151 protein-coding genes and 2 pseudogenes (1 of these 153 only partly in view) are annotated in these 166,919 nt (G+C 59.1%); 88 read left to right on the top strand and 65 right to left on the bottom strand.

Going from position 1 to position 166,919, the window contains the following annotated elements:
• The 3 genes in view from QD357_RS18450 to QD357_RS18460 are tightly spaced (at most 23 nt apart) and all read right to left on the bottom strand, a layout consistent with a single transcriptional unit that may run on beyond the window.
• Positions 1–2,591, bottom strand: the 5' portion of a protein-coding gene (locus QD357_RS18450) for a sarcosine oxidase subunit alpha family protein (protein ID WP_414124685.1). Its footprint begins 373 nt before the window's first position; the window shows 2,591 of its 2,964 coding nt (coding positions 1–2,591); its start codon is at positions 2,589–2,591; the stop codon falls past the left edge of the window.
• Positions 2,588–2,860 carry a sarcosine oxidase subunit delta gene (locus QD357_RS18455; RefSeq protein WP_107107283.1) on the bottom strand — a complete coding sequence of 91 codons (273 nt, stop codon included), beginning with the start codon at positions 2,858–2,860 and terminating at the stop codon, positions 2,588–2,590. Before QD357_RS18455 ends, QD357_RS18450 begins: the two co-directional genes overlap by 4 nt.
• A 23-nt stretch (positions 2,861–2,883) precedes the next feature.
• Positions 2,884–4,134 (bottom strand): sarcosine oxidase subunit beta family protein, encoded by a 1,251-nt coding sequence (locus QD357_RS18460; protein ID WP_107107282.1) that lies wholly within the window; start codon positions 4,132–4,134, stop codon positions 2,884–2,886.
• A gap of 89 nt (positions 4,135–4,223) precedes the next feature.
• Here QD357_RS18460 and QD357_RS18465 point away from each other — a divergent pair, with 89 nt between their 5' ends.
• From QD357_RS18465 to adh, 8 genes are all read left to right on the top strand, one after another.
• Complete coding sequence (locus QD357_RS18465; RefSeq protein WP_107107281.1) at positions 4,224–5,216, top strand: GlxA family transcriptional regulator; 993 nt, start codon at positions 4,224–4,226, stop codon at positions 5,214–5,216.
• Positions 5,217–5,253: 37 nt separating this feature from the next.
• Entirely contained in the window at positions 5,254–5,925 is a 672-nt protein-coding gene (locus QD357_RS18470; protein WP_181316011.1) for a helix-turn-helix domain-containing protein, read from the top strand.
• 272 nt (positions 5,926–6,197) lie between these two features.
• Positions 6,198–7,103, top strand: a complete 906-nt coding sequence (locus tag QD357_RS18475) for a class II glutamine amidotransferase (protein ID WP_414124686.1) — start codon at positions 6,198–6,200, stop codon at positions 7,101–7,103.
• Positions 7,104–7,160: 57 nt separating this feature from the next.
• Positions 7,161–7,847, top strand: coding sequence for a protein GlxC (locus QD357_RS18480; protein WP_414124687.1), 687 nt, complete (start codon positions 7,161–7,163; stop codon positions 7,845–7,847).
• Between the two features lie 14 nt (positions 7,848–7,861).
• A complete protein-coding gene (locus QD357_RS18485; protein WP_183939070.1) occupies positions 7,862–9,190 on the top strand; it encodes an FMN-binding glutamate synthase family protein in 1,329 nt (442 codons plus the stop codon).
• Between the two features lie 79 nt (positions 9,191–9,269).
• Positions 9,270–10,577: a type III glutamate--ammonia ligase gene (gene glnT, locus QD357_RS18490; protein WP_414124688.1), complete on the top strand. Its 1,308-nt coding sequence runs from the start codon at positions 9,270–9,272 to the stop codon at positions 10,575–10,577.
• Positions 10,578–10,652: 75 nt separating this feature from the next.
• The gene (gene purU, locus QD357_RS18495) at positions 10,653–11,537 is read left to right on the top strand and encodes a formyltetrahydrofolate deformylase (protein WP_414124689.1); all 885 of its coding nucleotides are present in this window, start codon (positions 10,653–10,655) and stop codon (positions 11,535–11,537) included.
• Between the two features lie 221 nt (positions 11,538–11,758).
• The gene (adh, locus tag QD357_RS18500) at positions 11,759–13,267 is read left to right on the top strand and encodes an aldehyde dehydrogenase (protein ID WP_183939074.1); all 1,509 of its coding nucleotides are present in this window, start codon (positions 11,759–11,761) and stop codon (positions 13,265–13,267) included.
• Positions 13,268–13,407: 140 nt separating this feature from the next.
• Here the strand turns inward: adh and QD357_RS18505 are convergent, their stop codons facing one another.
• Together QD357_RS18505 and QD357_RS18510 are read right to left on the bottom strand one after the other, a co-directional pair.
• A complete protein-coding gene (locus QD357_RS18505) occupies positions 13,408–15,792 on the bottom strand; it encodes a 1-deoxy-D-xylulose-5-phosphate synthase N-terminal domain-containing protein (protein WP_414124691.1) in 2,385 nt (794 codons plus the stop codon).
• Positions 15,793–15,849: 57 nt separating this feature from the next.
• On the bottom strand, positions 15,850–16,869 hold the full coding sequence (locus QD357_RS18510; RefSeq protein WP_414124692.1) for a 1-aminocyclopropane-1-carboxylate deaminase: 1,020 nt from the start codon (positions 16,867–16,869) through the stop codon (positions 15,850–15,852).
• Positions 16,870–17,012: 143 nt separating this feature from the next.
• Between QD357_RS18510 and QD357_RS18515 the strand changes: the two genes are divergently transcribed.
• On the top strand, positions 17,013–17,489 hold the full coding sequence (locus QD357_RS18515) for an Lrp/AsnC family transcriptional regulator (RefSeq protein ID WP_183939080.1): 477 nt from the start codon (positions 17,013–17,015) through the stop codon (positions 17,487–17,489).
• A gap of 131 nt (positions 17,490–17,620) precedes the next feature.
• On the opposite strand, the gene QD357_RS18520 is transcribed toward QD357_RS18515, so the two are convergent.
• The 6 genes from QD357_RS18520 to QD357_RS18545 all read right to left on the bottom strand — a co-directional run bounded on the left by QD357_RS18520 (position 17,621) and on the right by QD357_RS18545 (position 24,075).
• Positions 17,621–18,523 carry an alpha/beta hydrolase gene (locus QD357_RS18520; protein WP_414124693.1) on the bottom strand — a complete coding sequence of 301 codons (903 nt, stop codon included), beginning with the start codon at positions 18,521–18,523 and terminating at the stop codon, positions 17,621–17,623.
• Between the two features lie 261 nt (positions 18,524–18,784).
• Entirely contained in the window at positions 18,785–19,639 is an 855-nt protein-coding gene (locus QD357_RS18525) for a carbohydrate ABC transporter permease (protein WP_414124694.1), read from the bottom strand.
• On the bottom strand, positions 19,629–20,534 hold the full coding sequence (locus QD357_RS18530; protein WP_246451407.1) for a carbohydrate ABC transporter permease: 906 nt from the start codon (positions 20,532–20,534) through the stop codon (positions 19,629–19,631). Before QD357_RS18530 ends, QD357_RS18525 begins: the two co-directional genes overlap by 11 nt.
• Positions 20,535–20,634: 100 nt before the next feature.
• A complete protein-coding gene (locus QD357_RS18535; protein WP_183939086.1) occupies positions 20,635–21,849 on the bottom strand; it encodes an ABC transporter substrate-binding protein in 1,215 nt (404 codons plus the stop codon).
• Between the two features lie 86 nt (positions 21,850–21,935).
• Positions 21,936–22,721: a DUF4037 domain-containing protein gene (locus tag QD357_RS18540; protein WP_414124695.1), complete on the bottom strand. Its 786-nt coding sequence runs from the start codon at positions 22,719–22,721 to the stop codon at positions 21,936–21,938.
• A gap of 34 nt (positions 22,722–22,755) precedes the next feature.
• Complete coding sequence (locus tag QD357_RS18545; protein ID WP_414124696.1) at positions 22,756–24,075, bottom strand: alpha-L-fucosidase; 1,320 nt, start codon at positions 24,073–24,075, stop codon at positions 22,756–22,758.
• A 203-nt stretch (positions 24,076–24,278) separates the two neighbouring features.
• Between QD357_RS18545 and QD357_RS18550 the strand changes: the two genes are divergently transcribed.
• Both QD357_RS18550 and QD357_RS18555 read left to right on the top strand, forming a co-directional pair.
• Positions 24,279–25,286 (top strand): LacI family DNA-binding transcriptional regulator, encoded by a 1,008-nt coding sequence (locus QD357_RS18550; protein ID WP_414124697.1) that lies wholly within the window; start codon positions 24,279–24,281, stop codon positions 25,284–25,286.
• A 578-nt stretch (positions 25,287–25,864) separates the two neighbouring features.
• Positions 25,865–26,680: pseudogene (locus QD357_RS18555) on the top strand (galactosyl transferase).
• Between the two features lie 332 nt (positions 26,681–27,012).
• On the opposite strand, the gene QD357_RS18560 reads toward QD357_RS18555, so the two are convergent.
• Positions 27,013–27,621 (bottom strand): TetR/AcrR family transcriptional regulator, encoded by a 609-nt coding sequence (locus QD357_RS18560; protein ID WP_414124698.1) that lies wholly within the window; start codon positions 27,619–27,621, stop codon positions 27,013–27,015.
• A 110-nt stretch (positions 27,622–27,731) separates the two neighbouring features.
• Here QD357_RS18560 and QD357_RS18565 point away from each other — a divergent pair, with 110 nt between their 5' ends.
• The 6 genes from QD357_RS18565 (at position 27,732) to QD357_RS18590 (ending at position 35,420) form a co-directional block, all read left to right on the top strand.
• On the top strand, positions 27,732–28,421 hold the full coding sequence (locus QD357_RS18565; RefSeq protein ID WP_183939096.1) for a PspA/IM30 family protein: 690 nt from the start codon (positions 27,732–27,734) through the stop codon (positions 28,419–28,421).
• A 37-nt stretch (positions 28,422–28,458) separates the two neighbouring features.
• On the top strand, positions 28,459–28,740 hold the full coding sequence (locus tag QD357_RS18570) for a YiaA/YiaB family inner membrane protein (protein WP_183939098.1): 282 nt from the start codon (positions 28,459–28,461) through the stop codon (positions 28,738–28,740).
• Between the two features lie 91 nt (positions 28,741–28,831).
• Positions 28,832–32,227 (top strand): acyl-[ACP]--phospholipid O-acyltransferase, encoded by a 3,396-nt coding sequence (locus tag QD357_RS18575; RefSeq protein ID WP_414124699.1) that lies wholly within the window; start codon positions 28,832–28,834, stop codon positions 32,225–32,227.
• Between the two features lie 222 nt (positions 32,228–32,449).
• Complete coding sequence (locus QD357_RS18580) at positions 32,450–32,833, top strand: hypothetical protein (protein WP_183939102.1); 384 nt, start codon at positions 32,450–32,452, stop codon at positions 32,831–32,833.
• Between the two features lie 74 nt (positions 32,834–32,907).
• Positions 32,908–34,071, top strand: a complete 1,164-nt coding sequence (locus QD357_RS18585; RefSeq protein ID WP_414124700.1) for a methyltransferase family protein — start codon at positions 32,908–32,910, stop codon at positions 34,069–34,071.
• Positions 34,068–35,420: a cytochrome P450 gene (locus QD357_RS18590; RefSeq protein ID WP_183939106.1), complete on the top strand. Its 1,353-nt coding sequence runs from the start codon at positions 34,068–34,070 to the stop codon at positions 35,418–35,420. Before QD357_RS18585 ends, QD357_RS18590 begins: the two co-directional genes overlap by 4 nt.
• A gap of 23 nt (positions 35,421–35,443) precedes the next feature.
• Here the strand turns inward: QD357_RS18590 and QD357_RS18595 are convergent, their stop codons facing one another.
• Both QD357_RS18595 and QD357_RS18600 read right to left on the bottom strand, forming a co-directional pair.
• A complete protein-coding gene (locus QD357_RS18595; RefSeq protein WP_414124701.1) occupies positions 35,444–36,733 on the bottom strand; it encodes a TadE/TadG family type IV pilus assembly protein in 1,290 nt (429 codons plus the stop codon).
• A gap of 176 nt (positions 36,734–36,909) precedes the next feature.
• Positions 36,910–38,730, bottom strand: a complete 1,821-nt coding sequence (locus QD357_RS18600; protein WP_414124771.1) for a putative bifunctional diguanylate cyclase/phosphodiesterase — start codon at positions 38,728–38,730, stop codon at positions 36,910–36,912.
• Positions 38,731–39,093: 363 nt separating this feature from the next.
• Between QD357_RS18600 and QD357_RS18605 the strand changes: the two genes are divergently transcribed.
• The 4 genes from QD357_RS18605 to QD357_RS18620 all read left to right on the top strand — a co-directional run bounded on the left by QD357_RS18605 (position 39,094) and on the right by QD357_RS18620 (position 43,201).
• Positions 39,094–40,131 carry a class I SAM-dependent methyltransferase gene (locus tag QD357_RS18605; protein ID WP_414124702.1) on the top strand — a complete coding sequence of 346 codons (1,038 nt, stop codon included), beginning with the start codon at positions 39,094–39,096 and terminating at the stop codon, positions 40,129–40,131.
• Between the two features lie 175 nt (positions 40,132–40,306).
• Positions 40,307–41,302, top strand: coding sequence for an aldo/keto reductase (locus QD357_RS18610; RefSeq protein WP_183939114.1), 996 nt, complete (start codon positions 40,307–40,309; stop codon positions 41,300–41,302).
• 365 nt (positions 41,303–41,667) lie between these two features.
• Entirely contained in the window at positions 41,668–42,246 is a 579-nt protein-coding gene (locus QD357_RS18615; protein WP_414124703.1) for an endonuclease/exonuclease/phosphatase family protein, read from the top strand.
• A 238-nt stretch (positions 42,247–42,484) separates the two neighbouring features.
• Positions 42,485–43,201 (top strand): hypothetical protein, encoded by a 717-nt coding sequence (locus tag QD357_RS18620; protein ID WP_414124704.1) that lies wholly within the window; start codon positions 42,485–42,487, stop codon positions 43,199–43,201.
• On the opposite strand, the gene QD357_RS18625 is transcribed toward QD357_RS18620, so the two are convergent.
• Complete coding sequence (locus tag QD357_RS18625; protein WP_414124705.1) at positions 43,139–43,999, bottom strand: tetratricopeptide repeat protein; 861 nt, start codon at positions 43,997–43,999, stop codon at positions 43,139–43,141. The two genes, QD357_RS18620 and QD357_RS18625, sit on opposite strands and share 63 nt — an antisense overlap.
• Before the next feature lie 255 nt (positions 44,000–44,254).
• Positions 44,255–44,443 (bottom strand): beta-propeller fold lactonase family protein, encoded by a 189-nt coding sequence (locus tag QD357_RS18630; protein ID WP_414124772.1) that lies wholly within the window; start codon positions 44,441–44,443, stop codon positions 44,255–44,257.
• Positions 44,444–44,923: 480 nt separating this feature from the next.
• On the opposite strand from QD357_RS18630, the gene QD357_RS18635 reads away from it, so the two are divergent.
• The 3 genes from QD357_RS18635 (at position 44,924) to QD357_RS18645 (ending at position 47,805) form a co-directional block, all read left to right on the top strand.
• Positions 44,924–45,157, top strand: a complete 234-nt coding sequence (locus QD357_RS18635; protein WP_183939122.1) for a DUF6429 family protein — start codon at positions 44,924–44,926, stop codon at positions 45,155–45,157.
• Between the two features lie 166 nt (positions 45,158–45,323).
• Complete coding sequence (locus QD357_RS18640; RefSeq protein ID WP_414124706.1) at positions 45,324–45,590, top strand: IS607 family transposase; 267 nt, start codon at positions 45,324–45,326, stop codon at positions 45,588–45,590.
• Between the two features lie 277 nt (positions 45,591–45,867).
• Positions 45,868–47,805 carry a methyl-accepting chemotaxis protein gene (locus QD357_RS18645; RefSeq protein WP_414124707.1) on the top strand — a complete coding sequence of 646 codons (1,938 nt, stop codon included), beginning with the start codon at positions 45,868–45,870 and terminating at the stop codon, positions 47,803–47,805.
• 63 nt (positions 47,806–47,868) lie between these two features.
• Here QD357_RS18645 and QD357_RS18650 read toward each other — a convergent pair whose 3' ends face one another.
• Positions 47,869–49,203 carry an aspartate aminotransferase family protein gene (locus tag QD357_RS18650; RefSeq protein WP_414124708.1) on the bottom strand — a complete coding sequence of 445 codons (1,335 nt, stop codon included), beginning with the start codon at positions 49,201–49,203 and terminating at the stop codon, positions 47,869–47,871.
• 142 nt (positions 49,204–49,345) lie between these two features.
• On the opposite strand from QD357_RS18650, the gene QD357_RS18655 reads away from it, so the two are divergent.
• Positions 49,346–49,894, top strand: a complete 549-nt coding sequence (locus tag QD357_RS18655) for a cupin domain-containing protein (RefSeq protein ID WP_183939128.1) — start codon at positions 49,346–49,348, stop codon at positions 49,892–49,894.
• On the opposite strand, the gene QD357_RS18660 is transcribed toward QD357_RS18655, so the two are convergent.
• Both QD357_RS18660 and QD357_RS18665 read right to left on the bottom strand, forming a co-directional pair.
• Complete coding sequence (locus tag QD357_RS18660; protein WP_414124709.1) at positions 49,891–50,679, bottom strand: pyrroline-5-carboxylate reductase; 789 nt, start codon at positions 50,677–50,679, stop codon at positions 49,891–49,893. The genes QD357_RS18655 and QD357_RS18660 overlap by 4 nt on opposite strands.
• A complete protein-coding gene (locus QD357_RS18665) occupies positions 50,680–51,399 on the bottom strand; it encodes a GntR family transcriptional regulator (RefSeq protein ID WP_183939131.1) in 720 nt (239 codons plus the stop codon). It lies immediately after the preceding gene.
• Positions 51,400–51,597: 198 nt separating this feature from the next.
• Between QD357_RS18665 and QD357_RS18670 the strand changes: the two genes are divergently transcribed.
• The 11 genes from QD357_RS18670 to QD357_RS18720 all read left to right on the top strand — a co-directional run bounded on the left by QD357_RS18670 (position 51,598) and on the right by QD357_RS18720 (position 62,000).
• Positions 51,598–52,431 (top strand): substrate-binding periplasmic protein, encoded by an 834-nt coding sequence (locus QD357_RS18670; RefSeq protein ID WP_414124710.1) that lies wholly within the window; start codon positions 51,598–51,600, stop codon positions 52,429–52,431.
• A 73-nt stretch (positions 52,432–52,504) separates the two neighbouring features.
• Positions 52,505–53,296, top strand: a complete 792-nt coding sequence (locus QD357_RS18675) for an amino acid ABC transporter ATP-binding protein (RefSeq protein WP_414124712.1) — start codon at positions 52,505–52,507, stop codon at positions 53,294–53,296.
• Positions 53,293–53,955, top strand: coding sequence for an ABC transporter permease subunit (locus QD357_RS18680; RefSeq protein WP_183939137.1), 663 nt, complete (start codon positions 53,293–53,295; stop codon positions 53,953–53,955). Before QD357_RS18675 ends, QD357_RS18680 begins: the two co-directional genes overlap by 4 nt.
• Before the next feature lie 9 nt (positions 53,956–53,964).
• Complete coding sequence (locus QD357_RS18685; protein ID WP_183939139.1) at positions 53,965–54,630, top strand: amino acid ABC transporter permease; 666 nt, start codon at positions 53,965–53,967, stop codon at positions 54,628–54,630.
• A 30-nt stretch (positions 54,631–54,660) separates the two neighbouring features.
• Entirely contained in the window at positions 54,661–55,539 is an 879-nt protein-coding gene (gene dapA / locus QD357_RS18690) for a 4-hydroxy-tetrahydrodipicolinate synthase (protein WP_183939141.1), read from the top strand.
• Between the two features lie 58 nt (positions 55,540–55,597).
• Positions 55,598–56,632, top strand: coding sequence for a proline racemase family protein (locus QD357_RS18695; RefSeq protein WP_183939143.1), 1,035 nt, complete (start codon positions 55,598–55,600; stop codon positions 56,630–56,632).
• A gap of 23 nt (positions 56,633–56,655) precedes the next feature.
• Positions 56,656–57,903: an NAD(P)/FAD-dependent oxidoreductase gene (locus tag QD357_RS18700; protein WP_414124713.1), complete on the top strand. Its 1,248-nt coding sequence runs from the start codon at positions 56,656–56,658 to the stop codon at positions 57,901–57,903.
• Positions 57,904–57,937: 34 nt separating this feature from the next.
• Positions 57,938–59,428 carry an aldehyde dehydrogenase family protein gene (locus QD357_RS18705; protein ID WP_414124714.1) on the top strand — a complete coding sequence of 497 codons (1,491 nt, stop codon included), beginning with the start codon at positions 57,938–57,940 and terminating at the stop codon, positions 59,426–59,428.
• Positions 59,425–60,459, top strand: a complete 1,035-nt coding sequence (locus QD357_RS18710) for a proline racemase family protein (protein ID WP_414124715.1) — start codon at positions 59,425–59,427, stop codon at positions 60,457–60,459. The genes QD357_RS18705 and QD357_RS18710 overlap by 4 nt, the downstream gene beginning before the upstream one ends.
• 9 nt (positions 60,460–60,468) lie before the next feature.
• Entirely contained in the window at positions 60,469–61,233 is a 765-nt protein-coding gene (locus tag QD357_RS18715) for an SDR family NAD(P)-dependent oxidoreductase (protein WP_414124716.1), read from the top strand.
• 11 nt (positions 61,234–61,244) lie between these two features.
• Positions 61,245–62,000, top strand: coding sequence for an SDR family NAD(P)-dependent oxidoreductase (locus tag QD357_RS18720; RefSeq protein WP_414124717.1), 756 nt, complete (start codon positions 61,245–61,247; stop codon positions 61,998–62,000).
• A gap of 64 nt (positions 62,001–62,064) precedes the next feature.
• On the opposite strand, the gene QD357_RS18725 is transcribed toward QD357_RS18720, so the two are convergent.
• The 5 genes from QD357_RS18725 to QD357_RS18745 all read right to left on the bottom strand — a co-directional run bounded on the left by QD357_RS18725 (position 62,065) and on the right by QD357_RS18745 (position 68,219).
• A complete protein-coding gene (locus QD357_RS18725; protein WP_414124718.1) occupies positions 62,065–63,711 on the bottom strand; it encodes an alpha/beta hydrolase in 1,647 nt (548 codons plus the stop codon).
• 133 nt (positions 63,712–63,844) lie between these two features.
• A complete protein-coding gene (locus tag QD357_RS18730; protein ID WP_414124719.1) occupies positions 63,845–64,375 on the bottom strand; it encodes a DUF1269 domain-containing protein in 531 nt (176 codons plus the stop codon).
• 9 nt (positions 64,376–64,384) lie between these two features.
• The gene (locus tag QD357_RS18735) at positions 64,385–65,500 is read right to left on the bottom strand and encodes an AI-2E family transporter (protein ID WP_414124720.1); all 1,116 of its coding nucleotides are present in this window, start codon (positions 65,498–65,500) and stop codon (positions 64,385–64,387) included.
• Positions 65,501–65,515: 15 nt separating this feature from the next.
• Entirely contained in the window at positions 65,516–66,763 is a 1,248-nt protein-coding gene (gene arcA / locus QD357_RS18740; RefSeq protein ID WP_414124721.1) for an arginine deiminase, read from the bottom strand.
• 25 nt (positions 66,764–66,788) lie between these two features.
• Entirely contained in the window at positions 66,789–68,219 is a 1,431-nt protein-coding gene (locus QD357_RS18745; RefSeq protein ID WP_414124722.1) for a basic amino acid/polyamine antiporter, read from the bottom strand.
• A gap of 309 nt (positions 68,220–68,528) precedes the next feature.
• Between QD357_RS18745 and QD357_RS18750 the strand changes: the two genes are divergently transcribed.
• The 3 genes from QD357_RS18750 to QD357_RS18760 all read left to right on the top strand — a co-directional run bounded on the left by QD357_RS18750 (position 68,529) and on the right by QD357_RS18760 (position 73,981).
• Entirely contained in the window at positions 68,529–69,020 is a 492-nt protein-coding gene (locus QD357_RS18750) for a YqhA family protein (protein WP_414124723.1), read from the top strand.
• Positions 69,021–69,668: 648 nt separating this feature from the next.
• Positions 69,669–70,826 carry an efflux RND transporter periplasmic adaptor subunit gene (locus QD357_RS18755; RefSeq protein ID WP_414124773.1) on the top strand — a complete coding sequence of 386 codons (1,158 nt, stop codon included), beginning with the start codon at positions 69,669–69,671 and terminating at the stop codon, positions 70,824–70,826.
• Positions 70,823–73,981: an efflux RND transporter permease subunit gene (locus tag QD357_RS18760; protein WP_414124724.1), complete on the top strand. Its 3,159-nt coding sequence runs from the start codon at positions 70,823–70,825 to the stop codon at positions 73,979–73,981. Before QD357_RS18755 ends, QD357_RS18760 begins: the two co-directional genes overlap by 4 nt.
• A gap of 79 nt (positions 73,982–74,060) precedes the next feature.
• Here QD357_RS18760 and QD357_RS18765 read toward each other — a convergent pair whose 3' ends face one another.
• From QD357_RS18765 to QD357_RS18775, 3 genes are all read right to left on the bottom strand, one after another.
• Positions 74,061–76,067, bottom strand: a complete 2,007-nt coding sequence (locus QD357_RS18765) for an ABC transporter ATP-binding protein/permease (RefSeq protein ID WP_414124725.1) — start codon at positions 76,065–76,067, stop codon at positions 74,061–74,063.
• Positions 76,068–76,207: 140 nt separating this feature from the next.
• Positions 76,208–77,449, bottom strand: a complete 1,242-nt coding sequence (locus QD357_RS18770) for an NAD(P)/FAD-dependent oxidoreductase (RefSeq protein ID WP_414124726.1) — start codon at positions 77,447–77,449, stop codon at positions 76,208–76,210.
• The gene (locus QD357_RS18775) at positions 77,446–77,763 is read right to left on the bottom strand and encodes a MocE family 2Fe-2S type ferredoxin (RefSeq protein ID WP_183939176.1); all 318 of its coding nucleotides are present in this window, start codon (positions 77,761–77,763) and stop codon (positions 77,446–77,448) included. Before QD357_RS18775 ends, QD357_RS18770 begins: the two co-directional genes overlap by 4 nt.
• A 211-nt stretch (positions 77,764–77,974) precedes the next feature.
• On the opposite strand from QD357_RS18775, the gene QD357_RS18780 reads away from it, so the two are divergent.
• The gene (locus QD357_RS18780) at positions 77,975–79,012 is read left to right on the top strand and encodes a LacI family DNA-binding transcriptional regulator (protein WP_414124727.1); all 1,038 of its coding nucleotides are present in this window, start codon (positions 77,975–77,977) and stop codon (positions 79,010–79,012) included.
• Positions 79,013–79,131: 119 nt separating this feature from the next.
• On the opposite strand, the gene QD357_RS18785 is transcribed toward QD357_RS18780, so the two are convergent.
• Both QD357_RS18785 and QD357_RS18790 read right to left on the bottom strand, forming a co-directional pair.
• A complete protein-coding gene (locus tag QD357_RS18785) occupies positions 79,132–80,166 on the bottom strand; it encodes a sterol desaturase family protein (protein WP_183939180.1) in 1,035 nt (344 codons plus the stop codon).
• Positions 80,167–80,375: 209 nt separating this feature from the next.
• Entirely contained in the window at positions 80,376–81,305 is a 930-nt protein-coding gene (locus QD357_RS18790) for a sugar ABC transporter substrate-binding protein (RefSeq protein ID WP_414124729.1), read from the bottom strand.
• Positions 81,306–81,534: 229 nt separating this feature from the next.
• Between QD357_RS18790 and QD357_RS18795 the strand changes: the two genes are divergently transcribed.
• The gene (locus tag QD357_RS18795; protein ID WP_414124730.1) at positions 81,535–82,368 is read left to right on the top strand and encodes a sugar phosphate isomerase/epimerase family protein; all 834 of its coding nucleotides are present in this window, start codon (positions 81,535–81,537) and stop codon (positions 82,366–82,368) included.
• A gap of 15 nt (positions 82,369–82,383) precedes the next feature.
• Here the strand turns inward: QD357_RS18795 and QD357_RS18800 are convergent, their stop codons facing one another.
• Genes QD357_RS18800 through QD357_RS18810 form a run of 3 tightly spaced genes read right to left on the bottom strand, consistent with a single transcriptional unit; the run spans position 82,384 to position 85,319 of the window.
• Entirely contained in the window at positions 82,384–83,274 is an 891-nt protein-coding gene (locus tag QD357_RS18800) for an SMP-30/gluconolactonase/LRE family protein (protein WP_414124731.1), read from the bottom strand.
• Positions 83,275–83,329: 55 nt separating this feature from the next.
• Positions 83,330–84,361, bottom strand: coding sequence for an L-idonate 5-dehydrogenase (locus tag QD357_RS18805; protein ID WP_414124732.1), 1,032 nt, complete (start codon positions 84,359–84,361; stop codon positions 83,330–83,332).
• A 10-nt stretch (positions 84,362–84,371) separates the two neighbouring features.
• Positions 84,372–85,319 (bottom strand): 2-hydroxyacid dehydrogenase, encoded by a 948-nt coding sequence (locus QD357_RS18810; RefSeq protein WP_183939190.1) that lies wholly within the window; start codon positions 85,317–85,319, stop codon positions 84,372–84,374.
• 100 nt (positions 85,320–85,419) lie between these two features.
• Here QD357_RS18810 and QD357_RS18815 point away from each other — a divergent pair, with 100 nt between their 5' ends.
• From QD357_RS18815 to QD357_RS18855, 9 genes are all read left to right on the top strand, one after another.
• On the top strand, positions 85,420–86,178 hold the full coding sequence (locus QD357_RS18815; protein WP_414124733.1) for an SDR family oxidoreductase: 759 nt from the start codon (positions 85,420–85,422) through the stop codon (positions 86,176–86,178).
• Positions 86,147–86,689: a gluconokinase gene (locus QD357_RS18820; protein ID WP_414124734.1), complete on the top strand. Its 543-nt coding sequence runs from the start codon at positions 86,147–86,149 to the stop codon at positions 86,687–86,689. Before QD357_RS18815 ends, QD357_RS18820 begins: the two co-directional genes overlap by 32 nt.
• On the top strand, positions 86,686–87,573 hold the full coding sequence (locus QD357_RS18825; protein WP_183939196.1) for an NAD(P)-dependent oxidoreductase: 888 nt from the start codon (positions 86,686–86,688) through the stop codon (positions 87,571–87,573). The genes QD357_RS18820 and QD357_RS18825 overlap by 4 nt, the downstream gene beginning before the upstream one ends.
• Complete coding sequence (locus QD357_RS18830; protein WP_183939198.1) at positions 87,570–87,902, top strand: hypothetical protein; 333 nt, start codon at positions 87,570–87,572, stop codon at positions 87,900–87,902. The genes QD357_RS18825 and QD357_RS18830 overlap by 4 nt, the downstream gene beginning before the upstream one ends.
• A gap of 134 nt (positions 87,903–88,036) precedes the next feature.
• Complete coding sequence (locus tag QD357_RS18835; RefSeq protein ID WP_414124735.1) at positions 88,037–89,047, top strand: LacI family DNA-binding transcriptional regulator; 1,011 nt, start codon at positions 88,037–88,039, stop codon at positions 89,045–89,047.
• A gap of 301 nt (positions 89,048–89,348) precedes the next feature.
• Positions 89,349–90,476 carry an acyl-CoA dehydrogenase family protein gene (locus QD357_RS18840; RefSeq protein ID WP_414124736.1) on the top strand — a complete coding sequence of 376 codons (1,128 nt, stop codon included), beginning with the start codon at positions 89,349–89,351 and terminating at the stop codon, positions 90,474–90,476.
• 65 nt (positions 90,477–90,541) lie between these two features.
• Complete coding sequence (locus QD357_RS18845) at positions 90,542–91,774, top strand: thiamine pyrophosphate-dependent enzyme (protein WP_183939203.1); 1,233 nt, start codon at positions 90,542–90,544, stop codon at positions 91,772–91,774.
• Between the two features lie 2 nt (positions 91,775–91,776).
• A complete protein-coding gene (locus QD357_RS18850; RefSeq protein ID WP_183939205.1) occupies positions 91,777–92,790 on the top strand; it encodes an alpha-ketoacid dehydrogenase subunit beta in 1,014 nt (337 codons plus the stop codon).
• Between the two features lie 3 nt (positions 92,791–92,793).
• Positions 92,794–94,020, top strand: coding sequence for a dihydrolipoamide acetyltransferase family protein (locus tag QD357_RS18855; RefSeq protein WP_414124737.1), 1,227 nt, complete (start codon positions 92,794–92,796; stop codon positions 94,018–94,020).
• A 122-nt stretch (positions 94,021–94,142) separates the two neighbouring features.
• Here the strand turns inward: QD357_RS18855 and QD357_RS18860 are convergent, their stop codons facing one another.
• Genes QD357_RS18860 through QD357_RS18870 form a run of 3 tightly spaced genes read right to left on the bottom strand, consistent with a single transcriptional unit; the run spans position 94,143 to position 97,865 of the window.
• A complete protein-coding gene (locus QD357_RS18860) occupies positions 94,143–95,237 on the bottom strand; it encodes a substrate-binding domain-containing protein (protein ID WP_414124738.1) in 1,095 nt (364 codons plus the stop codon).
• 44 nt (positions 95,238–95,281) lie between these two features.
• Positions 95,282–96,352, bottom strand: a complete 1,071-nt coding sequence (locus tag QD357_RS18865; RefSeq protein ID WP_183939211.1) for an ABC transporter permease — start codon at positions 96,350–96,352, stop codon at positions 95,282–95,284.
• Positions 96,353–96,368: 16 nt separating this feature from the next.
• Positions 96,369–97,865, bottom strand: a complete 1,497-nt coding sequence (locus QD357_RS18870; RefSeq protein ID WP_414124739.1) for a sugar ABC transporter ATP-binding protein — start codon at positions 97,863–97,865, stop codon at positions 96,369–96,371.
• A gap of 804 nt (positions 97,866–98,669) precedes the next feature.
• Here QD357_RS18870 and QD357_RS18875 point away from each other — a divergent pair.
• The 6 genes and pseudogenes from QD357_RS18875 to QD357_RS18900 all read left to right on the top strand — a co-directional run.
• Positions 98,670–99,149: pseudogene (locus tag QD357_RS18875) on the top strand (cupin domain-containing protein); the annotation flags it as partial.
• A gap of 45 nt (positions 99,150–99,194) precedes the next feature.
• Positions 99,195–99,602 (top strand): helix-turn-helix transcriptional regulator, encoded by a 408-nt coding sequence (locus QD357_RS18880; RefSeq protein ID WP_414124774.1) that lies wholly within the window; start codon positions 99,195–99,197, stop codon positions 99,600–99,602.
• Positions 99,603–100,107: 505 nt separating this feature from the next.
• Complete coding sequence (locus tag QD357_RS18885) at positions 100,108–100,515, top strand: helix-turn-helix domain-containing protein (protein WP_183939348.1); 408 nt, start codon at positions 100,108–100,110, stop codon at positions 100,513–100,515.
• Between the two features lie 178 nt (positions 100,516–100,693).
• Positions 100,694–100,990, top strand: a complete 297-nt coding sequence (locus QD357_RS18890) for a DUF1778 domain-containing protein (protein ID WP_183939217.1) — start codon at positions 100,694–100,696, stop codon at positions 100,988–100,990.
• Positions 100,987–101,484, top strand: coding sequence for a GNAT family N-acetyltransferase (locus QD357_RS18895; RefSeq protein WP_183939219.1), 498 nt, complete (start codon positions 100,987–100,989; stop codon positions 101,482–101,484). Before QD357_RS18890 ends, QD357_RS18895 begins: the two co-directional genes overlap by 4 nt.
• A 276-nt stretch (positions 101,485–101,760) precedes the next feature.
• A complete protein-coding gene (locus tag QD357_RS18900; RefSeq protein ID WP_183939221.1) occupies positions 101,761–102,729 on the top strand; it encodes an MBL fold metallo-hydrolase in 969 nt (322 codons plus the stop codon).
• Positions 102,730–102,794: 65 nt separating this feature from the next.
• On the opposite strand, the gene QD357_RS18905 is transcribed toward QD357_RS18900, so the two are convergent.
• From QD357_RS18905 to QD357_RS18975, 15 genes are all read right to left on the bottom strand, one after another.
• Positions 102,795–103,043 (bottom strand): hypothetical protein, encoded by a 249-nt coding sequence (locus tag QD357_RS18905; RefSeq protein WP_183939223.1) that lies wholly within the window; start codon positions 103,041–103,043, stop codon positions 102,795–102,797.
• Between the two features lie 236 nt (positions 103,044–103,279).
• Entirely contained in the window at positions 103,280–104,101 is an 822-nt protein-coding gene (locus QD357_RS18910; protein ID WP_183939225.1) for a carbohydrate ABC transporter permease, read from the bottom strand.
• An 8-nt stretch (positions 104,102–104,109) separates the two neighbouring features.
• Positions 104,110–105,039, bottom strand: coding sequence for a carbohydrate ABC transporter permease (locus QD357_RS18915; RefSeq protein WP_183939227.1), 930 nt, complete (start codon positions 105,037–105,039; stop codon positions 104,110–104,112).
• Positions 105,039–106,370 carry an ABC transporter substrate-binding protein gene (locus QD357_RS18920; RefSeq protein ID WP_183939229.1) on the bottom strand — a complete coding sequence of 444 codons (1,332 nt, stop codon included), beginning with the start codon at positions 106,368–106,370 and terminating at the stop codon, positions 105,039–105,041. The genes QD357_RS18915 and QD357_RS18920 overlap by 1 nt, the downstream gene beginning before the upstream one ends.
• A 50-nt stretch (positions 106,371–106,420) precedes the next feature.
• Positions 106,421–107,080 carry a GntR family transcriptional regulator gene (locus tag QD357_RS18925; protein ID WP_414124740.1) on the bottom strand — a complete coding sequence of 220 codons (660 nt, stop codon included), beginning with the start codon at positions 107,078–107,080 and terminating at the stop codon, positions 106,421–106,423.
• A gap of 28 nt (positions 107,081–107,108) precedes the next feature.
• Positions 107,109–107,993, bottom strand: a complete 885-nt coding sequence (locus QD357_RS18930) for a dihydrodipicolinate synthase family protein (protein ID WP_414124741.1) — start codon at positions 107,991–107,993, stop codon at positions 107,109–107,111.
• Positions 107,994–108,173: 180 nt separating this feature from the next.
• Positions 108,174–109,211: an ROK family protein gene (locus QD357_RS18935; RefSeq protein ID WP_414124742.1), complete on the bottom strand. Its 1,038-nt coding sequence runs from the start codon at positions 109,209–109,211 to the stop codon at positions 108,174–108,176.
• Complete coding sequence (locus tag QD357_RS18940; RefSeq protein WP_183939238.1) at positions 109,208–109,933, bottom strand: ribulose-phosphate 3-epimerase; 726 nt, start codon at positions 109,931–109,933, stop codon at positions 109,208–109,210. The genes QD357_RS18935 and QD357_RS18940 overlap by 4 nt, the downstream gene beginning before the upstream one ends.
• Positions 109,930–110,754: an alpha/beta fold hydrolase gene (locus QD357_RS18945; RefSeq protein ID WP_414124743.1), complete on the bottom strand. Its 825-nt coding sequence runs from the start codon at positions 110,752–110,754 to the stop codon at positions 109,930–109,932. Before QD357_RS18945 ends, QD357_RS18940 begins: the two co-directional genes overlap by 4 nt.
• Complete coding sequence (locus QD357_RS18950; RefSeq protein WP_183939241.1) at positions 110,754–111,572, bottom strand: sugar phosphate isomerase/epimerase family protein; 819 nt, start codon at positions 111,570–111,572, stop codon at positions 110,754–110,756. Before QD357_RS18950 ends, QD357_RS18945 begins: the two co-directional genes overlap by 1 nt.
• A complete protein-coding gene (locus QD357_RS18955; RefSeq protein ID WP_183939243.1) occupies positions 111,572–112,648 on the bottom strand; it encodes a Gfo/Idh/MocA family protein in 1,077 nt (358 codons plus the stop codon). Before QD357_RS18955 ends, QD357_RS18950 begins: the two co-directional genes overlap by 1 nt.
• Before the next feature lie 11 nt (positions 112,649–112,659).
• The gene (locus QD357_RS18960) at positions 112,660–113,478 is read right to left on the bottom strand and encodes a sugar phosphate isomerase/epimerase family protein (protein ID WP_183939245.1); all 819 of its coding nucleotides are present in this window, start codon (positions 113,476–113,478) and stop codon (positions 112,660–112,662) included.
• A gap of 4 nt (positions 113,479–113,482) precedes the next feature.
• The gene (locus QD357_RS18965) at positions 113,483–114,319 is read right to left on the bottom strand and encodes a carbohydrate ABC transporter permease (protein ID WP_183939247.1); all 837 of its coding nucleotides are present in this window, start codon (positions 114,317–114,319) and stop codon (positions 113,483–113,485) included.
• Positions 114,316–115,146, bottom strand: a complete 831-nt coding sequence (locus tag QD357_RS18970; RefSeq protein WP_414124775.1) for a carbohydrate ABC transporter permease — start codon at positions 115,144–115,146, stop codon at positions 114,316–114,318. Before QD357_RS18970 ends, QD357_RS18965 begins: the two co-directional genes overlap by 4 nt.
• Before the next feature lie 103 nt (positions 115,147–115,249).
• Positions 115,250–116,584, bottom strand: a complete 1,335-nt coding sequence (locus tag QD357_RS18975) for an ABC transporter substrate-binding protein (RefSeq protein ID WP_183939251.1) — start codon at positions 116,582–116,584, stop codon at positions 115,250–115,252.
• A 178-nt stretch (positions 116,585–116,762) separates the two neighbouring features.
• Here QD357_RS18975 and QD357_RS18980 point away from each other — a divergent pair, with 178 nt between their 5' ends.
• Both QD357_RS18980 and QD357_RS18985 read left to right on the top strand, forming a co-directional pair.
• A complete protein-coding gene (locus QD357_RS18980) occupies positions 116,763–117,911 on the top strand; it encodes a Gfo/Idh/MocA family protein (RefSeq protein WP_414124744.1) in 1,149 nt (382 codons plus the stop codon).
• A 21-nt stretch (positions 117,912–117,932) separates the two neighbouring features.
• Positions 117,933–118,886 carry an alpha/beta hydrolase fold domain-containing protein gene (locus tag QD357_RS18985; protein WP_183939255.1) on the top strand — a complete coding sequence of 318 codons (954 nt, stop codon included), beginning with the start codon at positions 117,933–117,935 and terminating at the stop codon, positions 118,884–118,886.
• A gap of 19 nt (positions 118,887–118,905) precedes the next feature.
• On the opposite strand, the gene QD357_RS18990 is transcribed toward QD357_RS18985, so the two are convergent.
• Entirely contained in the window at positions 118,906–119,940 is a 1,035-nt protein-coding gene (locus tag QD357_RS18990) for a LacI family DNA-binding transcriptional regulator (RefSeq protein ID WP_183939257.1), read from the bottom strand.
• A 242-nt stretch (positions 119,941–120,182) separates the two neighbouring features.
• Complete coding sequence (locus QD357_RS18995; RefSeq protein WP_183939349.1) at positions 120,183–121,088, bottom strand: sugar-binding transcriptional regulator; 906 nt, start codon at positions 121,086–121,088, stop codon at positions 120,183–120,185.
• A 237-nt stretch (positions 121,089–121,325) separates the two neighbouring features.
• On the opposite strand from QD357_RS18995, the gene QD357_RS19000 reads away from it, so the two are divergent.
• The 5 genes from QD357_RS19000 (at position 121,326) to QD357_RS19020 (ending at position 126,802) form a co-directional block, all read left to right on the top strand.
• Entirely contained in the window at positions 121,326–122,267 is a 942-nt protein-coding gene (locus tag QD357_RS19000; RefSeq protein ID WP_183939259.1) for a tagatose-bisphosphate aldolase, read from the top strand.
• Positions 122,260–123,672 carry an ROK family protein gene (locus tag QD357_RS19005; RefSeq protein ID WP_183939261.1) on the top strand — a complete coding sequence of 471 codons (1,413 nt, stop codon included), beginning with the start codon at positions 122,260–122,262 and terminating at the stop codon, positions 123,670–123,672. Before QD357_RS19000 ends, QD357_RS19005 begins: the two co-directional genes overlap by 8 nt.
• 230 nt (positions 123,673–123,902) lie before the next feature.
• Positions 123,903–124,892, top strand: coding sequence for a substrate-binding domain-containing protein (locus tag QD357_RS19010; protein WP_414124745.1), 990 nt, complete (start codon positions 123,903–123,905; stop codon positions 124,890–124,892).
• Between the two features lie 106 nt (positions 124,893–124,998).
• Entirely contained in the window at positions 124,999–126,063 is a 1,065-nt protein-coding gene (locus QD357_RS19015) for an ABC transporter permease subunit (protein WP_414124746.1), read from the top strand.
• The gene (locus tag QD357_RS19020) at positions 126,056–126,802 is read left to right on the top strand and encodes an ATP-binding cassette domain-containing protein (RefSeq protein ID WP_183939266.1); all 747 of its coding nucleotides are present in this window, start codon (positions 126,056–126,058) and stop codon (positions 126,800–126,802) included. Before QD357_RS19015 ends, QD357_RS19020 begins: the two co-directional genes overlap by 8 nt.
• Here the strand turns inward: QD357_RS19020 and treZ are convergent.
• Positions 126,799–128,604 carry a malto-oligosyltrehalose trehalohydrolase gene (gene treZ / locus QD357_RS19025; protein WP_414124747.1) on the bottom strand — a complete coding sequence of 602 codons (1,806 nt, stop codon included), beginning with the start codon at positions 128,602–128,604 and terminating at the stop codon, positions 126,799–126,801. The two genes, QD357_RS19020 and treZ, sit on opposite strands and share 4 nt — an antisense overlap.
• A gap of 113 nt (positions 128,605–128,717) precedes the next feature.
• On the opposite strand from treZ, the gene treY reads away from it, so the two are divergent.
• Both treY and glgX read left to right on the top strand, forming a co-directional pair.
• Complete coding sequence (treY, locus tag QD357_RS19030; protein WP_414124748.1) at positions 128,718–131,219, top strand: malto-oligosyltrehalose synthase; 2,502 nt, start codon at positions 128,718–128,720, stop codon at positions 131,217–131,219.
• Positions 131,220–131,309: 90 nt separating this feature from the next.
• On the top strand, positions 131,310–133,385 hold the full coding sequence (glgX, locus tag QD357_RS19035; RefSeq protein WP_183939272.1) for a glycogen debranching protein GlgX: 2,076 nt from the start codon (positions 131,310–131,312) through the stop codon (positions 133,383–133,385).
• A 48-nt stretch (positions 133,386–133,433) separates the two neighbouring features.
• On the opposite strand, the gene QD357_RS19040 is transcribed toward glgX, so the two are convergent.
• From QD357_RS19040 to QD357_RS19055, 4 genes are all read right to left on the bottom strand, one after another.
• Complete coding sequence (locus tag QD357_RS19040; RefSeq protein ID WP_183939274.1) at positions 133,434–133,856, bottom strand: PIN domain-containing protein; 423 nt, start codon at positions 133,854–133,856, stop codon at positions 133,434–133,436.
• Positions 133,853–134,119: a type II toxin-antitoxin system Phd/YefM family antitoxin gene (locus QD357_RS19045; RefSeq protein ID WP_183939276.1), complete on the bottom strand. Its 267-nt coding sequence runs from the start codon at positions 134,117–134,119 to the stop codon at positions 133,853–133,855. The genes QD357_RS19040 and QD357_RS19045 overlap by 4 nt, the downstream gene beginning before the upstream one ends.
• Positions 134,120–134,206: 87 nt before the next feature.
• A complete protein-coding gene (locus QD357_RS19050) occupies positions 134,207–135,307 on the bottom strand; it encodes a YihY/virulence factor BrkB family protein (RefSeq protein ID WP_414124749.1) in 1,101 nt (366 codons plus the stop codon).
• 129 nt (positions 135,308–135,436) lie between these two features.
• Positions 135,437–137,710: a cation:proton antiporter gene (locus QD357_RS19055; RefSeq protein WP_414124750.1), complete on the bottom strand. Its 2,274-nt coding sequence runs from the start codon at positions 137,708–137,710 to the stop codon at positions 135,437–135,439.
• 492 nt (positions 137,711–138,202) lie between these two features.
• Here QD357_RS19055 and QD357_RS19060 point away from each other — a divergent pair, with 492 nt between their 5' ends.
• The 11 genes from QD357_RS19060 to QD357_RS19110 all read left to right on the top strand — a co-directional run bounded on the left by QD357_RS19060 (position 138,203) and on the right by QD357_RS19110 (position 149,756).
• Positions 138,203–138,919 carry a GntR family transcriptional regulator gene (locus tag QD357_RS19060; protein WP_183939280.1) on the top strand — a complete coding sequence of 239 codons (717 nt, stop codon included), beginning with the start codon at positions 138,203–138,205 and terminating at the stop codon, positions 138,917–138,919.
• Positions 138,916–139,827, top strand: a complete 912-nt coding sequence (locus QD357_RS19065; protein ID WP_414124751.1) for a dihydrodipicolinate synthase family protein — start codon at positions 138,916–138,918, stop codon at positions 139,825–139,827. The genes QD357_RS19060 and QD357_RS19065 overlap by 4 nt, the downstream gene beginning before the upstream one ends.
• Complete coding sequence (locus QD357_RS19070; protein WP_414124752.1) at positions 139,820–141,337, top strand: aldehyde dehydrogenase; 1,518 nt, start codon at positions 139,820–139,822, stop codon at positions 141,335–141,337. The genes QD357_RS19065 and QD357_RS19070 overlap by 8 nt, the downstream gene beginning before the upstream one ends.
• Complete coding sequence (locus tag QD357_RS19075; RefSeq protein WP_183939286.1) at positions 141,334–142,680, top strand: NAD(P)/FAD-dependent oxidoreductase; 1,347 nt, start codon at positions 141,334–141,336, stop codon at positions 142,678–142,680. Before QD357_RS19070 ends, QD357_RS19075 begins: the two co-directional genes overlap by 4 nt.
• A 78-nt stretch (positions 142,681–142,758) precedes the next feature.
• Positions 142,759–143,610, top strand: a complete 852-nt coding sequence (locus QD357_RS19080) for a glycine betaine ABC transporter substrate-binding protein (protein WP_183939288.1) — start codon at positions 142,759–142,761, stop codon at positions 143,608–143,610.
• Positions 143,611–143,696: 86 nt separating this feature from the next.
• Positions 143,697–144,788 carry a quaternary amine ABC transporter ATP-binding protein gene (locus QD357_RS19085; protein ID WP_414124753.1) on the top strand — a complete coding sequence of 364 codons (1,092 nt, stop codon included), beginning with the start codon at positions 143,697–143,699 and terminating at the stop codon, positions 144,786–144,788.
• A gap of 14 nt (positions 144,789–144,802) precedes the next feature.
• A complete protein-coding gene (locus tag QD357_RS19090; RefSeq protein WP_414124754.1) occupies positions 144,803–145,651 on the top strand; it encodes an ABC transporter permease in 849 nt (282 codons plus the stop codon).
• Entirely contained in the window at positions 145,648–146,505 is an 858-nt protein-coding gene (locus QD357_RS19095; protein WP_183939294.1) for an ABC transporter permease, read from the top strand. The genes QD357_RS19090 and QD357_RS19095 overlap by 4 nt, the downstream gene beginning before the upstream one ends.
• 17 nt (positions 146,506–146,522) lie before the next feature.
• A complete protein-coding gene (locus QD357_RS19100; protein WP_414124755.1) occupies positions 146,523–147,521 on the top strand; it encodes a 4-hydroxyproline epimerase in 999 nt (332 codons plus the stop codon).
• A gap of 42 nt (positions 147,522–147,563) precedes the next feature.
• A complete protein-coding gene (locus QD357_RS19105) occupies positions 147,564–148,574 on the top strand; it encodes a GlxA family transcriptional regulator (protein ID WP_414124756.1) in 1,011 nt (336 codons plus the stop codon).
• Positions 148,575–149,120: 546 nt separating this feature from the next.
• Positions 149,121–149,756, top strand: a complete 636-nt coding sequence (locus QD357_RS19110) for an outer membrane protein (protein WP_183939300.1) — start codon at positions 149,121–149,123, stop codon at positions 149,754–149,756.
• A 95-nt stretch (positions 149,757–149,851) separates the two neighbouring features.
• Here QD357_RS19110 and QD357_RS19115 read toward each other — a convergent pair whose 3' ends face one another.
• The gene (locus QD357_RS19115; protein WP_183939302.1) at positions 149,852–150,298 is read right to left on the bottom strand and encodes a hypothetical protein; all 447 of its coding nucleotides are present in this window, start codon (positions 150,296–150,298) and stop codon (positions 149,852–149,854) included.
• Positions 150,299–150,850: 552 nt separating this feature from the next.
• On the opposite strand from QD357_RS19115, the gene QD357_RS19120 reads away from it, so the two are divergent.
• Positions 150,851–151,162, top strand: a complete 312-nt coding sequence (locus QD357_RS19120; protein ID WP_414124757.1) for a hypothetical protein — start codon at positions 150,851–150,853, stop codon at positions 151,160–151,162.
• Positions 151,163–151,170: 8 nt separating this feature from the next.
• Here the strand turns inward: QD357_RS19120 and QD357_RS19125 are convergent, their stop codons facing one another.
• From QD357_RS19125 to QD357_RS19135, 3 genes are all read right to left on the bottom strand, one after another.
• The gene (locus tag QD357_RS19125) at positions 151,171–151,398 is read right to left on the bottom strand and encodes a DUF2945 domain-containing protein (protein WP_183939304.1); all 228 of its coding nucleotides are present in this window, start codon (positions 151,396–151,398) and stop codon (positions 151,171–151,173) included.
• A 128-nt stretch (positions 151,399–151,526) separates the two neighbouring features.
• Entirely contained in the window at positions 151,527–151,841 is a 315-nt protein-coding gene (locus tag QD357_RS19130; protein WP_414124758.1) for a hypothetical protein, read from the bottom strand.
• Between the two features lie 173 nt (positions 151,842–152,014).
• Positions 152,015–152,674 (bottom strand): 5-formyltetrahydrofolate cyclo-ligase, encoded by a 660-nt coding sequence (locus QD357_RS19135; protein WP_246451400.1) that lies wholly within the window; start codon positions 152,672–152,674, stop codon positions 152,015–152,017.
• A gap of 136 nt (positions 152,675–152,810) precedes the next feature.
• On the opposite strand from QD357_RS19135, the gene QD357_RS19140 reads away from it, so the two are divergent.
• From QD357_RS19140 to QD357_RS19160, 5 genes are all read left to right on the top strand, one after another.
• Positions 152,811–153,716 (top strand): LysR substrate-binding domain-containing protein, encoded by a 906-nt coding sequence (locus QD357_RS19140; RefSeq protein WP_414124759.1) that lies wholly within the window; start codon positions 152,811–152,813, stop codon positions 153,714–153,716.
• Positions 153,717–153,767: 51 nt separating this feature from the next.
• Positions 153,768–154,889, top strand: a complete 1,122-nt coding sequence (locus QD357_RS19145) for an HPP family protein (RefSeq protein WP_414124760.1) — start codon at positions 153,768–153,770, stop codon at positions 154,887–154,889.
• Between the two features lie 266 nt (positions 154,890–155,155).
• Positions 155,156–156,667, top strand: a complete 1,512-nt coding sequence (locus QD357_RS19150; protein ID WP_414124761.1) for a lipopolysaccharide biosynthesis protein — start codon at positions 155,156–155,158, stop codon at positions 156,665–156,667.
• A gap of 108 nt (positions 156,668–156,775) precedes the next feature.
• Positions 156,776–157,603, top strand: coding sequence for a galactosyl transferase (locus QD357_RS19155; RefSeq protein ID WP_414124762.1), 828 nt, complete (start codon positions 156,776–156,778; stop codon positions 157,601–157,603).
• A 6-nt stretch (positions 157,604–157,609) separates the two neighbouring features.
• A complete protein-coding gene (locus QD357_RS19160) occupies positions 157,610–158,719 on the top strand; it encodes an acyltransferase (protein ID WP_343069997.1) in 1,110 nt (369 codons plus the stop codon).
• Positions 158,720–158,788: 69 nt separating this feature from the next.
• Here QD357_RS19160 and metB read toward each other — a convergent pair whose 3' ends face one another.
• The gene (gene metB, locus QD357_RS19165; protein WP_414124763.1) at positions 158,789–159,940 is read right to left on the bottom strand and encodes a cystathionine gamma-synthase; all 1,152 of its coding nucleotides are present in this window, start codon (positions 159,938–159,940) and stop codon (positions 158,789–158,791) included.
• 208 nt (positions 159,941–160,148) lie between these two features.
• Here metB and QD357_RS19170 point away from each other — a divergent pair, with 208 nt between their 5' ends.
• A complete protein-coding gene (locus QD357_RS19170) occupies positions 160,149–160,433 on the top strand; it encodes a DUF6522 family protein (RefSeq protein ID WP_414124764.1) in 285 nt (94 codons plus the stop codon).
• Here the strand turns inward: QD357_RS19170 and QD357_RS19175 are convergent, their stop codons facing one another.
• From QD357_RS19175 to QD357_RS19185, 3 genes are read right to left on the bottom strand one after another with little or no spacing between them, the layout of a single operon-like run.
• The gene (locus QD357_RS19175) at positions 160,434–161,192 is read right to left on the bottom strand and encodes an RNA polymerase sigma factor (protein WP_414124765.1); all 759 of its coding nucleotides are present in this window, start codon (positions 161,190–161,192) and stop codon (positions 160,434–160,436) included.
• A gap of 18 nt (positions 161,193–161,210) precedes the next feature.
• The gene (locus QD357_RS19180; RefSeq protein ID WP_183939361.1) at positions 161,211–161,531 is read right to left on the bottom strand and encodes an amicyanin; all 321 of its coding nucleotides are present in this window, start codon (positions 161,529–161,531) and stop codon (positions 161,211–161,213) included.
• A 16-nt stretch (positions 161,532–161,547) separates the two neighbouring features.
• Entirely contained in the window at positions 161,548–162,069 is a 522-nt protein-coding gene (locus QD357_RS19185; protein ID WP_414124766.1) for a DUF4142 domain-containing protein, read from the bottom strand.
• Positions 162,070–162,614: 545 nt separating this feature from the next.
• On the opposite strand from QD357_RS19185, the gene QD357_RS19190 reads away from it, so the two are divergent.
• From QD357_RS19190 to QD357_RS19210, 5 genes are all read left to right on the top strand, one after another.
• Positions 162,615–163,700, top strand: coding sequence for a fatty acid desaturase family protein (locus QD357_RS19190; RefSeq protein ID WP_414124767.1), 1,086 nt, complete (start codon positions 162,615–162,617; stop codon positions 163,698–163,700).
• Positions 163,701–163,778: 78 nt separating this feature from the next.
• Entirely contained in the window at positions 163,779–164,093 is a 315-nt protein-coding gene (locus tag QD357_RS19195) for a MocE family 2Fe-2S type ferredoxin (RefSeq protein WP_414124768.1), read from the top strand.
• Positions 164,094–164,103: 10 nt separating this feature from the next.
• Positions 164,104–165,327, top strand: coding sequence for an NAD(P)/FAD-dependent oxidoreductase (locus QD357_RS19200; protein WP_414124769.1), 1,224 nt, complete (start codon positions 164,104–164,106; stop codon positions 165,325–165,327).
• A 25-nt stretch (positions 165,328–165,352) separates the two neighbouring features.
• Positions 165,353–166,162, top strand: a complete 810-nt coding sequence (locus QD357_RS19205; RefSeq protein ID WP_183939325.1) for a 3-methyl-2-oxobutanoate hydroxymethyltransferase — start codon at positions 165,353–165,355, stop codon at positions 166,160–166,162.
• A 55-nt stretch (positions 166,163–166,217) separates the two neighbouring features.
• Positions 166,218–166,919, top strand: a 702-nt coding sequence (locus QD357_RS19210) for a formyltetrahydrofolate deformylase (RefSeq protein ID WP_414124770.1), incomplete at its 3' end; no start/stop codon positions are given.

The raw sequence follows: 166,919 nt of genomic DNA on the forward strand, positions 1-166,919 counted from the left end.
AAACCGAGATCGCCCGGCACGACAGTACCGTTGATCTCGTTATGGGTGACATGGCCCTTCTCGATACGCAGCACGGACAGGGTCTCGACGCCGTAGGGCTGGATGCCGTGGTCGGCGCCGGCCTCCGTGATCGCGTCGGCTACGGCCTCTCCATAACCCGCCGGCACGGCCAGCTCATAGGCCAGTTCGCTGGAGAAGGAGATGCGGAACAGCCGGCCATGCACCTGGCCACCGAGGAGCGAAACCTCCGATGCGGCCAGGAAGGGAAAGGCGTCGTTAGAAATATCGGCATCAACGATACGTTMGAGGATCGCTCGCGATTTAGGCCCGGCAATTGCCATCTGTGCCCACTGGTCTGTGACCGAGGCAAGCCGGACGTCGAGTTCCGGCCACAGCGCCTGCGCGCAAAATTCCAGATGATTCATGACGCCTGCGGCATAGGCCGTCGTCGTGGTCATGAAGTAGCGGTTCTCATCGAGGCGGCTCGTGGTGCCGTCGTCATAGATCATGCCGTCTTCGCGCAGCATCAGACCGTAGCGGGCCTTGCCGACCGGCAGCTTAAGGAAGGCATTGCAATAGACCCGGTTGAGAAATTCGGCCGCATCCGCGCCGGTGATCTCGATCTTGCCGAGCATCGAGACATCGCAAAGACCGGCGTTGAGGCGGACGTTTCTGACTTCTCGGTCAACGCTTTCGCGCCAGCCGGTTTCGCCCGCACGCGGGAACCAGGCGGAACGATACCAGAGGCCGGTTTCGACAAAGATTGCGCCGTTCTTCTTCGCCCAGTCGTGCAGCGGCGATTTGCGCACCGGCTGTAAATGGCTGCCATGCGAGGGGCCGGTCAGCGCACCGAAGGAAACTGGCGTGTAGAACGGCCGGAAGGTGGTCGTGCCGACCTCGGCGGGGGAAATGCCGCGGGCTTCCGCGAGCAGGGCGATGGTATTGATATTGGAAAGCTTGCCCTGATCGGTCGCCATGCCATTGGTTGTGTAGCGCTTGGCAAGCTCCACATGACCATAGCCTTCCTGCACGGCAAGATGGAGATCCTTGCGGTGGACGTCGTTCTGGTAATCGACGAAGGCCTTGCCGCGCACGCCCGGTATGGTCCAGAGCGGCTTGGCCGGCGGCGACGAGATCTCGCCGGAGACGGCGCCGAAACCGGGCTTGGCGGCGGCAAAGCCGAGTTCCACCGCAATGGCCGCGCCCTTTGCAGCGCCATCTTCCAAACAGGCCGCCAAACMATCGATGCCGGCAGCGGCACCCGCCAGAGCCAATCCCTTCAGACCCGAGGGGGCTAGGAAAGCCGAGAGCTCATCGGACCATTGCGGCTTGCCGCCGCGATGGCAGGCGAGGTGAATGACCGGGCTGAAACCGCCGGACATCGCGAGCGCATCGACCTTCAGCGATTCACTGCCGCTGCGGCTATCAATTGTGATGCCGGACAGCACCTTGCCGCCGGTGGCATCCCTGACGACCGCGCCCGAAACGATCCGGGCTCGGCCCGTGTAGGCGGAAGGTGTGGCCGCGCGGCTGTCGATAATCGCCGTCGGTACGATGCCGGCAGCTTCGAGATCCTGCGCCAGCGCATAACCACTGTCGTTGGTGGTGAAGATCGCCACCTGGCGGCCGGGCGCAACGGCGTAGCGGTTGAGATAGCTGCGCATCGCGCCTGCCATCATCACCCCCGGGATATCGTTGCCGCCGAAGACGAGCGGGCGTTCTTCGGCGCCGGTGGCGAGCAGCGCCCGCTTGGCGACGATGCGCCAAAGACGCTCGACGGGAAGCTTGCCGGACGGGATGGCGATATGTTTCTGAACGCGCTCGACGGCGCCGAAGACATTGCCGTCATACCAGCCGAAGACCGTGGTACGCGGCATGACCGTGACATTCGGCAGGGCAGCGAGTTCGGCCAGCACGTCCTTCACGAAGGCCTGCGCCTTTGCTCCGCCGATCGCCGCAGTTTCCGACAACAGGCCGCCACCCGGCTGCGCATGTTCGTCGGCTATGATCACCCGCGCGCCGGCACGCCCTGCTGAGAGCGCTCCAGCAAGGCCGGCGGCGCCGGCGCCGACGACCAGCAGGTCGCAATGTGCCCAGCTTTTCTCATAGGCATCCGGGTCGGCTTCGTAGGTCGCGCGGCCGAGACCGGCGGCGCGGCGGATGAAGGGTTCGTAGAGCTTTTCCCAAAGGCCCGCCGGCCACATGAAGGTCTTGTAGTAGAAGCCGGCGCCGAGGAAAGGCGACAAGAGGCTGTTCAGCGAGCCGATGTCGAAATCGAGCGACGGCCAGCGGTTCTGGCTTTTCGCTTCCAGCCCCTGGTAAAGCTCCTGCATCGTTGCGCGTGTGTTGGGCTCGGTGCGTCCGCCCTGGCCGATCGTCATCAGCGCGTTGGGCTCGGCGGCACCGGCGGTCAGGATGCCGCGCGGGCGATGGTATTTGAAGCTGCGGCCGACCAGCAGGCGGCCGTTCGCCAGCAGCGCCGATGCGAGGCTGTCACCCTCGAAGCCCTGCATGCGCTGGCCGTCGAAGGAAAAGGAGAGGGGTTTGCTGCGTTCGACAAGTCCGCCGGCGGGAAGGCGATGAGGGGTCATGCGGTCACCTCGCGGCGCAGGGCTGCATCGCGGCTTTCGAAAATCTCATGGGTTGCGGTGTCACGGGTAACTACCAGCCAGCGACGGCAGCCGGAGGTGTGGTGCCAATATTCCTGATAGGCGCCGCGCGGATTGTCGCGCAGATAGACATAGTCGAACCAGGTTTCCCCGTCTGCTTCGGGCGAGGGGCGGCTCAGCGCGGCACCCTTGACGGTGAATTCTTCCTTGGGTCTTTTGCCGCAATGCGGGCAGGCGACGAGGCTGGCCATTTCGGTGTCCTTGCTACTGCGGATCAGTGCAGATTGGGTTGGGCGCCCTGGCCCTTTTCGTCGATCAGATAGCCGCGCTCGAAACGGTCGAGGCGCATCTGCCGCGTGGTGGGATGCGGCGTGTCCTTGGCCAGCAGATGGGCGAAGCAGAAGCCGGAAGCGGGCGTGGCCTTGAAGCCGCCATAGCACCAGCCGGCATTGAGATAGAGGTTGCCGATCGGCGTCTTGTCGATGATCGGCGAACCGTCCATCGACATGTCCATGATGCCGCCCCAGGAGCGCAGCACACGGACGCGCGACAGCGCCGGGATCATCGCCTTGCCGGCTTCCGCGACATGCTCGACTGTCGCGAGATTGCCGCGCTGGGCGTAGGAATTGTAGCCGTCGATATCGCCGCCGAAGACGAGGCCGCCCTTGTCGGACTGAGACACGTAGAAGTGTCCTGCGCCGAAGGTGCAGACGCAATCGATAAAGGGCTTCAGACCCTCGGAGACGAAAGCCTGCAGCACATGGCTTTCGATCGGCAGTTTCATGCCGGCCATCTCCGCGACGCGGGACGAGTTGCCCGCCGCCGCCAGCGCCAGCTTGCCGCAGCCGATGAAGCCTTTGGTCGTCTCGACGCCGACCACGCGGCCGTTTTCCTGGCGGATTCCGGTCACTTCGCAGTTCATGACGATGTCGACGCCCCGGCTGTCGGCGCCGCGTGCATAGCCCCAGGCGACGCCGTCATGACGTACTGTGCCGCCGCGGCGCTGCAGAAGCCCGCCCTGGATCGGGAAGCGGGCATTGTCGAAGTCGAGGAAGGGCAGCATCGCCTTGATGGCGGCGCGGTCGAGAAGGTCGGCATCGACGCCATGCAGCCGCATGGCATTGCCGCGCCGCGTATAGGCATCGCGCTGCGCATCCGAGTGATAGAGGTTTACCACACCGCGCTGCGACACCATGGCGTTGAAATTGAAATCCTGTTCGAGCCCTTCCCAGAGCTTCATCGAAAGTTCGTAGAAGGGGTTGTTGCCTTCCAGCAGGTAGTTCGAGCGGATGATTGTCGTGTTGCGCCCGACATTACCGGAGCCGATATAGTTCTTTTCAAGCACGGCAACGTTGGTGATGCCGAATTCCTTGGCGAGATAGTATGCGGTAGCGAGACCGTGACCGCCGCCACCAACGATGATGACATCGTAATGTGGCTTGGGCTGCGGCTCGCGCCATGCGGCGCCCCAGGTGCGGTTGCCCCGCAAGCCCTTCAGTAAAATGGATAGAGCCGAATATTTCATGTCCCGATCTCACGTTGATATCGATTGACCTAACATGCCTTTCATCGCAATTATTGCTGTAGAAGGACGTATTTCATGTGTTTTGGGACATGACCGACAAAAGCATGACACAAAGGATCGGGTTCGTACCGGTCCGCAATTTCGCTCTCATGAGCTATGCCTCGGCGACCGAACCATTGCGGGCGGCCAATCTCATCTCTGGAAGCCCTTTGTACGAGGTTGTTCCACTTTCGGTGAATGCAGCTTCAGTAAGCTGTTCGGCGGGCTTTGACCTGAAATGTCAGGACTTGGCCGAAACGGGAGACACCTTTCACACCATCTTCGTCTGCGCGGGCGGTGGTCCTGCAGACTGGGCCGGGGCAGATAGTCTTTATCCCCATCTGCGGAAGCTCGCTCGACAGGGCGTGAAGATTGGCGCGATTTCGAGCGGAGCCTATATGCTCGCAGCCGCCGGCCTCCTTGATCATCATGAATTTACGATCCACTGGGAACATGCCGCATTGTTGCGCGAGACGTTTCCTCACCTCACACCAAGACAGACGAGATTTGTTATCGACGGAGCACGAATCACGTGCGGCGGCGGCGTGGCACCATTGGATATGATGCACGCCCTCATCACCGATCGTATGGGAGCCGATTTCGCACGGCGAGTGAGCGATTGGTATCTTCACACAGCGGTTGGAGATTCGGTGGATCCTCAGAGAGGTTCATCCGCCGAACGGTTTGGGACCCATCACCGCGTCCTTCTTTCCGTGTTGGAGAAGATGGAGATCTCCATAGAAAACCCTCTTAGCCGGGACGCGATGGCGACGTGGGCGGGCGTGAGTACCCGTCACCTGAACCGACTGTTTATCGAGCATCAGGATACGACCTTTTCCAGCGCCTACCGTGCGATACGTCTGAAGCATGCCCGGCGATTGATAGAGCAGAGTGCCTTGTCGGTCTCACAAGTTGCCTTTGCGACGGGATTTTCCAACGCCGCACAGTTCTCGAACGCCTTCACAGCATTCTTTGGCTTGCGCCCCAAGGATGCACGACGTGCAGCGAAGACTGCACGAAGCGCAGAATATGCTTTAGAGTAAGATCTGAGAATCCAACGACGCGGAAAGCGACGCATAAATGACTGCAGAAAAACTCGCGGAAGCGATGGCCGTAAAACACTGGCTTGATCAAAATCCCCACGCTGTCCGTGAACCACGTGAAAACAATCTTGAGCTGGCTATCGGCCACGCTGTCAAGGAGTGCCGTAAGAAGCTGAACATCACCATCGCGGATCTGGCGAGCGCAACGGGTGTTTCATCCGGAATGCTCTCGAAGATCGAACGCGGCAACATCTCCCCCTCGCTCGGCACTTTGCAATCTCTGTCCAAGGCGCTCGGCGTGCCGATCACGACCTTTTTTCGCGGATACGAGGAGCCACACAAGGCTACGTTCGTGAAGTCGGGGCAGGGGCTGAATATCGAGCGAAGAGGCACGCGTGCTGGCCACCAGTATAGCCTGCTTGGACATATCGATAACAACACAACCGGCGTTTCGGTTGAGCCCTATCTCATCACGCTGACGACAGCGTCGGATGTTTTCCCGACATTCCAGCACGATGGGATGGAGTTCCTTCATATGCTCGAAGGTCGAGTTGTTTATCGGCATGGCGACCAGCTCTATGACATGGAGCCGGGGGACAGCCTTTTCTTCGACGCTGACGCTCCGCACGGACCGGAACAGCTCGTTCAGCTTCCATGCCGTTATCTTTCGATCATTTCCTATCCAAACAAAGCTGGCAGCGAAGCCTGACCGGCTTCTGGCCTGTCGAATTGCGCAGACATCGCGGCCTTTGGCATCCTTGTAGAGCCAAAGGCCGCTGCTTTTGCGCGCCGATTTCCCTGAATGTATTTCCAGTGCGTCCACTCAATGGGCATTTGCCCCATTTTGCCGCGCATCTTTTACGCATTCTGCCCATCGCCTAACCAAAATGTTTCTTCTTACGAACATTTAGTTCTTCCGAGTTGATCTAGGATAATCTGCGTGCTAGCTGTTTCTCCATCAACTGAACGGAGGCACACGCTATGTGCGGCATTGTTGGACTGTTCCTCAAGGACAAGAGCCTTGAGCCTCAGCTTGGAAATCTGCTCTCGGATATGCTGATCACCATGACGGATCGCGGACCGGACTCGGCTGGCATCGCAATCTATGGCGGTTCTGCTGAGGGCAGGGCGAAAATTACCGTCCAGTCCGCCAATCCGGGCGTGGACTTCGAAGGCCTTGCTGGTGACCTTGAGAAGGCGGGCATTAGAGCCGATGTGTCGATCAAGAGCACGCATGCGATCATCGAGCTGGAAGCATCCATGCTCGGAAATGTACGCAAAGTGCTCGAAGAGATCCGCCCGGCAGTCCGTCTCATGGGATCGGGCGAAAGCGTCGAGATTTATAAGGAAATCGGTCTTCCAAAAGACGTCGTGGCGCGGTTCGACGTCCGTGCGATGAGCGGAACCCACGGCATCGGGCATACCCGCATGGCGACTGAATCCGCCGTCACCACGCTCGGCGCCCACCCGTTCTCGACCGGGCCCGACCAGTGCCTCGTGCACAACGGCTCGCTGTCCAACCACAACAACCTGCGCCGCGAGCTGGTTCGCGAAGGCATGACCTTCGAAACGCAGAACGATTCCGAAGTCGCCGCCGCCTATCTGACGGCCGAAATGGCCAAGGGCAAGGATCTCGGCCAGGCGCTGACCGGCGCGCTCGACGATCTCGATGGCTTCTTCACCTTCATTGTCGGCACCAAGTCCGGCTTCGGCGTGGTGCGCGACCCGATCGCATGCAAGCCTGCCGTCATGGCCGAAACAGACCAGTATGTCGCCTTCGGCTCGGAATATCGCGCGCTGGTCAACCTTCCCGGCATCGAGAATGCCCGGGTCTGGGAGCCTGAGCCGGCAACCGTTTACTTCTGGGATCACGACAAGGCCGCCTGAGGGACGCCTGAAAAGGAGGAGCCGGCTCAGACCGTCTCCCGGAACAATGAGGATTCAATGCCCACATTCGATCTTTCCAACACCCCTCTTCGCGAGTTGAACAGCGCGCTGCATGCCCTTTCCAAAGGTGCGAACGATACGGAATTCGAAGTCATCAACCCACGCGGTAGTCATGCTGTTGCCGTTGGCATCGACAGCCCCGTTACGGTCGCTGTCCGAGGATCAGTCGGCTACTACTGCGCCGGCATGAATGACGGCGGCAGGGTGACGGTTCATGGGTCGGCCGGTCCGGGCGTTGCCGAAAACATGATGTCCGGCACGGTCGTCATAGAGGGCGACGCCAGCCAATATGCCGGCGCCACAGGCCGAGGCGGCCTGCTCGTCATCAAGKGCAATGCGGCGTCGCGCTGCGGCATTTCGATGAAGGGCATCGACATCGTCGTTCATGGCAGCATCGGCCACATGTCGGCCTTCATGGGCCAGTCCGGTCATCTCGTCGTGCTGGGCGACGCCGGCGATGCGCTGGGGGATTCGCTCTACGAAGCCAAGCTTTTTGTCCGCGGTGAGGTCAAGAGCCTCGGTTCCGACTGCATTGAGAAAGAGATGCGGCGGGAGCATCTGGATAAGCTTGCCGAACTGCTCGACAGGGCGGGGGTCACGGGCGTCAGGCCCGAAGAGTTCAAGCGCTACGGCTCCGCCCGCAAACTCTACAATTTCAACATCGACAACGCCGACGCGTACTGAGGCGAGGGACACACATGAGCTATCACAACCCTTACACCCCGCCACGCAAGTCCGCGACCTTCGACGACTATACGCTCGCCGAAATCCGCCGCGCGGCTGCGACCGGCATCTATGACATCCGCGGCGCTGGCACCAAGCGCAAGGTTCCGCATTTCGACGACCTGCTGTTCCTCGGCGCCTCCATTTCGCGCTATCCGCTCGAAGGCTATCGTGAGAAGTGCGACACGACCGTCGTGCTCGGCTCGCGCTTCGCCAAGAAGCCGATCACGCTGAAGACGCCGATCACCATTGCCGGCATGAGCTTCGGTGCGCTTTCCGGCAATGCAAAGGAAGCGCTCGGTCGCGGCGCGACGATTGCCGGCACGTCAACCACCACCGGCGACGGCGGCATGACGGATGAGGAGCGCGGCCATTCGCAGACGCTGGTCTACCAATACCTGCCCTCCCGCTATGGCATGAATCCGAAGGATCTGCGCCGCGCCGACGCAATCGAAGTCGTGGTTGGCCAAGGTGCCAAGCCCGGTGGCGGCGGTATGCTGCTCGGCCAGAAGATCTCCGACCGCGTCGCCAATATGCGTAACCTTCCAAAGGGCATCGACCAACGCTCGGCCTGCCGCCATCCGGACTGGACCGGCCCCGATGATCTCGAAATCAAGATCATGGAGCTGCGCGAGATCACCGATTGGGAAAAGCCGATCTACGTCAAGGTCGGCGGCGCGCGGCCCTATTACGACACCGCTCTGGCCGTGAAGGCGGGCGCCGACGTCGTCGTGCTCGACGGCATGCAGGGCGGCACGGCGGCGACGCAGGATGTCTTCATCGAGAATGTCGGAATGCCGACTCTCGCCTGCATTCGTCCGGCTGTCCAGGCGCTGCAGGATTTGGGCATGCATCGGAAGGTGCAGCTCATCGTTTCAGGTGGCATCCGCTCGGGCGCTGACGTTGCAAAGGCACTGGCGCTGGGCGCCGACGCGGTCGCGATCGGCACGGCGGCACTCGTCGCGATCGGCGATAACGATCCGCGCTGGGAAGAGGAATATCAGAAGCTCGGCACAACGGCCGGCGCCTATGACGACTGGCATGAAGGCAAGGATCCGGCTGGTATCACGACCCAGGACCCGGAACTCGCAAAACGCCTTGACCCGGTTGCGGCCGGTCGCCGGCTTGCCAACTACCTCAAGGTCATGACGCTCGAGGCTCAAACGATCGCGCGCGCCTGCGGCAAGAACCACCTGCACAACCTGGAGCCGGAAGACCTCGTTGCACTGACGATCGAGGCGTCGGCCATGGCGCAGGTGCCGCTCGCCGGCACCAACTGGATCCCGGGCAAGACCGGTTTCTAAAAACACCCGGCCGGGCGCGTTTGGGAGGATGCGGCCGGCCTCACCATCAAGTGTCTAAGATCAATACAAGGGGACGAACGTGACACTGGACCTCTCGCAATACGCCTCTGAAAAAGGCATCAAATATTTCATGATCAGCTATACGGACCTGTTCGGCGGCCAACGCGCCAAGCTGGTCCCGGCAGAAGCCATTGCCGATATGCAGAAAGATGGCGCCGGCTTTGCAGGCTTCGCCACTTGGCTCGATCTGACGCCTGCCCATCCCGACCTGTTCGCGGTTCCCGATGCTTCCTCCGTCATCCAGCTACCCTGGAAGAAGGACGTTGCCTGGGTCGCAGCCGACTGCGTGATGGAAGATCAACCTGTTGAACAGGCTCCGCGTGTGGTGTTGAAAAGACTGGTMGCTGAAGCTGCGAAAGAAGGGCTTCGGGTGAAAACCGGTGTAGAGCCGGAGTTCTTTCTGATCTCTGCGGATGGCTCMGTGATTTCGGACCAGTTCGATACCGCCGAGAAGCCTTGCTACGATCAGCAGGCCGTGATGCGTCGGTATGATGTCATCGCCGAGATTTGCGACTACATGCTCGAACTCGGCTGGAAGCCCTATCAGAACGATCATGAGGACGCGAACGGCCAGTTCGAGATGAACTGGGAATATGACGATGCTCTCAAGACGGCGGACAAGCACTCCTTCTTCAAGTTCATGGTCAAGTCGATCGCCGAAAAGCACGGTCTTCGCGCGACCTTCATGCCGAAGCCCTTCAAGGGTCTGACGGGAAACGGGTGCCATGCCCACATTTCGGTCTGGGATATCGATGGCAAGGTAAACGCCTTCGCGGACAAGGAAATGCCCTTTGGGCTCTCCGCCCAAGGTAAAACCTTCCTTGGCGGCATCATGAAACATGCGTCGGCGCTGGCCGCGGTTACGAACCCGACCGTCAATTCCTATAAGCGGATCAATGCACCACGGACGATCTCGGGCGCAACTTKGGCGCCGAACACCGTCACCTGGACCGGCAACAACCGCACGCACATGGTGCGCGTGCCCGGCCCGGGCCGCTTCGAGCTCCGCTTGCCAGATGGTGCGGTAAACCCGTATCTCCTGCAGGCGATTATTATCGCCGCCGGCCTTTCGGGAATTCGATCGAAAGCCGATCCCGGCTGCCACTATGATATCGATATGTATCGCGACGGGCATACCGTGACCGACGCTCCAAAGCTGCCCCTCAATCTTCTCGACGCGCTGCGTGAATACGAGAAGGATGAGGAATTGCGAGCTTCGCTCGGTACGGAGTTCTCCTCCGCTTACCTCAAACTGAAGCATGGCGAGTGGAACACCTATTGCTCGCATTTCACCGAGTGGGAGCGGAGCACCACTCTCGACATTTGAGTTCTCCCAGCCGCGTCTGCGGCCACCTGCACCCGTGCCGCGGCACGGGTCATTCTTCTTTATTCGGAAAGCCCCATGTCTCAGTACATTCTGACGGTTTCATGCATGTCGACCCGCGGTATCGTCGCTGCGATATCGGGTTATCTAGCTGAGAAAGGCTGCAACATCATCGACTCCTCGCAGTTCGATGATCTTCAGAACACTAAGTTCTTCATGAGAGTCACGTTCGTCTCGGAAGACGGCGCGACCCAGGCAGAAATTCGGGAAGGGTTCGAAAAGGTTGCCAAGCAGTTCGAGATGAGCTTCGAATTGGTCGACGCGTCACGTCCGATGAAGGTCATCCTGATGGTATCCCGCTTCGGGCATTGCCTGAACGACCTTCTCTATCGTTGGCGTATCGGAGCGCTGCCGATCGACATCGTCGGGGTCGTTTCCAATCACCACGACTATCAAAAGCAGGTGGTGAACCACGACATTCCTTTCCACCACATCACCGTGACCAAGGCCAATAAACCCCAGGCCGAGGCGCGCTTGGTGGAAGTCGTCGAGCAATCGGGCGCAGAACTGGTCGTTCTCGCTCGCTACATGCAGATTCTCTCGGACGCGCTTTGCCAAAAGATGTCCGGCCGCATCATCAACATTCACCACTCGTTCCTGCCGAGCTTCAAGGGCGCCAATCCTTACAAGCAGGCTTATGAGCGCGGCGTGAAACTGATCGGCGCCACGGCGCACTACGTCACTGCCGACCTCGACGAAGGTCCGATCATCGAGCAGGATACGGTACGCATCACGCATGCGCAGTCCGCGGAGGACTACGTCTCTCTCGGACGCGACGTGGAAGCCCAGGTGCTGGCGCGCGCCATCCACGCCCATATTCACCATCGCACCTTCATCAATGGCAACCGCACCGTCGTATTCCCGGCAAGCCCTGGGTCCTACGCTTCCGAGCGGATGGGCTGATAAAATCGCCAAGCTGATCGCCCGGCGCTCGGCACGATCCGTGCCCTGCTCTATCGTAGGATGAGGACGCGGGATCCGTATTGACCGAACGAAAGTGTCGCAGTGTTGCGACACTGTGCACTGCGGTATGGACTGCGCACCCTGTCGTTCGGCGACGAAGACGCGCAAATTTCTCCCATCGGGTTTCAGACCTGGATTTATCTCGACCAAGGGAGGATGGCATGCTGCATCAGAAAATCGTCGAATCTCCGTTCAAGCTGAAATATGGCAACTATATTGGCGGCGAATGGCGCGAGCCGATCGGCGGCAGATATTTCGACAACATCACGCCGGTGAACGGGGGCAAGATCTGCGAGATTCCGCGCTCCGATGAGAACGACATCAATGCGGCGCTGGATGCCGCCCATGCCGCCAAGGACAACTGGGCAAGGACATCAGCAGCCGAGCGTTCGAACATCTTGATGAAGATCGCCCAGCGGATGGAAGACAAGCTCGAAGCGCTTGCTCAGGCCGAGACGTGGGACAACGGCAAGCCGATCCGCGAGACCATGGCAGCCGACATTCCGCTCGCCATCGATCATTTCCGCTATTTCGCCTCCTGCATTCGCGCCCAGGAAGGCTCGATCGGCGAGATTGATCAGGACACGGTCGCCTACCATTTCCATGAGCCGCTCGGCGTCGTCGGCCAGATCATCCCGTGGAATTTTCCGATCCTGATGGCTGCCTGGAAGCTGGCGCCCGCGCTGGCCGCCGGCAATTGCATCGTCATCAAGCCCGCCGAACAGACGCCCGCTTCGCTGCTCGTCTGGGCGGAAATCGTCGGGGACCTGCTACCTCCMGGCGTGCTTAACATCGTCAACGGCTTCGGTCTCGAAGCGGGCAAGCCACTTGCGACCAGCACGCGTATTGCCAAGATTGCCTTCACCGGCGAAACGTCGACCGGCCGGCTTATCATGCAATATGCCAGCCAGAACCTGATCCCCGTCACGCTCGAACTCGGCGGCAAGTCGCCGAATATCTTCTTTGCGGACGTCATGGCGGAAGACGACGATTTCCTGGACAAGGCGCTCGAAGGCTTCGCCATGTTCGCGTTGAACCAGGGCGAAGTTTGCACCTGCCCGAGCCGGGCGTTGGTCCAGGAGTCGATCTACGATCGTTTCATGGAAAAGGCCGTGAAGCGGGTCGAACAGATCAAGCAGGGCAACCCGCTCGATGCCGCCACGATGATCGGCGCCCAAGCCTCCAACGAGCAGATGGAAAAGATCCTCTCCTATCTCGATATTGGCAGGCAGGAAGGGGCTGAAGTTCTAACTGGCGGCGGCCGCAACGATCTCGGTGGGGAGCTTTCAAGCGGCTACTACATCAAGCCGACGATCTTCAAGGGCCATAACAAGATGCGCATCTTCCAGGAGGAAATCTTCGGCCCGGTCGTGTCGGTGACGACCTTCAAGGACGAGAAGGAAGCGCTGGAAATTGCCAACGACACGCTCTACGGCCTCGGTGCCGGCGTATGGACCCGTGATGGCAATCGCGCCTATCGCTTCGGGCGGGAGATCCGGGCCGGCCGCGTCTGGACCAATTGCTACCATGCCTATCCGGCCCATGCTGCTTTCGGCGGGTACAAACAATCTGGCATCGGTCGCGAAACGCATAAAATGATGCTCGATCACTACCAACAGACCAAGAACATGCTGGTAAGCTACAGCCCGAAGGCGCTTGGCTTCTTCTGATCTCCTCTCAAGCGACTATGCAGGGCTTCCGGCTGTGGCCGGAGGCCCTTCGTGTTGATTGGAACCTATTGCGCCAAGCTCACTTTTCTTGCCGATAGCAGGCGGATTGATTTGAGCACGCCAAACGACGTCTGCGGAGCCTACGGGAAAAGCATTGCCTGCGGCTCCATCACTCGCCGACCAGCCGTGAGCGCCAGCACGGAGGCTGCAATCGCATGCCGGTCGATCCGGAAATGCCGATAGAGATCGCCGATTGTACCGGTCTGGCCGAAATGCTCGACACCGTGCGCAATGGTCTTGTGGCCTGCCACCGCGCCAAGCCAGGAGAGCGTGGCGGGATGACCGTCGATGACGGTGACGATGGTGCAATGGCTCGGAAGTGGATCGAGCAGCCGCTCGATATGGCTGACGGCGTGCGGATTGCCGCGGGCGCGCTCGCGCTGCGCCGCTGTCCAGCCGGCATTCAGGCGGTCGGCTGAAGTGACGGCAAGCACGCCGACATCGCGGCGGAACTCGCCGATCATGCCGGCCGCCGCAATGGCTTCATCCGCTACCGCGCCCTGATAGGCGATCACGACAGTGCAGTTCGGTCCCGGCTTTCGCAGCCAATAGGCGCCATCGACGGAGCCTCGGCGGAAATCATCGTCCACGCGCTTCAGTGGCTGTTCAAGTGGCTTGGTGGTGAGCCTCAGATAGACGGAGCCGCCTGTTTCGTCGCGCAGCCATGTGCGCTCGTCCGGATCGCCCTCGCCATCGCGCTGCATGTAGTCGAACGACCATTCCATGATGACGGCAAGCTCGTCGGCGAAGGCGGGCTCGAAGGCGGCGAGACCGTCCTGGCTCATGCCGATCAGTGGCGTGCCGATCGACTGGTGCGCGCCTCCTTCGGGGGCGAGCGTCACACCCGAAGGCGTGCCGACGATCATGAAGCGTGCGCCCTGGTAGCAGGCATAGTTCAACGCATCGAGGCCGCGGCAGACGAAGGGATCGTAGACCGTACCGATCGGGATAAGCCGCTTGCCAAACAGCGAATGGCTGAGGCCTGCGGCCCCAAGCAGCAGGAACAGGTTCATCTCGGCAATGCCGAGTTCGACATGCTGTCCCTCCGGCGTGAACTCCCATTTCGCCGTTGATGCGATGCGGTGCTCGATGAAGGCATCGGCCTGAGACTGGCGCGCGAACAGCTTGCGCCGGTTGACCCAAGCGCCGAGGCTGGTGGTGCCCGTCACGTCCGGGGATGTCGTCAGGATGCGCGCGGCGAGATCGGAGTTGCCCTTAGCGAGGTCGTCAAGGATCTTGCCGAAGGCGAGTTGCGTCGCAACTTCCCTTTGCGTCTCGAATTCGATCCGCGGCACCTCTAGCCGACGGTCGGCATGGCGTCGCGTCCCCGAGGAAAAGAACGGCGCCGAAGCGAGATACGCCTTGAGCGCGGCGATGTCAGGCACGCCTGCGAAGGGGTCCCATTCCTCCCCTGGCGCGATGCCCATATGCGCCTGCCATTCGGCGAACTGTTTCACCGTCATCAGCCCGCCGTGATTGTCCTTGTGACCGGCAATCGGCGTGCTCCAACCCTTGATCGTATAGGCAAGGAAGCAAGTCGGCCGGTTATGGTCGATGCCGGCGAAGACATTGGCCATGGTCTCCACGCAATTGCCACCGAGGTTCTCCATCAACGCCGAAAGCTCGGCATCGCTCCGACGCTCGATCGGCGCGGAGACGTCGCCCTGATCACCAAGATCGTCGAGCAGACGCTTGCGCCAGACCGCACCTCCCATGAAGGTCAATGCGGCGTATTCCTGGTTCGAGCAGTTGTCGATCCAGTCGCGCAACTTCGCCCCGCCCGGCTCCTCGAAGGCCGCACGCTGCAGCAAGCCATATTTGACGCGCACGACATCCCAACCGAAGGCCTCGAAGATCTTTTCGACCCGCTCGAACAGACCCTCGCGGACGATGCCGTCGAGCGACTGCCTGTTGTAGTCGATGATCCACCAGCAGTTCCTAAGATCGTTCTTCCAACCCTCCTGCAATGTCTCGTAGACATTGCCTTCATCGAGTTCGGCATCACCGACGAGCGCCACCATGCGGCCGAGCTTGCCATGACCCCACTGTTTGGCGCGGACGAAATCCCGCACGATCGAGGCAAGCGCCGTGATGCCGACGCCCAGGCCCACCGAACCGGTGGAGAAGTCCACATCGTCGGTATCTTTGGTGCGGCTCGGATAGCTCTGCGCGCCACCGTAACCCCCGAAATTCTCGAGCTTCTCGCGCGTCTGGCGTCCCATGAGATACTGGATCGCATGGAAGACCGGTGCGGCATGCGGTTTGACCGCCACACGGTCTTCGGGTCGAAGAGCTGAGAAATAGAGCGCCGTCAGGATCGACACGACGGAGGCCGAGCTCGCCTGGTGTCCTCCCGTCTTGATGCCATCGACCTTCGGCCGAACATGGTTCGCATGATGGATCATCCAATGGGAGAGCCAAAGCAGGCGCTTTTCGATGGTCGTCAGATGCCTTGTGTCCGTCATCGCTGGCTCCGCCAACGAGTGGACAATCAATGCATTCGGCCCGGCCGGGCGCTGTCGTCAGCCGTCCTTATAGTAGTAGCTATAGCCGTTGAGCGCCGGGGCACCGCCCAAATGGGCGTAAAGGACCTTCGAACCTTCGGGGAAGAAGCCCTTTTTCGTCAGATCGATCATCCCTTGCATGGATTTGCCTTCATAGACCGGATCGGTGATCATCGCCTCGGTACGGGCGGCAAGCCTGATTGCCGCATTGGTCTCCTCGGACGGCACGCCATAGGCAGGATAGGCATACTCGGGGTTGATGACGATCTCGCTCTCGCGGATTGACCGGCCGAGACCAACCAATTCGGCCGTGGAGTCGACGATCTTGCGGACCTGGGCGCGGGTCTGGTCGAGCGTGCCCGATGCATCGATGCCGATCACACGCTCCGCCCGATCCTGCGCGGCAAAGCCGACGATCATGCCACCCTGGGTCGAACCAGTGACGACGCAGACGATGATATAGTCGAAGGTGAAGCCAAGCTCCTTTTCCTGCGCCGCAACCTCTTCGGCGAAGCCGACATAGCCGAGAGCACCGTATTTGTGCACCGAGGCGCCGGCCGGGATCGGATAGGGTTTGCCGCCGGCATCCTTCACCGACTGGATCGCGTCTTCCCAGCTCTTGCGGATACCGATGTCGAAGCCGTCTTCGACCAGCCGGCTGGCGGCGCCCATCAGCCGCGTMAGCAGGATATTGCCCACACGATCATAGACCGCATCGTAATGCGGCACCCATTTCTCCTGAACGACCACGCATTTCATGCCGATCTTGGCGGCGGTGGCAGCGACCATGCGGGTATGATTCGACTGTACGCCGCCGATCGAGACCAGCGTATCGGCGCCCGACGCGATCGCATCGGGCACAATATATTCGAGCTTCCGGAGTTTGTTGCCGCCCATGGCCAAGCCGGAATTGCAATCATCACGCTTGGCATAGATCTGCACCTTACCGCCAAGGGCGGCGGTCAGCCGCGGAAGATGCTCGATCGGCGTCGGGCCGAAGGTGAGTGGATAGCGTTCGAATTTTTCGAGCAGTGACATCGATCGTGGCCCTCCGTGTTGATTTTGTAGCTGGAGGATAGGAGAAATCGTATGAAAGGTGCTCTCTAACTTCGTTGCCGTTTTTCTTTTCGATCGGTATCTTCGCGCAAGTATGATTTCTTTCTTCAATTTTTTAAGAGAAAATGAAAGATTCTTCCATGGCGGATTTCGACCGTATCGACCTGAAGATCCTGCGTGCCCTGCAGTCGGAGGGCCGGCTCACAAATGCAGAGCTGGCCGAGCGCGTGAATGTCAGCGCCGCCACTTGCCACAGGCGGACGCAGAGGCTTTTCGATGGGGGCTATATCACCGGCGTCCGCGCCGAAGTGGCGCCCGCAGCCGTCGGGTTGGGAGCGCTGGTGATGGTCGGCGTGGTGCTCGATCGCTCGACACCAGAAAGCTTTGCCGCCTTCGAAGGCGCTGTGATGGAAATGAAGGAAGTGCTCGACTGCAATCTCGTCGCGGGTGACTTCGACTACCTCCTGAAGATCCGCGTGCGCGACATGGCAGATTTCAATAAGCTGCACGGCCAGAAGCTCATTGCGTTACCTGGCGTCCGCCAGACAAGAACCTTTTTCGTGATGAAAGAAGTCAAGGAGAATGCACGGCTGCCGTTTTGAGAATTCCAGAAGCTGCTTTGTGCCAAGTGATGTCGTTCGGGGCCGCCGATTCGAATCCCAACCGGCGCGTACGGAATGGAGGTTGCACGCGGATCAAGGCGCAAGCGCTCATTGGCAACATCTGCGGCCCGCTATCTGTGTGCCCCATCAATGCATCGCCGAATGAAGTTTCCTGCATGCATGATAGCCTGCCGTCCCGCTTCGAGCTTTGCGTTCCATAGCGGCCATGCGTGGATCATGCGCGGCCAGATCTCGAGCGTCACCTCGACGTCGGCTTCGCCCGCAGCCGCTGCAAATCTTGTGGCATCGGCAAGCAGGCTTTCATCCGATCCGACCTGGATGAGGAGCGGCGGCATGCCCTTCAGATCGGCATAGAGCGGGGACACGCGCGGATCCTTGCGATCCACGTTCTGGGGCACGTAGGCGTCGGCGAGCTCAAGCAAATAGCCTTTGTGAATGAGCGGATCGATCGCATCCTTCGTTGCAAGCGTCGTACCGGATAGGGTCAGATCGGCCCAAGGTGAAATCAGCCAGCCGCACGCCGGCAAGGCTTCGCCGCCGGTAAGCAGCGTGCTGATCAGCGAGACGGTCAGACCCGCACCAGCACTATCGCCGCCAATGGCTATGTGTTCGGCGGCTATGCCCTGTCCACGCAGAAAGCGCCAGGCGGTGATCGCATMATCGAGGGCCGCCGGGAACGGGTTTTCCGGCGCAAGGCGATAGCCGACAGCAAGCGTCCGCACACCTGCCGCCCGCCCGGCTTCGGTCACCAGGCGGCGATGGCTGACGATCGAGCCGGAGCAATAACCACCCCCGTGGAAGAACATGAGAATACGCGAAGCATCGCTGCCCGGCGCCATTGACCATTCCGCGGAGAGGCCGTTCAACTCAACCGTTTCCAGTTTGATATCGTCGGCAATCGGCCAGGCCGCGCCGACTTCCTCGATTCTATGACGGCGCTCGGCCCATCCGAAAGGGCGAGGCTTTGAACTCAGCAGAGCACGGATAGCATCGATTTCGCGGTGGTCCGCCATCTTGATCTCCATATAGGCCCGGATGGATCGTTGCTGGATTTCAGTCGATGCAGATGTGATTGCCGCTAGCCGGGCTCAATGTCGCCAGGCTCATTCTGTCCCTTTGGGACATTCTTGGGGAATACCTCAGCCGCAGAATAGAATCGCCTTTGCGCCGTTGCAAGAACGCAGCGGTGTCCGCAGACAGGGCCGTCTGCAGGCCAACTATCAGGATGCCGGGCTTCGACAGTTACGGCGTCCCGGAACTCTATGGCCGGCACCTCAGCGCCCGCCCATGCCCGCATTGAGGGCTATGCTATTGTAGATGAGTTTCTGCAGCACGATCGCGAGGAAGATGCCTGGAAGCATGGAAAGGGTGGCGCCGGCCATCAGGTAGTTCCACTGCGTGCCTTGCTGCGTCTGGAACAGGGTGAGGCCGACGGGGAGGGTGGCGTTGTCGGCGCCGGTCATGACGATCAGCGGCCAGAGGAAATTGTTCCATTGTCCGATGAAGGTGAAGAGCGACAGAAGTCCGATCGCCGGCATCGACAGGGGCACGATGATGCTGACGAGGATGCGCAGGCGCGAGGCGCCATCGATCCTTGCTGCCTCTTCAAGCTCCATGGGTATGGAGAGGAAGAACTGCCGCATCAGGAATGCGCCGAACGTACCGAAGGAGACCGGCAGGATCAGGCCGGGGAAGGTGTTGACGAGGCCCAGCTTGTTGACGATTAGAAATAGCGGGATGATGAGCATCAGCGGCGGCACCATCAGCGTGCCGATATAGCCAAGCAGCAGCATTTCGCGCGCCCTGAATTTCAGCCGCGCAAAGGCGTAACCAGAAAGGCAGGAKACGACGACGGTGATCGCTGTCACGCAGATGGCGATGATGGCGCTGTTGAGGAAGAAGCGGCCGAAGGGCAGTCTGGTCCAGGCAGCGGCAAAATTACCCCATTCGAAAACCTCAGGGAGGATGCGCGCTGGGATCGCCGTCACTTCGGCGTTCGAGCGCACGGCGTTCGAGACCATCCAGAAGAAGGGAAACAGGAAGGCGATGGCGACGAGTGTGAGCGCCAAGTGATTGACAATATCGAGCGCCAGCTTCCGGCGGGCTCTGGTGTTGGACCTATGCGTCATAATGCACCCATTTGCGCTGGAGCCAGAATTGCAGCGCCGTCAGCGCCATGATCAGCGCGAACATCACCCAGGCGATGGCCGAGGCGTAGCCCATCTGGAAATTCTGAAAGCCGCGCTGGTAGATGGCGTAGCCGAGTGTCGCCGTCGACGACCCCGGTCCCCCCTTCGTCATGACGAAAATCTGATCGAAGACTTGTAGTGAGGTGATTGCCGTCATCACGGTGCCGAAGAACAGCGTCGGCGAGATCAGCGGCAGGCGGATTTTCCAGAAGCGGTCCCAGGCCGTCGCACCGTCTATCAGCGCTGCTTCGAGATAGGTGGCCGGCACCATGTCGAGGGCGGCGTTGAAGAGAACCGTATTGTAGCCGACGCCGGCCCAGAGCGAGGTGAGGACGACGGCCTGCATGGCGAGCGTGCGATCGTTGAGAACGCCCGTGAACGGCAGCGACAGCGCGGTCATCAGACTGTCAAAAAGGCCACCGCTGGTGAAGATCAGCATCCAGACCATGGCGACGGCGATGAGCGGAGTGAATGTCGGAAGAAAGAAGATTACCCGGAACCAGCGTTGCCCGATCTTGATGCTCGAAATCCACGTCGCCAGTCCGAGCGAAATGACGATATTCAGGACCAGATATTCGACGGTGAAGAAGATGGTGTTGCGCATGACCGTCCAGAATTGCGGGTCGGTCGTCAGCAGGCGCACGTAGTTGGAAAACCCGACGAAACGCGGCGTGCCGAGCAATTGCCAGTTGGTGAAGCTGAGCGCGATCGAAGCCAGGATCGGCAGGACGAGGAAGAGGACGATGCCGATCAGGCCCGGCAGCAGAAAGAACAATGCCGTCCATCCCTCGCCTCTGAACCATTCGCGGGAGCGGGGTGCTGGTTCGGCGATCATATCGGTGTGTTTGCCCAGCATCATGGGCCTCTCCTTTCCGGCAAGGGGCGCTGCGGTCGAGCCGGTGGGCCCGACCGCAGGCAGGCCAGATGCCCCGGGGTTAGGGAAGCTGGCTCTGAATGTCGCTGAGCACGCCTTCGGGTTTGGAGTCTCCGGTCAGCGCAAGCGGCACATATTGCGTCACCAGATTCTCAAACTGGTTCCATTTTTCATTAAGGCGGAAGGGGGTGGTGTGGGAGAACATATATTGCAGCGTGTCGCGGGTGCCGCTGACGTTTTTGGCCGCCCCGTCATACCAGGAGGTCTGTTGCGCAAGCCGTGCCGGTAGCGCGCGTCCTGCCGAACCGAGGATTTCGGCGGCCTTCGGGCCTGTCAGCACCTGCAGGGCCTTGAACGCAGCGTCCTTGTGCTGGCTGGCAGTGGAGATGCCCCAGCCCGAGCCGGCTGTGATGAAGCGTGACGGGCCGCTTCCGCGCGGCAGCGGCGCGATGCCGATCTTGAACTTGACGTTGGCCTGCGCGGTAATCAGCGTCCAGGGACCGTCGATATACATGGCGACATTGCCCGAAGCGAAGCGGCCGCTTGCCGCGGAGGCATCGGCTGCGGAGGCAAAAACGGGGGAGAGTTTGTCCTTGGCGGTGAGATCGGCATATTTGCTGAATGCATCGACAAAGCTGGCATTGGTGAGGTCGAATTCATTATCGGAATTGAAATATTCCGCACCGAGCGCGACGGGACCGGCAATGAAATCGAAGGCCTGGGTGCCGTAACCATAAGTACCGTCCTTCGTCAGCGTCTTGGCGTCGGCCTTGAAGTCGTCGAATGTCCAGTCCTTGGCAGGTTCCTTCAATCCGGCGGCAGCGAACTTGTCGCGATTGTAGAAGACCATCCATGGGCCGACATCGTAAGGCAGCGCATAGAGCTTGCCGTCATGCGAAAGCCCGGACATGATCGATGTCTCGAAATCCGCAACCTTCACGTCGCTGGTTTTCACGTAATCGTCGAGGGGTGTCAGGATCGAATAGAAATTCGGCATGCGCATCGACTGCATCGAGACGATGTCGGCGACTTGTCCCGATGCCGTCAGCACTGGCAGGCGCGTCCAATAGTCAGTCCAGCCTGAAAGCTGTAGCTGGACCTTGATGTCGGGATATTGCTGGGTGACGAGATCGGCCAGTTGCTGCCAGAGCTGCGCATCGTTGGGCTCGCCCCACATCTGCCAGGTCAGGGTCACGGGTGCATCCTGCGCTTGCGCGCCGATGCCGGGTAGTGAACTCGCCGCAAGGGCGGCGGCAAAGATCAATGAACGCTTCATGATGGTTCCTCCTCCTGAATGACTTTGGTTGCAGTGACGTTCGTCACACTCCGGACGCTCCCCTCCGGCTTGGTCTTGCGGCTTATTCAGGCCGCGATCATGGCCTCCAGATCGACGATGAGGCCGATCAGCTCCATCCGCTGGCGCCGCCAGATATCGGGACCCTGTCCCGGCTCCAGAATAGTGGTCATGCGCTGGAGGAAGTCAGGTGGCAGCCGTTCGAGTTCGGCTGCCATGGGCAGGTTCCAGCCATCACCCGGAAAATAGACCCGGTTGAAGGCAAAGACCGTCTGCAGGATGGCGTTCGCAAGCTTGCCCGTCAGCCCGACGAGAAAGACGAGATCGCGACGGGCAACCTTGCTCTCGTAGTGATAATCCCTGGCCCAATAGCGCAGAATATCCATGTAGTGGCTGAGGACGGTTGCCCTAAGCGCTTCTGGATACTGCGCAAGCTGCTGCTTCCATTTGGCCAGCAGACCCCGCGGATCGGCGATGATCTGCTGGCTGGCAAGGTCCGTCGGCAGATGATAGCCCCAGATCGTCCATTCGAAGCTCTTGGGCACGAGAATGCCGGCAAGCCAGGAGTCCAGATCGCGTTGCACGCCGGCGTAACGACGCATCCAGACACCATCCATGCGGATGCCTTCGGCCTGCCAGCCTCGCAGCGCGGTCTCGAAACGCCACCACGCCGCGGTTTGTCGAACCTCCGGTCCGCGATAAGCATCGGCATAGACCCGGAAGTCGAAATCCGATTGCGCATCTGAGCGTCCCTTGCCGCGCGAGCCGGCGAGCGCGACGGCACCATTGCCGTCTTCGGCCAGATCGGCGATCAAAGGGGTCATTGCGGCAATGAGTTCGGCTTCGCGGCTCATGACGGCACCGGGCGGCTGGGTTTCGCGCTCTCCTTCAGTCCTTGAGGATCAACTCGATGACCGGGGTCACGACATCCGGCTTCAGCACCGGCAGTTCCAGCGTCAGAATGCCGTCTCCGACGGCGACGCCGATGTTGGAATCGACGTCAGCATCCGGGTCGAGCCAATGGAGCTCGCTGGCATCATGCAGGAACTGCGCATATTTGACCTTGCGTCCCAGCCCTTCGATGTGGATGTGGCGGAACGGCCAGGTCTGGATGTGCAGATAGAGCCGATTGCCCTTCTGGGTGAAGCGGCAACCGCTTGGCGCCTTATGGGTAGAAGGCCCGGCGCCATAGATCGCACGACCATTCAGCCGCATCCATTCGCCATAGGTGTCGAGCGCCTTGATGGCGCGGGCATCGAAGGTTCCGCGGCCGGTCGGGCCGACATTCATCAGAAGATTGCCGCCGAGCGAAACCGTATCGACCAGTATGTTGATGAGCTGGTCGGCATCCTTCCAGCTCGTTTCGTCGCGAAAGTAGCCCCAGGAACCGCTGAACGTATGGCAGGCTTCCCAGCGCACCGGCAATCCGGCAACCATTGGAGCGACACGCGGCGTATACTGTTCCGGCGTCACCAGATCCGGCATGTGATCGGCGTCACGCGGCAGATCGAGGCGGTCGCCGACGATGATGTCGGGCTGTAGCTGCCGCACCAGCTTGATGAGGTCGTCGCTCTCCCAATCGGCGCGACCCTTGCCGGGCAGGCCCTTATAGACGCGACGGGGATAGCTGAAATCGAACCAAATGACGTCGATCTTGCCAAAATCAGTCAGAAGTTCGGTCACCTGGTCGCGCATATACTTGGCGTAGCGGCGGACGTCGCGGCCCTCATTGAGCTTGGCGGCATCCGGATGGTTGCGCTGCGGGTGATGTCCGTCGATCGGGAAGTCCGGATGATGCCAGTCGAGCAGCGAATAATAGAAGCCGATCTTCAGCCCCTCGGCGCGAAGCGCTTCGACATAAGGCCCGATCAGATCCTTGCCATAGGGCGTGTTGGTGACCTTGTAGTCAGTCACCTTGCTGTCCCAAAGGCAGAAGCCTTCATGATGCTTGGCGGTGAGGACCACATATTTCATGCCGGCTTGGCGAGCGCGGCGTGCCCATTCGCGGGCATCGTAGAGGTCGGGGTCAAAGTTGTCGAAATATTTCCGATAGGCCTCGGTGGTGAATTCTTCGCGGTTCTTCAGCCATTCGTGGCGGGCGCCGAGGGCGTAAAGTCCGAAGTGGATGAACATGCCGAAGCGGTCGTGTCCAAACCATGCCTTGCCGTCGGCCGCACTACGGCCACTGCTGATCGCTGCGTCGCTCACGCTATCCTCCCAAGATTTATGGCAATATCGAACCGGTTCGATTTAATCATTGAATCTATCGCTCGGTATGTCAAGCTCGCTGTTGAAATCTCTTTCTGCATATTGCTTCATGGGCGGCGGATGTTAGATTTATGACAGCGACTCATCGATGGAGGTTCTTTCGATCGGAAAGCTGAAGGCGATAGAAACGGTTCGATAAATTCATGGCCACAATTCGCGATGTCGCCAAACTCGCTGACGTATCCGTCTCGACGGTGTCATTGGCTTTGAGCAATCCGGCGCGTGTCAGCCAGAAAACGCTGGAGAAAATTCGTCAGGCGATCGCTGCGGTCGGCTTCGTTGCCGACCCGCTTGCCCAAAGCCTGGCGCGCGGGCGCAGCCGCATGATCGGCTTTGTCGTCGGCAATGTCGGCAACCCGTTTTTCGGTGACATCAGGCGCGAGCTGGAAAATTATGCGCTCGATCACCAGCACTTCGTCGTCGTGACTGATTCCTCCGGCAAGACAGATCGCGAGAGGGCGATGGTCGAGCACCTGATCGGCCTCAAGACCGCAGGGCTGGCGCTTGCACCATCAGGCTACAATCAGGACTACACCGACTTCATCGCCAGCCTGAATGTCCCGATCGTCTGCTTCGACCAGAAGGTGGCCGGTATCGAGCGCGATTTCGTCGGCTCAGACAACTACCTAGCCGGCGCGATGCTGACCGAGCACCTTCTGCAGCTCGGCCATAGGCGCATCGCTTTCATCACTGGCCCGAGCCATATGCACACGGCAACGGAGCGTTATCGCGGCTTTGCCGATACCATGGCCAATGCCGGCGTTGAGGTGAACCCGTATTTCGTGGTCGACGGGCAGTTCACGCGCACGGCCGGCTATGAGGCGGCCATGCGTCTGCTCATCCAGCCCGAGCGTCCGACGGCGATCCTCGGCGCCAACAATACCGTGGCGCTCTCGGCGCTGCAGGCCATGCAGGAATTGGGCTTCCGCTGTCCCGAAGATATCTCGCTCGCCATGATCGACAATGTGCAATGGAGCTCGGTCATCACACCGCGCATTACCATGGTGGTTCAAGATACATTGGCGCTCGGCGGCATCATCGCCCGGCGTCTCATGCATCGGATCACCAGCCCCCAAKGCGCCGTCGAGCCGCCGCAGGATTTCGTCCTGACGCCGAAATTCGTTCCGGGCAATTCCTGCCGGAGGGTTTAGGGGATCTGCGCGGCTGGCACATGTCGCACCGGAATGATCAACCTCGACCGCTGGCGACCACCGACTACTGCACTACGAAGATTGTTGCAGACTAGGCGCTTTGTGCTTGCCTACGACGCATGTATCCAAACATTGAATTTTGTAACCAAACGCCGCGAATATTGCTGTGCCCGGCCCTTGGGCGTTAGCAAAGATCACGATCGGCAACTCAATTAATGTTGAAAAATCACTTGCGTAGTGATCGCCGCGCCTCATCGTGGCACGAGCGACCCCGTCATATAGGCCATGGGCCTGAGGATGCGGACATCTATCGAAATCAAAAGACATTTTGAGAAATTTTGCGGCCGAATTTCAATCACGGATCCTGAGCTAGCAACTGCATCGTCGCCGTTGCTCAACGCTCCCGGCGGACGGAAGCCGGAAGACCTGCTTGGGCACTTTTCGGGCTTCTGACAGCTTTCAGCCGCCTGGCTGATCCCCACCAAGAACTCCTCTGGGTGACTTCAGATGTCTTTGATCACGGCGAAATGCCCTCTCAATCCTGCAAAGCCACGTTTTCAATTGTCGAGGGCAGGTTGATGACACTGCTGACTTTCGTCATTCCTGTCAGCCATCAAGCCAATTCTAGTGATTGGCCTTTACTGAAGCGGCGACTTGCGCAAACGATCGTGTCGATCTCCGCACAGTCCAACGGCGACTGGCGCGCCGTTATCGTCGCCAATGAAGGCGCTGATCTACCCGATCTGCCTCAGAACTTCACAGATCAGCGGGTAAGATTCCCACCAAATCCGTTGCTCGACCTGCACAGCGCCGAACGCGAACAAGTTTATGAAGCGGTCCGCCTAGATAAAGGTCGCCGTATATTGGCTGGCATGCTTTCTCAGCGCGACACGCGCTTCTTCATGATCGTAGATGACGATGATTTCGTCAGCGCCAACATCGTCGACTTTGTGGCCTGAAACACCAATGCCAACGGCTGGAAGACGACCAGGGCTATCTCTGGAGTGAAGGCGGTCGGCTGCTGCTGCATCACAACGACTTCGCCAATTATTGCGGCACGTCGCTGATCATCCGGTCCGATCTCTATAGGTTGCCGGCATGTTTTGAGGATGCGAAGGCCGATTACATCAAATCCATGCTCGGCAGCCATGTGCGCATCGGCAAGCTGCTCGCCGACGCCGGCTCGCCGCTCGGATCCCTTCCTTTCCGCGGCGCAATCTATCGGGTCGGCCACAGTCGGCGCCCACAGCAAGTCCTCCAATCTCCTCAGGACTTATTTCTTGAACAGGTCTTTACTCAGCCAGCCCCGCCAATTCGTGCGCAACCTTAGACGCGCGCGGCTACTTAGCCCTACCTTGCAAAATGAATTCTTCGACGCGAACGCAAACAGATAAGGGTCGAGCATAGATGGGAAGTGAATCTACCCATCGCTGGAACGACATCAGAGCGTCCACCGTTTAAAAGTGGTAATACATGAAAGCCGGTAACCCAACACGTAAATCAATCAACATTTACGTGCGTTGCACGATGATATTGCTCATATTTGCGATCGCAGTCTTTCTGCTGGCATGCGTTGGAACTCCAATATATCTCATTCTGTCATTTCTTCTAAAGCCGCTCCACACATTGCACTTGCCGTAGAAAAGCGAATATCAAATCCGACGTTTCCGCTTCGACGTTCAGGGGCCGCCTTCTGCGCGGATATCCTTGTGTCCCTTGGCACGCGTCACCCCTGTCTCGCCGTGGCTCCGGTTGCGACCGTCAGGATGAAGTCGTCGAGCTCCTGTTCCAGGCTTTCGACCGGTAGGCCAACGAATCGTCCTTCGAGGCTGATGCTGACGACGCCGTGGACGGCGCCGAAGAGGGTTCTTGCGCGGATGGCACGCGCCGTCTCCGACATGGTCGGCTGCAGTTCGGCGAGCGGCTCGGCAATGACGCCCATCAGGAACATGTGCTCTTGAAGGTGCCATTCGGGGCTCGGGCGGTCGTCTGGTGGCCGGTGGTCGAAGAGTGCCTTCCACAAATTGCGGTGGGCGACCGCAAACCTTAGGTAGCCGCGTGCAAGGTTGCGCAGCCGGTCCGTCGGCGTGTGATCCTTGACCTCAGCCAGCGTCAAGAACGCCTCGAGCATCTTCAGAGTGGCCGAATTAACGTGGATGACCAAGTCATCGAGATCGGCAAAGACGGTGTAAAGGCCTCCAAGAGCGCAGCCGACATCCTGCGTGACGTCACGCGCCCTCAAGTTGGAAAGTCCGTCGGTCGCTATGCGATTGCGGGCCGCCTCGATCAGCCTCAGCTTCAGATCCTCGCGCTTTTCCAGGGTTTTCCTCGCCATTAACCATTCCATTTCGATTTTTGAACATCGTTCAAAAATGTTATTGAACGATGTTCACGATTCTGGCATATCTTGCTTCGTGAACATCGTTCATAAACGGGAGACGACAAATGTTCAATTCAATTCTGACGCTTATTCGCGGTCGGGCCTACGATGCGGAGCAGGCTTTCATGGATCGCCATGCCGTGCCTCTGTTGGCGCAGCAGATCCGCGACGCGGCTGACGCCATCCAGTCGGCACGGCGGGCAGTGGCCATTGCTATTGCGCAGAACGAGCAGGAAAAGAGCCGGCACGCGGTGATTGTCGGTCGCATCGCGGATCTGGAAACCCGGGCGGTTGCCGCCCTGCAGAAGGGGAGCGATGAGCTTGCCCGGGAGGCGGCTGAGGTGATTGCCCAGCTCGAAGCCGAGCGGGATGCTTCCGAGAAGGCGCAGGCGCAGTTCACCCGGACGATCGGCAAGCTGAAAGCAACCGTCCGTGCATCTGAAGCGCGGCTGCAGGAATTGCAGCGTGGCGAGCGCCTGGCGCGGGCCACTGAGCAGACACAGAAACTTAGTGAGGCCTGCGACGACAACTCCGGCCTGGCAACCTTGGACGAGGCTGAGGAGACGCTTGCCCGCCTTCGGGCCTATCAGGATCGCTGCGAGATCACGGCATCGGCCATGAAGGAAATGGACGCTGCCAACCGGCCGGGAATCGTCATCGAAAAACTCGCCAGCGCCGGCTTCGGCGCACCGCTTGGCCCTTCGGCCGACGACGTGCTTGCCCGCCTTCGCGAACGCATGAATTCAGCCGCCTGAAACCGAACACACCAAACATAGAAGAGAGGATACGATCATGAACGACAGCTTCCAGAAACATTCCCAGGCTTGGGTCAACTTTTCCTACATCTCCTTCGGCGCCGCCGCCTTCATGCTTTTCGTCGGTCTCTACATGATGCCGATCGATCTCTGGGGCAAAGGCTATCTCGCCATGGGCATCCTGATGCTGGTGCAGACCGCGGTCAATGTTACGAAGACGATCCGCGACAATACCGAGGCTGACAAGCTGATCCGCAAGGTCGAGGATGCCCGCACGGAGAAGCTCCTGGTTAAGTTCAATCGTGACGGTCAGGACTAAACTTTATTAACGACGCCACAGGGTTGTATCTGCGCTCAACCTTTGCGTAACTACTCTGTGGCGTCTTGTTGGCTGAACGAGGGATAACGCCATGCAAAAGCACCTGATGAGATCGAGGAAGTTCGCGCCGCTGTTCTGGACGCAGTTCCTCACCGCCTTCAATGATAATTTTCTCAAGCAGACTCTGGTTTTCGTCATTCTCGCGAAGATGGCGACGGAGGGTGCGGCGCTGGTGACGCTTGCCGGCGGCATCTTCATCGTGCCGTTCCTGCTGCTTTCAGCGATTGCCGGGGAACTTGCCGACAAATACGACAAGGCTGAGATGGCCGAGCTTCTGAAGCGCTGCGAGCTTGGCGTGGCGGCGATCTCCGTCGTCGGCATCGCGTTTTCTTCCATCTGGGTTCTGATGCTTGCCCTCTTCGGCTTCGGCGTCATTTCCTCCCTCTTCGGGCCGATCAAATACGGCATCCTGCCGGATCATTTGCACAGCCGGGATCTTCCCAAGGCCAATGCCTGGATCGAGGGCGGCACCTTCATCGCCATTCTCACCGGCACCATGGTCGCGGCGGTTGCTTTCCGTGAAGGCGAAAATGTCTGGATCTTCGGCCCGATGATGATGGCGCTTTCCATCCTCTGCTGGTTTGCCGCCCGTATGATCCCCTCGACAGGCTCCAAGGCACCAGATCTCGTCGTCGACACCAATGTTGTGCGCTCCAGCTACAGGCTGGTCAACGAGCTTCGCGCCGACAGCCGCATCTGGCGCGCTTCGCTGATGAACTGCTGGTTCTGGTTCGTCGGTGCCTTCATCATGTCGATGCTGCCGGTCATGGTGACCGACATTCTCGGTGGTTCCGAAATCGTCGTTCCCGCCTACCTGGCAATCTTTGCCATATCCGTTGCCATCGGCTCGGCCATCGCCGGATGGATGGCTGCCGGTCGCATCGTGCTCTTGCCGGCGCCTGTCGGCATGTTGATTGTCGCGCTCTTCGGTCTCGATCTCGCCTGGAACCTGTGGGGTCTGCAGTCGACGTCTCACGCCGAAACCATTCTCGGCTTCTTCGCCGGGCCGAAGACCATTCGCGTCGCCATCGATCTCGCCGGCATGGCAATCGGCGGTGCGTTCCTGGCCGTCCCGACCTTTGCGGCCATGCAAAGCTGGGCGCATGAGGATCGCCGCGCCCGCGTCATCGGCGCCGCCAATGTGCTGTCGGCTCTCTTCATCGCCGTCGGCCTGGCCCTCGTGGCCGTCCTGCAGGCCATCGGCCTGTCGGTTCCGGTGGTTATTCTCAGCATCTCCGTGCTCAATATCGCGATCGCTTGGCTCATGCTGAAGATGCTGCCGACCAACGCCTTCCGAGACCTCATCTCCATCATCTTCCGCGCCTTCATGCGGCTGGAAGTCGAGGGTCTGGAAAACATCCGCAAGGCAGGTCCTGCGCCGATCATCGCGCTGAACCATGTGAGCCTGCTCGACGGTGCCCTGGCGCTTGCCATTACTGAGGAAGAGCCCGTCTTCGCCATCGACTATGCGTTCGCCAAGAAATGGTGGGTGCGGCCGCTTTTGACGAAGTGCAAGTTCCTGCCGCTCGACCCGACGAAGCCGATGGCGACGCGCTCGCTGATCAAGGTGATCCAGGATGGCAGCCCGGTCGGCATTTTCCCCGAGGGTCGTCTGACGGTCACCGGCACGCTGATGAAGGTCTATGACGGTGCCGCCATGGTCGCCGACAAGACCGGCGCGATGATAGTGCCGGTGCGTATCGATGGTCTGGAAAAGAGCTATGCTTCCTACCTGACGTCGAGCCATGTTCGCCGCCGTCTCTTCCCCAAGGTCAAGGTGACGATCCTTGAGCCGGTCAAGCTTGACGTTCCGGCCGAACTCAAGGGCAGGAAGCGGCGCATCGCGGCCGGTGCTGCCCTCTATCAGATCATGTCGACGCTGATGTTCCGCACGGCCGACACCGATAACACGGTACTTGGCCGCGTCATCGAAAGTGCCCACGAATATGGCGGCAAGAAAATCGCCGTCGAGGACCCGATCGCCGGCAAGCTATCCTATGCCAAGCTTCTGACCGGTGCCGCAGTACTCGGCGCGAAGTTCCGAAAGATGTTCCCCAACGAGAAGACGCTTGGCGTCATGCTGCCGAACGCCAATGGCACGGCCGCGACTGTCCTCGGCGTCATGTCGGCGGGCAAGGTTCCGGCCATGCTAAACTTCACCGCGGGTGCCGCCAATATCCTCTCCGCCTGCCGGACKGCAGAGGTCAAGCATGTGCTCTGCTCGCGCGCCTTCATCACGCAGGCCAAGCTCGGCCCCGTGGTCGAGGAGCTTGAAAAGCATGTGACGTTCGTCTGGCTGGACGAGCTGCGAACGCAGATCACCGCTCTCGACAAGATCGCCGGTCTCACCCGCAAATATCGGCCGCTGGTCAAGCGCAGTGCCGAGGACCCGGCCGTCATCCTCTTCACCTCCGGTTCCGAAGGGGCGCCCAAGGGCGTGGTGCTGAGCCACCGCAATATCCTGTCGAACGCAGCCCAGGCGGCTTCGCGCATCGACTTCCACCCCGGCGACAAGGTGTTCAACATCCTGCCGATGTTCCACTCCTTCGGCCTGACGGCAGGCACGATCCTGCCGCTGGTCTCGGGTGTGCCGGTGTTCTTCTATCCGTCGCCGTTGCACTATCGCATCGTGCCGGAGCTGATCTACGTCTCGAACGCGACCATCGTCTTCGGCACGGATACGTTCCTGAACGGCTATGCGCGCAGCGCCCATCCTTACGACCTGAGATCGATCCGGTACATCTTCTCGGGCGCCGAGCCGGTGAAGGCATCGACCCGCGAAGTCTATATGGAGAAATTCGGCCTGCGCATCCTGGAAGGTTATGGCGTGACCGAGGCGGCGCCGGTGATCTCGCTGAACACGCCGATGTACAACCGCACGGGAACGGTCGGTAAGATCATGCCAGGCATGGAATGGAAGCTMGAGCCGGTACCCGGCATTGATGAAGGCGGCCGTCTTCACATCCGCGGCGCCAACGTCATGTCCGGCTACATGCGCGCTGACAATCCCGGCGTCCTCGAGCCGCTGCCGGAAGGCTGGCACGATACCGGCGATATCGTCACCATCGATGAAGACGGCTTCGTCAAGATCCGCGGCCGCGCCAAGCGCTTTGCCAAGATCGGCGGCGAGATGATCTCGCTTGCGGCAGTGGAGACGCTTGCCGCGCAGCTCTGGCCCGGCGCTCTCAGCGTCGTTTCTGCCGTGCCGGACCCGAAGAAGGGCGAGCGTCTTGTGCTTCTGACCGATGCCACAAACGCCACGAGAAGCGATTTCCTGACATTCGCCAAATCGAAGGGCGCCACGGAAATGATGGCCCCTGCCGAAGTCACCATCGGCAAGGTCCCGGTCCTCGGCTCCGGCAAGGTCGATTTCGTGACTGCCCGCGCCATGGCGATGGAAGGCCTGTCGCAGGCGCAGGCGGCCTAAAATTCCGTACCTGAACGGCAAAGCGGTCGATGATTTGAACCATCGACCGCTTTTTACTCGAAGCTMGGCATCGTGCCATGCGTAAGCCTGTGATGTGAGCGCGGATCCAGGGCAATCAAGAAAACTAAGCGCCGCCGAGTGCTCATGATTGCAAGTAGATTCAAAGATTTAGAACCGCGATACTTTAGGTCAATCCGGCCGGTGACTGCTTTGGGGAGTGCAGTGAAAGATAAGCGTTTTTTCTTGAGGCCTTTACTACTGAGGGGGATCATTGTATCCGCATCGGTTTTAGTGCTTGCAAGGCTTGGTCTTTCCGTTGAGAAGCTTGTTGACTGCAAGCCGGATGATTTTCTTGCCTTTCCGCTGACGGTCGTTCTGCCTTTTGCCGCCCTGTTCTTTTTGGTTCGGATGCGGAGCACCCGGACGTCCGAGGGAGCGCTGATGCGGCTTGCTGCGTTAGCACTCATTCTCATGATCCTTGGCGTGCCCAACTTGGCGCTGCATCTAGCTCTTGGATTCCCGATCGCCTTTCTGGTTGTCGAATTGTTTGAGACACGCATTCCTGCGTCGTTGCGCGATGCCATCAAGCGGCGGCTCATCGTATGATGGCATTGCAGCTCCCAGAACCGTTGATGTGGTTGCTCCGCTGGGCACTCTTGTTTGGTCCCCTGGCTTTGCTCATGGTTCTTATTCGCTGGCGCCCACCGAACCATCGGCGGCAGGTTGCCGGATTTTTTGCGTTTCTCTATGGCGTGTCCGGTATTTTCGTCACGCATTCGCTGGCACTTTCCGCGGGCTGGTGGAGCTATGGCTGGAATGCCCTGATGCTGAACGGCCTGCCGGTCGATATCATCATCGGCGGTGCGATCCTGTTCGGGCCTGTTTTTTATTTCGCCTTCCCCCGGACCAGTCCCGTGCTTATTTGCGCGACGATCATGATCGGGATGCATGGCGTCCTCTTTACGTCGCTGGTACCGCTTGTGTCGGCCGGACCGAACTGGATCCTGGGTGTCGCATTCGTCTTTGCCACAGCACACGTCCCCGCTCTCTATCTTGCCCGTTGGACGGAACAGAATATCCATCTCCCACGGCGCGTTGCACTCCTGGCTTTGATGTATGCCGGCCTCACTTTCGGCATTCTTCCTTCGTTGATCATGGCGGCCATGGGCGGCGAGTGGGCTTTGTCGACGCGTTCAACCTTGTGGTGGATCGGCATGTTGTCCGGCCTGGCACCTAGCTTCGTCATCGGACTTAGCGCTGTGCAGATGCTGGCGGTTCAGGGATTGGGCACGGCCATACCCCTGGATCCGACCGAGAGGCTGGTCAGAACCGGCATTTACACGTTTGTGCGCAATCCGATGCAACTGTCGGCCGCTCTATCGTGGATGGTACTCGGAGCATTTCTCGGCAATATCTGGATCATGGCAGCGGCGATCATGGCCTGGATTTTCGTCGAAGGTGTCGTGCGCTGGCACCATCGCCATGATCTTCAGCAGCGCTTTCCAGAAGGTTGGGCGGAGTATCGGCGCGAGGTTCCAGAGTGGCTGCCGCTCTGGCGCCCGCATTGTCGCGCTATGGCCACGCTTTCATTGAATGAGGACATGTTGCCCGATCGGCTGCTCGGAAGACTCCTGGCGAAAATCGGTTCGACAGGCCTCGAAATCCGTTATCAGGCAGGCCGAGCGCGATATGACAATCCTTCCGATCACAAATCCTACGCCGGTCTGCCGGCCCTGTGCATGGCGCTGACCCACGGCAATTTTATCACCGCGTTGATCGGCCATCTAATTCTTTTGCCTGTTCTGCCTTTGCAAGCCATGTCACGCACGACGGTGTCTGCATGAGCAGTCCGCCCGACATCAGGAGCAAGCAACCCAACCGCTTCGTGCTCGGCATCGATCACCTGTTGCGCATTCGCTCGGACCAACTCGCATTTTATACGCGTCTGCACAGGGACTATGGCGACGTCGTACAGCTTCGGCTTGGTCCTTACAGGCTGTGGTATCTCTTTCACCCGGATTTCATCGAGCCCGTTCTGACCCGGCAGGCGGATGCATTTATCCGCTTTCGCAGAATGATGGCCGTCCTGCGCCAATGGAATGGCGACAGCCTTCTACTGGCGGAGGGGCAGCATTGGCGTGAAAGGCGGCGAAAGGTGTTGCCGGCCTTCCAGTCTCGACGTCTCCCGGCTTATGGCGAGGCTGTCGTGGATGAAACCGCGAGACTTTGCGAAACTCTGGCGGAAAGCGCTGATAGTCGCGGCCAATTGCTCTTTGATGCGGACCAAGCCATGGCGAGACTTGCCCTGAACGTCGCCATCCGAACCCTGTTCGGTATGCGCCCGGTTGCCGACGGCGATCGCATCGAAACGGCGGTGCAGGATCTCTCCATCGTCGCCTTTGCGGAAAGTACCTCGCCGCTGAACATTCCCAACTGGCTGCCTCTGCCCCTCGCGCGTCGCAAGCGCCGGGCCATGCGGGACATGGACGAATTCGTCATGGGACTGGTGAGGGAGGCGCTCGAACGCTCCGATGATGGCGGCGCCTATCTTATTTCCAGCCTGATCGAGCATCACGAGCGCCGCGCGGCAGCCATTCGCGACGACGCCATGAGCCTGCTAATCGCCGGTCACGAAACCTCGGGCGCGCTGCTTGCGTGGGCACTGGCTGCGCTGGCAGCCCATCCGGTCTGGCTGGGGAGGGCCTTGCATGAGGTCGATAACGTACTGGGCGGTTCGCCTCCGAAGACTTCCGATCTTGCCCGGCTGCCGACGATCACGGCGATCCTCAACGAAACTCTGCGGCTTTATCCGCCGGCCTATACGTTGTTCCTACGCGAGGCGCTAAGGGATGTGGAGATCAATGGCCATATGATCCGCCGCGGAGATCTCGTGCAGATTGTGCCGTTCATCACGCAACGCGACGGAAGATTCTTCAAGGACGCGAAGCAGTTCGATCCGCAGCGGTTCATGGGCGAACCGGATTGGCCACCTTACGCCTATCTGCCTTTCGGGGCCGGCCCTCGCGTCTGTATCGGCCAGAACTTCGGCCTCATGGAAACGGCTTTGGCGCTTACGACGATGCTGCAATGGATGGAGCCGCAACCCTGTGATCGAATGCCGGCACCCGCGGCGCGCTTTTCGCTGCGCCCCGCCGCCGGCATGCCCTTGCAATGGCGGACACGCCGTTTTTAGCCGCGCGCCCCCAAGCCCAAACCTCAGCTCGTCAGGCGAGGGCTTCTGATGATTTTCAGGAAGAGTGCGTTCATTGCATCGGTGATGCCTTGGGTCGGATTGACCTCGAAATATAGGCCAGGCGAGGCGCAGCTTTGCAGGCGTGTCGGGATTTGCGATTGGAATGGGGCKATCCAGGTGTTGTACCAGTTGTTTGCCGGCAGCGGCAGGTAGGTCGTGTAGAGAATGGCGATCTTGACGTTTTGATCCTTCAGCGGCTGACAGAAGGAGGTGTCGATCGGCTCCTGGCACCGCGTGCCGGTCAAGGGTTTCGTGCAGGTATAGGGCTTCTTGCTGTCGCCAACCCCATCTGTCACAAAGAAGAGAACCTTTTCGCGATCGGTGCTGCTGGTGCCGCCACCGCCCGCGCCCATGTTGGTCTTCATTTGGGTGAGTGCGCTGTCGAAACTTGTCGTCTGATCGTTGTTATAGCCTTGATAGGGAATGGTCATCAGATCGACGGCGTCGGTATAGCTCTTGACCTGCGCCATATCGGACGACAGGCCGGATACTGTCGTTAGCTGCGCTTTCTCCGCCTGCGTGCCGAAGGTGTAGACTGCCATCCTGTATTGATCGGGCGTCGCGCGGCTGGTCGTCGCCGTTTCCGTCAGCTTCTGTGTCGCCTGGCGCACCACGTCGATGCGCATGCTGACCCCAAGTTTCTTCGCCAGAGTGTAATAGTTGTTCGTCGTGTCCATGTTGTGGCAGGCGAAGGCGCACTTGTCGCTGGTATTCGCCTGCATCGTCGCGACGTCGGTCGGCGTCGCTCCCACGCCCATGGAGGGCGTGTTGTCGAGCAGCATGTAGAAATCGATGAAGGTGGCGGTCTGGTATTGCGCGGTGGCCGATCCGGCGATCGGAATGGACGTGTCGCCCAGGATCTGCAGAAACGACGTTGGAACAGTCGCATGGAAAGTGATGTTCGACGTTACGATATTGGCTGCCTTCGTCACCGAGATGTCGACATTGACCGKAACATTCTTCCAGTCGCTCGCGAGTTGACCGAAGAAGAGCTTGCGTGCCTCATCCTGCCCGATTGTCACCACGCCGTCTCCAGACATGGTCATGGCTGCTGCTACGCCGCTGGAGGATTGCGCGATCGCGCCGAGTGCTGCGGCATTGGCTGCTTCATAGAGCTGGCTGCGCAAGCTGAGCGCATTGGAAACGTCGACTGCCAGGCCTGCCGCGCCGATCAAAGGTACCGCGAGGAGGGCGGTAATCGTGCCGAAATTGCCGGATTTGCTCCGCAGGAAGCGAAGAAGCGTGTGAAACATCTGATAGACCACCAAGGCTAGGCGACGCAGTTCATTCGCGCTCGATCCGCCCTCATGGCAGTTTCCAAACCGTATATCGCTAAAATATAAAACCGCGTTTAAGGCGCACTATTAAGAAAGAATGAATCGTCAGCGCCTGGCGCCCAATCTGGTTCATTTATGGTGCTGAGAAGGCGCTATGCACTTGCCTCCAACAAATCGGCAGTCACTGGTCTGCCCAGATGAAAGCCTTGAACCCGGTCAATGCTGAGGTTCTGGAGCACAGACATCTGAGCCTCGGTCTCGACACCTTCCACCAGAATGGTGTTCCCCCGGTTGCGGATAAGGGCGACCATGTCTTGCAACATGGTCAGCCCACGTTCGTCCGAACAATCATGCAGGAAGGTTCGGTCAACCTTGACCGTGTTGAACTCGATCGCCCGGAGCCATGACAATCCGGCGTAGCCAGAGCCGAAATCATCCAACCAAATCTCGACGCCGAGCGCCTGGAGATCGGCGACACACCGCAGCACCTCGGGTTGCATCTCCATATCCAGGCCCTCAGTGACCTCCAATGCAAGCCGGGACCCGGATACCCCGGTTTCTTCCAGGATGGCGGCAACGCTTGCAGCGAAACCTGGAGTTCTTAGCTGTACCGGGGAGACATTCACGCTCACCGTGGTCATGCGGTCGGATGCGAGGATGTCCTGACATGCCGTCTTGATCGCCCAGCGACCCAACTCGATAATGGATCCAGTCCGTTCGGCGATCGGAATAAAGACGCTCGGTGGCACGGAGGTTCCATCGGGCATACGAAGTCTCATCAGAGCCTCGACAGCTTTCATCTGGCCGTCCCTGAGATCGAATATGGGTTGATAGACCAGCGATACCAGTCTGCGATCGATGGCTGCCGCCAGCAGCGGCACCAACTTTCCGGCATCCTCGTTCGGACGCCGCAGCATCGGATCAAATGTTCGAACGCAGTTGCGGCCGGAGGCCTTGGCGCTATAGAGCGCAAGGTCGGCCTCCCGCACAAGCCATTCCACCTTTGCCCCCGATCGTTCGTTGACAAAAGCAAGGCCAATACTCACCGTCACGAACTGCGTGTCGTCTGGCCGCTCTTCATGCCGGATGGCGAGCGCCTCGACTTGATGCCGAATTTTCCCGGCTATATGGGTTGCTTCATCCGGCGTCTGCAGGGGCATGACAACGATGAACTCCTCGCCGCCATAACGACCAATGATGCCTCCGTGATGCTCGACCAGTTTCTGAAGCGTCGCGGCAATAACGGTGAGGCATCGGTCGCCTTCCTGATGGCCGTATCGATCGTTGAAACGCTTGAAGAAGTCGACGTCGATCAGGATGACGGAAAATTCACGGCCTTCATTTTTCCAGGCGCTCCAGCACTCGTCCAGCCTCCGATCGATCGCGCGCCTATTCTCGATGCCTGTGAGGTAGTCCGTATGCGAAAGACGGAGCAATGCCTTTCCGCGCTCTTCCGCCTCCCAATGCTGGCGGCGAGCTTCCACCGCATTCAGGAAAACGTGGTGACGCTCGACATTCAGGCGCCAGTTCACAAAGGAGGTGAAGACAAAGGACGAGACGTAAAATAGTCCAAAGGCAAGTTGGTAGGCCGGCGTCGATGGAAACAAACCGTAGAGCGCGATAAAAAACACGGTCAATACGGTGCCGGACGTCAGGACGGATAGCCGAAACGAGAAGCTGAAGAATAGGTTCGCACCCATCATGAAAATCGCGCCGAAGATCATGTAGTACGACATGCTCGTCGTAAATTGGGTGGCAAGAGCCGGATAAAGCCAGCCGACATAACCCAAGACCAGCGCAAAAGCGCAGGTGGTGTCCAGCCAAATGGTCTTCGCTTTCGCCAACCGCAAAATCTCGAAGGCGACAAGCGCAACGGCGGCAACAACAAACCGCATGGTGATTGTTAGCGGCGCGACGTCCGGAATGAGCCAACTGTCAGGCGCGGCAAAGGCGAGATACACGGCGACCGCCATCCACAAACCCTTACGCGTGCATTCCCGGCGAACGGCATCGTTTTCCGATGCGTAGGCGGTCGCTATCTCCAAGGCTGAAGCATGACGTTCTTTTGTTGGGACAGCCCTGTCTGCACCGGGAAAGGTTGCTTTTACGGGAACTCCGGATGCGGTCTGCTCTGAAGATAATGGTTCATAGAACATGCGGCGATGCCTCCCGAGCATTGCTGCCGATAAACCTGAGTTCACCGCTTCCAAAGTTCCGTCCGTGTCAGACACGAAATTTAGCCCGTACTGCTAGAAATACCCTCTTGACGTGCAAAATCCAATCGAGTTCTGTCTTCCACATATTTATGCTTAACATTGCGTCGACGGAGTTCATTTATGGCACAAAACTTTAAGTTCGACGGCGAAAGTCTCATTGTTCCTGGTCAAACTTTTCGCCCGACTGAGCCAGACGATCTTCCTTCCTCCGATCAGATGATAACCGCCAAGGCGGAGCTTGCTCTTACGCTCGATTTGTCACTTCAGCAGTTTCGATCCGAAGTGGACCCTGACGTGGTTGTGAGCCGACTATCGCAGGCGTTGCATCAGATTCGCCGCCGCTTTCACGCCAACATATGGAATGAAATCATCGTCCTTACTCAGATCCATCCCGTCGCGCATTTTCTGCTGCAGGATCCGTTCACACGGTGGTCATTCGAGAAACCGCGCGGCTATTCGGGGGACGCGCATCTGCTCGACTTCATTTACGGGCATGCCAATGTGGCGGCGGAAATTGCTGCATCTACCGAGCTAGGCAGAAGGATCTATGAATATACAAAAAACGCTTCCTCATCCGTCGCCGTGAGAGAGCGTCGCGATATCCTGGCGCAACGGGCGGATGAGTGCGCCAAAGATCGACCCGGCTCAGCCGAGGTCCTCGCGGTGGCATCGGGCCATCTTCGGGAAGCCGCATTGTCGTCAGCGCTGAGGGAAGGAAAAATCAGGCGCTGGATTGCGCTCGATCAGGACCCGTTGAGTGTGGGGACCGTTGCGCGCGATTTTGCCGGAACATGCGTCGAAGCCGTGGATGGCACCGTGAAGAGCTTGCTTTCGAATAAGCACACGCTTGGGCGTTTCGATTACATCTACGCTGCGGGCCTCTACGATTATCTCCCGTTTCCGGTTGCCGCTAGATTGACGCGCAAATGCATTGACATGCTGAAGCCCGGCGGCTCCTTCCTATTTGCGAATTTCTCCCAGGAAATCGAAGTAGACGGCTACATGGAGGCGCTCATGAATTGGCCCCTCCTTCTGCGTTCGGAAAACGACATGCAAATGATTGCCGACGCGGGCGCGGCCAAGGCGAAGACAAAAGTATCCGTCTGGTTTGGGGAGAACCGCAACATTCTCTATTGCGAAATTACGAAGGCGGAGTGACTCGCCAGTCATTCATGCCCTTCGTCACTTCGGGCTGCTCTGCTTCTTGTGTTCCAATGGGCAGTCGAAACCTGCGGTTTTTCATCCGTGAAAAATACCCTGCAGATTTGACTGTTTACCACCCGGGTCGCCTTTCCTATCTCTGCCTCGACGGCAAACGATCGCGGAGGACGATATGCTGAACAAACCCGATAACGCTACCACGATTGCGCTTTGGAACGGCCGCGAGATTCCGCGGCTCGGCATGGGATGCTGGGCGATCGGCGGCCCGTTTTATGCCGGCGACGTGCCGCTTGGCTGGGGCGAAGTCGATGACGATGAGTCGATCCGCGCTATCGAGCGCGGTGTTGATCTCGGCATTCGCTTCTTCGACACCGCCTCGAATTATGGGGCGGGGCATTCCGAAGAAGTGCTCGGTAGGGCGATCGGCAATCGAGACGATGTCGTCATCGCCACCAAATTCGGCTCCGCGACGGACGAGAAGACCAAACAGGCGATAGGCGCCTTCGCCGATCCCGCCTTCATCCGTCAGTCCGCCGAGACGTCTTTGCGCCGTTTGCGCCGCGATCGTTTGGACCTGCTACAGTTCCATCTCAACGATTTTCCGCTCGAAGCCTCGGATGAGGTTTTCGAAACGCTCGAAACTCTGAAAGCGGAAGGCAAGATCGATGCTTTCGGCTGGAGCACAGACCATCCGGATCGCGCTGCACGTCATGTGCACCGCTCAGGATTCGTGTCGATCCAGCATACGATGAACGTCTTCGAGCCGGTTCCGGCGATGGTCGAGCTCATCGAGCGCAATGGCCTGATTTCCATCAATCGCGGTCCGCTCGCCATGGGGCTGCTCAGCGGCAAGTTCACGCCAGATAAAACCGTCGGAGAGAAGGATGTGCGCGGCGCAAGCCTCGGTTGGATGGTCTATTTCAAGGACGGTAAGATCGCTCCTGAGTTCGCCGCCCGCTTGGAAGCGGTCCGCAATCTGCTGACTGAAGACGGCCGCACGCTGACGCAGGGTGCGCTGGCATGGCTCTGGGCGCGCTCGCCGCGCACGCTACCAATTCCCGGCTTCCGCACCGTTGCCCAGGTCGAGGAAAATGTCGGTGCTCTTCAGAAGGGACCGCTGCAAGCAAATGTGATGGCGAAAATCGATCAAGCGCTGGCCGGCCTTTAGCTGCAGCGGATCCTTTGCGGCCGTCGCAAAACCCAAATCGGAGGAACTTATCTGGTCGGCATGCATTCGAGTAGCATTCGGCCCCAGTAAGTTTAGCCATGCGCGTTCGCGTCGTTACTCTCAACGTTTGGAATGTCGAGGGCGATAGCCGCAGACATAAAATTATCAATCAGGAGCTTCGTCGCCTGAAGCCTGATCTCCTGGCTCCGCAGGAGGTCATCCGGACGCCGGTGGCAAGAACCCTTGACACTATGATGGAGGGTCTCGGTCTGCACGCCACCCATCAGCAAGATGTTCAGGTTGTTGCGCCGCTTTATGCTGATCGATAAGGCGGCGCATCGATTGCGACCCGCTGGCCCCATAAGGTGGTCKAAGTACTCGATCCGCGAACGCCGCAGGCCCCGCATGTACCTTGGGCTACGCTCGCAGCGACCGTAGACCTCGGTGACATCGGCAGTGTTCTTTTCATCGGCACCACCGCGGCCTGGCGGCCAGCCGCTGAAGCTGCGCGTGAGCGCCATGCCGTGGCTATCAGCGATCTCGACAGCAGGCATAGGCAGGTTTTGCCGACGATCATCGCTGGCGACCTCAATGCCAATCCGGATGCGGCTTCGATACGCTACTTGACGGGTCGACAGTCGCTCGATGGCAGGAGTGTTTGCTACTATGATGCTTGCGAGATTGCTGGAATTGAAAAGGGCGACACTTGGACGGTCGCCAACCCTGATGCGGTCGACGGTGCGGAACAAATCATCGGCCATACGAACTATCATCGCCGGTTCGATTATGTGTTGGTCGGATCCTGGGATGCACATCCGAACGGTCGCGCAGAAGTCCAGTCAGCGGAATGCGTCTTCGATCAACCGATAGACGGATTATGGCCGAGCGACCATTATGGTGTCATGGTCGACATAGAACTCCAAAGAACTTGGCGGGACCGCTGAGGCTCGGATCATCTGAATCCGCCGCAACACGACGGTGATGTCCTTTTTGGGCTCAGCTTGTCTTTGCCGCAATCGCCCAGGTCGGCGGTGTCGAATTGCATATACAGAACTGCGAGCTTCTCGGAGAAAGCACGATCTTGTTCTTTTTGACCCTTAGCGTGTTTCATTGCGGAGATTGCAATGATAGCGTCCACTTCCGGTCAGCCTTGACCGGCAGAAAGTAGTGGAGGCGGGCACAATGCGTATTATTTTCCGATGTGACCCGAGCTTGACTGAATATTTGCCGCGTCCCATCCCTGCGCGCAGCGCATTGCCGGACTGGTTGCGCGCGATGCCCAACACCGCATATTCGGCAATTCACGGTCGCGAGGTGCGTACCTTGAAGCAGTGTCCGCCCGTGGTGGATGCGATGACCTATGGCTTCATGATACTTTTGCCCTGCGATGTGCTTGTCGATAACGGTGTCTTCTCCTGGAATTGGGATGTTCCGTCCCCGGCCACCGAACAACATCCTCGATCGCCGCTGAGTTTTCACACGCCCGGGCAATTGACCGGCAGCCCGTTCGAGATCGCCGGGCCGGCGGCGATCAAATTCAACAGCTTCTGGACAATCCAGGTCGACGACGGCTGGTCGCTCTTTGCAACACATCCCGTCAATCGCGCCGATCTTCCCTTCCGGCTTGTCACCGGCCTTGTGGATTCCGACCGGTTTACCGATGGTGGGATCAATTTCCCGGCAATCTGGACCCAACCTGAATTCTCAGGGACGCTAGCCCGTGGAACGCCCGTCGCACAGTGCTTTGCGGTCCCACGCAGCATGCCGGAGCTTATTTTCGAGGAATTGGATGAGCAACGGCAGAATGCGTATACGCAGACGGTTGCCGCCGTACTTTCAACACCGGGCGTCTACCGCAAGCGATTCCGAGCCAAGCGCGGCCGCTCCGTCAGCCAATGATTGCCGCAGAACCTCCTCGTCCAGCCATAACCGACCGCAAGGCGCCGAGGTAAGAGCCATGGCGATAACTCCAAACGTGGACACATCCAGTGCGTAAGCAGTCGAGAAGGCTGCCATGGCCTCCTGCATTCTGCCCGCCTCTTGCAATACGACACCCAGATTGACCGCAGCCTCCGGCGCATCGGCCTTGATTTCGAGGACTCGGCGGTAAGCCTCGGCTGCGCCATCAAGTTTGCGCAGATCGTGCCGAACGAGCGCCAACTCAAACCAGATTCCTGGATGGTCTTCGAGGGCAATGGCGCGTTCGAGCAGTTGTTCGGCTTCAACGAGGGCGCCACGTTCCCTCGTCAGGGAGCTGAGGCGGCTTAGAGCCTCTCGGGACGTCGGCACGGCATTTAGGACCATGCTCCAGGCGTCGCACGCAGCCGACTTGTTACCCATCTGGTCGAAAATTCGAGCTTTCTCGACGAAGATCTCTAACCGGATTTCTATGCTTGCTGCTTTCTCAAGCTGCACCAATGCCGCTTCAAGCCTCTGCTCGGCTCGATAAATCTTACCCGCAAGAACGAGGGCGGGCACGTTCCTTGGCTGAGCAGCAAGACTAGTCTCTATCTTTTCCCGAGCACCGGCAAAATCCTCTTCCGCAAACAGTATGGCTGCCAAAAGATGAGAGAGCGACGGATCGGATGGAAACTGATTCAACCCGGCTTCGCAAAGCTGCCTTGCCACTGCGCGATTGCTCTCATTGAACGCCGCCACCGCGTCCGCAATGATCTCCAAACGCTGACTTTCCTTCATGCGCACGCCATCCAGATGCTCCCGAGCGCAACACCGCAAATAATCATCGCGGAGTTATCCGCCGTCGATATCGAGCCGTCAATTGTGGAGCTTAGAGCATGAGCTGATTGTTTGGCGGGAGTAAAGATCCATCGTCGAACTATCGTCTCAACTCCACGGGGCGGCAGAGGGCGCTTAGATGTTCTGGCGTGATCCGGCGCGCATGAGCTTATTTAGACTTGCCAAAAACGATCGCCGTCGGCCTGCTGACCTGGATCAACTCGCCCGTCGGGACCAAGTCCCAGCGTCGCAGCGGAATTGGACAATCGTGTCGCTATCTTCATTCGCCTCGCACAGATATTGCTCGTCCGGATCGAGCGCGAAGAAACGCGGCGTCCGGCCTTGCGACGGCTTCCATTCCCTGACGGCGACGGTGCCATCTTCGCCGACGTCGGAGATAGCGATGGAATCGTGCCTCTATTGGCGGTGTAGAGAAAACGGCCACTTTTGCTGATCGCGATCTGTAAAGCCCGAGCCTACCCGGCAACCCGCACAGGTGAGCGAGGGGCAGCAACTGGCCGCTTGACGAAATCGAGAGGCTTAAAGGTTGTCCGTTCGGCGATTTGGGAGAATGAACTCGCAATTTGCCATTCGTCGGTGCTCACGGTCTGATTTCTGAAAACTCAACCTTCAACATTTGGAATAACTTGGAATAACATTCGTATCGCCGAACGGTCCTCGAAATAATTCAGCGGCTGGTATCGAAAAGTTGCCGGTTGCCGAGGCAGGTCACTCTCGATAGTGATTCACTCCATCAACCAGCGTATCTTAAGCATCACAGAACTGAATTCTACCAAATGAGAGCATTACACTTTCCTCGGAAAACGCGTATCCATCCGAACAGGACCAGGGGATTTTGCGCATGGCGTATGATAGAGTTGGTTGATGGAGATTGATGAGGATAAGATCGACGACGCAGTTTTGGCGCTGCTATGGCTGACGCTGCATAACGAGCGTTGTGCTTGGAAGGGCTTCGACTGGGCGGCGACGGATCGGCTTCACAAGAAGGGCATGATCGGCGACCCGGTCAACAAGTCAAAGTCATTGGTGTTGACCGATGAAGGCCTGGGGCGTTCGGAAGCGTTGTTCCGGAAGCTATTTACGCGGTCGCCGCAATAACGGCCCCATGTCGCCTTCCATTCCAAGGCAGCATCTCGTGCAAGCGGGAGACGGGAAGGTCGGCGATGCAGGCCAGCACGTCCAGTGGGTGATCAGGGTTTGAACGACGGGTTTTTATTTGTACTCATTGTGATCTAATCCAATCACTAAGCATATCTAGAGCATCATGGGCGTGGCGCAAATAACCCTCCGACGATGGGAAGCCTCCGGCCGTCTTGTGTCTGAACTGACTGCTGCGGGCCATCGCCGTTATGACCTTTCGAAAATCACCGGGGTAGGCACTTCACGGAGACCAGACCGACAAAGTACAGTTGCTTACGCTCGGGTTTCTAGTGCCGATCAAAAGGCGGACTTCGTACGACAAAAACAAGTGTTGGAACTTTACTGCGCTCAGCAGGGTTGGACTCTGGCCGCCGTCGGAAGACCACGGTGAAACCGTCCCCCGCGAAGCAGGAAATCAACGGGAGTCCTGAAGATGTTCATGCATGATCAGGTTTGCACAAGTTTGATAGAACGGTTTCAGTGTCCGGCAGCATGGCAGGCATATAGCGGCTTGCGCCACAAGATATGACAATGCAATTTTAAATAGTAATCTACTATTAACTCATTCGTTATCATCTTTTGCTTAAATTCGAATACAGCGCATTTGCGTCGAGCATGATGCTCCTTGTCTGTGATGCCCGATCCCTGGCAATTGCGCGATGTGCCCCATGTCGTTTCTTCAAAACACCAAGATCCGCACGAAGATTCTTTCAGTCATCATCCCGATCTGCCTTGTTGGCATTGCCGGCATCATTGCGATGTCACAGAATTATAAGGCTGCAAATGACGCCTATTCCGGCCTTCTCGCAAATGATGGCAGTGCTACCATCCAAATGGCGCGAGCGAGCCAGCGTGTGGTCGCGCTGAGCTATAACGCCTATCAGGTCCTTGCCTATAGCGCCAATGATCCGGAGATGCCCGGTTTCGTCAAAAACTATGGTGACAACAAGAAGGCCTTGTTCGACTGGTTTAAGTCCATCAGGAGTCTCGTCCCGGAACAGGCGGCATCTGTTGATGTGCTGGCGGACAAAGCCAAAGCGATTACCGCCATTACCGACAAGGTCGTCGAGGCGGGTGCCAAGGACGACGAAAGTGCAAAAGGATTGCTGAAGCAAGCAGATCCGTTGATTGCAGATGAGATCGTAAGCGTCCGGCAGTGGATCGAGAGCTCCAATAAGAACGTCAAGGCAGAAAGCGATTCCTTAACCAGCCAGACAAATCACACGATCCTCTATACATTGACGACGCTCGGCATTGTCTTCGTCGCAGCAATCGCAGCCGGCCTCTTCATCGCGGCCAAGGGCATTACGACGCCGATCGAGAAACTGCGGGAGCGGATGGTGTCTCTTGCGGGTGGAGAAACCGAAACATCCGTCGCAGGGCTGGGGCGCAAGGATGAGGTCGGCCAAATGGCCGCAGCCGTTGCCGTCTTCCGCGACAATGCGATCGAGCGCATCCGGTTGGAGCGCGATGCGGAGGCCAATCGCAGCCTTTCCGAGCGAGAACGTATGGAGCGGGACGCGCAGAAGGCGAGGGAGGCAGCCGAAACCGAATTTGCGGTCAAGGCGCTTGCAGACGGCCTTGGCGCGCTGTCTGACGGCAACCTGACCTACCGCATCGAAAAGCCGTTCGTTGGCCATCTCGACCAGTTGCGCAGCGATTTCAACGGTTCGATCACAAAGATGCAGCAGGCGCTACGGGCGGTTGGCGACAACGCCCGCGGCATCGATGCCGGCGCCAACGAGATCCGTTCGGCGGCGGACGATCTATCGAAGCGCACGGAGCAGCAGGCAGCCTCCGTCGAAGAAACCGCCGCAGCGCTCGAACAGATTACGACGACTGTGAAGGACTCCACGCGACGCGCCGAGGAAGCTGGTCATCTTGTGGCGCAGGCCCGCATCGGAGCCGAAAAGTCGGGTGTTGTGATGCGCGAAGCCGTTGCCGCCATGGAAGGTATCGAAAAGTCTTCCAGCGAGATCAGCAACATCATCGGCGTTATCGACGAGATCGCTTTCCAAACGAACCTGCTGGCTCTCAATGCCGGCGTCGAGGCGGCGCGTGCCGGCGAGGCGGGCAAGGGCTTTGCGGTCGTTGCCCAGGAAGTCCGTGAATTGGCGCAGCGCTCGGCACAGGCGGCCAAGGAGATCAAGGCGCTGATTTCGACGTCCAGCAACCAGGTGCGCAACGGCGTCGAACTCGTAGCGCGCACCGGCCAGTCCCTGAGCCAGATCGTCCAGGAGGTCGAAGAAATCGATGCCAATGTGAAGGCGATCGTCGAGGCGGCGCGGGAACAGTCGACGGGGCTTGCCGAGATCAACACGGCAGTGAATGCAATCGACCAGGGGACGCAGCAGAACGCGGCAATGGTCGAGCAGTCGACTGCGGCGAGCCACAGCCTTGCAAAGGAAGTTGCATCGCTGAACAACTTGCTCGGTCAGTTCAATGTCGCGGCGGGCGACAAACAACCGCCCCTGGCCATGGCGAGCGAACGTCATCAGCCAGCGGTGTCACCTGCCCGCTCGCTTAGAGCCAAGATCGCTGGCGCCTTCAATGGAGGCGCCGCAACTGCGGCTGCAGCCTCAAAGGAAGGCTGGGAAGAGTTTTGAGGACCGCGAAGGTCGCGTAAGGGGGCGGGCTAGACGCCGCCTTACGCTCCTTTCCGTGACACCTTAACCAACGCGCTTCAGCGCGTCAGACAGCATGGAGACAATGGTGTCGATCTCCGCTTTGCTGATAATCAGGGGCGGCGAAAGCGCGATGATGTCGCCGGTGACCCGGATCAGCAGACCCTTGTTGAAGCAGTCCACGAACACGTCGTAGGCGCGGGCGCCCGGCGCATCCTTGCGAGGAGCAAGTTCGATGGCTCCAACCAGTCCAAGGTTTCGGATGTCGACGACATGTGGAAGACCTTTGAGCGAGTGGAGGGCTTCCTGCCAGTGCTCCGCCAGGTCAGCCGCCCGCGTCAGCAGCCCTTCTTCCTGATAGATCTCCAGCGTGGCGAGGCCGGCGGCGCAGGCAACAGGATGGCCGGAATAGGTGTAGCCGTGGAACAGTTCGATTGCGTTTTCCGGCCCGACCATCAGCCCATCATAGACCTTGCGGCTGGCGAAGACGGCGCCCATCGGAATTGTGCCGTTGGTGATACCCTTGGCGGTGGTGACCAGATCGGGCACGACTCCAAAATAGTCGGTAGCAAAGGGTGTTCCCAGGCGTCCGAAGCCGGTGATGACTTCGTCGAAGATCAGCAGGATTCCATGCTTGTCCGCCGTCGCGCGCAGCTTTGCCAGATACCCTTCAGGTGGTAGGACCACGCCTGCCGATCCGGACATCGGCTCGACGATGACGGCTGCTATGGTCTCTGCGCCATGCAGGGCGACAAGCCGTTCCAGATCATCGGCAAGCTCGATGCCATGCTGCGGAAGCCCTTTCGAAAAGGCATTGCGCTCGATGTCGAGCGTGTGGCGCATATGGTCAGCCGGGATCTGCGGGAAGACGCGGCGATTGTTGACGAGGCCGCCGACCGAGATGCCGCCGAACCCGACGCCGTGATAGCCCTTTTCGCGTCCGATAATCCGCGTGCGGGTGCCCTGACCGATGGCACGCTGATAGGCGATAGCGATCTTCAGAGCTGTATCGACGGATTCGGAACCTGAGCCTGTGAAGAACACGCGGTCGAGTTTGGCCTCACCGCCGCCCGGGGCATTTGCGGCGAGCTTCGCGGCGAAGTCGAATGCGATCGGGTGGCCCATCTGAAAGGTCGGCGCGTAGTCCAAGGTAGCGAGCTGTCGCTCGACGGCCTGTGCGATCTTCTTGCGGCCATGGCCGGCATTGACGCACCAGAGGCCGGCGGTGCCATCGAGAACCTGATTACCGTCGACATCGGTGTAGTACATGCCGTCTGCGGCGGCCAACAGGCGCGGCGCTGCCTTGAACTGCCGGTTCGCTGTAAACGGCATCCAGAAATTGTCGAGAACGGGGGTGTTCGGCTTGCTAACCTGATCCATGATTGGCCTCCTCTGGGATGACAATCAGATCGACGATTTCCTTTCTTCAAACAAGTCCTTTTCTTTGCGCCAGTAACCTATTGAAATTTATAGAATCGAAAGATACTGTTTTACATATTTTGAACAACACGAACGCCCCATCATGTCCGTCGATATCGGCAACCGTCTCCGTCATCTGCGTATCGCGCATAACCTTTCTCAACGCGAGCTCGCCAAGCGCACCGGCGTGCCGAATTCGACGATCTCTCTCATCGAATCGAACGCCTCGAACCCGTCGGTTGGCGCCTTGAAGCGGATTCTGGACGGTATCCCGATTGGCCTCGCGGAATTTTTCGCGTTCGAGCCCGAGCGGCCCAAGAAGGCTTTTTATGCCGCGGAAGAATTGGTCGAGATCGGCAAGGGCGCCATTTCGTACAGGCAGGTTGGAGAAAACCTGTTCGGGCGCAGCCTGCAGATCCTTAGAGAGTGCTACCAGCCTGGCGCCGATACCGGAAAGGTCCCTCTCGTCCATGACGGAGAGGAAGGTGGGATCGTGCTGTCGGGAAGGCTCGAAATCACGGTCGACGACGAGCGGCGAATCCTTGGACCGGGCGATGCCTATTATTTCGAAAGCCGGCGCCCGCATCGGTTCCGGTGCGTCGGTCCGGTCCCTTGCGAGGTCATCAGCGCCTGCACACCGCCGACATTTTAGTTGCTGCGGCCTTCGATGCGCGCAAGTACCCTGTCGAGTGCGGACGTCAGTGCCTGCCGCCCGCCCTTCTTCTCGAAGTCTAAGAAAACCTGCTCGTTTAGCCCGCCCTTGGTGGCGAATTCAAAGCTCAGGGAATTGAATGACGTGACATCAGGCTCGTTGGCCCTTTGCGCTAAACTCGCAAATAATGGCGCGACATAGGCCTGGCCCTTCGATCGATCGAGCCCGTTCTTTTCCAGCCAGTCGGTTGTGAACTCCATGATACCGAAGAAGGTCGACATCATGGCGCTGGCGGCGGCAAGAAGGTCATATTCCCCGCGGGATTCGCATTGAACGGTGGTGCCAAGAGCATCGAATAGGGCAGCTGTTTCCGGATCGGGAGGATAGATGGCGGTCACGCCTTGGCGATCTGCGACGAACGGCAAAGGGATTGCCTGCACCAGGTCGACGTCGGCGCCGATCCAGCCGAGCAAGCTTTGGCGTTCCAGCGCGGCGACAACGCTGACAATGCGCTGTCCGTCTCTGAAACGAAGCTCGCGGATAACGTTTTCGGCAATCTGTGGGCGTATGGCAAGGACAACGACGTCGCTCTGATCAACGACCGCCTGATTGTCAGCCGCTACGGTCACGTTTTGGAATTTGTCGGCAAGCCTTGCTGCGATCTCCGCATTGCGAGGCGAGACATGGATCTCGGATACATACGCTGGCTCAGCCAACAGGCCCTGCACCATGGCCTCCGTAATCGCGCCGGTTCCGACAAAGCCAATTGCTTTCATTTTCGCCATCTACTCTGCGGCTCGCGCGGGGCCGAGTGAGACGTCGGTCGTATAGTTTTCACGCATGAAGCTGATGAAGTTGTCCTGGAATTGCCGGGTATGCGCATGGGCGAGTTCATCTGCCAGATCGACGTTCTTATCGCGGATCGCTTCCAGCATCAGGCTATGCTCGTCCGTGAGGAGATACCCCTCGTGGGTTCGTTCCAGATATTCGAAATGCAGGTGCAGCATGCGCTGACCCTGGGACAGGAGCTTGTCGTAGAAGGAGGCTAGATACTGGTTCTTGCCGGCATAGGCGATCGCCATGTGGAACTCCTTGTTCGCCTCCGACATCGCCAGATGGTTTCCGGTTTTGACGGCGGTCGCAAATGCCTTTTCTCTCTTGGCGATTAGCTTGAGGTCGGTATCGGTCCGCAGTGCCGCCGCCAGGCGGGTATTCATCCTCTGGGCGATGTCGAGCGCTTCCACATATTTCGGAAAGGTCGCGACTTCGATTGGCGCAACGATCGTGCTGCGGTTGGAAAGCGTTACGACCAGTTCCTCCGCACCCAGGCGGATCAAGGCTTCGCGTACCGGCGATCGAGACATGTCGAAGCGCTCAGCCAAACTCATCTCGTCGAGAAGCTGGCCCGGTGGCAGGGTGAGAGCAAGGATCTCGTTTCGCAGCGTGTCGTAGACGCTTTTCCAACCGGTTCCCCGGACCCGTTTCACTTCAGTTTCGTCAGACACTTAGGTCCCTTTCATTCGCAGATACTGCATTGGGCCAGAAAAGCAGCGTGTCAGCAATGTAAAATTTTCGCTTGACTTTGTCGACACGCTGTTGACATAAATTTGTTAGTCGACACGCAGCCGACAAAAAAACACAAAAGAAACGGCCAAAGCCGACGAGTGGAACCGCGCTTCGCGCACAGCAAAAGAGGAATGCCGATGCTTTCGAAGTTGATCACGTCCGCCTTGCGGGCGTTGCCTGCGCTCGCCCTGATGGGAGGTCTTTCCGCAACCACCGCTCACGCTCAGACCGCCGAAGGCTATTGGCAGGGTGTGCAGAAGGCGGGCGTTTTGAGGTGTGGCGCAGCCGTGGCGCCGCCTTACGTCATGCGCGACCCTGCAACCGGCGAGTATTCGGGTTTCTTTGCCGATCTCTGCAAGGAATTCGCCGACGTTCTCAAGGTGAAGCCGCAATTTGTCGATACGACCTGGGATAATATCGTCGCTGGCCTTCAGGCCGGAAAATGGGATCTCTCGCTGGCACTGAACCGGACGCCGGCCCGCGCCATGGCCGTCCAGTTCTCCATCCCGGCGATGGAGTATCAGATCTCGCTCGCCTACAATAAAAACAACCCGAAGATTCCAGCGACTGCAGCCTCAGTGGCCGATCTCGACAAGGCCGGCGTGACGATCGCCGTCATGTCCGGAACGGCTCAGGACAAGGCAATCTCCGCAGCCGTGAAGAATGCCACCATCATGCGGCTTCCGGGCAATGATGAGACGCGTCTGGCCCTTACCTCGAAGCGAGCCGACATTCTGGTCGACGCCTCCGATACCAACCAGCTTCTGACCCAGGCAAATCCCGATTGGGCCGTCGCCCTGAACCCGAAGCCAGCCCTTGCCAAGCAAGGCGTATCCTTCGGTCTCCCGCATAACATGTCGGCCTCAGACGTCGAAGTCGTAAACATCTTTCTCGAAGAGAAGGTTGCGACCGGCCATGTCGACGAGCTGATCCACAAGGCCGTCGACGAAGTCCTCAAGGGAGCAAAATAAGTCCCGCCCAGCGTCGGCGCTCAGCCGCCGACGCACTCTCTCGCTTTTCAGACAAACCGAGATCGGCCCGACCATGTCCTTCAACCTTCCTCTCGTCAAAATGCAGGCGCTCCACAAGAGCTATGGCAATGGTGTCATCCAGGTGCTGAAAGGCATCGACATCGAAATGAAACCCGGCGAACGCGTCGTCGTCATCGGCCCGAGCGGTGGCGGCAAAAGCACGCTGCTCCGGGTTATGATGGGCCTGGAGCAGATAGACAGCGGGTCGATCAGCTTCGATGGGAAGGCCTATATTTCGTCCGAGGGCCTCGACAAGAAGACCCTCATCGATACGGACGTCCGCCGATCGATTGGCATGGTCTTTCAGCACTACACGCTCTTCCCGCACTTGAATGTCGTCCAGAACCTTATCCTTGCGCCCTGCAAAGTACGGGGGGAGGCAAAATCGAAGGCGATGGCTCGTGCGCAAACCCTTCTCGAGCGGTTCGGACTTGGTGCGAAGGCCAATGCGTATCCCGCCCAGCTTTCCGGAGGTCAGAAGCAGCGCGTCGCCATCGCACGCGCCCTGATGCTGGACCCCAAGCTGATGCTCTTCGACGAGGTCACGTCGGCGCTCGACCCCGAGCTMGTCAGTGAGGTGGAGCATGTGATCCTTCAACTGGCGTCCCAGAATATGCCGATGATGATCGTGACTCATGACATGTGGTTTGCGAAAAACATTGCCTCGCGCGTGATCTTTTGTGCCGGTGGCGTCGTTGTCGAAGACGGGCCTCCGGAGCAGGTGCTCGGCTCTCCCAGGGAAGAGCGCACCAAGGAATTCATCGACCGCGTGTTCCACATCAAGCAGCAGGGGGCGGTCGCGTGAGCTACACGTTCGACTTCAACGCTGTATCGATCGCGCCGCTGCTGCAGGGACTATGGGTTTCCCTGGAGCTGACCGCGGCGGCCAATATCATTGGCATCGTCCTGGGTTTTGTGCTGGCTCTTCTGATCATGAGCCCCTACAGGCTGGTTCGACTGCCGTTCATGCTCTTTGTCGAATTTTTCCGCTGCACGCCGGCCATCGTTCAGATCGTTTGGATATTCTACTGCGTTCCGATGATCTTTGACGTCTTCCTCGACCCGATCACGATGGGTGTGACGGCGCTTGGGCTGAACCTCATGGCGTTCAATGCCGAGGCCTATCGGGCGGCGATCCAGGCAGTTCCGCGGGAGCAGCTTGACGCCGGTATCGCGCTCGGCCTCTCGCCGCTGCAGCGGGTGCTCTACATCATCTTCCCGACGGCGTTCCGAGCTTCTATCCCTGTCTTGCTGACGAACGGCATCGTCATTTTCCAGCAAAGCGCGCTGGTTGCGATCGTGGCGATCCAGGACCTCATGTACCAGGGAAAGACGCTMGCGACAGAAACGTACCGGCCGATCGAAACATTCACGGTCGTCGCGCTGATCTATTTCGCCGTGTCCTTTCCGATCACACAGATCGTCGGCTTTCTTGAACGCCGCCGGCAGCTTCTCGTCAGCTAGGAGGCCAGGATGACACTCGACTTCTCGATCCTTCTCCGCTTCGAGCACGCGCTTTTGCTCGGTCTTTGGATGACCATCAAATTGACCGTCATTTGCATCGTGCTCGGATGCTCTCTCGGCTTTCTGGTGGGCCTTGCCAGAACCTCCCGCAATGTCGCGCTCCGGGCGGTCTCCAGCATCTATGTCGAATTCTTTCGCGGCACGCCCGTGCTCATCCAGCTCTTCTGGATCTTCTTTTGCCTGCCGCTGTTGCTGGGTGTCGAGCTATCGAACCTTACATCAGGTATTATCGCGTTGACCCTCTACATGGGTGCGATCACCAGCGAGACATTCCGTGCCAGCCTGAACTCGATCGGGCCTGAGCAACTGGATGCCTGCGTTGCGCTCGGACTTCCGCGCAATATCCAGATCATCAACGTCGTGCTGCCGCAGGCCGTGTTGCGCGCGATCCCGACGCTGCTGTCGAATTGCGTCAGCCTGTTCAAGGAGAGCGCCCTGGTTTCGGCCGTCGGGATGGCGGACCTCATGTTCGTTGGCCAAAACATCTCGAACAACACGGCAAGGCCTGTCGAGGTCCTGACGGTCGTCGCCCTGATCTATTTCGTCATCGCATTTCCGCTGACACGAGCCGTCTCGCTCATCGAGGCGCGCATCCTCAAGAAACTCGCCATCTAAACGCAATCGCTTCACATACAGGAGACTTCCATGAAACTGTCCGGCGTCATGCCTGCGCTCATCACCCCCTTCGATGCGAACGGCAAGGTCGATTTTAGGGCTTTCGAACGGCTTCTGGCGCACCTGCGCGAGGCAGGCGTCACCGGCTGGGTTCCAAACGGATCGACGGGGGAATACTTCAGCCAATCCAGGGAAGAGCGCCGTGACGTGCTGCAGTTCGTCAAGGATTTTGCCAAGCCGGGCGAAATTCTGATCGCCGGCACCAATGCGCCCGCCACCCGCGAGGTGATCGAACAGACGGCGCTGGCGAGGGATATCGGCTATGACACGGTCCTGCTGGCGCCGCCATTCTATACTCGCCCGACGCAAGCCGAACTCATCAAGCATTACGAAGCCGTCCTCGGCGCCATCGATGTGAGCCTCGTCCTCTATTCCTATCCGGCCAAGGACGGTTCGGACATCAGCTTCGAGCTGATGGATCACTTTGCCGATAATCCGCGCGTGATCGGGATCAAGGAAAGCTCGGGCGTATTGCAGCGCGCGATCGATATCGCCAGCCGCTATGAGGGCAAAATCCAGCTCGTCAGCGGCTCCGACGATATTGCGCTCGATTTCATGTTCTGGGGCGCGGAAAGCTGGATCTGCGGACCATCGAATTGTATGGCCAAGGCCTGCTGCGACCTCGACCGCACATTCAAATCCGGCGATCTCAACAAGGCGCGCGAGCAGATGAAAACGCTCTACCGGGCGATGAACATCCTCGAGAGCGGCAAGTTCGTGCAGAAGATCAAGTATGGCTGCGAGCTTCAGGGCTTGCCCGTGGGTCAGTGCCGCGCGCCGCTCGGCGAGCTGACGGCGGAGGAAAAGGCCGAGTTCAAGGCGGCGATGCAGCCGATCCTCAACTGGTGATCGACGGTCCGGGCAGCGCCGGCTGCCCGCATCGATCCGGTAGGCAGGAGTATTTGCGATGCGCTTCAGGAAAGTTCTGTCTGTCGTCGATTGTCATGCCGAAGGCGAGAGCGGCAAGGTGATCGTCGGCGGCGTCGGCCAGGTGCCGGGTAAGACTATGTTCGACAAGAGGCTTCATCTCGAAGCCCACATGGACGATATCCGAAAGATGGTTCTCTTCGAGCCGCGCGGCGCGGTATGGCATAATGCCAATATCGTCCTGCCGTCGGACCATCCCGACGCAGATATGGGTTACGTCATCCTCGAGACCACCGAATATCCAGCGATGTCGGGCTCGAACACGATGTGCGTGGCGACGGTCCTGCTCGAAACGGGCATCCTACCGATGAGCGAACCCGTCACCAATCTTATTCTTGAATCCCCGGCCGGCCTCATCCGCGTCCGCTGTGAATGCTTAGACGGCAAGGTCACGAGTGTTCGGTTGGTGAACCAGCCTGCCTTCTGCTACCACCGTGACAGCAGTATCGAAGTCCCGGGACTGGGCACGGTTCGCGTCGATATCGTCTATGGCGGCATGACCTATACGATGGTGGAGGCTGCCGATCTCGGCTTCACTATCGACCCGTCCGAGGCCCGCGATCTCTGCGAGGCCGGTCAGAAGCTCAAGGCTGCGGCTGCCGAACAGCTTGCGGTGGAGCATCCCGAAAACTCTGAAATTCCTGGCATCACCAATACCGAATTCATGGGGCCGTTGCGCCGTGAGAATGGTCAGTTGGTCTCGAAGAATTGCGTGGTCGTTTCTCCGGGGCGTTGCGACCGCTCGCCCTGCGGAACCGGCTCGTCGGCGCGGCTGGCGCTTCTCCACGCCAGGGGTGTCATGAAAGGGGGCGAAACCCTCATCCATGAATCGATCACTGGCAGCAAGTTCACCTGCACGATCGACGGGCTTGCCAAAGTTGGGCGCTATGACGCAGTTGTCCCCGTCATCTCAGGGCAGTCCTGGATCACCGGTTTCTACCAGATGGGTATGGACCCGACCGATCCTTACCAGACCGGCTTTACCGTCGCCGACACTTGGATGGCCAACGTTTGAAGCGGGCGAGGGGCGAGCGGATCATGAATTCGGATCGAAATCTCGTGGTGATCGGCGCCGGCGTCATCGGTGTCGCCATCGCCTATGAACTCCAGCGCCGCGGTCTTGCCGTGACGCTCGTCGACCGTGATGCGCCGGGCCGCGGCGCTTCCTACGGCAATATGGCGAGCATCGCCGTCACCGAGTTCATGCCGGCCTCGCGTCCAGGCATCTGGGCGCAAATGCCGAAATGGCTGCTCGCCCCAGAKGGGCCGGTGCGCATCCGGCCCGGCTATATGCCGAAACTGGTGCCGTGGTTCCTCAGGTTCCTCGCCGCCAGTCGCCCCTCGAAACTGCGGGATCTGGAGGCGGCGGGCGCCGTGCTTTGCCGTCGCGTCTATGAAGACCTCGATGCGCTGTTGAAGGAKACCGGGCTGACGCACATGCTGACGGCCGAGGGTTGCCTCAGCCTCTACACCGACGAAGCTGAGTTTCGGGCCGACCGCGAGCATATCGCCATCCTGGAGCGCTTCGGCTTCCGGCACGATATCCTCGGCGGCAACGCCATCCGAGACCTGGAGCCCGCTGTGACGACGAAGATCGGCAAGGCGGTGCTCTTTCCCGACAACCGGTCGATCACCGATCCCTATAAGCTCGTTACTGCTCTCTCCGAAAAGTTCGAGGCGCTCGGCGGCAAGATCGTGCGGGGTAACATCGCCGGTTTCGAGCAGGGTGAGAACGGCGTCGAGGCGCTCCGGCTCGCGGACGGACGCAGGCTTGCGGCGGAGAAGGTCGTGCTCGCAGCCGGCGCCTTTACCGCACGCCTGTCCGCTATGCTGAAAGAGCCGATCCCGCTGGAGACGGAGCGGGGTTATCACACGCAGATCATGGCGCCGCACATCTCCATGCGTCATTCAATCATCTGGCCGGCGCGCGCCTTCATGGTGACGCCGACGGCCGGCGGGATACGGGTTGGCGGCACGGTAGAAATGGCGGGCCTCGATGCGCCGCCGGATTATCGCCGCGCCAAAGTGCTGGTCAAACGCGCCAAGGAGGCGCTGCCGGAGCTCAGAGCCGAACAGACGAGCGAATGGATGGGACACCGCCCGGCTTTGCCCGACACGGTTCCAGTCATGGGGCGGTCGGCCAAGCGCCGAAACGTCTGGTACGCCACGGGCCACGGACATCTCGGTTTAACTTATGCGGCAACGACCGGTCGGTTGATGGCCGACCTCATTACGGGCGTCGAACCGCCCGTGGACATGAAACCCTATCGCGTCGACCGGTTTTGAACCAGGCGGCTGCGGCAAGCAAAGAGGGAAGAACATGCGAAGCGAACTCTATATCGACGGACGATGGGTAAAGCCGGTCAAAGGCGGCACATGCGACGTCGTTAACCCGGCCACCGAAGAGGTCATACAGACGATCGCCGCGGCAACGGCCGAGGATGTCGACGTCGCTGTGAAGGCCGCTCGCCGAGCCTTCGACAAGGATGGATGGCCGAAGCTCTCAGGTGCCAGACGTGCGCAATATCTCAGGGCTATTGCCAGCGGCATCCGCGCTCGTCAGGCCGAGATCGCCCGGCTGGAGGTTCTGGATAACGGCAAACCCTTCCCCGAGGCCGACTGGGACATTGCCGATGCGGCAGGGTGCTTCGACTTCTACGCCGGGCTTGCCGAGCAGCTCGACAATAATCCGGAGGAGCCGATCGCTCTTGCGGACAATCGCTTCACATCGAAGGCGGTGAAAGAGCCTATCGGCGTCGCTGGTGCGATCATTCCCTGGAATTATCCCTTGCTGATGGCGGCCTGGAAGATCGCGCCCGCACTTGCGGCAGGATGCACGATTGTCCTCAAACCCGCGGAACTGACGTCACTGACGGCATTGGAGCTTGCTGCCGTCGCCGACGAAGCCGGGCTGCCTCCAGGCGTCCTCAACATTCTAACTGGTTCCGGATCCGTCGCCGGACAGGCTATCATCGACCATAAGGGCGTCGACAAGCTGGCGTTCACAGGCTCCGGCCCGGTCGGCTCCAAGATCATGGCTGCGGCAGCTCGCGACATCAAGCGGGTGAGCCTCGAGCTCGGCGGCAAGTCGCCATTCGTCGTGTTCGAAGATGCAGATATCGACGAGGCGGTCGAATGGGTCATGTTTGGTATATTCTGGAATCAGGGACAGGTCTGTTCCGCAACCTCCCGCGTTCTCGTGCAGGAGGCGATCTATGAGCGCTTTCTTGCGCGTTTGATCGAGGAAACGAACAAGATCAAGATCGGAAACGGCCTGGAGGAGGGCGTGCTGCTGGGGCCGCTGGTTTCAAAGCGGCAATACCACCAGGTTCTTGCAGCCATAGAGGCAGCACGGGAGGCCGGCGCTACAGTCGCTTGTGGCGGTGACCGACCGGAAGGTTTCGAGAGGGGCTATTATCTCCGCCCAACTGTACTGACGGACGTTCCCCTCGACTGCGACGCCTGGGTCGAGGAGATCTTCGGGCCGGTCGTATGCGTGAGACCCTTCAAGACCGAGGAAGAGGCGATCGAGCTTGCCAACGATTCCCGCTTCGGCCTAGCCGCAGCGGTCATGTCGAGGGATGATGTGCGTGCGGAGCGCGTCGCTGCGGCTTTCAGGGCCGGCATCGTCTGGATCAACTGCTCGCAGCCCACGTTCACGGAAGCGCCGTGGGGTGGTTACAAGGAGTCTGGGATTGGCCGCGAACTCGGCCGCTGGGGTCTCGACAACTATCTCGAAACCAAGCAGATCACGAAATACGTCAGCGAAGACCCTTGGGGCTGGTACATGAAGCCGGAGGCCGCTGAATGAACTGGAACCGCACGCTCGACCTTCTTCAGGTTCACTGCCAAGGAGAGATCGGGAAAGTTATCGTTGGCGGTGCGCCGGAAATTCCAGGCGCGACAATGCTTGACAAGATGAACCACATCAACGCGGTGGACGACAGCCTTCGCCGTTTTGTCACGTTCGAACCGCGGGCGAATGCGGCGATGTCGGTGAACCTTCTGATCGCACCGACGCGGCCCGACGCCGACGCTGGCTTCATCGTCCTTCAGGCCGATCGAGCGCATCCGATGTCTGGAAGCAACTGTATCTGCGTCGTGACCGCACTGTTGGAAAGCGGGCAGGTGCAGATGCAGGAGCCCGAGACAGTCGTTCGCCTCGATACACCAGCCGGGCTGATCGTTGCGCGGGCTGTATGCCGTGACGGCAGATGCATTTCGGTCAGCCTGGACAACGTGCCGAGCTTTGCGGAAGCCTTGGACAAGGAAATCGACACACCGAAATGGGGCCGCATCCGGACGGACATCGCATTTGGCGGCGTTTACTACGCACTCGTCGATGTCGACCAGCTCGGTTTTGATATCGCTCCAGAAAATGCCCGTGCCCTTGCCGAGGCTGGCATCGAGCTGAAGGCGTTATTGTCCGAACAAGTCGAAGTTGCTCATCCGATCCTTACGGGGGTCGATGAGATCGCCTACGTGATGTTCCGCGGCCGTGACACGGATGGCGCCGTGCGGACCTGCACCACATTGCAGCCTGGACGAGTCGACCGATCGCCCTGCGGCACCGGCAGCTCGGCAAATCTGGCGACACTTTTCGCGCGCGGTGAAGTCAGTATTGGCGACCATAGAACCTCGCGCTCGATCATCGGTGGAGAGTTTCTCGTCGAGGCGATCGGCGAGGCGCAAGTGGGAGGGCGACACGCCGTGCTCCCACGCATAACGGGCCGCGCCTTCATCTATGGCCGAGAACAGCTTCGGATATCGGACGACGATCCATTTCCAACCGGCGTCGCACTGTCCGACACCTGGGGGCGGCAAATCGGTTCATTACGATAGGAGATGGCGATGCCAGGAGACCTTCCACTTGCGGGGCAGACCGTTCTTGTGACCGGGGCAACCGGCGGCATCGGCGCCGCCATCGTCGAGCGGCTTTCGGCCGAAGGAGCAAGGCCGATTATTCATTACAGCCGTGATCAAGCAGGGGCCGAAGCCTTGCTGGAGAGGCTCGGCGGCAATGGCCTCTTGATCCAGGCGGATCTTTCTGCCGCGGATGGTGCCTTCAAACTCTGGCGCAAGGCGCTGGAAGCAGCGGGCAGAATTCACGCGATCGTCAACAATGCGGGTATCCGCAGCGAGGTCGGGATTGATGCCGATCTCTTAGAGTGGCGCGCCATCTGGCAGAAGGAGTTCCAGGTGAATTTCTTCGCCGCTGCGGACCTATGCAAGGAAGCGCTCCTCCATTTCCAGCAAAACGGCGGGGGCAGGATCGTCAATATGGCCAGCCGGGCCGGACAACGCGGCTACGCTGATGTTGCCATGCCATACGGTTCGTCGAAAGCAGCGCTCGTCAACCTGACCAAGTCGATCGCAAGAAATTTTGGGCGCAACGGCGTCGTCGCCGTTGCGGTGGCGCCTGGGTGGGTGCGGACAGACATGGCGGAAGAATTTGTCGCTCGGCATGGAAAAGAGGCTGCGGTCGCGGACATTCCGATCGGCGAGATGGCGGAGCCGACAGAAGTCGCCGAACTGGTCGCATTTCTGCTTCGCCCGTCACAGGCGTCGCTGAATGGAGCGACGATTGACGTAAACGGTGGCAGCTATATTCGCTGAGGGAGCTCGATATGAAAAGGTTCATCGATAAGGTCGCAATCGTGACAGGCGGCGCAGGCGGCATTGGATCGGCAATCTGCCGGCGGTTGGCCGAAGAAGGGGCATTCGTCGTTGTAACCGATGCGAACAGTCAGGCCGCAGCAGAGCTTGCTTCCGACATCGCCGCGAAGCGCGGAGAGGCGACGGCGATCGGTGCTGATATTTCCAAGAAGACTGACTGTGTCGAACTTATCGAAAAGGCGTTCTCACTAAAGGGACGCATTGATGTTCTGGTGAACAATGCCGGCATCAACCGGCGAGGCAAGTTACTGGCGCTATCGGACGAAGATTGGGATGTGAGCTTTGCGGTGAATCTGGATTCCATGTACCACCTTTGCCGGTCGGTCCTGCCACATATGATCGGCGCCGGCGGCGGAGCTATCGTCAATACGGCATCGCAATGGGGACTTTATCCGGCGCCGAACCACATCGCCTATAATACGACCAAGGCGGCCGTCGCCGCGTTCACGCAGAACCTTGCGCGCGATTACGCCCCGGATAAGATCCGGGTCAACGCCGTCTGCCCCGGCGAAATTCACACCCCCATGCTCGAAGCCGGCGTCAATCGGTCGGGCCGAACGATCGCCGATCTCGACAGGCTCGTGCCCTTCGGACGTATCGGAAAGCCCGAAGAAGTGGCGGCCTTGGTCGCATTTCTGGCCTCGGACGAGGCGGCCTTCATGTGTGGGTCTTTGGTCGAGATCACCGGTGCGCAGGCCGTGGCATAGGGGCATGTTCGCTCAGTCGGACCCAGGCGCGGGCGCAAACGCCCGCCCTGTAAAAACCGCTGTTTCAACCCGATGGTCCGCGTGAAAACCGCCGTTTCAGCGCGTTGATTTGGTCCGCGGAAATAGCCGGTGCCGTCACGGCAACCCACGCATCGATATAGTGCTGGGGCGCATAGACATGGCCATATCCGATCGGCGAGGTGGTCGCGATTGTCATGTCGACAAGGAGTTGAAGCATGGTGACGACAGGCACCCACCGCAATCGTGGAGATACATCCGGACCCCTCTTGCCCTTCATCCACGCCGGCTCGCGATAGAATGACTGTGGCTCAAAGAAAGTGACTGCATCGCTGGCATATTGCAGATAGACGATGCGCATCGTACCCCATGTTGCGCCGGGCAGTTCAAGAGCGTTCTCCTGATTGGTAAAGCGGATGATCGAGCCGTCGCGGAAGCGGGGCAACCAGGCGGGAGATCCGGGAAGCCTGCCTTCCGTCACGGTCCGCCACATCTCGCTCTGGAACGGCGGTCCGCTCCATAAGGCACCCTGATAGGGATCGCCGACGACATCCAGCAGGTCCGTCGAGAGTTGGGAGTTGAGCGCCCCCAGGCTCAGCCCGTAGAGATAAAGTTTCGGACGTTTGTCATGCGGGAGGCTCGTCCAATAACCATAGATTTCTCGAAAAAGCGCTCGTGCCGATTCCGCGCCGTATTCCGGTTCGACCAGGATCGAAAGCCAGCTTGAGAGATAGGAATATTGAAGCGACACGCTGGCGACGTCGCCGCGATGAAGGTATTCCAGCGTATCCATGGCGGCCGGGTCGACCCAACCTGTTCCGGTTGGTACGATAATGACGAGCAGGGAGCGGTCGAAACCGCCTTGCCTTTGCAATTCGCGCAACGCGAGTTTGGCGCGCTGCTCGACCGTATTGGCGTTGTTCAAACCGACATAGACCCGAATGGGCTCCTTCGCTGGCGCCTGCCAGAAATCGCCAATCGAAGAGGCCGTCGGCCCGGAGGCGATGAAATGTCTTCCCTGGCGCCCCAGCCCTCGCCACGATACGAGCGATTGCGGGCCGCCCGTCTTGTCCATTTGAGAAGGTGCGGGGATATCCTCATCCATCGCAGCGTCGACGGCCTGGAAGGAACTGTCCGCCACATGAAGTGCCGCCCTCAGCAAAATGCCCTGGCCGATCGACCAGAACAGCAGACATGTGAGCGTGAGGCCAAACACCATCGCCAGCCGATGGGGTATGCGCTTGGAAAACTTCGTCGAGAGCCAGACAAATATCGATCTGAACAACGTTCCGAGAAGAAACAATGCTGTGAAGACCGCTGCAGCCACGCCAGCCAGTTTGAACGGGTCGGCGCTGTCGACCGGTGGCATATGCCACAACTCCCGGATCGAATTCTGCCAATCTGCTGTCTGCCAGAGGAAGACAATGGCGACGAGAAGACCGAGGAAAGCAACGGCCAGCAGCACGTCATTGCCAGGCCCCCGTCGCATGGGGAGTTCGAGATAGCGCCACAACCAGGCAAGCAGGATGCCAAGAAGGTAGCCGGCGCTTGCGCAAACGCCTGAAAGAGCGCCTTGGACGGCGTAGGAGCGCGGCATCAGGCTCGGCGTCAAAGACAACGCAAAGAAGAGGGCGGCAAGCGCCAGGCCGGTGCTGGACAGAGAAAACAAGAGGCGGAGCACAGAGGACTTCATGAATTCTCTTCATCAGATTGGGCAACCAAAGACTTCGCCAGACAAGTACAGGCGTGAACTCGGCGGGCTCGCCCGGGCTGCTCTTCCCTTAAGCTTGCGAGCAGCCCGCGCGTTCACTCGAGTAAATCCGGCTTCAGGTTGCACGGGCTGCAGCGGGATGCGAGCTCAAAGCCTGCTGAAGTTTTCCTTCCTGTTCTGGCGACAGCGAAGAGCGAAGGACTTTCGCGTTCTCGCCAGCAAATTCCGCCAACACCTTCTCAGGCTGAACCTTGCGGATGAGCAGGAATAATGCGGAGCTGTTGTGCGGAATGGTGCTGGCCAATGATTTGATAAAATTGTCGTCGATCCCGTAATCGACGAGCGAGCCCGCTAGAGCACCGGAGCCTGCCCCGATCGCGCCGCCAAGGACCAGTCCGGCCAATGGATTGAGAAACAAAAGGCCGACAAGCGTGCCCCAGGCTGCGCCGCTCAGTCCACCAGTGGCCGCACCGGATGCTGTCGGGTGGTAACTCTGTTTCAGATGGACCTTACCTTGGGCATCGTTGACGGCAACGACGGCATCCTCAAGGTCGATCAGATATTCCTTGCCGAGCTGGGTGAGCTTGTTGAGGATCGCATCTGCCTTGTCGGGATKATCGAATCCGAGAACCACGAGATCTGACATATTGGCCTCCTATACGCTGGTTGAAGAAATGACATTTTCTTTCGATGCGACCGCGAGCTTGTTTTCTCCGGTCGGTTCGCTGATGCCGAGCATCGCGCGACTGAACGAGGCCACGACAATGGCAATTGGGACCCCGATAAAAGCGCCGTAAACTCCCCAGAGGAATGTCCATAGAAAGATGGAAAGCAGAATGACGAAGGGGGAGATGTGCAATGCGCCTCCTGATATTTTAGGCTCAACATAGCTTCCGAGCAAAAACTGAATGGTGGTCAGGCAAAGAAAAGCGAACACGGCAAGACCTGCATTTCCAAGCTGAGCGAGAACGAAGAGAGACGGGGAGGTCGTTGCGATGAGAGGACCGAGGAAGGGAATGAAGTTCAGCGTGAAGCCAATGATGCCCCACTCCATGGGAAACGGAATTCCGGCAAAAAACGCAAATGCCGTGATCGTTGCGGCTGTAATGAAGCTCATGATCATGCGCACCCACAGGTACCATCGCAACTTGCGGGCGGATTCGCCGCAGCCTGCCAATACGATGCGGGCGAGGGGCCGTGTTTCCAGTTCCTCCAGGCGCTTCTTGGCCGCACCTGTCTCGACCAGCCCCGTTAGAACATAGGCGAGAACGACTACGCAGAAGCTCATCGTCTGCCCCATTCGCGCGGCTATCTGCTGAATGAATCTAATGATCCAGAGGAAGCTGTTGTTATCAGCCCAAAAGGCCGCGACGACAAATCCTCGCTCTTCGAGCCAGTCGGCGGCCCCCTGGTAGAGCATCTGGTATCTTGCAACGTTGGCGATGACGGTCTGCCAGATCGTGCCGAACGCCCAGATAGTGACGGAACCCAAAACGAGAATGACGGCCATGATAAGGAGCACCGTCAGTACGACGGCAACGGAAAGCGGCAATGTCGTTTGCAATCCGCTCTGTATTGGCCACGATACGGCGAGAATGAACAGCGCAAGGGTCAAAGGGGCTGCGAAGGCCGCCGCAGCATAAGCAGCCCAAAGCACTGCGATAATGGTCAGAACCATGAGGCTTGCACGAGGTAGCGCGTCACTCATCCTTCCGCTCCGAACAGCAACCACCAAAAAGCCGGCCGCGGCGACACGCGGCTGGCTTTGCATGCCTTTGGCTCTCGATCAGTAGTCCACCGGATCTCGGGTGATCGGGCAGGTCATGCAGTGCCCGCCGCCGCGACCACGCCCAAGTTCTGCCCCTGACATGGTGATGACCTCGATGCCCTGTTTGCGCAAAAGCGTGTTGGCATAGGTGTTGCGATCATAAGCGAAGACCACGCCGGGGGAGGCACATACCAGGTTTGCGCCGCTATCCCATTGCGTTCGCTCACGCATATAGTCGTTGCCGCCGGTTTCCACGACCCTCATTTCCTTCAAGCCCAAGGCGTCGCGAACCGTCTGGACGAAATCGCCGCTGTCCTTGTGCAAATCCACCGTTCCCGGCTTTGAACCCGGCCGATACGAAAAGGCTGTGATTGTGTTGACGATATCAGGATAGATCAGGACACAGTCGCGGTCGGCGAAGGTGAAAACCGTATCGAGATGCATTGCTGCCCTGAGTTTCGGCATCGCCGCCACGATGACCCGCTCGGCCGCCCCCTTCTCGAAAAGGGTTGCAGCCAGTTGGCTGATCGCCTGACGCGATGTCCGCTCGCTCATGCCGATGAGGACCACGCCCTTGCCGATCGGCATCACGTCTCCGCCCTCAAGTGTGGCAAGTCCCCAATCCTTCGTCGGGTCGCCCCACCAGACATTCACCTTGCCGGCAAAGTCCGGATGGAACCGGTAGATCGCGCTCACCAGAAGCGTTTCCTCGTGCCGCGCCGGCCAATAAAGCGGGTTGAGGGTTACGCCGCCATAGATCCAGCAGGTCGTATCGCGGGTGTAGATCGTGTTTGGAAGCGGCGGAAGCAGATATTCCGCAGCGCCTGCGGCTTGCCGAAGCAGCTTTAGCGTCTCGCCGCCGAGAGTCTCGGGAAATTCGTAGGTCGACAGTCCGCCAATCAGCGTCTCCGCCAGTTCTCGATCCTTCAGCTCCTCCAGATAGCTGCGGATCTCTCCGGCAAGCTCCAGGCCGACCTGATTGGGGATGATCTGCTGGTCGAGAATCCATTTCTTGGCTTCGGGAATGGCAACCGTCTGCGCAAGCAGATTGTGCATCTCAACGACTTCGACGCCGCGCTCTCGCAACTTGTTGATAAAATCGAAGTGATCTCTTTTGGCCACGTCCACCCAAAGAACGTCATCGAACAGCAGGCTGTCGCAATTGCTGGGCGTCAGCCGTTGATGCGCTCGACCTGGCGCACATACCATCACTTTGCGCAACTGACCGACTTCGGAATGGACACCAAACTGCTGTGAAGAAGACATGACATCTACCCCTTTCCTGGTAGTTTCACGCGACAATCATGCCTGTTGCCAAACCATAGATGCCGAACGCGCAACCAATGATGGCTATGACGAAGATTGCCATTTCGACCATGTTGAACAGCGGTTCGCCGCGCTCCCGTCGGGCCCAGATGTAGAGGATCGTCCCTGGAGCGTAGAGGATGGCGGAGAGAAGAATGAATTTGAGGCCGCCGGAGATAATCATGAAGATTGTGTAGACCGTTGCGATGCAGGCAAAGACGAGATCGCGCCGGCGCTCTTGCGGGCGCACCTCGTAACTTTCTCCACGTCTTGCGATCAGGAACCCGTAAGCGGCGACCAACAGATAGGGAATAAGCGACATGGAGCTCGTCAGGCTCAACATCAATGCGAAGGCATCCCGTGACCAATAGGTCGAGATGATGAAGAGCTGGACGATGATGTTTGTCAGCCACAGAGCTGCGACGGGAACACGGTTCTTGTTTTCCCTTGCGAATACCCTCGGCATGTCATCGGTCTTGGCGGCGGTGAAGAGCACTTCCGCACAGATCAACTGCCAGGCGAGATAGGCTCCGAGCACCGATACGATCAGTCCCGCACTGACGAAGACCGCACCCCAAGGGCCTACGACTGCCTCTAAAACGGCGGCCATTGAAGGCTGGCGCATGCCGGCAATCTGAGCGCGCGCCAGATTTGCAAATGGCAGAAGCGTCACCAGCACCATCAATCCCGTGACCGCGGCAAAGCCAAGCAACGTCGCCCTTCCGACGTCGGAGCGCTTCTGTGCATAGCGGGAATATACGCTTGCTCCCTCGATGCCTAAGAAAACGAAAACGGTGACAAGCATCGTGGCGCGGACCTGCTCGAGCAGGCTGGTGTCCGGCATCCCCACGCCGCCCCAAAAGTTCTCTCGAAATTGTCCGAGGCGGAAGGAGACGGCGAGAATGATGACGAAGATGACAATCGGCACAATTTTGGCGACCGTGACGACGATGTTGATGAAGGCGGCCTGCTGGACACCGCGCAAGATCATGAAATGAAAGAGCCATATGCCGATCGAGGCAACGACGATGGCGATAACGGTGTTTCCATCTCCGAAGATCGGGAAAAAGGCACCGAGGGTCGATTTGATCAGGACCCAATAGGACACGTTACCGATGCAGGAGCCGATCCAATATCCAAATGCTGAGAGGAAGCCCGGATAGTTCCCGAAACCTGCCTTCGCATAGGCGTAAACACCGGCGTCGAGATCTGGCTTTCGCTCCGCCAAGGCCTGAAAGACCCGGGCGAGCATATACATGCCCGTACCGGCGACGATCCAAGCAATGATTGCCCCGAAAGGCCCTGTTGCAGCCCCGAAGGTTCTTGGTAGCGAGAAGATTCCAGCTCCGATCATGGAGCCAATAACCAAAGCTGTCAGCGAAATAACAGAAAGTTTCTGAGTAGTGCTGTTAGTCATAGGGCCTCCGGTTACACAACGGTTGCCAGGCGATCTAAGCACAATCCAAACTCTACCACTTAAGCGGTAGTTGGACATATTCCTCTCTTTTTTTAAAAGCGCAATCTGAAAATGTGATGGAATACTAAAATAGTTGAGCGTATCAGCATTTCCCGGGAGGATTAATCACTTGGACACGCACCCAAGGCGATTTTTCATTGTAAAGGCTGGTATTTACCCGCAATTGCTGCCCGTGATGGGAATAGAGATGAGACCGCGCAAGTAGCAAAAATTGCCGCTATTGAAGATCGTATTGAACAGGAGGTAGCCATGATCTCGTTGTTCCTGAGCTTTCGATACATCATCGTCCTTGCCTCCGTCGGGGTTCTTGCGGGGGCGTTCCTGATGTTTTGGGAGGGCATGCTGATTTTGCGCAACGCATTTTTATACGTGCGCACGGACCCCGACATGTCGGTGATTGCCGCGGTGTTGAACTCCACGGACAAGTTTCTCTTCGGCATCGTTTTGATGATTTTCGCCTATGCGATCACCTTCGGTTTCGTCATCGACCTATCGCCGGAGATGCGCAAGAAGGTGCCGGCCTGGATKATCCTGAATACGGTCGCCGAGCTCAAAAGCCTCTTTTTTCAGGTGATAATTCTTTACCTGGTGGTGCATTTCGCGACGGTCATGGCGGAGACGGAGGGAATGCCGGATTGGAACGGTCTCGTGCTGCCAGCGGCGATCCTACTTCTCGCCGGCGCTATGAAGCTTGTCGACAGCTCATCCCACGATCATACGAACGGCGAGCATCGTGAATGAAGCAACACGAATACAGTGGATCGGAATCTGCTCCTTGAGATCATGACCGAAGAGAGCCATGCTCGTTTGTTGTTCATGTCGCGCGCCGATAGATTTTATGCGAATTCCAATCCAATCAACCCACAGTATTAATTTCCTTGAAGCTTAATTAGGAAGGCGTATAGTCTCTCCCCGAGACTGCCTCTGCCCGCAGATCCGGCCTCATGTCTTCGAATGCATTATCTCTCTCGCAGTAGTCCTAAATACAGGCCGCAGACGGAGATTTTCATGCTGAACAGACGGTCTCTTTTGCTGGGTTTTTTCGGAGCAGCGGTTGCCGGTTTCGTGGCTGTCAGCCTGCCGGACGATGTAGAGGCGCAAACAACTCCCCGCCATCGGCGCCCTCCGCCGCAACGTCCTCCACCCCAAGATCGTCCGTACCGACGTCCTCCGCCTCCGCCCCCTCTGCGCGAGCCCAGACCACGGGCGCGTCGCGGTTATCGCTGGGAGTCGGGACGATGGGTCTGGAACCACACCCGCAGGCGATATGACTGGTTCCATGGTCGGTGGGTCAGGAGACGTCCCGCCCATCCAAATCAGCGATAGTGATGCTGCACGAGCTCGAGGCGGAGGGCGATGTCCAAGTTTATTTTCTGGCACTGTTCGCAAATGCTGACTCTGGCTTTGGTGTCGGTTGGCCTCTTTGCCGTGGGCGGGGCGGCGTCAGAGGATTTACCCGCTGTCGGAACCATGCGGGTGGAGGTCTCGGACGTTTCGCCGCGACATGAGTTTGTCGGCAGGGTCGAAGCCGTCAATGCCGTCGATATTCGCTCCCGTATCGACGGCTTCCTGGAAAGCCGCTTGTTMGGTGAAGGGGCAATCGTCGATAAGGATCAGGATCTCTTCGTCATAGAACGGAGCAGCTACGAAATTGCCCTCAAGGATGCTCAGGCGGCACTCCTCAGCGCCCAGGCCTCGCTGCTGGACGCTGAACGGCGCTTACAAAGGAACCAATCTTTGAGCCGGCAAACGGTGCCGCAGGCGACACTCGAGGAGAGTGAGACCACGCGCGACACCGCGAGAGCGAACGTGATGTCGGCAGAGGCCAAGGTGAGCCAGGCGGAACTCAACCTGAGCTACACAAGGGTAAAATCGCCGATCGAAGGACGGATTGGCCAGGCAGCCTTTTCCGTTGGCAGTCTTGTCGGGCCCTCGTCCGGCACCTTGGCCCGAGTGGTGCAGATGGATCCCATCCGCGTCGTGTTCTCCCTCAGCGATCGCAGTATTCTCGACTTGCGTGCTGCGGCAGGTGGTGCCAGCAAGGACGAACTCGTCAAGCGGTTCGTTCCGCGGCTGCGGTTGTCAAACAACCAGAGCTATGAGCAAGCGGGCAAGGTCGAGTTCTTCGGCAACGAGATCGATCCGCAGACCGGCACCTTGCCGATCCGCACGCTGTTTGGCAATCCGCAGTCGATGCTTGTGCCCGGGCAGTTCGTCACGGTCATCGTTGGCGATGCTCAACCGAGGCTCCGCCCCGTCGTGCCTTCCGGCGCCATCCAGCAGGACCGGGAGGGCCGCTTCGTCCTTCTCCTGAATGGCCAAAACCGGCTGGATATCAGGCGCATCAAAGTTTCCGACCAGGTCGGCTCCGGCTGGGTCGTCGAAGAGGGGCTGGACGGCGGCGAGACAATCGTCGTCGAGGGCTTGCAGCACGCGTCTCCCGGCGCACTCGTGAAGGCCACGGATGTCAGCGCGTCAGTTGCCGCGGCACAAGCGGCGGTGCCTGCCAGCGCTTCGACCTCACCTTCGGGAACGGCAAAGCCATGAACCTGTCCGCGCCCTTCATCGACCGTCCACGTTTTGCCATGGTGATCGCGGTGGTCATGACCATCACCGGTGCGCTGGCGTTGGCGCAGATTCCGGTCGCGCAGTTTCCCCAGATTACGCCGCCGGAAGTCCAAGTCACCGCAAGCTATCCCGGCGCCAATGCCAATGTCTTGACCGAAAGCGTTGGCGCGCCGATCGAGGATCAGGTCAATGGCGTCGAGGACATGCTCTATATGTCGTCGACGAGCACCAATAACGGCAACTATTCGCTGACCGTGACATTCGCGGTGGGCACGGATCCGGCAATCGCGCAAGTCAACGTGCAAAATCGCGTGGCACTGGCAACCGCGCGGCTACCGGCGGCGGTGACGCAGACCGGGGTTTCCGTGAGAACCCGCTCTTCGAGCATGCTGATGGGCATTGCCCTCTACTCTCCGAAAGGGACGCGAGACGAGATTTTCATCAGCAACTACGCCACCATCAACATTCGCGACGCCATCGCCCGCGTGGCTGGTGTCGGTGAGGCAAGCGTTTTTGGGCCTGCCTACAGCATGCGGATATGGATGAACCCGGACCGCATGCAAGCCTTGGGGGTCACCGCGGCGGACCTTACTGCCGCCATCCAGGCCCAGAATGCCCAGGCATCGGCCGGACAATTGGGATCTGCACCGGCCGTTTCCGGGCAGCAGCTCCAGCTTACGGTCATGGCGCAAGGCCGTCTGGCAAACGAGGCCGAATTCGGAAACATCGTCATCCGCACCAATGCCGATGGCGCAATCGTCCGGCTGCGCGACGTCGCTCGCGTGGAACTCGGAGCACAGTCCTATGACACCGCGTCGACCTTCAACGGACAGCCGAGCGCCACCATCGTCGTCTATCAATCCCCGAATGCGAACGCGCTGGCAGTGTCCAACGCAGTCCTGGCTGAGCTGTCGCGTCTTTCGGGTCAATTTCCCGACGACATCGCCTATACCGTCGTCTTCGACACGACGTCGTTCGTGACCGAGACGATCAGGGAGATCATGATCACCCTGCTGATCACCTTTGCGCTTGTCGTCGCGGTGACCTACATTTTCCTTCAGGACTGGCGTGCGACCGTCATTCCAACATTGACCATCCCTGTGTCGCTGGTGGGCGGATTTGCCGTTCTCTACCTGCTTGGCTATTCGGCAAATACGATCACGCTCTTTGCCATAGTGCTTGCCATCAGCTTGGTCGTGGACGACGCGATCATCGTGGTGGAGAACGCGCAGCGGATCATGAGCGAGGAGCGGCTTGGCATACGCGAGGCCACGCTGCGGACCATGAGCCAGGTAACAGGCCCGATCATCGCCACAACCCTGGTGTTGGCGGCACTGTTCGTCCCCGTCGCATTCCTTGGTGGCATCACCGGCCAGCTTTATCGACAATTCGCGGTCACCATTCTCATCACCATCACCTATTCGACCATCAACGCCTTGACGCTGAGCCCGGCGCTCTGCGTGCTCATGCTGCGCCCACCGGCCTCTCAGCATTCTGGACTGTTCGGACGTTTCAACCGGGGTCTCGAAACCTCTCGCAGCCTATATCTCCGCATGCTTTCCAGGCTTTCCAGAAGGCTGGTCATCGCCGCGATCATCCTCATTGTGATTTTCGGCGGAATCTACGGTGTATTCCGCATCCTGCCGACAGGCTTTGTGCCTGCCGAAGATCAGGGATACCTTTTCGTCAACGTACAGCTTCCCGATGCGGCATCGCTGGAAAGGACGCAGCAGACGCTGGCGAGCGTGACGTCGCTGCTTCAAAAGACGCCGGGTATCGCAAACTCGATCGCCATCTCGGGAAACAGCATGATAGGCGGCGGCGGCTCGAATTTCGGGATGGCAATCTCTGCGCTGAAGCCATGGAGCGAGCGCGGTTCTGCTGAAAGTATCGACAGCATCATGAGCCACCTCAGATCCGAATTCGCGGGTATTTCGGCGGCGTCCGTCGTCGCGTTCAATCCTCCTGCCATTCCGGGTCTGGGAACGACAGGCGGATTTGACATGCGCCTGCAGGCGCGAAACGGACAAAGCCAGCAGGAGCTGGCCGAAGTCATGCGAGCACTTATCGTCAAAGCAAACCAGACACGCGGATTGTCGGGCGTGTTCAGCACCTTCTCCGCCAATGTTCCGCAAATCTTCCTCGATGTCGATCGCAACCGGGCTCAGCTTCTCGGCGTTTCGCCGGCCACGATATTTTCGACCCTGCAATCGCATCTCGGATCATCCTATGTGGATGATTTCAATATATTCTCGCGGGTCTATCAGGTCCGCATCCAGGACGAACCGCAATTTCGCGGCAGGATAGAAGATATTCAAAGGCTGAGAGTTCGCAGCCAAAGCGGCGAGCTCGTGCCCCTTCAAGCCCTGCTGTCCATCTCGACAACATACGGCCCAAGCTCGATCAACCGCTACAATCTGTTTCCCGCCGCCTCCATCAACGGACAGGCGGCAGCAGGAACGAGCACAGGTCAAGCTTTGGCGTCGATGGCCTCTCTTGCCGACCAGAGCCTGCCGCCGGGCTTTGGCTATGAATGGACCGGGCTGGCGCTTCAGGAGCAGCAGGCAGGAAACCAGACAGCCATGATCCTGCTGATGGGCATCGTCTTCACCTATCTTTTTCTTGTCGCCCAATATGAAAGCTGGAGCGTCCCAATCGCGGTGATGCTCTCGGTGTCTGTCGCCGTGCTCGGTGCACTCGGCGCTCTTCTATTCGCCGACATGGACATCAACATCTACGCGCAGATCGGCCTTGTCCTGCTCGTCGGGCTGGCTGCGAAAAACGCGATCCTCATCATCGAATTCGCCAAGGAACGGCGGGAGGAAGGAATGAGCATCACGGAGGCGGCAAGGGTCGGCACGGCGCAGCGCTTCCGCCCGGTCCTGATGACCGCGATGGCGTCTGTCCTTGGCGTCATACCGCTTGTGATTGCGACCGGCGCCGGCGCGGGGAGCCGCCGAGCGATCGGCATGACGGTGTTCGGCGGGCTGCTTGTCGGCACGATCGTAGGACTTCTGATGATCCCGGTCCTTTACGTCCTGATTCAGACGATGCGGGAAGGCATCAAGCGCCGGCTCTTCGGGGTGAAGGTCAAGGTGATTACGAAGGATGAAGGCAAAGGCGTGCACCCTTGAGGGGTGATAGACTTTCAGACGTTTGCTCCATATGCCGGAATTAGCCCAAGTCCTCCCGATCCCCCCCGCCAAGTGAACTTCAATTTTTGTTCTCAGGAAGTGCCGCCTTATTCGGTGTCGTATTGCCCTTCGGCAGGGAGCGCCGATTGTCCACAAAGCGCAAAAGCAAGTTCCGTTTTCTGTGGCCCTGGACAAGATCAATATCACTCACAAGCTTTGCGCCGCCCTCGCGGCGCTCCAGTGTGATCTTGCGGCTATGGAAGGCTTCCAGCTCAGCGCGATGCGCGACGCTTATGATGGTGACTTTCGGCAATTCCTGGATCACCATCTCCATCATCTTGTCCTGGCTCTTTTCATCGAGCGCTGAGGTCGCTTCATCGAGCACGATGATATCGGGATTGTGTAGCAGGAGGCGGGCGAAGGCGAGCCGCTGCTTTTCGCCGCCGGACAACGTCTGGTCCCATGGCGCGTCTTCTTCGATCTTGTCGTTCAGATAGTCGAGCCCGACCTTGTCGAGGGCCGCCTTGATCTCATCCAGCGTCCAGCTATCGGCGGCGCGGGGATAGGCGACTGCACGGCGAAGCGGCCCGGAAGGGATGTAAGGCCGCTGCGGTAACATGAACAGTCGTCTGTCGGCATGGAAATTGACGCTGCCGTCACCCCAAGGCCAGAGACCTGCGATGGCCCGCACCAGCGTGCTCTTTCCCGTACCGGATTCTCCGGCGACCAGCACCCGCTMGCCGGGTTMGATCTCGACCTGGGTTTCCTTGACCACGGCGGTGCCATCGTCCAGCGACACAGAGAGATCGTTGAGGCTGAGCATCGCATTGCTTTCGGTTTCACCGTGCTTGATGCGTCCCAAGGCGTTGCTCTTTTCTGCGCGCTCGAGCCCGTCGAGCGACATCATCAGCGAAGCAATGCGTCGTGCGCAGGCGTTCCAATCGGCGAGACGGGGGTAGTTATCGACAAGCCATCCGAATGCGCTCTGAACGATGGCAAAAGCCGAGGCAGCCTGCATGACCTGTCCGAGCGTCATACTGCCTTCGAGAAATTTGGGAGCGCAAAGCAAGATCGGCACGACTGGCGCAAACAGGCTTGAGCCTTGCGACACAAGCGTGGTGCGCATGTGCTGGTGTGCAAGGAGCGCCCATTGCCGAAGCACATTGGCAAACTTTTTGTCTAGGTCGCTACGCTCCTCCTCTTCGCCGCCGAGCAATGCGATGCTCTCGCCGTTTTCCCGCACATGGGTCAGCGTGTAGCGAAATTCGGCTTCCGTCTGATTTTTGACCTCGGAGACATGGACGAAATGGCGGCCGATGACCGCCATCGAACTGGACGTGATCGCCGCATAGAGCACCGCAGTAATGACGAGGAAGCCGGGAACGGTGAAGGTCAAATCTGCGACCGTCAGAGTGAGGGCCCCGCCGATCGTCCAGAGGACGACGATGAAGGTCGTGGCTGACAGAAATGCGGAAATGACGCCAGCGATGAAATCGACCGGAGATTCCGTAGCAATCCGCAAATCCTCCGAGATTCGCGCTTCGGGGTTCTTGTGGTCGCCGCCGATGAGGTTCAACTGATAATATCGGCCGTTTGCGAGCCAGCGTGCGATGACCCTGGCAGTAAGCCAGGAACGCCAGCGGCGCTGGATCATCATGCGAATGTAGACTTGGATCGTGACAAGGGTCACGCTTCCGAGCACGAGCGGCAGGAATATAGCGCTCAGAAAATAGACGGTGTGGGCATTGCGTTGCTCTATGGCGTCGAAAATTGCGCGGTTCCAGATATTGATTCCGTACTGGAAGCCGACATTGGTGCCGATCAGGATCAACAGCCCGATTGAGCAAGGCCACGCGAGCCCGTCACCGCTACGGCCCCAGTAGCTGCGTGCGCTGATCCAGAAACGCCTGAGCAAATAGCTTTTGCGCGCCTGCTCGGCCTCCTCAGGGGTCAGCTCTGGGTCGGGTTCGACGACATTTGGCGGTGACGCGACCTCGACAGTCGATGCCTTTTCTTGGCGCGACTTCTMGGCACCGTCCCGTTCGGTGCCGTCGACMGATTTCGGATTGAATTTTGCGTCGGTCATAAGCACGACAACGGCTTAAAAATCGAAAGGTTTCATGAGCCGCTGTCGAACTTGGCATTCGAGGGTTTGTCGATGAGGTTGTCGCCTCTGGAACTCACAAGATCTCCCAAAGATATCACCGACGGAATAACAGCAGCCTGCTACGCAGCCCTTGGCAGCAGAGATTTGAGGTACGTGTCAGCGGCCAGTGCCTCAATAGGTGGCATGATCCGCTTTGCGATCAGCATCTCGCTCAACTTCATGTCCTTGGCAATCCTGTTGCCCGGACCGACACCACTGGCTGCCACCAGCCGCTGAGAAAGGTCGAGATGGAAGAGGATAAACGCACCGTCGCTCAAGTCTCTGCGAACCACTGTGTGCCCTTCGTCGACGAGACCGGCGATCTGCAGGGTATGATCGAACTGATCGGACCAAAAATAGGGAACGGCGTCGTAGCTGCGGGCAGCGCCCGCCAAGTTCGCCGCAGCAAGGATGCCTTGATCCTGCGCGTTGCGCCATGCTTCCAGACGAAGCCGGCGGCCGCCATATAGCGGATGGGGAAACGAGCAGCAGTCGCCAGCGGCGTAGATATCTGCCACCGAGGTCTCAAGATGTTCGTTGACCGCAATACCGTTGTCGACCGCGATGCCAGCTTGTGCGGCGAGTTCAGTGAGCGGCTGCGCCCCGATTCCGACGACGAGCACGTCCGCTGTGACCTTGGGTCCGTCCGAAAGCGAGATGCTGACGCATTGTTCGTTGGCGTCGATGTCCCCCACCGCCACGCCGCATTTCACCACGACGTCGTTGCGCCGATGCAGGGAGGTGATTGCGGCGGCAATAGATTCGGGCACTCCGCGTTTAAGGATGCGCTCTTGGCTCTCGATCACCGTGACCCTTGCGCCACGGCTGCGTGCCGATGCGGCGACTTCCAGGCCGATGAAACCGCCACCAAGCACCGCCACATGCATATCGGCGCTGATCCAGGGGCGAAGCGCAAGCGCATCGTTGATCGTCCTGAGATAGAGTATCCGCCGGCTCGCCGGAACATTCGGCAGCCGCCTCGGCACAGCGCCCGTCGTCAACAGCAATTTGTGATAGGGCAACGCTCGGCCACCCGACAACGTCACCTGCTTGCGGTMGGCGTCGATGGCGCTGACCGACGTGCCGCCGATATGCCGGATCATCCGCTCGCTGAGCACAATCTCGCTGAGAACGGCGGGTGCCTGGGGCGTTGTGGCGGCAAGCAGCACCTGCTTGGAAAGCGGCGGCCGCTCGTAGGGGAGGTGAGCCTCATCGCCGATGAGGGTAATGGGATGGGCATAGCCATTTTCCCTCAGGCCCAGAGCCGCGCGTGCGCCGCATTCGCCTGCGCCGACGATGACGATGCCAGCGTCGTCGCTCATGCTGCTATTCCGATCATGATGCGATCACCTTCCAGCTTGACCGGATATGTTCTCAGATTGACGCATACCGGCGCACCACGAGCCTCGCCCGTCTTGTAGCTGAAGCGTCCATTGTGCTTTGGACATTCGATGATGTCATCCATGACAAGCCCGTCGGCTAGGTGGATCTTTTCATGGGTGCAAAGCCCGTCGGTCGCGAAATATTCGTCGTCCGAGCTTCTGTAGATCGCGAAAGTTCGTCCGGCGTGATCAAACCGGACGACGTCTTCCTGCTCGATGTCGTCGGCGGCACACGCTTCGATCCATGTCGTCATTTCCTGCCTCCTCGCTATTGTCCGCCGGCGGCTTGCCGCCATGCACAGTGATGTCGCCTTGCGGGAGGAGCGGCGCACCGGCATTGGCCCAATGGGCGTTGAGCCTTGATCGCGCTCAGCTTTTCCTCCCTGAACACCATCAACCATGCGCGAAATAGCGCTTCACATTCCACGTCGATTATGATCATTTTTCATCAAGGGGAGGAATGGAATGAAGAAAGCCCGCTTGATCGACATTGCGGCCGCCGCAGGCGTCGGCATCGCAACCGTCGAGCGCGTTCTCAACGAGCGAGGAGGCGTCAAGCCCCACACGGCGGAGAAGGTGGTGCTGGCGGCCAAGCGGCTGGGGTACAAGGGGGTGATCCCAAATCTCTACCGTGGAACGATCCGCATCGAGGTTATCCTGGTCAGGCCGGAGTCGCCATTCTTCAGCAGGCTCAATCGCGCCTTTGAACGGATTGCCGCCTCGCTCGACAGCTCCATCACCGTTCACCGAACCTTCGTCGAGGAGAATGATCCCGAGAAGTTTGCCGCGCATATATCCAATAGCGCTATTCGCCGCCATGCCCTGATTGTCGTGGCCCTCGACCATCCGAAAATCAGGGAGAGCCTGGATAAGGCCCGAAAAGCCGGCATCGAGGTCGTCCAGATCGTGTCCTATGCGGAGGGCAGGGACGATGTGTTCGTGGGCATCGACAATTATGCCGCTGGACGAACCGCAGGCTTCTATATGTCGCGAATGCTTCGGCCCACGGCCGGAAGTATCGTCGCGATCTGCCATAGCTGGGCCTATCAAATTCACAAGGAGCGTATTCGCGGCTTTTCTGACTATCTCGCCGCCCACGGCAACCCGGCGCATCAGTTTTCGGAGGTTGTATTTGGCTTCGATGACGATGTGAGATCCGCCGAAGCGCTCACTCAGGCGCTACGCCGCGGGACGGATGTCGCGGGCATCTATAATGCGGGCGGTGCCAACCTCGGCGTTGGATCGGTCCTTCAGCGCTATCAGCGGCAGCAAGAGAGAGAATTCATCTGGATCGCTCATGAGCTCAACGACGAAACGCGCCGCTTCATTGTTTCGGGACTGATGACGCTGGTCCTGGATCAGGCTCCGGAAACTCAGGCGAGACGTGCGCTGGATACTGTTCTTTCGAGGATAGGTGTCATCGACGTGCCAGTCAGCCGCGATCCGGTGCCGTTCCTGACCTATACGGCGGAAAACATCGGGCACTTTTCGCCGCCAGCCTGACGGGCAAGCCGGAGCCTGCGAAGGAGGGCTCGCAGGCTCCGGCATTTCCCGCCTTCGCAGGCCGCAGAGTCGGGGGGAGATAGTTGCACGCCGGGACCATCCCGGACGGACGCCTTGGATCAGCCAGCAGTTCCGGAGCTGCGTGCCTGCTTTTCAGCGTATTTCTTTGCCCGCTCCATGAAACGCCTGTTCATGCGATCCTCGGCCTCTTTCGAGCCGTCATGGAAAGTACCGAACCACTTATCKAGCGGAATGACGCCGTCGGCGTAATTGCACTCGAAAAACTTGTGATGCAGGTAGTGATCGTAGGCGTGGGTATCGATGCTGGTATCGTCGGCAATCACGATCTTGTCGAAACCTGCATGGCCAGGGGCCGGCGCTAGGGCGGCATGGGTCAGGTGGAAGAGGGCATGGATCGGACTGGAGGGCACGATCCAATGAATGAGCACGCCCGAGAAATACAGCAGATGCTCGACGGGATGCATTGCCAGACCGGACCAAGGGCCGGGATTGACATTGTTATGATGCAGCTTGTGAACGGTGTGATAGAGCGGCGGCCAGTGAATGAGGCGATGCACCAGATAGAAGTGCAGGTCGCGGAATGCCGGGACCAATAGCATGATCACAGCGCAATAGACCGGATGTTCGGCAAAATCGACATAGGGAATAATGCCGTTCGCGAAGGCCCATAGGGTCAGCACTTCGAAGGCCGTCCAAAGCGGCACTGCGCTTGCGAATGTCCAAATCACATTGTCGATGGTCTGATTGCCGAAGAGGAATGCGGAATTGCCCTTTGATGGCCACTTGCCGTTATATTTGAAGCTCGTGCCCTGCTTCTTTTGCATGTAAAGCCGCAGATGAAACGCACCGAAGAACAGGAAGACGAGGACGGCATTGCGCACGAGGAGATAGGCGATCCAGCCGGGCTCGAGGGTCTTCATCGTCTCCATCGAGGGGGTCGCATAGAACCACAGCAGCGTTGCGACGACTGCATAGACGGCGTTCCAAGGCATGAGATAGCCCGGATATCCGAAGAACCACTTCAGGAAGGCGACGGGCTGCGCCGGCCAGATGAAGACCGGGGGATATTTGAGGAGCTTGTTAGGCTTCCAGTCTCCTCGCTTGTCGCGCGTGCCGTAGAGCGTGTCGTCCATGTGCGGTGTCCCAGTTAACGGAATTTATGCGATCAGTCTCACCGAGGCCGGCTCGAAACGACAGCACAGTTTTGATGAAAATTGCTCATGGCCAAGGGTGGGGCGTTCGCCGCACCAGATGACAGGGTGAAAAGGGAGGCCGTCGGCCTCCCAATGTGTCAAACCACGATCGCCTATGTTGCTGCTGACAGGAGATCGCAGGATTCCGCTCAGTTGAGATGCTCGAACTGGCTCATGTTTTCGTTGGTCACCAGCTTGAAAGGAATCCAGACTTCCTTGTCGATCTGGTCACCCTTGACCGCCTTCAGGGCAGTATCGACGGCGCCTCGCCCCTGTGCCTTGGCGTCCTGGAACACGGTGACCTTGAGATCGCCGGCCTTCATCGCTTGGAGCGCGTCAGGCGTGGCGTCGATGCCGGCAACGAGCGTCTTGCCGGTCGAGCCGCCAGCACTCTTGAGCGCAGCGATTGCGCCAAGCGCCATCTCGTCATTGTTGGCGATCACGGCATCGAATTTCAGGCCGCTGGTCAGCCAGTTCGAAACAAGATCGGCGCCGTCGACGCGGCTCCAGTTGCCGACCTGTTMGCGAAGAACCTTGATGCCGCCGCACTCGCCGGACTTCAGGACGTCATGAACGTCTTCGGTCCTCTGCCGGGCCGCCTGGCTGGTGAGATCGCCGATCATGATGACGACGTCGCCCTTTCCGCCGAGCATACGACAGACCTCCTTGGTCTGCAGTGTTCCGGATTCGGTTTCGTTCGATCCTACGAAGGCCTGCTGTTTGCCGAGGCTCGATAGATCGGTGGGCTGGATATTGACATAGATCAGCGGAATGCCCGCCTCTTCGGCGATTTTGCTCATCGCCGGCGTGCCGTCCGAATCCACCGGATCGACGATGATGGCCGATACGCCGCCGGCTGCGAAGTTTCGCACCTGATCCAACTGCTTGTTGACGTCGTTGGCGGCATCTTGCACCTGCAGGTCGATGCCCTTGGTCTTGGCATAGTCCTGCATGCCGTTAGCGATCAGGGTTTGGAAATTGGTCGTCAGGTAGCCCATCGAAACGCCAATCCGATCGGCGGCATGGGCTTGTGACGACAGCACGAGCACCAGAGCGGTTGCGCCAAGAAATTTCAGCATGTTCTCCTCCCAGGAAACAACGACCCAGTTGGTCGCCTGAAAAAAGTTAGCGACAGCCCCCGTTAGCGTCTGAGAGTATTTTGATGAAAAAACCTCAGGCCGGGCGGCTCGTCGCGCGCAAACACATCCGTATTGCAATGAAGTGCTGCCATGATCAAAACCCATCACCGGGCCATCTCGCAAAGGCATGGGATTCGTGATCTGTGCAGTCCACTGGTGGGGAGGCACTATGCAGGACATCCTTATATTCCAGTCGCTCTGGGCCATGGAGCGACGCAGCGCTAGACATCCGGAGCTCACCCTCGAAGAGAATTTGGAAAAGATCGCGGCTGCTGGCTTCGACGGCATCAGCACTCATTGGACCGATCGCGACGTTGTGCGCCGTACCGCGGGGCTGCTCAAGCACCATGGTTTGCAGGCGGAAGGGCAATGCTTTCCCAAGACCGTCGACGATCTGAAGCCGGTGCTTGAGATCGCCGCCGAATGCAATGTGCATCACATCTGTCTGCAGCCAGATGTGCGATTGCGGCGCCTGGAGGATTGCCTTCCCTTGCTCGAGGGCTGGCAGCGGTTAAGCGAGGAGGCGGGCATCGATGTCCTCATCGAGACGCACCGCGACCGTATGACGACCGATCTGTTCTTCACGCTCGATTTGCTCGATCGCCTTCCGGATCTGCGGCTGCTGGGCGATGTCTCTCATTTCCTCGTCGGCCGGGAATTCGCCTGGCCGGTATCCGACGAAAATCATGCGCTTATCCACCGGATACTCGACAGCTCCTGGGCTTTCCACGGCCGGGTCGCTTCACGCGAGCAGGTCCAGATCGAAATTTCCTTCCCGCATCACCGGCCCTGGGTCGATCTATTCCTCGGCTGGTGGGAATACGGCTTCAGAAGCTGGCGCAAGCGCGCCGGCGGCGGCAATACCCTCGCTTTCACCTGCGAGCTGGGGCCGAAGCCCTATGCGATCACCGGAAGGGACGGGGAAGACTCCACCGACCGATGGGAAGAATCCTTGCTTCTGATGCAGGAAGCACGCGCCCTATGGGACAAAACGGCCGGCTGAGCCGCAGTATGGTGCTCAAAGCGCTCCGCGCCTGTTGAGCGAAATCGCGTAAACGCTCGTCGTTGCCGTGATGAAGAGCTTGTGTTTGCCGCGTCCGCCGAAGCAGAGATTGGATACCGTTTCGGGAACCAATAGCTTACCCATCAGATGTCCGTCGGGCGCGATGCAATGGACGCCGTCGCCGGCCGAGGACCACAGGTTGCCGTCGCTGTCCAGCCGCATCCCGTCGGCGCAGCCTGGCGAGATTTCGTGAAAGACATCGCCGCCGGTCAGGCGCCAGTTTTCCGCGACGTCGAAAACGCGGATATAGCGCCGATCGTCGGTGTGCATGCGGCCGGTTTCCGCAACATAAAGCTTCTTTTCATCCGGGCTGAACGCCAGCCCGTTCGGGCAATTGAAATCGGTGAGCACGGCTGCAATCGAACCGGAAGGATCGACGCGATAGACGTTGCAAGGCAGTTCCTGCTCGCTTTTGTATCCTTCGTAATCCGTGGCGATGCCGTAGTGCGGGTCGGTGAACCAGATGGCGCCATCGGACGCCACGATGACGTCGTTCGGCGAATTMAGCCGCTTGCCCTCATAGCGGTCGGCGATCATCGTGATCGAGCCGTCAAACTCCGTGCGGGTCACGCTCCGGCTGCCGTGCTCGCAGCTCACGAGACGGCCTTGTCGGTCGCGGGTGTGGCCATTGGCGAAGTTTGACGGTTCGCGAAAGACGCTGGTGCCGACACCTGGTATCCAGCGCATGATGCGATTATTGGGGATGTCGGAAAAGAGAAGGCAATTGAGGTCGCCGAACCAGACAGGGCCCTCAACCCAATCGAAGCCGCTGGCGATCTGTTTGACGGGAGCATTGCCGAGGACGAACTTACCGAAAGCGGGATCCATGATCTCGAAGAACGACATCTTTTATTTTACCTTTCATCAGGCCGTTGTACGGCGCCGCTCCTTAGGTCGTGCCTCAGGAGAAGACGATCTGAGCCTTCATAGCCCGGCTGCGGTCCGAGGCAATCTCGAAAGCGCCGATCGCGTCCGCAAGCGGCACGGAATGGGTGATTAGCGGTCTGACATCGATCAGGCGCTTGCGCATCAACTCGACACCCACGGCAAATTCCTCATGGAAGCGGAATGAGCCACGCAGATCCAGTTCCTTGGCGGTGATGGTCTGCATCGGCAACGTCATGTCGCCCCCGAGACCCAGTTGCACGATGATCCCGCGGGGTCTCAGCGCCGCAATCCCGCTGGCAAGAGCAACGGCCGCCCCMGAGCATTCATAGAGGATGTCGAAAGTGCCCTTGTCGGCCGAATAAGCGGCAAGCGCTTCCGGTTCTTCCTTGCTGTTGATGACCCTGTCCGCGCCGGCCTGCTTGGCAACCGAAAGCGTGAAATCCGATAGGTCGGTCGCAACGATTTCCGCGGCGCCGGCACGACGGGCGGCGAGGATGGACAGGACACCGATCGGTCCGCAGCCGGTGACGAGAACGCGCTTGCCCAGCATCTCGCCGGCGCGCTTCGTGGCGTGCAGGGTCACGGCCAGCGGCTCGGCCATCGCTGCTTCGCCGGTCGTCAGGCCGTCGGCGGGGATGCATTGAATGGCATCGGCAACCAGCGTTTCGCGGAATGCGCCCTGAATATGCGGAAAAGGCATGGCGCTGCCATAGAAGCGCATGTTCAGGCACTGATTGTGCAGGCCCTGCTGGCAATAGCGGCAGGTCCGGCAGGGGCGCGACGGCGAGACGGCGACGAGCTGGCCGACTTCGAGCCCCTGAACGCCGGCGCCGAGGGCCGTAATCGTTGCACTGACCTCATGGCCGAGAATCATCGGCTGCTTCAGGCGCACGGTGCCGAAGCCGCCGTGGTTGTAATAATGTAGGTCGCTGCCGCAGATACCGCCCGTGGCGAGCCGCAGCTTGACCTCACCCGCACCCGGTTCCTCGTCCGGATACTCCTCGATCCGCAGATCCTTGGCGGCGTGAGCGACGATGGCCTTCATGTCTTTCTCCTCAAAGAACGGGGGTGGGCAGCGGCTGGCCGGCAAAATGGGCGGCAAGATTGTCGCGGACGAGCTGGCCCATGGCCTTACGCGTCTCGATCGTGCCCGAGGCGTGGTGTGGCTGCAGAAGCACATTGTCCAGCGCCAGGAAACGCGGATTGAGCTTCGGCTCGCCTTCGAAGACGTCGAGTGCCGCCGTTCCAAGTTTGCCCGTTTCGAGCGCGGCTAGCAACGCTTCCTCATCAATGTTGGAAGCGCGCGATATGTTGATCAGCATACCTTCCGGACCAAGTGCCTCGATGACATCGCGCCCAACGATATGGCGCGTCGCAGCMGAGGCCGCCAGCGTCACGAACAGAAAATCGGATTGCTCTGCCAGTTTCACCGGATCGCTCACGAATTCCATGTCGTTTGCATAGGATTTCGCCTCGACATCGGAGTAGGCGATCTTCATGTCGAAGCCCTTCAGTCGCTTTGCAACTTCGAAGCCGATGCGGCCAAGGCCAAGAACGCCGGCCCGCCGTCCCCAAACACGCCGTTTCAACGGATAAAGGCCCTTGTTGACCCAGCTTCCATCTCGCACCCATGTTTCGGCGCCGAGCATGCCGCGCGATTGGCAGAGCATCATGGCAACACCTAGATCGGCAACGTCGTTGGTCAACACGTCGGGCGTGTTCGTCACGCGAATGCCTCGTTCCCGGCAGGCATTAAGATCGACAGCGTCGAAGCCCACACCGTAGACCGAGATCAGTTCCAGGCTGGGGCAGGCCTCGATCATCGCCCTGTTAGCCCCGAGTTCGCCGCGCGTGGCAATTGCTCTTATGGATGGCCCGACTTCTGCCAGAAACGCAGTTTTATCTGCGGCCTCGAAATACCGGTGAACGCGAAATGCCGCGTCGAGCGGTTCCTGATCCCATTGCGGATAGGGGCCTACCTGCAGGATTGCCGGCTTTTCCATCTTTTCGATTCCTCCCTTGATACTGGCCTTGACACTAGATGTTATCGATAACATAAACAGGGATATCGGCATTTGTCGAGATGAAAAAAGGAGGAAAACGATGTCTCTTGGCCTCTTCGATCTGAAAGGACGGCGCGCGCTTGTGACAGGTTCGTCGCAAGGCATCGGCTTGGCTCTTGCCCAGGGACTGGCGGCAGCGGGCGCCGAGCTGGTGCTCAATGGCCGCGATGTGGAAAAGCTGACGAAAGCCGCGGCTCTGTTTGACGGCAAGGCTCAGATCTTGCCCTTCGACGCAACGGACCACGAGGCTGCTCGTCACGCCGTCGACGATTTCGAAGCCAAAACCGGCGCCATCGACATCTTGGTCAACAATGCGGGCATGCAGTTCCGCACACCCCTGGAAGATTTTCCCGCAGACGCATTCGAGCGGCTTCTTCGAACCAATATATCGAGCGTTTTCAACGTCGGCCAAGCCGTTGCACGCCACATGATCAAGCGTGGCGCCGGCAAGATCATCAATATTGCCAGCGTCCAGACGGCGCTGGCGCGGCCCTCGATCGCACCCTACACGGCAACCAAAGGCGCAGTCGGCAATCTCACCAAAGGCATGGCGACGGATTGGGCGAAATACGGGCTGCAATGCAATGCCATCGCGCCTGGCTACTTCGACACGCCATTGAATGCGGCGCTTGTCGCCGATGCCGAGTTCTCCGCGTGGCTTGAGAAGCGCACGCCGGCTGGGCGCTGGGGACGCGTCGAGGAACTGGTCGGCGCCTGCATCTTCCTTGCTTCCAATGCATCCTCTTTTGTCAACGGACACGTGCTTTATGTCGACGGCGGCATCACAGCTTCACTCTAAGGCGATGCGGCCGCAACGGTTCGTCATCATGGGCGTTTCCGGCTGCGGTAAATCGTCAATCGGCGCAGCGCTCGCCTATCGTTTGTCCGGCACTTACATCGACGGCGACGACCTTCATCCGGCGGCAAACGTCGCCAAGATGAGTGCGGGTGTGCCGCTCACCGACGCGGATCGATGGCCCTGGCTGAACAGCGTCGGCGAGTGTCTTGCGCAAGCAGAGGAAACGGTGCTGATTGGATGTTCAGCGCTGAAGCAGACTTATCGCGACAGGATCCGCGCAGCCGTCGACGGGCCTGTGCGCTTCATTCATCTTGCTGGAAAAAAGGAAGTGATTGCGGCTCGCCTGCAAGCGCGGCAGGGGCATTTCATGCCGGCCGCCTTGCTCGAAAGCCAGTTCGCCGCACTTGAGCCGCCTGGGCTGGATGAGCAGGCAATTACCGTCGATATCGATCAACCGTTTGATATGGTCATAGCGGCTGTTATCGCCGCGTTGGAGGAGGAAGAGCTATGAGCAGCAAAGTTGCGCTGATCGGCGCGGGTGCGATGGGCGGAGCCATCGGTGCGCGACTTGTGGAGACGGGGAATCATCTGACCGTCTTCGATCTCGACAGCGAAAAGGTGGCCGCGCTGACGGCCAAGGGCGCCAGCGCTGCGGCAAGCGCGTCGTTGGCCGCTTCCGTATCGGATTGCGTCATTCTCAGCTTGAACTCGCCGCGGATCGTGCGTGCCGCGGTCTTCGGTCCGGGCGGCGTCGCCGAGGGTGCCAAGCCTGGAACGCTGATCATCGACATGTCCTCTATCGATCCCGATGCGACAAAGGAGCTGGCCGCGGACGCTCGGGAAAAAGGCCTGCGCTGGGTGGATAGCCCGCTCTCCGGCGGTGCGCCAAAGGCCCTGGTCGGCCAATTGACATTAATGGCCGGTGGCCGCGATGAGGACGTCAGGGATGCGCATGAGGTGCTTCGCCACGTCGCCTCGAACTATACCCATATGGGACCTCCTGGTGCAGGCCAGACAACGAAGCTGATCAACCAGGTCCTTTGTGCGCTGAACTTTCTTGCTGTCGCGGAGGCAACCCAACTGGCGCTCGATGCCGGCGTTGATGCCGCCAAGATCCCGCAGGCATTGAAAGGGGGACGCGCTGACAGCGCCATTCTCCAGGAATACATGCCGCGCTACGTCGCCAAGGACTACCGCCGGACAGGCCGCATCGACAACATGGTCAAGGATCTGAACGGTGCGCAAGATCTCGCCCGACGCACCAACACCGCCATGCCGCTGACGGCCGTCTGCGCTGAAATACACCGCATGCTGACGGCAGCCGGCCTCGGCGGCGAGGATCAGGCGGCATTGATGGAATTTTTCAAGGGGCCAAACAAGGAGATCGCCGAATGATTACCCGATACGCACTATTCGAAGGCAAGGTGAAGGACGGCGAGGCAGATGCGTTTCGCAATGCGGTCATTGAGACCATCCTGCCGAAATGGAAGCAATTTCCGGGTGCTTTGGATGTGCGCGTCTCCTTCGCGGAAGCGCGAGACGAAGGCGCGCCGGAATTTCCGATGATTCTCGCCGTCAATTATCCGGACTTGGCCGCAGTCGAAGCCGCGCTCGCAAGCCCGGTTCGCGCCGAAGCCCGTGCGGCGACGGAAGCGGTGCTGTCCCGGTTCTTTGAAGGACGCATCCATCACCACGTCACGGTCGCTCACGAATTCGCGCTCTGAACTCATTATGCGCCGACAATACTGCGTGCGGAGCCGGGAGGCTCCGCATTTTCATTTGAGGATGGCGAAGGGTTTCTCTTGCCATTCGAAGTAAAGGCATATTACTCTCATGGTAACGATAACACTGGACATAGATGAGTAAAAATCGCAAACCACCGACCATGGCAGACGTTGCCCGCGTGACGGGGGTTTCCCCGATGACGGTGTCGCGTGCGTTCAAGGCGGACAGTCTCGTCAGCAAGGAGAGAAGAGAGGCCATCCTCCAGGCTGCCGAGGATCTGGGTTACGTTTTCGACAGTACGGCCTCCAACCTGCGCTCGCAGAAGTCCGGTTTCGTCGCGGTTACGATTCCTTCGATCAACAACGCCAATTTCGCCGACACGGTCGGTGGCCTGTCGGATACGCTTGCTGCTCGCGATATGCAGATCCTCTTGGGCTACACCAACTACAACATGCAGGAAGAGGAGCGGCTCATTKAGCAGCTCTTGCGCCGCAAGCCGCAGGCCATCGTCGTCACCGGCGGCAGGCATACGGAACGCGGGCGGCGTTTGTTGGAGACGGTCAATATCCCGGTGATCGAGACGTGGGATATCCCCGCCGAGCCGATCGACCACTATGTMGGATTTTCCAACGCCAACGCGGTTCGCGAGATGGTGGATCACTTCGTCCGCGCCGGCTATCGCCGCATCGCCTTCATCGGCGGCGATGTCGGGCGCGATACGCGCGGTAGCGAGCGGCGAATTGGCTTTGCCGCCGCAATGCAAGTGCATGGGCTCGATGCATCGCGCCTGATCGCCGCCGGATTGCCGCCCATTTCGATGCGGGAAGGGGCGAATGCGATGGCAAAGCTAATCGATATCTATCCGGATACCGAAGCCGTCGTTTGCGTATCAGACCTTGCGGCTTACGGCGCGCTGACAGAGTGTCGTCGTTTGGGCGTTCCTGTACCGGAGCGTTTTGCCATCGGCGGATTCGGCAACTACGAGATCGGCGAAGTCTGCGTACCCACATTGACCACGATCAATGCTTTCGCGCGCGAAATCGGCGAAAAGACCGCACGATTGATCCTCGATATCCTTGACGGCAAGCAGGGCGTCGATGTCAAGATCTCGCCGGAACTGATCGTGCGCGACAGCAGCCGATAAATTCTCGCTGATAGGCTCGCCGAAAAAGAGCAACGCCTGACGGTATTGCGGAACCGTTGAATTGCACGCAATCGATTGCGGTCCCAATCCGTTTGGGGAGGAACTGCTCCTCCCGCCGGGAGATTCCGGAACTCTTGGCAATCCACGTGGGCCACCAAAGTCAACGAAATGTTCGCCTCGGTCGTCGTTGCGGGGGCATGGAAAGCATAACGAAAGCGCCCTATTTCCTTGATAAGACCCGTGGCGGCTACAGAGGCGACCGCTGTCACAACCAAGCAGCGCKAGCGGAAAGGGAGGCCAGATGATCTTTTCCGAACTCCAGCAGCAGATACGTGATCTGGCCCGCGACTTTGCCCGCGAGCGCCTGGCGCCAGGCGCAGCCAAGCGAGATCGGGAGCATCTCTTCCCGCGCGAAGAACTAAAGGAAATGGGCGAACTGGGTTTGCTCGGCATGCTGGTACCGGAAGCGTATGGCGGGTCGGATGCGGGTGTCGTCGCCTATGCCATGGCACTTGAGGAGATTGCCGCAGGTGACGGATCGTGCTCAACGATCATGAGCGTGCATAGCTCGGTCGGCTGCGTGCCGATCCTGAAATTCGGCACCGAGGAGCAGCGGCAGCGTTTCCTGCCGAAACTGGCKAGCGGCGAATGGATCGGCGGCTTTGCGCTCACCGAGCAGCAGGCTGGCTCTGATGCCTCGAACCTTAAGACTTGGGCAAGGCGGGATGGCAATCACTATGTACTTGATGGGACAAAGCAATTCATCACCTCGGGCAAGAACGGCCATGTCATCATCGTCTTTGCCGTCACCGACCCTGACGCCGGCAAAAAGGGCATCACCGCCTTCATCGTCCCGACGGACATCGCAGGCTATGAGGTGATCCGCGTAGAGGAAAAGTTAGGGCTGCATTCTTCCGACACCTGCCAGATCGCCTTCAATGGCATGCGCGTTCCGATCGAGTTGAGGCTCGGTTCAGAAGGCGAAGGCTACCGCATAGCACTCGCCAATCTCGAAGGCGGTCGGATCGGCATTGCGGCTCAGGCAGTCGGCATGGCGCGGGCGGCCTTTGAGGCGGCGCGCGATTATGCTCGCGAGCGCACGGCCTTCGGTAAGGCGATCATCGAGCACCAGGCTGTCGCATTCCGCCTTGCCGACATGGCGGTGAGGATCGAGGCGGCCCGGCAACTCGTTTTTCACGCTGCCGCCTTAAGCGAAGCCGGGCTTCCCTGCCTGTCGGAAACCTCGATGGCGAAGCTCTTTGCCTCGGAAATGGCGGAGCGGGTCTGTTCCGACGCCATCCAGATACATGGCGGCTATGGTTACATGGCCGATTACCCGGTCGAGCGCATCTATCGCGATGTACGCATCTGTCAGATCTATGAAGGAACGAGCGACGTGCAACGCATGGTGATCGCCCGCAATTTGTGAGAACCACATGCGGCCCATGCTTCTGGAGGAGAGGAGCAAGGCCGCCGCAGGAGGAAAGAATAGACATGGTGGATTCTTCTCATTTGGCTCTGCATGTCCCCGAACCCGCCGTTCGCCCGGGCGGCCAGCCAGACTTTTCCAACGTCAAGATCGCCAAAGCCGGTTCCGTGCCGCGGCCGGAAGTCGATGTCGCATCCGAGGAGATCCGTGATCTTGCCTATTCCATCATCCGCGTGCTGAACCGCGAGGGCGAGGCGGTCGGTCCCTGGGGTGGCACGCTCTCCGATGAGGAGTTGCTGGCCGGCCTTCGCAACATGATGAAGCTGCGCGCATTTGACGCCCGCATGCTGATGGCTCAGCGGCAGGGCAAGACGTCCTTCTACATGCAGCATCTCGGCGAGGAAGCTGTCAGTTGTGCTTTCCGCAAGGCGCTCAAGAAGGGAGACATGAATTTTCCGACCTATCGTCAGGCAGGTCTTCTGATTGCCGACGATTATCCGATGGTCGAAATGATGAATCAGATCTACTCGAACGAGAGCGATCCCCTGCACGGGCGCCAGCTACCGATCATGTATTCCTCCAAGGAGCACGGATTCTTTACCATCTCCGGCAACCTCGCCACTCAGTATGTGCAGGCCGTGGGCTGGGCCATGGCCTCGGCAATCAAGAATGACAGCCGCATTGCCGCGGGCTGGATCGGCGATGGCTCGACGGCGGAATCCGATTTCCATTCAGCGCTCGTCTTCGCCTCGACCTATAAGGCACCTGTCATTCTCAACATCGTCAACAATCAATGGGCGATTTCCACCTTTCAGGGCATCGCGCGCGGCGGCTCCGGCACATTCGCAGCCCGCGGCCTCGGCTTCGGCATTCCCGCGCTGAGAGTCGATGGAAACGACTATCTCGCCGTCCATGCCGTTGCCTGCTGGGCGGCTGAGCGTGCGCGGCGCAATCTCGGACCGACGCTGATCGAATATGTGACGTATCGTGTCGGGGCGCATTCGACCTCGGACGATCCGAATGCCTATCGTCCGAAGACGGAATCGGAGGCCTGGCCACTTGGCGATCCAGTGCTGAGGTTGAAGAAACATCTGATCGTCAGGGGCACATGGTCTGAGGAGCGGCATGTGCAGGCAGAAGCTGAAATCATGGACGAGGTGATGGAGGCCCAGCGTCAGGCAGAGCAGCACGGTACGTTGCATGCCGGCGGCAAGCCTTCGGTTCGCGACATTTTCGAAGGCGTCTATGCCGAGATGCCGCCGCACATCCGGCGCCAGCGGCAGAAGGCAGGGTACTGAGAATGACCAGGATGACGATGATCGAGGCGGTGCGAAGCGCCATGGACGTTTCCATGGCTCAGGACGACAATGTCGTCGTTTTTGGCGAGGATGTAGGTTATTTCGGTGGCGTCTTCCGATGCACGCAGGGGCTTCAGGCAAAATACGGTAAGACGCGCTGTTTCGACACGCCGATAAGCGAATCGGGCATCGTCGGCGCGGCGATCGGCATGGCCGCCTATGGCTTGAAGCCTTGTGTCGAAATCCAGTTCGCTGATTATATGTATCCGGCCTATGACCAGCTAACGCAGGAGGCGGCTCGTATCCGCTATCGTTCCAACGGCGATTTTACCTGTCCGATCGTTGTGCGTATGCCGACAGGCGGCGGTATTTTTGGCGGCCAGACGCACAGCCAGAGCCCGGAGGCGCTTTTCACCCATGTCTGCGGGTTAAAGGTGATCGTGCCATCCAATCCCTATGATGCCAAGGGCCTTCTGATTGCTGCGATCGAAGATCCGGATCCGGTAATGTTTCTGGAGCCGAAGCGGCTTTATAACGGCCCCTTCGACGGTCATCACGAGCAGCCGGTGATACCTTGGTCTAAACATGATCTCGGAGAGGTGCCTGAGGGCCATTATACGATCCCGATCGGCAAGGCCGAGATCCGGCGCGTGGGCGCGGCGGTGACCGTAGTCGCCTATGGCACGATGGTACATGTKGCGCTCGCCGCGGCCGAGGATGCCGACATCGATGCCGAAGTGATCGATCTCAGGAGTCTGTTGCCGCTTGATCTGGACACAATTATCAACTCGGTCCAGAAGACCGGACGCTGTGTCGTCGTGCATGAGGCAACGCTGACTTCGGGCTTCGGGGCCGAGGTCGTGGCGCTGGTGCAGGAAAATTGCTTTTACCATCTGGAAGCACCAATCGTGCGCGTTGCCGGCTGGGACACGCCTTATCCGCACGCGCAGGAGTGGGATTATTTTCCAGGTCCTGGCCGTCTCGGACGGGCGCTTACCGAAGTCATGGAGGCCTGAGCCGTGAGCGAATTTGTCATCGAGATGCCTGACGTGGGGGAGGGAGTCGCCGAGGCCGAGCTCGTGGAGTGGTACGTGAAGGTAGGAGATCCTGTTTGCGAGGACATGGTGATTGCTGCCGTCATGACAGACAAAGCCACCGTGGAAATCCCGTCTCCCGTCAACGGTATTGTCACCTGGCTTGCCGGCGAGGTCGGAGAACGTATCGCGGTTAAGGCCGCGCTGGTGCGTATCGATACAGCCGGAGATACCGGCGGAGCTCGGTMCGAGGAGATCCCAGAGACGACCGCCGAAGTGACGAAGGCGGAGAGTACAAAGCCTGCTCCAACAACGTCGGATCCTGCGACACCGCAAGCCGAAAAGCCACTTGCCGCTCCCCCGGTGCGGCTCTTTGCCAAGGAAAGCGGTGTCAACCTCGCACAAGTGCAAGCGACGGGACCAGGCGGCCGTATCCTGCGAGAGGATGTCGAGCAATTTTTGAACCACGGAGCCGCTCCCACAATATCAAGGGGCGGCTTTGCCGCGAAAGCTGCGAAGGAAGAGATCAAACTGACCGGACTGCGCCGCCGGATCGCCGAGAAAATGGCACTTTCCGCCTCGCATATTCCTCACATTACCTATGTAGAGGAGGTGGACATGACCTCGCTCGAGGAGTTGCGTACCATCATGAACGCTGACCGCAAGGCAGATTATCCGAAACTGACGGTTCTGCCTTTCCTGGTACAGGCGGTCGTGAAGGCCATTTCCGAGCAGCCCAATGTCAATGCCACTTTTGACGACGAAGCTGGCATCGTCACGCGCTATGGCGCGGTCCATATGGGTATCGCAACACAGACGCCGGCTGGTTTGACCGTGCCTGTCGTGCGGCATGCGGAAGCACGCGGAATCTGGGACTGCGCCGCCGAGATGAATAGGCTGGCGGAGGCGGCGCGATCCGGCACTGCGACGCGTGAAGAGCTTTCCGGCTCGACGATCACCATCAGCTCGCTCGGGGCGCTCGGCGGCATTGTCTCCACGCCTATCATCAATCATCCGGAGGTGGCGATTATCGGCGTCAACAAGATCGCCACACGGCCGGTCTGGGACGGCACGCAGTTCGTGCCGCGCAAGATGATGAATCTCTCATCCAGCTTCGATCATCGCATCGTCGACGGCTGGGATGCGGCGACCTTCGTGCAGCGCGTCCGCACACTGCTCGAAACACCGGCGCTCATTTTCATCGAAGGCTGATATCATCAAAGGGTTCGAAATTCTTGTCGTATGCAGAGCCGTTGGTTCTGCTGCCGACGCCGGGGCTTTCGGCAGGCTGAGCGCGGCCCGAAGGCCGCGCTGTTCTCGACTTCAAGAAGGGATCATTTGCTCCAGATCTTCTTGTATTGATCCTTATAGCCGTTATCCGGATCAAAAGTGTTTTTGGGGCCGCCATCGGACTGGATATTGTCTGCCGTTACGACATGCAGTGGCGACAGGTAGCCGGACCATTTTTCACCGGCGAAAGCACGGTTGAGTTCGTCGACCAGTTGCCAGCCCTGGAGATTGAGCGGTTCGGCCACCGTGACCTTCTGGAACTGGCCAGCGCGGATACGTTCATAGGCCGATTGCGAGCCGTCGCCGGCGGCGACGTTGATTGGCGCATCGGTGCCGCTCTTACCGGCGGAGGCGAGCGACGGGCCCATGAAGTCGAAATAGAGGTCGTTGATCGCGAGCGAATGGGTCCAGCTATCACCATACTTCTGCAGGAGCGAGGTGGTTAGCTGCGGCATACGCTGCGATGTCTCGGCGATCGGGGTGTCGACATATTCGAGCACTTTGCCGCCAAGCCGTTCGATCTCCTGCTTCATCTTGTCCGCCTTGGCGATGGCGATCGCATAGGTGGAGTCGGTGAAGATGATGACGCCCGGCTTGCCCTTGGCGTCGGCAAAGGCCCAGTCGGCAGCCGCTTTCGAGACTTCCATCGCATCGGTGCTGACGTTGGCGAAGAGGCCACTCTTGTCATCGGGACCGATGACCGGGCCGGCATGCCAGGCGACCAACGGGATCTTGGCAGCCTTTGCCTGTTCCAGAGCCGGGGCCTGCTCGACGGCATCGAAGCCATCGATGATGATGCCGGCCGGCTGCAGCGCTATCGCCTGGCCGAAGGCAGCCGTACGTCCGCCGATGGAGCCCGCGCCATCGAGAACCTTGACCTGCCAGCCGATGGCCTTTGCCGCTTCCTCGACACCATTGCTGACGCCGAGAATGCCGCCATTCTTGAGGTCACCGGCCAATACGACGATGGTCTTGCCGGCCTGTGCCTTCGGGCCGGTGGTCGGGCCGTCCCACTTGGTGACCGGTGTCGCATATTTGTCGACGACGGCTTTCGCATCCGCCATCGGATCGGCATAGGCCTGGCTGGCACACAGCATCAGCAGACCGGTAGTTGCTTGCAGGAAAACTCTGCGTTTCATTTCGTCTCCTCCCATTAAAAACTAAGGTTAAGTCAAGATGATCTTCAGTTGTCGGTCGCCTTAGCCGGTAACTGCGGTTTTTGTGCCGGCGCCATTCGTCCGGCATGGCTCCGGCGACGCTGCGCATAGCCGGCAATCCCGATGGCGACGAGCAGGGTCACGCCGTTGAAAAGCGGCTCTACGTAGAACGAGCCCCCGAACTGCTGGATACCGGCAATGCCGACGGCCAGAATGATGACGCCGATCATGGTGCCCCAGACATTGACGCGGCCGGGCTTGATGGTCGTGGAGCCGAGGAACGCGCCGACGAGCGCCGGCAGAAGATATTCCAACCCGACGCTGGCCTGGCCGATGCGCAGCTTGGAAGCAAGCAGGACACCGGCGAGGGCAGCGAGCGTGCCCGACGTTACGAATGCGCCGATGACGAAGCGGCGGACCGGGATGCCGTTCAAGGCGGCGGCCTTCGGATTGGCGCCGATGGCATAGATATAGCGGCCGATCGGCAGATACTCGAGCACGATCCACATGACGAAGGCGAGGCCAAGCACATAGATCCCCGTGATCGGAAGCCCGAAGACCATCGTTCCGTTGAGCGCATAAAAGCCCTGTGGGAGCATGCCGACCACCTGCCGTCCGCCCGTATGCCACAAAGCGATGGCATAGAGCACGGTGCCGGTGCCGAGCGTCGCGATGAAGCTGTCGATCTTGGCGATTTCCACGAGCAGCCCGTTAAGGAAGCCGGTCAATGCGCCGAGCAGGATGACGACCAGCACGGCCACCGGCCAGGGCAGGCCGAACATTGTCTGCAAGCTGATCGCCAAGACATGCCAGAGCACGATGCCGTAACCGATCGTCAGGTCGATGCGTCCTGCCGCCATCGGGATCATTGCAGCCAGCGACAGAATGGCGATGATCGTCTTGTCCGAGATGATCGAACGCAGATTGAGCAACGTCGGAAAGGTCTGTGGCAACAGGATGGAAAACAGCAGGATCAGAAGGGCAGTGAGTATAACGAGGCCATAGACTGGCAGGAGGCGCTGGATTTTCTGGCCGAAGCTCATTCCCGCAAGCTCGGCACTGGTGGGTTCGAGCGCGTTGGATTCGATCGATTGCATGAGGTTCCTCCCTGATTCAGGCCGCTTCGGACGCGGATGCTGCGGCGATGACCGCCGGTGTTGTTAAGTCGGCGCCACTCAGTTCCCGTACGATTTGGCCGCGTGAGAACACCAGGGCGCGATGGCAGATATGAGCGATTTCTTCGAAGTCCGTGGAGACGACGAGGACGGCCAGCCCATCCTCCACCGCCTCGGCGATCAGCTTGTAGATGTCCGCCTTGGCGCCGACATCCACGCCGGCTGTCGGGTCTTCGGCGATCAACAGCTTCCGGCCCGTCGCAAGCCACCGGCCCACGACCACTTTCTGTTGATTGCCGCCGGACAGGGCTTCGATCGCCAGGTTCTGGTCATTGGGTCTGAGGCCGACGCGGCTCCCGAGCGAATAGGCCATGTCAGCCTCGCGCTGCGGTGGCAGGAAGGACATCATGCCTCGCCCGGATGCACCGGGATTGAGGAAGGTGTTTTCCCTCAGGCTGAGGGACATGGCGACGGACTCTTCGGTTCGATCCCTGGCGATCAGACCGACCCCCGAAGCCATGGCTGCGACCGGGCTGGAGAGATCGGGGCTCGCACCGTTCAATAGGACCGTTCCGCTGCAGGGCTCGCAGCCAAAGAGCGCGCGCCCGATCAATTCCTGGCCGGCGCCTCTCAGTCCGACAAGACCAAGGAGCTCTCCTTGCCGAATGTCGAAGGACACCGGTCCGGCGCCGCGGCAGGCAAGACCTTTGACCGAGACGATGGCAGGACCGACGTCTCGGTCCGCCTTGACGAAAAGCTGGTCGGCCTTGCGTCCGACGATCATTCGGATCAGCTCATCCGGCGATGTGTCGGACACCGGTTTTTGCCCGACCAGTTGGCCGTCGCGCAGCACGGCGACGCGATCGGCGATCCTGAAGATTTCATCKAGCCGGTGCGAGACATAGATCATCGCAACGCCGCGCTCCTTGAGCGGGCGGATGGCGGCAAACAGCTTCTCGACTTCATCGGCCGGCAGGCTCGCCGTTGGCTCGTCGAGAACGAGAACGTCCGCCTCGACGGCCAGAGCGCGCGCGATCGCCACGAGGGACTTTTCGGTTCGGGTCAGCTCCTGGATCCGCGTCGATGGATCGAAATCGCAGCCTACAAGCTTCAAGGCTTCCGCCGTACGGCGTTCGGTTGCCCGCCAGTCGATCAGCCGGCCGCGCAACGAATAGCCCTGCGCGAGGCCGACATTTTCACCGACCGTCATCCACTCGATCAGTCCGAGATCTTGGTGGATGAAGGCGATGGGCTGGCGCTGATTTGGCCGCGGCGGACGATGATGGTATGGCTTGCCGCGAAACAGGATCTGCCCGCCATCCGGCTTGTAGATGCCCGCCAGCGTCTTGATGAGGGTCGACTTTCCGGCGCCGTTCTCGCCGAGAAGTGCCAGAATTTCTCCCGGTTCAAGATCCAGAGAAACATTCGACAAGGCGCGCGTTCCACCAAATTCTTTGGTGATGTCGCAAAATTCGAGCAGCTTTCCGTCGTCCATCCTGCTCCTCCCAAAGTTCAGGTGAGAAGAGGCTATGTTATCGATAACATTCCGTCAAGAGGCTTCACATCGCAACCACGGAATCCCGGCTGTGGATGACCGGAGGAGCGATGCGTAACCTATGTCGAATCAATGGCTTCGCGCGACGAGCATCGAGCAGATCTTATCTTTCATCTCGATTTTTTTTGCCCCTCGTCAGCCTACAGAGCTTGGCCATGGGCCGAGCTTTGTTTTGTGATCTCACATGGCGAAGGAGCGCCAGCGCTTTTTCGCCGAGCCTGCTGGGGATGTTCAAGTAAGGCTAGACGGAAAGGTACGCAAACGCGACGAGCATTTATTTAATACTTAAAATACATTTGTGAAATCGTGCCAGAGCTATTAGTATTATTTTTCCCGTCTTTCATTGCGCCGATATTCATGGCAGAAATGGCCGGGGGCACTTCAATTGCGAGTTTTCTCAGTGCTTCAGAGAGGGTCAGTAAATCGCATTAGATTCAAATGGATGCGCGCTGAGATGGGTTTCGTTGCGCCGTGAGCGGACGCGAGTTCCGGCAAGCCCGCTGCTTATTAAGGGTAGTCACATGCCTATGGGCGGTAATATGCGCGGTTTGGATAGTGTTTCTGCCGAGAATGCAGTTGTGCTGCAGTTTATCCAGTATTGTGTTGAGCAATAACAGCGGTCCACGGCCTGCTTTCATGGGTTTAACTGACCATTGAGAGCATTACTAGGGTCGATCATCAGGGGGAATTAATGAGGTACGTTACTCATTCCGTCTTCAGATCATGGACGCTGATGCCGACGAAATGACGGAACACTATGCAAGGACATTGTCGCCTGCAAAGGTAGAGCCGCTGCAGCGAGGCTCTTTGATCTCCGTGGAAGACCGGCACTTCGCCGTAGGACGCTTCGGCGTCTGGAATGGAAAGTGCCATTCCGGGATGAGGGTCACGCTCTCCAGCGGGCCAGATGCATATGCTCTCTATCTTCCGTCCTCGGGCGTCATGGCAATCGATTCAGGTCGAAAACAGCTCGCGTCCGGGCCGTCGCAAGGTCTTCTGGGGGATATGTCGCGCTTCGATAGACTGGTCCTCCATGAGGACCGCAGTCACATTGGTATCGCATTCGAAAAATCCGCGATGATCCGCCAATTGAGCGAACTGCTTGATGCACCGGTCGCCGGCAACGTCGATTTCGCAGACGCTGTCGATTTGGCAACTGCAAAAGGTTTGCGGATAACGGCTCTCGGAAATCTCATTTGGAGTTGTCTGGACGTCGACGATGAGGATCAGCCCTCGTCGACGTTCGTCGAGCGCCTGTTGCAGGCGATGATGATCACGCTGTTGGAAACTGTCTCAAATAACTATTCCGCACGGCTGGCAAAACCGACGTCTCCTGCGATACCGAAGCGTTTGAAGCACGCCATCGAATATATGCATGCCAATATTTCGTCTCCGATGAGCATCACCGATATCGCTGATGCCGCTGACACAAGCGTGCGGGCCCTGCAAGGCGCTTTTCAGCAGTTCAAAGACACAACGCCGCTAAATTATCTAAGAACAATCCGTCTGGAAGGCGTGCGCAAGGCGCTGACGGATCCAGCCATCTCTTTGTCGGTTGCCGAAGTCGCGCGGAGCTGGGGCTTCTCCCACATGGGACGTTTCGCAGCACTCTATCGGCAATCCTTCGGCGAAATGCCATCCAACGCAGCGAAAATGCGCCGGTGCGGCAGTGAATAAATGGAGTCAGCGGCGTTGCTGACAGCGCGATTCGAACAAGCGATCGGAGCCGTGGCGGCCTGCAGACAGCCATCGATCGGTAGACCCTGAGGGGAGGCGGAACGCTCCGCCATTGCCTGTTGATCAATCAGGCAGGTCTGTTCGCATAACGCAGACACTATCCCGAATACGCAGGAAAACGGAACGTAGGATCATGGTATGGCGTAATCTCATTGAAGTTTGAGATGGGCCACGGCAGTCATTGTTACGGGACTCGCGTTCATGATGAACGTAGGTCCCAGAGCAGCCCCCCGCCCATCGACTTCCCAGGTTCGATGGGCGGTCTTTTGACCATACCGACTTTCGATTGAGCAAGCCTTCGCTGAAATGGAGTCAACACTTTCAACGTTGTGGGCAGTAGAGCCGGAACTCAACAGGTCTGTGCCTACGATTAGTCTTTTTTCCCTCAAGATTGCTGTGTCGTTAAACGCGAGGCACTGTCTGCCAGAAAGAGAGAACCGTGCGTATGGAGCTGAATAAAAAAGATCCGAGCCCGATTGATGTTGAGGTCGGTAGACGCATCCGAATGCGGCGCCGCATATTGGGCATGAGTCAGACGACGCTTGCAGAAGGGCTGAATGTGACGTTTCAGCAAGTTCAGAAATATGAAAAAGGCAAAAACCGGGTAGGCGCCAGCCGACTGCAAAGCGTCGCAGATTGTCTCGACGTCCCGGTTTCGTTTTTCTTCGAGGGCGTCTCTGCGTCGTCAGAAAATACCGGGGAGGAAATTTTCAGCGGCGGAGGTGACTTAGCCGGATTCCTCGCGTCAGGAGAGGGCCTCGAACTAAACCGCGCGTTTGCTAAGATCAAAGACGCACGAACGCGGCTTAAGATCATAGGTTTGGTCAAGGCGCTTGTCGGTTCTTATAGCTGACGGCGATCAGGCTCGTACATCAGTAAGGCGCCAGCCGGGCAGTATCCGGAGCCGGCCGGGACTTTGAACGGCGGAAACGTAGACGCATTCATTGCGGATTGCGCGTAACGACAATATCATTACGATGCTTGTAACGATGATGTCATTACGTTAGGGTGGGTGAAGATAGGAATTTCCCATGCCCACCTCACGCACCAGTAAAAGTCCTGACGCTAGCGTGCCGCTGAATATCCGTATCAAGCCGGCGACCCGCAACTTGATCGATCGTGCGGCCGAGCTACTTGGTAAGACGCGCACGGATTTCATGCTGGAGGCTTCCGAGCGCCGCGCTGAAGAAGTGCTACTCGACCGCACCATCTTTACGGTCAGCCCTGAACTTTATGCCGAGTATCTGGCTCGGCTCGATGCGCCTGCGCAGCCCAATGAGCGTCTGAAGCACACAATGACGACCAAAGCGCCGTGGGATGAGGCGTGACCCTCAGCGCGCCGGCACCACTAGCCGACCATCACGAGTTAGCAGAGTTCAATTCCGGCCTCCCTCAACTGGATGACTGGCTGCGTCGCCGCGCCCGAGCCAATCAGGCAAGTGGCGCATCGCGCACTTTCGTCGTGTGCGAGGGCAATCGCGTTATTGGCTACTATGCGCTCGCTTCTGGCGCCGTAAAGCAGCCGGAAGCGCCTGGCCGTTTCCGACGCAACATGCCTGACCCAATTCCGGTTGCTGTCCTTGGCCGTCTCGCCATCGACCAGACCTATCAAGGGCGCGGCATCGGTAGGGCATTGGTGCGCGATGCGGGCATGCGCCTGCTCCACGCCGCTGAAATCATCGGTATCCGCGGCGTGCTGGTGCACGCGATTTCCGATATTGCGCGGGCCTTCTATGAGGCAGTCGGCTTCCTGCCTTCGCCGTCCGACCCCATGATGCTGATGATCGGCCTGCATGATCTGAACAGCGCGCTAAATTCCTGACATCTTTCCTGCTCGAAAGAGCCCCCTGAGAGTGCTTCGGATGTCCAGGACGCCGGGCGGCTTCGCGTCAACGCAGAGCGCGGGGCACCGTTCGGCAGGTGAAAGCGTCTACGCCTTCATACCAGGCTCTTCACCACCCAAACTTTGCTGCGATCCACCGAGAGCACAGGCTGTCCCATCCTCAGGCGTAGCTCGATTGCCAAGAGGCTTCTGCATAGAGTCGGCGACGTGGCTCGTGAGCGACACATCCTTATCACGCAAAAACAGGAGAGCATCATGTCGCAGGCAGGAACAAAACCCCGGACGATTGCTCAGCAGGAGACAAGCATGAACCTGGAAAACATCCCACATCCCGGTAGATCGAGGCCTGACGAGTTGGTTCCGTCGCGCTACGCGGTGCGCGTCGGTGACATTGACGTGTTGGTGATCAGTGATGGGGTGCTACCGCTTCCAACCACGATGTTGGCACACAACGCCGACCCGGCTGTTCGGGCCGCCTGGCTGGACGACATGTTCCTGCCGCCGGACGCTTTCGATTGGGCGCTGAACGTGGTCGTGGTGCGTAGCGGCAAGCAGACTATTCTCATCGACGCTGGCCTTGGGCTGGACCCGAACTTGAACTTGCCGCGGGCCGGCCAGTTGGTCAAGCGCCTGGAGTCCGCCGGTATCGATCTCTCATCCGTGACCGACGTGGTGCTGACCCACATGCACATGGACCACATTGGTGCGCTGCTTGTCGATGGGGTGAAGGATCGGCTGCGTCCGGACCTGAAAATCCACGTTGCGGCGGCCGAAGTCAAATTCTGGGAGTCGCCCGATTTCTCCCGTGTCTTCATGCCGCCGGGATTCCCGGATGCGCTTCGGGCGGCCGCCAAGCGGTTCACGGAAGAGTACCGCAGCCTGCTACGGCCGTTCGATGACGAGTATGAGGTGGCGCCTGGCGTGGTTGTCCGTCGCACCGGCGGCCACACCCCTGGCCACAGCGTGGTCCGTCTGTCGTCCGGCGGCGACCGGCTGACGTTTGCTGGCGACGCCGTGTTCGCGGTCGGCTTCGATCATCCGGACTGGCACAATGGCTTCGAACATGATCCGGAAGAAGCGGCCCGCGTTCGGGTCCGTCTTTTGACGGAGCTGGCGGAAACGGGCGAACAGCTTGTCGCCACTCACCTGCCGTTCCCATCGGTCGGCCGGGTGGCGGTCGACGGCGACCACTTTCGTTGGGTAGCAGCTTTCTGGGATTACTGACCGGCTTGGGGCTGATGCCCGCTTTACATCAGGCCCGACAAAAGATCGGGCCTGATGCGAGACGATTAGCGGCAGATTCGCTCTTTCATCACAACGCGATGGCCGTGGTGCCAGCCCTTTTCCACCCTGGTAAAGCAGTGGTGGCGATGATGACGATAGTACCAGTCGTCGCGGTCTTGGTAATAGTGCCGACTATGATGATAATAGGGACCGCCGTTGTCCGTCGTAACGACTACCGAAGCGGCCTGGGAGGGGAGAGTTGTGGCTGCAAGGGAAGCGAGGGCGATTGCGGACGCAATGAAGAACTTGTTCATGAGTTTCCTCCGGTTGTATTTTACTAAGTTACAACGTTGCTGAGCGACGTTGGTTCAAAGATAACTGGAGGGGAATGAACGCCACCTGACGACGGCGTTAATCTGAGATTCATCTGAAACTGTTMAATGCCTTAGCGCGTGATTCCATGAGAATTTGCGGATAGCGGCTTCGCCGGCCCGGTTCAGGACGTCCGGTCGCTGTGGCGGGATAGAAGCGTTGCACTCATTCGCCGCAATCAGCCGCCCTTCACGGCACCCGCTGTCAGGCCTGCAACGATCTGCTTCTGGGCGAATATCGTCAGAACCAGTACCGGCAGCGTCACGATCAATGCCGCGGCGGCAAGCGGCCCCCAGCTCACCTGTTCGAATGACAGCATGTTGTAGACGGCGACCGGTAGGGTGCGCGTCTCGCGGCTGGCAAGCACGATGCCGAAGACGAAATTGTTCCAGGAGAAGATGATCGAGAGGATGAAGGCGACGACGATCCCCGGCTTGGCGATCGGCAACGCCACGAGTCGGAAGATCTGCCACGGCGTCGCGCCGTCGATGCTGGCTGCTTCCTCGAGCTCCATTGGTGTCGTCTCGAAATAGCCGATCATGATCCATACGACGATCGGGACGGTCACCACTAGATGTATGATGATCTGCGGCCAAAGCGTTCCCAACAGGTTCAGCCATTGGAAGAGCAGAAACAGCGGAATGAGGAAGGAAAGGCCGGGCGTCATTCGCGCGATCATGATGACGATTGCCGATTTCTCTGCCTTCAGCCGCGCAATGCCGTAGCCGGCCGGAACGCCGATCAGCAGCGCTAGCGACGTCGCGGATCCGGTTACCAGAATGGAGTTCCAGAAATAGAGGAAGAAGTTGTTCTCCTCGAAAACCTTCAGGTAGTTCGACCAGGCGAAGCGCTCCGGAATGAAGATCGGCGGATAGGCGCCGTTGTCGATCTCGTATTTCAACGAGAGCGAGATCATCCAGAGGAAAAACAGGACCACCGGCGAAACCATCACCAGCGCCACGAAGAGGAGACCGATCCGGTCGAGCGTCTTGCGTTTCATCGAAGTGTCTACCTATCCGACCAGTTCGCGCGCTGTCTCGCCATCAGGAGGACGAAGGAGAGCACGACGATGAGGATGAAGAAGATGACCGCCATGGCTGAGCCGTAGCCCACGTCGTAGTAGGAAAAGGCGGTGTTGTAGAGATAAATGTTGATCGTCTCGGAGGCCGTGCCCGGTCCGCCCTGCGTCATCGCATAGATGATATCGAAGCTTTTGACCGCATCGATGCTGCGAATGATGACGGCGATCATCAGGAAGGGTGCGATCATCGGAAGGGTGAGATAGCGAAACTTCTGCCATACATTGGCCCCGTCGATCTCCGCGCTTTCGTATGGCTCGCGCGGAACCGCGGCGAGGCCGCCGAGCACGATCAGCATGACGAGGGGCGTCCACTGCCAGGTCTCGACCAGGACCAGCGACGGAATGACGCTGAACTGGTTATAGATCCATTCCTGCGGACCGATGCCGACAAAAGATAAGAGGTAGTTGAGCACGCCGAGCTGCGGATGGAACATCATGGTCCAGACGAGCGCGATGGCGACGGGCGTCGCCATCATCGGCATGACGAAAATGCCGCGCAGAAAGCCGCGAAAGGGAAATTGCGCATCGAATATTAGGGCGGCGAGTGTGCCTAAGAAAACCGGCGCGATGACGGAGAGGCCCGTATAGAGGACCGTATGCCACAGCGCCTCCCAGAAGCGGGCGTCGGTTGCCAGGCGGACGTAGTTGGAAAAGCCCGCAAAGGTTTGGGATTGCCCGAGCGTCCAGCTATTGATGCTCATCCACAGAGTGAAGACCCACGGAAAAACGATGACCGCGGCAATGACCACCAGGGCCGGAATGACGAACGGCCAATAGTTGGGAGCAAGCCGATTTTTCGGTTTGCTCTTGTTCTTGGCAGCGGTCGCCGCGGCATCTTCGATGTGCACGGACGCCATCACCCCTCGCTTCGCGCCAGCACCGGCTCGAACTGTGCGGTTGCGTTCTTCAGCTCGCTTTCCGGATCGGCGCCGCCGATCATGTTGGTGAGCGCCACACCGTAAATGTCGCGGAACTCGGTGACCGGGATGATGACCGGCAGGCCGAGTGCTGAGACCTTGCCGGAGCCGACGACGGCATCGAGCCAGGCCCCAGGCATCTTGACGCCTTCACGGACCTTCTGATCCTCGAGGACGGACTGGCGGAACGGCACGCCGGCGCCAGCCTGCAGTAGCCGCGCGCCCATGTCATGCGAGATCACCCATTGGCAGAAGAGATAGGCGGCTTCCTTCTTCTGGCTCGCCGCCGTCACGCCGATACCGTCGCCAAAGGTGGCGGCCGCTTGTGCAGAGGGCCCCTTGGGAATGACGCTATAGCCGACTTGGCCGACGACGCGGGATTTTTCCGGATTTTCGATCGGCGGCGCAAAGCCGACGCCATCGAACCACATGCCGATCTTGCCCTGCAGAAACGCGGATTGAGACTCGGCCCAGTTGAAGCCGGAGACGCCGGGAGGTGCGGCCTTGGTCATCAGGCGCTGATAGAGCTTGGCGGCCTCTATCGCTTCCGGTGAGGTGGTGCGCAACTTGCCGTCCGGCGAAAGCGGCGTCATGCCATAGCCGAGCATGAAGGCTGTCCAGACCGGCGTGTTGGCATTCTTGAGGCCGCGGGCGACGAAGCCGTAGGTGTTGGTCGATTTGTCCGTGAGCGCTTCCGCGGCATTTGCCATATCATCAAAGGTCTGCGGATAGGTGAGCCCCTTCTTTTCGAAGAGGGCCTTGTTCCAATAGACGATCCAGTAATCGACCGAGAAGGGTAGGGAGCGCAGGACGCCATTGGAATCCTTGGCGAACTTCAAGCCTGCCTCGGCAAAATCGCTTTCGACCAGCGATGGGTCCGTCAGGGATGGGTCCTTCAGGAAACCGCTGATGTCGGCGAGCCAGCCGCCCTTTTCGAACTGCCGCTTCTGCACGTGATAGCTCAGATGGACGACGTCGAAGCTTGGCTTTCCGGAGCTGAGCTCAATCGTCGTCTTCTGGCGCTGCTGCTGTTCCGGCGTCGCCTCGGCATTCACCTTGATGCCGGTCAGCGCCTCGAACTCGCTGAGATATTTGAGGATGGTTTCGCTGCGCGGGCTCTTGACGAGGTTGACTTCCAGCGTGGTTCCCGAAAACCGTTTCCAGTCTACCGCCGCCGATGCCGTGCGCATGCCGAGCATGCTTGCCGCGCCCAAGGCGGCCGTGCCTGCCATGAAGTGGCGGCGTGTAGGATTGATGAATGACGATGACATGCTGTTCCTCCTCCTTTGGCCGAAATCTCCTCATTTGCGGCCTGTTTCGTTCAAATCTTCAATGCACGATCCCTTGCTCCGTTGATGTGCGAAACGAGAGACGCGACGGCGTCCTCCGGGGATCGTCTTTCGATCGCCTCAAGCACTTGCAGATGCTCTTTCATGACCGGCCCGACATGTCCGTTGATCCGGAACCGGTCCTGGCTGATCAGCCGCATCTTGATCGAATTGACGCGATAAGCGTTCGAAATAATGGTGTTGCCGAGCGCGTCGATGAAGGCATCGTGCATGCCCCAGTCCACCGACTGGGCATGGACCTCAAGCTCTTGTGAAGCATCGCCCGCCTGGATGGCCGCGGCAATATCGCGATGCTGTTTCAAGAGTTTAGCGATCGTTTCGTCCGAGGCCGTATGGGTGAAGAGTGCAACGGCTTCCTTTTCCAGAAAGATGCGTAGCTGAAACGCCTCGCGGATCAGATTGAGATCGATATGGGCAATCTGGAGACCGCGCTGCGGCACGGTCTTGATCAGGCCTTCGGCTTCGAGCCGCGGGATCAACTCACGGATGGCGCCCAGCGGCAAGCCTGTGAGTTCGACGAGCCTGCGCTGCGAGACGAATTCGCCTGGCCGCACATCGCGAGCAAGCAGATGATGGGTAAAGCTTGCATAGGCTTTTTCCCGTAAGGTCGGCTGCTCCTTCACGCCGTCCAATCGTCCCTCTCTTTCCTCTCCGGTTCGCTTAAGCCGCCTTGGATCTGAAAAGCGCATTAAACGCGCCGGCGAGATGCTTCTGTCCTTCGTCGGATATTGAAACGAGCGGCGGACGAACCGCAAGCCAGATTTCATCCCCGGAGACCTGTGCCACCATGACTTTGACGGCCGCAGTCACAGGGAATTTCAATAGTTCCGGCACAAAATCCACGACGCGCGGATCATCCTTTCCCTCTTCCGCCATCAGGCGGACCTCGTGGGGCACGAAATTTGCCATGCCGGAAATCGCTCCCTGGCCGCCCAACCGGACGCCCCTGGCAAGATGGCGTTCATCGCCGATCAGGATGATGAGATCGCCATGCGCCTTCAATAGCGCCTCCGTGAACGGCCAATCGCCGGAGGAGTCCTTGACACCGACGACGACGCCGGGAAAGGCGCTGCGCAGCCTGCCAATCAGCGCCACGGAAAGCGGCACCATGGTGATGGAAGGAATGTTGTAGACGATGATGTCATGCGCCTTGTCGGCCAGCCGCGCGAATACGGCCGAGAACCAGCGAAACAGACCTTCGTCGCTGACATTCTTGAAATAAAAGGGTGGTGCAAGGAGGATATTGCGCACGCCTTTCGCCAGCGCAAATCCCGCTTGTGCGGCGGCATCTTCGACCGAGTCCGCCATCACGCCCACGATGATCTGGTTCGGCGCTATCCCAACTTCCAGGAAGGCGTTGAGCACCTGTTCGCGCTCTTGCGTTCCGATGGAGGAGCCCTCGCCGGTGGTGCCGAAAAGTGTGACGCTCGAGCATCCCGACGCAAGGCTTAGCTCGGCCTGCTTGATCATTGGGCCGATCGCGATATCGCCTTTGGTATCGAAGGGTGTCGTGAGCGCGACTGACAGACCGAATTTGCGATACAAGTTCCATTCCTCCAGATGTGCTATCAGTACATACAGACTAACATGTTAGTTGTATAGCCAGAATCGCACGCCTTGGATTGGCTCACGGAAAAATGTCGCGATGGCTGTCACGCAAACACGGATCGTGCGGCAGTTTTTGAAGCTGCGATGGGTTTTGGGTAGCTATCGCAGGACTTCAGCTTAGTCGTCGCTGGCTTCACTTTTGCTGGTTGGAATGTCGACACCCGAATGACCTGGGCTCTCCGAGCGCGATGTCGCAGAGCCGATTTGCGCATCATCTCCCAGGATGAGGCTGGCCGCGCCGATCAGGCCTGCATGACGCCCGAGCTGTGCGGGAACGATCGGCACATCGCGATAGGCTGGCATGGCGCGTTCGCGAACCGTTGCCACGATGGCGTCGTGCAAAAGATAGAAGCCGTGGGATATCCCGCCGCCCATTACCAGAATGTCCGGGGAGTAGAGGTGGAGCAGATTGGTGAAGCCGATCCCCAGCCAGCGAGCCTCCGCGCTGAGCAGTTCCATTGCCAACGCGTCGCCGTTTCGCGCGGCGTCAACAACGTGGCGCCCGGTCACTTCCGCATCGGCCGATAGGTTGCGCAGCATCGAGCCGTCGGATTGGCGGGTACGCGCTGTCGCCCGCCTGCCAAGGGCCGTTCCGGAGGCAACGGCTTCAAAGCAGCCGATCGCACCGCAAAAGCACCGCTCCCCTTCACTCGTGATCGTCATGTGACCGATTTCCGCTGCCAAGCCACGTCTGCCATGCAATGTTCGTCCGTCGACGATCACGCCGCCGCCGATCCCGGTCGAGACGGTGACGAAGACCATCGATCGCGCGCCGCGGCCGGCGCCATATCGCCATTCGCCAAGTGCCGCCGCGTTTGCGTCGTTTTCGAGCCGCACCGGCAGTTGGAACCGGCTGGAAAGAATATCGGCGAGCGGAACCTCGTACCATCCGGCCAGGGTCGGCGGGGCAATGACGATGCCGACTTCCGGATCGAGCGGGCCGGGGGCGCCTATCCCGATCCCGGTCGGAACAAGATCGGGCTTTTCCGCCAGCGTCGCGGTTGCCAGCAACTCGATCTGCTGGATGACCGCAGCCGGTCCACCCGCCGCATGGGTCGGCACGGCGGAGAATGACAACAGGCTCCCCTCGCTATCCACCAGCGCAGCGCGGAGCTCCGTTCCGCCGAGATCAAATGCGAGGGCAACCTTTTTCACGAAACGCGGCTCTCCAATCCATGCAGCCAAGCCATCCGCTCGCCCAGGTTCTTATCGCCAAAGGCAAGCGATCCGAGGACGACCGTTTGTGCTCCGGCCGCGCGCAACAACGGCACGGTCTGTTCGCGAATGCCGCCATCGGCCGCCAAGATTACCTGACCCTCCCGGCCAGACTGTTTCAGCAGCGAGCGCGCTTCGATCAGCCGATCGCAGGCCTTCTCGGAAAGGCTTTGCCCTTTGACGCCGATCGATGTGCCGAGCAGGGTCACGAAGGCGACATGGTCGATGAATGGCCGGATCGCTGAAACGGGGGTCTCCAATCGCAGGACGACACCCGCCTCGGCGCCAAGCTCCTTTGCCAGCGCGACGGCACGTAAACCGGCTTCACCGTTTTCGGCATGAACGCTGATAAGATCCGCACCCGCTTCGATGAATTGACGCGTTTGCTCCTCGACGATTTCAGCCTCGACCATCAGGTGAACATGGATCGGCCTAGCGGTTGCCTTGGCGATGCGTGCGACGAAGTCCGGAAAGAACAGGAATCCCGGCGTAAAACGCGCGTCGGCAACGTCGATGTGATGCAGGTCCGCGTAGGGTTCTATGCGCCGGAGATCGGCCTCCATGTTGGCAAGATCGGCCGACCACAGCGAGAATTCGCCCAGCAGCCGGTTGCGGGGAAGCGCTGCAATGGCCGCCGGGCCGGAGAGTGTATTGAGTGTCATGATAGGAGGCTCCGGATGGTCTTCGATGTGAGGAAGGTAGCGATGGCGTCTTGAACTTCGGCGAAATGCCGTGCCTTGTCGGCCGCCTTGGGGGTGACTTCGACAAAGCGGGCATCGGCAACAGTGTCGGCGAAAGTCCGGGCGCAGGTGAGGGGATGGATCGCGTCCTGTTCGTTGCCAATGATGAGGGTAGGGACGGTGAGGGCAGCGGCCTCCGCCTGTGTCACCCCAGGGCCATCAGCCGCGATGTCGGCCAGTACGGATGCAAAAGCGGCCGCATTCGGCCGATCGAAATAGCCGAGCAGGGAAGCAAAATTGTCGGGCGCGTTCGCGGATATCCGCAAGCCGATTTCGGAAGCGGCGAAGCGCTCCTTGGCTTCACCGATCGAATACGAGCGGAGCAAGGCCGCGACAGTGCGGACCGGCTCCAGATTGGCGGGCGCGGCGGTAAAGGTCCAGGCTGGACGGACAAGAATGAGGGCAGCGACGCGGTCCGGGTAATGGTGAGCGAGGTAGAGGGCAATGGCCGCGCCCATGGAAATACCGCCGACGACAAAGCGGCCTAACCTGCGATCTGTCGCCACCGCTAGCACATCCCCGGCAAACATCMGAAGTGAAAAGGGCCTGATGTCGCCAAGCGACGACGCACCATGTCCGCGGCACTCGACCGTGATGCGCCGCGCCTTTCCCATTGGAAAGGTTTGCGCAACCTGCGCCTCATCGCCACCCAAGCCATGCTGAAAAAGCACCGGCAGCCCTTGGCCGCTATCGAAAACGGCGAGGGTGGCATCATCACGCATGAAAGCTGCGCTTGCGCCCATCAGATCAATTCCTTGAGAAAGGCCGCCACATGCGGCGCCTCCGCTGCTGACAATCCGTGCGTGACGAGCGGGCCATCGAAGCCGACGGCTTTCAGTCGTGCGATGAAATCGGGAAAATCCACGATGCCCTGGCCGGCTGTGGCAAAGCGTCCATCGGCATAACGATCCTTGGCATGTGCCATGGCGATGTGCCCGGCCGCGGTCTCGATCGCGCGCTCGACAATGGCGCGCGCTTCCGTTGGCGTGGCGCTTTCGAAAAGATTGGCCGGGTCAAGCACGATGCGCAGCCTTTTCGATCCCATTTCTGTAATCAGCCTCTGCGCATCTGCAGCAGATCTCACAATATTCGCCTGTTCGGGTTCGATGCCGAGATCGACGCCATAGTCTTCCGCCAGTGCCAGCGCCTTCGACATCTCCGCCGCCATATCGGCCCAGGCCGAGGGGTCGGCGTTTTCCGGATGATGTGCCCATTGATCGCTGGGATGGCGGGTGCCGGTGCAGAGTGTCACGAGCGGAATGGAAAGTGCCGCCGCAGTCTCGATGACGACGGCAAGTTGGCGGAGGCCAGTCTGCCGCACCGATGCGTCAGGGTGGGCCATATTGTAGGTTCCGGACAAGGCGGCAAAGGAGACGCCTGTTGCCTGGGCCGCCGCGCGGATCGCCGTGACGGTAGCCTCCGGCACGGCATCCGGCATGGAGGGCAGCCCGGAGCAGGCAAGATTGAATTGCGTGCCGGTATAGCCGCTGTCGCGCACCGCCGAGAGGACGTTTAAGGGATCGGTTCCGGGAAAAGTTTTGGCGAAGATCCCGATCTGCATCAGACGGCTCCCGTCACTGACGCGAGTTCAACGCGCTCGCCGGTCTCTACGGACCGCGCGATCGCCACCATCGCGCGGATGGAGGCAATCCCGTCTTCAACATCGGCGCCGCGCATGGGTGCCCCCTTCAGCGCAGTATCGGCGAGGCCTTCGAGCTGCCGGCGGAAAAAATGTCCGTCGGCACCGAGCGGTTTCCTGCTCGTCGCATCTTTTTCATGAAAGATCTCAACTTCACTGGAGCGGAAGTACCAGGGATTAAAGGTCTTTGCGAGGACCGAGCCGTTTTCGCCGTAGAGCTGGAAACCCTCGTGCCAATCCATGCGGACGGCAACTGTCAGATCGAGATGGCCGAGGGCGCCATTGGCGAATTCGGTTTCCACGAACCAGCAATAGGCGCCGGCACGCTCCGACAGGCGGGCGCGTACGGCGACGATATTGCCGCAGAAGAAGCGGGCGGTATCGACCAGATGCGAACCATGCGCCAGCATGAAATATTGCCTGAGATCGGCTTTCGGATTGCCGGCCGGCTTGCGCGCAAGTTTGCTGGTAACCGGCAGCGGCTGCACCGCATCGGTGTTGGTGTAGCGATGAGTGGAATCGCAATACCATGCCTTCAGCGCGAAGATCTGGCCGATATCGTTTTGAACGAAATCATGGGCGGCCTGAAGCGCCGGATCGAAACGCTTCATGTGCCCGACCTGCAAGATCTTGCCCGAGCGTCTAACGGCGTCGGCAAGCTGCTGGCCTTCCTCGACGGAGACGCCGATCGGCTTTTCGCATAGTACATGTTTGCCGGCCTCGAGCGCTTTGATGGACATCGGCACGTGATAGGCGTCTGACGTGGCGACGATGACCGCCTCCAGATCAGGGTCGGCCAGCATGGCGTCGTAGTCACTGAACATTTTCTGCGGCTCGTAGGTTGCACCCATGCGTGCCAGCAGATCGGGTGCGGCGTCACAGATCGCGTAAAGATCGGCGTTTTTGGCCTTCACGCAGGATTCCAGATGCGCAAACTGGGCAATCGGGCCGCAACCCAGCACACCGACGCGAAGACGACGATTTTCCTTCTTGATCATGATCTTCTTCCTTACGCGCCGCAGCTGCGCATCGTTTCGCGGTTGGCCTTTATGGCTGCGGCAGGATCAGCCGCGGCCGTCTCGGATTCCTCTTCCAGCACCAGCCATCCGTTGAAGCGCGGTGCCTGAGAAACGAGATCAATCACCGCCGGCGTATCGAGAACGCCTTTGCCGAGCATCGCCCATCGGTCCTGCGCATCGACATCCTTGAGGTGCAGATAGCGAATCCGATCCCGGTAGGTGCGCATGGTATCGAGGATATCGTCATGTCCGCGCAAGATATGGCCGGTGTCGGGAACCCAGCCAACCAGTGTGGGATCGAGCAGCGCGAAGATCCGATCGTAGTCGGCACGGTTGAACAGCAAGGTGTTGTGATGCGAACTCGGATGGACGGCGACCCCGACGCCGGATGCCTTACCGAGCGCGCCGGCGCGATTGTAGAACTCGGCGGCGATGGCAAACTTGTCGTCACGCGCGCCTTCCGAGACGATGGTCGCGGAGCCGATCGAGACAAGCGCGCCTGGGAATTGTGCGGCATAGTCGATCCAGCGCTGTGCCGTGGCTAGATCCTTTTCCATTGCGTCGGCAACCGTGAAACCGCTTTTGGAGCCGAAGGCGAAGGAGACGAGCTGCAAACCCATATCTCTCAGAGCCCTGGCGAATTCGCCGGGCTTTGCGGCGTAGTGGCCGATCATCGTGTCGGTAATTTCGATGCCCGAATACCCGCCCGTGGAAATCGCCGAGAGCAAATCGTCCGGCGTACCGGCCCAAGCGTCGCCGAGCATTTCCCATGTGAACGTCTGGCAGCCGACCTTTAGATCCCTGGTCATGTCGTCATTCCTTGATTCCGCCCTGCGTCAGGCCTTCGATAATGTGTCGTTGGAAGAAGAGGACCAAAACAATCAGCGGCACGGTGACGACCGCCGACGCAGCGGCGATGTCTCCCCAGGGCACGTAGTATTGGTTGGTGAAATTGGCGATGCCCACCGGAATGGTCTGGCTGTCGCTATCGGATGTGAAGGCCAGTGCGAATAGGAACTCGTTCCAGGCGGTGATGAAGGCGAGCAGGCCCGTGGTCACGAGGCTGGGGAGCGACATCGGCAGGATGATATGCCAAAGCAGGCCGATCACCCCCACGCCATCCATGCGCGCGGCTTCGTCGATCTCCCGCGGCAGCGTTTCGAAATAGCCGAACAGAACCCAAGTCACGAGCGGTAGCCCAAGCGCCAGATAGGTGATGATCAGGGCACGGTAGGTGTCCAGAAGGCCCAAGTCGGACGCGATCAGATAGAGCGGTCCGACAAGCGCGATCTGCGGAAACATTGAGACCGACAGGATGACCATGAGGATTCCAAATCGCCCTTTCACATCGAGACGGGAAAGGGCAAAGGCGGCGAGCGAACCGACGATCAGGCAGAGAGCCGTGGTCGCGAGCGATACGATGAGCGAGTTCAAGACATAGTGGTGCAGGCCCTTTTCCACGAAGGCATTGTAATAATGCTCCAGCGTGAATGGGTGCGGGATCAACGACGGCGTGCCTTCCGTCAGTGCTTTGTCGAGTTGGAACGAGGTCGAGAACTGCCAAAGGAACGGCCCCGCGGACCAAACGAGAATGAGAAGTGCGCCAAGATAGATCGTGATGCTCTGGAAGACTGGGCGGCTGCCGTTCATGTCGTCTTCCTTAGCTGCCTGACCAGGAAAAGACAGAACACCAGGGCGATCACGCCTTCGGTGATGAACATTGCGGTCGAAATGGCCGAACCGTAACCGAACTGCAGCGTCGCGAAGAGCACCTTGTAGGACAGCGTTGAAAGCGTTTCGGTGGAATCGGCCGGACCGCCGCCAGTCAGCACATAGACCAGATCGAAAACGCGAAATGCGTCCAGCGCCCGGAAAAGACCGGCAATGAGCAGGGTCGGCAGCAGCAGAGGCAGGCGGATATTCCAGAAGATCGTCCATGCCCCGGCGCCGTCCATACGGGCGGCCTCGATCAGCGACTTCGGAACGGTCTGCAGTCCGGTCAGCAGGAGCAACGCCATGAAGGGCGTCGTTTTCCAGACATCGGCAAGGATAATCGTCGTCAGTGCCGTCTCGGGCGCACCATACCAGTTCACATTCTGATCGATCAAACCGAGCTGGAGCAGGATGAAATTGATAATGCCATGCTGCCCGTCGAACAGCCATCCAAACATCTTTGACGTCACGACCGTTGGCATTGCCCAGGGAACCAGCATTGCCGCGCGGACGATGCCGCGGCCGCTGAAAGCCTCGCAAAGGATCAGTGCCATAGCTAGGCCGATCAGCGTCTCAAGCCCGGTCGATGCGGCGGTGAACCAGATCGTGTGCCACCAGGCATTCCAGAACGGCGGGTCCGTCAATAGTTGCACATAGTTGGCAAAGCCGATGAAATCATTGTCCTGCGTAATCAGGGAACGGTTGGTGAAGGAAAGATAGACGCCATTGATGATCGGATAGAAGGAGACCGATCCCAGCGACATGAAGGCCGGCAACAGCAGGAGCCAGGGCCAGAGGGCGCTCGGAAGCGCCCCCATTGACCTTCGCGTCCTGCTGTCGGCGGGGGCCGTCAATGCAGTGGCCATATCAGGCAACGATTTTGTTGATCTGATCGGCGGCAGCCTTGAGCTCAGCCTGGACGTTGCCGCTGACCAGAGCCTTGGAAATGCTGGACTGCAACGCCAGCGTCACCTTGGCATATTGTGGGGTGATCGGCCGGGGCGTGGCGCCGGTGAAGACGTTTTGCAGGCTTGCCATAAACGGCTGTTCGGCCTTCAGCTTTGCATTTTCGAAGATTGCGGGGCGCGAGGGCGCGAGGCCGAAATTCAAAGCGAGACGGGTCTGGGTTTCCGGAGACGACATCCATGTCAGGAACTCGATCGCCGCTTCCCGCTTCTTGGAATTGGCATTGACGCCAAGCTGATAGCCGCCGAGGCATGCTGCACTTTTGCCGCCGGGAAAATGCGGCAGCGGCGCAACCGCGACCTTGTCGACGACGTGCGAGGCTTTCGGGTCCTGCGCKATCGGATAGACATAGGACCAGTTGCGCATGAACATCGCTTCGCCCGAGGTGAAGGGCTGACGGGAAGGCTCTTCGTCCCAGGAAAGAACATTCTGAGGGCTGATTTTCGTCTTGTTGATCGTGTCGTAAAGAAACTGGATCGCCTCGACCGCGGCCTTCTCACCAATCACAGACGATTTGCCATCGGCGGCCAGGATGGAGCCGCCATTTGAGGTGATAACCTCAACAGCATCGCAGATCAGGACCTCGGCCTGCTTGCCTTGCCAGAGATAGCCGAATTTGGTGTCGCCGGCCTTCTGAGCGGCAGCCGCCATGGTTGCCATGTCGCCCCAGGTTTCGGGAACCTTGCCGCCATGCTTTTCGACGAGATCCTTGCGATAGTAGAACATGCCGGAATCGACGAACCACGGAAGCGCGGTCAGCTTTTCATTGTAGGTGCAGGCTGCGACCGTTCCGGGAAAATAATCGCTGCGTTTTTCCTTCGGGAAATACTGGTCCAGCGGTAATGCCCAGCCGGCCGCCGCAAAACCGGCGATCCAGATGACGTCCTGGCTGAATACGTCAGGCGTTCCGTTACGGCGGGCCAACTGCTGGATCAGGCCCTGGTAGACCTCGGTCGACGAACTCGGCGGCGGGAGCTCGATGAATTTGACCATGATGCGGTCCTGCGACTCGTTATAGGCCTTGACGAGATCGCCGATACCTTCCTTGCCGAAGAAACTTGCGCTGGCAAAGCTGATCTCCGTGCGGTCGGCAGCGCGCGCCGTGCGCATCCCAAGGCCCGATGCGATACCGAGGGTCGCCGCGCCCGCGGCTCCAATCAGCAACTGGCGACGGTCGAGCATTACGGAACCTGCGGCCACGTTTGAAGCGGCCGGCACTTTCTTGAAGTCGCTCATGTTTCCCTCCCAGGAAAGACTGACGCCCTCCAAAAATCTCCGCGCCAGCATTAGCATATGTTTGATAAAAAATTGTCGCGCGTCAAGAAATAAGATGCTTTAAATCACTTTATGACGCGTCGGGCCGGTTCGCCCGTTGGTGAGATATCGGCCGTCGGATCTTGGAGGATTTTGAAAAATGATTGAAAAAACAAACGAAAACCTTGGCGTCGGCATCATCGGTTGCGGCAACATATCGATGACCTATCTGCGTAACGCCGCATTATTTAGCGGTATCCAGCTGCGCGCCTGCGCCGATATTTCGGCTGACGCTGCGGCTCTTCGCGCACGGGAATTCGGCATTCGCAGCGTAAGCGTCGATCAGCTACTTGCAGATCCCGAGGTCGATCTCGTTCTCAACCTGACTGTGCCGGCGGTGCATTTCGACGTCACCATGTCGGCCTTGTCCGCCKGCAAGCACGTCTTCACGGAAAAGCCGCTGGCAACATCGGCGGCAGACGGGCGGATTTTGGTAGCTGAGGCGAAAAACCGGGGTTCGCTGCTCGGCTCGGCGCCCGACACCTTCCTTGGCGCGGCGGGCCGGCGGGCGCGTCGTTTGATGGAGCAGGGCGCGATCGGTCGCCCCGTCAGCGGCACTGCCTTCATGATGGGACGCGGCATGGAGCACTGGCATCCCAATCCGCAATTCTACTATCAGCCTGGGGGCGGCCCGGTTTTCGATATGGGCCCTTACTATCTGACCATGATGGTGAATTTGCTCGGTCCCGTGGTGCGCGTCATGGCGATGGCAACGAAAGGCCAGGACGAACGCCTCATCACCGCGGAGGGCCCCTTCAAGAATACGAGGTTCAAGGTCGGGACGCCGACCAACGTTCTGTCGCTGCTCGAATTTCAATCCGGTGCGACCGTCAACTTCGGCGCATCCTGGGATGTCTTCCGCCATTCCAATCACCCAATCGAGCTGCACGGCACCGAAGGTTCGTTGCGCCTGCCGGATCCTGATACTTTCGGTGGAACGGTCTCCCTGTCCGAACGGGGCGCCGAGTGGCGAAATTTCGAAAGCGATGGTGAGCTTTACGGCGAACGGAACTGGCCGTTTGCCGCGCCGGACAGGGCAAACTATCGTATGCTCGGCGTTGCCGACTTAGCTCGCGCACTTACCGAAAACAGGCCGCCGCGCGCGTCGGGGGAGCTGGCTCTTCATGTCCTCGAAATCATGGAGGCTATTCTTGCTTCCGGCGAGAGCGGGCGGTCAGTCAGCGTCGGCGGTGGCCTGGCGCGGCCGCCGCTTCTTGGCGAGGACGAAGCCCGCAGTTTTTTGGTCTGATCGCTGCATGGGAGACGCAATGTGACGGGATATCTCGATGAAGAAGCGCAATGGATTCTCGACGTCAGTAGAGCGGCGAAGGCTCGGCCACTTGAAAGTGGGAGCCCCCTGGAAGCCCGCATCGCCTACAATGCTGGCAGCCCGGCGCTGCAGGGCGCCCGGGAAGCGGTTGCTTCGGTAGAGGATCGCCAGATCAGCGGCCCCAACGGCCCGATCAGCGTGCGCATCTATCGCGGCATCGGAACGCCTTCCAAGGATGGCCCAGGTCTTCTCTATCTCCACGGCGGCGGCTGGGTGATCGGCAATCTCGACTCTCACGACGAGATTTGCCGATGGTTCGCCAATCTCGCCGAATGCACCGTGGTCTGCCCTGACTATCGCCTGGCACCGGAGCACAAGTTTCCCGCTGGCCTGACGGATTGCGCTGCGACGCTGGCATTCATGGTGCAGTCTGCCACGGAACTCGGCGTCGATCCCAAACGGCTCGCGGTAGCCGGCGACAGCGCCGGCGGCAATCTTGCAGCCGTGCTGGCATTGATGGCGCGGTCGGTCGAGGCTCCGCAAGTTGCTGCGCAACTGCTCTTCTATCCCAACACGGATGCCAGGCAGACGACCGACGGCTATCGCCGCTACGCCGAAGGCTTCGGTTTAACCGCAACGACGATGAAATGGTTTCGCGACCATTATGTCCGCACGCCAGCCGATATCATGGATTGGAAGGTCTCACCCTTGCTGGCCGAAACTGTTGCCGCGGTAGCGCCGGCATTCATTGCCACGGCTGGTCATGACATTCTGGTGGACGAAGGCATGGCCTATGCCACGCGGCTACAACAGGGTGGGGTTCGCGTGGTGGCGCGCCATTGGCCGGGGCAGATTCACGGCTTTGTGTCGATGGGAAGATTCATGCCGGCCGCACGGCAAGCGGTCGAGGACGCAGTCGCGGCGTGGCGGAGCTTTGAAGGGAATCCAGATTGAGCGAGACCTCGCCCTCGCTCTATGCTGATTGCCGCATGACCAGCGTCCCATCCAGCGAGACTTTGCTTGCGATCGTGTGAACCGGTGCGTCCGTGTCTCCGAGGAGCGTCAGCAGAGTATCAACGCTGCTCACGGTCATGGACGCAAAATCCTGCGCCATCGTCGTTAGCGGCGGACAGGTGTAGCGGCTCAGCGGGTGATCGTCATGGGCTGCTATACGCAGGTCGTCGGCCTTCTTGCGCCCGATCTTCAGCCCATGCGCGAAAGCGGCAGCCATGACGCCGAAGGCAAGGCGATCATTGGCGCAGAGGATGGTCTTGAATGACAGCTTCCCGGCTTTGAGCATCCCGTCCATTTGCTCGTAGCCGACGCGCTCGAAATCCCATGTGTAGGGGGCAATGGTCTTGATCACCTTGGGCTCGTGGCCGGACGCCTCCATCGTGGCGATATAGCTCGCCAATCTCTCCGGGGAGTTGTGATTGACGTGAGGAATGTCGAAATAGACTGGCGCCTCTCCGGATCGGCACAGATATTCCACGATTATCGAGACGCTCTGGTGATTATTGTTGCCGATGAATGGCGTGTTGCCCTCGATATAGGTGTCGAAATAGACGAGCGGGACATTCTGCGTGAGTTTTTCAAAGGCGCGCGGATCGGATTTCTGCCCGAGTGGCGCGGCGATCGCACCTGCGACCTTCAATGACAGCATGGTGCTGACGGCCTCGGCCTCCAGCTCGGGCAGGCCGTGCGAGGAAATCACGATCGGCCAATAGCCTTCACCCCGCAGCCGCAGTTCCAGCCGGTTGACCATCTCGGCGTAGAAGGGGTCGGTCAGGGCCGGAACGAGAATGCCGATATTGCGGGTTCTCTTTCGATTGAGGTTTCKAGCGTAAAGATTTGGCTGGTAGTCCGACGCACGAAGGGCCGCCTCGATGAGCGCGCGTGTCGCCGGTTTCACGCTCGTCGGATCATCAAAATATTTGGAAAGGGTTGGGCGAGAGACACCGCAGGACTTCGCAAAGTCCTCCATGGTCTTATGCGTCAGTTTTTCCATCGATCGTCGACCATATTCAAATCACCGTACCCGACAATCATCGTTATGCGTCTGCGTGGAAACAGGCGCAACCCGCAAACGTAAATTCCAGGCAAGTTCTTTCGAGCCTTGTGTCACGCAAAAACATTGCATGCGCAAAATTTATAATTTGACGCGCAAAATACAAGCCATAAGAAAATGGCTTGGTTGGCCTGCCGCATCAACCAGCAAACAGATTTCTCTTCAGAGCGCCGGAGAAGACCTCAGCTTTTGTCGGCGGCGGATAAGCGATCGAGGATGGCATGCGCCGTATTTGCGTCTGTTACTAGAGCATTGATCATGCCCGACCGTGCAGCGCCAATGATGCCGGGCGCCTTGGCGGGTGTTGCCGCAACTGCAATGCACAAGGGAATCCGTTGCAATTGTTGTGGCGACGCAGCGATCATGCGCTCCTCGCCGTCCCAATGAAGGATTTCGCCTGCCTCGGTAACGTAGTGGCGCAGAACATCGCCCGCCGCATGACTGAGGGCTTTTTCTCCCGGGAGGGCGGCCGTGGCTTCGGAGGGGTTTGCAGCGTGCGTCAGGCCGACGCCGACGATCGCAGCATCCAGCTTATTCCACAGGGATGTCACTTGCTGAACCGTGGGGTCTGCGAGGAACGCATCGCGCAGCTCTGAGGACGAAATGTAGGGAGCGTGCAGAAAATGCGGAACTCCGCCCATTTGCTCCGCAGCCTGGCGCACGAACTCATTGATCTGAAAATGCGGAGCTGCCTGCTGCATCCCTCCGTTGAGAGCAATGGTCACGATACCTGGCAACTGCGGCAGGCCCGCAAAGGTAACTTCACGAATAGCTCGTCCCCAGCCGATGCCAAGCGTCGAGCCCGACCGCAGTCCCGCCTGTTGCAGCAACGACCCGACCGGCGGGGCAAGCGCGCCGAGGACGTTCGACGATGGCGTATCGATCACGACAGCATTGCGTAATTTCAGGCCGTCAACCAATGCCGCGCTCAAATCTTCCGACGGGGAAAGGTCGATCACCTCAATCCGAACGATGCCGGCCGAGCGTGCTTTCTGAAGCAGCCGCGAGACCGTAGCCGTTGATAATCCAAGCTTTTTGGCAATATCAACTTGCGACATATCAGATTGGTAATGCAGCTTCGCAACCATATGCAGCAATGCACGGTTCGTTGCAGGCTCCTGCGACTGAGACGAATTCAGATTGAAATTCCTTTCTGCAATGTGTTACATAGTCGGCACGTGAGGTGTTATCGCTCAAAACGGCCGGTTTCGCAATGATTATGCAGGCTCCAGAGCGCTCTCCATGTTTTCGTTGGCCATCCCTTCCAAACCCGGGGTGAGACGCGCTTTCAGCATCCGGTTTGGAACGGGCTAAGGGAGGATCAGATGTCGAGGTTGACGACAGCCGAAATGCGAGGTTACCAACAGATTTGCGGTCATGACGGAGCCATGATGGTGATCGCCTGCGATCAGCGCGGCGGCATGCGCAGCCTGCTTGCGAGCGACCCGCAGGAGCAGGCCGCCATATCCGACAAGACTCTCGGCGACACGAAGGCCGATATCGCCATGTTCCTTGCAAGCAAAGCATCTTGCGTTCTCGTCGATCCGATCTGTGCMGTTCCGGCATTGGTCGACGACCGGATTATCAGGCGCGATACCGCGCTTTTGATTGGCCTGGATGCATCGGGATGGGATACGTCGCCAGAAGGCTATCGCCTTTCCAAACTGGTTGCCGGCATTTCGGCCCGTCGCGTCCGCCAACTCGGCGCCACCGGCGGCAAGATCATGGTCTATCTCCGCGCTGACCGGGAGGAGGCGAACAGCCACAACATMAACATCCTGCGCCAATGCATCGAGGATTTCGCGCGCGAGGACCTGCTGCTGGTCGTCGAATTCCTGACATACAAGTTCGATGACGAAGACGAAGCGGACTACAGGGCAAAGCTGCCCTCGCTCGTCGTCGGCGGCAGCAAGATTTGCCTGGACTGCGGAGCGAAGGTCCTGAAGATCCCCTATCCTGGCACTGCCGAGGCTTGTGCGGAAGTGACGAGGCTTGCAGGGGAGGTGCCCTGGGCAGTGCTGTCGGCTGGTGTTGATCACTCGACGTTCTTGCGACAGGTGGAAGATGCCATGCGCAACGGCGCGTCCGGCGTGATCGCAGGCAGGTCGCTATGGAAAGACTGCATCTCGCTCGACCGCTCCATCACGAGGGACCGATTGGAAACGGTCGCCGTTCCGCGGCTTCGCGAAATTCAAGCTGTCATCGCAGCACATTTCAAAGGCGTTAGGTCTGAAGGTCTCGATCAGGGACAGAAAGCAGATGTCTGAATTAGCCATTGGCGTGGACATTGGCGGCACGAATATCCGTGCGGCCCTCGTCTCCAAGCGAGGCGAAATTCTCAAAAAGCTGTCGGAGCGGACACCGACCGATCCGCGGCAGGTCTTTGAGCGCGTCAAGGCGATGGCGCATCAACTCGATGCGGCCGACGTTGTTGGTCTTGGCGTAGGCATTCCCGGTCGTGTCGACATTGCAAATCGCGCCGTTCTATCCGGCGGCATTTTGAACTTGGCCGGCATGGACCTCGTCGATCATCTGGAGACAAGTCTCGGCAAGAGGGTCGTCATCGAAAATGATTGCAGCATGGCGCTCATAGCCGAAATGAGCATTGGCGCTGCCAGAGGCTTTCAAAGCGTCGCCATGCTGACTATCGGAACGGGGATCGGCGGCGCGGTTGCTCAGGACGGCAGCATCTATCACGGCCATAGGACTGCCGGGCAGTTTGGCCACATCTGCGTTCAACAGGATGGTCCCGAATGTGCATGTGGAAGACGCGGTTGCGTGGAAACCTTCAGCTCGGGAACGGCGCTGCGCCGGCACCTAAATGAAGCGGGACTATCGGCTGCATCCATTGCCGATGTTTTTGAAATGGCGTCAAACGGAGATGTGACGGCCCGGGCAGTGTTACACGCTTGGGCGGCGCCCCTGCGCGTAGCGCTCGACAACATAGCTGCAACGATGGACCCGGAACTCATCATATTGGGAGGGGGCCTCGGCTCCGACGCGGCGCGAGCGCTTGCAGATCTTCCGGCGGTGGCGCCATGGTTTCGCCCGACAATCCTGCCGGCCAAACTTGGGGATGATGCTGGGGTCATCGGCGCCGCCCTATCGACATTCTCAGGCGCCCTCCGCTGTGTTGAAAAGCGTGTCGTGCTGGTCAACGGTGTGCCGGCATCGGGAAAAAGCCGCCTTGCCAAATTGCTCTCGCAACGCACCGGATGGCCGGTCCTTTCCCTCGATGGCATCAAGAATCCCTTCCTGGAGCACATCGGCGGCGTAGACCGGGAGTTCAACCGGACGCTCGGAAAGGCAAGCTATCAGGCCATTTGGTCGGCAATTCGCGAGGCCCCGGCCGGGTCGACGTTCGTCATCGACGCGTGGTTTGGCTTTCAGCCCAAGACCGTGCTCGAAGCCTATATTAAGGATGCCGGCGTCGACCGTGTCGCAGAGCTTTGGTGCAAGGTTCCCGGCGTCGTTGCTGGCGACCGGTATGGCCGTCGCTTGAAAGACAGGCTGCCCGGCCATCCGGGAGCGGAATACATCCCGGAACTGGTGGTGCTCGCCGATCGTGCCGAACCCATGGGATGCGGCCCATTGATGACTGTCGACCAGACAAAGGAACCGGACATGGACGATGTAATGGCCTGGATTTCGAAGGTGTTCGACCAGACATGAAAACGGCCGCCTTCCAGGCGGCCGAAGAAAGCTCAGACCTGACTTCAAAACGCTGTGAGACACTTCGTCGGCGGCAGGGTGCGGCGCGTTGCCGATCGCGGCGATTTATAAGTCTTTTCAAATAGATGTTGGAAATTCGTTGCAGAAAAAAATTACTTGACGGCCCGCTATAAGCCGCTKATTATCCATTCCGCCGGACAGGGGAGGTCTGGTTTCAAGAGGAGGAAATTATGGAGCGCCGTTCATTTCTCAAGGCCACTGCCGTGGCAACGCTTGCCACCGGTGTTTCGGCTGTTGCCGGAGGCGTCAAAGCACAAGACAAGAAGTTTACCATTGCCCTGATTCCGGGTCTCACGACCGATGCCTTCTATATCACCATGCGCAAGGGCGCTGAGGCCGCCGCCAAGGCGGTAGGCGCTGAACTCATGTTCCAGGGCGCATCCGACTTCAACCCTGTCACACAGGTTCCGGTTCTCGATGCTGTCATCGCCAAGAAACCGGATGCGATCCTGATTGCACCGACCGACAAAGATCAATTGGTCCAGCCGCTGAAGAAAGCTGCCGATGCGGGTATCCCCGTTATCACCGTCGATACGTTCATCGGCACCGGTGTCTATCAAACCGGCAGCGGCGACGCCGATTTTCCGCTTTCCTACATCGCCTCGGACAACTTGCTCGGTGGGGCAATTGCGGCGCGCGCGCTTGCCAAGGCCGTCGGCGAAAAAGGCAAGGTCTACGTTTCAAACGTGAAGCCCGGCATCTCGACGACCGACCAGCGCGAGCAGGGTTTCAAGGACGAGATGAAAAAATATCCGAACATCACCGTTCTGGAAACGCAGTATAATGACGACGATGCCAACAAAGCCGCGTCGCAGCTTCAGGCCGTCTACGCCCGCAATTCCGATCTTGACKGCGTTTTCGGTGCCAACCTGTTTTCCGCGCTCGGCGCCGCAAACGGCGTGCAGCAGGCGGGCCAGACGGGCAAGATCCGCGTCGTTGCCTTTGATGCACCGACGACGATCGTCGACAATATCAATTCCGGCCTGGTTGATCTCGCGATTGCCCAGCATCCGGCCGAAATCGGCTATTTCGGTGTGATGGCAGCTTACGCCCATCTGACCGGCAACTCGATCCCGACCTCCATCGGTACCGGTTTCACGGTCATCGACAAATCGAATGTCACCGATAAGAACGTCGCGAAATTCATCTACTCCGATTGATCGGATGAAGTCTGCGCCTCGCTCAAGGGCGAGGCGCATCCTTGACCATAGTAGAGGGACTGGCGTGGCGACTTTTGTTCGTCCTCGCTCGAGTTCGGGTTGATTTATGAGCATCGACAATATCGAGACCCGCCAGGCGGATCAGCATGTGGCGCCAGAGGCGGACCACGGCGATCAGGCAAAAACCATCGTCAACCGCATCGCACAGTTGCGCGCATGGCTCTTCCTTGCCGCGCTGATCGTGATTTTCGAGATCTGGGCGCGTATCGATTTCGGCGGCACCTTTGTCGGCTCGGCCTTCAACTGGCAGTCGGTCGCCGTTTTTGCCGTGGCACCGCTCCTGCTTGCCATCGGCCAGACCTTCGTCATCATATCCGGCGGTATCGACCTTTCGACCGGCTTCATCATGGGTCTTGCCGCGGTCGTTGCCGCGCATGTCACCAATATGGTTGGCCTTTATATGCCGCTGCCAATAGCCATGCTTTTCGGCATACTCGTCGCCATGCTCGCCGCCACGGTGCCCGGCTGCATCAACGGCCTTTTGATCTCCCGTCTTAAGGTTCCGCCCTTCATCGGCACGCTTGGTATGTTCGGTGTTGCGCGCGGTACCGCGTTTCTTCTCGCCGGCGGCACGACCGTGCCCGTCAAGAATTCCTATTTCGCCGAGCTCGGCAACGGCCGTTTCTATGGTGTGCCCTATCTCGTCATCGTCACGCTGATCTTCGTGGTGATCATGCATTACCTGCTGAGCCAGACACGCTTTGGCCAGCACAATTATGCGATCGGCGCCAATGCGCAGGCGGCACGACGGGCCGGCATCGATATAAAATCCCATCTGCTGCGGCTCTACATGCTTTCGGCGATCTGCGCCGGTCTCGGTGGCGCGCTCTATGCTGCCCGCTTCACCGCCGGTGCTGCCCAGGCGGGTGAACCGCTGCTGCTCGACAGCGTGGCCGCGGTCGTCATCGGCGGCGCCAGCCTGTTTGGTGGTTCGGGCACGATCATCGGCACCATTGCAGGCGCCCTGGTCATCGCCGTCATTCAGTACGGTTTGGTTTTCATGAATGTGGAGCCGTTCTGGCAGTTCATCGCCGTCGGTATCGTCATCATCATTTCGGTGCTCATCGACCAGGCGCAGCGCCGGTTCAGCGGAGCAAAACAGGATGAATAGCGCAGCGCCTCTTCTCGAAGTCCGGAATCTGTCGCGCTATTTCGGCGCCGTTCAAGCCTTGGACAATTGCTCCATGGTGGTTCACCCCGGCGAGGTCGTAGCGCTGGCAGGAGACAATGGCGCCGGCAAAACGACGATGATCAAGACGATCTCGGGCGTCTATCCGCCGACGGCCGGTGAAATCCTGATTGAGGGACAACCGGTCACCTTTTCCTCCCCACAGGATGCGCGGGAAAAGGGAATAGAGACGATCTATCAGGATTTGGCGCTTGCCGACAATCTGACGATCGGCTCCAACATCTTCCTTGGGCGCGAACCGATGAAGAAGCTCTTCGGTTTCCTGCCCGTCATCGACCGGAAGGCCATGGCGGAAGCTGCGCGCGCCACGATGGCGAAGCTCGACTTCCATGTGAAACGGCTTGATGCACCGGTCAGCAACTTCTCCGGCGGCCAGCGTCAGGCGGTCGCGATCGGGCGGGCGGTCTATTGGAATGCCCGCATCCTGATCATGGACGAACCGACCGCAGCACTCGGCGTGCCGGAGCAGCGCAAGGTCGTGGCATTGATCAAATCGCTGAAAGCCCAAGGCCGCGGCGTGATCTTCATCTCGCACAATCTGCAGGATATTTTTGCCGTGTCCGACCGCATTGTCGTCCTTCGCCGCGGTATCGTTGCCGGGGAGCGCAAGATCAGCGAGACGACCCATGAGGAAGTCGTCAAGCTGATGATTGGCGGCTAACCGATCGGGTGTGCGCCGCCCCGGTCTTTGTCGGGGGTGCCTGACGACAGGCCCCAAGCGACCGTCCAAGGGCCGATTTGACCGCTGGAAATGCTGCCTGATACCAAGAGTGTCTGCGCCTCCGGAGGAATTGCTGCGGCAATGGCCTCGTCCGACAAATTGGCAACAAGACTGAGGGTTGCCTGGCCCAACCGCCATGTAACTCGCACCAGCGGCCCGCCTTTGTCGTAGACGGCCGAGTGGCCCTTGGCGTGCTTGAGAAGCGGCACGATCTTTTCATGCCGGAGCGTTATCAACCGCTCGTAATATGCATTGAGGGCTTTACCCTGCTCTGCCTCGTCCCAACGCAACTTGGCACTGCGAAAAGTAGCCTCGCAAGTCGGATCGGGCGCGTCTTCCGCATCGAAGCCCGGCAGGCGCGACAGCTCCGCCTTGCGGCCAAGCCTCACCTTGCTGTTCAGATCCTCGTCGAAATCGCAGAAGAAGGGAAAGGGCGTGGCGGCACCCCATTCCTCGCCCATGAACAGCATCGGGATTTGTGGTGAKAGCAGATAAATGGCGGCAATGGCCTTCATGGCTTCGATCGAATGGGAAGCAACCATCCGGTCGCCCATAGCCCTGTTGCCCACCTGATCGTGGTTCTGGATGAATGAGATGAAAGCCGTTGGCGGCAGGTCGGCACTCGGTGATCCCCGAGTGTGTCCTCGATATCCCATAAGTTCGCCTTGAAACACGAAGCCCTCGGCAAGTGCCCGGCCCATATGCGATCTATGATCGACGTAGTCCTGGTAGTAGCCGAAGGTCTCGCCGGTGGCAGCGACGTGAAAAGCGTGGTGGATGTCGTCGTTCCATTGCGCCGTGAAGTGATATGGCTTGCCATGGGGATCGCGGGCCAAAAGAGCTGAATTATTGTCCTCGTTCTCGACGATGAGATGGATGTGGCGCTCAGGAAACGTCCGTCTGACGCTGTCGGCGAGCTCGTTGAGGATATGCTGATCGCTGTCGTCTTTGATGGCGTGAACGGCATCGAGCCGCAGACCATCCATGCCAAACACGTCTAACCAGTAGATTGCGTTTTCAATGACGAAGTCGCGAACGAAGCGGCTGCCTTCGCCATCATAGTTGAGACCTTTGCCCCAGGGGCTCTTGTGCCGGTCGTTGAAGATCGGCGCGTAGACCGGCAGATAGTTTCCGTCCGGTCCGAAGTGGTTGTAGACGACGTCGAGGAAGACGCAGATGCCGCGCTCATGCGCGGCATCGACKAGCATTTTCAGATCTTCGGGACGACCATAGCTGCTGTCCGGCGCATAAGGCAAAACACCATCATAGCCCCAGCCGTGCCGCCCCGGGAAGTCGCTAAGCGGCATGAGCTGGATCGCCGTGATGCCAAGCCGCTGCAGGTGATCGAGCTTTTCGATGACTGACAGAAATGTGCCAGCTTGGGTAAAGGCCCCGACATGCAGTTCGTAAATAACGATTTCCTCCCAGGGCCGGCCTTTCCAATGGTCCGCACGCCACTCGAAGGCCGGATCGATCAGCTCGCTCGGGCCATGAACATCCTTCGGCTGGAAGCGGGACGCTGGATCCGGCACTTCCAAACCATGAGCGAGAATGAATTTGTACAGGTCGCCCGGGCGTGCCTCGGGTATTTCGGCGACATGCCAGCCGTCTTGCTCCCGTCGCATCTCCCATTCCCCGCGCCGCTCGATCCTGACCTTCAGGCGGTCCTGCAACGGTGCCCAGATGCGAAATGTGACGGCATGCGCTTGGATATCGGGCCCGAACGTGAAGCTGTCTCGCATGTCGCCTCCGTGTCACCGGCTTCAAACTCAGCGCAATCTTCAACGCATCTTGTCGGCGAGTGTTCCGGAGCCGGAACCGATCTTGTTTGGCCCCGTTGATAAAAGCCATTCTCATGCGAGGGGAAGCCATKAACGTTCCGACCTCCACCTATCGCCTGCAATTGCGCGGCGGCGTCACATTCGATCGGGCGAGTGAGCTGGTTCCCTATCTGAAAGATCTTGGCATCAGCCACCTCTACCTCTCGCCGATCTTCACCGCCACCGGGGGGTCGACGCACGGTTACGACATCACCGATCCAAACGAGATCGATCCGGCGATTGGCGGCCGAAAGGGTTTCGACATCCTGACGGCAAGTTTGCAGAAAGCCGGGCTCGGCCTCATCGTCGATATCGTTCCGAACCATATGGCTGCCTCGCTGGAAAACCCCTGGTGGAGGGACGTCCTGCGATACGGGCCGAAGAGCGCTTACGCACGCCATTTTGATATCGACTGGAGCGAGAAGCTGACATTGCCGCGGCTTGGAAAGCGCTTCGAAGAAGCCCTTGCGGCGGGTGAGCTTCAACTGCGCTCCGATGCCACCGACGATCTTTTGCAATTGGCTTATTTCGACAATTGCTTCCCGCTTTCCGAAGACAGCGCCCAATTCGTGATGGCGCAGACAGGAACGGATACAGAGCGATTGCTGGCTTTCTCAAGCGACGCTGCCAAAATGAAGGAGCTGATCGACAAGCAGCACTGGCAATTGCTCTGTTGGAAGGATGCGGCTCGGCATCTCAACTATCGCCGCTTCTTCGAGGTCGCAGGGCTGGTCGGGATAAGAGTGGAAGACGAGCAGGTTTTTCAAGACACGCATCGGATGACGATAGACCTGGTTCGTTCCGGTCAGGTGCAGGGCTTGCGCATCGACCATATCGACGGGCTAGCGGATCCGAAAACCTATCTCGAACGGCTGCGGCGGTCGGTCGGCGCCGATACGTTCATCGTGGTCGAGAAGATCCTTGGCCGCGGAGACACCTTGCCGGCAGACTGGCCCGTATCGGGGACCACGGGATACGAATTCATCTCCGCCATGACAGACCTTTTCATTGCTGGAGATGGACTAGAAAAAATCGAGGCGGCATACGAGATCGTCGACAAAGAGCATGGCGACTTTGCCGGCGGTTTGCGCAACGCGAAGCTCTTGATGATCGAGCGCAATTTTGCTGGCGAGACGGCACGGCTAACCAAGCTGGCCTGCTTGATTTTCCCCGGTTGCGACGAAGTGGAAATGTCGTCGGCGCTTCGGGAACTGTTGGTCGCGTTTCCGGTCTATCGCACCTACTGTTACCGAGGAGCGCTGTCTGCTGAGGATGAAGCGGTCATCCGTGGCGCGGTCGATAAGGCCCAAGCCAGATTGCTGGCGGCCGGCGCGCTGAACGCGGTAAAAAGCCTGCTGTGTGGAGAAATCGCCGGTGACCGGGCCGTGGAATTCCGAGCGAGATTTCAGCAGCTCAGCGGCCCCGTCATGGCAAAGGCCGTCGAGGATACGCTTTTTTATCGCTACAACCGGTTGATCGCGATGAATGAAGTTGGCGGCGAACCCGCAATGCCACCGCGCGGCATCGCCGCCTTTCACCAGATGATGGCGGACCGGCTTCAGCGCCAACCGTATGGGCTTTCCGCCACATCGACGCATGATACGAAACGCGGAGAAGATGCGCGCGCCCGTCTCTACGGTCTCTCACAGTATCCCAATGCCTGGATCGACGGTGTCGCGCGGTGGCGTGCCTTGAACGCGGCTTTTCGCACCGATCTTGCAGATGGACCAGCGCCGGAGCCCAATATCGAATGGATGTTGTATCAGGCGCTGGCCGGTATCTGGCCGGCCGATCTCGAGCAAAACAGCATGGATGAGCTGAAAGGTCGGTTCGCAGCCTATGCGCTAAAGGCGATACGCGAGGCAAAGTTGCGAACGGATTGGATGGATGAAAAGCCCGCATATGAGATGGCGGTTCTGGACTATGCCAGCGCTTTGCTTTCGCCTCAGAACCAGGCCTTCCTGAACGATTTTGGGAGGACACTGCAGCCATTTATCAAGCTTGGCTATTTGAACAGCCTGTCTCAGGTGCTGATCAAGCTCACCGCCCCCGGCATTCCCGATATCTACCAGGGCGCCGAGGGTCTCGATTTCAGTATGGTCGATCCCGATAACCGAAGGCCGGTCGATCGCCGGCCAGCCGACGCTTCGCGGAGCCAATCGCCCTTCGAAGAGCCGTGGGCCAGATCCCTGAAACGGCAGATCATCCGTAGCGTCCTGCGCCACCGCAAGGACCATCCCGAACTCTTTCTCGAGGGCAGCTATCTACCGCTAGGTGTCAGAGKACAGTGGGCGGACAAGCTTGTCGCCTTCGCACGAGTTCATCGGAAGGAGGCGGCAATCACCATCGTTCAGCGGTTGGTGGATGCCGGCAGCACCGGATCTGATTTCTGGGGGGAAACGATCGTGTCGATGCCGCCTCCGCTTAGCGAGCAAATGCGTGACCTGCTGACGGGTAAGCCGCTGGCCGCGGGCGATATTTCGGCGGCGCAATTGTTCAAGGATTATCCTGTCTCCTTCCTCGTTACTCCAGATTAGCCGTGTCGCCGGCCCATCCACAGCATCCCGCCCGCCGGAACAAAGCGTCTCGTTGGGGTGTTTTGGAATGCACCCAATGAAGAGGCCTGCATGACACAAGACGGAAAGCGATATGCAATTGAACAGGGTGATTTTACGCAACTAGGAGCCAATTATGATGGGCAGGGCGTCAACTTCGGGCTCTTCAGCGCCTATGCGGAAAAGGTCGAACTCTGTCTTTTCGACGAAACCGGAACGCAGGAGATCGAGCGGATTGTCCTGCCGGAATTCACCAACGAGATCTGGCATGGCTATGTTCCAGGCCTGAAGCCAGGCGCTCTCTACGGTTACCGTGTTCACGGGCCGTTTGATCCGGAGAACGGTCATCGCTTCAATCCGAACAAGCTGCTCGTCGACCCTTACGCCCGTGAGCTCGTGGGCGATGTGGGATGGTCGCAAGCGCATTTTGCCTACACCCTGGATGACGAGCTGAAAGATCTATCCTTCGACGAGACCGACAGCGCACCTCTGATGCCGAAGTGCCGCGTCATCGATCTCAATCATAAGGACGAAATCTTCTGCCCAAAACCATCCGTTCCCTGGTCCCGGACGATTTTCTACGAATCTCACGTCAAGGGACTGACGATGCTTCATCCAGATATTCCGGAGGAGCTGCGCGGCACGTTCGACGGGTTCGGCCAAAAAGCGATCGCCGATTACATCAAGAGCCTAGGCGTTACCTCGATCGAGCTGCTGCCGATCCACTTTTTCCCGGATGACAGGCATCTGCTCGACAAGGGCCTCAGCAACTATTGGGGCTACAATACGCTCGCCTTTTTTGCCCCGGCTTCCCGCTATTACGGCCCGAAAGGCTTCGCGGGTTTCCGCGAAATGGTGCGCACCTTTCACGATGCCGGGATCGAAGTGATCCTCGACGTCGTCTACAACCATACCGCCGAAGGCAACGAGCTTGGCCCGACCCTTTCGTTCAAAGGCATCGACAATTTTTCATATTATCGCACGCTGCCGGACATGCCCCGCTATTACATCAACGACACGGGTACCGGTAACACCATCAATACCTCGCACCCGCGCGTGCTGCAGATGGTGACGGACTCGCTTCGCTATTGGGCCGAAGAGATGGAAGTGGACGGCTTCCGCTTCGATCTCGGCACGATTCTTGGCCGAGAACCGCAGGGCTTCGACCAGCGCAGCGGCTTTTTCGATGCGGTTGGCCAAGATCCAGTCCTCTCCAAAGTCAAGCTCGTTGGCGAGCCATGGGACATCGGTCCAGGCGGATATCAGGTCGGCGGCTTTCCGCCGGGCTGGGCAGAGTGGAACGACAAATATCGCGATACGATCCGTGACTATTGGAACGGTACCCCGGGCACGACAAGAGAGTTTGCTGCGCGTATCCTCGGCTCGGGCGATGTCTATGACCTGCGTGGGCGCCGGCCATGGGCGAGCGTCAACTTCGTCGCGGCCCATGACGGCTTTACCCTCAACGACCTCGTCTCCTACAACGACAAGCATAATGAGGCGAATGGCGAGGGCAACGAAGACGGCCACAATGACAATCGCAGTTTCAATTATGGTGCCGAAGGACCAACGGACGACGAGGGCATCAACGCGACGCGAGATCGCCAGAAGCGGAATTTCCTGGCGACCCTGTTCCTCTCGCATGGGACGCCGATGTTGCTTGCCGGCGACGAATTCAGCCGCAGCCAAATGGGCAACAACAACGGCTATTGTCAGGACAACGAGCTTAGCTGGCTGCATTGGCAGGATCGTTATGAAAGCGCCGAAGTCCTACGAGCCTTCACCAAACGCCTGGTTGCTCTGCGACAGGATCATTCGATCTTCAGACGGGAGAATTGGCGCGATGGCTTGATTGTCAGGTGGCTCAATCCCGACGGTGGCGAGTTTGCCGAAGAGCATTGGGATGACGAGGCAAGCACKACCATTGGACTGCGTCTGTGGCGCGACCACCCCATCGAGGAAGGCTGGGACGACGTGCTCCTCCTCTTCAATCCTCAGGACGAAGATGTCCGTTTCAGCCTGCCGGATGACAGACGCTGGGTTCTGGAACTCAGCACATCCGATCCGATGGCGAAGGGGGCGGACGCAATCGCCGACCAGAGTTTGCAGCTCGAAGCCCGAAGCTTGGCGGTTTTGCGGCCGATCTGAATTGGTTCGTCCAACATACCCTGACCAAACCCGCCGACCTATGTGATGTCACCCGATCCAGGGATCCGCCAACTCAATCCCGAAGCCTTCGAAATCTCTTATGTTGCGCGTTGCAAGGGTGAGATCGTGAGTAATCGCCGTGGCTGCGATCAGACCGTCCATTGATGACAGGCCGCGGCCGTTCCGCTTTGCAAGGCCCATCAGGTCGCCCCAGGCCATGGCAATCGGTTCGTTCACAGGGAGGACGCGATGCTCGAAGCGTTGCGGCAGGTCCTGGGCAAGCCATTCGGTCAGCGCGTCGCGCTTCCGCCCGCTATCCATCAATGCAACCCCACGTCTGATCTCGGCAATCGACACGACGCTGATGAATGAGCGATCTTCGTCGAGGCTATCCAGCCATTGCAGGACCTGCGCATCAGGACGCGGCCTTGTCACCTCAGACAAGACATTGGTGTCCAGCAGAAGTCTCACAGCGAAAGATCACGTGGGTCGTCGCGCTGACGTTCGAGATCCAGATCGGCGCCACGTAGGGGCGACTCCATCAGAAACTCCGCAAGCGTGCCCTTGCGCGCAGTTTTCCGGTGCCATTCTTCGGCAGAGACGACAACGACACTTGGCTTGCCGTTTCGCGTAATAGTCTGCGGCGCGGATTGCGCGCGTTCGATGAGCTCAGACAGCTTCGCCTTTGCGCTGGCGACGGTCCAGCTTTCCTCGCCTTGTGACAATGGCCGCATTGCTCATTTCCTGACCATGATGACTATAATGACTATATAAGGCCAGACTTGGTAAGTGGCAAGATTGGCCGGACGTTTCGCTGCCGCTCAAACCGAAGATTTCCCAATCGTATCGGCGACCTGGGCACCGCGACTTCCCATGGGAAGTGCAGGGCCGATCGTCGTGTCGACTGCCGTCTGGTGCTCCAGTTCCGCGTTGACTTCCGCCCCGACCAAAAGGATCACCACGGACAGCCAGATCCAGATCAGAAAACCGATCAGAGCGCCAAGTGTGCCATAGGTGGCATCGTAGTTGGCGAAGTTCTTGAGATAGACAGAGAAGAGGAGCGACATGGCGATCCAGCCTGCGGTTGCCAGGGCGGCTCCCCAGGTGAGCCATCTCACCTTCGCTGGTTCGCGGCTTGGGCCAAACCGGTAGATTGCCGTCACCGCAACGATCATGAGAACCAGCAGAATTGGCCAACGCACGATCAGCGCGAGGTTCTCCTTCCATTGATCGAGCCAAAGGAAAGACAGGACCAGCGGCAAGATCGCGACCGCACCAATGACCAACATGGCCGCCAATATTGCAGACAGCGTAAAACAGAGTGCGACGAGATTGAGGCGGACCAACCCACGTTTTTCTGCTTCTTCGTAAGCAACGTTCATCGCGTCGAAGAGCGCCAATGTGCCGCTGTGGGTACTCCACAAGGCTACCCCTAGTCCAAGAAACAAAGCCACGCTCAGCGCTCCGTTTCGCCGCTCGACGAGATCGTTCAGTCGATCGGCAATCATCTCAAAGGCGCCGGGTGGCAGGAGTGGGGACAGGGAACGAAGATGCTCGCTGATGCTCGCAGGATCGGCAATGAAGCCATAGAGCGAGACGAGTGCCGCAAGTGCGGGAAAGAGCGCAAGAAGGAGATAAAAGGTCACCCCCGCGGCAATGAGCGAAATGCGATCGTCGCTAACCTCATGGACGACGCGCCAGAACACATCGCGCAAGCCGCGGACCGGTATTTGCTCCGGAACGGCTGCAAATCGCCCGAGTTCCCGGTCGAGCGTGTCATCTCGAGCAACAGAAGGCTCGGCCCGGACATGTGCGTGTTTCACGAAGGCGCGAGCTAAAAGCAAGGCGGCAATCGCAATGGCACTCATTCGGAATAGGGAATGCGTGTGTTTAGGCCGGCCACCGTGGAGACGTTTTCTCATCGGGCTACTCTTCATCAGGCTGCCCATCGCTTTGCGGTAACGCTTGACCTGACGAAAAGATGCGTCGGGCGTCGCAATGCACGATCGGAGAATCATCAGCGGGCGGAGGAGGAGATTGCCATCCCGATGCTATTTTTCAGCTTCAATGACGACGATCGATCTATCCGAGGCATCGATCAATGAGTTGGCAATCCCGCCATAGGAAAGCCTTGTGCCCGCTTGCCTGCTGACGCCCAGTACGATCAGATTGGCTCGACGTCGCCGCGCGTTCCGCAATATGGCCAGCTCCGGCGATGCTCCTCGTTGAACCGTCTTGCGAATGTCGAGATCATAATATGCGGCAATTTCGTCGACCCGCTTGAAGGCTTCTCGGTGAAGATCGCTGATATCGCTGAGGCGCGGCATCCGGACAAGCTGCTGTGGATCGGTCACGTACACGACGGCGATCTCACACCCAGCAGCTTTTGCGATTGCCGAAGCGAACTCGACGGCGCGGGTCGAGCGCTCCGTCCCTGACACTGGAATGAGGATGCGAAGTTCATTGTCATTCTCGGGTAGCCGCCCTCTGCTGAAGGTGATTGCTACGGTTMCCTGAAATGAAGACGTCATCTTTGTAAAACGTTCGGCCAGCCCCCCAGCATCCGCGACAGCAGGTTCGGCCCCGATGATCATCAGGTCGTGTCCTTTCTCGGCGCTTTCGGAAAGTGCTCGCTCCAAATCGCCGCTTTTCTTTCTTGCGGTGACGTGGACGTCCGTGGATGTGGCAGAGTCGGCGTCGGATTGCGCCACCGCCTTCGTTGCGGTTGCCTTGACCTGATCTACAAACGTCGCGAGGCCGTCTGCATCCGACCGCTCGTCGCTCGGCTGCCCTTCGGTTTCGTCGTCAACGCGCAGCACCGTCACAGGCATCTGCCTGACTGCGGCTAGGAACCCCGATATTCTGGAGGCCAAGTTGGCATTTTTAGACCGGTCGACCGCCAGCAATATGCGTTCGAATTTGGCGAGGTAGCTCGCTTTTTCAAACTCCTCGCTCTCCAGCCGGTTCTGTTCCTCCGGTCGAACGGGCAATCGCGCAAGCGCCCATCTCAAGGTCGGCGGCATGAGCATTGTCGTGACCACGGCCATTGCGACAATGATAGAAAACAGCCGTTGATCAAGGACGCCGACGGAAAGTCCGATGGAAGCAACGATCACCTCGGTAGAACCCCTCGCGTTCATACCGCAGCCAAGCGCGATGGCTTCCGAAGTCGAGAAGCCCCCGAAACGGCCGCCGAGAAACGCGCCGCCGAACTTTCCGATGCTGGCGATGACAATCAAGCCACTTGCCAGCAATAGGATGGCGGGATCTCTGAGGACGGTGAGATCCGTTTGAAGCCCGGTGAGACCAAAGAACACCGGCATGAATAAAGCCGTCGTCAGCGCGCGAAGCTGCGTGTCTATTTGACGTGTCAGTATGGGCGATTGTCCGACGAGGATTCCGGCGACGAATGCACCCAGCACCGTATGAACGCCGATTAAATTGGTGATGATGGCCATGATGCCCATGACCGCGACAATGGCGCTCAAGACGGGCAGATCGCTTTTGAATCGGTCGTTCGTCCAGCGGATGATCTCGAAGACGACACGTCGTCCGATCGTGAAACTCACGCCCATGAACACAAGCGTGCCGATTACGCTCTTTGCAAGCGTCGGCAGCTCAACGGCGCCTTTTTCGGCAAGGGAGAAGGTGACCGAGATGATAACCCAGCCCACCGTGTCGTCGATGATGGCGGACGCGACGATCAGTTGACCGATGTTTCTCCTCATGAAGTCCATTTCGCGAACGACGGATGCAACGATTTTCACCGACGAAATGGAAAGCGCCGTTCCGAGGAACAGCGAGGCCACAAGTCTTTTCTCGGGATCGGGAAGCAAGCTGTCCGGAAGGAGTTCGCCAAGCGCAAAACCGGCTGCGAAGGGGACGACGATGCCCGTGAATGAGATGCCGAATGCAGCGCGCCGCATCCGTCGCGCCAGCCCCAGATCCGTTTCCATGCCGGCCAGCAGAAGCAGAAAAAGGATGCCGAGCTGCGCCACCGCATTGATCATACCCTTTTGCGCATCGCCGGCCGGAAAAAGCACGGCCTGAAAGTCCGGCCAAATCTCACCGAGAACGGACGGACCAAGCAATACGCCGCCGATGATTTGGCCCATGATCGACGGTTGCCCGATGCGCACCATAAGTTCGCCGAGCAAACGCCCAACGACGACGAGGACGATAATTTGAGTGAGGAAAAGACCTTCGGAGGGCGTAGCGGCGCTCTCTCCATTCGCGGCGAACGCCGACGTCGCAACGGCTGCACACAGTAGCAAGCCGATCAAAATGGAACCTGGGTAGCGTTTTCCGAAATTCATGGATCTCATGAGGGCCTTGCTCACCGCGGAAAAGCGTCTCGATGCATTCAGCTCTTTACGCCAATGACTTGCGCATTTTGGGCTTGCTGGATCTGGTCGCCATGGCGCTCTTTCTTGTGAAGGGACATGGCGAGTTAACGCGGCCCTTGAGGGGGAGTTCCTTTCGATGATCCCGCTCCAGACCTGACGTCGATCAACCGGTCCTAAACGTCAGGAGAGGCAAGTCTCGGATTTTGCTTGCTGGAACGACCGCCGTGCTGGGCGGCCGGGCGATCACGACCTCAATTTGCTGGGCACCCAGTCGGAAACGATCCACCGGACTTCATTCTTCAAAAGATAGCTCTGGCGCCGTGCTAGGGCCGCGGCAGATCAACTTGCGCTCCCAAGAATTGTATTTTCTGTGAACATTCATTGTGTACAAAGAGTACACAATTGTTGACTCGAGCGCCGACGCGTGCAATGATCCTCGTCATCAGGAAAGACGCGGACCGGAGTTTTCCCATGGCGAAGACCGTTAAGAGCAACCTCTATGAGGACCTGAAGCGTCAAATCCTGACGATGGAGCTGGATCCGGATACTGATCTCGATGAGGCGAGCCTCAGTGCGCGTTACGGCCTTTCGCGCACCCCGGTTCGGGACATTTTCCGGCGTCTGGCGGGGGAGGGGTATATCGACATCCGCGAGAACCGCGGGGCCCGGGTCATTCCGATGAACCACGCTACGCTGCGGAACTTTTTTCTGGTTGCGCCGATGATTTACGCGGCGATCGGCCGCCTAGCGGTGCAGAACTTCAAGCAATCCCAGCTTGCCGATCTGAAGCAGACGCAGGAGCGTTTTCGCCAGGCCAGCAAGGATATGGATGCGTTTACGATGGTTCTCGAGAACAACCGCTTCCATGAAATCTTCGGCGAGATGTCGGCCAACGACTATCTGCAGCCGAGCCTCGGCCGGCTCCTGATCGACCATGCGCGCATCGGACACACGTTCTTCCGTCCGAGAACTCAGGACATGAGGCGGCGCCTGCAGGTGGCGGTCGAGCACCATGACAATTTCATCGAGGCCCTTGGCTCCCACGACGAAGACGCCGTCGTCGACCTGGTTTTCGAGCATTGGGAACTGTCCCGCGAGAACATGGAAATGTTCATAGCGCCACAAGGACTTAAGGCGGATGCGCTGATCGGCGGTCCGAGCGTGCAATCATTGGAGAAATCATCGTGAAGTTTGAAGGCATCTATACGCCTGCGGTGACGCCGCTGAGCCCGGATGGGCAGATCGACAGGAAGGGTTTTGCGGCGGTGCTGGAGTCGCTGATTGCGGCCGGCGTGCATGGCATCATCGTCGGCGGATCGACCGGCGAATATTACGCCCAGAGCAGCCAGGAGCGGTTTGAGCTTGGCGCCTATGCCAAGGAGGTGATCGGCACCCGGCTGCCGCTGATCATCGGCACCGGCGCGACGCGCACCGAAGATTCGGTCGAATATGCCAAGGCGGCCAAGGAGATCGGCGCCGATGCCATCCTGGTGTCGTCGCCGCCTTATGCTTTGCCGACGGAGCGCGAGAATGCCGTTCATGCGCTGACCGTCGACCGCGCCGCCAACCTGCCGATCATGCTCTACAACTATCCCGCCCGCATGGGTGTGATGATGGGTGAGGAGTATTTTGCCCGCGTCGGCAAGTCGAAGAATGTGGTGGCGATCAAGGAAAGCTCCGGCGACGTGGGCAACCTGCATCTGCTGGCCAGGAAGTTCCCGCATATCGGGCTTTCCTGTGGCTGGGACGATCAGGCGCTGGAATTTTTTGCCTGGGGGGCGAAGAGCTGGGTCTGCGCCGGCTCCAACTTCCTGCCGGGCGAACATGTCGCGCTTTATGAGGCTTGCGTCCTCGAAAAGAACTTCGACAAGGGCCGGGCGATCATGACCGCCATGCTGCCGCTGATGGATTTCCTCGAATGCGGCAAGTTCGTGCAGTCGATCAAACATGGCTGCGAGATCATCGGCCTGAAGGCCGGTCCGGTGCGCGCGCCGCTGCGCGGCCTGACCTCGGACGAAAAGCGAACCCTTGAGACCGTCGTTGCCAACCTGAAGCGCACGGTCGCCCAGATCACCGCGGGAGCCAACTATGCATGAACCCTTGACCGCAACGGAATATAAGGCGCTCGCCGCCGGCCTTCAGTTCCCGACGAATGCTTTCATCGACGGCGCCTTCCGTCCGGCCAATTCCGGCAAGACGTTCAAGACGACCAATCCGGCAACCGGCGAGGCGCTGGCGGAGATCGCCGCCTGTGATGGCAGCGACGTCGACTATGCCGTCGCCAAGGCCAAGCAGGCCTTCGACGATGGCCGCTGGCGCCAGCTCACGCCCGGCGACCGCAAAACCATCCTCCTCAAGCTTGCCAAGCTGCTGGAAGAAAACCGCCACGAACTCGCCGTCATGGAAAGCATCGACAGCGGCAAGCCGGTCCGCGAGTGCCAGACCGTCGATGTCCCGGACACGATCCACACGATCCGCTGGCATGCCGAGCTGATCGACAAGCTTTATGACAACACCAATTCCGTTGGTCCCAATGCCTTGGCGATGGTCGTTCGTGAACCGATCGGCGTCGTCGCCTGCGTGCTGCCGTGGAACTTCCCGCTGCTGATGCTCGCCTGGAAGATCGCGCCGGCACTCGCCGCCGGCTGCTCGGTGATCGTCAAACCCGCCCAGGAAACGACGCTGACGACCTTGCGCGTCGCCGAGCTTGCCCATGAGGCCGGCATTCCGGCCGGTGTCTTCAATGTCGTCACCGGCAGCGGCAGGGACGTTGGCGAACCGCTTGGCCTGCATATGGATGTCGACATGGTGGCCTTTACCGGCTCGACCCCGACCGGCCGGCGCTTCCTGCATTATTCGGCCGATTCCAACCTGAAGAAAGTCGTGCTCGAATGCGGCGGCAAGAACCCGGCCGTGGTGCTGGAAGACGCCGAAGACCTCGATCTCGTCGCCGAACAGGTGGTCAACGGCGCCTTCTGGAACATGGGCGAGAACTGCAGCGCCTCCTCGCGCCTCATCGTTCATGCCAGCATCAAGGACGAACTCCTCAAGCGGATCGGCGCCTATCTGCGCGAATGGAAGACCGGCGATCCGCTCAATCCGGAAAACCGCATCGGCGCCCTGGTCAGCAAGAGCCACTTCGAGAAGGTGCGCTCCTTCCTCGACGACGTGACGAGCGAGAAGCTCTCGCTGGCCTTTGGTGGCGAAACGCAAAGCGGCGTCTTTATCGAACCGACGGTGGTTGACGGCGTCACGCCCGCAAGCCGCCTGTTCAAGGAGGAGATCTTCGGGCCGATCCTGTCGGTGACGACGTTCAACTCCCTCTCCGAAGCCGTCGCTTTGGCCAACGACACCAATTACGGCCTGACGGCATCGGTCTATACCGGCAGCCTGCGCAATGCGATCCGGGTGTCGCGCGACATCCGGGCCGGTCTCGTCACCGTCAACTGCTTCGGCGAGGGCGACGCGAGCACGCCGTTCGGCGGCTACAAGGAGTCCGGCTTCGGTGGCCGCGACAAGTCGGTCTTTGCCCACGACAACTACTGCGAACTCAAGACCATCTGGATCGACGTCTCCGAACGTGCCGTCGATGAGGCAATCAGATGAGCCGACATGTGATCAAGCGCCTGCCGATCGATACCGGCGTTTCGGGATGGGAGGCGATCAGCGAACGCGCCTATCCCGCCACGGCGCTTGACCACGACATCACTGCGGACTGGCTGATTGTCGGTGGAGGATTTGCCGGCCTGTCCGCGGCACGGCGCCTCTCGCAATTGCGGCCCCAAGATAAGATCGTCATTCTTGAGGCTCGTGAACTCGCAAAGGGACCAGCCGGAAGGAATTCCGGCTTCATGATCGACGTGCCGCATAGTCTCTCTTCCGGCGAGTACTCGGTTGCCGACGAGCAATCCACCAAGGAAGAGATCAAACAGAACCGCTTGGCGATTGCCTTTGCAGCGGACGCTGCGGCCGAGTACGGCCTGTCCAGGGAAATATTCGATCCGTCGGGCAAGGTAAACGCGGCTGCGTCGGACCGAGGCCTGGGGCTCAACGAGAATTACAGAAAGTCTCTTGAGAAGATCGGCGAAGACTATCGCGTCCTCGATGCCGATCAGATGCGCGAAATGACCGGCTCGCACTATTATCGGGGAGGGCTCTATACGCCAGGAGCCGTGATGATCCAGCCGGCGGAGTATATTCGCGGCCTGGCGCAGGGATTGCGATCGAAAGTCGGTATTTACGAACATTCGCCGGTGCTGGAGCTTTCGCGCGAAGGAAAGCTCTGGAAGGCCAGGTCAAACCGCGGGTCCGTGTCCGCACCGAAGGTCATCCTGGGTGTAAACGGCCACATCGAAAGCTTCGGCCACTTCCGCAGACGGCTGCTGCACATCTTCACCTACGCGTCCATGACCGCCGCCTTCTCCCAGAACGAGTTCGGAGGCGACGTTACTGGTGTCGATCGGTGGGCGCTGCTGCCGGCGGACCCCATGGGGGCGACCGTGCGCAAGGTCACCACAAATGGGCGTTCCCGGATCGTAGTAAGAACGCGGTTCACATACGACCCAAGCCTCAGAGTGTCGGATAGGCGCGTCGCCGGCGTGGCCGCCGAGCAGCGCCGGTCGTTCGATGCCCGTTTCCCGGGGCTGAAGGCTTTGCCGATGGAATATAGCTGGGCCGGCGCGCTGTGCCTCAGCAGAAACCATGTGCCGGCATTTGGCGAGGTCGAAGAAGGGCTGTTTTCCGCGTGCTGCGAAAATGGCCTCGGCACGGTCAAGAGCACGCTGGCAGGGATGATGGCTGCCGATCTGGCTGTTGGGGCCAATAGCCGTGAACTCGATCAATACAGGAATCAACCGGAACCGACCAGGCTGCCGCCCGAGCCGATCGCATGGCTCGGCGTGAATTCGGTCATCCGGTTCCAGGAATTGCGTGCAGGCCGCGAGGGATGATCCGTCGCCGCGCAATGTGAGGATCGGGCCGCGTTCTGATCTTCAGAAGAACGGGAACGAAAACTAGGAGAAAGAATAATGAAAGCTTTGTGGAAGGCGCTTTGCGCCGCTGCGATGATCGGGATGAGCATGCTTCCAGCTCATGCGGAAGACAAGAGCATCACCGTGGGCACGATGTCCTGGGAAGACCTGACACCGATCACCGGGATTACCAAAAAAGTGCTGGAGGATGCCGGCTACACGGTGAAGGTCGTGCCGTTCTCCGAATGGGGCATTGCCTATGCGGCGCTTAGCAAGGGTGACATCCAGATCCTTGCATCTCAGACCGACTACGTAGCGCAAGACTATTGGGAGAAAAACAAGAAGCGTCTCGAAAAGATCTCCCCCGTCTCGCACGGTCTGTATCAGGCGATCGCCGTCCCGAACTATGTGACGATCGACTCGATGGATCAGCTCAATGACAATGCCGACAAGTTCGGTGGCAAGATCGTCGGCATCGAGCCGGGCTCMGGTTTGATGCGTGACGCTGCCAATGCCGTGAAACAATACGGCCTCAAGCTGCAGCTCGTCGAAGGCAGCACTGCCGCAATGACCGCTGCGCTGAAGTCGGCGATCGACCGCAAGGAATGGGTCGCAGTCACGATCTGGGAACCGTCCTGGATGATGCAGAAATACCCCGTCAAGTTCCTCAAGGATCCGAAGGGCATCTTCCCGCCGCCGCAGAGCTACTACTGGGTCGGCAAGAAGGGCTTTTCCGAGGAGCACCCCCACGCCCGCGAAGTCATTGCCAGCGTCTATGTGCCGCTTGCTGATATCACCGCGATCAATGGCGCTGTCAGCGACGGCAAGACGATGGACGATGCCGTCAAGGACTGGACCGCGAGCCATGCCGATCTTCTGAAGCGGTGGGAGAATATCAAGAGCGAATGATGTGAACGGCGGGTCGCCGTTTGGCGACCCGCATCTCTCAATGAGCACAAACAGGTCGGCGATGGACTGACCCGCGGGGGAACGCAATGAACACTGTCGTGAATAATGCCAACGAAATCCTGGTCGATTGCCGGAGCGTCTGGAAGATATTCGGCGCCCGTGCTCCGGCTGCCGTAAAAGCCGTTTCAGAGCGCGGCCTTTCCAAAAAGCAGGTCCTGGACGAATTCAACTGCGTAGTCGGTGTCGCCGACGCCAGCCTCCAGGTCCGCCGCGGCGAGATATTCTGCATCATGGGGCTTTCTGGAAGTKGAAAATCCACCTTGGTTCGCCTCCTCAATCGTCTTATCGAGCCGAGCCTTGGCAACATCGCCGTCAAGGGCAAGGAGATTGCCAGGCTCAATGCCGCGGAGCTGCGCGACATGCGGGCGCGCAACATTGGCATGGTCTTCCAAAGCGTGGCCCTGCTCCCCAATCGCACGGTCCTCGAGAATGCTGCGTTTGGCTTGGAAGTCCGCGGCGTGCGCAAGGACGAGCGCAACAAGACTGCGCGCACGGCGCTCGACAAGGTCGGGCTTTCCGACTGGACGTTGCGATATCCCTCGGAATTGTCAGGCGGCATGCAGCAACGCGTCGGCCTTGCCCGCGCATTGGCCGCCGATCCCGAGATCATTCTCATGGACGAGCCGTTCAGCGCGCTCGATCCACTCATTCGCCGCCAATTGCAGGACGAGTTCCGGCAACTCACGAAATCGCTCGGCAAGTCCGCGGTCTTCATCACGCATGACCTCGAAGAGGCCATCCGTATTGGTGACAGGATCGCCATCATGAAGGACGGCGTCATCGTCCAGGTCGGAACCGCAGAAGAGATCGTAACGAAGCCCGCCGACGCTTATGTCGCTGATTTCGTGGCGGGCATATCCAGAATTCATCTCGTCAAGGCGCATTCGGTGATGCGGCCGATCGCAGAATACAGGAGCCTGCAGCCACAGCATGACGTGAATGCGCTCCTCCAGACCACTCCGGAAGCCGATATCGGCGAACTCATCGATCTCACGATGAAATCGGAGCGCGATGCCTTGGCCGTCGTCGACAATGGTTCCATCGTCGGCGTGGTCACGACCCGCGGGCTGCTTCGCGGTGTCGCCGGATCCCCAGAGCAACCACATGTGACAGCCTGAGAGGACGGACGCAAATGGACATCTCGGTCATTGCGGATACATTCGATGCCTGGACCGACGACGCGCTAGGCTGGATCAGCGACCACGGCGACTGGTTGTTCGACCCATTAAGGACAGCGCTAGAGGGAACCTACAACGGCGTTCTCTGGCTCCTTCAACTCCCGCCGTTCTATGTCATCGCCATTATCGGGGCGCTGCTCGGTTGGCGGCTGATCAACCTTGCATCCGGGCTTCTCGCCGGCTTCGCTCTCTTCTTCTGTGCGGTCATGGGGCTTTGGGCCGAAACCATGAGCACCCTTGCACTGGTGACCACCGCCACGATCTTCGCCTTAATGATCGGAATCCCTGTGGGGATTGTCGCTGGGTTTTTGCAGTGGTTCGACAGGTTCCTGGAGCCGATCCTCGATCTCATCCAGACGATGCCCCCCTATATCTACCTTCTTCCTGCCATTGCGCTGCTTGGATTTGGTCCTGCAACCGCGCTGGTTGCGACCTTCGTCGTCGCAGCACCCCCTGCAATTCGCTTGACCTCGCTCGGCATCCGCATGACGCCACCGGCCTTCATCGAACTCGGTCAGGCAAGCGGTCTGACACCATGGCAGATGTTTACGAAAATTCGGCTGCCATTTGCGATTCCAAGCGTCATGGCAGGCGTTAACCAGAGCTTGATGATGGCGTTCGGCATGGTGGTGATCGCCGGCATCGTCGGTTCCGGCGGCCTCGGCCAGACCATCTACGGCGCCGTGCGCACGCTCGATATGGCGACATCGATCAATGCCGCGATCGCAATCGTCATACTGACCATGGTGCTCGACAGATTGACACAGAGTGCGGCCCGCCGCACCAAGGTAGGTGCAAGATGAACCTCGACCTCTTACGGTTCTCGCCCGGTCTATATTTTGCTCCCTCCGTCGACTGGCTGAACACCAATTTCCATCCGCTCTTCGAAGCCATCACCAAGCTTATCGAAGCAGTGCTTAGCGCCTTGGAATCCGCTTTACTCTACCCACCTCCATATGCGCTCATTGTCGCAGCGGTCCTTATCGTGGCCTTCGCGATCAGCATCAGGGCTGCCGTGGTGACAGCCGTCGCCCTTGCCTTCTGCTTTCTGGCGGGCCTTTGGGCAGCGTCTATGCAGACACTCGCCCTCGTAACGGTGGCGGTCGCCATTTCGGTCTTGATTGCCTTTCCCCTCGGCATCCTTGCTTCGCGTCGCAAAGGCTTCGAGGTCGCCATAAGGCCGGTGCTCGACATCATGCAAACGGTACCGCCGTGGGTTTACCTCATTCCGGCTGTCATGATCTTCAGTCTCGGCCGCGTACCGGCGATCATCGCCACGATCATCTATGGCGTGCCGCCGATGCTTCGTCTGACGACGCTAGCATTCAATCAGGTGCCGAAGGATCTTCTCGAACTCGGCCAGGCAACCGGCGCACCACCGCGTGCGATCCTGCTCAAGATCGAGGTACCGTCTGCGATGCCGACCCTGCTCGTCGGCCTCAACCAGTGCATTCTTCTTTCGCTGGCCATGGTCGTCCTTGCCGGGCTTGTTGGCGCTGGCGGGCTGGGAGCTGAGGTGACCCGGGGCCTGACCCGAATGGAAATGGGTCTTGGCCTGCGCGCCGGGCTCGCCATCGTCGCCATCGCGATCCTGCTCGACAGGCTTTCAAAGGGGGCACTTCAGGGACGCGCACGGTCCCCGGCCAAGAGCGCCTAACCGGAAAGATTTAGAGAATGCGTCACAGCTTCTTCTGCATAGACTCACACGCCTGCGGCAACCCCGTGCGGCTCGTTGCCGGCGGCGGCCCGCTTCTGCCGCACGCCCCAATGGGCGAGAGGCGAGAAATATTTCTTCGAGACCATGATTGGGTCCGCAAGGCGCTCATGTTCGAGCCGAGGGGACATGACGTCATGTCCGGCGCGATCATATATCCCGCCCACCGCGACGATTGCGACATTGCAGTGCTCTTCATCGAAGTCAGCGGTTGCCTGCCGATGTGCGGGGCAGGGACGATCGGGCTCGTGACTGCTGCGATCGAGGAAGGCCTCGTCCAGCCGCGTGAACCCGGAAAGCTCTCGATCGAAACCCCGGCCGGAAGAGTCGACGTCACTTTCGAAACGAGCGGAAATCATGTCGATTCCGTCCGGCTCTTCAATGTGCCGAGCTACCTCCACAAAGCGGACGTTGAGGTGAATGTGCCCGGCTTGGGACGTCTGCACGTCGATATTGCCTATGGCGGCAACTACTACGCCGTCGTGGAGCCGCAGGAAAATTGGAGCGGCCTCGACGGCATGAGCGCGGCCGATATCGTCGGCTGCAGCCAGAAGCTCAGGTCGGCTCTTGCGGATATATGCGATCCGATCCATCCGGATGATGCCCGTATTCGCGGAGTTCACCACGCGATATGGTGCGACGGCCCGGTCAACGACGTCTCCGATGGCCGTTGCGCAGTTTTCTATGGCGAAAAGGCCATCGACCGATCGCCGGGTGGCACCGGCACATCGGCACGAATGGCGCAATTGCATGCCAAAGGACGCCTGGCCGTCGGATCGGCATACCGTCACGAAAGCCTGATCGGAACCATCTTCGAAGGCCGGATTGAAGCCGAAGTTGGCATCGGGGCCTATAAAGGCATTCTTCCGAGCATAGGAGGCTGGGCGCGCGTCATCGGCCACAACACGATTTTTGTCGACGATCGTGATCCGCTCGCGTACGGCTTCCAGATTCGATAAAGTAAATCTTCGAGGTCTTGGGAGCGGCGAGGGGATAGAAAGATGCCTGAGAAACATCGACCGGAAGACGATGTGACGACGTCCGCCAGCCGTCTCAAGGTGGGGTTCATCTTGGCGCGGTCTTTCACATTGTCCGCCTTCGCGCTCTTCGTGGATACATTGCGGCTTGCAAGCGACAAACAGGATCGGTCCGGAAGGGTGCTTGCCGACTGGCAGGTGCTCGGCAGCACGAGGCACCTCATAACCTCGAGCTGCGGCGTTCAGGTCGCCCCGACGTCGGATCTCGTCGATCCCACGAGGTTCGATTACATCGTGGTTGTCGGCGGTCTTTTGACCGTCGCAAATCCCGTCGACGAGGCGACAAACACCTACCTCAAGCAGGCCGACGCCAAGAAGGTGCCGCTGATCGGCGTGTGCACCGGTTCGTTCATTCTTGCTGCGGCCGGCCTGATGAAGCGGCACGAATCCTGTGTAAGCTGGCTGCATTACGAAGGGTTTCGAGAGCGCTTTCCTGAGCTCAAGGTCCGTTCCGACCGGTTGTTCAACCTCGATCGCCAGCGGGGATCGTGCGCGGGCGGTAGCAGTGCTGCCGACATGGCGGCATTGCTCGTCAGGAAATACATCAGCCGCGATGCGGAACGAAATGCACTGGAGGTCCTTCAGATCGAGAAGGCTCGCACGACCGCGGACATACAGCCCCGCCGTCCACTCTACGAAGATTATGACGATGCCCGCGTCAAGGCGACGATGATCGCAATGGAACAGTTCGTCGATGGCAGCCTGCCGATCCCCAAGCTGGCTGCCAAGGTTGGGTTATCGCGGCGGCAACTGGAGAGGATATTCCTCGAAAAGACGGGAATGTCTCCTGCCAAAGCCTATAACCGCGTTCGCATGGAGCGGGCGAAATCGATCCTTGCCCGGTCGAAGGCGCCTCTCATCGAGGTCGCGCTGGATGTTGGGTTTGAAAACACGTCGCAGTTCACAAGGACGTTCAAGCGCACATTTGGGCAGACGCCGTCACAACATCGCGCCGAGGTTTTGAGAACCCGTTAGAATGCATCCTCTAAGGCGACGGTGCGATAAGCAGCATCAGTGCGTTGATGGCTATCGCAGCGGCCAATAGAACTGCAAATATGCGAGGGTTGTTTCCCATCTTCGCCGCCAATCATATGCTGCCATGCTCAATGAAATGGGCGCCGCTGTAAAGAGCATTAGCATCCCACCTATGGCACCAGACACCTATGGGAGGCTTTGCCGAACTATCGCAACGCGGCTTGAGCCTCAGGGTGTTTTCATCGCCGCGTCGGCTGTCGCGTCTGTGGGCATGATCATCACCATGATCCTGCAGGACGCACGAAAGCTCAAGTTGGATAGGGGAGCTTGAGTTGCGAAAATCCCCGCTACACTGGCCTCGTTTTCCGATGTTCGCAGTGCTGCAAAACATCAAGTTTTGCGGCGACTGCGGTGGACGCCTGTGACGCATGCCCTGAAATCTAGGGTCGCTAATATGCTTTGCGGCTAAAATATGGTAGTTCTGCTACAGCCTTTCGACGGTGACGATCTATATCCCGACCTATAGCAACAACCGAGGATACACCGATGCATAAGCTAATCATCTCTACCGCGATTGCTAGTATCGTTGGCTTCAGTGCGGCGTCGGCCGCAGATGTTGTAACACAAGCACCGGAGGCGCCTGTCGTTGAAACGCCAGCGGGCTTCACGTGGGCGGGTGCATATGCCGGTATTCGCGGCGGCGGCAATTGGGTGAATGGAGATTTCAGCATTCCCGGCGCAAGCACGTCTGAAGATTTAAGTGGCGGCCTAGTCGGTGGCTTCATCGGCTACAATTGGCAATTTGAGAACCATGTCGTGCTCGGTCTTGAAGGCGACCTGAATTATAATTGGAACAGGGATACCGTTGCGCCAGGCATCGACGTCGGGACGGATATCGATGGTTCCGTTCGCGCCCGCCTCGGCTATGCCTTCGATCGCACTCTGATCTATGCGACAGGCGGCTGGGAAGCGACGCGGGGCTTTGTCGACACGGGCAGTAAAGACACCAAAACCTTCAATGGCTGGACTCTCGGCGCCGGGCTTGATTATGCCTTCACCGATCGCGTCTTTGGCCGCTTGGAATACCGCTACACCGACTTCGGCAGCAAGGATATCAATGGTGTGAACGTCGATCTGAAGCAGAACGCTGTTGTCGTCGGTATCGGTGTAAAATTCTGGTGATCGGTTTCAGCGCACGACATCGGGCGCCCTACAAAGCATTTGGATCATCGAAGGGGACCGCTGCAGTTCCCCCCGAGGCGTCGCCCGTGATGACCTCAGGACTGCGTAGGTTTGATATTGTCCGTGCGCACTCGCCCCTCCAGAATGCCACGGCGCAAGTCCGCCCGGCCGTGCTCGAGTTCCACCACCGTATAGAGCTTCTCGCTGCGGAATGCGCTGGCGTTCGCCGTGCTGACGTCCTCGGCTGGCGCTGAATCGACCTCCATGTAGTCCAATTCACGCGCTGCCGCGACGACACGGGCGTCCCCGGCGGTACGGGCTGCCACCACCACCTCGCCGTGTGAAGGTGCGTTTTGCCAATTCAGGTCATTGGGCTCCGCGATAGGCGTGAGGCGATACACGTTTAGCAATTCTCCCATTGTCGACGCACCCTTTATCTGGGCATCCTCTATCTGGGCACGGCTTTCGACCGACCGACCGAACGTCGTGCGGCTGGTTGCGTTGTTGCGGTCGGTTCCGTTTGTTTTGACGACATTGGACATGTTTTCATCCTCTTCGCATCTGTAGCGCGGACAGCCTGTGTTCCTATGGGCAGGGTGCAGCGGCGCGACTGCTGTTTGAAGCAAACATTGCTTTGGCCGGGGTGTCTGGGAGCGATCGGAGCCTATCGGCATGTCACCGCTCGTTTGTCGGGATCAGCACCTCAATGTGTCAACGGCGGAGACTGGCATCTGTTCCAACTGCAAATTCGGCCTTTTCACGGAGGTCATCGGTTTTGTAGCATCGGAAAACGCTTCGGGAGTTCAGCCGCCTACGGTGGGTAAAATCGAATGTGGCGCCGGGAACAAATGAAGCGGCTGGATGTTCGGTGCGTGGCGAGCCCGTCCCTAAACTCGCCAACGCTCGCTCCATCAAGCKGTCGTTAGAGAGCTGCCGTTGATCTCGCGCTCTTTCCACTCATCAACGGCGGCCCTCTATAGAGCGCGGCAGGGAATACGCCATGCGCCTTATCCCAACGTTCCCTGCCGCGTCTGGCATCCTTTGAAGAAAATATCCAAGCTTCTTCAGCCGTTGTCAGAAACGCGCGACGCGCTTTGTCTGTCGAGCCCCAAATCATCGCGCGCCTCGATCAAAGCCTGCTGCGTCCCCTTTGCCGCATCCCAAAGATGCCGCTCAGCCAAGGAGTTGAAATGGCCTATACACAAGACGATCTTGATATGGTCCTGCGCCACATTGCAGAAGGCGAGCAGCACATTTCGAACCAGGAGGTAATCATCACCAAACTCCGCATCAGGCAGCTTGACACGAAAGCAGCCGAAGAGGCCTTGGCGGTTTTCAACGAAATGCTGCGGATCCATCGCCACAACTGCGATGTCATTGCTGCTGGCCTGGAAGACGATCATTAGCCTTATGGCTAGTGGGGGTCTTGTTTCGATACCTTATGAAGTGCGCTTCCCTTGTGCGCAGCAATATGGTCGGTCTTGTCGCTCTTGATTTCATATTGCGGATCGTCCGCGGAAGCGTGATGCGTGTGGCCTTTATAATCGAAATCGCGGGTATGAATTTTGATGATCGTCCCGCTGACACGACCCGCCTCGGAGTTCCAGCTCACATGATCGCCGACCTTGAATGTTGTTCGCATTGCGTCCTGCTTCCGCACCGACCTCTTTCACGCCACTAACGCAACCTCACGCTCTTTGTTCATTCAACCGGAAAGCTGAACAGAGGATGGGGAGGTGTCGGCGGTGGTTAGCGCCGGCAATCGGATCGTCAAAGAGCATGCAATGTGAATTGCAGATAGGCGGCAAGGCTGATAGCCGAAAGTCCGACAATGATGACAGGATGCGGGAGGCTCCTGCTGATGGTCGCAAGTGCCAGACCAAGCAGGACGAGCATTCCCCCCAGCAAAAGGCCCTTATCGGCAACGGACAGGGCGAGGGCGGACAGGCTGACGGCCGCAGCGACCATCGTGACCGGCATCTGGTTTTGAAGAGGCTCGCTTCGGCTCGTGAACGTGAGCAAGAACCTGTTCCAGCTCAGTCCGAGGGAAATGCTCAAGAGCAGGGAGGGGAGAATATGCCACATGAAACGTTGTCTCTTCTGGTATCKAACCTAAACAAGCAATCCATGTGCCAAGGCGAGAAACGGCTGTTTGCTAAGGCAAATCGGGGCGCTGGGATGCGTCGTTGCCTGTTTGAAGGTCTATCTGCCTTTCTGTTCAGCACTCAATCGACCCGATGGTCGATCGGCATGAAGGCTCATCGGTATTGCAATCCCGTTTGCGTGATGATCGCATCCATGGGGATGTCATGGGCAAGAGGATGAATGGTGTCGATCTTTTGGGATTGAAAGCCCACGCCGATAGCAAGAGGCTTGCAGCCGAGAGCAGCCAGTGTTCTGTCGAAAAAGCCGCCCCCATAACCTAGCCGGAAGCATCCAGCATCGAAGCCGACGAGCGGTGCTATGACGATGTCTGGAATAGCTTGCGTGCCTTCGGCCGGCACAGGGATATTCCAAACTCCACGTTCAAGCCGGTCGCCCATTTTCCACGATCGGAACAGCAATGGCGTGGCTTTGGCGACGACCACCGGCAACAGGCAAATAGCGCCACGAGCCGTCAAGCTCGCCATCCACCCTCTGAGGTCGGGTTCCCCCAGGAACGGCCAAAAAAGGCTTATGTATTTACCGGCGACGTTGGTGACAATACGGTCAAGATGGCTCGCGATCGCGCGCGTATAGTCTTCGCGATCCGCTACCGGTAACCCCTTGCGCTGATCGATCAGCCTTTGTCGTTGCGTCTTTCGCCAGGCAAATACGTCTGCGTTTGAGGCAAAGCTCGGTGAGATGCCGCTATAGGCGGCATCGACTTCGTGCAGCATGCAGGCGGGCGACGCGAATTCGCGGGGTGTTTCGCCCATCTCCGATCGATTTGACTTTGTCATTAGTTCTTTACCCCTCCCGTTTGATGGATTGAGGTGAAAACCCGCTTGAGCCGTAGCAATGATTTTTATATAGGGAACGATATGGCAGTTTAATTCCTGAATCGAGATCTTTTTGGACCTTTCATCGATCGAGATATTCCTCGCCGTCGCTAATGACCACAGCGTGACCAAGGCGGCCAAAGCCGTCGGCCGCGCGCCGTCGAACGTGACGACACGGATTCAGCAGTTGGAGGATTATCTCGGCGTCCTGCTCTTCAGCCGTGACGGCAAGAGGATGACGTTGACGCGGGAAGGCGAGACGTTTCTGGTCTATGCCAAGCGCCTTGCGGCCCTGGCGCTCGAAGCGCGGCAAGCGGTCAGGCCTCTGCAACCTTCGGGCACGTTGCGTGTCGGGACCATGGAAAGCACGGCGGCAAGCCGACTGCCGGCAGCGCTTACGCAATTCAACCAGATGTGGCCCGATGTGTCGCTTCATTTGACATTGGGTGCCTCGCGCGAGCTCGCTCGGGACGTTCTTGGCGAGGCATTGGACTGTGCGCTGATCGCCCGTCCGCCCAAGCCGATGCTTGACGAAGACGCAGATTTTAATACGGAGCTTAGGCGGCTTGAGATGGAACCCGTCTTTGTCGAGGACCTGTTGCTCGTATTGCCGTCCGGGCATCCGCCCATTCGATCCGCCGCCGACTTGCGGGTCGGGTCCCTTGCCGCTTTGGAACCCGGATGCACCTATCGAAGGATTGCCGAAAACTGGGTGCGAAAATCGAGTGGCTTGCAGACGCGGGAGCTTGGCTCCTACCATGCCATCCTGGCAAGCGTCGCAACCGGGGGCGCGGCAGGTGTCATACCGAAATCGGTTCTCGATCTCATGCATTGGCCGACGAGTTCTCCGACCCATCACCTTGGATCGGTCGACACGATCCTCATCTATCGCAGGAATGATCGGCCGACCGCATTCAAGGCCTTCCATGAAGTCCTTAGCGCCGCCAAAGGCCGGGATCCGCGGTTGGTAACATACTAGCCGCCACGACCTCCACCCGCTCACAAACACTTTCCCCAAACTGGTTTCATCATGCCGCATCCTGACTCCCAGAAGATGGGACTGAGCMGTTACCGCTTGTTTTCACCGATCCTTGCCGGGGCAACTCTGCACGAACGATTGATGGCTTGTCTGGGTGCCTTGATCGGTATCGGTCTTACCGGCGTCATCAGCGGCTATCTCTTCGGGCAAGGCCCTCATCTTCCGCTCATCGTCGCACCGATGGGCGCATCGGCGGTGCTCCTTTTTGCGGTGCCATCCAGTCCGCTTGCTCAGCCCTGGTCGATTATCGGCGGCAATACCATTTCCGCCATGATGGGCATGATTGCCGCCTATTTCATTCACGATCCGATCATCGCCATCGGGGTCGGCGTTTCACTGGCGATCGGTGCGATGTCTTTCACCCGATGCCTTCATCCACCCGGCGGTGCCGCAGCACTGACCGCTGTTCTCGGAGGTCCGGTCGTTGCAGGCTGGGGGTTCTTGTTTCCGTTCATCCCCGTAGCCTTGAATTCCTGCATACTCGTTGGCCTCGGCCTGCTGTTCCACAGATTTTCCAAACGCAACTATCCGCATGTCGTCGCAAAGGTGCCCGAGAATATCCATCAGACGAGCGATCTGCCGTCGGTCTTGCGCGTGGGCTTTCGGGAAGAAGATGTCGACGCTGCTCTGGCAGCGCTCGACGAGTCATTCGATATCGATCCGGCAGATCTCAGCCGCCTGTTGCGGCAGGTCGAGTTGCAGGCAGCGGTGCGATCGCACGGAGACATACGCTGTGCCGATATCATGTCGTACGACGTGATCGCGATCGGCGTGAGCGCCGAGCCGGATCATGCGCGGCATCTTCTGTTGAAGCATAATATCCGCACGCTGCCGGTAAAGGACGCGGAAGACCGCCTGATCGGTACGATCGGCCTGCGCGAATTGTCTCAGAATATCGACAGCATTGCAGGCGCGATATCGGAACCGGCTGTGGCGGATGCTGCCGATCCTGCACTATCGCTGTTGCCCGTTCTGACCGATGGACGCACGCATGCGGTGATTGTCGTGGATGCCGACTACCACGTCCTCGGCCTGATATCGCAGACGGACCTTCTGAGCGCCATGGCGCGCCTTCTGGCAACTAACAACGTCGCGACGACGGTCGATGCTTGATGTGGGACGGCCATTCTATGGCCGTCATTTGTGTCCACTCCATACCTCAGCGGAAAAGCGGAAGGCGATTTCATCGCTGAGCGCTATCGCTAGATGTGCATTGCAGCAAAAAAGATATGAAATGCATTGCACTGCGTGAAAACCGCGCTTGACCAATTCGATTTCGGCGCCATTTGAGGCGACAGCCTACGGCTACGTGACCTTGTGCGGCTGCTTCGCCGAAAATCAGATGGAGTTTTAACATCGCAAATGAATCGGATGAGAGCTTGAGGTCGCCGTCTTCCTGGGAAACGGGGAGCGCTATTCTCGAGTCGGATGAAATCGTCTTCGAACACTTGAGCGAGAACCGGTCCGGCGCGGCGCTGAAAGGGGCGTTTTGGTCGGCGTTGGATACGCTGATACCGACGGCGCTGAACAGCCTCGTTTTCATTGTCACGTCGCGATATCTGCTGCCACAGGATTTTGGCCTGGTGGCGCTTGCCTTCAGCATCGTGAGTTTTGCCGCTGGCCTTGGGCCGACCGCGTTTGGCGAAGCGTTGATCCAGCAAAAGACCATTCGGCAGAGCCACCTCGATACCGTGTTCTGGCTGTCGTTCGCGTCGGCGGCGATCCTTTACCTCGTGCTTTTCGGGGGATCCTCCTACATTGCCCATGCCCTGGGCCATGACGAAATCGTCGGCCTGTTGATGATTATCGGCTTGAAGATCTTCTTCGACATGATGATCATCGTTCCCAATGCCCTTATCGGCCGTACGATGTCCTTTCATCTTGCCGCCGTCCGCACGGCGATCGCCACGGTCGTGTCCGGCCTCGTGTGCCTGGCCTTGATTTTCGCCGGTTTCGGCCTTTGGGCACTGGCGATCGCGCAGATCGCCGCACCTGCCGCCGGATGCATTGCCGCCTTCTGGGGCGCGGGATGGCTGCCGGGGCTGAGGATCAAGTGGAGCAGTCTTCGCGAGCTCCTGCATTACGGCATATTTGCTTCCGGCAATCGCTTCCTGCAGTCCATGAGCCTCGATCAGCTCATCATCGGCACGCTCGTCAGCCCGGCCGCGCTCGGCGTCTACAATTTTGCCCGTCGGCTTTTCGAAATGATMAACAACGTCGTTGCCGGAGGCCTGACCTCGGTCACGCACGTTCTTCTCTCGTCGCTGCAGCATGATCAGAACAAGGTCCGCGAGGCATTCCTCATGGCAACGTTCGGCTGCTCGCTGGTGTCATTTCCGGCTTTCATGGGTCTTGCCGCCGTGGCCGACGATGCTATTCCGCTGATTTTCGGACAGCACTGGGCGGCTGCGATCTGGCCGGTGCGGTTTTTCTGCGTCATCGGATTGATGAGCGGAATAGGCGTTGTCCAGGCATCTTTGATCACCAGCCAGGGCAAGTCGGACTGGTGGTTCTACTACCAGCTCGTGCGAAACATCGTCACGATCATCACCGTGCTGCTGCTTTACCCATATGGCGTCACCACCATCGTCTTTGCGCTCATGCTCGAAGTGCTGATCCTTTGGCCGGTTACGCTCTGGATGGTTTCGCAACTGATTGCGCTCAGCATCGGAAATTATTTTGCCCAGTTTCTCAGGCCGATAGCCGCCTATGTCGGAATGCTGGCTGCGGTGCTGGGCGCTTCGGCATTGCTGCAGGATTGGCACCCGGCCTCGCGCCTTGCCATCGAAATCCCGATCGGCGCAATCGTCTACACCGGCTTGATCTTCATTCTTTGCCGGGAGAGAGCTCTTTTCCTGGTGAAGACAATGCTCCGGCGGCGCCAAAGATAGCCATCAAGAACCTGCGCTCGGCTCGGCGGCCGAGCGAGTGAATCGTTTGTCCATTCCAATGTCCCTGTCGTATTCGCCAGGGCTGATGTGACCGCAAAAGAGGGAATTATGCCACTCGTTACGTTCATCATTCCGGTTCGGCATCAGGCCAATGCGAAAGATTGGCCAGCCTTGAAAGAGCGGTTGTCCCAGACCGTGGCGTCGATTGCCGGTCAATCGAATCCCGATTGGAGCGCCGTGATCGTTGCCAACGAAGGTGCGGATCTGCCCGATCTGCCGCCGCAATTTTCTGTCGCCCGCGTTACATTCCCGCCGAACCAGCTCCATGATTTGGATAGTGCGGACAGAGAGAAGGTCTACGACGCGTTCCGTCTGGACAAGGGGCGTCGCGTGCTAAGCGGCATGCTTTCAGCCCGGAATTCGCGGTTTTTCATGATCGTGGATGACGACGATTTTGTCAGCGCCAACATCGTCAGTTACGTTGCGAAGCATCCACAAGCGAACGGCTGGAAGATCGACAAGGGCTATCTCTGGAACGAAGGCGGCCGGTTGATCATGCATTACGATGATTTCGCGAACTATTGCGGCACATCGTTGATCGTGCAATCGCGCCTCTACGATCTCCCGGTGTCGTTGGAGGCGGCCAACATCGATTATGTGAAGTCGATGCTGGGCAGCCATGTCCGTATCGGAAACATATTGGCCGAGCGCGGCACGTCTCTCGAAGCGCTACCGTTTCGCGGCGCCATCTACCGCGTTGGGCACAGCGGCGCGCACAGCAAGTCCTCCGGTCTTCTCGCGACCTATTTTTTCAATACCAGCGCGCTTCGGCGCCCTCGCCAACTTCTCCGCAATCTCAGGCGGGTTCGTCCGCTTGATCGCGGCCTGCGCAACGAGTTCTTCGGTGCCGCCAGTGCCAACAACGTGAAATGGTGACCTGAGGTGGAAGCATCCGATATATCAGCGACCAAAGAAGGCGTTAGGCCTGTCGCTGCGCAGCAGCAGCGACGCTCAACCCCGACGGGTCGGACGAGCCATCGATACGCCTCGCTGGATGCGATGCGCGGCCTGGCGGCATTTGCGGTCGTTGTCTATCACCTTCAACGGCCCTATGCGCCTTTGGCCTATGTTGCGGTTGATTTCTTCTTCGTTCTCAGCGGCTTCGTCATTGCGAGGTCCTACAGCGAAAAGCTCGCAGGCGGAATGCCGCTGGCGGCCTTTATGAGGGCTCGATACGCGCGCCTCTATCCGTTGTTCCTACTCGGAACCTTCTTCGGACTGGTACAACTGCTGGCCCATTGGAAATCGTCCAACGACACTATCGGCGATTTGCTCGCAAGCCTGATCTCGACCGTATTCATGCTGCCGTCTCCGAGCTTTCTGACGAGATCCGCAACGGATTTGTGGCCCCTATACCCCTTGAACGGACCGGCCTGGTCACTGTTCTGGGAGCTGCTCGTCAATCTCGTATTCGCCATGATGCTTTTCAGGATGAGAACGAAATATCTTGCTGTTATCGCGGCGGTTTCGCTGGCCTGCCTGGTCGCATCCGTCTCGGTGCACCAGTCCCTCGATCTCGGCTGGGAGTGGCGATCGGTCGACGGTGGACTGGCGCGCGTCTTTTTCTCCTTTGTCGTCGGGATGATCATATACCGGGTTCAGAAAAATAGGCCGCCCGCGGTCACCTATTTGGCGCTCTTGCCGATCGTCTTGATTTTGAGCCTGCTGTTTCTGCCGATCTATTCGCTGAAATTCGCCCTGCTGTTCTGCATCGTCATTTCGCCGCTGGTCGTCCTTGCCGGCACATTTCTGGAAATTCCGGCGAAAATTCAGCCGCTTGGCATATTTCTCGGTTATCTCTCCTATCCGATCTATATGTGTCATAGAGGCTTTACGGAAATATACGCTCACTTCGTCAACAGCGATCATGTGCCCCCGTTGATCTACATCGGAGGCTTTCTGGTGTTGATTTCGATGATATCGCTTTTGTCGGCTCAGCTTGTCTCGATCGTGCCGAGATTTGCGTTTGCCGCAAAGATGCGAGCGCCGTAGACCGCTGGACAGCGACGTTGCTTTTGGCAGGGCGTTTGACCGGAAGGGGATCGTCATCCCCGCCGGCAATTATCCAATTTTTGCCAGGCTGAACGCGAGATCCGACAGTAGGTCCTTTTCGGCTTCCAGGCCGACCGACATCCTCAGCAATCCGTTGCTGATACCAGCAGCACGGCGCGCCTCTTCGCCCATGCCGACATGGGTCATGCTGGCCGGATGGGCGACAAGGCTTTCGACGCCGCCCAGGGATTCGGCCAGAGTGAAGATCGTCAGGGCGGCCACGAAGCGGCGTACGGCTTCGATTCCTCCTTTGAGCTCAAAGCTCAGCATGGCGCCGAAGCCGAGTTGTTGCCGTGTTGCTAGCTCATGGCCGGGATGGGTGGGCAGGCCTGGATAATGTACGATGCTGATTTCCGGGCGCTGGGCGAGGAAGCGCGCGACCGCAGCAGCGGTCGTCTGCTGCCGCTCGACGCGCGCAAACAGGCTGCGGATGCCGCGGAGGGTGAGATAGGAATCGAACGGCGATCCCGTGACGCCGATCATGTTCGCCCAGCCCTTCAGATCCTCGATGTCATCAGAATCTGCCGCTACGACGGCGCCACCGACGACATCGGAATGACCGTTGAGATATTTCGTCGTCGAGTGGATGACGAAGTCCGCACCAAGGGCAATGGGTCGCTGCAGAGCGGGCGACAGGAAGGTATTGTCGACCACCAGCCGCGCATTCACGGATTTCGCATGCCGGGAAATGGCCTCGATATCGACGATGCGCATGAGCGGGTTGCTCGGCGTTTCAACGAAGACCAGGGACGCGCCGCGCTTCAAGGCGGCGATCAAAGCTTCATCGTTGTTTTGATCGACAAACTCCACGTCGAAATGACCCTTGTCTCTCAAAGCGGAAAGCAATCGGTAGGTTCCGCCATAGCAATCATGTGGTGCAATCACCCGGTCACCGGGTTTCAGCAGACTGAGGACAAGGTTGACCGCAGCCATTCCGGATGAAGTCACGACAGCCCCGGCACCGCCTTCCAGCTTTGCCAATGTATCGGCGAGGAGATCGCGTGTGGGATTAGAGGTTCTGGAATATTCATAGGCCTGCGAGTGCTCGAATTCTCGAAATGCGAAGTTGCTCGACAGATAAAGTGGCGGGTTCACGGCACCGAAGGCTGCATCGCTTGCGATCCCGTTTGCGGCTGCAATCGTTCTGAAGTCCTTGATCATTGATATTTATTGCCTTTTGCGGATTGGGCGGTCTCATTGAGATGCGCGCGGGTTGAAGGGCAACCGGCGCTGTCTACGCCCGATTTCGAACCATCGAAGCGGCTCGTGGCGCCAACTATAATTTCCGTTTTGGGAATGACAATAAAATATCGTTCTCCAATTCGTTTTGATATATGAGGGCATCCGTTGGCGAAGTGGGGGTGAAATAATGTTTGTCGAGCGCGCGCAAAATGGCGATTTTATCGTTGATTCCATTGAGATCGCCGACCGGTTCGGTCTGTCGCTGGCAGAGTTTCGCCGCTACATGCAACGCGGCTCCGTCACCTCTTCCGTAGAGGTGGGTACGGAGGATCACGAGGGAACGAAGCGCCTATCCCTACGATTGGGCAACCGGATATGGCGTGTGGTTCTGGATGATGAGAACCGGGTGCGGCACGAGGAAATGACATTTCTCGGCAGGCAGCATGCGACACCCAAGTCCTCGGATAAATAATTACTGCGTGGTTCCGCCTGGCGACGGGATGGAAGAGTCCTCTTCCCCGGCCTGTATTGCGCGAAACGCTGTAACCACTCGATCGGCCATATCGGCGCAGCGCGCCCCATCGAAGGGAAAGAGGGCAGAGAACGCGCCGGAAAACTGCTTCTCGATCGAAAGCCGCATCATTTTGCGGGCGCGGTGCAGCCGCGTCTTAGTCGTCTCCAGCTTGATGCCGAGGAGGGATGAAGTCTCTTCCGTGCTGAAGCCTTCCACGTCGCGCAGAATGAAGACCGTGCGGAACTCGGCCGGCAGGGCATCGATCGCGTGTTCCAGCAAATGCCTGGTCTGATTTCGTGCCAGTTCAGCCTCCGGATCGGCTGACGCCAGCGAGGAGGGGAAGTGCAACAAACCGCCGCCTGACGCCTTGTTCTGCATGTCGATCTCCTCAAGCCCGGTAAAATCGCGTCGCACACGCACCCGGGCGAACGCTTCGTTGAGCGCAATCCTCGTCAGCCAGGTCGATAATCTTGAATTCTCGCGAAAAGCCGAGAGGTTGATGAACGCCTGCACATAGGTCGCCTGTACCACATCCTCCGCCTCCGCATCGTTGCCAACGATGGTGCGCGCCGCTCGAAACAGGCGCTGATTGTTGCGCTGGATGATGATCCTGATGGCATCCTCATCGCTCGCCTTGGTACGAGCGATGAGTTCGGCTTCCGAAAGGGAAGAAGGATCCGGCCGTTGTCGCTTGGCTGCGGCGGGGACGGCAGTCATCTCGGCTCCTCTCGTTCCTCACGGCTGCGCATTCAGCTCTCCGGTCATCGTCGGATGAAAGCGGCAGTAAAATTTCACCGGTCCTGCGCGCTCGATCGTCATCTTGCCTTGCGACTTGGCCGGCAGGTCGATGTCGAAACTTCCATCGCGTGCAGTAGCCGTATGGCGGAATATATCATCATTGTGCCAGACGATCACGTCGCCGACATGTAGCGTCGCAGGCGGGGAGCCGAATTTCATATTCGCGATGGCGATTTGATATTCGGCTGGTTTTGCCACCGTGCTGATCATCATTGCCAGCAACCCCGCGACAACGGCGAGCGCATGCTTTCTATTCATCGCGCTCATTGCCGGTTCATTTCATCGTCGCGGCAAGATGTTCCGCATGCGTTTGATGTTCCTTGAAGAGCGTCAGGCCGGTCTCCAACAAGGACTTGAGTTCGGCATTCTTTGCCGATGGGATTAGTTGCTTGGCGAGCGCCTCGTTGACGGTCTTGTGATAGGCCACTTCGTTGTCGACATAGGCTTTGTCGAAGGCCTTGCCGTCCAATGCGCCGAGCTTGGTCAGTTCCTTGCTCGCCTGCGCACTCAGCGACTTGCTGACGTCGTTATCCTCAGGCGTGACCTTGAGTTTCTTGACCAGCGCTAACGCCTGCTCGTTGACGCTTTTGTGGTCGCGCTCCATGGTCTTGGCGAAATCGATGACCTCTGGATTCTTGCTCTTCTTCAACGCCTGCTGGGCAGCCGTCACGTCGATCTGCCCGGCGGTGTAGGCGATATGGGCGATTTGTGGATCGGTGATTTTTGTCTCGGCGGCGATGGCCGCAGTGCCGGCGAGGCCGAGCAGGAATGCCGCAGTCAGAATGGGTTTAAACATGATTTTTCTCCCGTTCGTTGGTGATCCGGAGCGAACATTGGATGGAGCGCCGTCCTTCGATCCGTTGGTCCCGTATCGGAACTAGCCATTGGATGGAGTTGGGAGAAAAAGGTTCCCAAAAAATATCGGACTTGTACGGGCCTATGCATTTTGGCGAACGAAGCGCCGTGATCTTCCCAGATATAGCGGCGTCTGCGTAATGCCATTCGTGGAATGATCTTCGCTCTAAATGATAGAATTCTATCATTCAGATATTTCCCAGGCGTAGATATCAGAAGGAGGAATTGCCCGATTCGCCGTTCGTTGGACGCCGCATTTGCTCAATGAAGCTGATTTCCGGGCGCCGTTAATTGCTGCCAGCCGATGAAATAGTTGGTCGGCGCATGGTGGGGTCCTGAGGTATTCCATCATGAATGAGATGGCGTGGTGATGGAATATGATAGATTCCATCATCGCCGCATTGAGGCAAGCGAAAACTCGACCTATCCTCTTCGTCATCAGAGGCGGTGCGGCGTTTGCGCATCGCGGGGAGGCAGGAAGCAGCCATGAGCGAGAGCATCAAGCGCGATTACAGCCTGCTCGGCCCAAGCAGCCGGCAGGCGGTCGAAACCGGGCTGGCGGCGGCCGAGTGGTATCATACCGACATTGCGCGCAAGGAGATGAAGGCGCTGATGCAGCGCTCCGATGATGCCGCCATCCGCGATACGGTCATCTGGCTCGGCAGCATGGTGGTCTTTGCCGGCCTCGGCGTTGCCTTCTGGGGCTCCTTAATCGCTCTGCCCTTCTTCCTGGCTTACGGCGTGCTTTATGGCTCGGCCTCCGACAGCCGCTGGCATGAATGCGGGCACGGCACGGCGTTCAAGACCCGCTGGATGAACGATGCGGTCTACCAGATCGCCTGCTTCATGATCATGCGCAATCCGGTGACCTGGCGCTGGAGCCATACCCGCCATCACACCGACACCGTCATCGTCGGCCGCGATCCGGAGATCGCCGTCATGCGGCCGCCGGATTTGCTGCGCCTGGTCCTGAACTTTTTCGGCCTCGTCGATGTCTTYTATGCSSTGCTCGACATGATCCGCAACGCCTTCGGCATCGTCAGCGCCACGGAGAAGACCTTCATTCCGGAGATGGAGCAGCCGAAGGCGATYCGCATCGCCCGCATCTGGCTGGCGATCTATGTCGCCACCATCGCTKCTRCYTTTTATATGGGCTCGGTCCTGCCGCTGGTGCTGATCGGCCTGCCGCGGCTTTATGGCGCCTGGCATCATGTCTTGACCGGCCTGTTGCAGCATGGCGGTTTGGCCGACAATGTCATCGACCACCGGCTGAACAGCCGCACGGTGCTGATGAACCCGATCAGCCGCTTCATCTATTGGAACATGAACTACCATGTCGAACACCACATGTTCCCGATGGTGCCCTATCATGCGCTGCCGAAGCTGCATGCGATGATCAAACATGATCTGCCGCGGCCGAACCCCTCGATCTGGTCGGGCTACCGCGAAATGCTCCCGGCCTTCCTCAGGCAGTTGCGCAACGAGGATTATTTCCTGAAGCGCGACCTGCCGGCGACGGCGCGACCCTATCGCGAGGACTTCCACGTGACGCCTGCAGAAGCAGCGCAATAACCGCAGGCAAAAACAGCAGCCRAGAAYRGCAGAGCAGCCAGGAACGGCACATACAACGGCACATACAGGGAGGCAGGAATGAGCGGCAATTGGATCGAAGTCTGTGYGGCGAATGCGATCGACGAGGAGGACGTCATGCGCTTCGACCATGGCGGCAAGACCTTCGCCATCTACCGCAGTCCGGAAGACGACTATTTTGCCACCGACGGCSTCTGCACGCACGAGCAGATCCATCTCGCCGACGGGCTGGTGATGGACAACATCATCGAATGTCCCAAGCACAACGGCCGCTTCGACTATAGGACCGGCGAGGCCAAGGGCGCTCCGGTCTGCGTCAATCTCAAAACCTATCCGGTCAAGGTCGAAAACGGCACCGTCTTCATCGCAATCTGAGGGGAAAGCCATGCTGCATTTCGTCATTATAGGGGCAGGAGAATGCGGCGCTCGCGCCGCCTTTGCGCTCAGGGAGAAGGGCTTTGACGGCGACATCACTCTGGTCGGGGCCGAGCCGGTTGCGCCCTATGAACGTCCGCCGCTTTCGAAAGAGAGCCTTGCCCTTGGGCATGAGCCGAAGTTCGTCGCTGCCTTGGAGCGCTATGCCGATCAGCGCATCGATCTTCGGCTCGCGACGCATGCGACCAAGATCGATCCGGTCGGCAAGGTCGTCACGCTCTCCGACGGGCAGACGCTCAGCTACGACAAATTGTTGCTGGCGACCGGTGCATCCGCCCGTAGCTTTCCCGGCATCGCGGGCGGAGAGCGCATTCGCATGCTCCGCACCCACGCTGACGCGTCGGCCCTGCGGGCAGCGCTGCTCCCCGGTCGTCACATCGCCGTCATCGGCGGCGGCTTTATCGGTCTTGAGCTGGCGGCGACGGCGCGCAAGCTCGGCGCCGATGTTACCGTGATTGAGGGGCTGCCGCGTGTCCTGAAGCGGGGCGTGCCGGAGGCGGTGGCCGAGGTGATAACGCAACGTCATCGGGACGAAGGCGTCGCCATCCACTGTGGCGAGACCATTGCGGTCGTGGAAGATGGCGCGGATGGCGCGATTGTCCGCCTGGCGGGCGGCGAGGAAATCTCCGCCGATCTCGTGCTCATCGGCATCGGTGCTCAGCCGAATGTCGCGCTTGCTGAGAAGGCGGGGCTTGCGATCGAGAACGGCATCGCCGTCAACGAGCGGCTGGCAACCTCCGCAGCCGATATCTATGCCGCCGGCGATTGCTGCTCTTTTCCGCTGGCTCTTTATGGCGGGCGGCGGGTTCGCCTGGAATCCTGGCGCAACGCGCAGGAACAGGGAACGCTGGCCGCGGCCAACTTGCTCGGCGAAGCCGCCAGTATCTCGGCCGTGCCATGGTTCTGGTCCGATCAATATKATCTGACGCTGCAGATTGCCGGCCTTGCCGATGGCGCGACGACGATGCTCCGGCGTGACCTTGGCGAGGGCGCATTCATCCTTTTCCATCTCGATGAGGCCGGTCGGCTGCTTGCAGCCAGCGGCATCGGTCGCGGCAACGCCGTTGCCCGCGATATCCGTCTCGCCGAAATGCTGATTGCCGCCCGCGCTCATCCCGATCCGGAAGCGCTGACGGCGAGCCATGTCAAACTCAAATCGCTTCTTGCCGCGTGATGAGCCCATACCCAGGGAGTTTCCAATGAAAAAACACAGTCGTGCAACGGTCGCCGATCTCCTGGCGCTCAGAGGACAGCGGCAGCTCACCATGTTGCGCGTCACCTCGCTGGAGGAAGCCGAGGCAGCGGAAAAGGCCGGTATCGACATGCTGTCCGTGCCGCCTGCGCTGCTTGGCCCCGCATTCCGTGAAGCTGCCCCGAGCCCCTTTGCCATTCCAGGGCTTGAATACGGCGATTACGTCTCGGCGGAAGAATATATGCGCGAGGCGTTCAAGGCGCTGAAGGCAGGCGGCGACGCCGTTTATTGCGCCGCCGGGCTGCAAACAATCCGGCGGATGCGGGACGAGGGCATTCCGGTCTGCGGCCATGTCGGTCTCATTCCATCCAAGGCGACCTGGACGGGTGGTTTCCGCGCCGTCGGCAAGACCGCTGCTAGCGCCTTCGAGATCTGGCGCCAGACCAAGGCGTTGGAGGAGGCCGGTGCCTTTGCCGCGGAGATCGAGGTGGTGCCCGGCGATGTCGCCGCCGCGATCAGCAGCGCCACGTCGATGCTGATGATCTCCATGGGTGCCGGAAGCGGATGCGATGCCCAGTATCTCTTTGCCGACGACGTGCTTGGGAGCAATCGTGGGCACCGGCCACGTCATGCCAAGGTATACCGCGATTTTGCGGCTGAATACGACCGGCTGCAGAATGAACGGACCGCGGCGTTCAAGGAATTCGCCGAGGACGTTCGTTCGGGCGCTTATCCGGCAAAGGGGCATCTCGTCGCAATCGATGAGGCGGAACTGCAGACGTTTCTCCGGCTGCTTGCCGAAGGTGATGGCCGCTAGCGCCGCTGAGCGGCAGATTGGCGGCGTTTCATGATTTTCAATCGGACGACATAAGATGAAACAATATGTTCTACGGGTATCCTGCACATCGACGCGCGGGATCGTTGCGGCGATAGCGAATTATCTGGCCGATCAAGGCTGCAACATCGTCGACTCCAGCCAGTTCGACGATCTCGATACCGGCAAGTTCTTCATGCGGGTCTCCTTCATTTCCGAAGAAGGGGTCAACCAGCAGAAGCTGGTCGARGGCTTCAAGCCGGTCGCCGAGGCCTTCGAGATGGATGCYGAGATCTAYGAYGCCCAGAAGCGCATGAAGGTGCTGTTGATGGTGTCGCGYTTCGGCCATTGCCTCAACGACCTGCTGTACCGCTGGAAGATCGGCGCRYTGCCGATCGACATCGTCGGCGTCGTCTCCAACCAYTTCGATTACCAGAAGGTGGTGGTCAACCACGAYATCCCCTTCCACCACATCAAGGTRACGAAGGACAACAAGCCGCAGGCCGAAGCCCAGCTTCTGGATCTGGTCGAGCAGACCGGCACSGAACTGATCGTGCTYGCCCGCTACATGCAGGTGCTGTCGGATGCGCTGTGCAAGAAGATGTCGGGCAAGATCATCAACATCCACCATTCCTTCCTGCCGAGCTTCAAGGGCGCCAATCCGTACAAGCAGGCCTATGAGCGCGGCGTCAAGCTGATCGGGGCCACGGCGCATTACGTCACCGGCGATCTCGACGAAGGTCCGATCATCGAGCAGGAC

The sequence above is a fragment of the Rhizobium sp. BR 317 genome (assembly GCF_047445835.1).
Taxonomy (GTDB): Bacteria; Pseudomonadota; Alphaproteobacteria; order Rhizobiales; family Rhizobiaceae; genus Rhizobium; species Rhizobium paranaense.

Bases quoted from the DNA above. Each gene is read 5' to 3' on its own strand.
- QD357_RS19185 (WP_414124766.1), bottom strand. From the start codon at position 162,069: ATGTTTAAACCCATTCTGACTGCGGCATTCCTGCTCGGCCTCGCCGGC.
- QD357_RS18465 (WP_107107281.1), top strand. From the start codon at position 4,224: ATGACCGACAAAAGCATGACACAAAGGATCGGGTTCGTACCGGTCCGC.
- QD357_RS18705 (WP_414124714.1), top strand. From the start codon at position 57,938: ATGCGAAGCGAACTCTATATCGACGGACGATGGGTAAAGCCGGTCAAA.
- QD357_RS18655 (WP_183939128.1), top strand. From the start codon at position 49,346: ATGTCCGTCGATATCGGCAACCGTCTCCGTCATCTGCGTATCGCGCAT.
- QD357_RS18880 (WP_414124774.1), top strand. From the start codon at position 99,195: ATGATCACGCTGTTGGAAACTGTCTCAAATAACTATTCCGCACGGCTG.
- QD357_RS18820 (WP_414124734.1), top strand. From the start codon at position 86,147: ATGTCGACGGCGGCATCACAGCTTCACTCTAAGGCGATGCGGCCGCAA.
- QD357_RS18635 (WP_183939122.1), top strand. From the start codon at position 44,924: ATGGAGATTGATGAGGATAAGATCGACGACGCAGTTTTGGCGCTGCTA.
- QD357_RS18645 (WP_414124707.1), top strand. From the start codon at position 45,868: ATGTCGTTTCTTCAAAACACCAAGATCCGCACGAAGATTCTTTCAGTC.
- QD357_RS18720 (WP_414124717.1), top strand. From the start codon at position 61,245: ATGAAAAGGTTCATCGATAAGGTCGCAATCGTGACAGGCGGCGCAGGC.
- QD357_RS19155 (WP_414124762.1), top strand. From the start codon at position 156,776: ATGCCACTCGTTACGTTCATCATTCCGGTTCGGCATCAGGCCAATGCG.
- QD357_RS18695 (WP_183939143.1), top strand. From the start codon at position 55,598: ATGCGCTTCAGGAAAGTTCTGTCTGTCGTCGATTGTCATGCCGAAGGC.
- QD357_RS18585 (WP_414124700.1), top strand. From the start codon at position 32,908: ATGGTTCTTATTCGCTGGCGCCCACCGAACCATCGGCGGCAGGTTGCC.
- arcA (WP_414124721.1), bottom strand. From the start codon at position 66,763: ATGTCTTCTTCACAGCAGTTTGGTGTCCATTCCGAAGTCGGTCAGTTG.
- QD357_RS18780 (WP_414124727.1), top strand. From the start codon at position 77,975: ATGAAGAAAGCCCGCTTGATCGACATTGCGGCCGCCGCAGGCGTCGGC.
- QD357_RS19050 (WP_414124749.1), bottom strand. From the start codon at position 135,307: ATGAGAAAACGTCTCCACGGTGGCCGGCCTAAACACACGCATTCCCTA.
- QD357_RS19170 (WP_414124764.1), top strand. From the start codon at position 160,149: ATGTTTGTCGAGCGCGCGCAAAATGGCGATTTTATCGTTGATTCCATT.
- QD357_RS18735 (WP_414124720.1), bottom strand. From the start codon at position 65,500: ATGCAAAGCCAGCCGCGTGTCGCCGCGGCCGGCTTTTTGGTGGTTGCT.
- QD357_RS18535 (WP_183939086.1), bottom strand. From the start codon at position 21,849: ATGAAGCGTTCATTGATCTTTGCCGCCGCCCTTGCGGCGAGTTCACTA.
- QD357_RS18825 (WP_183939196.1), top strand. From the start codon at position 86,686: ATGAGCAGCAAAGTTGCGCTGATCGGCGCGGGTGCGATGGGCGGAGCC.
- QD357_RS18670 (WP_414124710.1), top strand. From the start codon at position 51,598: ATGCTTTCGAAGTTGATCACGTCCGCCTTGCGGGCGTTGCCTGCGCTC.
- QD357_RS19180 (WP_183939361.1), bottom strand. From the start codon at position 161,531: ATGAATAGAAAGCATGCGCTCGCCGTTGTCGCGGGGTTGCTGGCAATG.
- QD357_RS18600 (WP_414124771.1), bottom strand. From the start codon at position 38,730: ATGGCGGTCGCCGTGTATCTCGCCTTTGCCGCGCCTGACAGTTGGCTC.
- QD357_RS18475 (WP_414124686.1), top strand. From the start codon at position 6,198: ATGTGCGGCATTGTTGGACTGTTCCTCAAGGACAAGAGCCTTGAGCCT.
- QD357_RS18830 (WP_183939198.1), top strand. From the start codon at position 87,570: ATGATTACCCGATACGCACTATTCGAAGGCAAGGTGAAGGACGGCGAG.
- QD357_RS19075 (WP_183939286.1), top strand. From the start codon at position 141,334: ATGAGCCGACATGTGATCAAGCGCCTGCCGATCGATACCGGCGTTTCG.
- QD357_RS18885 (WP_183939348.1), top strand. From the start codon at position 100,108: ATGGAGCTGAATAAAAAAGATCCGAGCCCGATTGATGTTGAGGTCGGT.
- QD357_RS18605 (WP_414124702.1), top strand. From the start codon at position 39,094: ATGGCACAAAACTTTAAGTTCGACGGCGAAAGTCTCATTGTTCCTGGT.
- QD357_RS19060 (WP_183939280.1), top strand. From the start codon at position 138,203: ATGGCGAAGACCGTTAAGAGCAACCTCTATGAGGACCTGAAGCGTCAA.
- QD357_RS18485 (WP_183939070.1), top strand. From the start codon at position 7,862: ATGAGCTATCACAACCCTTACACCCCGCCACGCAAGTCCGCGACCTTC.
- QD357_RS18970 (WP_414124775.1), bottom strand. From the start codon at position 115,146: ATGTCGCTGGGATCGGTCTCCTTCTATCCGATCATCAATGGCGTCTAT.
- QD357_RS18460 (WP_107107282.1), bottom strand. From the start codon at position 4,134: ATGAAATATTCGGCTCTATCCATTTTACTGAAGGGCTTGCGGGGCAAC.
- QD357_RS18860 (WP_414124738.1), bottom strand. From the start codon at position 95,237: ATGAAACGCAGAGTTTTCCTGCAAGCAACTACCGGTCTGCTGATGCTG.
- QD357_RS19175 (WP_414124765.1), bottom strand. From the start codon at position 161,192: ATGACTGCCGTCCCCGCCGCAGCCAAGCGACAACGGCCGGATCCTTCT.
- QD357_RS19020 (WP_183939266.1), top strand. From the start codon at position 126,056: ATGAATAGCGCAGCGCCTCTTCTCGAAGTCCGGAATCTGTCGCGCTAT.
- QD357_RS18910 (WP_183939225.1), bottom strand. From the start codon at position 104,101: ATGAAACGCAAGACGCTCGACCGGATCGGTCTCCTCTTCGTGGCGCTG.
- QD357_RS19205 (WP_183939325.1), top strand. From the start codon at position 165,353: ATGAAAAAACACAGTCGTGCAACGGTCGCCGATCTCCTGGCGCTCAGA.
- QD357_RS18530 (WP_246451407.1), bottom strand. From the start codon at position 20,534: ATGATCGCCGAACCAGCACCCCGCTCCCGCGAATGGTTCAGAGGCGAG.
- QD357_RS18660 (WP_414124709.1), bottom strand. From the start codon at position 50,679: ATGGCGAAAATGAAAGCAATTGGCTTTGTCGGAACCGGCGCGATTACG.
- metB (WP_414124763.1), bottom strand. From the start codon at position 159,940: ATGATCAAGGACTTCAGAACGATTGCAGCCGCAAACGGGATCGCAAGC.
- QD357_RS18505 (WP_414124691.1), bottom strand. From the start codon at position 15,792: ATGACGGACACAAGGCATCTGACGACCATCGAAAAGCGCCTGCTTTGG.
- QD357_RS19110 (WP_183939300.1), top strand. From the start codon at position 149,121: ATGCATAAGCTAATCATCTCTACCGCGATTGCTAGTATCGTTGGCTTC.
- QD357_RS18610 (WP_183939114.1), top strand. From the start codon at position 40,307: ATGCTGAACAAACCCGATAACGCTACCACGATTGCGCTTTGGAACGGC.
- QD357_RS18725 (WP_414124718.1), bottom strand. From the start codon at position 63,711: ATGAAGTCCTCTGTGCTCCGCCTCTTGTTTTCTCTGTCCAGCACCGGC.
- QD357_RS18955 (WP_183939243.1), bottom strand. From the start codon at position 112,648: ATGATCAAGAAGGAAAATCGTCGTCTTCGCGTCGGTGTGCTGGGTTGC.
- QD357_RS18915 (WP_183939227.1), bottom strand. From the start codon at position 105,039: ATGGCGTCCGTGCACATCGAAGATGCCGCGGCGACCGCTGCCAAGAAC.
- QD357_RS19100 (WP_414124755.1), top strand. From the start codon at position 146,523: ATGCGTCACAGCTTCTTCTGCATAGACTCACACGCCTGCGGCAACCCC.
- QD357_RS19005 (WP_183939261.1), top strand. From the start codon at position 122,260: ATGTCTGAATTAGCCATTGGCGTGGACATTGGCGGCACGAATATCCGT.
- QD357_RS18515 (WP_183939080.1), top strand. From the start codon at position 17,013: ATGAAAGATTCTTCCATGGCGGATTTCGACCGTATCGACCTGAAGATC.
- QD357_RS18640 (WP_414124706.1), top strand. From the start codon at position 45,324: ATGGGCGTGGCGCAAATAACCCTCCGACGATGGGAAGCCTCCGGCCGT.
- QD357_RS19105 (WP_414124756.1), top strand. From the start codon at position 147,564: ATGCCTGAGAAACATCGACCGGAAGACGATGTGACGACGTCCGCCAGC.
- QD357_RS19135 (WP_246451400.1), bottom strand. From the start codon at position 152,674: ATGGGCGAAACACCCCGCGAATTCGCGTCGCCCGCCTGCATGCTGCAC.
- QD357_RS19125 (WP_183939304.1), bottom strand. From the start codon at position 151,398: ATGCGAACAACATTCAAGGTCGGCGATCATGTGAGCTGGAACTCCGAG.
- QD357_RS18470 (WP_181316011.1), top strand. From the start codon at position 5,254: ATGACTGCAGAAAAACTCGCGGAAGCGATGGCCGTAAAACACTGGCTT.
- QD357_RS18760 (WP_414124724.1), top strand. From the start codon at position 70,823: ATGAACCTGTCCGCGCCCTTCATCGACCGTCCACGTTTTGCCATGGTG.
- QD357_RS18905 (WP_183939223.1), bottom strand. From the start codon at position 103,043: ATGAACAAGTTCTTCATTGCGTCCGCAATCGCCCTCGCTTCCCTTGCA.
- QD357_RS18565 (WP_183939096.1), top strand. From the start codon at position 27,732: ATGTTCAATTCAATTCTGACGCTTATTCGCGGTCGGGCCTACGATGCG.
- QD357_RS19015 (WP_414124746.1), top strand. From the start codon at position 124,999: ATGAGCATCGACAATATCGAGACCCGCCAGGCGGATCAGCATGTGGCG.
- QD357_RS18815 (WP_414124733.1), top strand. From the start codon at position 85,420: ATGTCTCTTGGCCTCTTCGATCTGAAAGGACGGCGCGCGCTTGTGACA.
- QD357_RS18715 (WP_414124716.1), top strand. From the start codon at position 60,469: ATGCCAGGAGACCTTCCACTTGCGGGGCAGACCGTTCTTGTGACCGGG.
- QD357_RS18625 (WP_414124705.1), bottom strand. From the start codon at position 43,999: ATGAAGGAAAGTCAGCGTTTGGAGATCATTGCGGACGCGGTGGCGGCG.
- QD357_RS18845 (WP_183939203.1), top strand. From the start codon at position 90,542: ATGGTGGATTCTTCTCATTTGGCTCTGCATGTCCCCGAACCCGCCGTT.
- QD357_RS18900 (WP_183939221.1), top strand. From the start codon at position 101,761: ATGTCGCAGGCAGGAACAAAACCCCGGACGATTGCTCAGCAGGAGACA.
- QD357_RS19045 (WP_183939276.1), bottom strand. From the start codon at position 134,119: ATGCGGCCATTGTCACAAGGCGAGGAAAGCTGGACCGTCGCCAGCGCA.
- QD357_RS18685 (WP_183939139.1), top strand. From the start codon at position 53,965: ATGACACTCGACTTCTCGATCCTTCTCCGCTTCGAGCACGCGCTTTTG.
- QD357_RS18795 (WP_414124730.1), top strand. From the start codon at position 81,535: ATGCAGGACATCCTTATATTCCAGTCGCTCTGGGCCATGGAGCGACGC.
- QD357_RS18560 (WP_414124698.1), bottom strand. From the start codon at position 27,621: ATGGCGAGGAAAACCCTGGAAAAGCGCGAGGATCTGAAGCTGAGGCTG.
- QD357_RS18590 (WP_183939106.1), top strand. From the start codon at position 34,068: ATGAGCAGTCCGCCCGACATCAGGAGCAAGCAACCCAACCGCTTCGTG.
- QD357_RS18940 (WP_183939238.1), bottom strand. From the start codon at position 109,933: ATGACACTCAATACACTCTCCGGCCCGGCGGCCATTGCAGCGCTTCCC.
- QD357_RS18775 (WP_183939176.1), bottom strand. From the start codon at position 77,763: ATGACGACATGGATCGAAGCGTGTGCCGCCGACGACATCGAGCAGGAA.
- QD357_RS19090 (WP_414124754.1), top strand. From the start codon at position 144,803: ATGGACATCTCGGTCATTGCGGATACATTCGATGCCTGGACCGACGAC.
- QD357_RS18960 (WP_183939245.1), bottom strand. From the start codon at position 113,478: ATGACCAGGGATCTAAAGGTCGGCTGCCAGACGTTCACATGGGAAATG.
- QD357_RS18865 (WP_183939211.1), bottom strand. From the start codon at position 96,352: ATGCAATCGATCGAATCCAACGCGCTCGAACCCACCAGTGCCGAGCTT.
- QD357_RS19130 (WP_414124758.1), bottom strand. From the start codon at position 151,841: ATGTGGCATATTCTCCCCTCCCTGCTCTTGAGCATTTCCCTCGGACTG.
- QD357_RS19095 (WP_183939294.1), top strand. From the start codon at position 145,648: ATGAACCTCGACCTCTTACGGTTCTCGCCCGGTCTATATTTTGCTCCC.
- QD357_RS18570 (WP_183939098.1), top strand. From the start codon at position 28,459: ATGAACGACAGCTTCCAGAAACATTCCCAGGCTTGGGTCAACTTTTCC.
- QD357_RS18650 (WP_414124708.1), bottom strand. From the start codon at position 49,203: ATGGATCAGGTTAGCAAGCCGAACACCCCCGTTCTCGACAATTTCTGG.
- QD357_RS18745 (WP_414124722.1), bottom strand. From the start codon at position 68,219: ATGACTAACAGCACTACTCAGAAACTTTCTGTTATTTCGCTGACAGCT.
- QD357_RS18920 (WP_183939229.1), bottom strand. From the start codon at position 106,370: ATGTCATCGTCATTCATCAATCCTACACGCCGCCACTTCATGGCAGGC.
- dapA (WP_183939141.1), top strand. From the start codon at position 54,661: ATGAAACTGTCCGGCGTCATGCCTGCGCTCATCACCCCCTTCGATGCG.
- QD357_RS18890 (WP_183939217.1), top strand. From the start codon at position 100,694: ATGCCCACCTCACGCACCAGTAAAAGTCCTGACGCTAGCGTGCCGCTG.
- QD357_RS18620 (WP_414124704.1), top strand. From the start codon at position 42,485: ATGCGTATTATTTTCCGATGTGACCCGAGCTTGACTGAATATTTGCCG.
- QD357_RS18995 (WP_183939349.1), bottom strand. From the start codon at position 121,088: ATGGTTGCGAAGCTGCATTACCAATCTGATATGTCGCAAGTTGATATT.
- QD357_RS18540 (WP_414124695.1), bottom strand. From the start codon at position 22,721: ATGAGCCGCGAAGCCGAACTCATTGCCGCAATGACCCCTTTGATCGCC.
- purU (WP_414124689.1), top strand. From the start codon at position 10,653: ATGTCTCAGTACATTCTGACGGTTTCATGCATGTCGACCCGCGGTATC.
- QD357_RS18710 (WP_414124715.1), top strand. From the start codon at position 59,425: ATGAACTGGAACCGCACGCTCGACCTTCTTCAGGTTCACTGCCAAGGA.
- QD357_RS19070 (WP_414124752.1), top strand. From the start codon at position 139,820: ATGCATGAACCCTTGACCGCAACGGAATATAAGGCGCTCGCCGCCGGC.
- QD357_RS19115 (WP_183939302.1), bottom strand. From the start codon at position 150,298: ATGTCCAATGTCGTCAAAACAAACGGAACCGACCGCAACAACGCAACC.
- QD357_RS18455 (WP_107107283.1), bottom strand. From the start codon at position 2,860: ATGGCCAGCCTCGTCGCCTGCCCGCATTGCGGCAAAAGACCCAAGGAA.
- QD357_RS18950 (WP_183939241.1), bottom strand. From the start codon at position 111,572: ATGCAGATCGGGATCTTCGCCAAAACTTTTCCCGGAACCGATCCCTTA.
- QD357_RS18965 (WP_183939247.1), bottom strand. From the start codon at position 114,319: ATGAACGGCAGCCGCCCAGTCTTCCAGAGCATCACGATCTATCTTGGC.